Raw genomic sequence first — 230,686 nt, 5'->3', positions numbered from 1 at the left:
ATATCGCAAATCATAGCTATATATGACATAAATTCCTCCAAGATAAATTACATAAGTTAATGAAAAAATATTAACTTTGTGAGAGTTAAGCTTTTTTTATTAACTATATCATAATTAATAATATATGATAGGTATGATATAGTTGTTACTATTGTAAAAAGTAATTTTATTATAGTAACAACTATATATGAAAATAGATTATTAAAAAAATACATTGATGATTATAGTTATCTTATATTAAATAATATTCTTATTACTGTCAAAGTGTGTAAGAAGATTCATATAAATATAGTATAAATACTATCTTAGAGAGGAGGAAAATTTATGCAAAGTAGAAGCTCAGGGAATTTAAGTGGAATTGATATAAGTAACTGGCAAGGCGTGGTTGATTATGCCAAAGTAAAGCAAAGTGGAATTCAAGTAGTTTATATGAAGGCAACGGAAGGAAACTACTATACTGATTCCTATTTAAATTCTAATTATAATGGAGCTAAGGCACAGGGGTTATTGATAGGGTTTTATCATTTCTTTAGACCATCTACAGAAAGTAATGCAAAAAGTCAAGCTGTATATTTTGTTAATGCATTAAAAGGTAAAACACCTGATTGTAGGTTAGCTTTAGACTTGGAAGTAAGTGGGGGGTTAAGTAGAAGTGAATTAACAAGTTTAGCAGAAGTATTTTTAGAAGAAGTAAAACGATTAACGAATAAAGAGGTGGTAGTATACACTTATAGTCATTTTGCTAAAACTAATATAAATTCTTCTTTAAATATATATCCACTTTGGATAGCTGAATATGGAGTAATGACTCCGCAAAATAATGGTATATGGAATAGTTGGATTGGATTTCAATACTCTTCTTCTGGCAATGTAGCTGGAGTAAATGGGAATTGTGATCTTAATGTATTTTTAAATGAAATTTTATTGGACAATACAGTATCAATTCCATACGAATCATCTAATAATCAATTAGAAAGTAATAGTACTGCATATACAGTACAAAGTGGAGATACTTTAAGTGGAATAGCATCAAAGTTTGGAACAACGTATCAAGCAATAGCTGCATTAAATGGTATATCTAATGTGAACTTGATTTATCCTGGTCAAGTTCTTAAAATTCCAAACTCTTCATTATCTAGCAATAATAAAACGTATACAGTACAAAGTGGAGATACCTTAAGTGAAGTAGCAGCAAAGTTTGGAACAACTTATCAAGCAATAGCTGCATTAAATGGTATATCAAATCCTAATTTGATATATCCAGGACAAGTGTTGAAAATTCCATCTGGCAGTGGTAATGGCACTGGAACCTATACAGTACAAAGTGGAGATACTTTAAGTGGAATAGCAGCAAAATTTGGAACAACTTATCAAGCAATAGCTGCATTAAATGGTATATCAAATCCTGATTTAATCTATCCAGGACAAGTATTAAAAATCTAAAATACAGTGAGTTTAAGTAAATTAGGTTATTGATATAACTGTTAATTTTGTAAGTAATAGCCTTATTTTAGTACAGAGTTAACAATTACTAAGGGGATTTCTAGAAAATTCCCTTAGTAATTGTGCTTTGAGAATTATAAATTTAAGTTCACATAATGTATTAATCAATAGTATTATTCATCCATCTATATAATTTTAATAATAAAATTTTATAAAAACAGCAATTGTTACAAAAATAAATATAAAATTTGTTAAAAATAAATATAATTCATATTTTAAAAAAAAAATATTGTGTTTTTTTGTGAAAAGGATTACAATTTTTATATAAACAATCAGAATAAATTGCATTAATAATCATTATTTTACTATTTATGCATTTATTTTCATTAAGTATATAATATATTTATGTTACTTTGTTGTATTTCTTTGCAGTTATTTTATAGTACTTTTAGTTTTAATTAATGAAATTAAATATAAATTACAAGCAATCTAAAAGAAGATTGTTAAAACTAAAGGGGGAACCATTATGGGAAAAATGTCAAAGCGATTGACTAGTTTGATTACAACTTTGGTGTTAACAACTGGTCTAATTTGCGGTACTGGTCTATTTAAAGCACCAGTTGAAGCTTATGCTGCTGATACTGAGGTTACTTCAGATTATGGATTAGCAGATAGTACACAGGAAGGAGTAATATTGCATGCTTGGAATTGGAGTTTTAATACTATAAAAGAGAATCTATCTAAGATTGCAGCAGCTGGATATACTTCTGTTCAAACATCGCCAGTTCAAGGAACAAAAGAAAATTCTATGGGCACAGACCATTGGTGGGTATTATATCAACCAACTAATTTTAAAATTGGGAATGCACAATTAGGTACTAGAGATGAGTTTAAAGCTATGTGTGAAGAAGCAGAGAAATATGGAATAAAAATCATAGTAGATGTTGTTTGTAATCACATGGCAAATACAGGTGAAAATAAATACAAATTTTCTACAGCTATAGAAGATAAGTATGAGGCTAGAGAGTTTTGGCATGAATATGACAATCCACATGGAATAGATTATGGAAGTAGATATAGTATAACTCATGATTGTATGGATTTACCGGACTTAAATACTTCTAACAAAACATTGCAAAATGATATAATTACATTTCTAAATGATGCAATAGATTGTGGTGCTGATGGATTTAGATTTGATGCAGCTAAGCATATAGAATTACCTGATGATCCAGATGGAAGTGATTTTTGGCCAACAATTCTTAATAATTTAAATAATAAAGAAGATTTGTTTATTTATGGTGAAATACTAGATACAAATGGTGGTAATTCAAGAACTAGTGCATATTCTAATTATATTAATGTAAATAGTGAAGCTTACTCTCAAAATGTAAGAGCTGCTATTGGATATAGTGATAAACAGGATACAGCTAAAAATATTGGACAAGCATCTTCAAGTAATTATAATACAAATGGTGTTGATAGCAAGAAAATAGTTACTTATACAGAAACTCATGATGATTATGCTGGATTATCACAAAATACAACTACAATGAGTGATTGGTACAATAAAATGGGATGGGCAATAGTTGCTGCTCGTAATTCAGGAACACCATTATATTTTAATAGACCAGCAAATTCAACTGCATCTAATCCATTACCAGGGCAAATGGGGAATGCTGGTAATGATATGTGGGAAGATACTGATGTGGTAGCAGTAAATAAGTTTCATAATGCTATGATCGGTGAAGAAGAGTATATTAGAACATTAAGTAATACTACTATGGTAATAGAACGTGGAACTAAAGGTGCAGTTATAGTAAATCTAGATGGAACAGCAAATATTGACACAGAAACAAATCTAGAGGATGGTACATATACAAATATAGCATCAACTGGAGGAACTTTCAAAGTATCTAATGGCAGACTTACTGGTACTTTAAAGAGTGGACAAATTGCAGTATTTTATAAAAACGAGAGTCCTAAAGTTTCAATTTCAAAAGAAAGTTGTGAATTTACAGATACTTTAGATTTAACTTTAGGTGCTTCAAACTGTGATGAGGCAACTTATTCAATAAACGGTGGAAAAGAAATAGAGTATACTAATGGAACTACTATTACTATTGGTAAAGATGTCGTAGCACCATGTGAAATCACTATCGTATTAAAAGCAACTAAAGGCGATGTTACTACTACAGAAACTTATACTTATAATAAGGTTTATTTATCACCAACTGTATCTATTTCTAAAGAAGGTGGTAATTATACAGGTTCACTAGAATTAACTCTAGGTACTACAAATTCTACTAAAGCTACATATTCAATAAATGGTGGAGATGCAGTAGAATATGTAGATGGTACAACTATAACTATAGGAGAAGATCAAGAGGTAGGTACTGATACTACTATAACATTAACTTCTACAGATGGACTTACTTATACTGAAAAAAGTTACACATTTACAAAAGTAGATAGCGTAAAGGCATATTTTAAAAAGCCATCAGGATGGGGTACTCCTAATATCTATGTTTATGATGATAGTACTGGAGTTGTTAAAATGGTAGAAGCATGGCCTGGAGTTGCAATGGTTGATGAAGGCGATGGATTATATAGCTATACTCTTCCAGAAGGATGGACAAGTGCTAAAGTTATATTTAATGATGGATCTAATCAAGTTCCAGGTGCAAATGAGCCAGGTTTAGTTTTAGAAAATAATGATATGATTTACGAAGATGGTAACTGGACTGAATATATTGCTCCAGAAGTTAATCCAGAGGTTTCAATTTCAAAAGAAGATTGTACTTTTGTAGGAACTTTAGATTTAACTTTAGGTTGTAAAAATGTAGATAAGGCAACTTATTCAATTAATGATGGTGAAGAAGTAGAATATAGTGATGGTACAACTATAACTATAGGTGAAGATATTGCTGCTGGTAGTGATATTACTGTTACATTAAAAGGAGTTTATGAAGATAAAGAAGTAGAGGAAACATATAAATATACAAAAGAATATGTTGCACCTACTGTTTCAATATCAAAGGAAGATTGTACATTTGAAAATTCTTTAGAATTAACTTTATCTGTAGCAAATGTAGATAGTGCATATTATTCAATTAATGGTGGTGAAAAAGTAGAATATAGTAATGGAACTAAAATTACTATTGGTGAAGATTCTGCTATTGGTGATGAAATAACAGTAACTTTAAGTGCTAATGATGGTATAACAAATGTAGAACAAACTTATACTTATACAAAGGTAGAACCAGTTAAACAAAAAGTTGTTTATTTCAAAAAACCATCTGGATGGGGAACTCCTAAAGTTTATATTTATGATGATACTACTTATAGCACAGTTAAGAAAATTGCTGAATGGCCAGGTGTTGCAATGACTTCAGAAGGTGGAGATCTTTATAGTTACACTCTTTCAGAAGAATGGAATGACTTAGATGCAAAAGTTATTTTTACTGATGGAACTAATCAAACTCCAGGTGCAAATCAACCAGGTCTTGAACTAACTAGTAACAGTATGTTATATGATAATGGTTCTTGGAGTGAATATAAACAAGAAGATGATAATGATGAAGCATTAGTTGCTTATTTTGTTAAACCATCTAATTGGGGAACACCTAGAATCTATGTTTATGATGATAGTACTGGAACTGTTGAAAAAATATCCGAATGGCCAGGAGAATTAATGACTTCAGAAGGTGGAGATCTTTATAGTTATACATTGCCTGAGGAATGGAAATATGCAAAAGTAATATTCACTGATGGAACTAATCAAACTCCAGGGGTAAATCAAGCAGGATTGGAAATGACAACTAGTATGATTTATGATAATGGTTCTTGGAGTGAATATACAGAATAATTACAAAATATAAGTCTAATGTATAAATTGATATATGTATAAAAGGGTATAAATATAACATGAAAGAAAGAGGATTCAATTTAAGTTTGAATCCTCTTTCTTTTTTATTAATATTAATCTACGGATACAATGTTTAAGAATGCACGTAAAATTCTTATATTATTACGTTCCTTCATAGCTAATCTTAAAGTTAAACAATTATTTGTATTTCTGAAGTCTTTAACTATAACTGAGCCAGTTAATGTCAAAATTGTTTCATTGCAAGTGTTTATAGATTCTTCAGCGATACTTGGAATTAAAAGCATATTACCTAAGAAAATACCACCTTTTAATGAATGATTTCCTTTAAATACTTTTATGACTATAGTCCAATTAACAAGATAAACTACATCGGTACATAATGATATGCAATTAGTAGTAGGATTAAAATTAATACAGTTTTCACATGAGAATATAGGTCGCAAAGGAATAATACATCCACAATGACAACAGTTGAAAGGACAACTTAGAGCAAATTGACCATATATTCTTCTGCAGCAAGGACCAGTAGGACCAGTGACTCCGACACCAGTAGATCCAGTGGCACCAGTAACACCATTAGCGCCAGTAGCCCCAGTAGATCCGGTAGCACCAGTAACACCAGTAGTACCAGTAGTACCAGTAGCACCAGTAAATCCAGTAACGCCAGTAGCACCAGTAGCACCAGTAGCACCAGTAAATCCAGTAACGCCAGTAGCACCAGTAAATCCAGTAGCACCAGTAACGCCGGTAGCACCAGTAACACCAGTAGTACCAGTAGCACCAGTAAATCCAGTAACACCAGTAGCCCCAGTAGATCCGGTAGCACCAGTAACGCCGGTAGCTCCGGTAGCACCAGTAACGCCGGTAGCACCAGTAGCTCCAGTAGTACCAGTAGCGCCAGTAGTACCAGTGAATCCAGTAACACCAGTAGCTCCAGTAGTACCAGTAGCGCCAGTAGTACCAGTGAATCCAGTAACACCAGTAGCACCAGTAACACCAGTAGCACCAGTAACACCAGTAGCACCAGTAGCTCCGGTAGCACCAGTAGCTCCAGTAGTACCAGTAGCGCCAGTAGTACCAGTGAATCCAGTAGTACCAGTAGGTCCAGTAACACCAGTAACACCTGTAGCCCCAGTAGGTCCAGTAATGCCAGTAGCCCCAGTTACTCCAGTAATACCAGTAGGTCCGGTAACGCCGGTAGCACCAGTAATACCAGTGACACCAGTAGGACCAGTAACACCTGTAGCGCCGGTAACGCCAGTGATACCAGTAGCCCCCGTAACTCCAGTAATACCAGTAGCACCAGTGATTCCAGTAGCTCCGGTTACTCCAGTAATACCAGTAGGTCCAGTGACTCCAGTAGGACCAGTAAGACCAGTAGGTCCTGTAATACCAGTAGCGCCGGTAATGCCAGTAACACCAGTAATACCAGTAGGTCCAGTAATGCCAGTAGGCCCGGTAACACCAGTAGCACCAGTTGAACCGGTAACGCCAGTGATGCCAGTAGCGCCAGTAGGTCCAGTAACACCTGTTATACCAGTAGCACCAGTGATACCAGTAGGTCCGGTAACGCCAGTAGGCCCAGTGACACCAGTAGATCCAGTAACCCCAGTTACTCCAGTAATACCAGTAGCGCCTGTTATTCCAGTAGGCCCAGTGACACCAGTAACACCTGTAACCCCAGTAGGTCCAGTAATGCCAGTAGGGCCGGTAACGCCAGTAACCCCAGTAATACCAGTAGCACCAGTGACTCCAGTAGGCCCAGTAATGCCAGTAGGCCCAGTAACACCAGTAGGTCCAGTAACTCCGGTAATGCCAGTAGCACCAGTAATACCAGTAGGACCAGTAACACCAGTTACTCCAGTATGACCAGTGATACCAGTAGGTCCAGTGACTCCGGTAGTACCAGTAACGCCAGTGATTCCAGTAGCACCAGTAGGTCCAGTAACACCTGTGATACCAGTAGCCCCAGTAACTCCAGTAGCACCAGTAATACCAGTAGCGCCAGTTACTCCAGTAGGTCCGGTTACTCCAGTATGCCCAGTAACACCAGTAGCTCCGGTTACTCCAGTGATACCAGTAGCACCAGTGATTCCAGTATGACCAGTGACTCCGGTTACTCCAGTGATACCAGTAGCGCCAGTAGATCCAGTAACCCCAGTAATACCAGTGACACCAGTATGCCCAGTAACACCTGTGATACCAGTAGCGCCGGTTACTCCAGTAATACCAGTAGCGCCAGTAGGCCCAGTGATACAAGTGCAGCCAGCTCCAGTAGGACCAGTAACACCAGTAGCTCCAGTGATGCCAGTAGCACCAGTAAATCCAGTAACTCCAGTAATACCAGTGATACCAGTAGCTCCGGTAACGCCTGTTATACCAGTAACCCCAGTAGCTCCGGTTATACCAGTGACACCAGTAGGACCAGTGACTCCAGTAACCCCAGTAATGCCAGTAGCCCCAGTTACTCCAGTAATACCAGTAGCCCCAGTTACTCCAGTAATACCAGTAGGTCCGGTAACGCCAGTAGATCCAGTAACACCAGTAATACCAGTAACACCTGTTATTCCAGTAACCCCAGTAATACCAGTGACACCAGTATGACCAGTAACACCAGTAACACCTGTAACCCCAGTAGGTCCAGTAATGCCAGTAGGACCAGTAGATCCAGTAGCACCAGTAACGCCAGTGATACCAGTAGCTCCGGTTACTCCAGTAATACCAGTAGGTCCAGTGACTCCAGTAGCACCAGTAAGACCAGTAGCGCCTGTGATACCAGTAGGTCCTGTAACACCTGTTATTCCAGTAACACCAGTAGGACCAGTAATGCCAGTAGGACCAGTAATGCCAGTAGGACCAGTAACGCCAGTGATACCAGTAGCACCAGTAATACCAGTAGGTCCGGTAACTCCAGTAATACCTGTAATACCAGTAGGTCCGGTAGCACCAGTAATGCCAGTAACTCCAGTAACGCCTGTAGCCCCAGTGATACCAGTAGCTCCTGTAACGCCAGTGATTCCAGTAGCTCCAGTAGGCCCAGTAACACCAGTAGGTCCAGTAACACCTGTAGCACCAGTAATACCGGTAACTCCAGTAACACCAGTTGAACCAGTAGTTCCGGTTACTCCAGTATGACCGGTAGCACCAGTAACACCAGTAATACCAGTAGCCCCAGTAATGCCAGTAGGTCCGGTAACGCCGGTAGCACCAGTAATACCTGTAGCACCAGTTAAACCGGTAACGCCAGTAATACCAGTAGCGCCAGTAGGCCCAGTGATACAAGTGCAGCCAGCTCCAGTAGGACCAGTAACACCAGTAGCTCCAGTAACACCAGTAATGCCAGTAGGACCGGTAACGCCAGTAGGACCAGTAACACCTGTAGCCCCAGTAGGTCCAGTAATGCCAGTAGCCCCAGTTACTCCAGTAATACCAGTAGGGCCGGTAACGCCGGTAGCACCAGTAATACCTGTAGCACCAGTTGAACCGGTAACGCCAGTAATACCAGTAATGCCTGTTATTCCAGTAACCCCAGTAGCCCCAGTAATACCAGTAGGTCCGGTAACACCAGTAGCTCCAGTGGTACCAGTAATGCCAGTAGCACCAGTGATTCCAGTAGGCCCAGTGACTCCGGTTACTCCAGTGATACCAGTAGCGCCAGTAGATCCAGTAACCCCAGTAATACCAGTGACACCAGTAGGACCAGTAACACCTGTAGCGCCGGTAACGCCAGTGATACCAGTAGCCCCCGTAACTCCAGTAATACCAGTAGCACCAGTGATTCCAGTAGCGCCAGTAGATCCAGTAACCCCAGTTACTCCAGTAATACCAGTAGCTCCTGTTATTCCAGTAGGCCCAGTGACACCAGTAAGTCCGGTAACACCAGTAAGTCCGGTAACACCATTAATGCCAGTAGGTCCAGTGACTCCAGTAGCACCAGTAATACCAGTAGCGCCTGTGATACCAGTAGGTCCTGTAACACCTGTTATTCCAGTAACACCAGTAGGTCCAGTAATACCAGTAACACCTGTAACCCCAGTAGGTCCAGTAATGCCAGTAGGTCCGGTAACGCCGGTAACACCAGTAGATCCAGTAGCACCAGTAATACCAGTAGGTCCGGTAACGCCAGTAGATCCAGTAACCCCAGTTACTCCAGTAATACCAGTAGCGCCTGTTATTCCAGTAGGCCCAGTGACACCTGTAACCCCAGTAGGTCCGGTAACGCCAGTAGATCCAGTAACCCCAGTAATACCAGTGACACCAGTAGGACCAGTAACACCTGTAGCGCCGGTAACGCCAGTGATACCAGTAGCCCCCGTAACTCCAGTAATACCAGTAGCACCAGTGATTCCAGTAATACCAGTAGGTCCAGTGACTCCAGTAGCACCAGTAAGACCAGTAGCGCCTGTGATACCAGTAGGTCCTGTAATACCAGTAACACCTGTAACACCAGTAGGTCCAGTAATGCCAGTAGGACCAGTAACACCAGTAGATCCAGTAGCACCAGTGATACCAGTAGCTCCGGTTACTCCAGTAATACCAGTAGGTCCAGTGACTCCAGTAGGTCCGGTAACGCCAGTAGGCCCAGTGACACCAGTAACACCTGTAACCCCAGTAGGTCCAGTAATGCCAGTAGGTCCGGTAACGCCGGTAGCACCAGTAGCACCAGTAACGCCAGTGATACCAGTAACGCCAGTGATACCAGTAGCCCCAGTTACTCCAGTATGACCAGTAATGCCAGTAGGCCCAGTAACACCAGTAGCGCCGGTAATGCCAGTAACACCTGTTATACCAGTAGCCCCAGTTACTCCAGTAATGCCAGTGGCTCCAGTAGGTCCGGTAACGCCAGTAGTACCAGTAACGCCAGTGATACCAGTAACGCCGGTAACGCCAGTGATACCAGTAGGACCAGTAACACCAGTAGATCCAGTAACGCCGGTAACGCCAGTGATACCAGTAGCACCAGTTGAACCAGTAGGTCCGGTAACACCAGTAATACCAGTAGCGCCGGTAACACCAGTAATACCAGTAGCACCAGTTGAACCAGTAGGTCCGGTAACTCCAGTAGGCCCAGTAATACCAGTAGCACCAGTTGAACCAGTAGGTCCGGTAACGCCAGTGATTCCAGTAGCGCCAGTAGGTCCAGTAACACCAGTAGGTCCGGTAACTCCAGTAATACCAGTGACACCAGTAGCTCCAGTAGAACCAGTAATGCCAGTAGCGCCTGTTATTCCAGTAGGTCCAGTAACTCCTGTAGCTCCGGTAGCACCAGTAGCCCCAGTGATACCAGTAACGCCAGTGGATCCAATTGTTCCAGCAAATTCATTGAATGTTATATTATTAGGATAGGATGTATTAGTATATCTTTTATCATATAAATTAAGATATAAGATAGGATAGATATTTTTTGTCGAGTTTAAGGTATTGTTAAAATTAATATTGGTATCTATATCTATATCACTCATTCTATTCTCCTTTATAAAATAACCATTTTTTTTATAATATCAATTTATGTGTTCAAATATTAATGGTGATGAAATATGACGACTAGTTTTTAAAAAAATGTAAAAATACTATTGAAAAATTACATAATAGGTGATATTATATTGACATATTAAAAGTTGCAAAGGCGCAGTGAAATTCACTGGGTCTTTTTTGTTTTTTATAGATAGAGTATTTTAGGATAAACCGCTTATGAATAAAAAAGCAGTTTTACATATTATGGATGAATTGAATGATGTAATGTAATAATGGGAAAAGAAATTCAAGAAGTTCTATAGGATGCTTTTAGAAAAGCTAAATTTAGCATGTTGGAGCTTAATGGTAGAGATAAAATCATTTAGATTTTATCTTAAAAATAAATTTAGTAATTAGTGTATATATACTTTCTGAATATAGAAAGAGGTGAGACAGTAAATATGAAAATTAATATTTATTCTTGTAAAATGGGAAAAAAGATAATTTTACTTCAATTCTATCGATCGGGAAACTAAGTGTTTTATACTTTTACCGAAAGTTAGAATTGAAGTAAAGTGAAATCCCCAATAGGAGCTTTGTGGAGGGACTACTATAGGTTTCTAAAATGAACGGGAAAAGAAATCTTAGGCCCTGGGATCCTCCTAAAGTACTCCAATAGGTAAGAATATTTATAGAAAAAATAAATACCAGGGCAATATACTAGTTAATTAAAGCTAGCTACTATAACTTAAAATATACCCCGAAAATTCCGTATTGAGGTTAGCCCCCGCAATGCGGAATTTTTATTATATTATGGTCATTTTTAAATAATAAGATGATTTTTCACCAGTGAATAAGCGTAAATGTCAAAAATTAAGTACCTAGATACTAAAATTTCCAATTGATAAAATTAAGGAAATAACATTTTATCAGGAGGTTAGGTATGTATAAAAAGTTAAGTAATGATGAATGGAGAGAATATATAAATCGTTATTATGCTAGTGATGAAAATTTAACTGTAAAAGATTATTGTGAAGAAAATAATATTAATAAAAGTCAATTTTACTATCATAAAAGAAAAATTGAAGAAAAGGCTACGCCAGTATTTCATCCTATAAAAATTAATACGGAAGCAAATATCGTTAGAAAAGATATTGGAGCTTCATCTGAGGTGAAGATTTCAATTGGTAATATTAGCGTAGCTATTCCGACATCGGAGACTGCTTTGATAAATTCTTTAATTAAGGAGCTATTATTAAAGTGTTAAATATAGATAAGGTTGAAACAGTATATATAGCCTGCGGCCCAACAGACTTAAGAAAAAGTATAGATGGATTAGTAATGATAGTAAAAAATCAACTGCAGCTCAATCCTTTTGATAAAGCATTATTTGTTTTTTGTAATAAACAGATGGATAAGTTAAAGATACTCCATTTTGATGAAGGATTTTGGTTATATTATCATCGTTTAGAAGGAAATCGCTTTAAATGGCCTGCTACGCAGGAGGAAGCAGTAAGTGTAAATATAGAAGAATTACGTTGGCTTTTGAAAGGATATGAAGTGAGAATAAAGTCTAAATTTAAACCAGTAAAAGAAGGTAATTATTATTAAAAATAGATATATAAGAACCCTTGAGAATCCTTTATTTTCAAGGGTTTTTGTGGTATAATATATATATAAATAAATGTTAAAAGAGGTACTTATGAATCACGAAATTATTAGCAATGAACTTGATGAAAGAAGCCAAGTATTAATTGAAAAAGTCGAAGAAATGGAAAAAGAAATAGATTCTAAAAATAAAGAAATAGAAAATCTCAAAAATGAATTAGAGTTTTTAAAAGGAATTATTTCAAATAAAAATAAAAAAATATTTGGAGCATCTAGTGAGAAAGTAGATGCTAATCAATTATGCTTTTTTAATGAAGCAGAAAAACATAGTGATTCAAAAGTAGAAGAACCTACGGTAGAAGAAATTACATATAAGAGAGCTAAGAAAAGCAATAATATTGGTAAGAAAGATAACCTTGCTAATTTAGAGAGAAAAATCATAGAACATAAATTAGAAGGCGATGATTTAATCTGTGATAAATGTGGCAGTGAACTAGTTGAAATTGGAGTTAAATCTAGAAAAGAAATTTTAATATATATTCCTGGTAAATTAATAGTAGAAGAACACGTATTGTACAGCTATGCTTGTAAAACATGCGAGAAGGAAAATGAAGATAGTAAGATTGTTTCACCAGAAATGCCTAAAACTATTTTCTATAATAGCATGGCTTCTAATGAATTAATTGCTCATACTATTGCACTTAAATATCTTCATGCTATGCCATTATATAGGCAACAGTCTTATTTTGACATGATGGGGGCTACTCTTAGTCGTCAGACTTTATGTAACTGGACCATGTCAGCTGCTAAAGCATTAGAGCCGATATATAATTACATGAAAAAAGAACTTCTTAATAGAAATTACATTCATGCTGATGAAACTACATTGAAGGTAATCAATGATAATGGTAAGAGTTCTAAGTCTAAGAAATATATGTGGCTATATATGAGTGAAACTAATGCTAAACCGATAATCCTTTATGATTATCAAAATACTAGATCTAGCTCGTGTCCTAAAGCTTTTCTTGGAGAATATAGTGGATATCTACAAACTGATGGATATTCCGGATACAACTCCGTTAGCGAAGCTACTCGGCTATATTGCTTAGCTCACATAAGAAGAAAATTCTATGAAATAGTAGAAAATCTTGATAAAGAAGCCCTAAAAAAATCTCGTGGTGTAATAGGGTTTAATTATTGTGAGCAAATTTATAAACTTGAAAAAGAGCTTAGAGAAACATATTCTTCTAATGAAGATTATTATGATATTAGGTTTAATATAAGAAAAGAAAAATTAGAACCTATTCTAGATAACTTTATTGAATATGTTGAAACTGAAATAAAAAATGCACTTCCAAGAAGTCCGTTAGGTAAAGCGTTAGACTATGCTAAAAAACATTTACCTGGACTGAAAAATGTATTATTAGATGGATCACTAGAAATTGATAATAATGCTGCTGAAAGAGCTATCAAACCTTTTGTTATTGGAAGAAAAAACTTCTTATTTGCTAATACTGCTAAAGGTGCAACATCTAGTGCTAAGTTATACAGCATTATAGAAACAGCTAAAGCTAATAAAGTTGTTGTAGAAAAATATTTGGTTTATCTTTTTAACAATTTACTAAATATTGATTCTAATAATAGCGAAGCTTTAGAAAATCTAATGCCTTGGTCAAGTAGTATTCCTGATAATTTAAAAATTAAAATAAAGAAATAAACAAATCCCGATAGGGCTTATATAAATTGCCCTACCGGGATATTTTAATATATTTTTTTAATTGATAAAAGGTACCAAAACTTTGACGCTTACGAATAAGCTATCGCATATATTAATTACTAAATAATATATTGGGTGTAACATAATATGAGTTCTTCTGATTTAATAAGGATAAGTGAAACTAAAATAGATGCTATAATAGATGGTGATAAGATTGTAAATAATAAAGAAATTATAAATAACTTTTTTAAAAATATAGTATATAAAAGAAAAGATAAAATTACTTTATTAGTTTACAAAAATGATGGAGAAATTAATTTTTATACAGTAGAGTATAATGGGAAAAAGATAATTTTTACTATAATTAAACGAGAGAAAGGGAAAAATTTAAAAATAACTTACGTCGGGGATAGAGTTATTAAAGAAACTACTAAGGAATATGTATATTATAAATTATATAGAGGTATAGAGTTTATAGAGCATATTGTAACTTATAAACAATAGTAATGCCAATAGAGTTCCCTCTCTTGGCATTATATTTTATAAAGTATTTTTATATTCGCTAGGAGTAATACCAACGAATTTTTTAAATAATTTAGAAAAGTAATTAATATCTTCATATCCTAATAATTTTCCAACTTCATATATTTTATAAGATCCACTTTGAAAAAGAATTTTTGCATGTGCCATTTTGACTTTTCTAACATAAGTTAAAAAAGTTTCTCCAACTTCTGACCTAAAAAGATTACAAAAATAATTTTTGCTTATAGAAAAATGTGTTGATATTGTAGATAGATCTATATTATCACAGACATTCTCAACAATATAGTGACATACATTTTTTACAAGTCTATTTTTACTATTTAGTTTATAGTAATTAATATTAAATATAACTTCTTTTGCACCTATATTTACATGATATATTAGTTCCTCTAAGGTTTTACAAGATACTTTTAAAGAGTGATTTGGAGTTTTAAAATCATATACATTTCCTAGACCTTTATAAATAATTTGCAATTCTGAAAGTACAGCTATACTAGTATCACGAATTAATTTTCTAGATTTATCGATATCCTCATTAAAATCTTTGTAAATGTCTCGTACAAACTTTTCTATATCCACTAAAACATTTTCATCACCATTTAAAAAGCTTTTCAATATAAAATCTTTTTTATTTGAAATTAAATGAATTCTATCATAATAAGTACCATGGGATTCTTTTGTATTTATATATCTACCGTTATTTGAATTTGACTTCATTGATAAACAGCTTTTAGCACTGAAGTAACTTTTATGGCTTTCATAAATCGATGTAAATTCACTACCAACAGCTGAATAAATTTTACCTTTAAATTCTCTATATATATAACTAGAAAGTGATAAAAGATTATTAGTTATTATATTATAGAAGTGATCGTTTACTTCATTATTTAAAGGTTGAGCAATAATTATAATATTATCGTAATCGTTATAAATTAGTCTGGATTTTAAATACGGCATAAACTCCAAAGATGAATTTATGCGAGCAACAATATTTTTTATTATTAGAACACTATTTTTTAAGTTATCTATTGAATTGTCCAACTGAATTAAGATAACTACACCTTTACTATCAAAAATACCTAAATCTTCTACGGTTATATCTAGTAGCGTTAGAGTTCTGGTTATATCTTCATTTTTTAAAATTTTTGAAATTATATTTTCCTGCAAAATACGTATTGATTCATTACGCATAAGAGATATAGAAGTATCATCAAATATATTTTTTATCTCATTTAATTTTTTATATGTTTTTAATATAGAAACTTCTAAAAGATCTACTTCTAAATCCTTTATAACATAATTTTCAATTCCCATTCTAAAATATTCCCTCGAGGAGAAGAAATCGATTGTATTTGAAAATATAATAAAAAACGAAGACGGATAGGTTTTCTTTATCCAATATAACTCTTCCATAGTTCCATCTAGTATAACGATATTCGCATTAGAATCTACATTTATATCATCAATAGAATAAAATTGTTTTATAGAATTAAATTTCAGATGATTTTTTTCAACTATTGATGTAACTAAATCTTTAGTTTGCAAATCTTTATCAATTATAAAAATATTATTCAATAGAAACACCATCCTGATAGTTTTTACCATATTATATCATAGATTTATGAAGATTTAGTGGATATTTGGAAATCGCGGCAAAAAAAAATAGCAAATATTATCTATTTACATTATATGGAAGTTTTTTGTTAATTATATTATGATAAAAAGTAATTTTATCTAGTTTATTTATATGCATATATGATTTAAAATTATTATTGTAATAAATTAGTGTGATTTAACCAATATTAAAAATATAATAAGTGTTCAATGATTCTTTTATATTATCCATAATAAAATCCTTTATAAAGCCTATAAAATTTATTTTTTATAAATAAAAAGTAAAGAATCATTAAATAAAAATACTCAATCCCTATTATTATATTTTTAAGTAAAATATTTTGATCTCCCATCAAAATATTAAATGGTTGTTAAATAAATGATAAGTTTCTTGCGTTAAACTTATGAATTATTTATTTCTTAAATTGTCTGCCTACCAATTTAAGTATGAAATCACAAAAAAAGATATCTTACTTTTATAAGTAAGATATCTTTTTTAATTTCTATTTATAACATAATGGTGTTTACCACTCTTTTTAGCAGTATACAAAGATTTATCAGCTTTATCTACTAATTTTATTACATCAAGATCTTTTGAAAGAGTATCTTCTGTAATTCCTATAGAGCAAGAAAGTAATTTATCATTAGGAATATATATATCTTTTTCCAAAAAGTCGCAAATTTTCTCTTTAAATCCTTCTACAGATTCTAATTTTTCATATAGTTTATCACCTATAGATTTTGCTTTTTCCAGACTACAGTTATTAAAGAAAAGCAAGAATTCATCCCCACCATATCTTATTGCAAAATCATCTTTTCCTACAAGAGTTTGCAATATTTCACCAAACCATATAAGAACTGAATCACCAATATTATGTCCAAAAGTATCATTGTAATATTTAAAATTATCTAAATCTATATAAAATAAGCAAATTGGTTTCTTTTCAGTATAATTTTGTTGATTTTCTATTAATTTATTGATGGTATTAAAGAATGATTGCCTATTATATAATCCTGTAAGCATATCAGTAGATGCAATTCTTAATAATTTTTCTTGTCCCTCAATTCTTTTAAGTGTTTCAATAAATTGTTTTACAATAAGAGAAATAGTTTTTAGATTATCTTCATCTAATACTATTTTACTATTAATAAGAGTTGTATCTATTTTTGTAAGGCATATAAATGAAGCTGTAAGTTTATTATCATTAATAATAGGAATACATATAAGAGATTGTAATTTATCATCTATAATGTGTTGAAAAAAATTACGAAGTTTTAAATTTACAACATTTTCTCCTGTTACATAAGGTTCCTTTATTGATTTAATAATTTTAGTATAATTAAAAAGATCTTCATTTGATAATTCTATATTATTATGAGAATAAACAACAGTATTTGTAGAATCTTCATGGAATACCAACAATGAATAATCTAAAGAAAACCTGTTATGTAATAGGTCTATTGAAGATGCTACTACTTTATCTTTATCATATCCAGAGCTTAAAATTTCCTGATATAGCCTATAAAAATTTATTTCATTCATTTTATTATTTAATGAATCTATAGTATTTTGTTGTTTAGCAGCTTCTATAACCCAGCTTAAGTTTGATAAATTGCTACCTAAACCGTGTTTAACAGGTGGCTTGCTATTTAATATTGAAAGATAGAATTTTTGATTTCTTTCTAAGCAATAGTTGATGCCTTTACTTCTTAATGAACCGGACTCTAATATTTTACCTACTGATGCAAGGGTAATACTATATTCTAATATAAATTTTGGATATAGACATTGTAAAGATCCTTTTATAAAAGACATATATTCATTTGCTTTTGAAAAATATCTTAAAGATTCTTCTGTTTTTCCTTCATGTCTAAATAAAAGACCTTGTACAAAATTGTATAAAAATAATTCATCATCATGCTGATGATTAGATAAAATCTCTTTTGTTATATCTATTTTAGATATAAAAGTATAACATTTATAAATATTCCCCAGATAAAAGTTAATTAGAGATACGAGTCCATAAATTCTATCTATAGTAGTCATTCTAAGACGATCCAATTTTAACACTGATATAACAGATAAAAGTATACTTGAACATTTTTCAGATGTTTCATAATCGTAAGCAAGTAAAGCATTTAATGCCTTGTTTAACAATGTTGTACAAATTTCATCAAAGTTCCAATTAAGTCTTAGTAATTTTAGTGCTTTATCATAGTAATAATTAGCTCTAACAAATTGTTCCCCATTCATATAATAATAACCCATTCCGTTATATGTTTGTGCTAATCTAAAATTATCTCCTAATTCTGAGAGTAAAGTCTCTACTTTTTTATAATATAAAATACTAATATTAAATTCTCCAGCTACAGAATAAAGTAAAGCTGTATTTAAATGAGCAGAAAGAACACAGTTTTTATTATCTAATTTTTCAGCAAGAGCATGACCTTCATAATAGTAGTTGCTATTAGTAGATGATTCACTGAAACTATGAGTTAAGAAATATGCTAGCATATTATATTGATTATATTTTTTAGCTATTTTAATCATTTCATCTTGATAAGTAAAGCTTCCTATAGTAGTTCTATATTCACCAGTATTATTAATCCAGAAAAATAATGAATAAGCTTTAAATTTTAGTAAGTCATCATTTAAAGAATCAGCTAGCTTATAGCTCAATTTAGCTTGTTTTTCAGCAGCACTATATTTTATTTTTGCAATATTTAGTAGTGATAATCTTTGAAGCGCATAAGCTTTTATTTTTTTATTGTTTACTAATTGATTAAATAATAAATTATAATATGTATAAGCTGATTCGTGATTACTCATAAATAAGTTTATATCACCAAGACGTATTAAAACATGTGCTAGTTCCTCATCGATAGTATTAGAATCTTTTTTTCGTGTATTTTTATCAATGATCTCTTTATAACGTTGTTTGAAAAATCTTTCAGATTCTTCGAAAGCAAAGAAATAAAAGAAATTTTCCCCTAAAGTAGTAAGATCATAGCTACTGTCAATTGCATTTAATTCTTCATCATCACTATTATCTGATAAGTCGTCAAATTGTAAAACAGAATTATTAAATTCTAAATCTGTAAGTAGTTCATCAAATTTATTTTGATATTTATCATCGCTATACTTAAAACTACTTACAGTAGCTAAAATTTTAAAATTACAGTCTATATTTTGTTTTAGAAACCAACTTAACCATTGAATGGTAGAGTAAGATGCAAAGTTTAAGTTTTCTAACAAAAGCCAAAGTTCTTTATCTTTACTATAATAATTATATATTTTTAATATAGATTCATACATTTTATTTTTTTCATATCTATAATCTACATATAATATATCTTCATCTCTTTTTACAATACCAGTATTAACATAAGATTTTATTATATCTCTATGAGTAGGATATATATTTAATTCTTCCAATATGGAATCTAAATTATCTTTTTTTTCTAAGAATTTTTCTTTTATCCAACTAAATAATGGACCAAAAGGTTCACTAACTACTTCTTTTTTCAATTTTTTAAATACATATTGTTTTTTATTATCTATTTCTAAAGCATAACTATAGAATTTCTCTAAGTTAAATTTGCCATTATTTTTTATTAGCATTATTTTATTGGTATTATTATTTAATTCATTTAACAATAATGATGAAATAGTTTCTTTTAAAACGATCATTACTGATACCCCCGAATGCTCTAATTTTATTAAAGTTAAAAATTTTATAGATTTATTCTTATTTTTTTTATAAAATTAAGATAAGAATTATTTAAATATATTGTAAATTATATTATATATTTCAACAAATTATAATATTTATATTTATATAATATCACATTTTTAACCATATGTTAAAACATATTTCAACAAAATATCAATTTATTAGGAGGGGAAATGATGGAAAATAATTTTCTTGAAAATATATCAGAATTAGAGACAGAAAGGTTAATATTAAGACCATTAAATATCGAATATAAGGAAAAAATTTATGAGCATATTTTAAATGGTGATGGAAGAATTTTGATGCAAAATGCCCAAAATAGTATTTTGAAGTCGAAAAATACATATTTTAATGAAATGATGAGGCTTCATAGTCATGGATTTCTTGCTCAATGGGTAATCATTTCAAAAGTGAATAAGGAATTTTTAGGTCAAATTCAATTGAGACGAGTATTTTTAACAGATAGTGTTTTAGATGTTAATGTTACTATAGATAAAAAGAATTTAAATAATAATATAGCAAGTGAAGCATTAAGCAGAATTTTAATTTTTGCACTAATGGATTTAAGGGTAAAGAGAGTAGAAGCAGTTATTGATATTAATAATATAGCAGCAGCAAGAGTTATGAATAAGTGTGGAATGATATCAGAGGGAGTATTAAGAGAGCGTGGAATCTTCGGTGATGCTGAAATTTATGCATTAACTAAGAGTGATTTAGAAAAGTATATGTAACTTTTTCTAGAGAATATTAAAGAGAACTAAAAAGCCTAAGGAAATAATATGTGCACCTATTATTTCTTAGGCTTTTTATAGTTTTTTAGATATAAAAACTTTAATTAAATAAAGTCTTAAAAAATTTTGTTCCAAAAGCCAAACTCATACAAATGTTCTTAAGCCAAAAAGAAAATTTATAAAGTTAGTGTCCAAATGTCTAAATAAGCGGTTGCATAATATCTAATAAGCCAAAATAAATATCTTGCAACAATAATCCAAAAGCCAATTCAGCCAAAGCATAACTTTCCTAAGCCAAAAGAAAAGTTATAAATATTTACGTTCCAAAACTTTTTAAATTGTTCACTTAATATCCAATAAGCCAAAATCAGATATCAGTAAAGTGTTTTGTCCAAAAGTGTAAATTAGCTAAAGTCCTATCTATTTATGTCAAATAGGAATAGTGTAGTTAACTTGTCCAAAAACCTTTTAAGCCAATTTCTTCAATAATAAACATAAAGTTATACTTGTCCAAAACGTTAGCCATATCAGTTAATCTGTAATAAAATTTATATTTCTAGAGGCTGTAAGTAATACTTCAGGGGTATCCTCTAGTTTTTAAATTATTATTAAGTTTAACTGAGAAAGTGGAAAGTTATACATACAATCCTTACTTTCCGTCAATTGCTAAGAAAATTGATACAAAGCCAAGATACCAACTTCTTAATTGTTATTATATCATCAAAATATTGATAGAACTATAGTTTTAGAATATTTTTTGTATATAATATTATGAATTTTCATAATTATAAATTCTTATAGATAATTAGAGTATAAAAGAGTAATAAAAAGCAAAATAAAGGTATTTTGTTACAAAAACAAAATATAAACTAATCTCAAATTCAACAATTAATTGTATTAGTGTATTATATTACTAGTACAGTGATACGAAATGATGAGGTGATGAGTTTATGGAATTAAAATTAGATTCAAATGAACCTATCTATATACAGATAAAGCATTTATTAGAAATGAGGATATTATGTGGTGAATTGAAAGGGGGAGAAAAGGTGCCATCAGTAAGAGAGTTAGCTAGTGATGCAAAGGTAAATCCTAATACGATTGTAAAAGCATATAATGAGCTGGAAAAAGATGAACTTATTACAACAAAAAGAGGTATAGGTAAATTTGTCACAGAAGATATAGAAAAAGTTAATGGTCTAAAAGTAAAAGTATCGAAAGATAAATTTTATGAGTTTATTAAAACAGTAAAGAAATTTGGTTTTTCAAAAGAGGAGATATTAGGAATTATTAATGAGATGTATGAGGAGGTATAAAGGTGGATAAGGTATTAGAAGTTACAAACCTTTCAAAAAGTTATGGAAAGAAAGAAATTCTTAAAAATATATCATTTTCTTTAAATCGAGGAAAAGTTATGGGGATTTTAGGACCTAATGGTGAAGGAAAGACTACTTTACTAAATACTATTATTGGATTATTACATCCATCTTCTGGACAGATATTATTAGAAGGAGAAATATTACCTATAGAAAGAAAAAAGAAAATATCTTTTCTTCAAGATAAAAATGTAATGTCAAAGTGGATGAAAGTAAAAGATGCAGAGAAATTTTATAGAAAATTTTTTGAAGATTTTAGCCGAGAAAAAATGAATGAAATGGTAGATTTAATGTTAGTGGATAGTAAAGCTAAAATTAATAGTTTATCAAAGGGAAATATTGAAAAGGTAAATTTAGCGTTAGCATTAAGTAGAAAAGTACCATTATATATTTTAGATGAGCCTATATCAGGTATTGATATTATTACTAGAGAAAAAATTATTGAAGCAATAATAGGAAATATAGATGAAAATTCATCTATGATAATAACTACTCATTTTATAGGTGAACTTGAGAATTTATTTGATGAAGTAATTTTCTTAAAAGATGGGATGATTTTGGAAAGTGGCGATGCTGAGGAGCTTAGAGTAAAATATGGTACATCTATAGAAGGTGTTTATAAAAAGATTTTTGGAGAGGGGTAGGTGAGTAATAGATGAAAAATATAAAAAATATTTTATGGTTTAGTTTAAGAAGTTATAAAATTTTTTATGCTTTATTGTTAAGTATATTATTTGTTTTAGCAATATTAGATATATTTATTTTCAATTGTCCTTTAGGTGCAGATTTAATCACCTTTATGTCTATAATTACAACAGTAGTATTTATTTTTTTAATTATTGAATTTTGTAATGAAATTTCTAAGGGGCAAGGTAGACTATTATTTATAACGCCGATAAAGGCTTGGGAGTTTTTAAGTGCCAAATATATATTGCATATGGTAGTTCAAATAATTATAGTTGCAACGATATCTTTTATAGCTTTTATTGGAAATGTAAAATTGGAAAGTGAAATTTTTATTACAGGACTTTCTCTTTTAGGTTCGTTTACAGTAATGTATATTATCATTTGTTCTTTTATTATTGTATATGGATCATATATTTCTAATGATGGCATAGTAGTTGTTTTAGTTGTAATAACATCAATCATACTGCCTTCAGCAGCTGCGTGGATTATTGATAAAGTTTTAATATTTTTGCCGTATATATATTTAAAGATAGGATCAGTTGAAATTGATATTTTATTTTCTATAGCTGCAATAACATTAATAACTGCTCTTATGGTAATATCAACAAAATTATTAAAATTAAAATTAGATATAAATTAATGCATGGGGGAAAATGTTATGAAAAAAAGAATTGTATCAATTTTTATAGGTGTAATATTAGCATTAACATTAACTAGTTGTGCTGTTAAAGTAGGTATAGAGCCCAGAAATAAAATTGCCCATAAGAATTCGGAATTAGATAAAGATGAAACATTATCATTAGAGGATATTGATAATATTAATATAAACATTCAATTGGCAGATGTACAATGCAAAAGTTTTGATGAAAATAATGTTAGACTAATAGTTAAAAATAGTACTACATTAAATGGTGAAGTCATTATGAAAAAAGAAGATAAGAATTTAAATATTGAAGAAAAAAAGTCAGGAAAGAAATTGGGTACAAATAACTATAGTAGAAAGATAGAAATATATATTCCTAAAGAATATAAAGGAGATATATATTTTGAAAATGGTGTTGGTGATATTAAGTTGGAAGAGATAAGTTGTGAAAATTTATCTCTTGAAGGTGGAACTGGCGACTTAGATATTTATAATATAAATGCAAAGGATTTAACTTTGAATTCTGGGGTAGGAGATATAAGATTAAATTTAAATAAGTCACCTGAAAATATGAATATAGGAAGTGGAACTGGAGACTGTGATATTAATATTGAAGAGGTAAATGGAAATCTAGTATACGATGGAGGTGTTGGAGATGTAACTATAAGGATACCAGAAAATGCTCCGGTAAAAATAAAAAGTTCTTCTGGAGTTGGTTATAGTAATATCGATGCTAAAATTTCTGATACAAATAAATATACTTTCGATCTTGATAATAGTGTAGGAGAAATAAAAGTCACAAACTAGAATTTAGGAGGGTTATATGAAGGTTTTTTTGAAATTTGTCTTAAAATCAATGACTGAGAAAAAGGGTAAGTTTTTACTATTATTATTGGCAGTGTTTTTAAGTACAGCATTATTTGTAGGAAGTTACGGTATGACAGGGCTTATTACAGATATAGTTACAAAAGAAGTTACGGAAACTTTTGAGGGAAGAGATATTGTAATTACAGAGAAAAATGGAGAAAGCTTTTTTAGTATTGATAAGCTAAAAGAAAATGGTATTAAAGACATAAATCCATCTATTACAGTAAGTGGGTCTTATTCTTATAAAGATGATATGTCTTCAGTGTCTATTGAAGGTAGAAAAAATGTAAATATAAATAAAAATCAATTTATAAAAGGTGAAAAGTCTCTTGATAATTTTGATGGAGAGAAATGTATAATTTCAAAAAGAATAAGTGAAAAACTTAAAATTGGAGAGAATGATAAATTAGAAATTTCAGTTAATGGAGAAAAAATAGGTTTTATCGTTTATGCTGTATATTCTAATGAAGGTACTTTATCACAAGATCAAGAAAATAATTTTACAATTATTGTACCATATGAATTTATATCAGAAAAATTTGATTTGAAGAATAAGTACAATAATGTTTTTGCCACAGGTACAGAGGAGACATTAAAAGATTCAATAAAAGTATTTAATAGTGTTAATAAAGATTTTAAGGCTGAAAAGGCTTTTGATGAAAATATAATAGATAGCATGTTAAGTCAAATAATAACTATATTTTATGTAATGCTTTCTATTGTAGTTCTTGTTAGTGTCGTTATTATAAGTAGTTCATTTAAGCTTATTGTTACAGAAAGGATGCCAACAATAGGAACATTTTTAAGTCAAGGAGCTACAAAGAAAAAAATAATATCAATATTATTTTTAGAAAGTTTTACTTATGGTTTATTTGGAGGAATATTAGGGTTCTTTGGAGGCTATGGAATTTTATATTTAGTATCCTATGCCACTTCACCATTTGCAGCTGAAGGGATAATTAATACTCCTAATTTTAGATTAAGTTATATAGTTGTAGCTTTAGCTTTTGGAATTGGACTTTCTGTTATATCATCATTATTACCAGTATTAAAAGTAAGAAAGCTACCAATTAAAGATGTTATTCTAGGTGCTTTAAATAATACATTTAAAGTAGGTTGGACAAAAGCAATTATTGGAACTATATTATTATTAATTGGTAGGGTATTGCAATTTAAGGAAAGTATCAATATATCGATGGCGGGGGATTTAATTATTCTTTTAGGTTCAGCATTTATAATTCCAAAAATAATCGATTTAATTTCTATAGCAGTTCATAAAATTATAAGAGATAAAACATCAATAATAGCTATAGCTTTTAATAATGTAAGAACATCAAAAGAGTTATTAAATAGTATAACACTAATAATTATTTCTATATTATCAGTAATAATTATTACATCCGTTAGTAGTAGTTTAAAAGATGTTGTATCAGGAGCATATGATGATATGAAAAGTGATATATCTATTTCATTTAGTAGGACTCCTATTTTAGATAGTAAAGATAAGATTATTAATGAGGTTTTGAATAGAGATGATATAGATAAGAACTCTATACAAAGTGTTAATTTTACTTATAGTGAAGTAGATAAAGAAATGATTCCTATAATAGGTATTGATGAAGATAAATATTTAAACTATGATAAATACTTATCTTGGGATAGTAATGAAGGTAAAGAAAGTTATAAGGCTTTAAAGGAAGCAAAAAAACCTTCAGTAATTATTACAAAATCAGTATCAGAAAGTTTAAATTTAGATAAAGGAGACACTATTAAATTAAAAATTGATGATAAAAGTTGTGAAGTAAAAATAGTTTCAGTCATTGATGGTAAGTTATACTGGAATGGTTATTTTATGATGATGAAAAATAGTGATCTAATAGATTTATTTAATCCATATATGAGTACTGAGATTATTGCTAACACAAAAGGTGATGCAAATAAGGTTAAAGATGCAATAAAAAAACCTCTTAGGGATTACTTAGCTGAAGTATCGACATCAGAAGAATTAAAACAAGAAAATATAGAGAATAATGAGAATCTGATGACTGTACTTGGTTTCTTTTCAGGTATAACTGTTATGATTGCTGCTTTTGGTGTATTAAATAATATGAATATATGTTATTTAAATTCTAAAAAGAATTTAGCTTTGCTTCATTCATTAGGATTGAGTAAAAGACAAAAAAATAGACTTTTACTTTATCAAGGATTATTAACAATACTCTGGTCAATGGTATTTATGATACCGTTAGCTCATGTAACTATAAACCTTGTAACTAATGTGATTAAATTAATAGGATTTGATATGACAGTAGCTTTAGATCTCACAATAATTTCCAACCTTACATTAGGACTTGTAATACTAATTGTATTATCTATACTACCATCAATATTTAAAGGAAGAAAGTTTTCTATTATTAATGAAATGAAATATGAATAGGGGGTATTACTATGAATGCTATTGAAGTTAAAAATTTAAATAAATCTTTTAAATTAGGGAAAAATGATGAGGTTAAAGTACTGAAGAGTCTTAATTTTACAGTGAAAAAAGGTAGCTTTTTATCTATAATGGGACCTTCTGGTTGTGGTAAATCTACTTTATTATATTTATTAGGAGGTCTTGATAATCCAACATCAGGAGTAATAAATATAAATGGGAGAGATATAAGTACTCTTAAAGAAAAGGAAAAAGCTAAAATGAAACGTAGGGAAGTAGGTTTTGTTTTTCAATTTTATAATTTAGTACCTAATCTTACAATAGAGGATAATATATTATTACCTTTATTAATGGATGGGAAGAAGATAAAAAACTATAAAGAAGATTTAAATAATATTTTAGATCTTGTTGGATTAAAAGATAAACGTAAAATGACGCCAAGGGAACTTTCAGGTGGTCAGCAACAAAGGGTTGCTATTGCAAGAGCACTTCTTTTTAAACCAGAGATAATTTTAGCTGATGAGCCAATAGGAAATCTTGATTCTAAAACAGGAGAAAGTATAATGGAACTTTTTAGAGATATAAATAAGAAATTTGGGACTACGATAGTTCAAGTAACTCATGCAGAGTCAGCAGCTTATTATGGTGATTCAATATTAAAGTTACTAGATGGAGAAATAGTCTTAAAAGAAAACATAGAAAATGCAGGTTAAAAATTACTATTCTTCATAAATTCGTCATAAAAGTGACACAAAACAATAGTATAGTAAATAATGCGATATATCGATTTCGCATTCCGCTTTATAGAATAAATCAGTATGGAATTACCCCAAATATAGAAATATATTTGGGGTAATTCTATTTTAAATATAAAATTTAGACACTAGATTAAAGTTTGCATACTGAGAATATATTAACAGTAGCACATATTATTTCAACATCTGTAGGTTGATTTTGTTGTTTATGAGCATAATATTGCAATATTAAAGTTGAATCATTATCTACTTGAAGTAATGTTGTATTTTGTAAGTCAACACCATTACTTGAAGATGAATTAGTTAAAAATTGCATACTGCTTATAGAACTATTATTAAGATTTAAATCACCTTGTATAAATGAAGCATTAGAATTTGGTTTTAAGGTCATACTCCAACTTACACTATAAATATATCCACCTGGAATATCAATAATTGTAGGGGTTGTATTTTCATTAAAAGTTATATTAGCAGTATGGAATGGACTGGTTAATGGAACAGATCCAGTAACAGCAATGGAACCATCCACGCCAGTAGTACCAGTAATTCCGAATTTTCCGTATACAGAAGAACATTGTCCTCCAGTAGCACCAGTAGCGCCAGTGATACTAACACCAGCAGCCCCAGTGGCACCAGTAGCCCCAGTAGCACCGACAGCGCAAGCAGCCCCAGTGGCACCAGTAGCCCCAGTAGCACCGATAGCGCCAGCGGCACCAGTAGCTCCAGTGGTACCAGTAGCCCCAGTGGTACCAGTGGCACCGACAGCGCCAGCAGCCCCAGTAGCCCCAGTGCGTCCAGTGGCACCGACAGCGCCAGCAGCCCCAGTAGCTCCAGTGGCACCAGTACGTCCAGCAGGTCCTGTAGGTCCAGTTATACATTTAACTTTATGGCATGGTTTATGATCTTTGTCATAACATATAGATAAATAAGGTGGGTTGTCAGAATCTAATGACGAAAATTGGATTAGTGAATTATTACATTTGCTATCATCGAAGAGAGTAACCCCGAAGTTTTCTTTAGTTTTGATCCAATTATTAATGATTGGTGTTATATCTATTTTTATATATTTACCAATATCCTCTGGGCGTATATCAAAACAAATTTCACTATTAGGATTTACTCTAGGTGCGTTTGACCAAGTAACTGATCTAATATCAAAATCATCTATATTTTCTTTTAATTATATAGTAACTTTGTGAGTATTAGATCTTACTCCGTTTAAAAAAATATATAAAAATGCTGATTTAATGTGACGAAGACGAAGGTTGTCAAATTTAATCAACGTTCTATATTCATTTCTATTGTGAACAGAATTTCTTGCTATTCCAATTAGTAAAGGATCGCAATCATAGAAGTTCTTATTTGAATTTATATTATTTATATAACTAGTTCCAGTTGATATAATATCTTTTATAGAATGCAACAGTATCAACTCCTTTTATAAATTGTTTTTATTATATATATTATGAAAGGTTTGTTGAATAGGTTCAGATTAAAAGAGAAGTAGGATAAAGTGTGTTTTATAGAGAGTATGTCCCATTTCCTTTTTATAAAACTTATAGTATAATTGTGCGATAAGGACGTGATAAATTGGATAAAGACATAATAAGTATAGTAAAGAATATGGATAAAAAGTTAGAGTTATTGATGAATGAAGTATCATTTATAAAGAAAGAGGTTGCAAAAATTAACTCTAGTAATGGTAACGTAGAAAATAACCTTAAAGAAGTAGTAAATGAAACTAAAAATTTAATTGAATTCAGAAATGAGGTTATTAGTAAGATTGATAAAATCAATGATGATTTATATACTGTAGAAGTAATTACAGCTCATAATTATAGTGATATTATGAAATTAACACATAAAAATATAAAATAAGAATGGACCTACTTATACATAATAATTATATATAAGTAGGTCCGTTTTTTATAAAACCTTACCGGCTTATAAGACACATTAAGTCTTATAAGCCTTACGTGTCATGTGGCTTATCTCCAGCATCATTTCCTTCGTAAGCCTCTGAGGATTGAATGTTTTGGTTACTTTGATTCATCATCGTCGTTTCCTCCTACATTCAGTTTGGTTTTACCATTATAGTATGGATAGAAGTAAAATAATTTATACATTCTATAATAAATATTTTTTATATTCTAAACTAAACTTAATATCTACATTAGATAATGCTTCGACACATACAGAATATTAGGCAAATATACTAATTAATTTTACTATGTTTAGATTATCTAATATATTAAAATTAATGATATATATGGTAATTGAAAAAGAATGAAGAAATTATTAAAATATAAAACAAATAAGTAAAATTAAAATGGAGAAGAGTATGGAAAAAAGTAGAGAATTGATTTTTATAAGATATATTTCTTTTGGTATACTTCTATTTCAAATATTCATTCAGTGTCAAAATAGTAGTATAGTAAGTATTATTTTTATATTATTATTTATTATAAATAATAATATAAGGATATTTTATTTTAAAAGTGATATAGAGAAAATAATATCTATATTGATAGAATTAGCACTAATTCCTTTAGCACAATTAAAGTTTGGGGGATATATTTTAATATACTTAATTGGAGTAATTATAGATATTTTTACTCTAAATAATAAAAAAGTAAAGTATATATATGCGGTGATAATTATTGTTATTGCTATTATGGCTACCTTTGGAAAGGATAAGGAAGCAAGCTTTATTAACTTTATTATAATTGAATTACTTTACATATTATTAAGTTATATAGCAAGACTTTATAGTACAAAGCTTGAGGCGCAGAAGCTATATGATAAGCTTAGAGTTTCAGAGGAAAAGCTTATTGAAGTTAACAAGGAATTGGAAGGCTATGTTGATTCCATCGAAGAAATTACTTTATTAAAGGAAAGAAATAGAATATCTAGGGAAATTCATGATAGTGTTGGACATGCGCTTTCTACGGCGATGATTCAGTTGACAGCTATGGAGGCTATAGCTGAAAAAGAGAATAGTACAATGAAGAATACAATAAAAAAATTAAGAAGCTTTATTAATGATAGTTTTCAAGATGTTAAAAGGGCTGTTAGGGAATTAAAGTCAGATCAATATGAAAATTATAAGGGAATTTTGAGATTACAAGATGTATGTAAAAACTTTCAAAGAATGACAGGGATAGAAGTAAAGGTAATTATATCTAAAGGGCAATGGAATTTATCAACAAAACAAGTAAATCATTTATATAGAATAACACAAGAAGTATTGTCCAATTCTTTAAAGCATGGAAAAGCTTCAACAATTAAAGTGATAATGAATTTTACAGATAGTGAATTTATTATTTCATTTAGTGACGATGGCATTGGAACATATAAAATAGTAGAAAGTGGAGTTGGCCTTAAGAGTATAAAAGAAAGAGCAGAGGAAATAGAGGCTACTGTAGATATGAGATCTGTTAGTGGAAAAGGTTTTTTTGTTAGAATAATCGTTCCAAAAGAAGTGGAGGTATAGTGTTTTGAAAAAGATTAAATTATTAATTGTTGATGATGAAGAACTTATAAGAGAAGGACTTAAGCTAATGCTTTCTATATATGATGATATAGAAGTGGTTGATATGGCGAAAAATGGATATGAAGCTTTAGAAGTGTGTAAAACTAATGATCTAGATGTTGTACTTATGGACATTAGAATGAAAGATTGTGATGGTGTTATGGGGACGAGAATAATAAAAGAGCAATTTTCTAGAATAAAAGTTATAATTCTTACAACTTTTAAGGATAAAGAATATATAGAAGAGGCATTAAAGTATGGTGCTTTTGGATATATGTTAAAGGATAGTTCTCATGATGTGATTTATGAAGGTATAAAGACTGCTTATAAAGGTAATATGGTTGTCCATCCAGATGTAGCATCAAAAATGATGGAGAATAGATGGAATATAAAAAGTAATATCGATAAATACAATCTTATTGAAAAAGAAATTAAAATAATAGAAGCAATAGGAAAAGGATTAACAAATAAGGAAATAGCAGAACAGCTCTTTTTATCTGAAGGAACGATAAAAAATAATATAACAAATATTTTATCAAAGTTACAATTAAGAGATAGAACACAGATAGCTATCTTTGCTTTTAAAAATGGAATAGTGACTTAAGTCATTTTTTTAGTGACTTTAAGTTATAGTAATACCCCCTAAAATACTTTATTATATGATTAAAAGATTTTAGGGGGTATTTTTATGGCTATCATAGAAGTAGAGAACGTAACAAAAAGATTTAATGATAAGTTGGTGTTAGATAATATTAGCTATGGAGTAGAAGAAGGAGAGGTATTCGGATTTATAGGTCCTAATGGAGCAGGTAAATCTACACTGATAAATATAATGACGACACTATTAGTACCAGATAGTGGGACAGTAAAGATATGTGGATATGATATATTACAGGATCCAATTAAGGCAAAAAAGTGTATAGGATATGTACCACAAGATTTGGCATTATTAGAAGAGATGAATGCTTATGACAATTTAGAGTTTTTTGGTGCCTTATATGGATTAAGAGGGAAAGAGTTAAAGGAAAGAATAAAAGAAGCATTAAGAGTTACGGGACTTGAGGAAACTAAAAGAAAAAAAGTAAAGAAATTTTCAGGGGGCATGAAGAGAAGGTTAAATATTGCAGTATCAATTTTACATCATCCTAAGGTGTTAATATTGGACGAGCCAACAGTAGGGGTAGATCCACAGTCAAGGAATCATATATTTTCTTTTATACGAACTATATGTAAAGAGTGGGGTACGACAGTATTATACACATCTCATTATATGGAAGAGATTGAGGAACTTTGTAAAAGGGTATTCATAATAGATTTAGGAAAGGAAATTGCTTATGGTAATAAAGAAGAGATAAAAGCATCATTTTCTTCAAATAATAAAATAAGAGTAGAGGCAGACGGTATTAATGGTGAAGTTTTAGTTAGACTTAAGGGAATAGAGGGAGTAGAGAAGGTTTTGGAGGAAGATAATGTATTATCTATAACAATAAATTCTAAGTTTACACTTTCTACTGCATTATCAATACTAGAAAGTAGTGGTGTTGTAATAAAAAAAATCACTTATGATGATATAAAGTTAGAAGATGTATTTTTATCATTAACAGGAAAAACATTAAGGAATTAGGTGATGTAGATGAAAACTTTTTATTATGTAAAATCAACACTAAAAAGTATGGTTTCCAGTGGAGCAGTAGTTTTATCGTATTTTATTATATTTCCTATTATTATGGCATGTTTTATGGGGTATTTTAATAATTTAACCAATGAAAATCCTCTTAAACTTAGCGTATTAGATGTAAAGGTCGTTGATAATGATAGTAGTGAAATGTCTAAAAAGCTAGTAGAGATAATAAAAGGAAAAGATTTAAAAGAGTTGATAAAAGTAACTGATAAAGATTCAGACGTGGAATTAGTGATTGATAAAGGGTATGAAGATAATATTCTAAATAAAAATAAAGGTAGTATAACAATAAATAGAAAAACTGAAGAAAAGGAAGTCGCTACAAATACGTTAAAAACAATATTAGATAGATATCATCAGAATTTATATATATCATTATCTAATGGTAATGTAGAAGATTTAGATAAATTTTTTGATACACAAATTATAGATAATATAAAAATAGATACAATGAAAACAAATAATATGTATGAAAAGTATGCAGCATCTATGATTGGTTTTGTAATAGTAATGTTGATAATGATAATGGCACAAGGAGCTTATAATGATAAATCTGTAAATATAGAAAACAGAGTAAATGTAGCGCCAGTAACAAAAATACAATATCTATTTTATGATACTTTAGCACATATTATATACGTTTTTATAATAATTACAGCCTATGTTATATTCTTTAGAGTTACAGGATTAAGTTTTAAGGGTAATATATTGGATTTATTGGTGTTAGTTTCAACATCAACTTTATTAGTAGTATTTTTATGTCAAACGATAATTACAGTATTTAAAGCAAAGTATGGGAAAATTATCTCATATATTATATTTTTTATACCTGTTGCTAGTACTGAAATGTTTTCTTTAAAAGGTAATAAGTTAACTATAATATCACCTACTCATTATTTAAATAATGCTTTTACTTTATATAATTTAAACGGAAATCTTAGTGGAGGCTGGAAATGGATATTTATGATATTAGCTATAGCTATTATTATTTATTCACTTGCTATAATAAAAGCAATTATTAGTGGGAGGCGAAAACTATGCAATTAGGAAGATTAGTTTTAATTAATATAAAGAGACAATTAAAAAATCCAAGTATACTATTAATGACCATAATTATGCCTGTAATAATGTTATTGTTTATGAATAGAACAATTTCAGGTGAAAAAATAGAAGGTATAGGAATAATAGATAATAGTAAGTCAAATTACTCTAAAGAAATGATTTTAGAACTTGAAAAAGAATACACCATTGATAAGTTAAGTGGACAAATAGAAGATAATTATAATCTTTTAAGAGAAAATAAACTTGGTGTGATTTATGTTATAGATAGTAATTTTCAAAAACAAATAGAAGATGGAAAAGCACCTGAAGTTAAAAGCTATACTGTTGAAACTAGTAATGGATCAATGATGGCAGAGAATATAATAGAAAATTATATATTTAATGTATTAGAAGAGAAGGTAACAGAAGGATTAAGTACAAATTCAATTAATACTGTTGTAAAAAATATAAAGGAAGAAAAAGAAACATATAAAATGACAATTATAATGTTATGTTATTTTATGATGTTAGGAGGATCGATAGTATCTACTGAAATTATAAAACTTAAAGAACAAAAAGTACTAAGGAGAACTATTGCAACTGCTAATAAAGACATCACTATTTTAGGAAGTTTATTTATATCATCATTTTTATTACAAGGTATATTATCAGTAGCAGGATTCATTTTTCTAGCAAATATCACCAAAATTCACGCTAATAAAATTCCAGAGGGCTCTTTTATTATTTTCCTTGGCAGTTTAATTACTACTGCTATAGTTGTAGCTGTAACAAGATGGATTAAGAACCCAGTAATTGCAAGTTTATTTACAATAATTTTTGGATTATTAGCTTTTGGTTTAGGTATGTTGGGCACAGAATTTACAGATTACAAAAATATTCCTATATCAATAAGTAGAATAAGTATTATTTCACCATTTACGTGGTTATTAAGAATTATAAATACAAATGAGATTATAGTACCTACTTTAATTATAGTTTTAATGTCTCTAGTATTTTTTACCGCTGGAAGTTTTAGATTAAGGCAGTTTGTTAAAGAATAAGAATGGGTATTGGAAAGCCAGAAAACAAAATGTTTTCTGGCTTTTTTAATATGATATAATAATATTAATTTCAAAATATGCAATGGAGGTCACGGATGAACAAGGTAGAGTTTATAAATTCACTAAAAAACATTAATGGAATTGTATCAGTATGTAGATTTGGAAGCTATGGAACTAAAGAGTGGATTAGGGATAGAAGTGACATAGATTTAGCTGTGGTTGTTGGACCTAATGTTAATTTTATGGATACAATTAATATTGAAGATGAAGTAAATACATTATGTATAGATTTTTATAAATACGATAAGATACATTTAACTTTTGTTCATTATAGTGACTTTTATAATAAATTTGCTAGGATTGCTGTAGATAGTGATGAACAATATATTGTAAATGATGATTTATGGTTTGATTTTATGCATTATGTATTAAAATATGCTAGGAATAATAGAAATTTTGAAAAGACATTAAAGATAGATGAACAATATAGCTATTTTGGAGGGATTATAGATGAGTCCATATTATAAATATAAAAAGGAAAAGTTTTTAGAAAAATATAAAAGTGCATACAACACATTAGAAGATTTAAAATATACAATAACTGAGTACAAAAGTAATAAAAATAGAATTGTTAAAAGAGCTATGTTTGCTTTTTTTCAGGATTTTTCAGAGTATATAATAGATATGTGTGAAAGTTACATTGTAATAAATAATGGGAAAATTAATAGTAGTACTTCAGCGACAAAACTTATAGAAACAGCATCAGAAATGGGCTTCTTTGATAAAAATTTAAAAAATTACTTATCTTTAGCTGTGAAACTTCGAAATAGATATACTCATGATTACTACATTAGAGAAGAATGTGAAAAGCAAATTGAGGAATTTTGCTTTAACGAACTTGCATATTTAGAGATATTTTTAGAAGAAAGTAAGGATAGTGTTGTTTTAAAGTATAAAAGTAGATAATGGAGGATAAAATGGATTGGTATTGTGCAGTTTGGAATAGTGATGAGGTTAGTGGAGTCATTTCAGCAAATAATCTATATGAGAGATTATGTATTGGTGATACTTCACAAGTTGGAGATATAGAAATAATAGATGAATTTTATAATGATTTAGAGAAAATAGATGTGCCAATGGATAAAAATAAAGGTAAAGGGTTTGTTATCATTGTGAACTGCTCCCTGTCAAGTAGACAGGTGAAATAATAAAAATATTTAATATAGCTAATCACTTTTGTGGTTAGCTATATTTTATGCTACAGATTTTAATAAATACTCCCTATATTCTAACGGAGTCATAGAGTTGAGACGTTTTTGATATCTACGATTATTGTAATAATCTATGTACTCTATAATTGCTGCTTCTAATTCTTCATATGAATTAAATTTCTTTAAATAATACATTTCTGATTTTAACATACCCCAAAATGCTTCCATTGGACCATTATCAATACAACGTGATACTCGTGACATACTTTGAATCATATTAGCTTCTTCAAGCTTTTTCTTAAATGTTTTTGAAGTATACTGAAAACCACGATCACTATGAAAAATAGGCGTAGCCTGCGGATACTCCCTACGGGCAATATCAAATGTTTGAAACACTAGATTATTATTATTTGAATGCCCAATTACAAAAGAGACAATACTCTTATCAGAAAGATCTAGAATTGCACTTAAATATGCTTTCTTTCCAATACCATACTTCATTTCCGTTACATCTGTGAGCCACTTTTCACCAAATTTATCTGCATAGAAATCTCTATTTAGAATATTATCAGCTACAGTTTCAGGTGTAGATTTTTTATAAGTTTTTCGTTTTCTACGACATACTGACTTTAGATTAAGAATACACATAAGCCTATAAATTCTCTTTGGATTTACATGAAAATCATTTTCACGATTTAATTTTATAGTCATTTGTCTATATCCTAATATTCCGTTTATTTCTTCATATGATTCTTGTATAAGTGATAATAACACCTCATTAAATTTTTCATTCATACTTACTTTGCGATTCGTCCATTTATAATATGCGGAGCGTGCAATACCGGCTATTTCACATAATTCTTTAATAGAAAAAGATTTTTGCTTATGCAACTCTTGTATTGCTAAATAGATAAATTCATTTTTTGTTTTACTTAAAATCGCCTCCTTTCTATTTCGTCTAACTTTTTTAAGAATTCTATCTCCATCTGTTGTCTACGATTTTCGGCTTCAAGTAATTTGTTTTTCGCTTTTAACTTTTCTATTTCAGACATTTCATCGGCAAGCTTTCGCTTTCCACGTTTATCTAATAGTGCTTCAATGCCATTGGTTTCATATTTCTTAATCCAACTATATATTTGTTGATATGATATTTGAAATTTTTCTGCTGTTTTAGCGTAATTTTTATCATTTTCTATATAATACTTTACAATCTCAATACGTTCATTATAAGTTGTAGTTCTACCTTTAGTCATAATTGCTGTCCCTCCAACTCCAGAAGATTTTAGTTTATTATGACTATTATATATTGAAATCCATCTTTGTAGTTGCGTTTTTGAACGTATTTTATATTTTGCACAAATTTCATCTTGAGAATATAAATTTGACAAATAAGCTTCTACTGCTTGTAATTTCAATTCTTTAGAATAGCCCTTATATCCTTCCATCGTAAAGGCTTCCGCGCCTATACTATTGTAGTTACGAATCCATTGACGAAAAGATTCTAAGGCAATCCCCAGCATAGATGAAAAATGACTCATACTATTTTTACTTTTTAGATATTCCTCAACATATTTAACTTTTTCTTCAGCACTAAAATTACGTTTTTTACACATAAAAAAATACTCCCTCTCATGATAGACATTTTAATTATTTTATGTGTCTACCATAAGGGGAGCATATCAATTGGTTGTGATATGGATTATGCAGAGTTTTTTAATGATACCATACAAAAATTGGCTAAGGAGCATGGACTATCTTTCTTTGAGCCTCAAAATATAACTTATATTTTTTAAGAATAGAATTACTTTAAGTCGAATATAGTAATATTATGTTGAAAATACATATTTTGTGGTATAATAATATTATTGGTAACTATTACAAAATGTATAAATATGATTTTATATTACTATAGAAAAGAGGGATTTCAATGAAAAAAATGACTTTATTAAGTAAAATGATTGCGGCTATTTTTGTATTGTCGTTAGTTTTGGTGAATATGCCAATGGAATATGTACAAGCAGCAACAGATTATCCAGCTCAAGCTGTGAAATTTACAACAGGTACTGGCAAAAATCTTAATATCAAAGGAACTTCAGATAATTCTGTATTGAATATTAAATCAGCTACGGGAACACAGAATGAAAATTGGGAGATAAAGTATGTCTCTGATGGGGTTTACAAAATCGTAAATATGGAAACAGAAAAATTATTATCTACAAAGAATAATAAATATTCTGCCGGTACTAGTTGTGTTATAAAATCTGATGAAGGGGATAAAACACAACAATGGAAGATTACTGGAGTAGATAAAGATTACTTAGGAAATTATCTTTATTACAAAATAACAAATGTTAAAGATTCTAATATGGCATTAACATATGATAGTGAAGATTCTACTGTATCATTAAAAAAGTATACAGGAGCAACTGAGCAAAAGTGGAAGATAAACTGTGATGGCTTAGAAGGTTTTGCTGGTAATTGTTTAGTAAGCGAAGGTGAAAAAGCAGGTACAATTGGAGGATTATTAGGTAAGACCGTTTTTGTTAGTGATTTACCTTCGTTAAAAGATGCATTATTAAAAACGGAGCCATTAACAATTGTTATTTCTAAAAATATAAATAATTGCAACAGTGAAATGTATGATTTAAGAATAGCATCTAATAAGACAATTATCGGTTCTTATGGTGCAAAGACTTTGACAGATCCTAGACTTAGAACTGATGACTATTTTAAAAAGGAAAGTGTTAGTAACAATATAATTCTGAAGAATTTAGATATTCAAGTTAAAGATAGAGAAGATGTAGTTGCTTTTGCTGTATATGGTTCAAATAATGTTTGGGTTGATCATTGTACGTTTAATAACTCTCTTGCATTAGATAAAGATGAAGTTGGTAAGTTTATATGGGTAAATAGAAGTGAGTATGCTGAGAAAGATCCAGATTTTGTTACTTTATCATATAATAAATTTTCTCATCGTTTCTGGGGAGTAGCTTTTGGAGCTGGTGGAACATCACAAGACAGAGCGACTGTTATGTATAATTATTTTGACTCAATAGTTCATAGAGCACCTCAACTTGGAAATGGTAGTCTTCATGTCTATAATAATTTTTATAAGAGATCTTCTGCAGCTACTAAAAATGATGGATATGCAGCTATAAAGTGTGGAGAGGGATCTCAAGTTTATTCTGAAAGCAATAGATTTGAAAACTATCAAAAAGAATCTAGCGGTTATTGGGATTATGAATTTTCAGTAGATTCTAAAGCTACATGTACCGATGTAGATTCATATACAAATAAAGGGGAAAAACCTGTTACTACACCATATAAAGTAACATTACCAGAAGGGACAAAATCAACTACATGGAAGCCATCATCAAACTATGGATATTCAATTATTAAAGCATATGGTGATAATGATACTAAAGATTTCTGTACTAAATATGCAGGAGCGGTAAGTAAATTATCAGATTTAAAATATATAAATTATAGTGAATGTTCAAAATATGTAAATAAAAAGGTAGCATCCCCAATAAAATCTACTTCATCTTCCTCAACAAGTAGTGAGTCGATAGAAAATAATGGAGTGTATATGATTAAGAATGTAGCTACAAATATGTATTTAGAAGTAAAAGATGGAGAAGCCAAGAAAGGTGCTAACGTTCAACAATGGGGCGCTAGTAAAGCGGCAGCACATAATACCTGGAAAGTAGTTTCGGCTGGAAATGGATATTACTATTTATACTCACAACTTGGAAATGGAAAGAAATTTTTATTAGATGTATATTATGGAAAAGCGGCTAATGGTACCAATATAAGAATACATACAGATACAGCAAGTGATGCTCAATTATTTAAAATCCAAAAGAATTCAGATGGATCATATTCTATTTTAACTAAGGCATCTAATGATAAAGGATGTGTAGAAGTTAAGGACGGAAGCAAATCAAGTGGAGCAAATATTCAACAATGGGGATTTATTGATGGAAATTGGCAACATTGGAAATTTGAAAAAGTGAATTAATAAAGATTAATATTTGCGTTAGGTATTAAAGAGTTTAAAAGTATAGGTTATCACAAAAAAGTGCACCTCAAATGTTAAATAAATAGATTTATCATTTGGAGGTGTATTTTTCTCATAAAAAACAGCCTTCTATAATAATTTTATTTTATTATAGAAAGCTGCTATTTTTTTATTTACAGACTTTATTTCACAGTCTCATCTATTTGAAGTATTCAAGTAGATTTTGTAGTTATTTTACTAATTCAAACTCCCATTGTTGACACTTATGTTTATTATATTCCCACTGCTGTACATTAGCTTTTTTTGCTTTACTTGCATCTTTTACTTCTACAACAGATTTATTTTTAGAGATTTTGGTTCTAATTAAATATTTACTATCACCTAAATCTTCCAATTTAAACTTTTGGTTGTCTGATTCTTTATCATCATAGAGTATTATATTTGCTCCATTTGTACTTTTCTTTCCCGATACATCTACTACTCTTTTACCATTACCTACTTGAGAAACTAATTTGTAATACCCATCTCCTGTAGATACAACTTTGAATTGTTGTGCTGATAATTTATTTCCAGGATGTTGTTGTATATTGGTATTATTTTTATCAATTCCATTGTAAACGTCTAAGTATTGACCGCTATTAACATTTTTTATGTAATAGATGCCTCCATCGATTATTCCGTTTTTATCAACAGAAGTACTGGAGCTTTCTCCTTCAAGGACTATATGTATTACACTCATTTCATCTAATTTGTAAGTGAATTTGTTATTCTTAATATTATTGACTGTTCCTAATTTCACTACTGTATCATTGTTCTTATCAAATCCATATACTGTACCTTTAGTATAGGTGCTATTTGATGTAATTGATATATTGGCATTCATAGCTTTATCTAGATCTTTATTCATTACAATAATATGTGCTTTTGAGTCGTCGTTACCTTCGATAGATGCGTATGCAGAACTATTTACAGTATCTGAGTTATCTAATTTAACATTAGTATCGCCATAAGATGATTTTTTACCATCATAATTAGTATATAAATTCATAGCTGCATTATGATATGTTAATTCATCAGCTTTATCACTTAAAGGCCATAATGTTGCAAGGTATACACCATATTTACCAAAGATACCAAGTGTATCAGCAAGGGATATTCCTCCGGAGATGTCTCCGCCACCACCAAAGTTATATTCTGTAAATGCTAGTTTTGTTCCTGGATTATACTTATCTATGCTTTCCTGAACAGTTGGAATAAGTGGTAAAAACTCACTTCTCCATTGACCTATCCAGCTATTTTCCTTATATGAAGAATCCCAGAATGTTCTTGGAGCCTGAACTCTTGCCTTCATTATTTCACGATCACTAGTCTTTTGTGAATCTGTAATTTTTTTATCATCTACAGTTACTTCGCTGTACCAATGTAAATCTAATACATCTAATAATCTTTTACCAGCGGTATCAGATTATTTTTTCATTTCGTCTAGATAATAATCAATAAACCAATCATAGTCATTTTTATATTGGCCCCAATCACTAGCATCTTGTAATGAATCATATGCACTAAATCCATATAAGGCAGGTCCAAAAGTTTCAGCATTAGAGTCTATCTTTTTTAAAGCTTTTGAAAGTTCTACACTCTTGCTTATTAATTCGCTACAAGTAACTTTATTAGAATGTATTCTAGGATGGTTTTCACTCCATAAAGCAGGTTCATTATCTAATGAGTAGCCTTTAATTCCTTTAGTAGTATTACTTTTTCCATACTTTGTTACTAAGAAATTTATAAACTCATCCATATATACATAATTATCATTTGTATTAGGAGTAGTAGATAATGAACTTCCTTTACTTACTTTAACTTCTGCCCATCTGTTAGAAGGAGCTTTTTCCCATTCGTTCACTGTGCCATTTGTATCTTTTGCTACATATCCAGCCATTTGTAATGTGACAAGGGAATAATCAATATCATTTTTTATATTTGTATCATGGAAATCTGTAACTGCTGCCCCAGGTTCATTTTGTTTACTGCTAGATAAACCATTAACAAGATGGTTATCACTACTTTGATTCCAATCTGATCCTGCAGAAGATGCATTATTTTCCCAGTTATAAGCAGTTAATCTATTTCCACCAAACCTTCTTGAATTAACGGTAGCAGAAAGATCATCAAAATTTGTTCCATAAATGTATGGACTAATTTTTGTCCTATCTTCTTTAGTATTAACGCTGATATTTACATCAAAAGTTTCACTTGAAGCCATTGTAAATTGAGACGAGATTATTGATGTTAATAATGTTGTTGATAGTAATACAGATAATAGTCTCTTATTCTTCATATACATCCCTCCTAAATTTAACGTATTAATTATTTTTACCTAATAAGGTCGCGGTTAAATATGTTTACATGGAATAAATTAACATGATGTATTTGAAGTGTATCACATAAATTTACATATTACAATTATTTCTATGGTTTTTATTGTAATTTCGACAAATTAATTTCAATATAAAAAGCAGTAATAAGAAATATCAAAATTTTATTACTGCTTTTTAAATTATTTTATATTTATTCTATCTTTCCTAAAAGTTGAGAATCAACAATAAGAGTCTTACTAAAATCTCCATATATTTTAGCTTTCTTACTTAAATTATTTATCTCAAATCTTAGTATTATAATCCAGGAATATCATTTATAAAAGACATAATGTATAAATTTGAAAAGTTTTTATTTTAAAGATTAATACCCCAAATTTAATTTACTAGTTAAGGCTGATAGAATAGTAGTTCTATCAGTCTTAAAAGAAATTCCAATATTGTGAATGAAGAATAGTGATATCTTAATGGAGAAAAAGTTAGACGAATAGAGAATTGTGAAATCTTATAATGTTTTAAATAATTTGATATTTGAAGGAGTATATTAAATGTGAGATTTCCTAAAGAGTGAAAGAATCTATTTAAGTATGAGAATATATGGATGAAAAAAGAAAATGTATGCTATATATACTTTAGCTAGCACAAGTTATAATATTCCCTTATACTTTTTTCAAGATCTTCCATAATACCGAGATTGTTTCTTAGGTATTCTTTTGCATTTTCTCTTCCTTGACCAATTCTTTCATTATTATATATATACCAAGCACCACTTTTGTCCACTTTGCCAATTTTAACTGCTAAATCAAGAATATCACCTTCTTTTGATATGCCTTGTCCAAAAACTATATCAAATTCTGCTTCTTTGAAAGGAGGTGCCACTTTATTTTTTACCACTCTAACTCTTGTGCGATTTCCAATTGCTTCTTCACCTTTTTTTATGATTTCAATTCTTCTAACATCCAAACGAACTGAAGCATAATATTTTAAAGCACGACCTCCTGTTGTCGTTTCTGGATTACCAAACATTATTCCAATTTTTTCTCTTAATTGATTAATAAACACAACAATACAATTTGATTTACTTATTATATGAGTTAATTTTCTTAAGGCTTGAGACATTAATCTAGCTTGTAACCCTATATGGCTATCACCCATTTCACCTTCAATTTCTTGCTTTGGCACTAAAGCTGCTACTGAATCAATTACAATAATATCAATAGCATTAGATGCAATCATTGTCTCTGTAATTTCTAATGCTTCATTTCCATTATCGGGTTGAGAAATATATAATTCATTAAGATTCACACCAATATTTTTCGCATATAAAGGATCTAGTGCATTTTCTACATCAATAAATGCCGCTATACCCCCCTTTTTTTGAACTTCTGCGATGATATTCAAAGCAATTGTTGTCTTACCACTTGATTCTGGTCCATAAACTTCAATAATACGACCTTTAGGAACACCGCCCACACCTAATGCGATATCTAAGCTAATAGAACCAGTAGAAATACTTTCAATGGAACTGTCATGAGCAGAATCTCCAAGCATCATAATAGAACCTTTTCCATTGTCACGTTCTATTTTTGTAATTATATCTTTTAACATTTTTAATTTATTATCATCCATTAACCTATTCCCCCTATATGTTTTTCTAATATATTAATAAGTTTCGTTAATTTCTATAAATAAGATTTCTGTGATTAATTACAGTAAACGTTTTCTTGTGCATTCACGAAATAATAGCTATATTCATTTTAGCAAAATAAAATTTTTTTCGTAAGAAAAATTTAAAATAGAAGATGAATTACCTTTAGAAATAGCTGCTTTTTAAATTACACTTATTTAAGCTACAGGTTAAATATAGTACTAGTTTCTAAAACTAACTCAGGAAAGATTAACCCAGATATAAGTATAGGTATTATATAGAGTAGTAGCAAAGGGAAACTGAGAAAACCGATGTGGTGATGGATAAAAGATATTGGGGTCAAAAAGTTATTGGTGTATAATATAGGTATATTATTACAAATTTAAATTACAGAGTTAATAGATAAATAAGGATTTGTAAGAAAGATTATTTATATAAGGATGAGATTTATGGATATTATAAGAAAAGCGACGCAGGAAGATGTTAAAATTTTAAGAAAACTTTATCGTGATTTTATCTTGGAAATGAGTCGATTTGATCCAGATGATAACAATTTAGATGATGAAATATTATTGTGGATTGAAACAGCACTAATTGGAGAAAAATCTACTATTTTTGTATCTGAAAATCATAAGAGTATCAATGGATTTGTACGCACACAACATAAAGAGCGAATATCTGATACTGGAAATGAAATTATATATTATGCTAAGTTAAGTGATTTGTATGTTATACCAGATGGTCGCAGGAAAGGTATTGCAAGGCAACTTATTAATGCATCAATTAATTGGGCGAAAGATCGTAAAATAAATGAGATGATATTAAATGTGTATGAGAAAAATGAATCTGCACGCAGGTTATATAAAACATTTGGTTTTAAAGATGATTGTCTTATCAGTAATGGGCGTATAAGGATGAAATATGATTTGAGGGTATGTAATGGTGAAATTATAATTAATAGAAAGTGTTAATTAAAAATATGAGTATTATATTTTTAATATAGACGATACGTTAATTGATTACCATAATATATAAATAATTGAGAAAAATAGCATTTATTTTTATGATGATGAACAAATATTTTACTAGGCTTATCTTTTGGCTAGATGCTAGTAGGGCATCTGGTAGGATGCAATTTTGCAAAATACTAAATTAGAATTTGGAGGAACAATTATGAATATAGATGAGCAATTTAATCTTATTGCTAAAGAATATGATGTTAATCGCAAAAAATTTATACCATGTTTTGATGATTTTTATGAAGGAACAACGCATTTTATAACATCAAATATTACTGAACCAAAAAGAATATTGGATTTAGGTGCCGGGACGGGACTTTTATCAGCTTTCTGGTATCAGTGCTTTCCAAAATCAGAATATGTTCTTGTAGATATAGCTGAAGAAATGTTAGATGTTGCAAGAAAACGATTTGCTGGTTTGAAGAATGTATCTTTTCAAATCTTAGATTATTCTCAAAGGTTACCTACAGGGGAATTTGATGTTATTGCTTCCGCATTATCGATTCATCATTTGGAACACGGGGGTAAAAAGGAATTATTCTCACGTATATATGATAAACTTCCTAAAGGTGGTCTGTTTATCAATTACGATCAATTCTGTGCTGGTTCAATAGAAATGAATATATGGTTTGATTCATTTTGGGAAAATCAATTAAGAGAAAGTGGGCTTTCTAAAGTTGATTTAGAACGATGGCAGGAACGGAGAAAACTTGATAGAGAATGTTCTGTTGAAGATGAAATTGGGATGCTTCAAAAGAATAATTTCAGAGAAGTAAAATGTATTTATTCAAATCAGAAATTCTCTGTTATTGTTGCAATAAAATAGATTCTAGTTTATGAGAATAAGAATTATACAGAGTAGTAGCAGGTGGGGAACGGAGAGAACTGGTGTGGTAGAGGTAAAGAATAGTATATTGGAATTTGGAGAAATGATATATGAATGTTAGTGATAAAATAAAAGTGGTAAGGCAAGGGTTTGAAGAGAGTTTTTCTGAAAAGAATTTTTATGAGAAACAGACAACAGATGATAGTCATTTAGAACTTTTGATAAATATGTTAAAGGTTAAAGCTGGTAGCACAGTATTAGATTTAGGAACAGGTACAGGGTATATTGCATTCCCACTAGCTAGAAGATATTCTGATTCAAAAATAATTGGTCTTGATATAGTTGAGGAAACGCTGAAACGAAATAGTAAAAAGGTAATAGAAGAAAAGTTGGATAATTTGTCTTTTGTTTCGTATGATGGCTATATGTTTCCTTTTGATAATGACAGTATAGATTCCATAATTACGAGGTATGCTTTACACCATTTTCCTGATATAGAACAGGCATTTAGTGATATGTATCGTATACTTAAGCCGAATGGGAAATTGATCATTTCTGACCCTACACCAAATAGAAATGATTATTGTCGTTTTGTTGATAAATTTATGAAAATGAAACCGGATGGACATGTTAGATTTTATTATTTAGATGAGTATAAAGAAATGTTGGAGCATGTAGGATTTAGTTTTATATCAAATAAGACAACTAGCATTAGGTTTCCACGCAAAGGAGCTTCACAATATGAGGATATTATCTCTGAAACGAATCAAGATATTCTTTCGGGATATTGTATTGAAGTGGATGGAGATGAAATTTGGATCACAGAAAGTGTACTGAATATGCTTTTTGTTAAATAGTATATATAAATTAGAATTTGCAGGGGTAGATTATGAAAATAGTACTTATACATGGACAAAATCATAAAGGTAGCTCATATCATATTGGTAGAATGATTGCTGATAAAATCAATACAGCAAAGGAAGTCACTGAATTTTTCCTGCCGAAAGACTTAAACTATTTTTGTCTTGGTTGCTATAATTGTATTGAAGATGAAAGTAAATGTCCTTTTTATGTTAAAAAGAAAAAAATAATGGATGCTGTGGAACAAGCAGATTTACTAATTTTCACTACTCCTACATACTGTATGAGAGCATCTGCACCGATGAAAAGTTTTATGGATTTAACATTTACATATTGGATGGTGCACAAACCAAGAAAATGTATGTTTAGCAAAAAGGCAATTGTGGTTTCAACAGCTGCAGGGAGGGGGACAAAATCAGCTATAAAGGATATTACTAATACCTTGCTTTATTGGGGAGTCCCTTATATTAGAACTTATGGAATAAGCGTTCAGTCAATGAATTGGGCACAAGTACCAGAGAAACGGAAAATACAGATTCAGAGCGACACAGACAGAATCGCAAAGATATTCTCTGAAGAACAAAAAACAAGAGTTGGTATTAAGACAAAACTCTTATTCAATATGATGAGAATGATGCAAAAGGTAGGTTGGGGTTCTAGCCCAGTAGAAAAAGAATACTGGGAAAGTAATGGATGGTTAGCTAAGGAACGTCCATGGAATAACAAATTGTAAGGTAGGATAAAGCAACTTAATTAAAAAACTTTCATGATTAGGAGAGAGCAGGAACTACTCTCCTAATTTATTTTTTTGTAATTACGATTATATTTAAGATTTATTGAGGCGTTTGTCTTTACTAGAGCATGTAGAAAAAATGTGTAAAGTTTTTATCAAACTTATGTTTAAAATTTGTGTATGTGGCAAGAATTATAGACAGATAAGAACAAGATAAAAGGAGAGAATTATATGAGAAGGGAAATTAAAGGGCAGGTATTTGATACAGAAAAAGATAAGTTAATATATGAAACATGGAAGTCTAATAATCTTAGTGCTAACTATGAATTTGAAATTTTATATAAAAATGAAGTTGGTGAATATTATATATACGAAGGAGGCGGACCAAAAACAAGATTTGCTGAAAAGTTAGGGAATATAGTTACTGTTGGTAGTTCTAGAATAAGACCTATAAGTGATATAGATGCAGAGATTTGGTGCCTTGAAAAGGTGTTACCATGTGAATTATTTGGGAGGGAGGCTTAAATATATGGGAAGACTTAATAAAGGCGAAGAAAAGCATGTACATTTTATGATTGATTTAGAGAAGTATAAAGAATTTGAAACAATAGTTAATAATGAAGGTAAAACTGTTAGTGCAGCACTTAGAGAATATATGTACAAGATTATTAAAAGAAAAAAGATTAATATAAGTTGATATTTAATAAAATTTTTAAATTTTAATTAAAATTGAAAGATAGGTTGGGGGATTATCATGGATGTATTAAATAATAAAAATGTATTAACACAGGTACAGAGAGATTTCATAGACTATAGAGATACTGTAAATTATAAGACAATGGCAATTATATTATATATAGAAAAATTAAAGGATAATAAAGATGTTTTAGGGGAATTAAAAAATATTAAAACTCTTCGTGATTTTGAATATAGATTAATAGAGCTATGCCTTAATTCTTAAGGTATTAGCTTTTTTTTATTTAGAAAACCCATCGTTAGACGTGGGGTTCAGTAAAGCTTATAGTTATGGAATATAGCAAAAAGCTCCTTTTAATATAATTAAAATATATACTTTATATAAGTATAATAAGGATACAAGTGAGTCTGTTATTGTAAATAACAATGTCTTTTCTAGTAATTATATTGAAAATATAAAATTAACATTTATAGATGAAAATCTTGGTTTTTTATCAGTATCATATAAAGAGTTCCATAGGCTACCTACACTGTATAGAACGACAAATGGTGGTAAAACATTTGAAAAAGTTTCTACAGATTATCAATTCAAGATAAATGGTTTAACATATGAATCAAAGATAACTTCTCCTTATGAAATTGATGGGATATTATATATTAAGTTTGAAAATCCTGTAATTATTGTTAAGAATACATGGTATGGAATATGTAAGTCTAAATATAACGGTGAAACATGGTTATTTTACAAAAATGTAGTTTATGATGAAGCGGAAAAATAAATCATCCAATATGTTGAATTATTGAATTTAAATATTTTCAATAATAAATTAATATAATGAAACTAAATATAAAGCTTGTAGCTGGTAAAGACGTTATGGATGTTGTAACACAAATAGCATTACTTAAAGCTACCAAAGCAATGAATGATTTTGATAAGGAGATAATATCATATATAAGGAGTATCTATTGTAGGGAACATTATAAGTGCATATATAGATGAAAATGATGATAGAGATAAAGTTACGATAGCCTGTGGACCATTCTTAAAGAAGCTTTTAATTATGAATAGTAGTTACAACTTTAATAAGGAAGCTTATGACAACCTAAGCAAAGATGCTCAGCAATATGCAGTATGGTATCAAAAGAGAAGGTTGAAACAGGCAACGAAAGTTCCTAATAATGAAGAAGAGATAACAATAGTAAAAGCTATGGAAGCAATACTTTGGAATGTTAAAAGATCAGATTTAAGGATAAAAAGAATATTAAAATCTTTGGAAGAGCTCAAAAATAATAAGTTGGTAATTGAGGATTATGAATATATAAAGAAAAAGAAATCGTTAATTATAAAATATATAGATCTTCCACAATCAATAATAGAAAAGATTATAGATAAAAACTTTCAGGAAGGTCAGTATATTGAGGGAAAGATAATTAAGTAATAGAAAAGAGATGGTGTAAAACTAATTTTAGTTTTATCTCATCTCTTTTTTATAGTGCAATAAAGGGATCTTCTTCAAAAAAATTTCTTAGTTTTAATAAAGATCTATTCTTGCATTGATTAACAGTTTGTCTTGAAATATGCATAACTTTTGACACATCATAGACCTTATAGCCATCAGTATAAAGAAGACTCATAATTGAAGTTTCCTTTTCTGTTAAGCATTCATTAAGTAAATCTGAAACATAATCAAAATCAATTTCAGTGATGTTATTTTCAGTATTTATATCGAAATTTAATGATAACTCGTTATATTTACTTTTTTCTTTAGATAATCTTATGTATTCATTCCTAATTGATTTACTTAAGTATGAAATAAGTATTGGTTCACTTTTCATATTTTCATTCAATGGCATATTTTTTATAACTTTAATAAAATGAAGTATTAGATCATGTTTTGCATCTTCATATTTTAGCATATAAGCATATTTTTTATTAATTTTTCGAATCGAGAAAGCAATTCTTCTAAAGCAGAAATGTCCCCATGTTTATTTTCTAATATAAGATTATATAAATTTTTATCCAATGTTAGTCATCCCTTTTTTCATATCTATAAAATAATAAGAAAAAAATAAAATTTTGCAAATATATTATATAAATATAAGTTTTTACATAAGATACTGATATTTGGTCATAATCTACATACATATTTAGTTATCTTATTACACAAAAAAATAGAGCTGGGATTTACAAATATGTTTATTATTATTATTAATGAACGTTTTTTACATTGATTCACAGCTTGTCTTGAAGTATTCATAATTTAAGATATATCACTAGCACTATAATATTTCAAGTATATCATTTTTATTATGGATGCTTCTTTAGCAGTTAAAGATTTATCAATAAAGTCAGGTAAATAATCGAAATTTATATCGTTTTCAGTAGAGCCATTAATTATGTCTAAGTTTAAACTAATATAATTTTCTTTATATTTCTTTTTAGAAAGACGTAGGAATTCATGTTTTATTGATCTATGTAGAGAGGAAACTAAAATAGCATCAGCGTTCATTGATTTATTAATTGTCATAGTTTTTATAACTTTAATAAAGTGAAGATTTAAATCATTATATTACAAAAAATATAATTTTACATAAAAAGTGACAATAATTGATATGATGCATATTTTCTAGAAAAATGCTAGTTATATATTACAATTTTTCTTGTAATTATTTTAATGAAGGTAATAATTTTTTCTATTAAATCTAAAGGTGATGTCGTATAAATTTTTAATTAGAATTATACTTTATAAGTACTTATTTGAATTATCAAAGTCTAATTAGATAAAAAGAACTGTTACAATCTCTAACTAGAAAGTTAGTTTTATAACAGTTTTTTTATTTATGTTAACAATATTTTAGATGAAGATTTACAAAACCATTCTAAAGTTCTTTTTCTTATATAAATAATAATTAAGAAAAGAGGTACTTTTATGGCAGATGAAATGGTAAAGAAAGTTCAACAATGGTTAAATATTAATTATATGGGTAAAGTTGGATATAATGAAATTGAAGAGAATGGAATTACAAGCTGGGAAACAATTTACGGTTTAACAAGAGCATTACAAATAGAACTAGGTATTGAGCAAACTTCAGATAATTTTGGACCAACTACAAGAAGTCTTTTTAAGCCATTATCAATTGATTCTAATCCTAGTGAAGATGATTTATCTCTTGAAGCAAATAGTATTAGGCAGCAAATTGGTATTATTCAAGGTGCATTATGGTGTAAGGGATATAATCCTGGAGGGTTTACTGGTTATTTTGGAGAAGGAACTAAAGCTTCAATAATAGAGCTTCAAACTGATGCTGGATTAACTAATTGTGATGGTGTAGTAGATGTAACGATAATGAGAGCATTATTAAGCATGGATGCATTTAGATTGCTTGAGTATAGAGTTGATGCTGATAAAAAAATACAAGAAATACAACAAGCAATAAATAGGGATTATAGCTCTAATAAATATTTTAATGATGATCTTGGATTAATCCCTTGTGATGGTATATACGGTAGAAATACCAATAAGGGATTAATATATGCTATTCAGATAGAAGAAGGAATTGATGAACCAACTGGTTTTGTAGGACCTCAGACTAGAGAGTCATTTCCCTTTTTACAAGTTGGATCGGAAAATAACTTTGTAAAATTACTTCAATATGCTTTATATTGTAATGGATATGATCCTACAGGATTTACAGGCTACTTTGGTATTCATACAAAACTTGCAGTAACAAACTTTCAAAAATTTGTTGCACTTGATGTAGATGGATATGTAGGAAAACAAACTTGGGCCTCATTAGTGACAAGCACTGGTGATCCTGATAGAAAAGGAACATGTTGCGATACATCAGATACAATAACTGATGAAATAGCAAATGATATTTCAGCTAAAGGATATACTACAATAGGTAGATATTTAACTGGTAAATATGCAATGAAGCCTAGTGAATTTAAATTAATAATAGATCATGGATTTAATGTAGTACCAATATACGAAGTATATGGATATGAGGCAGAATGGTTTACTGAAGCTAATGGTGAACGTGATGCATTACATGCAGTAATTGCAGCTAAAACAATTGGAATTCCAGAGGGCACTACAATATATTTTGGAGTTGATTGCGATGTTAATGAAGATGATATATCATCAAGAGTAATTCCATATTTTGAAGCAGTACAAGCTACATTTGAAACATTGGATAATTGTTATGAGATTGGAGTATATGCACCAAGATATGCTTGTAGCAGATTATATGCATTGGGATATACACCTACTAGTTTTGTATGTGATATGTCTAGTGGATTTGCAGCCAACCTTGGATATCCATTGCCTAAAAATTGGGCGTTTGACCAAATTGCAGAAAATAATTATACTGTAGGAGGAACTAAGTATGCACTTGATAATAATATAGCATCAGGGTTAGATACTGGATGTGACCATGTACAAGATTTTGATTTAGAAAATGTATCTACAATAATAGATATATTAGGTTTTAATGTAACTGAGTATGAGAAAACTACAACTGTTTTTTCATCAGATGCTATTAAAATTTCTGTACGAAATGCCTTAGAAGAACAGATTTCTGGTAACTATGCCACAATAAATATTAATGATGGTGAGGTTAGAGAAATTTCAGGAGTTACATTAGCAAGTGCTTTAGAAAAATTAGAATTAACGCTAAGTGCAGATGCGAATATAGAGCTAAAGAAAACATTATTAAGCTTTGGTAATTGCGATTTAAAAGTTGCAGCTGAAGTTGATGCAACAACAGGAGAAATAAAAATAAAAATAGAACAAGTAAAAAGCAAAACAATAAATAAGAAAGCAATTAATGTTTCTAAAATGATGATTATAACTATAGATAAGGATAAGTTAGAAGATTATGTTGAAGAGGTGGTTAAATCTGCTGTTGAAGACTTGATAGAATTAATAGAAAAAATTTTAGTTTTAGTAGTCCTAGCAATTGCATTTTTTTTAATAGTAGCATATGCACCTATTGAAGCAATTATTTCAATAGTACTTACGTTGATTGTATTGTTTAAATAGATTACATTAATATTTCACTAGATGTCATTGTCTAGTGAAATATTATCTATAACAATAATTAATTATTATTTTCTAAATTTCCTTTATCAGTAATTAAGTGTATGAAGATATCTTTATCTTTAATGGCATCTAAAGGAATAAATAAATTATTTCTACAATTAGTTTTAATAATAAGGAAATCGTATATTTCATCAATAGATATAATTGAAGTCATATCTATTATTTCTTCCATATATTCATTACTATATTTTATGTGGGTCTCAGTAATTTCTATATAAATTACTGAGAATATATAACTATAAGTAGTATTATTTAAGATCTTTCTATAAAGTAGATTTAATCCAAAGGGTAAAAGTTTTTTTATGATCCAATAGGATATAAATAGAACTAATATATTATCAATAATATCACTTATTTCCAAAGATATAGATTTACTATATTCTGATAATAAACACATAATTGGAATGTATATGGGTAAAATCAAAGATAGAATTAATATTGTTAATTTTGATATTATTGAAGGAGTAATAAAGTAATTTGCTAGTCGCATAACTTGACTTTTACTTAGTTGATAATTTATCTTCATTACTTACCTCCTGATATTTTTTTAATTTGTAGATTTGTAACTTTTAAAATGCTGTCAATAAATTCTCCTGAGTTTTCGATATCATATGAGAACAAAATAGAGTCTTGTGTATTAAATTTTATACAAATAAAACTCTTATTTGATAAAATCTCTTTTATATTTTCTAACTTAAGAATTCTAGTACTATATTTAGTAGTTATAATCATAGAACTATCTTGTAATGTTATATTAGTTGTTTCAAAGAGATATTGTTTTTCTTCTTTTATAGTATATTTAGTTAAGAATTTATACATCAATTTACTAAGGAGTATCGATAGAAATTTATAAAGTATTATTAATATACCAAAATATATTATAGTAAATAGAGTACTTTTGAAAATTATATTTAATGTTATATATATTAGAAAAAAATATATATAACAGCGTATTAGTAAGGTTTTGAATAACTTACTAGATAAAAAGTTATCGATATGAAATTTGATAAAATCTTGTTGTGTAACTTTAAACTTAATATTCATATGACCTCCTTGTATAATGTAGTCATAATATTTGATAGAAAACTAAATGTGTTCGTAACGAATATTAAAAATCTAAAATATAGAGAATTTAAGATTTATTTTGTATAGTATATTCAGGTATAATTTTATTAATACTCCATGTTATACCTTTATCGCTAGATTTGCAAAGTACGTAACCTCTATATATTTGATTCTTACTATAAATAAATTTCATAAATAGCGCCCCATTTTCTTCATAAGGGATGCCCATAAGTCTTATAGAACAATCTTCATCAGTTATTGATTCGTCTTGAATATTAGATAAATCAACTTTTTCAAATGTTTTACCGCCATCTTCTGTTCGATATAATTTCCCTTTTTTGTAGCTTCCGTCTATATAATAAGATAGTGCAAATCCAACATTTTCATCTAAGAAAAAGATATTTTGAGCGTCTGAAATATTAGCATCAAACACATCATCATTAATTAATGATGATTTTTTAGTATCTTCATTAATAATCCATAACTTCTAACCTCAAGTATACCGTCATTATATGGATCATTCTGATAAGGTAGATAGTCTCCAGCTTTTAAATCATATGTTATATCATCATTTAATTTAAATTCAATAGTATACTTATCTAATGTCTTAGCCTTGTTTTTATTAAAAGTTAATAAATCACTACGATATATTTCAGTAGTAATTTCACCATCAACATTATCAATTTTATCGACAAGAGTATATTTAAGAGGTGTATATTTTTCTTCTTTATTAGGAACAAATACAGAAACAGTATATCCTGTTATTTTTGATGGTGATGGATTTATAAGCTCTTTAGTTTCACCTTGAGAATTTATGTATATAATACCTTTAGTATCAGCATCCCATTCTTTTTCACCGGAATAGAGTATTTCGAATTCTGTTTCATTACAGTTACCAACAGAATATCTTAGAGGAATAACTTTAAGAGAGTTAATTAGGGGGTCGATACTATATTTTTTCTCATAATTATCATCAACTTTTTTGTTTAGATACACATTTAAATCTTTTGATTTATTTTTGTTGTAGCTTATCAAAAAGCTATCTGTAGAATTATTTTTATTTTTTCCATATAGTAAACCATTTATAGAAGTGATTGTGCCATCAGAGTCAAAAAGAATTTTAAAGTCATCAGAAATATAGAGTTCTTTAGGTAAAGTAATTTTTTTAGAAATATCATTAATAATATTATTAAGTCCATTATCATAAATATTATCATCACTTAGTTCAATAGTTACATTTTTTGAATGAAATAGTCTTATTGAAATATAAGTTCCAACTTTGCTATCACTAATAAATAATATGCATCCTATTATTAATAATGTTAAGGTTACAATTATTGCAGTAATAGATTTCCAATGGGGCATAAAATGCTTATTTTTTAAATTTAATTTATTAGTGCTTTTCATAATACAATCCTTTCTCCCCAATATAGTATACTTATTTAAGTATTAAACAAAATTACAAAAAATTCAACACAACAATATAAATTTTTAACAATAAGATTAATTTTTGGATGATGCATCCTTAACTATATTATAACAAAGTAGTCTTTTTCAATCACGTTAGCTCCATAGCCTTAACAGTAGTAATCTCACCAGAGCTCTATCTTTTTACTATTTCATTAAAATTTTCTGGTAGTTGTATCTTAGGTATACCAATAAAAGCCCTAAAAATAAAACTGTGATAAAAATAAATTTCTTTTCGTGTTTACAAATTTAATAATAGTTTCTTTTTATATATTAAGTAATCAATTATAAATAAAACTAGAAAGGAGATAATATAATGGCAAATACTTTTTGTATTAATAAAAGTGGACTGACTATTCCTGTATATAGTGATACAAATAAAACAAAAAAAATTGGTTCAATCTATAATCGTGAAGCTTTTGGCTACGATAGAAATTGGGGTGGAGATAACTATTATTGTCACATACTTTTTCTAAATTCTGAAGGTTCTCTTTCTTATGGTTTCATTATTGATCCACCAAACAATTCTCTGGTAAATTGTACTGAATATCCTTATGGAACAGCAACTATTAATAATACCAAATACAAAACTTTTAAAATGCGTAATTTACGTAATGTTTACACCGCTAGTGGTACAAAATGGGGAGCCGTAGCTGCAAACTGTCGCGTGGCTTGTAATGATAATATATCTGGTAATAGTCATCCTGATTGGAAATGTATTGAGTATGTTGAGAGTTCAAAAGGAGGCTGGGTTAAAGTTACCGGTGATGGCGTAAACTATGGTTTTGTAGACACTGGACTAAGCGTGGCTTCTGGTTATAACTCTATTCCTATGTATGGTAGTTGGTAATACATAGGGAAATCATAAATAATTCTTAATAATAACTTTTTTATTAGAGTTATGTATCTTTAAAAAAATATAATTTTATTCAAAGTGATCTTTCTTTTTTATGGATAGGTCACTTTGTTTATGTGAAAATAATTTTAAATAGTAATTACAATTTTTACCTACAGAAAATAGAAACTAAGCTTCTAGGATGTTAATATATAAATATAGATATATTAAGTAAAACTACATAATCAGTATTTTGAATGTTACGTCACGTAAGATTTTATTTTAAAGTTATAATTCAAATTGTGGATTTTATATAAAATATAGTATATAGAGAGGTGAATCAATGAAAGAAACTATTAAACTTCCTTCTATTTTAGAAGAGTTCCTACATTACTTAACATCAGTACAAGGAAGAGCAGCTGGAACTGTTAATGGGTATTGTAGTGATTTAATTTTATTTTTAAGATATATGAAAAAAGAAAAGATATCATCTTTAAGTAATATATCTATAGATTATATTACTATAGCTGATATTGATAAGAAATTTATAAATAGTATTACTATAGAAGATATCCATAACTTTATTAAATATCTGGATACTACAAAAGGTAATAAAAATACTACAAGGTCTAGGAAGATAACATCTATAAGAGTTTTTTATAAATATCTATTAAACATAGGAGCAATAGATACCAATATTACAGAAGATTTAAAAACACCTAAGAAAACAAAAACCATGCCTGTTTATTTAAGCGAATATGAAGCTAATAATTTACTTAACATAATTGATTATTCCCATACTGTAAATAGAGAAAGAGATTACTGTATCTATACATTACTTCTTAATCTAGGACTTAGAATATCAGAACTTCTTAATATTAAGTTCAAGGATATTTATAATGATTCTATTAAAATACTTGGTAAAGGAAATAAGGAAAGAATAGTTTTTCTTAATGAAGTATCTCAACACTCAATAAATCAGTATCTTAAAGTTAGAAATAAAAAGTGGAATAATGACTTAGAAGATTACTTATTTATAAGCACCAGGGGTGCTAAGCTAAACCCTAGAACTGTTCAACTTAGTATTAAAAAATATTGTAGTATGGCCAATATAAATGAAGATTGTACTCCTCATAAACTACGTCATACTATGGCTACATTACTTCTTAAAAACGGTACTGATGTTAGAACACTTCAAAGAATATTAGATCATGAAAGTCTTAATACTGTATCTATTTATACTCATGTTAATGATGAAGATGTTAGGAGAGCTATTGAGGGGAATCCATTGAATAGAAGATAAATAGTATTTATTAGAATTAGTAATAAATTAAGAATATGTAGTATAAATAATTTATATTATTATGTATTTTTACAATTAGATATTAATTTTATCTATAGATAACACTGTATAAAAAATATACAGGCATTAGAAATTAATATCTCAATGCCTGTATCCTATAATCTAAAATTTTTCTTTAGGCTCTATAAATATTTTATTAAATTGACAATAAGTCAATGAATTTATTTATCTTGAAAATTGTCTATAAACTCTAACTTTGAAATTATATTCTTTTTTTCATCAATAAATAAATTTTTTAAATCAAAGGTATACTCTGATAAAAAATCATCATTATTATCATTAGTTAATCCAATTAAATAACTATTATCATATGGTATACTAAATACATTAATATCACTATTTTGTATTCGTAATAAATTTAAGCTTAAAAATTTTTTTAATACAGGGTTAATAACCTTCTGAATTTGTTTCGGATGCCAATTATTTATATTCTTTTTATAATTTTCAATATTAATAGATTTAATATAATTATTAAGGTGATTTTTATTATAATTCCCTAAAACAAGCTTTTTATAGATTAAGGGCTCTTTAATTTTCATAGTTATTAAATAAGAATATATATAGCTAATAGCTATAATATATACTGGCTTATAGTTGTTATCATTATTAAACTCATCTATTATTGGTAATAATAGTTTTAAATAGTAAACAGTTTTATCTATATCTCTTAAAGAAAAGTTTTCTAAATATATATATTCTTTCAAAAACACTCCAAACAATTCTATGTTTTTAAAATCTTTTAACATACTAAAAACTTTATCGTTAAAATAGTTTTTTATATTTATATGTGGTAATCTATAATCTAAATCAAAAAACCTTCTTAGATATCCGATACTATCCATGCCTTGTCCATAAATAGTAGCAACTGAGTGAGACAATTGTTCTTTATCTATAGCTATAACAAAAATATATTTTTCTATATTGAATAGATGTTTTATAACTTCTAATAACTCTATAGCAAATGTTGGTCTACATCTATCTAATTCATCTATAAAAAATATAATTTTTTTGTTAGAATTCTGTTGTAGCTTATGCATTTCATCTTTAAACTCTTTTCTAATTGTTTTACTTTCAGATATTTGCTTAATAGCAGTTTCTCCAACTTTTTGAGATAAATCTATTAATGCAGATTCAGTAGATTTGTTTAAATTTATATAACTTAAGTCAAATATATTTGCTGTTAATAATTTTATACCAGCTACTGTTGCATGTTTTCCTAAGGGTGCAATAATATCTTTAATATTATCAAGTTTTTGATATAACTTGTTTTTATTTTTTTCAATTTGAGATTGAATTTCAGAAAACAATGCTAAAAGTGGATCACTTACATAATCATGTTCCCAAGCATTAAAATAAAATGTAAAGAATTTCTCATTATACGATTCTGTCTGTAACATATTATCCCACATTTTTATAAAAGTTGTTTTTCCTGTTCCCCAATCAGAATCAATAGAAATAACTAAGGACTCGTCTTGAGAGTCTATTATTTTAGTTAGTTGCTCAGCAATAATTTTTCTGTTATATATGTCATCATCAAATGAGACTAGAATATCTCCATCCATATAATCACCTTTTTTAATAAATTTTATATGATAAATTATATCATTTATAGATAAATATTTCTGTTGTATTCTAAGTACTAAACTAAAGTAAATAAATTATTTATATTACAATTTTAACTTTATAAAAGAACTTTTAATAAATATCTATAAATATATTTACGAAAGAAGTAGCACTAATTATATATTGTTTTAGTTACACTTCATCCTTCCCCCTGAAACTTATCTCTAAGCTCCATAAGTATTCTATTCTTTCTTCTTAAAGCTTTCTGATAATATATCTGATGCTTCTCAGCATACTTCCTTACAGATGTTTTATTAAAGTAAATTTCTTTAATAAGTTCTTTATCTTCATAGTTTAAGTTACTTAAAACCTTACTTAACTGGTTATTAGTAAGTTTGGTTAAATATGTATCTTCTAAAGTACTTTCATCCTGAATGTTATCTATAATAGTCATTGTTTTTTCTTCATCTATAGTGTTGTTTAAGGAAAGGTTATTATGCTTAACATTAGATCTTATTGTATAGTTAATAGCGTTCTTAATTGCTCTATAGGCATAGGAGCAGAATGTATTTGAGTTTACATTATATTTGTTTATGGCAACTATTAGGGCAGAATAACCTACTTGTATTAAATCATTAGTATCGTATCCACTTATGTTAACGTTTTTTACTGCATTAAAAATAAAAGGCTCAAAGTGTTTTACAAGCTCCATTGTGGATAGCTTGTTTCCTTTCTTTGAATCTCCTACTAAGTTCTCGATTTCTTTATAAGATAGCATATTATCACCTCATAATCGTCTATTAGTAATAAATATGCAAAATGTATGTTTTGTTATTGGTAAATAAAGGATTTAATGTATATATTATAACTGAAATTTTAGATTTTGAGGAGGAATATTTATGGAGAAACAAAGTTTCATAAATCTTGTTAAAGATGGTGCCATTTATGGCCATAGGAACCATGGAATATTAGCATCTGTGACGATAGCTCAAGCAATCTTAGAAAGTGGATGGGGTAGTTCCACATTATCAGTAAAGGCTAAGAATTTATTTGGTATAAAAGCCTTTGATGACTGGAACGGTGCTTATACTACAATGGATACTACAGAATACTACAATGGTATGAGGCAAACTGTAGCTGCTAAATTTAGAGCCTATGATAGTTTTAATGATTCTATAAAGAGCATACTAAATTATTACTTACAGAAAGATATAGAGCTGTTAGGGAAGCTAACACTTAGTTACTATAAATGCTATTAGCTATCCTAACTTGATATATGTAGGTGAGGTAATTAAGATAGCTAAAAGATGAAAAATAACTCTATTTAGCTTACTTTTACTTTTTATTGAAAGTAATTTTATTATTTTATCTTCTATATATCATTCTTCTTTTATTGATTGTGGAAAATCTATATATACATTAATCATTTTTATGTGATAATATATTAGGAAATAACTTGGTTAATATAGTAAATAAGGAGATTGATTGAAGCAAAAGATTAGCAAGAGGGGATGAGTATGGACTTTTTGAAACTAGATCTTTAGAAAAAACGATGACAAATTTCATTTAGCATATTATGGTAATAACTTTTATAGTACCAGTATTACATGGATGTCTAAGTGATAGGTTTATTAATATAAAGAAAGAATGAAAATAGGTTTTCTAATAAAATGTTACCATAAATAGAAAAGTGTAAGAGTTTACAAAAGGGGGAAATGAGATAGATATCAAACTATTTTTTTAAATAATAAGCAAAAATATATACTACCAGTGTTATATATTATATGTATATATTTATTTTCTATAAGAATTATGTATGAATTTGCAGGTTATTCTGAAATTGTAAGCAACTCTCGTTGGTACATAATTCCTTTAAAATATGGATTAATTTTAACAGGATTTTTAATGTTGTTTAATATTATAAACGCAATTTATATTTTTAAAATTAACAAGCCGTCTAAAGAAATATTATTTATAGCAATGATGGTTAAAATCAGTTTCATATTACTATATGTAGTATATTTTATTATTGAAGTTATTATATTTTATACAATAATTGGTATACCCATTACAGTTACTTTTTTATATTTGGATATATTGTTTTTAGTCCATCTTCTTTTTATAGAATCTGTGGACTCATAAGAGCTATTAAAAATAATGAGATATTTAAAACTATGTCTATATATTTAAGTGAATATGGAGCTAGCACTTTACTTAACATCATTGATCATTCCTATACTTTAAATAGATATAGAGATTATTGAAATATACATTGCTACTTAATTTAGGTCTTAGAATATCAGAGTTTCTTAATACTAAGTTTAAGGATATTCATAATTCTTTAATAATTAGATATAGTTATATTTTGAGTAAATCTATTATCTTCAATATATGTATCCAATGTGGCATTAGAATACTTATTCATAATATCTTTTAAATTACTTAACCCTAAGCCACGATTTTTTCCTTTGGTAGAAAAACCAGCTTTGAATATTTTAGATAAAGGAGGAATTTTACCTTCAAAGGTATTTGATACAACGATGAATATAGAAGAATTCTTCTTTATAAAGGCTATATGTAGCTTCTTTTCCTCACTAGGTAATGTTGCTTCTATGGCATTATCTAGTATAATTCCTAAACATCTATTTAAATCTATTATATCTAAGTTTATTTTATCAATGGGTTCCACTATTTCTAGTATCACATCAACACCTAATTCTTGAGCTCTGATAATTTTTGCAGAAAGAAGTCCTTTAATTTCAGGCATTAGAATATTTTTTAACAAACCTAATTTATAATTGTTTTTATTCATTTCTGTATTCAATGGATATATATGTTCGGTAAAATGCTTTGCTAATCCTTCAATATCTTTACTTTCAATAAAATCTGCCATTGAAGATATAATATTTATATAATCATGTCTAAACTTACGCATGTCCATATATAAACATTCCAGATTATAAGTATATTCCTGGAGGTTATTCATTTGCATTTCTTTAATTTTAAAATTCTGATCTTTCTTCAATATAAAAAGCAATATAGCGGTTATTATTATCATTAACGCTCCATATATTAAAAATAATATACCATTTATTTGAGCAAGATAGGTAGCATCATCAGAAATATTCCAATTTATATTTATGTAAAATACACCTAAAGTTAATATCACCATTACATATATCAATATGGAATATTTAGATTTTGAGTATTCAGTTATAAGACTACCATATTTCTTTATAATTATAGATAATAATTTACTTATAGAATATGCAAGTATTAATATAAGCAAAGAAGTTATAATATATCCATAAGTAGTTCTTGTGAAATCTTCACTAATGCATTTTATGATAATTAGTGTAATAATATTATCGCTAAATATTATTATTATACAAGTAATCGCTTGGATAAAAATACTTTTAAGTAGTTTATTATTTCTTATATATATAAAGATTATTGGAATTATATATGTAGAAATTGATGCTAAATTTATATTTATTAAGTATAAAATAAAATATGATATGATAATAGATAAAAATAATAAAACCTTTTCAATAATACTAAATTTATAACCACTAATATTGTGTAAGGTTGCTAATATTGTCAAAATTGAAAATGATAAAATAAAAATAATGTAGATGGTATGCATATGAACCTCCCCTATAAATATACGTAGTGAATTATTGTATAAGATTTTTATAATTAGAATAGGGCTGTTTAAAAATTTTATATGTTATTGGATGTATACTAATTGATTGAAAAAGCAAACAATACATTATTAAATTGTAAAAAATAAGATTATTAACAATGATGCTTAATAATAAATATAAAATAGAAAGTATTAATGATTGTATTTTTAATTTTTTACGTTTTTTTGAGTCAGTTAATGGACGATTGTAAGTATCTGCTGGAGAATAAACAAATATAATTATTAAGCTAATTAATGAGAGAATCATCACTATTGATATAGATAAAGGATAGTTATGACTAAGATAGGAAGAAAAAATATATATGAATAAGGTCATAATTGTACACCCTATACTACTTTTTGCATGAATACCCAAGGAAAAGAATCTTAAAACACCAAAAAATAGCACTAATACTATAGTCTCTTTTAAGATTCCTAAAGGTAAAGAGACTATAAGTACAAATGCTATTTTAAATATATTTATAAGTAAAACTAATACTCCTAAAGATAATTTTTCTAAAGATGATTTATTTAAATCTATTTTTTTTTTAAAGAAAGAAATAATTTTTATAGTTATGTATTCATATATGTCAAATTTAAAATTTATTTTCATTAGAATATACTCCTTTTAGCTAATATACATAATAACATTAGAAAAGACACAATTTTTTAATTGTCTATAAATATATTCCTATTATAAAACAAAATTCCTCAATTTGCAAAATATACATAATAATTATAATTATTTATTAATTTCGTTTAATAATTTTTTAGATAATTTTGGTTCATAGAAAGTAAATATAATAGATGTTGATTCACAATGTTTCTCACCAATATTTATTAATTTATTTGCACAGCTATCAGTAATTTTACTTATAAATTTTTTCTTTTCATTTTTCATAATTACTCACTCCTTAATATTATATATATCTATAATAATACTTTTTTAGTAATACATCACAAAAAGATAAAAATGGTAAAAATATAAATAAAAACTGAATAAAATAAATTCTAATTACAAAAAATGATGATTATTAAGTAAAAAATGAATAATAATACTATTTATGATAAAATTATATATAATGTATTTCATTGGGGTGAGGATGGTATGATAAAAATTTTCATATGTGAGGATAATAAGGAACAAAAAGAAAAATTTAAGGATATTATAAGCAATATTATTATGATAGAAAATTATGATATGGAAATAGAATTAGTTACTGATGATCCATATATAGTTTTAGATAAACTAAAGAATAATACAGTTACTGGGCTATATTTTTTAGATGTGGATCTTCGTTCAAGTATAAATGGAATACAATTGGCAGAGCAAATAAGAAAATATGATCCAAGAGGATTTATAGTATTTATAACCACTCATGCTGAAATGAGCTATTTAACTTTTATGTATAAAGTAGAGGCAATGGATTATATCATAAAGGATAATTATAAGAATATAGGAGATAGAATAAAAGCATGTATAAAGAATGCTCTTGATAAATATAAAATAAAATCTTCAGAACTACAAAAAGTATTTTCAGTGAAATTAGATGATAGAATTATCAACGTTGATTTTAATGATATTATTTTCTTTGAAACATCGACTACTATACATAAGGTAATTCTTAATTGTACTAATAGACAAGTAGAGTTTTATAGTAATATGAAGGAAGTTTATAAGATGTTAGATGAACGTTTTTGTAGATGTCATACCTCATTTATTATCAACAAAGATAAAATAAAAGAAATAGATAAGAAAAATAGAATCATTTATATGATAACAGGGGATGAATGTCTTGCGTCTACTAGGGGCATAAAGAAGTTATTAGGTTAGTATCTTCTTGAACTTCTTTGACTTTGTCATTATTAACATTAAGATGAAGGCTTATGAAAATAATTTGAAAAGCCTATAAATAGAATAGGAAGTGATGTGTTCTAATGAAATTCCTATTAAAATATATATAATAAAATAAAAAACAGTTACAGAGAAATCGTAACTGTTTTTTATTATGAAAATATAGAATTTGTAATTGGTCAACTGTAGCATTTTTAATAAATTTTGTTGGTATAGAGTGGTAATAAATAATGCAAATTACAATTACTTTTTTTCTTGCAATTGCTTCAACGAATTTAGTAATTTATCCGGTAATGGCAATCCTAGTAGTGCACAATTTTCTAATAAACTTAATCCTTCGTTTGAAATATAAAAGTAACATATTAATGTTCTAAAAATCCACTCATTTGAATTTATTAATCTATCTAATAGTGAACCTACAATAAGAACAATTAGAATTAACCCTTTTTTGGCTATACCTTTAATACCAATAGAAGACGATAAATTATTTGATATATAAGCTTTTAAAATACCTGTTATATAATCTAATGCCATGAAAGAAATTAAAACTATTATTGAAATATTCCAACCTCCAAAGATCCATGTAACAATGGTAGCAATAAAAGAAAAGATTAGATTCATGGATTTTATAATATTATCCATACAATAACACCTCCTTTAAATAATAGAGAGAATTTTTATTTAAAACTATAAACATGTCAAATAAAGTTTTTATCGTGTAGTAACACTATCCGTAAAATGAAGAATTTTCCTCCAAAATATTTCTTAGTTTTATTAATGAACGCTTTTTACATTGATTCACAGCTTGTCTTGAAGTATTCATAATTTTAGATACATCATTAACACTATAATCTTTCAAGTATATCATTTTTATTATTGATGCTTCTTTAGCAGTTAAATATTTATCAATAAAATCAGGTAAATAATCAAAATTTATATCGTTTTCATTTGATTCATTAATTATGTCTAAGTCTAAACTAATATAATTCTCTTTAGCTTTCTTTTTAGAAAGACGTAAGAATTCATGTTTTATTGATCTATGTAGATAGGAGACTAAAATAGCATCAGCGTTCATTGATTCATTAATTGTCATAGTTTTTATAACTTTAATAAAGTGAAGATTTAAATCATTTTTTGCATCCTCATAATCTAGAAAATATGCATATTTGTTGAGTAATCCTTTAAATAAATCTAAAAGTGTTTCTAAAGCTTTGGAATTTCCATTTTTGCTGTCAATAATTAATTTATAAATATTTTTACTCATTCTAAAAACCTCCAAATTTAATATTTATATATTAATAAGCAATAAAAAACGACTTTGTAAACATATGTTAATTATATAAAATTATTCATTAAATTACAAAAAATATAAAGTTATACAAAAAGTGATAAAAACTGATAAAATGGATATTTTCCAGAAAAATATTAGTTGTATATTACAGTTTTTTATGTAATTATTTTAATTAAGGTAATAATTTTTTCTATCAAATTTGCAGGTGATGTCGTATAAATTTTTAATTGATTAGAATTATACTTTATAAGTATTTTGTTGAATTATAAAAATCTAATTATATAAAAAGAACTGTTATAATCGCTAACTAGAAAGTTAGTTTTATAACAGTTCTTTTATTTATGGAATTACTCGCTGGAAAGCAATTTACGGATTACAAATAAGACTGGGGATTGAGCAAACTTCAGATAATTTTGTAACAACTACAAAAAGAAGAAAAATTGATGAACCAACTGGAGATAAGGTTAGAGAAATTTCAGGAGTTACATTAGCAAGTGCTTTAGAAAAATTAGAATTAACACTAAGTACAGATGCAAATATAGAGTTGAAGAAAACATTATTAAGTTTTGGTAATTGTGATTTAAAAGTTGCAGCTGAAGTTGATGCAACAACAGGAGAAATAAAAATAAAAATAGAACAAGTAAAAAGCAAAACAATAAACAAGAAAGCAATTAATGTTTCTAAAATGCTGATTATAACTATAGATAAGGACAAATTAGAAGAGTATGTAGAGGAAGTTGTAAAATCTGATGTAGATGAATTGCTAAATTTAATAAAGAAAATTCTTAGCATTGTATTAATAGTATTAGGTATATTTTGTATTGCAATTATTTCTGTAGTTGCTATAGTTGCGTTAGTTAAATTAATACCTGTATTAATAGCTATATTAATATAGATATTAATTAGAAACAATTAAGTATTAAATGTATCCTATAGAATAGACATCATAAAAAAGTTTATTCTATAGGATGTTTTATTTACAGTAAATCCAGTTTCGTGGATACTCCTTTTTTATTTTAATATTGGTGTTATTAGTAATAATACTAATAAATAGGTCTTTATTTATAATCGTATCTAACGGAATGAATAATGTAGTTTCAGAATTTATATTTATAATAAAGTAATCTACTATTTCATAAACAGCAATAATTGAATTCCAATTTAATTTGGTAACTACATGTTCAGTTGTATACTTAATATAATCAGATGTAAGTTCTAATGTAGTAGGTAAAAATACATAATTATAATCATTTTTTTCGTAAAATTTTTTAATAATACCTTTAAATTGTATATGGATTTGAGTTTTACAGACAAGAAAATACAAAATCATAACTGCGATTATTATAAATATAATTATTAGTAGTGAATAATACTTGGTTAAAAATTCTTTAAATAGGTAACAAACAGCACTAGCAATGATACCGCTTAATAAAGTCAAAATCAGTCTTAGTTTTTTGAATTTATTAGTTCTGATAAAAATATCACTTAATGTTTGAAATAAGTGATCTCTATTTAGTTTATAAACTATTGTCATTTTTTTCTCCTATAAATTTTTTTTACTTCTAAATTTGTTATGTTTAAAATGTTGTTTAAAAATTCAGTTGAATTTTTAATGTTCTTTGGAAATAATATAGTATCACCAGTATTAAACTTTATGCATATTAGTTTATTGGTAAGCGTCAAAGTTTTGGTACCTTTTATCAATTAAAAAAATATATTAAAATATCCCGGTAGGGCAATTTATATAAGCCCTATCGGGATTTGTTTATTTCTTTATTTTAATTTTTAAATTATCAGGAATACTACTTGACCAAGGCATTAGATTTTCTAAAGCTTCGCTATTATTAGAATCAATATTTAGTAAATTGTTAAAAAGATAAACCAAATATTTTTCTACAACAACTTTATTAGCTTTAGCTGTTTCTATAATGCTGTATAACTTAGCACTAGATGTTGCACCTTTAGCAGTATTAGCAAATAAGAAGTTTTTTCTTCCAATAACAAAAGGTTTGATAGCTCTTTCAGCAGCATTATTATCAATTTCTAGTGATCCATCTAATAATACATTTTTCAGTCCAGGTAAATGTTTTTTAGCATAGTCTAACGCTTTACCTAACGGACTTCTTGGAAGTGCATTTTTTATTTCAGTTTCAACATATTCAATAAAGTTATCTAGAATAGGTTCTAATTTTTCTTTTCTTATATTAAACCTAATATCATAATAATCTTCATTAGAAGAATATGTTTCTCTAAGCTCTTTTTCAAGTTTATAAATTTGCTCACAATAATTAAACCCTATTACACCACGAGATTTTTTTAGGGCTTCTTTATCAAGATTTTCTACTATTTCATAGAATTTTCTTCTTATGTGAGCTAAGCAATATAGCCGAGTAGCTTCGCTAACGGAGTTGTATCCGGAATATCCATCAGTTTGTAGATATCCACTATATTCTCCAAGAAAAGCTTTAGGACACGAGCTAGATCTAGTATTTTGATAATCATAAAGGATTATCGGTTTAGCATTAGTTTCACTCATATATAGCCACATATATTTCTTAGACTTAGAACTCTTACCATTATCATTGATTACCTTCAATGTAGTTTCATCAGCATGAATGTAATTTCTATTAAGAAGTTCTTTTTTCATGTAATTATATATCGGCTCTAATGCTTTAGCAGCTGACATGGTCCAGTTACATAAAGTCTGACGACTAAGAGTAGCCCCCATCATGTCAAAATAAGACTGTTGCCTATATAATGGCATAGCATGAAGATATTTAAGTGCAATAGTATGAGCAATTAATTCATTAGAAGCCATGCTATTATAGAAAATAGTTTTAGGCATTTCTGGTGAAACAATCTTACTATCTTCATTTTCCTTCTCGCATGTTTTACAAGCATAGCTGTACAATACGTGTTCTTCTACTATTAATTTACCAGGAATATATATTAAAATTTCTTTTCTAGATTTAACTCCAATTTCAACTAGTTCACTGCCACATTTATCACAGATTAAATCATCGCCTTCTAATTTATGTTCTATGATTTTTCTCTCTAAATTAGCAAGGTTATCTTTCTTACCAATATTATTGCTTTTCTTAGCTCTCTTATATGTAATTTCTTCTACCGTAGGTTCTTCTACTTTTGAATCACTATGTTTTTCTGCTTCATTAAAAAAGCATAATTGATTAGCATCTACTTTCTCACTAGATGCTCCAAATATTTTTTTATTTTTATTTGAAATAATTCCTTTTAAAAACTCTAATTCATTTTTGAGATTTTCTATTTCTTTATTTTTAGAATCTATTTCTTTTTCCATTTCTTCGACTTTTTCAATTAATACTTGGCTTCTTTCATCAAGTTCATTGCTAATAATTTCGTGATTCATAAGTACCTCTTTTAACATTTATTTATATATATATTATACCACAAAAACCCTTGAAAATAAAGGATTCTCAAGGGTTCTTATATATCTATTTTTAATAATAATTACCTTCTTTTACTGGTTTAAATTTAGACTTTATTCTCACTTCATATCCTTTCAAAAGCCAACGTAATTCTTCTATATTTACACTTACTGCTTCCTCCTGCGTAGCAGGCCATTTAAAGCGATTTCCTTCTAAACGATGATAATATAACCAAAATCCTTCATCAAAATGGAGTATCTTTAACTTATCCATCTGTTTATTACAAAAAACAAATAATGCTTTATCAAAAGGATTGAGCTGCAGTTGATTTTTTACTATCATTACTAATCCATCTATACTTTTTCTTAAGTCTGTTGGGCCGCAGGCTATATATACTGTTTCAACCTTATCTATATTTAACACTTTAATAATAGCTCCTTAATTAAAGAATTTATCAAAGCAGTCTCCGATGTCGGAATAGCTACGCTAATATTACCAATTGAAATCTTCACCTCAGATGAAGCTCCAATATCTTTTCTAACGATATTTGCTTCCGTATTAATTTTTATAGGATGAAATACTGGCGTAGCCTTTTCTTCAATTTTTCTTTTATGATAGTAAAATTGACTTTTATTAATATTATTTTCTTCACAATAATCTTTTACAGTTAAATTTTCATCACTAGCATAATAACGATTTATATATTCTCTCCATTCATCATTACTTAACTTTTTATACATACCTAACCTCCTGATAAAATGTTATTTCCTTAATTTTATCAATTGGAAATTTTAGTATCTAGGTACTTAATTTTTGACATTTACGTTTATTGTTGGATAAAACTTTGTTTATATTTTTTATTTTAAAAGTTCTTTCTCTGTATATATTTGTTATAGTTACAAAATTATCACTTAATAATATATTAGTAGTCTCAAAAATATATTGATTTGATTTTTTTGAAGTAAATTTATATAAGAATTTAGATATATATTTTGAAAATACCACATATCTAAATTTAAAAATTAGTATGAGTATAGTAAAATATAATATAGAAAATATAACACTTTTTAAAAATATCAGTAATAATATATAAATAATAAAAAGATATATGTATATAACTATAAGTAATCTTTTAAATTCTTTACTACATAAAAAGTTTTCAGTATGAAAATCAACAAAATCTTCTTTTGAAATCTTAACTTCAATATTCATATGACCTCCTTGTATAATGTAGTCATAATATTTGATGAAAAACTAAATGCATTCTTAACGAATATTAAAAATCTAAAATATAGAGAATTTAAGATTTATTTTGTATAGTATCCTCAGGAATAACTTTATTAATACTCCATGTTATACCTTTATCGCTAGATTTGCAAAGTACGTAACCTCTATATATTTGATTCTTACTATAAATAAATTTCATAAATAGCGCCCCATTTTCTTCATAAGGGATGCCCATAAGTCTTATAGAACAATCTTCATCAGTTATTGATTCGTCTTGAATATTAGATAAATCAACTTTTTCAAATGTTTTACCGCCATCTTCTGTTCGATATAATTTCCCTTTTTTGTAGCTTCCGTCTATATAATAAGATAGTGCAAATCCAACATTTTCATCTAAGAAAAAGATATTTTGAGCGTCTGAAATATTAGCATCAAACACATCATCATTAATTAATGATGATTTTTTAGTATCTTCATTAATAATCCATAACTTCTAACCTCAAGTATACCGTCATTATATGGATCATTCTGATAAGGTAGATAGTCTCCAGCTTTTAAATCATATGTTATATCATCATTTAATTTAAATTCAATAGTATACTTATCTAATGTCTTAGCCTTGTTTTTATTAAAAGTTAATAAATCACTACGATATATTTCAGTAGTAATTTCACCATCAACATTATCAATTTTATCGACAAGAGTATATTTAAGAGGTGTATATTTTTCTTCTTTATTAGGAACAAATACAGAAACAGTATATCCTGTTATTTTTGATGGTGATGGATTTATAAGCTCTTTAGTTTCACCTTGAGAATTTATGTATATAATACCTTTAGTATCAGCATCCCATTCTTTTTCACCGGAATAGAGTATTTCGAATTCTGTTTCATTACAGTTACCAACAGAATATCTTAGAGGAATAACTTTAAGAGAGTTAATTAGGGGGTCGATACTATATTTTTTCTCATAATTATCATCAACTTTTTTGTTTAGATACACATTTAAATCTTTTGATTTATTTTTGTTGTAGCTTATCAAAAAGCTATCTGTAGAATTATTTTTATTTTTTCCATATAGTAAACCATTTATAGAAGTGATTGTGCCATCAGAGTCAAAAAGAATTTTAAAGTCATCAGAAATATAGAGTTCTTTAGGTAAAGTAATTTTTTTAGAAATATCATTAATAATATTATCAAGTCCATTATCATAAATATTATCGTCACTTAGTTCAATAGTTACATTTTTTGAATGAAATAGTCTTATTGAAATATAAGTTCCAACTTTGCTATCACTAATAAATAATATGCATCCTATTATTAATAATGTTAAGGTTACAATTATTGCAGTAATAGATTTCCAATGGGGCATACAATGTTTATTTTTTAAATTTAATTTATTAGTGCTTTTCATAATACAATCCTTTCCTATAAAATAAAACCATTTATTCCATTATTATATAAATTTGAAATGATTTCAATGCATTGATACAAATCTTTATATAGCAAATGCTATACAAGTTTTATACAGAGATTTCAAATGTACGTCACGTACATTTTTACTTGACTCAAGTGATATAAGGTGAGAAGATAATATTGGTTTATTTGTTATAAAAAGTAATAAGTGTAATGAAAAAATCTATAACTACCTTAATTTTCAAAAAAAGTTGTTTCTTTTCATATAAAGTGATGATTTTACACTATAAAAAATAAATAGTTATATATAGAGGGGGTGAAATAATGAAGCAAAATTATAAAATTGGGAAAATATTGTCAAATCTAAAAATAAATAAAAAGCTAATAAGTGAACTAGATTTTACAACACTTATGATAGCAGTTGCAATTGTTATTTTTGGAGTACTTAATATTTATTCAGCTACATACAATAAAACTTTAGATGGTGTGCTTATCGGTTTTAGATACTCAAAATTACAACTTATGTGGCTCGTAATAGGGCTAATTGTAGTATATTGTATCCTAACTATCGATTATTCTTTCTTTAAAAACTATGCATATGTGATTTATGGAACATCTATTATATTATTATTGATAAATAAATTTATAGGTACGGAGAGTAAAGGGGCACAATCATGGATAAAGATAGGCTCTTTTGCAATACAGCCTTCAGAATTTGCAAAATTAGCTATAATAATTATCGTTGCGAAGAAAATAGAAGATATGGGTGGAAAAATAGATTCATTTAAAAAGCTATTAATTATTTTTATTTATGCTATTATACCAACATCTTTAGTTATAATACAACCAGATATGGGTATGAGTATGGTAATTTTCTTTACAGTACTGGGTATGGTAATAGTAGGTAAACTTGATTGGAAGATTATTGGTGGAGGATTTTTACTTTTGTTTATTTCAATTGCAGTAGTATGGAATAGTGGTTTAATTCAACCATATCAAAAAGAACGTATTATGACTTTTATAGATCCTTCAAGAGATCCTTTAGGAAAGGGATATCATGTGATACAATCTAAAATTGCTATAGGATCTGGTGGATTTACTGGAAGTGGATATAAAAATGGAAGTCAAACAAAAGGTGGATTTATCCCAGAAGCATGGACTGATTTTATTTTCTCAGTAGTTGGCGAAGAATGGGGATTTATTGGCTCTTTTGGTCTTTTGATGCTGTATGGAATTATGATTTTTAGAATGATTAATATAGCTAAGGAATCAAAAGATGTTTTTGGATCAATACTTGTAGCTGGGGTTACAGGATCGATGTTATTCTCAATTTTAGAGAATATGGGTATGAGTATTGGATTAATGCCGATAACAGGGATAACACTACCTTTTATGAGTTATGGAGGTAGTTCTATGCTTGTATATTTTATGAGTTTAGCACTTGTTTTAAATGTTGGTATGAGACATAAAAAAATTAATTTTTAGTGAAAACAACAAAAGGTATCATTGAAAGAGGTAACTGAAAAGTTAGTTTTGCAATAATCCCATTTTACAAGGTGAAAATGTATTTTAATATAGATTCCACATTTAGGTGCAAACAAATCTAGATAGAAGGAATATAAAAAACCAGAAATTTAAGCTGTAATTTCTGGTTTTTAAAAGTAACAATATAGAAATACTATACATTATAAAATTTTCTAATTATTTTCCAACTTTTTTCGTTCTACGAAACGACCCATGAAGAAGGAAATTATACCAACACCAATTCCTGTTTGTACACAAAATAGAAGGCTTTCAACCTCTCCAGGAAGTTCACCATCGATAAGGGTTTCCATAATTGGAGTGAACCAAGGCTCGTGTTCTTCACCTTGAATTTCACTGATCATAACACTTCCAGCATCATCAGAGCCACCAAATTCAGCACCTTTTAAGGTGAATAAAGGAATAATTGCAATGGCAGCAGCAATTACTAACAATATAAGTACAGTTCTTTTATTTTTACTCATGAATCTTATCCCCCTTTAAAAAACCTAAAATAGTTAATTCAGATTTTGCATATGTTTCAAGTGCCATAACTATTATTACAGTAAGGATACCTTCTATAATAGCTAATGGTAATTGTGTTGGAGCAAATACGCCTAAAAATTTTACAATAGAAGCAGGTATACCGCCTTCTGGTGATGGATAAGCCATAGCTAATTGTAAACTAGTTATACAATAAGTAGCTAAATCTCCCATAGCAGCAGCAAGGAAAACAGCTACTTTTCTATTACATTTAAACTTAATGGATAATTTATAAAGTGCGAAAGATATAATTGGACCAGCTATTGCCATAGAAAATGTATTAGCTCCTAATGTAGTTATTCCACCATGAGCTAATAAAATAGCTTGGAATAAAAGGACTATTATTCCTAAAATACTGACAGCAAAAGGTCCAAATAATATTGCACCAAGGCCTGTACCAGTCATATGTGAACAACTTCCAGTTACTGATGGTATTTTTAGTGATGATATTACAAAGATAAAGGCTCCAGCCATAGCTAAGATAGTTAGTGACTTTCTGTTAGCAGAGACAGTTTTCTTTATAGAAATAAAGCCTAAAATAAGAAATGGTAATGAGATTAGTCCCCAAGTTACACAATACTTAACTGGAAGATATCCTTCCATGATATGCATTGCATTTGCTATAGGATTAATACTGAATACTGTAGCAAAAATAATTGCAAAGATGGTAAGTTTTTTGTGATTTTTCATTGTGATTCCTCCTTAAAATAAAAAAAGACACATTAACTAATGATTCCCAGTCATTAGAATTGCATCTTAAACTAACACTTTTTAATATTAAAAAAGTGTTCTACTAAATATTTAGTCATCGCTCGTAACTAAATATCTTCGTATGCAAAAGGCAGGTATTCTGACTCTGGCTTCAAACATTATATCTTGTCTTCCCAGTTTCCCAGTGACATAAAATTAAGATACAACTATACCAACACAGCGGCGGGACCGTAAGGGACTTTCACCCTTTTCCCTATTATCCTGCGGAGAAACACAGGCACCTTTTGCATTTAAATTGTAATTAATAACCACTTATATATTACAATGGCATTCTATAAATTGTCAATTAATAATTTCATCTCATCTATAGTTCTTGGATAAGATAAGGTTGTCACATTATTTTTTTCTTTAAGCATCTCATATACATCAAATAATATTGGTGTTTTTAAATTTGCTTCTTTTAAAATACTTTGATTTTTAAAGATATTAACAGGTATATCGTCGGCAATTATTGTACCATTAGCAAATAAGATAATACGGGTAGCCCACTTATATGCAAAATCTACATCATGGGTAGAAATTAATAGAGTTTTTCCATCATCATAAAGTTTACTTAGTACATCTTCAAGTAAATTAATATTTAAAGGATCCAGTGATGCTGTTGGTTCATCAAATATTATTATCTCAGATTTCATTGCAATTATATCGGCAATAGTGACACGCTTTTTTTCACCACCACTGAGGTAATGGGGAGGCCTGTCCTTAAGAGATGTAATATTCATGTATTCTAAGGATTCGGTTACTCTAGACTTTACTTCTTCAATAGGAAGCTTCATATTCATAGGACCAAAGGATACCTCAGAGAAAACTGTTGAAGCTATAATTTGATTATCAGCATCTTGAAACACCATACCGATATTTTTTCTTAAAGTATTTAGATTCTTGGAAGTCATTATAATTCCATCATAAATAATATCACCACTATCAGGATGTAAAACACCATTGAGATTAAGAAAAAAAGTAGATTTTCCAGCACCATTTGCACCAAGAAAAGCTATTTTTTCGCCTTTGTTAATAGATAAGGTAATATTATTTAAAGCTTTCTTATCAGAATTGTAGCTGTAGTTCAAATTTCTTATTTCTAATATTGGATTCTTCATTATATCACCTCTTATTTAGTTATTATCCATAGTATTATTAAAAGAATAAAATACCCCACTGAATATAATAATTGAGAAATTTTTAATGGCTTGGCTTCTTCTAAAAATAGCATTTCCCCATTGTAACAACGAGATTCTATAGCATCATAGTAACCATTTGCTTTTTTTATTGATAATATCAATAAGTTTCCAGCAGTTCTACCGAAGGATAAGCAAGAAGTTTTAAAGTCCACATAACCAAGTCGGGATTTAGCAGAAGTTTTCATTTTGCTATGAATATCCATTAATACAAAGATAAATCTATAAATCATATTCATTAGCTCTATAATTATACTAGGAATATGAGCTCTTCGAAGAAAGGATATAATTTCTATGGTACTAGTAGATAGGGTAACCATATACATCGAACTTATAGCACCAAAGGCTTTTATAATAATTTTTATAGCGACTAAAATGCTAGCATTAGAACTATGTAGGTAGAAAAAATATATATTAACATTATATTCACCAATAGGTTTAGTAGAAAAGCTTAAAGTAATAGCAATGGTACTTAAGATCATAAAGGTTAATGGAATCTTCAATAAAGATAAATAGTTTCTAATATTTATTTTGCCTTTGTATATTGATATAAAAGTCATAGCAATTGTAATATAAACTGAAATAAGAATACTATCGGCAATTATACAAATAAGTAATGAGGAAAAACCTAAGATTATCTTAAAACTAGGATTCCAATGATTAATTTTTGATATATAGCTATAGTAATCAATAGAGTTTATACCATTATGTTTGTGCGTTCTCATAATTCACCTCCTTTTACAGATAAAGTATAGGTAAAAATTTAGATTATGTCAAAGAAAAACCAAAGTTTTTTACCTAGAATCATTATGTAACTTCACTAATAAAAGATATTGAAAGTTGAAAAAGAAATATATAAATTTATAGATGGAGTTCTATTCACTGGAGGATAAGTTGTATTAAAGAATGGTTAATCAATATTTGATTATTACTTTTTTTACAATAATAATTTTATCCTTTTAATGAATTATACTAATTTCTCAAAATCACATATGTTTATTTTCAAGCCATTAAAGTAATCTAACTCCTCCATATCATGGGTAACTATTATTACTGTCTTATCTTTTATTTTTTGTTTTATAAAATTAATTACAGATTTTTTTGTATTTATATCTAATCCTTTAAAAGGTTCATCTAATATTAACAAATCAAATTCATATAGCAAGGCCCTAAGTATCGCCGCTCTTCTTTTCATACCGCCACTTAACTCTTTTGCTGGCTTATTTTTGCAATCTTTCATTCCTACCTTATCTAAAGCTTCTTCAATATTTGAGTCATTTAAATTAGATGAAACTAATTTTATATTTGCCATTACACTTAAATTTTCACACAATCTATCTTCTTGAAAAACGGTACTTATCCTCTTATTATCAATACCTTCTATGGTACCTTTATCTATACTTTCAAATCCCATCAATACTCTTAATAAGGTTGTTTTTCCACTACCTGACTTACCTTTAATATAGGTAATTTGGTTTTCTTTAAACACATAATCATAATCTTTTAATATAATTTCATTATTATATGACTTACATACTTTTTTTAATACTATATCCATTTAGATACGCTCCATCTTTATTAAAATTCTATCAATAATTCTTAAAAATATCCTTTGAAATAAGATACTTATTACAATAATTACTATTGTCCATGCAAACAAATCTTTAGTATCTAAAAATATTTTTGCTTGATATAAGTTTTCTCCTATTGAATTTTTAGGCAAACCTATTACTTCTGCTGCGATTCCTGACTTCCAACAAAGACCTAGTGATACACTACATGCTGATCTTAAATATGGTGCAACTTGAGATAAATATATGTATCTTATCCTTTTAGCTTTTGAAATCTTAAATAAATCTGCCATTTCTTTAATTTCTTTTGGTATGTTATTTATTCCATCTAAAATATTTCTATATACAATAGGCAGCACCATTAAAAAAGAGATAAAAATTGAAAGATTCTTTGTTGGTATCCATATTAAGCTTAAGATAATGAATGATGCCACTGGTATAGCTTGTATTACTAATATTAAAGGCTCTATCAATTGGTTAAATTTTTTTATATAGGATGAAAAAATTGCAAATATTGAACCAAATATAAGTGCTAATAAAAAACCTGTAGTAATTTTACTGAATGAAAATAAAATAGCTTTCCAGAAATCTATTTCTAAAATTAGTTCACTTAATCTCTGAAATGTTGAAATAGGAGACACTAAAAGTATCTCCTGAGAAATTATCACACTACCTATTTGCCAAACTAAAACCCAAAACACTACTGCCCATAAAGATATTTTATTATTATTTTTTACTATAATAGAAGTCTTCACTTGGCATCGCTCCTCCTATTGATTCAGGATTTTGCTCTAATAATGTATTTAAATACCCCTCAAGCTTTTCTTTCATTTCTTCACCACTTATAAATGTTATGTTACAATATGGTATTGCTTTTTTTGCAACTTCTGCTGTAACTATATCATTAGCTTCAATTAGCTCAGCTGCACTATCTATATTAGTATTTGTAAATTCCACTGATTTTTCATATTCTTCTAAGAAGTTACTTACTTTTTCAGGATATTTTTCAACAAATTCTTTTCTTGCTACTATAACGCCTGTAACTAATGAACTATCATTAGTTGATTTTTCCCATTCTTCATTTAAATCTAATGCTATTCTTATTTGGGGATTTTTTGTTATAGCTGTTGTCACAAATGGTTGAGGTAACATTGCTATAGCACCTGCTTCTGCTGATATTGCAGCTAAACACTCTGTGTGTTCTGATTTATATTCAATAGTTAAATCTTTTTCTGGATCTATTCCATTTGCTTTTAATATATAGTTAAGGGCATATTCTGGTGTTGCTCCTTTTCCACTTGCGTATAATGTTTTTCCTTTTAAATCTTGGATTGAATTTATATTCTCCCCATTTTCAACTATGTATAATACTCCTAATGTGTTTATACCTAATGAAACTACTTCACCATTTGTTTTATTGTACAGTATAGAAGATAAGTTTGATGGTATCGCAGCAATATCAATCTCTCCATTAACAATTTTTGGAGTTAGTTCATCTGGTGAACCTGCAATAGTAAACTCATACTCATTTTCAGTATTGCTTTCCTCATCATCAATCATTTTTACCATACCCATAGCTGTAGGACCTTTAAGTGCTGCTACTTTTGTTGTTACTTCTTCTTTTTTAGTTGTACTAGCACCACATCCAACTATAGAAACCATAAGTAATGTAGCAATCATTAGTAGTGATATTTTTCTTTTCATACTCTTTCTCCTTTAAATTTGATATATTTTAACTATAATATAAAATGCTCTCAATCTTATCTTTTTGAAGAATCTCTATATTTTTTCCATCTATTCGTAGATATCCTTCATTTTGAAATTTTGATAATTCTCTAAAAAGAGATGCTCTGCTAACACCTAATATTTTAGTTAGCTCTTCTTTTGAATGATCTAATTCCACTTTGCCAGTATTTTGGTCATTATTTAATAAAAACTCAATAATTTTGTTTTTGCTTGATTGTATAGTTAAAAATTCTATTTTTTTTAGTAGGAACTGTATCTTGTTATTACAGAACTTACAATACTGTATACTTAGATAACTGTCTTTTTCCAGTAATTTTATAAATTCAGATTTTGGATAAAAATATACTTTGACATCAGATTTACATTTCAACACTGTCTCTAAACATATCTCGCTAAATATATTTGACACCCCAAATACATCGTATTTTTTTAAGTTTGAAATTTGAGTTTCATTTCCATCACTAGAGATAGAAAATACATCTACTTTTCCAGATGCAATAACACCTATATAGAATTGTCCTGCAAAATAATCACTAATAAATTGACCTTGCTTATAATTTTTTTCAATTATTTTTTCTTTTATTATTAATTCTTTTTTGAAGAGCTTTGTTTGTACTAAAAAGTCTATTTTGTAGCAATCATTTTTATTCATAAACTTATCGCCTCCAACCACCATCACTAATCTTTAAAAAGAATAGCATACAAAAATTTTCATTTCAACACAATTGATAATAAAAATCATTATTATTTGAATAAAAAAAGTCTCATTTGATACTAAGTAAGTTTTTTTATTATGCTATTATCTTTTTATTAATTAAATACGGGAGGGAATTTTATTGTTAGTAAAAACAGTTTTAATATCAGGAGCATCCTCTGTGGGAAAAACTTCGCTTTGCAAATATCTTATTACTCATTTAATTTCAAAAGGATTAAAACCTGGTGTTTGCAAAATAGATTGTCTAGCTACCGATGATGATATTATTTATAAAGATTTAAAAATTCCATATGTGGTTGGATTAAGTAAAGATGTATGTCCTGATCATTTCTTAGTTTCAAATTTGATTGAATTAAATAATTGGGCAAAAAGTAATCAATGCGATATTTTAATTATTGAAACTGCAGGACTTTGTAATAGATGTTCTCCGGCTACTAATCAAACATTACATATTTGTGTTGTAGATTGTACATCTAGTTGCAAAGCTCCAAGTAAGTTAGGGCCAATGTTAACTGAATCAGATGCTATTGTTCTAAGCAAAATTGATATGGTATCCCAAGCTGAAAGAGAAATAATCTCTTATAATATACGAAAATTAAATCCTAATTCAAAAATTTTCTATGTGGATGGTTTAGTTGGATTTGGTGTTGAATTAGTATCTCAGTACATACTTTCATCAAATCCTATCAATAAAAAAGAAGATCATCTTCTTAGGCATAGTATGCCTAGTGGCATTTGTTCTTATTGTATTGGTGAATGTAGAATAGGCGATGATTTCCAACAAGGTATTATTTCAAAAATTAATTTTAAAGGAGTTATTTAATGGACACTTTGACAATTTTCTCTGGAAAAGATAAGTTAGGAAATAAAGAAGAATTTGATTTTGTAACCTTCAAAAAAGGTAATATTTACTCAATAGTCGGCAATACAGGCTCAGGAAAAAGCCGTTTAATAAAAGATATTGAACAATTTACAAATAGAGATTCTGTAAGTAATAGAAAGATACTAATTGATAACAAAGAAGTTGCTATTGAGGAGAGGCATAGCAAATCAATTGAATTAGTAGCTCATTTAAGTCAAAATATGAGATTTGTATTAGATACTTCAGTAAAAGACTTTTTAAATATACACAAGGAATGTAGAAAAATTCCCCACATAGATATAAATAAAATAATAGAAACAGCAAATACAATAACAGCAGAGCCTATAAGTTTAAGTCAAAACTTAAACTCTCTAAGTGGAGGGCAAACTAGGGCACTTATGATTGCTGATATTGCTCATATTTGTGATAATCCAATTATTTTAATTGATGAAATAGAAAATGCAGGTATAGATAAAATAGCAGCTTTAAATGCTTTGCTAAAAGAAGATAAATTGATTTTTATAGTTACTCATGACTCACATACTGCGCTAATGGCAGATACTAGAATAATTATGAAAAATGGATCTATATATAAAATCATAGAACGTAGTAAAGAAGAAGAAAATCTACTTGATAATTTAAATGAAATGTATCAACTACAACTTAATTATCAAAGTTTACTAAGAGAAGGAGAATACCTAATATGAAAACAGTAAAATTATACTGGAGTAATGTATGTATACTACATAAATATGAAAAGCAATATTTAGATAACCTAGTTGAATCTTTAAAAGATCATAATATAAATCTTGAAATAACTCATTTTGGTATAGGTTATCCGACTAGCTTAAACAAATATTTAGAAAGAGATGATGCAGTTATACCTGATATAATTGTATCTACTGATCTAGAGGTATTTGAGAACCAAAATATTTACAATAAATTTAGCAATAACTTATATAATTTAGTTGATTATTTCCCAATTAAAGATAGCATAAAAAATTCACCTGTATGTTATGATAAAAGGTTACTTCCTTTTTTAATTATACCTTTAGTATTTTCTTATAATAACGAGGATTACAATAATATTAATTCTATAGAATCTTTGTTAAAAGAGGACATAAATGTGGCTATTGGTGGAATCAACAACTCAGGGGCAAAATGTATCATTAAGTCGATTTGGGATAAATACGGAAAAGAAGATTTGCTAAATCTAATGAAAAAAACAAAAGTCTTGAATATGCCTATACAAGCTTTTAATGAAGTTAAAAATGGAGAAGATTGTATAGCTATAACCCCTAGTGTTTATGCTAAAAGAGCTAATAATAAGGACTTATTCATAAATTATCCTAAAGAAGGTGCCTTTGCCCTTCCATCTTATATTTGTGCTAATAAGTCAATTGATTTTTCTACCGTAAATACTGTACTTTCAAATCTTTTAATTGAAGAATTTTGTAATTTTTTTGTTCAAAATGCTTCTCTCGTGACATGTTTAGAAGGTACTTTAGATGAAAAATTTGTATTATCTAATAATAACAAATTTTTATACCCTAGTGATAAATGGTTAAAATCTATATCTTCTGAAGAATTTTATATGTATAGTAGTATATTATTTAGCACAATAATTAAAGGTATTTTAATATATTTTTTAGCACTGATTCTCAGTAAATTAATTGGTATTAAAATTATTTCACAAATGAATTTTTTTGATTTTATAATGGGTATTTCTGTAGGTTCAATGATTGCTAAAATTATAATTAATAAAGATCATGTAGTCTTTTCAGGAGTTATAGCATTAATAGTTTTTACATTGTTAACTATAGCAACTAGTTATTTAAATTTAAAAAGTTATACAGTTAGAAGAATAATAAATGCTAAGACTTTGATATTAATAGAAAATGGACGTATTATTGATAAAAATATGAAAAGACTTAGGATTACGATAAATGAGCTTATGATGAAGTTAAGAGAAAAGGATGTTTTTAGTTTAGAGGATGTACAATTTGCAATTATGGAGAGTAATGGTCAATTGTCAGTTTTAATAAAAGCTAATAAAAAGCCAGTAACTCCATATGATATGGATTTAAAGGTAAAGAGTCTCTCTTTAACAAATGATATTATAATTGATGGAAAAATAATAGATAAGAATCTTGAAATAGCTGGTATAGATAAAAAATGGTTACAGTCTGAACTTAAAAGAAAAGGTATAAATAGCATTAAAGAGGTTTTTTATGCCGGCTTAGATCAAAATAAAAAGCTTATTATTTCAAAAAAGTATTCTGATAGTTTCAATCCAGAAAATAAGTTTGGTATAGAATAAATATTAGATGTATTATCTTATGAACAAGATTCATATTAAATTCTCATAGTTGTCATATAAATGTCACAGAAAATTGATATATTAGAATTGTAGTTAATGATAATAGTTAGTTTTTTTCAAATCATTTTCCTTTTTATAAAAGAATGGTCTTATGGATCATTCTTTTTTGTTATTAAAGTAATACATAAATTTATGGTGTATAATCAATATAGAAAACATACATAATTATCCAAATAAACATGTATTTATCATATAAAGATGAGAAGTGTAGGATTTATTATTTTTAATGTTGTGCATAAATAGTTGCGAAGTATAGAGTTTATTCTTATAGAATAGAGGTATGAAAGGGATGATAATATGGAGTGGATTGATAAAATGAATTCTGCGCTAGATTATATAGAAGAGAATTTGGACAAAGAAATTGACTATGAAGTCGTTGCAATGAAGGCTTGTTGTTCATCATACAATTTTCAAAGAATGTTTTCTTTTATTGCAGATGTATCATTAGGCGAATATATTAGGCGTAGAAAGTTGACAAAGGCTGCACTGGAGCTCCAGAAAGAAGGCAGTAGAGTTTTGGATGTTGCTCTTAAATATGGATATGAATCACCGGTCTCTTTTGCAAGAGCATTTACTAATTTACATGGTGTGACACCAAGTGAAGGGAAAAAAGAAGGCGCTACTTTAAAATCTTACCCAAGAATCTCTTTCAAAATATCTATAAAAGGAGTAGAAGAAATGAATTATCGTATTGAGAAAGAAAAAGGATTTAGGTTACTAGGAAGGAAAAAAACTATTAGTACAAAAAATGGAGAAAATTTTATACAAATACCTAAGTTTTGGAATGAATCATGTGAAGATGGTACTTGTGATAAGTTAATGGGTTTATGTGATGATAGTAATAAAGCAATGTATGGAGTTTGTTATAATTTTGGAAAAGACGAATTTGATTATATGATAGCTGTTAATAGTAATAAAGATGTTGAAGAAAAGTATGAAGTGTTAGATGTACCAGAACTTACTTGGGTTAAGTTTGAATGTAGAGGTAAAATGCCAGAAGCACAACAAAATGTATGGAAGAGAATATTTACAGAATGGCTCCCTACTTCAGGTTATGAGCACGATGAAGGACCAGAAATAGAATGGTATTCTAATGGTGATATGAGCAGTGACAATTATTTAAGTGAAATATGGATACCAATTAAAAAATCTAATAAATAATATAAAAAAGCCACTAACAGTTTTTGTTAGTGGTTTTTTGGTGATGTGATAAAAATAATTGTTCTTTTTAAAGGAGTTTATCTATGATTATATCCATAATATTAATTTTTATTCAAGTCCGACGGTAGTACTTCTTCTCTCCATTAAGATAACATTATGCCATATACCGTTGGACATTTTGGCTACTTTTTCTCTTGTACCAAGTATTCTAAAACCACATTTTTTATGAAGATTTATGCTAGCGACATTTTCTTCGATGATACCTGATTGTAGTGTCCAAAAATCATGTTTTTCTGATTCAATTATTAATTGATTTAATAATTTTTCACCAATGCCTTGACCTCTATACTTTTCAGAAATATAAATACTAACTTCTGCTACGCCAGAATATACACATCTACTTGAAACTTTACTTAAAGCAGTCCAACCTAATATTTCATTATCTAATATGGCTACTAATCTACATTCTTTTATATGGCTATTATCCCATTCTGTCCAAGAAGGAATGGAATTTTGGAATGTTGCTTTATTAGTTAAAATTCCTTCTTTATAAATTTTAGCTACACTTTCCCAATGTTCTTTTTTCATTTTTTCAATTGTACAATTCATATTTAACACTTCCTATATGTAAGATTTAATTTTCTTAAATTTCATATACTTTTGATTACATGATATCATTTTAAGTTAAAATTAACAAATATTACAATGCTTATTTAAGACTATTATAATATTAGTTGTTGACTATATATAGATATTCATCTATATTATATATAGATGAATATCTATATATATGAGGGAGAGATTTATGGAAAGTATATATGACCAAAATTCAAAAATATTAAAGGCATTAAGTGATGCTAATAGACTTAAGATACTTGACATATTGTCTTGTGGTGAAAAATGTGCATGTAAAATATTAGAGAGTTTTAACTTTACTCAGCCCACTTTATCTCATCATATGAAGGTTTTAATGGATTGTGGTTTGGTTGAATGTAGAAGAGAAGGTATATGGAATCACTATAAGTTAAATAAAAATAATTCTGATAAATTAATATCATTTCTAACTAATATACTAAATGAAACAGATAACTGTATCTGTAATGAAAAAGGAGAGAAATAAGGTTATGAAAAAACCAAAGGTAGCATTTATATGTGTGCATAATTCTTGTAGATCGCAAATGGCTGAAGCACTAGGGAAATTATATGGTGGAGATGTTTTTGAAAGTTACTCTGCGGGAACAGAAACAAAACCACAAATAAATCAAGATGCAGTAAGAATAATTAAGGAACTATATAATATTGATATGAATGAAACTCAAAAATCAAAGTTGTTAAGTGATATTCCAGATGTAGATATAGTTATAAAAATGGGATGCAATGTTGTATGTCCATCTTTACCAGCAAGTCATATTGAAGATTGGGGGCTTGAGGATCCAACAGGAAAAGAAGATAAGGCTTTTATAGATGCAGCAAAAATGATAGAGTATAAGGTTAAAGAATTAGTAGAAAGAATAAAAAATAATAACTTATAATCAATATATATGGAGATAATATGAAAAAGCTAGATTTAACAAAGGGAAATGTAACAAAAGTAATACTTTCTTTAGCAATACCTATAATGGGAAGCTCCTTATTGCAATTTTCATATAACTTAGTAGATATGCTTTGTGTAGGTTCTCTTGGAAGTAATGCTGTTGCCAGTATTGGATCTTCAAGTTTTTTTATTGGATTAGGATATTCAATTAATGCATTAGTCGTCATTGGAACAGGAATAAAAGTAGCTCATGCTATAGGAAGTAAAAACGATTTGGATATTAAGAAGTACATTAATTCTGGTATTTTAGTTAATTTAATTATATCGTTAATATATTGTAGCATTTTAGTATTTGGTGGTAAATTTCTAATTGGATTTTTGAAGTTAAATAATTCAGAGGTTGAGGTAAAAGCGTATTGGTATTTAGCTATAAATGGACCTAATATGGTATTTATATTTTTTAATACGTTGTATACTAGAATCCTAAACAGCTATGGCAATAATAAAAGTGCATTAAAAATTAATGCTATCGGTATTGTTATTAATATAATTTTAAATCCTATTTTTATATATGGGCTTAAATTAGGCGTAATTGGATCAGCTATTGCCACATTAATATCAAATATAATACTATTTTTAATATTTAGATATAGAGGAAAACATATATTTAGATATGATTTTAATATTAGTATTGATTTAGGTAAGATTAAAGAAATAATAGTATTAGGTTTTCCAATGGCATTTCAAAGAGTTTTATTTACACTGGTAAATATAGTATTAGCTAGAATTATTGCTATATTTGGATCAGATGCCATTGCAGCTCAGAAAATAGGTTTGCAAATAGAATCAATTACATTTATGATCATAGGTGGATTAAATGGAGCAGTATCTAGTTTTTCGGGTCAAAATTTCGGAGCTAAAAAGCTTGAGAGGGTATTACAAGGATACAAAAGTTCTATTAAAATTGCAGTTATATATTCTATAATTACAACAACGGTATTTATTTTCTTTCCTGAATTTTTATCAAAAATATTTATAAGGGATAGTAATACTATAAAATTATCTAGTGAATATCTTAGAATAATTGCGATATCACAAGTTTTTAGTGCAGTAGAAATGGTATCTAATGGATTATTTACAGGGGTTGGAGAACCTAAGATACCCGCCTACATTAGCATAATATTTACTACTCTTAGAATTCCTATGGCACTATTATTTGTAAACTTTATAGGTGTATCAGGAATTTGGTTAAGTATATCATTATCAAGTGTTTTTAAAGGCATAGCGGCTTATGTTTTATATATAATAAAATTTAATATAGGATAGCTTTGTATTTCACATAGCTATCCTTATTTTATATTTTTAAAATTATGATCATAGAAATCCATATCAATATTAAACAAATTATGCATCTAATAGTTTGTTTCATTGTGGACTTTTTATCTCGTATATCTTCTAATAATAGTACAAAGTTGGTAAAGAAAAAAGATATAAAGAATACACCAAGTAAGATAGCAAAAATCATAAAATCTAACCTTTCATAATTATAATATGTTTTTGACTATTAAAACTTCATTACTATGTTTTTGAAATTCATAATCAGTTTTTACAACTTTTACAATATAGTTTTTTTCAAAGTAATTTATTACGTCATTAGCAAGCTTAGATTTCATGCCATCTAAATCAGTGATAGGGAAAATACGCACTTCTTTGCAAATACGTAGCATTTCATTAAGTGCTTTGATGTGGAATTCTAAACCTAGTGAGGTATACATTAAAAGAAAGTGAGAGCTAAGACCAATATCAAAGGTATAGTTATCAAAAGAAGTTTTAGAAGGAAGTTCATGATATATATATCTATTTTCAGACAATCCTTTTTCATAATCATCTAAAAATCTATTCATAGCGGATATCCTAACTTCTAATAATTCATCAAGATTTTTAATTTTATCCTAATTATAATTATATAAATTATTATTCATCTCTCTTATTATGATAGATTTTGTTTCTAAAATTCTTTCATATATGTCTTTCTTGCTATATTTATAAATTGGATCTAGAGATAGAACACGACCACCTAATTTAGTAACTTCAGTATTAAAGCTAGCAGGACCATCTCCAAAGCCTATAAATTTTTTAGAAATTAAGTCCTCATAATTTAGCTGAAACATAGTTTTATATTCATCTAATGTGCGGCCCCATGGTACTACATTTTTTAGTAAAAAAGCCAATAGATCATCTCCTTTCATAGATTTACTAGTAATGTTATAAAGATTTTCAGTAGTTTGTAGTAAATTATACCATAAAAGGAACTTTTGTGTTGATGTTGATAAAAACTATCTAAAAATTATAAAGGAGATGTAGTAGTTTTTTACTTTAAAGAGGATGATAAAAGATTTATAAAAAATTACCCCTTTACATACGAACAAATGTTCTTGTAATATATATGTATAAATATATTTCTAGAGGATGATCAATATGGAAAAAATTATATTTCACATAGATGTTAATTCAGCATATTTGTCATGGACAGCAGCTTATCAAAGACAATATGGAGAAAATAATATTGATATAAGAATGATACCATCGATAATTGGGGGAAACTCTGAGGACCGTCATGGCATTGTACTGGCTAAGTCTATTCCTGCTAAAGAGTACAATATACAAACAGGAGAGACTATTTTGTCAGCTCTTACAAAATGTCCAGAGATTAAGATATTTCCTCCTAATTATGATTTATTTATGAAATGTAGTGATGCTATGTATCAATTACTATGCCAGTATTCACCCTTAATACAGCGATATTCTGTTGATGAAGTCTTTATGGATATGAGTCATTTTAACTATAACTATATGGAAAAGGCTATTGAAATAAAGGATAGAATTGAAAAAGAATTAGGATTTACAGTAAACATAGGAATAAGTACAAATAAATTATTAGCAAAAATGGCTAGTGATTTTAAAAATAAGAATTCAATATATACATTATTTAAAGAAGAAATACAACAAAAATTATGGCCGTTATCAGTAGGGGATCTTTTTATGGTGGGAAGAGCTACAGAGAAGAAATTATCACAGCTTAATATTAATACTATAGGGGAATTAGCAAAGTTTGATGTTAATATCTTAAAAAATAAGCTCAAAAGTCATGGAATATTAATACATAATTATGCTAATGGCATAGATAATTCAGAAGTTAGGGATAAAAATTACATAGAAGTTAAAGGAATAGGAAATTCCATTACAATGTCTCATGATGTAAATGATAGAGAAGAAGCGCTAAAAATATTATTATCTCTTATTGAAACAGCGGCAATGCGACTCAGAAATAATGCTTCAATGTGTAATGTCATAGTAGTATCAATAAAAAATAGTGATTTTTATAGGTATTCACATCAGAAAACATTGGAAATTATAACTGATTCAACGGAAATTATTTTTAGAGAAGCAACGAAAGTTTTTGATGACACTTGGAGAGGAGAAAGTATTCGTCAGATTGGCATTAGATTAACTAACCTTTGTGATAATGAATTTTATCAAAGGACATTTTTTGATGATAAGAAGGTAGATAAATTAAGAGCTATAGACAAAGTAGTTGATGATATACGGAATAAATATGGTAATACATCAATAATACGTTCAACATTTATAAATTCAGATGTAAAACCTTTAAATGGTGGAGTGGGAGAAACAGATTATCCGATGATGGGAAGCATACTATAAGGAGTGACAATAAATGAATAGAATTGCTAAAACAGTGGAAATGGTAGCTTGGTTTGATGATAAGGGCAAAATTAATCCTGTAAAATTTAGAGTTGAAGAAGATGAAGATACAAAAGTTATAAAGATAAATAGAGTTTTGAATAGGGAATATGAGAGAATTGCAGGAAATCCAATGTGGAAATTTACCTGTAGTAGTATCATTGATGGGATAGAAAGTAACTATAATTTAAAATATGATCTTATGAATTGTAAATGGTTACTGTTTTTATAAGATGTTTCTAAAATATAATTTAAAAGTAGAAGACCTTAGAAGTTGTTGAAGTATTAAAATCAGCTTCTAGATTAAGGATATATTGAAAAAGATTACAAAATACCTTATAATTTTACATAAGATGACATATGGTGTGGGTTAGGAGGGAAAAAATGACTAAGATTATGATAAATATCCTAAAAGTAATTGCTATAGTAGTATCAATATCTCTTGTTACTCATTCATTATATTTGCATATGCCACAAGATGATAATAAGGATTCAGTAGTTAAAAAACCAGAAATTATAGATGCGGAAATTGTTGAAGAAGTGATAAAAGAAACCGAAGAAGTAGTTGTTGAAGAAGAGACGAAAGGAATAAGTGATATTGTAGAAACTGAAGTTATAGAAGAAGATTTTGAGACAAAGGTAGAAAGATTAATATTTGAGAAGATTAATGCGGAACGAAGAAAAATAGGAATCCAGGAGTATAGTAATAATTCAACTATGGCAAAGTATGCAAAGGAAAAGTCCAAAGATATGGGGAATAACGGATATTTTGATCATAAAGATTTGTCAGGAAATTTGATTACAGTTAAGATGAAAGAAGAAGGAGTAACATATACAGCATGGGCAGAAAATATTGCATGGATAACTGCTGAAGAAAATCCTGAAGTAGTTGCTGAAGAATTTGTGAAAAGTTGGATGAATTCAGCAGGTCATAAAGAAAACATATTGTCTACTAAGTATACTAGCACCGGTGTTGGTATATATAAAAATGAAGCAAAAATATATGCCACTGAAGAATTTTATAAATAAATTTTAGGCAGAGGCGTACAACCTTTATCAATTTTTTCTTAAGTGATAGTAAGTGGTGGATTAAAATATAATACGTTACATAGTTTTCATTTTTACTTTAAAATGTTGTTAAAAAGCCTTATTAAGTGATAAATATACTTGATAAGGCTTTTAGCATTACAATAGGAAATTAGATTTACGATTTTTTAAACGGGGAAAATCCCCAAAATAATATACTAATTGAAAATTATTTTCAATTAGTATTGACAATGGAATAAAATAGAAGTAATATATAAATAATAAATGATAATTATTCTCAATTAAAGCGAGGAGGTAGTATATGAAAATAATATATTGGACTGGAACAGGTAATACAGAAAGAATGGCTAAATTAATAGGGGAAGGAGTTAAGGAAAAAGGAATAGAGATAGAAATTCTTAATGTATCTATGGATACTATCAATAGTGATACTATTAAGGATGATAGTTGCATTGTATTAGGATGCCCGTCAATGGGTGATGAAGAACTAGAAATTGGTGAATTTTTACCTATGTTAGATTCAATAAGAGAAGAATTAAAAGGTAAGAAAATAGCGCTATTTGGATCTTATGGATGGGGCGATGGAGAATGGATGAGAAATTGGGAAGAAGAAATGAGATCAGAAGGAAATAATATAATTTTGGATCCATTAATAGTTAATTATGAGCCAGAAGGTGAAAATGCAAGTCAATGTATTGAATACGGAAGAAAAATAGCAGATATTATAAAATAGGGAAGTAGAGCGATGGTAAATAATTTATGTGATTTTTATAATTTATTAGGAAGATTGGAAGGGCGACAATATATTGAAACTTTTATAAGTTATAATGTATCATTGATAAATGCAAAATTAAAGCCATCTATAACGTTAACGGTAAAGAAGAAGGATGCAAAAGGGACATTTTATTTATGGAATACCCATGGAAAACAATGTATTGATAAAATGAACTTATGTCACATTGTATTAAAAGAGGATAAAGAAAACTTCATATTATTGATTTATGATTATTATCAATTGAAGAAATGTTTAGTTAACCCCGAAAACAACAGATTTTTAAAAATGATAGGTTATCATAATACAAATAATATCGAAGATGTTTTGGCAGAATTACAAGAAAGATATGCTGAATGTAATTGCCCCCATGAACTAGGTATATTTTTAGGATATCCTATTAATGATGTGAAAAGTTTTATAGATAATCCAAAGAAGAAATGTTTATTATGTGGATATTGGAAGGTTTATAGCAACAAAGAAGAGGCTAAAAAGATGTTTAGAAGATTTGATGATGCAAGAAATAATGCTATTTGTAGTATAGTAGAAAAATGTAGTATTGATGTTAGTTTATAGACAAAGTTAATTATATATTATGGGATAAAATCTATAAACCTAAAATAGGGTTAAAACATAATACTTTAAATAGATATTATGTTTTAACCCTTAATTTATATATATCTGTGATAGCAAATTTGTAATAGCTAGTCCATTTGTATATCACTATTTGCTTTTAGCATAAGAAATAAGTTTTACAATAGAAGATTATATTTTCTTTCCAAAATGAAGAATTGCTATCATACCTGGACCTGTATGGGATCCGATAACAGGATTTAGCATAAGTATAGTTATTTTACATTTAGGATTTTTTTCTAGAATTGCTTTTTCAAGCTTCTTTGCATTATCAATACAATCGGCGTGAGTTATATAAATTCTTTCCTCTCCACCTTCACTAGCTATTTCATATAAGTTAAGAAGTTCTTTTAATGCTGCTTTTATTCCTCTTTTTTTAGCAATAGGAACTAATTTACCTTCGTCATTTATCTTTAATATTGGTTTGATATTAAGGGTTGTACCAATTAGAGCAGTTGTTGTTGATACGCGACCACCACGCTTTAAGTACATTAAATCTTCTACCATAAACCAATGGCATATATGATGTTTACGATTATTTAGATATGCTGCATTATCTTCGATGGTCATTCCATTCTTTTTATTTTCTATAGCTAGTTCAACTAAAAGGCTCATTCCACCTGTTCCAGCTAATGAATCTATAGGAATTATTTTTATGTCAGGATATTTTTCCATTAATTCATTAGCAGCAAGTACAGAGGACTGATAAGTACTTGATAGTCCACTAGATAAAGAAATGTAAATTATAGAGTTACCCTCTTTAACTATTGGTTCCCAAATATCACTATATATCTGGGGTGCGATTTGAGTTGTCTTTGTCACAGCACCATTTTTTTGAGCTGAATAAAAATCTTTAAGAACGTTTTCATCGTACATTCCTGTATATAACTTGTCTTCAGAATCTATCATATATTTCATTGGGATAAAATGAACATCATTTTCTTTTACAAATGTTGCTTCAATATCTGATGAAACATCAGTAAAAATCACATAGGTCCCTTCCATATTAACACCTCATATTTAATTTAATGTCTTTTAATTTATATTGAAATTATATGGTATAAAGAATTAAATTTCAATTAAAAGTTCATAAAATGTTAAAAGTTGATTATAGGGTGATATAAAAATCACTCTTTTTCTTGGAATTCCTTTAATGATTCTAGCAATTTTTTAGGTAAAGGCAATCCTAATGTCGCACAAATTTCTAATAATTCTAACCCTTCAGTAATATAATTTTTTATATTATTTATGGTTAACACCTTCTTAAAAGTATATAAAGTAAGTTACAAATGACAAAATAGTAAAAAATAATTTTTTAAGATATAGTTTACAAAGAAAGTATTTTTTCCTTTTTTATTTAATGATTAGCTAATCAAAAGATATTTAAAAAGGGAGAGGTTTTTATGTTATTAAAGAATGGATCAAGTGGTAAGAATGTTACTTATCTACAATATGGAATAAAAATTATGTGTTGTAATCCGGGAACTATTGATGGAAATTTTGGTGATGATACTGAGAAAGCAGTAAGGAAATATCAAACAATGAAAGGGTTAGATAGTGATGGCAAAGTAGGAGATGGGACATGGAAGGCTTTAAAATCTGATATTGAAAAAATACAGCAAGCATTAAAGGATAAAGGATATACTATAACTGTTGATGGTATTGCAGGTTCAGAAACATATAATACAGTTTTATCATTTCAATCTAATAATGGTCTTACAGCTGATGGAATGGCTGGAAGTGCTACGTGGGCAGCACTAAATAAAACTACAACAAGAAGTGAAGGGACTTCAGTGTTAAAGGTTGGATCAAGTGGTACTTATGTTAAATACCTACAATATGGTTTAAAGATAATGTGTTGTAATCCAGGAGCTATTGATGGAAATTTTGGTGATGATACTGAGAAAGCAGTAAGGAAATATCAAACAATGAAAGGATTAGAAGATGATGGCATTGTAGGAGATGGAACATGGTCTGCATTAAAAACTGATATAAAGAAAGTTCAACAAGCATTAAATAGTAGGGATTATGATTTAACTGTTGATGGGATAGCTGGTGAATTAACTTATAATGCTGTAATTAATTTTCAATCAATGAACGGTCTCACAGCAGATGGAATGGTGGGGGATGCAACATGGAATGCTTTAGGAAAATCTAATTCTAATTCAAATGCAAGTAGTCAAGTAGCTAGTAATGGATATGTATCTAACGCTCTTGTAGAGTTTGTTAAGGCTTATGAAGGGTTTAGTTCTACACCTTATTATGATAGTGCTGGAGTTAAAACTATAGGATACGGAAGTACTAGTGGATGGATAATAAATAAGTCATCTGTTACAAAAGCAGAAGCTACTCAAGCCCTTATGGAAGATATAAATGTTAGAGCTAAAACTATTAATAAGGATTTGAAATCAAAAAATGTTTCATTAGCTCAAAAAGAATTTGATTCATTATGTAGTTTTGCATACAATTTAGGGTTATCAGCTCTTTTAGATACTTCGAATTTATATAAAAAAGTCTGTAATGGCGTTAGAGGGGAAACATTAAGATCAGAATTTCAAAAATGGCGTTATGCTGGTGGAAAAGAACTTCAAGGGTTATTAAATAGACGAAATGAAGAATGTGATATGTTTATTTACGGAGACTATAATAGAAATAAGTAACTATAATTAAAAAGAGTTAGTACAAGAAAAAAATATAAATATCTATTATTAACTATATTTAATGAAAAATCCTTGAATTATTTTAGTTCAGGGATTTTTCATATTCTTGTTGGAAAAGTGGTGCTATTTGGTATATAATGTAGTTAGCTAATGCTAACTCATGATAAACAATGGATGATAGGAGGTTGAGATCATGAAAGTAATAATAGGATTACTGATTCCATTCTTAGGAACTACTTTAGGAGCAGCTTGTGTATTTTTAATAAAAAATGAAATGAAGGAGTGGTTACAAAGGGCATTATTAGGTTTTGCATCAGGAGTTATGGTGGCAGCATCAGTATGGTCTTTGTTAATACCATCTATTGAAATGTCAGAAGACATGGGAAAACTTGCTTTTATGCCGGCTGTAGTTGGATTCCTTTTAGGAATAGCATTTCTATTTCTTCTTGATAAAATAATTCCACATCTTCACTTAGATAGAAAATCTCTAGAGGGACCTAAAACTAAGCTTAGTAATACAGCGATGCTTATGTTAGCAGTTACTCTTCATAATATACCAGAAGGAATGGCTATTGGAGTTGTGTTTGCAGGATTATTATCACAAACTGGAGATATCAATATAATGACAGCATATGCATTGGCCATTGGTATAGCAATTCAGAATTTCCCTGAAGGGGCGATAATATCATTACCATTTAGAAGTGAAGGAAATAGTAAGAAAAAGTCCTTTTTATATGGAATGATGTCTGGTATTGTAGAACCAATAGCAGCTGGAATTACATTAGCATTAATAGGAGTTATGTCTATAGCGTTACCTTATTTTTTATCATTTGCAGCAGGGGCTATGATTTATGTAGTGGTAGAAGAATTGCTTCCAGAAGCTTCAAAGGATAACAAGACTGATATATGTACTATTGGATTTGCAATTGGATTTGCAATAATGATGGTATTGGATGTAGCTCTTGGTTGATAGAATATATAATAATTAAATTAGAATATATTTTTAATAAGCGTGTATAAAATTTAGCATATAATTAAATAAAAATACCATCAATATTGATGGTATTTTTATTTATCGTTCTTTTAAGTACTTTTTTATTGCTTCAAAACTTTCTTTGCTTATAACATGTTCAATTCTACAAGCATCTTTTGATGCAATTTTTTTATCGACACCAAGCTTTTCTAGCCAAGAAGAAATAAGTTCATGTCTTTCATAAATCATTTCTGCTATTTCTATACCTGATTCTGTAAGATAGATATAGCCTTCTTTAGTAACGGTAATATAATTTTTGTGGCGTAAATTTTTCATAGCTACACTGACACTAGATTTTTTATAACCAAGTTTTTCAGAAATATCAATAGATCTAACAACGGGAAGAGATTTGCTTAGTATTAATATAGTTTCTAAATAGTTTTCAGCAGATTCATTCAATTTCATGGATATATCACCTCAGTTTCAATATAGTTAAAAGTTAGTTGATTTAAACTTCAGTAAGTATATCATATCTTAAAAATAACATCAAATGATGTGTTTATACAGAAATGTTATAAAGGATGTTGATTTAGAAAAGAAAGTTAGTTATAATATACTTAAGTTAGATATAACTAACCAATGAAAACTATATGAGGGTATTTTAATAGATAAAAGTTAATAAGTAAAATCCTAGGAGGGAAAAATTATGAGTAAAATAGTTATAGCGTTTTGGTCACAAACAGGTAATACAGAAAGTATGGCAAATGCTATTGGTGAAGGTGTTGTTTCAGAGGGAAAAAAAGTTGAAGTTTTAAACATTTCGGAGATATCACCAGAAGATTTAAATGATGTACAAGCTTTTGCACTTGGATGTCCTGCAATGGGAGTAGATGAATTAGAAGAGTGTGAAATGGAACCATTTGTTGAAAAAGTAGAAAAAATTTCAAGTGGAAAGACAATAGCCTTATTTGGATCTTACGGATGGGGAGAAGGACAATGGATGCGTGACTGGGAAGATAGAATGACTGCAGCAGGGGCGAAAGTATTAGATGGAGAAGGTTTGATATGTCAAGAGATGCCAGATGAAAGTGTTTTAGAAGAATGCAGAAATCTTGGCAAACAGTTAGCATTAATTTAAGATAAAAGAATGACTTTGAGAAGGTCATTCTTTTTTTATTTATTTAATAAGATAAATATGTAGAAAAGTTATTTTGTGACTCTGCCTACAGTAGTATTGTCTGATTTCCTATTTCTAAGCTCTTCAATAGGATTTTCAGCAGTTTCGAATCTATAATCTTCATTGTATTTTGCAATATAATCCTCAATAACTTTATGACTTGGTACATTTTCAATATTACTATTAACCTTGCTTTGGAATTTGTAGAATGAGGAGTCGATATCTAATGTTTTTACATTGACATAATCATCTTTTATCGTTGTATTATCTACTGTATTTTTTAATATATCTCGTACATATGCAATATTTTCTCCTAAAGTTAATAATTCAGGGAAAGTTCCATCTGGAATAACTTGTTGCCATTCTTTATTTTCATATTTCTTTAAAAGGTCAGCAGCATGATGAAGCATTGATACTTCCTCGGTAAATAATTGCTCCCATATTTCTTTTATATAAGGATCAACTTCATCATTATAGCAAGAATAATATAGATATGCTTCTGTATACTTATGCATTAACAAGCTTTCAAGCCATGTACAATTAGGATCTAAAAGACTTCCATAATGAGATACATGTTCTTCTTCTACTAAACCTATTTCTTCATAGAGGCTTCTTCCTATATCACTTGAGTAAAATCCCGCTATATTCATATAATAATTCATAGTTTGCTGTTCTGCAGCAGTTATTATTGATATATCTAATTTAGTAATTAGATCGGCAGTTTTAAAATCAACAAAATTTCTAATATTATCTTTTGGACATCTATGCTCTGAAATAGTTGGTCTACCAGGCATTATTTCAGTATAATGACCAACTAAGTTTTCTGCTTTTACTCCAGATTCCATATAAAGCAAATCAGAATATCTATATAGATGATCAAAATCTTCTAATAAGGCAAAATCAAGAGCATCTTTAACAGCTTTGTTCGGTTCACGTTTTGCTAGTCTAGCTGTTAAATCTACTGCTAATTGTTCGTAGCTTATAGTGGTTTCTAAGATGGTTTCATCTTTAGGACGAAGAGATCCTATTAGCATTTGTTGTTGTTTATCTAATCTTCTAGAAAGAGATAGTTCTCTTCTTAATTCATTGTTAGTGCAGTGCCTTGAAAATTGGTGAGAAAACCAATTAGATTCAAACTCTGCTCCATTAACAAGAATTATCCTTGTTTTTGTATATGGATCTACATCATTTTTATTGTATGCCTTTGCATAGATATTTTTCCAATCCTTAAAGTGAGAATCTACAGAAGTAGCATTTTCTAAAAATGGATTCATAGTCATTTAATCACGTCCTTTCAAAATATCTTTTCTAGTATTAGCGATATTTTACTTCAATATGCAAAATTCCTATAGTAAAGATATTTCTATAGTTAAGTAATTAATTATGATATTTTTCTCCAATTTTTTTAACACTTTTATTATATACTTAATAATAAGACTAGAATATATGGGTAATATATTAGGGAGTATTTAAGAGATAGATTAATTTTAAATAAATACCATAAAGAATTTGAATTATAATGCGTTATTATAAATATGAGGTTATATTAATAGATAAAATTTTGCGAAAAATGGTGAGGGATTATTATGGATGATAAAAGAAAGATAGCGGTATTAATTGACTCGGATAATATATCGTACAATTATGTTAAAACCATATTTGATGATTTGGAAGAGTATGGTGTAGCTAATTACAAAAGAATATATGGGGATTGGTCAAGGAATAATGGGTGGAAAGAAAGTATACTACAGTATTCTTTAAATCCAATACAACAATATAGTTATACAACAGGAAAAAATGCTACAGATTCAAGTATGATTATTGATGCTATGGATATTTTGTATACAAAAGACATTGATATATTTTGTTTAGTTACTAGTGATAGTGATTTTACAAGATTGTCTATGAGATTAAGAGAAGAGGGAAAGTTTGTTATTGGAATGGGAGAAAGTAAAACTCCTAAGCCTTTTGTTAGATCATGTAATCAGTTTAAGTACCTAGATTTATTACAAGCTGATGACGAAAAAGAAGTAGAAAGTGCTATAACTAATGTTGATGAAGAAAATAGTAATAATGATAAAGTATCAAAAGAAGAGGTAACAGATATTTCTGTTATAAAGAGCTTTATAGTAAAGGTAATACATAGTAATAGTGAGACCGGTGGGAAGACTGATTTAGGGACATTAGGGAGAAAACTTAATGAGAAGTTCTCAGAATTTGATGTTAGATATTATGGATATAATAAATTATCAACTTTCATTGAGAATATTGATGGACTAATTTTGCAAAAGGATACTAAGAGATTTTATGTATCTGAAAAAGAAAAGAAAATCAATAGAAAGGATATGGAGAAATTTATAATAGAGGTTGTTCAGAAAAATAATAAAGAAATTAAAAACATGAGTATTATTCATGAAGAAATAAAGAAAAAATATCCAAACTTTAGTTTTAAAGAACAAGGATATAATCAATTTTCAAAGTTTTTAAATAGTTTTGATAGGATAGTAGTTAGTGGTAATAGGATAAAAATAAAATAGCTGTTGTTATGAAATAAATTATAAAGGAGGAAATTAAAATTATTGATTGTGAAAATTTTAAAAATGAATTAATAAAAAAGGTGATGAAATGAAAGAAACAATAATTGTATTAGAAAACGTCACTAAAAAGTATGATAAAGATATAATATTTTCTAAGGTTAACTTAAATATTAACAAAGGTGAGAGTATAGCTATAGTTGGTAAAAATGGTAAAGGGAAGAGTACTTTTTTACGAGTAATTTCAGGGTTAACAAAAATAGAAGAAGGAAATATAACCTATAGCAGAAAATTGAAATTTAATTTTGTACCAGAAAATTTTACAAAGCTTAATATTACAGCAAGGGAATATATAAGTTTAATAGCTGATATAGAAGGAATTAATAAAAAAGATTTAAAAGAGAAACTTGGATATTTAATAGAAGAATTTTTTTTAGAGGATATTATGGATACACCTATTAAATTTTTATCAAAAGGGACAATACAAAAAGTTTCTGCACTTCAAGCATTACTGACAAAGCCTGATGTACTGCTTTTGGACGAGCCACTTTCAGGTCAAGATATTGCATCACAAAGAAATTTTATTAAAATGGTAAAGTTATTAATAAGAAATGGTGTCACAGTTTTAATGGCTTGTCATGAAATTTTGTTAATTAAAGAATTATCGAATCGTATATTAGAAATAGATAATAAATCTATTAATGAAGTATCAAAAGATGATCTTGAAGATATAAATGTTTCTACTATGGTATTTGTTAATGATATTGGACTAAAGAGCTTTTTAGATGAGAATAGTGAAAAAGTAATTAGTTTTAATGAAGAAGAAGGAAAAATGACAATAAGAGTAAGGTCTGATATTAGCAATGAATTTTTAAAAGAAATAATAAATCATGGATATGTATTAAAATATTATGAAGAATAGGAGGTTGGATATGGTAGCTTTAATTAAATATAATTGGAGAATATATTTAAAATCACATAAATACATACTTCCTATTTTCATTTTAATTATAAATATGGTTGTTACGTATACATTAAGACCTATTGATATTACAGGAACCTTTATATTCTCAGCATGTTTACTATTTTTTGTAATGGCGTGGATGGGATATACATATTTTGATGCCGAGCAAAATACATCTGAAGAGATATTGATTCTTAAGTCAAAAAATTATACTCAGTATTTATTATCAAAGATATTGATGTTACAGTTTTTTGGTGTATTATTATCTTTATTTTCTACCATTATCGGGATAACTTGTGGTGGTTTCTTATATCCCCTAACAATAGTTGATATAGTTTCAATATTAATAATTCATATAGTATTTTCAAATATTGGTGTTGTTTTTGGTATGTTTTTTCAACCAAGAATAATTAGTAATACAAAAACATCACGATTATTGATTTTTTTACTAATTATTGTATCTATTTTTAAAGAACAAATAGTAAAAGAAGTAGTATTATCGAAGTTTATTATATGGATTTTGCCACCTATAAATATGTTTACTGAAATATTTCTTCACTTACATCATTTTTCATTAATAAGATTGTTAGTGCCTATAATAACAATGGCAGTTTACACTGTTTTTGAGGCTGCTCTTTTAGTTACTATTATGAAAAAGAGACTATACTAAAAGTATGAAATAATAGGGGATAAATAATATGATTAAAAAGTTTGATTTAGATAAAATCTTATCAATAGACTGTGATAAATGCTTTGGACTTTGTTGTGTTGCTCTCTATTTTTCAAAATCAGAAGGATTTCCAACAGATAAAGAGGTTGGTAAGCCATGTGTGAATCTAAATAATGATTTTAGATGTAAAGTTCATAAAGATCTTAAGAAGAAAGGCCTTAAGGGATGTATCGCTTATGATTGTTTTGGTGCAGGGCAAAAGGTAGCTGAAAGTACATATAAGAGAGAAAATTGGAGGAATAATCCTAATAAGAGAAAAGAGATTTTTGATGTTTTTGTTGTAATGAGGCAATTATATGAGATGTTATGGTACTTAAAAGAAGCGTATAGGATAAATAAAGATGAAACTATGAGAAATAACATCGAAACTGAAATATTGGAAATAATATTACGTACTAATATGGATGGCACATCACTTCTAAATATAGATATAAATGAATATAGAAAAAAGGTAAATCCGCTTTTACATATTACTAGTGAAGGGTTAAGAAAAAGGAATTATAGAGGTAGCAATAGTAAAGTGAAAAGAAGTAAAATGATAGCAGGAAGGTTGGACTTAATGGGAGTTAATCTTAGAAATAAAAATTTAGTAGGTGAAGATTTAAGTGGAGCCTTACTTATTGCAGCAGATCTTAGAGAAAGTGATTTATCATATGTAGATGTTTTAGGAGCAGATTTTAGAGATGCAGATTTAAATGGAGCAAATTTAGAGAAAACAATATATCTTACGCAAGGACAAGTGAATAGTGCAAAAGGAGATACAAAGACAAGATTACCCAAAGGAATTAAGAAGCCAAGCTCTTGGTAATGCAATAAGAGATATTGACAAATGAAAGAATTAAATAAGCTTTGGCATAGTATAATGAGTAATGCTAAATTTAGCGAAATTGAAGAAAGATATTCATTACTTAAACAATTTAGTACTAGTGAGATATCAATAATAAGAATAGTAAGTGAGAATGATGATGTAATAATAAAGGATATTATCGATGCTCTAAAAGTTCCTAAAAGTACACTAACAAGCATAATAGATAGATTGGAAAGAAAAAATATAATAGTAAGAGATATAAGTGTTAGAGATAGAAGATCATATAAACTTAAGTTGACTAAAGAAGGAGTAAAAGTTCAGAAAGAACATGAAGAATTTGAAAATCAGTGTTTAAAAAAAATTTTAATATCATTAGATACTAATGAAGAAAGAGAGCAATTGCTTAGTCTTTTAGGAAAAATAAATAATAGTTGTAAAAGGACAAAAGATGAGGATAAATAAATTATTAAGTAATTATGGTATATGTTCTAGGAAAGAAGCTAGAAAATTAATCGAAGAAGGAAGAATAATAGTAAATGGTAGTAAGTGCATACAGGGGCAATGGGTAGAGGAAAGTGATGATATTCTTCTTGATAATGAAAAACTATTGCCGAAAAAGAAAGTCTATATAGCTTTTAATAAGCCAGTAGGAGTAGTATGTACTGCTGCTTCTCATGTAGAAAATAATATAATAGACTATATTAATTATCCAGAGTATATATTTCCTGTTGGAAGATTAGACAAAGAATCTGAAGGACTTATAATATTGACCAATGATGGAGAAATGGCAAATAAAATATTAGAATCGGAAAATATGCATGAGAAGGAATATGTAGTTACAGTTGATAAAAGTTATGATGAAGAATTCTTGAATAATATGGCAACAGGGGTAGAAATTTTAGGAGTAAAAACTAGGCCATGTAAAATGGAAAGAGTAAGTGATGATACATTTAAAATTACTTTGACTCAAGGGTTAAATAGGCAGATCAGAAGGATGTGCAAGACTTTAGGATATAAAGTAGTTATTCTTAAAAGAATAAGGATATTAAATCTATATCTTAATGATTTAGAAATTGGAAAGTGGAGATATTTTAACGAAAAAGAATTATATTGAATAATGTTGCATAGGGCTGTCGCAATAACAAATGAAAATTTGTAGGCGATAGTCCTATTTTTATTGACAAAAGCATTTTAGAGTGATATTCTAATACATGTAGTTTTGATAACTATGTATATTGGAATGAAAAAATAGATTAATTAGAATAGTAATTTATATTGGAGGATATATTATGATTAGAATAGTTTCAGATTCATCGACACTTTATTCAATAGAAGAGGGTAAAGAAAGAGGCGTAGATATTTTACCGCTTTCTGTTACTATAGATAATGCCACATATAAAGAAAATGAAGAAATTACAACAGAAGAGTTTATAAATATTATAAATAAAGGACACTTGCCAATAACATCACAACCAGCAATAGGGGATGTAGTAAGTATATATGAAAAATATCCTAATGATGAAATCATTAATATAACAATGGCAGATGGATTATCTGGTACTTATAGTACAGCTTGTTCTGCTAAAGCTATTGTAGAAAATCCAGAAAGGATAGAAGTTATTAACTCAAAAACCCTTTGTGGCCCTGAAAGATATTTAGTAGATACAGCTATTAAATTAGCTAATGATGGTAAGAGTAAAGATGAGATAGTAAGTACAATAAACTTAATGATGAAACAAACAAAGTCATTTCTTATACCAAATGATTTTCAATACTTAATAAGAGGTGGACGAGTATCTTCTTTAGTGGGTAATATAGGAGAAAAACTTAAGTTAGTGCCTGTGATGACTTTAGCTGAAGATTCTAAGAAATTAGTAAAATTCTCAACACAGAGAACTTTTAAAAAAGCTATAGATAAGATATGTGCAGCATTAATAGAAGAAGGTATAGATAGTAGTTATAAGATATATATTTCACATGGTTGTGCAGAAGACCTTGCCATAGATGCTAAAAATCTGATAGATAAAAGGATTCCAGAGGCAGATATAGAAGTTAATATATTAGGGCCAGTGTTTGTAGCACAAGGCGGGCCAAGAGCTGTTTCAATACAAGTTATAAAAAGGGTTAATATTTAAAAAGTATAGTAGGTGAATTGAATGATTGCTGACTATGATGATAGTGTAAAAAAAATTTTAGAATTTCATTGTCCAAGATACAATGAATTACCTAATATACCTTTATATAGGGATCAGGTAATTAAGTTTATAGAGAATGTTTTTGATACTATATTTGAATATCCAGAAGAAAAGATTTTAACGGCAACGATGATAAATAGTTATGTTAAGAAAAAGATTATATTGCCACCAACTGATAAAAAATATGATAGAGAACATGTTGCATATTTAATAGTAATTTGCACAATGAAGCAAATATTTACTTTAGAAGAAATTTGTAGGCTTTTTGAAATGCAAAAAGATAGTTATGGGTTGGAAATTAGCTATGATTATTTTTGTACAGAATTAGAAGAGAGTTTAAAATCAATTTTTACTACAAGGGATTTTTCAGCGGCTAGTTCAGCTAAAGTAAAAAGTAATGAAAGTGAAATACTTCGTTCTATGATAATGTCATTTTGTCATAAAATATTTGTTCAATATATGCTAAGAGAAGAAAGATAAGAGTAACTGTATAATATTTTATGATATATACTAAAAAGTATTTAGTAATTACACTGTATAGATTATAATTAAAGGAAGTAATAGATAATGGAGTGTGATTCAAATGATAAGACTTATAGCATCAGATATGGATGGAACATTACTAAATGATAATCATGAAATTGATAAGGAAACCGTCGAAGCTATTAAGAGAGCTGAAGAAGCTGGAATTATATTTGCTATATCTACTGGTAGAGAATATGAAAATGTGAAATGTTTATTAGAAGAAAATAATATAAAGTGTCAATGTATTCTTTCTAATGGTGCAGAATATAGAGATGAAGATGGTAATATTCTAGAGGTTATTAATATAGAAAAAGATAAAGCTAAGAAAATTCTTGATATTTTTAAAGAAAACTCTATATCAGCAAGGATTTTCACTAGTGAAGGAGTTTTTACCACATCTACTAGGGAAGAGGCATTACAAGAGGTTACTTATAGAACGATGACATTTAATAGTGATCTTACGGAGGAAGAAGCAAGAGAGAAGGCAAAACAGGAAAGATTTTTTACAACACTAAAATATGTAGATGATGTTGAAAGCTTTTTAAATTCAGAAATAGAGATTAGAAAATTTGTTGCTTTCCATAGTGATATAGATTTAATAAAAAAGGTTAAGAATGACATCGGCAAACTAGGAGAATTAGAAATATCATCATCTTTCAATGATAATATTGAGGTTACTGATATAAAAGCTACAAAAGGTAGTATTTTAGAGAAAGTAACAAAAGAAATGGGTCTTGAAAATGATAACGTAATGGTTTTAGGTGATAGCTTTAATGATTACTCTATGTTTGAGATGTTTAAAGAAAGTGTAGCAATGGAAAATGCTATACCAGAAGTAAAAGCAATTGCTAAATATATTACAGATGCCAACTACAATTTAGGGGTAGCAAAGGCGATAAATTCAGTTTTAAATAATGAGTTAGAAAGCATATTAAAAAAAGTTTAATATGAAGGTAAGTGCTGTTGAAAAGCTAGCTTTTTTAGTTAGGATTTCAACAGCTTTTTTAGAAACTTTTTTATTAAAAATCAGTGTTGTTGTATGAATTGATTAGTGCATTATGAATTTCAGGATGATACCAATTAAGATTACTCCTATCAAATAGTCCAAAATTTTCAGCACCAATAGAATTTGCATTATTATCCCACCATATACAACCAATATGCCTTTTCTTTGTATATGAGACAAAGCATTTTGAATGTTCTACTCTATAAGATAGATTATTTTTATTAGTAGAGCCAAACTCACCTATTATTACAGGAATACCTTTTAAAACAAAAGTATAATAGAATAAGTTAAGTCTTTCTATCAATTCCTTTTTATCATTATCTGATCCCCATTTATCTGTTGCATATTCATCAGAGCAATTCATAGCAAAATTGTAAGGGAAATAGTCATGAATTGATACGATAATATTTTTAGAGTTTGGTATAATAAGATCATTTATAGCCTCATATGCTCCAGAAGCAGCATAGGTTGGTATTAATATAGATCGTTCACTGTTATTTCCACCAGTAGATCTAATTGTTTTTACAACAGCAGCATTATATCTATTTGCGATAGCACGTCCTTCTTTAGTACCGCCTGTCCATTCAAAAGGTGATCCTTTTTCTCTTACTTCATTGAAAGATTCGAAAAGTAAATGATCATCATAATCTATAAATTCATTTGCAATTTGAATCCATATTTTCTTAAGTTTAACGGTAACTTCAGCTTCCTTTTCCAAAGAAGGAATTAGCCAATTATCTTCATGGTGCAAATTTAATATAACATAAACATTATTTGATATAGCATAATTTATAACTTCTTTAACTCTCTTCATCCAAGTATCATTGATTTTATAATCTGGTGATTCGCCTATATGAGTATCCCAAGTTACAGGAATTCGAATGGTTTTAAAACCACCTTCTATGACTTTGTCTATCATAGCTTTAGTAGTTACAGGATTACCCCAAGATACTTCATAATCAAGAGGATTATTACTTGTTATCCATGGACTATAGGAGTCTAAAGAATTTCCTAAATTCCAACCTATACCCATATTATCAACTATTTCTTTTGAAGATTTAATTTTTGACATAGTGTATTTGCTCCTTATATATTTTTCTTATGATTATAAAAGGTAATAATACATTATATTAATTGAGATAAGTTTTTGTGTAATATGCAAACAATTCTTAATTTGCTTTAAAAAGTTAATATAAATGATTAATAAAAGCCTGTAGCGAAACAAACTTTTAAGTTTATGTTTCTGCAACAGGCTTTTCATAGTTATCTCGTTTTTAGATATTCCAGTGTCATTTTTAGTTAGTAAATTATGAATACTGTAAATTCATATTTTGTGAAGTATATAGATTATAATATGCACCATGTTTATTCATTAACTCTTCATGAGTACCAAATTCTAAAATACTACCATTTGATATGTACATTATTTTAGATGCTTCTTTTATAGTTGATAATCTGTGAGCAATTATGAAAGTTGTACGATTTTTTAAAAGTGGTTGTAGTCCTTTTTGAAGTAGAGTTTCAGTTTTAGTATCTATATTTGAAGTTGCTTCATCTAATATTAGTATTTTAGGATCTGCAATTAGTGTTCTCGCTAGAGAAATTAATTGTTTTTGACCTAGAGAAAGTTCGGATGCTCCTTCATTGATTACAGTATTATATCCATCTTTAAGGCTTAGAATAAAATCATGAATATTCATAAGTTTACAGATTTTTATTATATCTTCATCGCTAGCTTCTAGTTTTCCGTATCTTATATTGTCCATTACGGTACCAGAAAAGATAGTAGTATCTTGAAGCATAACACCAAGTTGTTTTCTTAACGATTCTATTTTAAATTCTTTAATATTAACACCATCAAGTAAAACTTCACCTAAGTGTACATCATAAAATCTACTTATTAAGTTTGCAATTGTTGTTTTTCCAGCACCAGTAGGTCCTACAAGAGCTATAGTTTCATTAGGATTGACGAAAAAGTTCATATCTTTAATGAGAGAAGTGTCTTCATCGTAAGAAAAATTAACATTTCTGAATTCCACACTACCTTCATTAATATCAATATCTTTAGAGTCATCTGTATCATATATTAATGGCTTTTCATCAAAAACTTCAAAAATTCTTTCTATTTGTGACATAGCGATTACTAAAGAGTTATAGAAGTTTCCTATATTCATAATTGGTGACCAAAAGCACCAAAAATAAGTTATAAAAGCGGAGAGAACTCCAAGTTTTATAGAGCAATCGAAATATATAACATCAATAATATATATAAGAGATACCACAAATACAGAAATATTTTCTACTGATGGCCATACTAAGAAGTTTAATTTAGATGATTTTAATGATATATCAACAACGTCAGTAGATAATTTATTAAAGATATTTATATTTCTATTTTGAGTGACAAAAGCTTTTATTACCTTCAAACCATTTATTTGTTCTGTTATAAATGCAACGAAATTAGAGTCTTTAATATTAAGGGTTTGTGTAAGAGGTCTTTGAAACTTTTTAATAATTGTTAGTATTGTAATTACAAGTGGAACACTAATTAATGCTATAATTGTTAACCTTATATCTAGATAGAACATAAATCCAACAGAGATTAATAGAGTAACGATATCACATATTAAATCTATTAAGCCATTAGTTAGTAGGTTACTTAAAGAGTTTATATAGTTAACGACTCTTATAAGAATTTTACCATCAGGTCTTGAATCATAGTAATTTGGAGATAGTGATTGTAAATGAGTAAATAAGTCTTTCCTTAAATCAGTTAATATAGTTTGTCCAAAATTCTCCATATACAACACTCTATGCTTTATGCAAAAACGTAATATAATCATTGCAAATAAGAAAATTGCAGATAATATAAATAAGAATTTTATGTCCTTATTTGGAATAGCTGTATCTATTGCTAACTTAGATAGATAAGGACAAATTAGTCCCATAAAGCTACAAAGTAGCATAAGAAAAAGTGATATAAAAAGAGATTTTTTATAAGGAAGTATATATTTTAATAATTGCTTTAGATGGCCTTTATGAAATTCTTTTGTTAGTACTTCATCGACATCGTATTTATTTTTAGCCATTACACACCCACCTTTTCTAAAATATTATTCATTTGTTGTTCATAAGTATCATAATAATATCCACCATTATTTATTAGCTCATCATGGGTACCTTGTTCGATTATTTTTCCTTGTGATAAAACTAAAATAATGTCAGAGTTTTGTACAGAAGAAATTCTATTAGAAATTACAAAGGTTGTTCTATTCTCATTCTTCTTAAGAGCATTCTGTATTTTACTTTCTGTCATAACATCTATTGCGGAAGTAGTATCATCTAATATTAGAACAGAAGGCTTGGTCAAAAGAGTTCTAGCTAAGGAAATACGTTGTTTTTGACCTCCAGAAAGACCTACCCCTTTTTCTCCTATTATTGTTTCATATTTATCTGGTAAGCTATCAATAAAATCATGAATTTGAGCTATTTTAGCTACTGATTCAATTTCATTATCAGAAGCTGATGGATTCCCATAACATATATTAGTTTTTATTGTTTCTGAGAATAGGAAAGGGTTTTGCATTGAAATTCCTATGGATTTATGAAACAATTTTAAATCAAAATCTTTTATATTTTTACCATCTATAAAAATATTTCCTTCTGAAGGATCATAAAATCTGCATATCAAATTAGCTAATGTAGTTTTACCACATCCTGTAGATCCTATTATCCCTATTTGTTCTCCTGCTTTTGCTTTAAAAGATATGTTTTTAAGTAAATATGTATCACCAAATTTAAAAGAAACATTATCAAAAACTATAGATTCATGCATACCGGAAAATGGTATTGGATTTTCAATATTGTTAATTTTACATTTATAATTAAGAATTTCACTTATCTTTGAGTATGATGTTATAAATCTTTGAATGTTGTTTAATGATGAAGGAATAACATTTATAGGAGTATTAAGGGCCCATATCAAGCTACTAAAAATTGTGAGATCTCCTATTGTCATATGACCTTTAATTACAAATATTCCACCGAAAAGAAGTAATATTAAACTAAGAAAATTAGAAAACATTTCTATAAGGGAAATATATTTTGCTATTATAAATGCTATTTTTAAGTTTTTATTTTTATAGTTTTTATTTTCAACATCAAATTTCTTTATTTCATAATCTCCACGATGAAATGCACGAACAGTTTTATTTCCACTAAGATTTTCTTCAATAACGGAATTTAGTTTTGCATAACAATCACGTATTTCAAAAAACGGTTTAGCAAGTTTTGTATTCATTTTGAAGGTTAAAAATAGTATAAATGGACAAATCATAAACATTAACAGTGTTAATGGTAAATTTACTATCCCCATTGAAATTATAGCAAAAGCAAATAATGATAAATTTGATAATATTGTATAAATCATTGAGGAGATACATTCTTTTATTGTACCTACGTCATTAGTCATTAAGGTCATAGTCTCACCAGTATTAGTGGTATTGTAATAGTAAAAATCTAGGTCCAGAAGTTTTTTATATAAATCTGATTTTAAATTTAATGAAACTTTCTGAGAAATCTTTTCAAATTGCATTTGATAAAAGTAGTTTAAAGCACCTTTTATTATAACTACTAAAAACATAATAACCGGTAATGTAAGTAATAGAGATAAATTTTTATTGCCTGCTAGTTCATCTACAAATCTTCCAGATAGAAATGGATTAATCATATTAGTCAAGGAAGTTATAATTACTACAAATAAAAGAAAAATATATTTTTTTTTAAAAGGTTTTAAATAATTTAATATAAACTTTGAATTTTTCATAAACAGTTCTCCTAAAAATTATATATATTTATATAATATACTAAAAAAGTGACAAAATAAATATAATATATATAAAAAAATACATAAAAATATAGAAATGATATGCAATAAGTGGTATTATATGTATTGTAAAAAGGAGGGAAACCAATGATATTTAAGAAAAAACCTAAAGTAGATTTAAAATCTATTAACTTATTAGTTACACCATTCTGCAATCTTAAGTGTAAAATGTGCGAATATACTACGGGAACTCAAAATGCAGATGCTATCACTACAGAAGAAATAAAGGATCTCATTTTCCAAGCGAGAGAACTTGGATTAGAAAGGCTAGAGTTATCTGGCGGGGAACCGATGGTTAAAAAAGATATTTATGACATAATTAAATATTCGAAGTCTATTGGTGTAAAACAGATTGTAATGATGACAAACGGAGTACTAATAGGCGAAGATGAAGCTAAAAAATTAGTAGAAGCTGGTCTTGATGATGTCGTATTTTCATTAGAAGGTAATAAAGAGTTGAATGATGAAATTAGAGGAAAAGGAAGTTTTGAGAAAACAGTAAATGCAATAAAGATTCTTCAAAACTATGATTCTATTAACTGTATAAAAGTTAATATAACATTAAATAAGCTAAATTATAGCAGTACATTAGATTTTATAAAGTATTTAGTAGAAGATCTTAATATAAAATCTATATCTATTAATCCATACAATGCTTTTATGTTTGGACCAGAAAATAAGTATGTAGAAAGTCTTAAGATAACAGATGAAGATATGGGTAAAGTACAAGAAGCATTAGAAAAAATCATTACCTATGTAAAGAGTAAAGATATAGATTTTAGTCATGAAAATTACCTACGTAAATTTATAGATTTCTTTAAAGGAGAAAAATTATTACCGTTATATGGGTGTGATGCACCACTAAAGAGTTGTGCTATAGATATAACAGGTGGAGTACATGCTTGTTGGGGGGATAAAGAATTATCAGGAAATATAAGAGAAACCTCTCTTAAAAAAATAGTGTCTAATAAACATTATTTAGAATTTTGTCAAGATGCTTTAGATAAAAAATGCGAAGGATGTCTTAATACTTGTTACGATAGAATTTACAATTAATCGAAAGAGGAGGGATTTCTATGAAATTTACAGTAGTGATGCCAACCTATAACAACAGAGAATTGTTAAGAAATACCTTAGAAGCATTAAATTATCAAGAAGGTTATGATGAGAATGATTATGAGGTTGTTGTAGTAGATGATGGGTCTAGTGTAGATACATATAGTTATATAAAAGGAATAAATAAAAACTATAAGTTAAAGTATTATTATCTTGAGAGAAATCAGGACTCTTGTAGAGCAAGAACTAGAAATCATGGATGGAAAAATGCTGATGGCGATATAATTGCCTATATAGATTCTGACATAATTGTTGGAAGAAATTATTTAAAAGAGTTGGATAGGTGTTTCAGTGTAGCATCGGATATATTAGTACTAGGAAATAGATTTATGCTTAATGAAAGTATTGAATTTGATGATATTGCTACAGGAAAAATTTATGAAAAATATAAATTTGAAAAAGAAAATTTTCCAATGCTTGAAAGCAGATATTTTATGTATGAGTCATCTTCTTATAATGCAAATGCGTCATTATGTCCTTGGTTACTTTGCTATTCTTGCAATCTTGCAGTTACAAAAGAAACATTAGAGGAAATTGGAGGATTTGATGAAAATTTTAAAGAGTGGGGCATAGAAGATATTGAATTTGGATATTCTGCATACAAGAAAAAAATTCAAATAGTAATCAACAATAAATTAGAAGTATATCATCAATATCATGGAATGAGAAATGATCTTATAATTTCAGCAGCAAAGATACCAGGTTATGAGAAAAATATAGATTATTTTATAAGTAAACATCCTAAGGCTTTAAATATGAATAAGAAAAGTGCTTATAGATTTTTAGAAGGTGACAGTAAAGCTTATAAGCTATTAGAAAAGCTTGAAGTTTCTAATAATGTCGTAGAATTTAGAGATAAAAAAGATCTTCAACTGGTGAAAGATGCTATTCTTATTTTATCAAATATGCCAATGGCAAAAGTTATTGTACATGATTATGTAGAAGAAACTAATTTAGATATATGGATTCAACTTTTAGGTTATACTGATGGAACAATTTTATATTACCCAATGTCTAGAAGATTGAATAAAAAAGATATGGAAATATTTTTAGAAGAAGAGAAAGCAAGAGAACGTGAATATGATAAAAGACTTATGGAGGAATTAGTATGATAAATATTAGTTATTTAGATTACTATTTACCAGAATCTTATGAAAAGGCAAAGAATTTATTATCGGAAATTAATAATGAAGAAATAAATAGTAAGTCTCTTTTAGATTTTGGAGGATTAGAAAATGTTGCTGTAGAGTATCAGTTATCAAATTTTGAGATGCTAGATTTATTAATGAAAAGATATATAGATAGTGGTAATGAGGTAGCAGATATTGATTATATTATTTGTAATGGAGCTGATAGAGTTTTCTGGGAAGCAGAATCTATACCTCATGAAATAGCAAGTAAATATAATATCAATAAAGCAGCAATTATTCCGGTAAATCAGCAGTGTTCTACTGTTTCATCATCTATGGAGCTAGCTGATGCCCTTATATGTAGTAACAGGGGTAAGAAAATACTGATGTTAACTTTTAGTAGAGCTTATGATGTTAAAAAAAGAGTTGAAAATGTAACATTATTAGGTGATGGAGCAGCAATAATGGTTTTGGAAAAAAAAGGTGATGTTAAAGTTATTGATGTTTGTTCTAGAAGTTTTAAAAGGACGACAAATATATTAGATATGTCAAAGCTTACAGAGCTACAAAAAACAAATGCGTCTTTTTATATGAAAACAACGATAGAAGAACTACTTAGAAAAAATAACGTGAAGTTAGAGGAGATAAAATATATAATTCCTCAAAATCTAAATAAGATGTTGTCAAAATTAGATGCAAAAAATTTAGGAATTAATTATGAAAATTTCTTTGTTAGAAATATTTCAAGATGTGGTCATATAGGAGATGTAGATACTATTATAAATCTAAAAGATTTTTATGATGCTAAATTGATAGGGCTGGGAGAAAAGTATTTACTTATCACATCAGGGGCTATAGGTTCAAATTTAACATATGTAGCTGTTTTGTTTGAAAATAATTAGAATATTAAGGAGTTGTTTAAAATGGATAAAAAGATAATTGAAATATTAGCAGATATTAAGGAAGATGAAAAATTAAAAGATACATTAACAGGGGAATCAAGCATTATTGATGATGTTGGATTAGATTCATTAGAAATGATAAATTTTCTTTTAATGATTGAAGAAGAATTTAAAAAAGAAATTAATTTTGAAAGATTGGAATATTCAAATCTTTCAAGTATAAATACATTCGTTACATTCTTAGAAGCATTATAAAATCTTAATTGAAGGGTATTATAAGATATGAATCATGTTGTAGCAGCTGAATTTAATTCAGAGAAATATTGGGAGATAGAAGGTTATACTAAGCTTCCATCAATAAATGATAGCACCTCTAATAACATTATTCTATGTATGGACGAGCTTATGTTTCCATTTTTAGATAATGGTGATTTATTAATAACTAGATTTAAGTTTAATAATCATCTAAAAGATTACTTAAATAGTATAGGATTTCAATTTAGTTGTAGTGATAATATACATATTGAAGGTGACAAGAATATTTTCCAAGAAATATGCACAAATAAAGAAGCCTTGAATGAAATAAGTGAGTATATAGATAAAGATACAGTTTTATCTAGTTATTCTATTATACCTAGTTATGATAAAGCAGCGGAGTTATTAAATATAAAGTGTAAAGATATTAATTGTGATATTATAAAAAAAATTAATTCTAAAGTGTATTCATACGAACTAAACAAAAAGTTAAAGGCAAATTATGAAGGTGTTATTATAACCAATTCTAATGAAATATTAGAGCAGTTCAAAATTATTAACAAAGGTAATGGTGTAGTTATAAAAGAGCCTTATGGTGTATCTGGAAAAGGAAATTTATTTGTAAATTCTGAAGTTATATTAAATAGGGTTATAAAGTTTATTGAAGTTCAGGAGAAAAAAGGACTAAAAACAAGTTTAATAATGGAACCTTTTTTAGAGAAGGAAGAAGATTTTTCTTGTCAATTTACTATAGATGAAAATGGTAACTTTTCATTAGTAAGTGTTCAGAAAATGTTAAACTTCAAATTTAATTATGGTGGTTCTTATAGAGCTGATGAAAAATTTATTAATTGGCTTAAAGATCAAGGTTACATCGATATGATGAAAGATGTAGGCAAAGCATTGTATAATGATGGATATTTTGGAGATGTTTGTGTAGATTCTATGATTCTTAAGAATGGAGACATAGTTCCTATTATCGAGATTAACGGAAGAAAATCTATGGGATTTATAAATAATGCTATGGATGAATATCTAGAACAATTTGGTTTAAAGAGTCATTTATGTTTCTTTAAAATTGGATATAAGGGGAAAATAAATTTTAGTGAAATTTTTAAATATTTAGATGAAGAAGGATTAATTTTTTATCCATATAGAGAATCAGGAATTATTCCAATGTCAGCTAATACTATGTTTATAAATAGAGATATTGATAAAGAGTATAATGATGAAAAGTTATATAAAGGTCGTTTTTATTTATCAATAGCCACTAAAAGTATTAGCGAAGTAGCCAATATTGAAAATGAACTTAGAAGTATTTTTAGAAGACTATCAATAAATGTGTATAATTAGTAAAAATATTAATAGAAAGGATCTGCATTTATGAAGGTTGGTATATTGTGTTCCGGAGTAGCCTTAGGGGTTTACATACCAGGTTTATTGGTTAATAGAGATCTTAATAAAAAAGGAGTATCTTCTGAAGTCTTTGTTATTGAAAATCTTATAGTAGAAAATAAGAAGAATAAAATTAATAAGAATAAAGAAGCATTTCATAAGAGCTTTAAAGTAGCAAAGATGGGGCAAAAAATAGCAGGAGATATAATGGATTCAGTAGGAGAAGAAGAGTTAAATCAACTACTTAATTATTGGAGAAAAAATAACATAAAAGAATTTGTTGTAGTGTCAGGTTTTTGGCTTTCAGTTATTGAGAAATATATAGAAAAGTTTCCTGATATAAAGGTAAAGTGTCATTGTCTTCATATAGACAGTAATATGTCTCCATCATGGAAAAAGGTGAATATAAATCCAGAGTATTGTACAAGTGAATATCTTTTTAGTTATGATGAAAAGAGGCTTATTCAAGATATAGTTGTCAGTGAAGATGATCCTATTCCTTTTTCAGAAAGAGAGAATAGACTTTTGATCCATGGTGGTGGATGGGGAATGGGTACATATCAAAGTAAAATACCTGAGCTTATAGAACATGGAATACCTTTAGGTATTGTAGCTTATAGTGTAGCTGAAATACAGGAAGATAGTAATAACAAATACTACGCTCTTGATGAAAGATGGTCTCCTTGGATGAAGAGTTCTAATGGCTTATATCAATTTCCACCATTTGCTGAAGTAAAATACAATGAAAAACCGAAGTTTAAATTTAAAGAAGAATATCCAGGACTTTATGATATTACTAGAAACGTGAAAGCTGTAATAAGTAAGCCCGGTGGTTCTACTTTAGTTGATTCACTTTCTGCTGCAACTCCAATAATTACATTAGAACCATTTGGAGAACATGAACAAAAAAATGCAGATTTATGGAGTGAACTTGGTTTTGGAATAAGTTATGAAGAATTTAAAAAGATAAATTATAAGATGGAAATACTGGAAGAACTATATAATAACTTGCGTAAGGCAAGAGGAAAAAGAAATCGGTATTCTGATGAATTATATAAAAATTTAAAGTAAAAGGGTGGGATACTTATGCAACCAAAAACTAAAATTAAGTTTGATGAAGAGAGTTTTAATAGGTTAAAAAGAACTATAAGAAATATGTCTGTTACAGATAAAGAAAGACATATGAATACTAAGTATGCTACAGAAGTGCCAGATGAAGTTGGAATACAATTAACATATAAGTGTAATTTAAGATGTAAACATTGTTTTGAGTGGAGTGAAGATGGATTCTGTACAAAACTAGATAAAGAAGAGCAGTTAAGTGAAATAGATATAGATGTATTACAAAGAATTTTCGATGAAACAAAAGAAAGAAAATCAAACATGTATATCTGGGGTGGAGAGCCTTTTTGCTATAGTAATTGGGACAAGTTCGTAGATATTTTATCAAAAGATAAAAGATGGACAGTATTATGTACTAATGGGACAATGATTGATAAAAAGTTAGATTCTATATTAAAGATTTCTGATACTTTAGCTTTATTAATAAGCCTTGATGGTTTCCAAGTGGAAAATGATAATGTGAGAGGAAAAGGTACATTTAATAAGGTTATAGAAAACATAAAGATGTTAGTGGATCTTAAGAAGAAAGGGATATATAAAGGAGAAATATCTGTAAATTGTGTTATTACTGATGAAATGGTAGATAAACTATATGACTTTATGGAGTATTTCGAAGAAATTGGTGTAAACACAGTTTATTTCTGTTTTCCATGGTATATACCAGAGGAAACAGCAGATAAAATGGATATATATTTTAAAGAGAACTTTGCTTGGCTCAATACATTAGATGAGAAAGGTACGGCTAGTTGGCATTCCTATACATATAGTTTAAATAGTGATCTTATAGATACTTTGGAGAAAGAGTTAGAGAAAATTAATAATAGGGTTTGGAAAATAAGAATAAGGATACAACCGGCAGTTGAGCCCGATGAGATAAGACCATTTGCAATGGGAGAAGAACTTCCGGCTCAAAATAGGACAACATGTCTTGCTATGTCTAATAGAATGAATATAGAAGCTAACGGAAATGTAGTAATGTGCAAGATGTTTCCAGAATTTAAGGTTGGTAACATAAATGAAGGTACAGTAAAAGAAATATGGCATAATGATACGATAACAAAATGTAGAGAAAAAATAGGCTGTGGACTTATGCCTATATGTTCAAAATGCATATTATTATATCTACATGGTAAGTAAAGTAGGGGATTTAAGGATGATTAATTTAGGAATAGTTGGATGTTCTAACCTAGTATATCTTTCAATGATTTGGCCATCAAGAAAAATTAGTGATTTATGTATTTATGGAATAGCCTCTAGAAAATATGAGAAAGCAAAAGAATATGGAAAAAAGTTTAAAATACCAAATGTTTATGAAAATTATGATGACATGTTTTTAGATGAAAATATTGATGCTGTTTATATATGTTTGCCTAATCATTTGCACAGAGAATTTATTATAAAGGCAGCAGAGCATAAAAAAGATATAATAGTAGAGAAACCAGTTTGTACAAAAACATCGGAAATTAATGAAATTATAGAGGTTTGTAAAAATAATAATGTTAAACTTATGGAAGCGGTGATGATACGTAATCATCCTTGGGAAAAATATATTAGTGATTTTATAAGAGAAGAAAAATTAGGAAAGATTTTAGAGATTGAAACTAATATAACATTTATACCTAGTTATGATTTAAATAAAAATTATAGAGCTCACTTAGAGTACGGTGGTGGATGTTTTTTTGATGTTTCAATATATTGGTTACAATTTTTGGATGAGATATTGGGTATAGAAAAAATTGTTTCTTATGATGGTGAATCAGAGTTTAATGGACCAAATGGAATAGATTCTACATTTATAGCAAATGTAAAATTTCAAAACGGTACTAAGTCAAAACTTTTAGCTTCTTTTGAAAAAGAATATCAAGCTAATCATATATTAATTTTTGAAAATGGAAAAATAATAGTTCCAAACTTTTTTGCTTGTAACGTTGGAAAAAGAAAATTTAGCATAGAAATTTTTTCAAAGGATGGAGAAGAGAAAATTGAACTTCCACCAGAGAATTTTTATGAAAATCAATTAATTAATTTTGTTAGAGTATTAAAAGGCGAGATAGAAACTACATCTTATGAAACTATGAAAGGTATAGTTACTACAAGTGAGAACATTTATATGAAGGCATATGATAAGGTGAATAAAGGGGAAAAAATATGAAAGTTATAATATATGGTTTGGATCGTAGTAGAAAAGTTATTGAAAGAAATTTAAGAGGTAATTGTGAGATAGTAGGATATTGTGATGATTTTTATAGATTAGGTGTTTATAGTGATAAAAACTTAATTAAATTAGATGAAATTAAAGATACTGATTTTGATTATATTATTATTTCATCATTGAGCGAGAATAGAGTAGAAGAAATAAATAATAAATTAATAAAAGCTGGAATAGAAAAGAATAAAATATTGAAGTTCTTTTCAGTTTATAAGGAGCAATGTACATTTTTATTAGATTTACCATTAAAGAGAAGTCATAGAATATTATCGAATATGGGAAATGATATTGAAGGTATAATTTTAGGAATAAGTCATGGTGCTATTGATATTAATCCCAAATATCTAGATAAGAAGTTTTGTAATTTAGCAATGCCAATGCAAGATTTATACTATAATTTGAAACAATTAAAAACTCTAGTTTATGAATATCCTGAAAAAGCTAAAAATATTAAATATGCTATTATTGATATGTATACATATACTTATTTTAATTATGATATTTCGATGACTAATAATGCAGTATTGTACTATGAGAACAGTGGTTATAGAGAAGATGAAAAGCATAATTTTGATAATAATAAGAACTTTACAGGAACAATTCAGGAAGAGTTAGATAAGAGACAAGAAATGTATGAAAAAAACCAAAAGATATCTTTGCAGGATAAAGATAAGATGTATCAATTAGAGATTTTTAATAAATTATTCGATAGAAATACAATGGATGTTACTTTTGATTATAAAGATATAAACATATATAAAGATTATTGTGTTGACTTTCCGTTAAGAAAAGATAGAGAAAAGATAATCAGTGATGAAGAAATAGAAGAATTAAAAAGAACTGAAACTCCAAGTAGTTTACAAACATTTCAATTTAGTAAAACGTTAGCTGAAAATAGAACAGTATTTAGAGAGATACTTAAATTATTAAATGAAATTAATGAGAATATAAAAATATATCTTGTGCTAATACCAGAATATAATGAAAGGGAATTATACTTGCAAAAGCAAGAGAAATTTTGGAAGGAAAGTTTTTATAGAACTTTAGAGATTTTCAGAGAAAATTTTAAGTTTACTGTGTTAGATTTTAAAGATTATAAGGAACTTTATGCTAATAGAGATTATTATTATGATTCTGGGCACTTAAACTATAAAGGATCAGTAGAATTTACTGAGTTACTTAATAACTATATAGATTATTAAAAAGGTATAAAATATATTAGAAAAAAAGACGGCATTGTGAGCTGTCTTTTTTTTCTATAAAATTAAGATATAGAAAGCAGCTGTTATTCTAGAAATAAATAGGTGAGGTAGAATTTATGAAAAATATAGATAAAGATTTAATTAACTGGGCTATTAAGAAAATAGAAAATGAATATAAAAATGATGTTAGTTTATTATTAGGAAGAAAAGGTGCATGTAAGATACCAAGTGACGGGGAAGAAATGGCTTTTGACTTTTTTATTCCAGCAACAGATAGAGGTTATGGTCTTGCAAGAACATTTATAATTGATGATATGGGCTATGACTTATTTCCTATGTCTTGGGAGAGGGTAGAAGGATTAGCAGCATTAAATGAAGGAATAATTTTCTGTTTAGCAGATAGCGAAATTTTATATGCTAGAAATGAGGCAGATAGAGAACGTTTTGAAATACTAAGAAAGACTTTATACAATAATCTAAAAAACAAAGAATATGCTTATAAAAAGTCATTAGAAAAAATAAATTTTGCAATGGATATTTATAAGACTATGATGTTTGAAAAATCACTTTGTAGTGTAAGAAAAGCAGCAGGAGGAATTATTGAGTATTTATGTGAGGCTATAGTAATAATTAATGGAACTTATATGAAAAATGACTATGGTTATGGAGAAAGACTTAGTCAAATCAAAGAACTAAAAAAGGTGCCAAGAAATTTTATAGAAAACTATGAAAAGATAATGGAGACTAAAGAAATTGAAAAGATATTACAAATAACTCACGACATACTAGAAGAAACAAGGGATTTCTTTGATGAATTTAAGGTAGAAAGAGTATTAAAAAGTTATAACTTTGATGAACTTGCAGGGTGGTATGAAGAAAGTAGATATACTTTTAGACGTATTGAATATGCTTGTGAAAATAATAATATTGAGCAGGCTTTTTCATGGGGATGCTATTTACAAATAGAGTTTGATATTTTGTCTGAAGAAGCAGGACTTAAACCAATGAATCTATTAGGAGCTTTTGATGATAATGATTTAAGTAATTTTGCTAAATGTAGTAAAGAGATAGAAGAATATATTGTCTCTGAGATAAAGAATCATAATGTTCAATTAAGAAAATATAGTACCTTTGATGAATTTTTAAGAGAACAACAATAAAACTTTTTTTATATAGGATGGGATATTTATGAAATATAGAAATGCTTCAGAGATATTGCCGGACAAGCTATTGCGAGAAATACAAAAATATACATCAGGGGAAGCAATTTATATTCCACAAGTGAAGGAAAGACAAAAATGGGGCGAAGGTTCTGGCGCTAGACGATATTATGAAGAAAGAAATGAGAAAATATGTGAAAAGTTCAAGGTAGGTATATCTATAGAGGAGTTAGCAGAAGAGTTCAATTTATCTGTGGAAACTATTAGGAAGATAATTTATAAGAAGTAGTAAAAAGATACACTGTGAGTTAAAATAACTTATAGTGTATCTTTTGTAATAAGATAACAAATGGGTTTGTATTAGGAGAGATTTAGTTATGAAGAAGAGATGTGATGAGTTAATGAGTAACAATAAGATAATTTACCCAAGAAAAATAAATTCATATACAATAATGATGATTATAGGTAGTATTTTTTGGAGTATGGCTACAATATCTTTTGTAATTACTTTAAGGGAAAAAAACTATGATTTTGAAGAGTGCTTTATATTAGTTATACTTATTACATTGACATTACTGGCCTTTGTATATTGTATCAGAGCAATTTATATGATATTCTCAAACAATATTTTTATAGAATATAATAGTGAAGAAGTTAAGATAAGTAAAGTTTTTAGAAGAAAGATAATAAAAATTTCTGACATCAAAGAAATTAAAGATAAATCAATGTACAAAAATCCTTTTACTTATATTCAAATTGTCTTAAAGGATAAAAAGGATAGGAAGAGAAAAAATGTGGTTTTTCTTCCTAGGATATGGTTTTTGGAAGAGGATTTAAGAAAAATTATTACCTTTATAGTAAAAAATAATAAGGAGATAGATCATTATACTGATTTATGCCAATTAATAAGAAGAGTATAAAATAGTACAAGAATACTTAAATAATTTTACAAATGAATAAAATAAAAAAACATTTATGATAAATACTTGTTATAATTGAGCTTCAACACAACAAGGAACTATACATAAATGTTTCAGAAAAAACTAATTCCTCGTAAAAAGATATAAATCCAATTGAGAAATGTGGATTTCACAATTCACATTTAAAAGGTAAAAATGTATATAGTCATCAAATTGTAGTATCAGTGATTTCTTGTGATGGACTAGTGTTATCTTACTCAATAGATATTTATGATAAAAATACTATCGGATGCTTTTCTGTGTTCTTTCCAATGACTGAGGAAGGAAAGAGTAACAGTATAATTGAGGATAATTAAGCTGATGATTTAATAGATTTGTCAGAAAAAGATTTAGATATTATTTTTGACTAGAAATAATCATTTGATAATAAAAATAAACGTAAAGGAGAAAAATTATGGGGAAAATTAAGTTTTTAAATTATTCGAATGGAGAACGATTTAGCGAAAATTATCAGATGCTTTCTCATTTTTTTGAAAAGTACACTGGAAATGGATTGCAAGAAAATTGGCATATTGGCAGACTTGATTGGATGCTCAACCATGATTATACCAATCCAGAATTATTACCATTAATAGGAATGTGGGTAGAAGAGGACGAAGTAGTAGGAGTAGTTATTTTTGACATTGATCATCCACCTGTCTATTTTCTATGCGAACCAGGATATGAACATCTTTATAATGACATGTATGAGTATGCTGAAAAGACATTCAAAACCGATAAGTGGTGTGAAAATGGATACTGGGTAAAAACAGTAATTAAAGATGAAGATACTGTAAAAGTACAATTTTTAAAAGATAAGGGATTTGTTATGGATGGTTATCCAGAGGATATCTTGGAGTTAAAATGTAATGCAAATGATAAATACAATTATTCACTTCCAGAAGGTTTTTCAGTGGCAACATTCGATACTGAAAAGAATTATGAAAAATATGCTGAATTGTTGTATAAAGGATTTGATCATGAAGGAGAAGAAGAACCTGATGTCACATATGATTCAGTAGCATTTAGAGAACCACATTGGAATGACTCACTAAAAATACTTATTAAGTCTTCCAATGGAGAATGGGCTTCACATTGTGGTATTTGGTATACACCTGGTGATGAAACAGCTTATATTGAGCCTGTCGCAACAATACCTAAATACAGAAAAAAAGGCCTGGCAAAAGCTGCAATCTACGAAGCAGTGAATCGATGTGCAGATTTGGGCGCTAAAAGAGCAATTGTAATATCTGATATGGATTTTTATTATACAATTGGATTTAAGAAATCTTCTCATTATTATCAAGTAGCAAAGTATTTGTAATTAAATATAAAGCTACTTAGATATATGAGTTCTTTATTCCAGAAAGAGGAGCATATAAAAGGATACATTTCTACATGATATATAAGATTTAATAATAAGGCTCTGGTTTAGTTCAATATATTAAATTTAGGTTATTTTAAATACTTCTCTGGATTTAGTGATATTTCTTTTACATCAGAAAAGAATAATGAACAGTGGTATCCATCAGCAACTGCATGATGAACTTGAATAGTTAATGGCATAATGATCTTATTATCTTCTTTAAAATACTTTCCCCATGTTACCATAGGAAATAAAAAAGGAGTACTTCCTTCATTATTTACATTAAAAGATGTATAGGTAAACCAAGGTAAACACGAAACAATGAAAAAGTTATTTTGAAACTTTGTAGTAAAATTAGCATTTTCTTTATATTTGTTTAAACTATTCTCCATGTCCATGTAGAAATTTGCAAATACATTATTAAATGATGTATATAAATCGCTCATTACCTTAGTTTTATTATTTAATACAGAATAACTTGGACCAATCTCATCAAAAAATCCTAATCTACCTTTCTCATCAAATGCCATTTTAAACTCTTTATAATTATTTATAACTTTTGAAACAATCCATGTAAAGGTTGGATAAAATCTCAACTTATTAGTTTTTGTGTAATTATAAAGATTTGTAATATCAATATTAACAGTTATACTGTATGTACATTTTGCATTATTAAAGAAATGATTAAAACGTTCTTTCCTATCCCAAGTATTCAAATCAATTACATTGAATCCCATCCTTTATTCTCTCCTTATATTTAAGTTTGATATTTTTATTATACATTAATTATGGGTTGTTATCCCATAAAAATAAAAATATTACATAAATATTGGCATTCTATTTTTAAATTCCTTCATCATAGTATAGTTATGTTGTATATAGTACTATGTACTATTAAATTTTTAGTTTTAATCGTTTCTTTTTTAAACTAAAAGTATCCTAAATAAACACCCAATTATAAAGGAGAAAATAAAAAAAGGCGGCTACAAAAGCTGCCTTTTTTCGTCAAAAGGAAAAATATGAAAACAAGTTATTATATATGATATTTTAATTAAATAATAAGTAGATTTTATGAAGAAAAAACAGTGACAACATCAACATACAATCTAGTAGGTGAAGCATTATCAGAAAGTGATGGTAATGGTGTTACACAAAAAACATCTTACACCTATGATAAAAATGGTAATAAATTAACTGAAACTAACTGGTTAGGTAATACAACAACTTATGTTTAAGATCCATTAAACAGGGTTATAGAAAAGATTGATGCAAATGGCAAGACTATTGAAAAACTAGAGTACAATATTAATGACACTCAAAGTAAATCAATAGATGCATTAGGTAATGTAAAACAATATTTCTATGATAAAAACAAGAGAGTAATAAAAACAATAGATGCAATAGGTGTAGCAACATATGAAAGTTATGATGAAGTAGGAAATACAGCAAGTAAAACTGATGGTAATGGAAATATTACAAAATATTAATATGACTATTTAAACAGACTTATAAAAGTAACAGTAAGCAATAACGGCATCGATGAAAATACATGTTATACATACGATGGTAATGGAAACATGTTAACTCAAACTGATGGTAAAGGTAATGTTACAACTTATCAATATAATGTAGGAAATAAAGTATCTAAAAAGATAAGTAGCGGAGAAAATGAAGAAACTTATACTTATTATGGTGATGGTTCATTAAAAACTAAGGTAGATAGAAACAGTGTTGTAGCAGAATATATCTATGATATCCTTGGAAGAAAGATAGAAGAAAAAGTAGGAGATTCTGTAGTAAAATATACTTATGATAATAACAACAATATATTAACTATCACTAACAGTGAAGGAACTACAACTAGAACCTATGATGAGTTAAATAGCGTAACTTCAAAAACAGTACCTTATATAGGAAAAACTACTTATGATTATGATGTAACAGAAGGAATAGAAAACTTACAAGATGGATACTATGGTGAAATAACAATAGATCCAAAAGGAAATAAAGTTATTAAAATCTATGACAAAGTAGGAAGACTAGTAGAAGTAAGAGCTGGAGAAGATATTACAAAATATAGCTACTATGATAATGGAAGTCTTCAAAAAGTAACACTTTCAAATGGATATTCTGAAGAGTACACTTATAATGAAGATAATACATTAAAGCTATTAGAAAATAAAAATGCAGAAGGAACAGTAATAGAAAGCTTTAGCTACACTTATGATGGAGCTAAAAATATCTTAACAAAGGTAGATTGTAAGGGAATTACAACTTATGCTTATGATAGCTTAAACAGACTATGGAAAGTAACTGAACCAACAGGAAAAGTAACTAGCTACACTTATGACGAAGCAGGAAATAGAGCAAGTGAAACAGTAACAGAAAGTAGTAAAACAACATTAAATACATATAGTTATGATGGTAGAAATAGACTAGTTTCTATTAGAACGTCAATAAATAATATTATTTCTGAAATGGTAGAATATACTTATGATAATAATGGAAACCAATTATCAAAAGTGGAAACTACTTATGTAGATGGCACTATAACTTACGAAGGAATAACAACTTACAGCTATGATGTATATAATCAACTAATAGAAATAAATACAGCCAGCGGAGTCCATGAAACATATACTTATAATAGCGAAGGCTATAGAGATTCAAAAACATCTAACGGTAAAGTAATAAGATACCTTTATGAAGGTGATAAGGTTATTTTAGAAGTAGATGGAGACAACAATGAAAAAGCCAGAAGTGTTTATGGAAGTAAGTTAATCTCAAGAACAATAAATGGAGAAAACTTATACTACTTATACAATGGACATGGTGATGTAACTAAGCTTGTAAATAGCAAAGGAAAAGAAGTAGCATCATACTACTATGACGCTTTTGGAGAAATAGTAGAAAGTAGTGGAGAAGCAGATAATCCAATAAGATACGCAGGATATCAATATGACGAAGCTACAGGACTATATTATCTAAATGCAAGAATGTATGATCCAACAGTAGCGAGATTCTTACAAGAAGATACTTATACTGGTGATGTTAAAGATCCGTTAAGCTTGAATTTGTATACATATTGCCATAACAATCCATTGATATATGATGATCCTACAGGACATATTCTTGATACAATATTAGATGTGGTATCAATAGGATATGATATAGTAGAATTATGCAAGAATCCGAAAAGTATATCAAATTGGGTATCACTGGGGGCAGATATAGGATGTGCTTTATTACCAGTTGCAACAGGTGGAGGAGCGGCAGTAAGAGCAGGTTCAAAAGCAGCAAAGACAGCGAGTAAAGGAAAGAAAGCATCAAAAGCAGCAAAAGCAGCGAGTAAAGGAAAGAAAGCATCAAAAGCAGCGAAGACGGTGAGTAAAGCATCAAAGGTAAAAAAAACATATAGTGCAGCAAAGAAAGCAAAAGATACTTATAAGGCAGTAAAGAATGGCGTAAAATCAGTAAGTACAGTAAAAGATTTAGCAACTAAGGGAAGTAAGGCAATAGATGCAGTAAAAACTGTTAATAAGTTAGAAGACTTATCGAAGTTAGATAATATAAAGAATATAGATAAGATAAGTGAAATAACAAACAAAATAGATAATGTAAAAGATATAAGTAACAATTTAAAGAATGTAGACAACTTAAATAATTTACCTGTAAAATATGAAAATAGATTACCAGTAGAATATAATGAAGATTTTGCTAAGTTTCAAAATGATCCTTTGGGATATATGAAGTCTAATGGTATTGGTGGTACTAAGGGGGGAAGTAACCCTAAAACAATGAGTTGGAATGAATTCCAATCAGCAAATGCAGGTAAATATGATAATGCTGGAATGAGTGATGCATGGAAACAATATAAAGATGCTAATGGAATTGGAGGGAAAACTACAACTATAGGTTCTCATGGTAATTCATTATCAAATCTAAATACTAATTATGGATATGCTTTAGTTGACAAAGATACTGGAGAAATATTAAAATTTGGAGAGACGATACATCCGAACACTAGATATACACAAGAGTTTTTAGATAATAATAATGCTACAATGAAAATTTTGGAAAGTGGTAGTAAAGCAGATATACATAATTGGCAACATGATATGATTGTGTATTATTATAATAAATATAAAATGCTGCCACCATTAAATAAAAGTAGATGGTAAACGGAGGAATGGTAATATGGATTTAAATATTAATTCACCATCATATTATAAGGATATTTATGGTATTGATGATGAGGTTTATAGAATGTGTAGAGAAATAAGAAACTTTATGAAAGATAAGAAATATAGCGATATTATTGATATTGTAGCAATAACCCCAGTAATTGCACCAGAAGATTTGGATGTGGATTCTAAATGGAGAAATAGTATTAATTATCGAATAAAATATAGAGTAATTGACATTAGGAAAAGTATAGATTTTGATGAGTATGTTAAATCAGATATTGATAATAAATGTAGGTTAATTATTAAAAACATTTTAGAATCCGTAAAAGCTATTAGTCGTAAAGGGAAATTGGATTATGATAGATTTCAAAAAGATTTATTAGAGTTTTTGGAAAAGGAACAGTACATTTAGAATTGATGTGGATAAAAAATGAGCTTTATAACTTTAAAAAGTCAATGCAACAAATTGTTAATAAAGTAAGAAATGGTAATAAATTTTGTCGCGTCATTCTAATAGTGCAGTGAAAGAAGTTAAAAAGGTTAATGTTTCAGTAATTGAGGCATTAATCTTTTTTCTTTATTAAAATATAGATAGTTAGATAAAAAATAAAATGATTTGTTATATTTATTTCATTGCTGTATATGCTTTTAATTTTAAGAATGTAATTTACGTTACGTACATTTGAAATAATGAGCAGAAGAATGTGGGAAGTAAAGTATCCAAGAAGATAAGTAGATATAAGTGGTATTATAGCAAAATATATCTATAACATCTTTGGAAGAAAGATAGAAGAAAAAGTAGGAGATTCTGTAGTAAAATATATTTATGATAGTAATGGAAACCAATTATCAAAAGTAGAAACTACTTATGTAGATGGAACTACAACTTACGAAGGAATAACAACTTATAGCTACGACGTATATAATCAACTAATAGAAATAAATACAGCTAGTGGAGTTCATGAAACATATAGCTACAACAGTGAAGGATATAGAGATTCAAAAACATCTAACGATAAAGTAATAAGATACCTTTACGAAGGTGACAAAGTAATCTTAGAAGTAGATGGAGAAAATAGCGAAAAAGCTAGAAGTGTATATGGAAGTAAGTTAATCTCAAGAACAATAAATGGAGAAAACTTATACTACCTATACAATGGACAGGGTGATGTAAATAAGCTTGTAAATGGTGAAGGAAAAGAAGTAGCATCATACTACTATGACGCCTTTGGAGAAATAGTAGAAAGTAGTGGAGAAGCAGATAATCCAATAAGATACGCAGGATATCAATATGACGAAGCTACAGGATTATATTATCTAAATGCAAGAATGTATGATCCTACAGTGGTAAGATTTTTACAAGAAGATACTTATACTGGTGATGTTAAAGATCCGTTAAGCTTGAACTTATATACTTATTGCCATAACAATCCATTGATATATGATGATCCTACAGGACATATTATTGATACAATATTAGATATGGTATGAATAGGATATGATATAGTAGAATTATGCAAGAATCCGAAAAGTATATCAAATTGGGTATCACTGGGGGAAGATATAGGATGTGCTTTATTACCAGTTGCAACAGGCGGAGGAGCAGCAGTAAGAGCAGGTTCAAAAGTAGCAAAGACAGCGAGTAAAGCATCAAAGGTAAAAAAATCATATAAAGCTGAAAAGTAGGCAGAAAAAACATATAGTGCAGCAAAGAAAGCAAAAGATACTTATAAGACATTAAAGAATGGAGTAAAATAAGTAAGTACAGTAAAAGATTTAGCAACTAAAGGAAGTAAGGCAATAGATGCAGTAAAAACTGTTAATAAGTTAGAAGACTTATCGAAGTTAGATAATATAAAGAATATAGGTAACAAAAGTGAAATAACAAACAAAATAGATAATGTAAAAGATATAAGTAAAAATTTGAAGAATGTAGACAACTTAAATAATTTACCTGTAAAATATGAAAATAAGTTACCAGTAATATATGATTCAGAAGTTCCGAAATTTCAAAACAATCCAAGCGGAAACATAGGAAAAATAATAGGTAATTCACAAACATCTCTAAGGGTAATAAATTTGAGGTTGTTAAAAATATACATATTCTATTAAAATAGCAGTAAGGGGGATAAAATTGATAAATATTAATAAAGAGAGTGAATTGTCATTAAAGATAGAATTTGATGAAGAGGGTTCTAAGGGATTAATAAAAGTATTAGAAGATACAATTCATATGAAAAATGGGATAATAGAAGTTAATAATAAAGTAAATCAAGATACTATCGGATTAGAGTTTATTCAAGATAATGATATGAATGAAATAATATTTGGTAACAATAAAATAGTAATTAAGATAGATAAAGACGAAATTGAGTATGCAATTGAAAGATTTATAGAAAGTAAAGAGAGTAAATGTTTTTATCCAGCTGAAGTATGTGAATGTTATTATAAAAAAAAGTATTTAACTGTTTATGCAGAATTATTAAATGGTAATAATTAAAAGATATCTAATAATTGTATAGATATTTTTGGTACTTGAGAAGAATGTAGAGAAAAAGTTATTGTGAGAATTAAATATGGAAATATAACTCAATATATTTTTAGCATATAGCTGACTGTTTAAAATATAATACTTAAAAAGCTAGTAAAATAGAGAATAGTTATATGATGTAAGCTAAATAAAAGTATTAATAATATTCATTACATAAATCTAATAATGCAGTGAAAGAAGTTAAAAGGATAAATGTTTCAGAAATTGGAGCATTAATCTTTTTCTTATATTGGAATATTTACAAAATAGTGAAATAAAAACTAAAGAAAACTGAAAGCGAAGGAAATTCTAGCGGTATTAATTTTGCTAGAAATTTGGAAGCAAAAAATTAATATGTAATAGATAAAAAGTAAAATGATTTGTTATATTTATTTTAGAATTGTATATATTTTGAATCATAAAAATACAATGTACGTCACGTACATTTGAAAAATTGAACAGTATAATGTAGAAAATAAAGTATCTAAAAGATAAGTAGCGGAGAAAATGAAGAAACTTATACTGGTGATGTTAAAGATACGTTAAAATTCTAGATGTTAGTGAATCATCAACAGCTAATGGTGCATCAGTAGTTCAATGGACTGATAATAGTGGATATAATCAACAGTGGATATTTGTAGAAGTTGATTAAAATTTCTATAATGGCTGTATTAGAAGTAGGTGTAAATATTAAAATATGTTTTATAAAAATGAGAAAAGAGGTTCGTTGTACGGACCTTTTTTTATTGAAAAATTACGAAACATCTTCTATTTAATGGAAAATAACTATTAAATAACAGTTCTTTTTCGATTTCAAAAATATTTAGATATTTTATTATATTTTTATAAAAATATTTAACAATAATTGACAATGGAAAATAAAAGTAATACCATAAAAATGAAAATCATTTTCAATAAGAAAGGAGAGGAAGGAGATGCCAGATACAATAAGAGAAGAAATTAATGAATATATAGAATTTATCTCAGAGGCGGAATTTTCAGAGTATTGCAATTATTTTAAAGGTATAGCATCTAATTATTTAAAAAATATCAATAATCAAAATTCTATAGGCATAACATCAGTTCATTATCCAGAAATTTTTATCCGTAGTTGTGGTGGGGCACCTATATATTTAACAGGGGGCTTTGAAAAAATTCCTGATGAAACTGAAGAGATATTTCCACAAATATCAGACACTACTACTAAAACTATTACAAATTTGTTATTAAACAAAGAGCTGCAGTTAAAAGATAAATTAAGAGCAGTATTAGTATATAATAACAATGATTCTAATAGGAAGGTAAAATATTACTTAGAGCAAGAAGGTTATAGAGTATTATTTGTATCTGAGGAACCATTTTTATTAGAAAAAGTACCAAAAAGGTTCAAGCAAGATCAAAGAGATATTATAAGAAAATTAATGTCAATTTTAAAAACTGTAATTACTAAAGAGAAACTGCTAAAGAGCGCAGAAACTATTACTAAATCACATAAATTATTTAAAGATATTGATAATTCAATCTTAGAAACAAAATTAAAAATATTTATTAAAGAGACATATTATCTAACTGATGATATTGAAGAATGGCAAAATGAAGTTGAAAAACTAATAAATAAGTTGCCCAAAAATACTAAACTAAATGAAAAGATATTTTTAACTGGTAGTGATATACAATTTCCTAACTATAAAATCACTTCTTTATTAGATGAAAATGGTATATATAGATATAAAAGCAATTGCTACGTTCCGTATCCTTATGATTATAGTGGATTAAATAAAAAGTTACCATTGCCACTTTTATTAGATCAAATATATGAGATTCATTATAAAAATCAATATTCAAATAATATGATAAGCAGACCTAACATTGAAATTAACGAAGAAATAGATGCAGTAATTTTCCATTTATTAAAGGGACAATTATTATCAGCATATTATGCAGGGAAATTAGAAAAAAACTGCATGAAAAAGAATATATCATTTTTATGTATTGAGACGGATAGCACGAAGGCTGATAAAGAACAAATTGCTATAAGGATTGAAGCCTTTTCAGAATTATTGGGTATAAATTCTTTTTATGATAAAAGGAGGGAGAGAGATGAATCAAAAATGGCATAAATGGATAGTTACTAGTGTAGTTTTACTAATTTGCATATTCTTAAATATTAATACCTTTGCTTATGGTGAAAAAAATAGAAATTCTAGTGCAAATAATGATAACACAAATGTAATTGTGGAGAGTGGAATAACAAATAAAGAGGATGAGACAAGTAAGAAAAAGGAATCAGATTCACAGCATAATTCTAGAGGAAAAGAACAAACTACGGATTCGAAGCAGGTGTACTTGGTATTGGCAGCTATTTTTGGTGTTGGTAGTTTTTCTGCAGTTATCTTATATACAATAAATAAATGGTTAATAGGAAGAAAAGTTACGGCTCTTCCGGTTTTATATTATGGGAGAAATGAGGAAAATATGAATGGATAAAAAGAGTAACTTAGTACCTCGTAAGAAGATAAAAAAAATACAATTATTTAGAACTGTTATTCAAGGAATATCAACGTTTATATTATCTTATGGAGCATATATCTTAGGAGAGAATAGAGGTTTTTATGTGCCTGTTTTTCAATGTGTTTATGTAAATGGGAAAACAGCAAATGGAATATGCAAATCATTAACAAATATAAATGGATTTATTGAGAAGATTAATGGGACTACGTTATTTTATTTATTATTAATGATAGGAAGCATTTTATTATTAGGGAAAATTTGGTGTGGATTTATATGTCCATTCGGATTTTTTCAAGATATTCTCACTATAATTCGTAGAAAATTAAAAATATCACCTATTACTATTTCTACTAAGATGAGACCTATAGTTAAGCTCTGTAAATGGTTAGTATTAATATGCTTAATTTTTGGGATAGGCTTTTGTAGATTATGCCCAGTCAAGTATATAATGATGCCACTTGCTGGATCTTTTCCAGGGTTTAATATAGCAGGTATTATAATTGCCGGAGTTGTATCAGGATTGTGTTTTATGAAGGAAAGTGCATTTTGTGAAGTTTGCCCATTAGGTACTTTAATGGGGCTATTTAATAAAGTTTCTGCTGTAAGGATAAAGAAAAGTTGTGCAGGATGTACTCGCTGTAGAGCATGTGTTGAAGTTTGTCCAATGGGAATTGAATCTATATATCAAATAAAAAATAATCCAGATGTAACTCATTCAGATTGTATAATGTGCATGAAATGTATAGAAGCATGCCCGGAAGATAAGGTTTTATCATTAACTTTTTTAAGAAAGAAAATTTTAGTTTCTAAAAGGAGAGATAAAGGGAATGAAAGAAAGAATAAAAGAGCGATATGAGAGGAATATAAAGCGAATTGCTAGCTCTACTTTAGCAAACTTTAAGTGTAAAGCTGAAGAGATTCCAACAATTAATTATTTTATTAATATACTTTATGATTCTTTTGTAGAAATGAAGGAAAGTGATGAAGAATATATTGGAACCTATTGTATTATGATACCTGACGAAATTATTTATGGCTTTGGATATAGGCCTTTACGACTTTGTGCTAGTCATAGTACAGCAGCTTTAGTAGGTGATGAGATTGTTCCAAGAGATGCATGCCCTGTTATAAAAGCATCTTTAGCTTTTCAATATATGGATATTTTACCTATATACAAGCAATGTAAATGTGCAATTATACCTATGACTTGTGAAGGAAAACGAAAAAGTGCAGAATTGATGGCAGAGTATTTACCTGTAATTCCAATGCCTTTTTATGTTTCTAAAAATGCTTCAAATTTTGAGAAGAATGTTTATGATATTAAAGGTCTTATTGTCACATTAGAAAATTTATCTGGAAGAAAATTTAAAGCAGGAAAAATGTTGCAAGCATATAAAGAGATAAATTATGCTCAAGAGCAGGCTTATATATTATCTAGCTATTTACAAATGGAAGACCCTCCTGTTGATGGGTCTACAGTAATGTTAGTTTTAAATAGTTTTTGTTATAGTAATCCATTATTATGGGGAAGAAATGTTGAAAAATTAAATAAGTCTATTGAAGAAAAATTAATAAATAGAGAAAAGAGAAAAAATAAGAAGCCTAGGATATACTTAGCTGGTTCACCGATAAGTTTCCCTAATTATAAAGTTCTATTATTATTAGAACAGTTAGGAGGTCAAATAGTTGGAGATGAATCATGCTTATCAGGAAGAATGTTATATGATCCTGTAATACCAAAGGATGAAAGTGAAGATAGTATGATAAGAGCATTAGTGGCAAGATATATATCTGCATGTACATGTCCTGTTTTTGATGATGTTGAAGATAGAAAGAGAACTCTATTTGAAAAGGTTAAAAAGACTGAAGCAGAAGGAATTATATATCATGTTTTAAGAGGATGTATTCCATATGATTTTGAGTTATCAATGATAGAAAAGGAAGCGAAAGAGCTAGATATACCAATTTTACGCATTGAAACCGATTTTTCTGAAGAGGATATTGAACAATTAAAAATCAGATTTGAGGGTTTTGTAGAAATGATAGAGCAAAGGAGACGTGAGAAAAATGGAAAAATATTATCTAGGGTTTGATGCTGGTTCTACTTATGTAAAGAGTGCTTTAATAAAAGGAGATAAAGTAGTTTGTACTGAAGTTTCGCCTACAGGAATTGATAATGATAAGACAGCTAAGAATTTAAGAGATATATTACTTGAAAGAGCCAATATATCTAGTAGTCAGATCGCTCATATTACTGCTACTGGATATAGTAGGAGAAATATAGCTATTGCAGATGACACTATTTCAGAAATAACAGCTCATGCATATGGTACAAAGCTTACATCTCCAGAGGGTATAAAGACTTCTTTAATTATAGATATAGGAGGTCAAGATAGTAAAATAATAAGTTTAGATGACAATTTTGGTGTTAGGAATTTTACAATGAATGATAAATGTGCTGCAGGTACAGGAAAGTTCATTGAGGTTATTTGTGGATTGTTGGAGACAACTATTGATAAAGTTACAGAATTATCAATGAAAAGTAAAGCACCTTGCAACATAAATAGTACTTGTGTTGTATTTGCCCAAACGGAAGTAATTTCTTTAATAGCACAGAAAAAAGATCGAAATGATATTCTAGCAGGAATTCATATATCAATGGCAAAAAGAATAGCAAGGTTAGCAAAAAAGTATAAAAGTAATGGTGATATTCTAATGACTGGTGGCGGTGCAAAGAATGGTGGATTGAGAATGGCAATAGAAGATGAATTATTATGTGATGTTCATGAAGCTAACTACGCACAATTCAATGGTGCCATAGGTGCAGCATTAATAGCAAAGGAACGTGAGGATACGCTATGACAAATATAATGATATTTTCTACAGTAATAATGACAGGTTTCGGATGTGGTATTGGATGTGGTTCAATTTCAACTCCGCTATTAATTGGAAAAATGATTGGAGAGGGTAGAAATAAAAGAGAGTGTATAAAAGCTGTTAGTATATTTACATTAGGTAAAATAAGCATTTATATTATTTTGGGATTATTAGTATCGGTTTTTGGTGGGTTTATCATTGAATACTTTGGCCAGAAGTTTCCAAGTATAATTTCAAATGTTTTTCGTGTAATAAGTATAATTTTTGCCTTTATTATTATACTTAATATAGTAAAGCATAAGCAGTGTAGCTGCTGTAAATCTTGTAAGGCTAACAGCTCAAAATTCGAAAGGCTTAATAAAATGTCATATTTTATAATTGGCTTAATTTATGGATTAATTCCTTGTAGCCCATTGATAATTTCATTAACTTATGCAGCAACTTTAGATATATTTTTAGCAATGGCATTAATGTTATGTTTTGGAGTGGCTAATTCAATTTTCTCGGTAATTATTTATGCACCACTTATTGGACAAATAGTAATAAAGATAAAAGAAGAGATACCACAGTATTATAAAATAGTTCAACTTTTATCGGCGGGTATAATTTTATTGATGGCATTTAACGTTAATTATTAGAATATTATATAATGTACATATTATCGAAGCCCAATGGAAAATTAGACTGCTATGTAATTAAAATTTGTGATTTAAAAGTAAAAATTAGAAGAAATAGTAGATTTGTTAAATATGACGAGATTTTTAAAAGTGAGACTGTGAAATAAAGCCTTTAAAATAAAAAATATAGTAGCCTCCTAAGATAAAATAAAATTATCATAGGAGGCTGCTTAAAGAATGCTTACTTTGCTTACATCATAAGTCCATTTCAAAGCTTATGCTAATGGCAATTGCGTACAGCTTGCTTCATATTTTATATATGGAACCCCTGTACCATTTGCCATAAATACAATTGGATATTTTTCAGTAACAGTTTCTAATTCTTTTTCAATCCATTTTCTATTTGTTGTCAAATCCCCACTGAATATCTTAGAAGGTAAATAATATATAAAGAGATAAAAGCACATATTAAGATCTGCCCTTACCGGTGATTTTCATAATATCAATTTTAAGTATATTAACTTTATTAAAAGCTGTATTAATATAAGCGGAACCTTCAGATATGAAATCAGGACTATATTTTTTTATTAGCTTCATAGCTCCGTACATTTTGTTTTCTGTATCAGTAACGATAGATATTTTACCAAATACAATAACTGATGAATATTTAGTAGTAAATTTATCTGGGATAACTTCAGTAGGACCAACTACAGTAAAGCATACATTGGAATTATTTAATAGGTTGTCTATCTTATGGCCTTCAAGAGCGCAATGTAGATATATTGATTTGCCATCATAGGAAAAGCTCATAGGAACACCATAAGGGGTGTTATATTCATCTACTGTAGAAAGAACACCATACTCAGTGGTTTGCAGTATTTCTTTCGTAGAATCTATAGGTAATTCTCTATCTTTACGTCTCATTTCTCTCATATTATATACCTCCTTTATTTTATATTAATAAGTATTATATAATTTTTTTACTAATAAGTATAGAGAAAAGCTGTAGTAAATAGTTTTCTAAATTTACTACAGCTTTTTTATATATGGAAGTATATTATAAGAGTTCTATAGCTTTTGAATATTTACTGCCATAGGTCCTTTTTCAACTTCTTTAATATCAAAAGTTACACTTTCGCCCTCGTGTAAATCTTTTTCAGATCCATGTTCTTTAATTTGAGAATGATGTGCAAAAACATCATTTCCTTCATTACAAGAAATGAAACCATATCCCTTATCTTTGTTGTACCATTTAACTATACCAGTTATTGACATAATAATGCTCCTTTGTTGAAAATTAAGTAATAAAAAATATTACAATATTAGAATATCCATTAGTATTTAAATTATTACTAATATAAGTTATAAAATTTGTAGAAATATTAGCATTATTATTAAGGCTTAAAGATATTGAAACATATGGGAAAAGATAGTAACATATAATTAAAGATTGTAATGAGGCAATTTATATTGCCTTGTTACGTCTTTTTTTTTATTTAAGGGGGGCTTTATATATGGAAAAACTTAAAGAGAATGAATGGAACACTATAAATGACATGTTGCTAGAGATATACACAATAAGAACTCTGCAAGAGTTCACTGTTACATTACTTAAGATGTTTAGGATGATAATTCCGTATACAAAGGGATATTTTATTGTTTTTGATGAGGAAGGTAATATAGAAAATAAAAAATCTTATTTTATTAATATGAGTGAGGAAAGTAAAAAGAAGTATATTAGTGATTTTTATGAAATAGATTATTTAAAATATGTTTTAGATTTTGCCAAGAGTACTAAAATTTATAGAGATACAGATATTTTAGAAAATGATATCAGAAAGAAGACGGAGTTTTATAAAAATTTTCTACACCAAGAAGATATTCCTTATGGTTGTGGGATACTATGTGTAAAGGATAGAGAGACCGTAGGTATAATTAATTTATTTAGAAGTGAAGATTTTGGGGACTTTACTAATAAGGATATGTATATTTTAGATATATTAAAACAACATCTAACAAATATAATATGTAGATTAACTAATAGGGATAATGATAACTTTATGTCTAGAGGAAATTCAGAAGATTTTGTATCTCGATATGAGCTATCTGAAAGAGAAGGGGAGATTACAGAGTTATTGAAGATAGGCTATTCAAATGCAGAAATAGGAGAAAAGCTTATAATAAGCATATCTACAGTTAAAAAGCATATATACAATATTTATATGAAAACAGGAGTAAAGAGTAGGACTCAGCTAATTGCATTGCTGAACGAAACTTAGCATCATAAATAGAACTTTAGTAGTACTATGACAACTATAGTTCTATTTTTTTATAAAAAAATAAGTATTTTGGTCAATTGTTTGAAAAATAGCATAATGTTAAAATTTAAATTGTTAAAAGGAAATGCAACGGTGCAGACTAAAAAGTTTGTGCCGTTTTTTTTATTACAATAATTAATTTTATGTAACAGTGATTAATGTTTATAGAAAGGTGGAAGCACAATGAAAAAAATTTGGAGTAAAACATTAATACCAGGAGAGAAATGGTCCGGCAATATAGGAAAAGGAAAGTATATACACTTTAAGGCATTAGGAGAAAATGCAAATGTATCAATGCTTTTATATAACATGAGAGATATTTCAGAAAGATATAATATGCCAGATACATTAAAGTCACAATACACTGCTTATCTTACGAAAGGTAATGTATTAATGAGTGATAATGGACGAGTTTTAGCTAGCATTGTAGAAGATAGCCTTGGATGGCATGATACAATCTCAGGTTATTCTACTAGAAAGATGATAGATGACAAGTATGGTAAAACCACATATGGAGATAGTAAAAATCAATGGTTAAGAAGTGGTGAAGAAAATTTTTTAGTGGAGTTAGTTAGAAATAATATGTCATTAAGAGATTTAGTTCCTTGTGTAAATTTATTTTCAAAGGTTTATGTTGAGGAAGATGGTAGCATGCATTATGCCAAAGATCACTGCAAAGAAGGTTCAACAGTAACCCTTAGAACAGAGATGGATGTAATTGTAATTTTTTCAAATACACCGAATTCTTTAGACGAATCTAACGAGTATCCAGCAGTACCAGTGTCAATAGAAGTATACGATGCACCACCGGTGGACTTAATGGATCACTGTGTAAATCATAGACCTGAGAATTATAGAGCTTTTGAAAATACTTGGGATTATAACAATTTGCTTGGAATATAAAGTTTTTATGAATGGGGGAGTTAAAATGTATGGATTTATAAAAAAAGAGAGTGAATTAAAGATTGAAGATGCAATATATGATGAGGTTGTTCTTGCTGGTGATGGATGGATGCATAAATTATTTTCTGGTCAGACTCTAAGAATTTTAGATTTAGAAGGAAATCAGGCGGTAGATACTACTTTTTATGATTTAGCAAATCCTGAAGACCATTATGGGGCGATAACTACGATAGTAATGCAAAAAAATATTTACCTTACAACAGGAAGTATTTTAAGAACTGAATCAGGAAAGCCGCTTCTTGAGATTACAGCAGATTTGACAGGACGTCATGATACTATAGGTGGAGCTTGCTCTTCACAAAGCAATACTGTGCGTTATAGTAGAGAAAAAATAGATATGCACAATTGTCGAGATAGTTTTATGCTTCAATTAGCTAAAAGTAATTCTAGTATAGGTAAAAGAGACTTAGCACCAAATATAAACTTTTTTATGAATGTTCCAGTTACAAAAGAGGGGGGGTTAAAATTTGATGATGGTGTTTCTGCGCCAGGAAAATATGTAGAAATGAAAGCGTTAGAGGATACCATGGTTCTCATTAGTAACTGCCCACAATTAAATAATCCATGTAATGCCTATAATCCAACTCCCGTACGTTTAATTATATGGGACAAAAAATAAAGGGATTTATCAATTTGTAGAGATAAATAGAAAGGAGTAAGTATGTTTAAGAAAGTACTAATTGCAAATCGTGGGGCAATAGCGGTAAGGATAGAGAGAACATTAAAAGCTATGGGGATAAAAAGTGTTGCTGTTTACTCAAAGGCAGATCAAGATAGTTTGCATGTAGAAAATGCCGATGAAGCTGTTTTTTTAGGAGAAGGAAGTGCTAATGAAACATATTTAGATGCTAAAAAAATATTAGATGCAGCAATTAAAACAAAGGCAGAAGCAATTCATCCCGGATATGGATTTTTAAGTGAAAATACAGAGTTCTCAAGAGAGTGTGAAAACCATGGTATTAAATTTATTGGTCCAACAGCGGAGCAAATTGAATTATTTGGATTAAAACATTCAGCAAGGGAACTAGCTATTAAAGCAAAAGTTCCATTACTACCAGGAACAGGTTTATTAACAGGCTTAGATGAAGCTGTAAAAGAAGGAAAGAAGATAGGTTATCCTGTAATACTGAAGAGTACAGCTGGTGGCGGTGGAATAGGAATGAGAATATGTAATTCAGAGGAAGAACTTATTAATGCTTATGAAGCTGTATGTCATCTTGCAGAAGCAAATTTCAATAATTCAGGGGTTTTTCTTGAAAAATATATTGTTAAATCTAGACACATTGAAGTACAAATATTTGGAAATTCTTTTGGGGAAGTAGTTACTTTAGGAGAAAGAGATTGTTCTGTTCAAAGAAGAAATCAAAAGGTAGTTGAAGAAAGTCCAGCTCCTAATTTAACAGATAAAGTAAGAAAAGAAATGTATGAAGCTGCTGAAAGGTTAGCAAAAGTAGCATCTTATAGAAGTGCGGGAACTGTAGAGTTCTTATATGACGAAAATACGGAAGAATTTTTCTTCTTAGAAGTAAATACTAGACTTCAGGTGGAACATGGAATAACAGAAGAAGTTTTTGGTGTTGATCTTGTTTCGTGGATGGTGAATGAAGCAGCTGATGATCTTGAGGGATTAAAGGAGTTAGTGAAAAAGCCAGAAGGACATGCTATTGAAGTAAGGGTATATGCGGAAGATTGTTTAAATGGATTTAGACCAAGTACCGGTAAAATTGATGATGTTATTTTTAGTAATAAGGCAAGAGTAGAAACATGGATACAAAAAGGAGTAGAGGTATCATCATTATATGATCCTATGATTGCGAAAATTATTGTTCATGGTCAAGATAGAAAAGATGCTGTAGAAAAAATGAGAGAAGTTCTTTCTAAATCAAGGGTATATGGCATTACTACCAATATGGAATATTTAAAAGCTCTATTTGATTCCAAAAGTTATAAAGAAGGAAATTTGTTTACTGCTATGTTAAGGGATTTCCATCCAGAAGAGTATGCTATTGAAGTTCTTGATGGAGGTGTTCAAACTACTGTTCAAGATTATCCAGGAATGATAGGTTATTGGTCTGTAGGGGTTCCACCATGTGGCCCAATGGATAATTATAATTTTAGATTAGGAAATAGTTTGCTAGGTAATAGGGAAGATGCACCAGGATTAGAGCTTACCTTAAGAGGGGGCACATATAAGTTTAGAACAGCTGTGAGTTTTTGTATAACTGGTGCTGATATGAATGCTACTTTAGATGGTGAGCCAGTACCAAGGTATAGGGTTAATTGTGCTATGGCGAATCAAGTATTGAAATTTAAAGATTGTAAAGTTGGTATGAGAGCATATTTACTTGTAGCTGGGGGATTTGATATTCCAAAGATAATGGGCAGTAGTTCTACCTTTATCGATGGTAAGTTTGGAGGTCATGGTGGTAGGACTCTTAGAGGTGGAGATGTACTCATGGTGACAGAAAATTGTTTAGTAGATTCTATAGCATCAATTCCTAATAAGTATTGGCCAGAAATCAGTAATAGTTGGACTATAGGAGTTATACCAGGTCCTCAACCTACTAGCGAATATTTAAAAGAAGAATATCTTCATACGTTAACTAATACAGAATATGAAGTTAATTTTAATAGTGCTAGAACAGGAATTCGATTAAACGGGCCTATACCTCAGTGGGTAAGGGAAGATGGAGGAGAAGCAGGGTTACATCCATCTAATATTCATGATAATGCTTATGCAATAGGAACTTTAGATTTAACGGGAGATCAAGCAGTTTTATTAGGGCCAGATGGACCAAGCCTTGGAGGATTTGTATGCCCGGTTACTACTGCTAAAGGTGAACTTTGGAAGTTAGGACAACTTCATTCAGGAGATAAAGTTAGTTTTAAATTATTAACATTAGAAGAGGCTGAAGTTATAAGAAAACTTCAAGAAGAAAATTTAAAAAATCAATATTCAGTAATAAAGCTACCTAAAGACGTATCAAATATTTCAGCAAATTATGCAGTTTTAGCTAAAGAAGAAATACAGGGTACTGAAATACAGATAAGACTAGCTGGAGAGGAAAATATATTAGTAGAATATGGAGAAATGGAATTAAATATAGAGAGTAGATTCCGCGTGCATATATTGATGCAACAGTTAGAAAAAACATCATTACCTATTATTGATTTAACACCAGGGATTAGATCATTACAAATACATTTTGATGTAAGTAAGATAAATGCTATAGAAATTGCAAAGATAGTTATAGATATAAATAGGAAGTTATCAGAATTAAAGGATATAACAGTACCGTCAAGAATAATAAAATTACCATTATCTTGGGATGATCCACAAACACAGTTAGCAGCAAAAAGATATCAAGAAACAGTTAGAGAAAACGCACCGTGGTGTCCAAGCAATCCTGAGTTTATAAGAAGAATAAATGGCTTAGACAGTATAGAAGAAGTGAAAGATATTGTTTTTGATGCAGAGTATCTTGTTTTAGGTCTTGGTGATGTATATCTTGGTGCTCCAGTTGCTACACCGATAGATCCTAGACATAGAATGGTAACTACAAAATATAATCCAGCAAGACCATGGACGCCAGAAAATGCAGTAGGTATAGGAGGGGCATACCTTTGTGTCTATGGAATGGAGGGCCCTGGTGGATATCAATTTGTAGGAAGAACAGTTCAAATGTGGAATCAGTTGAAAGTGACAAAGAGCTTTAAAAAGGGTAAGCCTTGGCTTCTTAACTTCTTTGATAGACTAAAATTCTATCCTGTTACAGCAGAAGAAATACTAAAACTAAGAGAAGATTTTTTAAGAGGAAAATTTGAAGTAGAAATTGAAGAAACAACTTTCAATTTAGGAGAATATGAAAAGTTCTTAGAAGAAAATAAAGAAAGTATAAAAACTTTTAAGGATAAACAGGAGGCGGCTTTTGAAGCGGAAAGACAGAGATGGAAAGATGAAGGTCTAGATGAATTTATATCAGAGTTGAATGAACCAGTTACTATTTGTGATGAAGAGATAGCAGAAGGTTGTGAGGCTGTATTAACAAATATTCCAGGAGGAGTATGGAAAATTCTTGTAAAAGAAGGCGACGAAGTTAAGGCTGGAGAAGAGATTATTATTTTAGAAAGTATGAAGATGGAGTTTCCTATTACAGCTGAATACAGTGGAACTATTGAAAAAATATATATTACAGTAGGAGATCAGCTTAATGCAGGACATTTAGTAGCATCTATAAGAGTAAAGGAGTAAAGGTATGAAATATTTTCCGAAGAAGTTAACGATAACATGGATAAGAAATAGTTATAAGTCAGGTAAGCTGACACCAATGGAGCTAATAAAGGAAATAATGAGAAGAGTAGAAAGTAATGATTATAGAAATATATGGATTGCAAAACCATCAATGGAGTTTATAAAGCCTTATATTGACAATCTTGCCATAAAGGATATAGAAAAATGTCCTTTATGGGGTATACCCTTTGCCATAAAAGATAATATTGATGTTAAAGGTTTAATTACAACTGCTGGTTGTGAAGAGTATGGTTATTTAGCAAAAGAAAGTGCTTTTGTAGTAAAAAAGCTTATAGATGCTGGAGCTATACCTTTAGGAAAAACTAATTTAGATCAGTTTGCAACAGGTCTTGTTGGGACAAGAAGTCCTTATGGTGAAGTTCATAATGCTCTAAATGAAGAATTAATTAGCGGCGGTTCAAGTTCTGGATCAGCAGTATCAGTGGCTTTAGGGGAAGTAGCTTTTGCTCTTGGTACAGATACTGCCGGATCAGGAAGAGTGCCAGCAGCTTTAAATGCTTTAGTAGGGTATAAGCCATCATTAGGAGCTTGGTCTACTAATGGAGTAGTACCTGCTTGTGCAAGTTTAGATTGTGTTACAGTATTTGCTAATAATTTAGAAGAAGTTGAAGTGGTAAATTCTGTGGCAAGAGGTTTTGATAATAAATGTTGTTGGTCAAAAGAATACGATGACATAGTTAAGAAAATGCCTAAGAAGATCTGCTTACCAAAAGAAGATTTAGAGTTCTTTGGCCAATATAAGGAGATATATAAGGTAAAGTGGTATGAAGCGTTAGAAAGAATAGTATCTTTAGGGATTGAGATTAATTATATAGATTATAGTATCTTTCAAGAAGCAGCTTCAATCTTATATGATGGTCCATGGGTAGCAGAGAGATGGAAGGATCTTGGCGATTTTGTTAAGAGTAATAGTGGAGCTGTGTTTCCTGTAACAAAAGAAGTACTCCAATCTGGTGGTAAGGCCGAAAATACTGCAGTAAAGGTATTTGAAGCAATGCATAAATTGCAACAATATAAGATGATAGTAAAAGATTTATTAAAAGATTCTGTAATTATAATGCCTACTGTAGGAGGTACATTTACTAGAGATGAAGTAAGAGAAAATCCTATAGAAACTAATTCGCTTATGGGTAAATATACAAATCATTGTAATTTATTGAACATGTGTGCTGTTGCAGTGCCAGAAAATACAGATGATACTGTATTACCTTTTGGAATTACTATTTTTGGATTGGCCAAAGATGAAGGACTAATTCTTAAAACAGCGGAGGAATTTTTAGAAAAGGAGAGTGTGAAGTTAGCAGTTTGTGGCCTTCATATGGAAGATATGGAGTTAGAGAGTCAATTAATAGAGCTAGATGCAGAGCTTATAGGTACTACAAAAACTAGTAAAGATTACAAACTAATAAAGTTGAATACTGCACCAGAAAAACCAGGATTAATTCGTGTAAAGAACAATGGAAAGGCTATTGAGGTTCAGGTATATAGAATTTCAAAATCAAAGTTAGGAAAATTCTTAACTAATATAACAGCACCACTTGGAATAGGAGATATTGAGCTGGAAAGTGGTGAAATAGTGAAGGGATTTATTTGTGAAGGGTATGTAGAAAAAGAATCTGAAGATATTTCAGACTATGAAAGTTTTAAAAAATATAAGAATAGATAAAGTGAGGTTAGAATTATGAAAATGATAAAAGCGATTGTAAGACCAGAGAAAGTAGATGACATAATGTCAGCATTGATAGAAAAAGGGTTTAATGCGGCTACTAGAATGGCGGTACTTGGGAAAGGTAAGCAAAAAGGATTAAAAATCGGAGAAGTTTATTATGATGAGCTTCCAAAGGAACTTATCATGATTGTAGTTGATGACAAAGATCAAGATGTTGTAACAAGGATAATAATAGATAACGCAAAGATTGATAAAAAAGGTAATTATGGAGATGGAAAAGTATTTATTAGTGATGTTGAGGATGCTATTACAATAAGCACTGGAGTTAGGGAGTTATAGTAGATAAGGAGGTTGTATTATGAAGGAAGTCATAATGTTTATAAGACCCAAAATGTATTTTGAAACAAAAAAGGCATTAAATGATGGAGGATTTCACTCTATGACGGTGAAAGATGTTGTTGGAAGAGGCAGAACACCGATTCATTATGATTTAGATGGAGAAGGCATTACTAGAAATAGGCTAGTTGCTAAAAAAATGGTGGATATGTATATAAGAGATGAAGATGTAGAAAAAGTTATTGATATAGTTATAGAAGCTAACAAAACAAATCATGCTGGTGATGGAAAAATGTTCATACTACCAGTAAGAGAAGCAATAAGAATAAGAACTGAACAAAAGGGAGAAGAGGCATTAGTTTAATTTATAGAAATAAGAGGTGAAAATATGAAGAAAAGATTTACATTAGTATTGTCACTGATTTTAATAATGATAACGTTGATACCTACATTAATAGGATGTGGAGGTAAGAGTAAAATAGTAAAGGGAACAAAGGAGAATCCTTTTGTTTTAGGGATAAGCCCTATGGCGGGATGGTATGCTTGGTATGGTATAGACCAATTTGGAATCTTTGAAGAGAATGGTGTATGTGTTAAAATTGAATATTTTCCTGTATATAGCGATTCTCTAACAGCTTTTTATTCTGGAAGAGTTGATGCAGTATGTATTGCTGGTTCTGATGCAATAGCACCATATAATGAAGGAGTAAATTTTGATATAGTTCTTGTTACAGATACATCTTATGGAGCAGATGGATTAGTGGTGAAAGATGGAATAGAAAGCGTAAAAGATTTAAAAGGAAAAACGGTTGCTACAGAAGTTGGAACCTTAGAGCATATGTTTTTGTTAAAAACTTTAGAAAAGTTTGATATGTCTGATAAAGATATTAACTTTGTTAATATGACAATAAATGATGCAGGTCCAGCATTCATTGCTGGTGGTGTTGATGCAGCGGTATTATGGGAACCAACACTTTCAATGGCTACAGCAGCAGGAGGAAATTTAATTTATAGTTCGAAGGAAACTCCTGGTTTAATTCCAGATACCTTAGCAGTGTCAGAGAGAGTTATGAATAGTAGTAATAAATATGTACAAAGAGTTATAGATTCATGGTTTGATGGTACAAAACTATTAAATAGTAGAGATGATATATTTATTGAATCAATAGCAGAGAAGGCAGAAATAAGCAAAGAAGAATATCTTAGTATGTTAGATGGTGTTACTATTTATGATAAAGAGATGAATGAAGAAATATTTACCGATGGTAAAGACTATAATCATCTAATTTATACGTTGGAAGATACATCAGAGTTTTTACTTGACGTTGGAATGATTGATAGGAAGCCTAAAGATTTAGAAAATCTTTTAAATAACAAATATATAAAAGGAGGCAAAGAACAATGATACGTATAAAGATAAGGCGTAAAATTGAAAAGAAAAAATATATAACTTTTTCAATTTTAACTTTTATAATAATCATAGGTATTTGGTCTTTAGTTAGTGGTTTAGAACTTATAGATACTATTTTTTTACCAACACCATTAAGTGTAGTTAAATATGCTATTAGTTCAATAAAAGACGGAGTATTGCTTCCTAATATGGGGATAAGTATATATAGAATAATGATTGGATTCTTTATTGCTGTTGTTTTAGGTGTACCTATAGGAATATTAGCAGGTACATTTAAACCTATAGAGGCTGTAGTAAGACCGTTATCTGAATTTATAAGATATATGCCAGTTCCAGCATTTGTACCACTTATTATGGTTTGGGTGGGAATAGGTGAAAGTGCAAAAATTACAGTAATTTTTATTGGAACATTTTTTCAGCTCGTATTGATGGTGGCAGATGATGCAAGGTCAGTACCAGATGATCTAATTAATGCTAGCTATACCTTAGGAACAGATACAAAAACAGCAATAACCAAGGTATTAATTCCTGCAATGATGCCAAGATTAATGGAAACATTAAGAATGATGATAGGATGGGCGTGGACATACCTTGTAAGTGCAGAGTTAGTAGCGGCTAGTAGCAGTTTAGGTTATAGCATTTTAAAAGCCCAAAGATTTGTTAAGACAGATGCAATATTTAGCGGAATTATAATTATAGGTCTACTAGGACTTATAACAGATAGAATTTTTGCAATAGCAAATAAGAAGTTATTCTATTGGGTAGAGGGAGGAAAATAATATGTTCGGATTAAAAAAGAAAAAATCACTACTACCGTCTTTAGATTCACATATTGAAGCGAACTTTGCCGATAGCAAAATATACGTAAAAGAAGTATCGAAGGTATATCATTCTGCTAAGGGGGATACTTTGGCGATGGATAAGGTTACAATGAATATTTTAAGTAATGAATTTGTATGTATCGTTGGTCCATCAGGTTGCGGTAAATCTACTCTTTTAAGAATGATTGGTGGTTTAGATGAAGTAAGTAGTGGAAATATAGTAATACATGATAAAGATATTATTGGACCAGGGGTAGATCGTGGTATGGTATTTCAATCCTATACATTATTCCCTTGGATGACTGTTGAGGATAATATAAGATTTGGATTGAAGCTAAAGAAAATGCCAAAAGATGAACAAGATAAAATAGTAGATAAATACCTTTCTGTAATAAAACTAGAAAAGTTCCGAAAAAGCTACCCAAAAGAGTTATCAGGTGGAATGAAACAAAGAGTAGCAATTGCAAGAGCATTAGCCAATAGTCCAGAAGTGCTATTGATGGATGAACCATTTGGAGCCCTTGATCCACAGACAAAAGCAGATATGCAACTTTTGATGAGAGAAATATGGCAAGTAGAAAAGCCTACTATAGTATTTGTTACTCATGATATAGATGAAGCTGTTTTTTTAGGAAGCAAAATTTGTGTACTAACAGAAAGACCAGGTAAGATTAAGGAAGAGATACCGATACTACTTACCTATAAAAGGACATTAGCATTGAAAGATACAGAAGAATTTATTGCATTAAAACATAAGGTAAATGGGTTGATTAATTATAGCAAATAAATGTAAATAAACGAAGTGTATAAGTTATTTATGCACTTCGTTTTAATCTACAATTAAAAATAAATCAGCAAAAGACATAGTGATTAAGGAACTAGAGTATTTTACCCATTAGAATTTCATCGACATATGTTCCATCTTTAAGTTTGAATGAATTTTTAATAGTGCCCCATTCTTCAAATCCATGTTTTTTATATATAGCTTGAGCTTTATAATTGTCAGAAAAAACACCAAGTTCCACCTGTTCATAGCCCATTAATTTACTTTGGTTGAGAATCTCATTTATAAGAATATTACCAATGCCAAGATTCCAATATTTTTCTTTGATGGAGATACCAAAACTTGCTCTATGTTTAAGTTTTATAAGATTATTAGAACAAGATATAGCTGCATTACCAGCAAGGTCATCATTAATAAAAGCCGCAATCATGAGATCGGTATCGCTATTCAAATGATCTCCAAGTATTTTTACTTCTTGATCAACAGTAAGAGTAATCTCTTCGGGGTATCTTGTCATAAAATGTGTTTCTCCTGAGGTCATTTTAAGATATTCAATCATTTTTGCTGCATCGTTTCTATTTGGACTTCTTAAAACACATTCAGTACCATCTTTTAATATGATTTTTTTAGCCTTAAATTCCATTATACTGAGCCTCCTTATGTACATCTGTAATTAACATAGTAGTATTAAACATTTTACCATATTTAATCTAATATGAATAATATTAGATATATAGAAAGAATAAAATCTAGTAAATATGTTATAATAGCTGTAATATTAAATTAAAAATAGTAATAAATAGGAGGATAATAATGATAGAATACAAATTTGATACTCAATTATTAATAGAAGGTAAAAATCTTTCAGAAGATGATATTAACGAATACATAACAAAAAATATAGAAGGAGATTGCTTACTTGCAGTTGGCGATGAGGAGTTAATAAAAATACATTTCCACACAAATACTCCTTGGAAAGTAGTTGAATATTGCGCATCATTAGGTGAGATTTATGATATTGTTATAGAAAATATGGAAAGACAAGCAAATGGTCTTAAAGGATAGGTATGCTATATGCACAAGTCTTTATTAAGCAATACTTTTAATACACGGTATTTAGGCGGAATTGTAGCTAAGAATAATATATTTTTACGTAGTGATGAACTAATATTGTTACACCTAAAGCAGAGCATATAGAGAAATTTTTAGATATGTTTCATAGCAGATATAACACAATAGAAGACTATCTTTCTCAAATTGCGTTAAGTAATGGTGAGATAAGAAAGTTAAAAAATAAGTTAATAAGTTATATAAAAGGTGGAATTCTATGATACTAGTATTTGGTATGAAAGAGATATATGGAGGGGTAGGATAATGAAAGGGAAATTATTGGGAGTTGGTGGGACTGGTGAGGTATTTGAAGTTAGTAAGGATAAAATATTGAAACTTTACTATAATAATGTAAATAGTGATGTTGTTAACTGGGAATATAACAAAAGTAAGACTTTATTTTCAGCGGGACTTCCGGTTCCTAAAGTATATGAGTTGATAGAAGAAGATGGAAGACTAGGAATCATTATGGAGAGAATTAATGGTAAAAGTTATCTTCAACGAATGATAGAATGTACTGTTTCTGGAGACACGGAAGAGGCGATAGAGTATGTTAAGCGCACTGCAACAATTTTAAAAACTTTACATTCCTATAAGGGAAGTATTGATGATACTATGGTTGATTCATTAAAACGCTCATTGGAAAGAGTATCTGGCTTGACACAGGAAGAACGCTTTAAACTTATTAGATTAATTAATTCGTTACCTCAACCAATATGTGTATGTCATGGCGACCCAAATCCAGGAAATATAATAGAAACACCTGATGGAGCTAGATTAATAGATTGGATGAGTAGCTTTAATGGTCATCCTTATTATGATATTGCGGATTTCATTGTAATGATGGAGTATGCACATATGACACCAGGTATTCCAGAAAATATATCTAAGTCAATTAAGGACTCTAGTAAATTAATGACAGATGTTATTATCAAGGAGTATGGCATAGGTGAAGAAAATTTAAATTTGTTAGATAGTTTTATTACAGTTGCATTACTTTCTAAACTTGGTGGTAGTTCTCCTGATAATGAAAAAGCTGTAGTTATAGTGGATTTACAAAAAAGATTAAAAGCTATTAATTAATAAAACTAATAGTTAGATACATGATAGTTTTATACATATAAAAAATAGCATAGGGGTGTTGTTAAATATGATAGGAGAGGCATTGGTAAGTGAGGTGTGTTACTAGGGGTACACCTATTTCGTAAGATATATTTTATATAGCAGACAATAATATATATAATGATTTTAAAGTAAAAAGGAGAATTATATGAATATTGTTATTATAGGTCTAGGTGGAGTTGGTGGTTATTTTGGTGGCAAATAGCAAAGCTTTTTATGAAGATAAGGAACTAAGTAATAAAGTTTTAAGTATCATGAAAGTTATAAAAAAGGTATCATTAAAAAAGAATATTGGATTATCAGAGGACATAGTTAGTATATCATATAATAAAGCTAAAAATTTTCCGTATGATACAAGAACCTCTTTTCAAAGAGATTATGAATCTAAAAAAGGAAAGGATGAAAGAGATATATTCGGTAAGTCATTAATTGAAATGGCTGAGAGATATAAGATAGATTATAAGGTAGTAGATGAAATTTATAGAAAGTTATAGAGATTTAAGGCGGTTATATTATGAAGGATTTTCCTGATTTTATGAAAAGTAAAATGAATCATATTGATAGTAGTCAACAGAATACAAAAGATATAGATGGATATTATTTTGAAGGAAAAGATGGTAGTCAAATGGCTATTTGGACATGCTATTCTGATAGAGAATCAAAAGAACAGATACATGAATTTGATGAGTATACTGTTTGTGTAGCAGGCCAATATATTGAAATTTTCAATGGTGAAGAACATGTTTTAAATCCTGGAGATGAAGTTTTTGTACCAAAGGGAACACCTCATCATGGAAGAGTTAAAGCAGGAACTAGAACAATACATGCCTTCGGTGGGAAAAGAATAAAGACAGTTAAGTAATACTCACTATACATAGTATACTGGAAAGTATGAATATAATAGTGGAGATATTGTTGATGGGAAAATAAAACTGGGTAATTATTAAATAAATATACATGGTTAGAGCAGACATTTGACTGCTCTAATTTTTTTACATAATATTGACAAATATAGTATCTTGCATTACAATATAATCTATATTGCAATACAAGATACTTGGCTGGAGGTGATAAAATGATACCATCACAAATGCTTAAAGGTATGTTAGAGGGATGTATTCTAGAGATTATTAATAAACAAGAGACATATGCATATGAGATATCTGAGAAGCTTAGTAAATATGGATTTGGCGAAATATCGGAGGGTACAATATATCCTATAATATTAAGATTACAGAAAAATGAAATGATCAGTTCTACTTTAAGAGATTCTAATAGTGGACCTAAAAGAAAATATTATAATCTGACTTCAAATGGTATAGAGGCATTAATACAATTTAAAAGTAATTGGAGAGAATTAAATAATGCAGTAAATCAATTATTGAAAGGGGATAATAACAATGAAAAAGCGATGTAGGGAATTGATGAAAAAAAATAATAAAAGAGAAGAAGCGATTCATGAAGACAATGATGAAATTTATACTAATATGATAGTTTATCTCAGAGGTTCAGATATGACAGAATATAATCAAGAATTAGTAAGGGAAGATTTAATTGAAATGATTCTTGATGGACAAAATCGTGGAGATGATATACAAAAAGTTATAGGTGATAATTATAAAGAAATATGTGATGAGATTATAGAAAGTATGCCAAAGAAAACAAAGTTACAAAAAATAGGTGATTTTATAGAGACGTCGCTTATGATTATTTGGATTTTGGGGATAATTGCTATAGCTCAAACAGTTATAAGCAACTTTATAGTGGGTAAAGGAAACTGGGAAGTAAATCTAACTTTAGGATACATTATTAATATGATAATAATAATTCTTTCTGCGAATTTAATTGTTAAATACATTTGTAAAACTGCTTTTAATAATGATAGTAAAAAGGTTTCGTTTATAAAAACATGGATTATATGTGCCATAGTTTTAGGTGCTTTTTTTATTAGCTCATATTATTTAGATTACACTATAGTGAATGTTTCTCTAATATTTGCAATTTTTGTTGTGATAATAGCGTTTATTTTAGAAAGAGCATTATCCATGTACAGCGAATAGAAATAGTATTGATAAAAAATGTGTCCTCTGGGGACACATTTTTTCTTTAAATACTCTTACACTTCAAAAATCATACCATCATAAGCAAAGGAAATATTATTATACAATTTTATCCTGTACACTATAGAATCTTTCATTTATATTTTTAGTACTAAAAAATAAATGGAAAGAGGACAAAAATATGACAAGAAAGATAATATTAAATTTAGCTATGAGCATAGATGGATATATAGCAGATGAAGATGGTGCCTTTGATTGGATTGTAGGAGATGGTGATAGATCTTTAGATACTGAAAATAAGTGGGATTATAATGAATTTTTAGAGTCAATTGATATAGTAGTGATGGGCAAAAAGTGTTATGACCAAGGATTTTTAGATGATTTCAAAGATAAAACTATTTATGTAGCTACATCTGAAGCTATTGATGATTATGATAACATTCATTTTATAAATAATAATATTTGCGATGTTATATTAGAAGAGAGTAAGAAAGAAGGTAAAGATATTTTTCTTTTTGGAGGAGGAGTACTAGTTGATAATTTTATAAAGAAGAATGTTATTGATCAGTACATTATCGGAATAATTCCTACTATATTAGGTAAAGGTAGACCTTTATTTTTAGAAGATAACCCAAAAATAAATCTACATCTAGATCAATATATTTTAGATAATGGCATCGTTATATTAAAGTATTCAAAATGTGGAAGAGTTTAATGAAAATTTAACAGACACTAAACATAAAGGAAACAAAAATCATTTATTATGGAGTTATAGAAAATAGTAAATTATTAAAGGAGATGCTTATGGAACAAATGGTAAAGAGATTTCAATCAGATTTATTATCAGAAACTCCTGTAATTACAACTACTCCATCAATGAATTTTTATAATAGGAAAAATACTAATCAAAGTTTAAGGTTAGCCATAATTAGTGATATACATTTATTTCCTAAGTCTTTATTAAAGAAACAAGGAGAAAATTTTAGAAAATATTTATGTAATGATAGAAAAATGCTATTGGATAGTGAAAAGATCCTTGATGCTGCAATGTTGAAGATAATTGAAGAAGAGCCAGAGGTAGTATTAATAACTGGCGATTTAACAAAAGATTCTGAGAAGGAAGCTCATAATATGCTAGCGAAGAGACTTAATATTCTATTGAAAAAAGGTATTAAGGTTTTTGTTATCAATGGAAATCATGATATTAATAATCCAGAAGCTTGTATGTTTATAGAAGATCCTAAGAATATAAATAAAGATAAAAAAGTTACTGTAGATACTATATTATCTGAAGATTTTAAAAGGATATATAGTGATTATGGTTATAGCAATGCAATAGCGATTCATGAAGGATCGCTATCTTATGTAGCGCAGCTTAATGATGGATATAGAGTAATTGCTATTGATAGTGGAACTTATGGTGATGATTCAAGTGAGCAAGCTACGGAAGGATATTTTAGAGATGGCTTAGTTCAGTGGGTCGTAGAACAAATAAAAATAGGAAGAGATGCTGGTGATGAAGTTATTGGAATGATGCATCATGGGATAATAGAACATTTTAGAGGGCAAGGAGATGTTTTCCCTTCATATTTAGTTAAGGGGTGGGAAGAAGTTTCAAAAATATTTGCTGATGCTGGAATGAGATATATGTTTACGGGACATTTTCATGGACAAGATATAGCATCTATCACAACAGAACATGGAAATACTCTTTATGATATAATGACAGGATCTCTAGCAACAGCACCATCTCCAATAAGAATAGTAACTTTAAATAAGGACGTTGATAGTATTGAAGTAAATAGTCATTTTATTGATAAAATCGAAGGAAATGATAACTTTAGAGAGTATGCTACTAAGTTTTTAAAAGATGGAATTCCTGATATGGCAGTATCACTATTTCAAAGTATTTTATTAGATAATATTAAAAAAGAAAAAATTGCTTTAAATGATATATTAATTGAAATAGGTTGTATGAATCCTATGATAGTAGAGTGTATTAAAGCTAATTTAAAACAGTACAATATTGATGAATATTCCACATATATTGCAAGCTATGCCATAAAAGATTTCGTGATAGCAGTAACAGAAGAGATTAGAAATATTTATGTAACAGAAAATATAAAGTTAATGGATGTTATACAATATTGCTTAATGGAAGTCTATAATGGTGATGAAATATATTCCGATGAAATGAAATTAGTAAGAAGTATAATTGCAGAAGGGGTAGTAATACCTAACGCAATATTAGAAATAATAAATAACCATAAGAAAAAACTCGGTATTGTTGGAATGGCAATGAAAAAAGAATATATTAGAAGCTTTTTAGATTCTAAGGTATATGGAGATATTTCTATAGGTAAATTAATCTCTATGAAATTGGCTGATCTTATGGATGCATTACTGGAAAAAAGTAATCTTAGTGATAATGATTTAATATTATATCATGGAGATATAATAAGTGAAGTAGAATCTATTGCTCAATAAACACAATAAAAAGTCAGCACTTCGCTGACTTTTTATTGTGTCTTTTTATTAGAAATCAGTGAATCTGTTAGAGTTACTATAAATTCATGATATTCAGGAAGCTATTTTACTAATAATTTAATTTCAAGAAGTTGCATTTCAATATCCATAATTTCTGAATTAGTATCTGAAAATAGAGGAATTTTTGCTTCATTGACCTTATTTTTCAACTGTACTATTGAGTTTTGTAATGTTTCAACAAGGTTTTGAACATCAAGCCATTGTTTTTTCATTTCTTTATTATGATTATTTAATATTGAGGCAAAAGTTAGTATATTAGAATAGTTAACAACCTTTTCTTCTTCTGTATTTAGCACATCTAAAATATCACTAAGCTTGAGTTCACCATTTTTATACTTCTTAAAAACATAACAGAGAGGTCCACCGATACTTACAGTAAATACGCTAGTCAATAGCTGAATAACACTCTTTTCGCTATTAATAGAAGCTGAAAGAGAAGCATGATTTTTAGCAGTGGAATCAGTATTCGAAGCAATGGCTGAAGATATGCTATGGAGAATATTTATTTCTAGCTCATTAGATTTTGTAACATTTATTTGTATATCATCAGTTAAAGGGTAGGTAATTGGGCATTTAGATAATGAAGTATTGATATTATCGTATTCTTTTAGCATTGACATAATATTGGTTTTATCATTTTCTGATATAGTATTAGATTTTACTAAGTCGTCTAAATTGTCATAAGCTGATGTTAGATACTCATTATATTTAACTTTATAGATATCTTCATTAGTAAGAAGATAAAACTTTTGACTATTTCCTAAATTTACAATTATTGTTTTAAATGAATCTAATGATGAAATTTTTGTTTTAGTTTCTGATAAGCTTTCAACTTTAGAAGATAATGAATTATGAGTAAAGATTGCATAAGCATTTATTGCAAGCAAAAATATAATAAAGATTCCTATTAAAAATATAATAAGTTTTCGAATATTTTTCATTTTCTTCACCTTTTCCTTTAATATATTGTATTCAAAATATGTACAAGGGAAACTTTATATTTTCTTTATTTTTATATCAGCAATTCTAAAGAATCCTTAGATAAAATTGTAGTTATTAAAAGAGAATTGGATGTGAAAAGATGATAACTATAAGGAATTTATCTAAAGAATTTAAAGGAGATAGTGGAAGTTTTAAAATCTACGTGACGTGTATTAAATTTTTATTATAAAATATTGACATAATATAAGGATACTTGTACAATGTTATTGTTCATCGGAGGGTGTTATAATTATTTACGATTATGCGCTGGATAAGATGGTAAGTGAAAGCTTACTAACTTATCCAGCTTTTTTGCTTTGGGGAATTTTTATCAATAAACAATTATAGGAGGAGATTAAATTTGAGTAATCTAACAAAAGGTAAAATAAGTACAACTTTATTAAAATTTGCAATACCATTTTTATTTGCCAGCTTATTGCAAGCTCTGTATGGAGCAGCAGATCTATTTGTAGTAGGTCAATTTGCAGATTCTGCATCAGTTTCTGCTGTGGCTATTGGAAGTCAGGTAATGCAAACAATAACAGGTATAATATTAGGTATTTCTATGGGTGGTACAGTACTGATTGGAAGACGTATAGGAGAAAAAAAACATGGAGAAGCAGCTAAGGCTATTGGTTCTTTAACTGTTTTATTTATAATAATCGCAGTAATTCTAACACCGTTAATGCTTTTAGCAACTGATGGAGCTATTACGTTAATGCATACACCTATGGAAGCAGTTAAGTACACAAAGGAATATATTATTATTTGTACATTAGGTATTCCTTTTATAATTGGCTATAATGCAGTCAGTGCCATATTTAGAGGTTTAGGAGATTCTAAGACACCAGTATATTTCGTATTAATAGCTTGCGTAATTAATATAATTGTTGATGTTGTTTTAGTTGGTATATTCAAATTTCATGCTATTGGAGCAGCAATAGCTACAGCTTCATCGCAAGGAATAAGTTTCATAATTGCTTTATTTTATATTATTAAAAGAGGTTTTAGCTTTAAAATTACAAGAAAAGATTTTAGATTAGATAAGGAGTCTGCTAAATGTATATTAAAGGTAGGGTTTCCTTTAGCACTGCAAGATGCTCTGATTAATGTATCATTTTTAATTATTACTGCTGTAATAAATACTATGGGATTGGTAGCTTCAGCTGCCGTTGGAGTTGTTGAAAAAATTATTGTTTTTGCTATGCTACCACCTACATCTTTTGGCTCTGCAGTATCAGCAATGACAGTTCAAAATATAGGGGCTGGAGAAAGGAATAGAACTGCAAAGGTTCTTCGTTATGGAATAATATATTCATTGATTTTTGGGATTATAGCAACAGTATATTCGCAAATTTATCCAGAAACATTAACAGCTATGTTTACAAATGATCCCGAGGTAATTAAAGCATCTAGTCAGTATTTAATGTCTTTTTCAATTGATTGCATTATGGTAAGTTTTGTATTTTGTATAAATGGATATTTAAGTGGTATGGGTAAATCTACAATTTCACTTATACACAGCTTAATAGCTACTTTTGGTTTTAGAATTCCTCTGACTTTATTAATAAGTAAAATATCTGGTGTAACTCTTTATGAATTAGGATTTGCAGCACCGATTTCTACACTTGTTTCTATAGTAATATGTTTTTTCTATCTTAGGTGGCAAAACAAGAGTGAAGTAAATAATCCTATATTAAGATAAGAAATTAATTAAACATCAAGTATCATTTACGACAAAAATAGTACTTTTTACGACGTATATATTGACAATTAAACAAAAAATAGTTAACTTGTACTAGTATTTAACATATGACAAGTAGATTTATAACTTGTTATCATTACTAGAAATTTTATCATAAAGATAAGGGGAAGAAAAATCTATGAAAAGAGTAAAAATTTTAGTTAGCTGTATTGTGGCTACGTCAATGTTATTTCAAGGAGGAGTACCTTCAGTAACTAAAGCAGCAGAAAATTATTTTAGTGAAAATTTTGAGAATGGTAGTTCAAATTGGACAACTAGAAATGGAAATTGGTCAATAAAAACTGATGACAGTAAAGTATATAATCAATCAGATCTTAAGAAGGAAGCAATAGCAACAAGGGGAGATGAAAACTGGACTGATTATACTGTAGAAGCAGATATTAAAGTTGAAGATTTTAATGGGTCAAATAGAGCTATGTTATGTGGTCGTTATACTGATCAAAACAATTATTATGCAGTAAGTTTAAGTAGCAAAAATGGTGGAATTGTTGAACTTAGAAAAAAAAGTAAATGGTAAATCAACTACTATAGAAAAAATTTCTACTTCAATAAAAGCTGATAAATTATATAATGTTAAATTAAAACTTAAAGGAAGTACTATTAAAGTATATATAGATGATGAAATCATAATAGAAAGTGAAGATACTTCATTAACAAAAGGTGCCGTAGCATTGCTTTCTAGTAAAGTAAATGTAAGTTATGATAATGTCGTTGTTACTGGTAGTAGTTATTCTAATAACGTCGATTCTGAAAATGGATCAACAACAGATGAACCAACTACTGATAATAATGAATCAATAGATACACCAAGTACATCAGTGACAGAATTAAGTAGCTATTCATTAACAGGCTTTGGTGGAGAAAATGAGGGGGGCGGAGTTATAGATGAAAGTAGCCCTTATTATAAAAAAGTCACTAATGCAACTGAACTTGGACAAGCATTAAAGAAAAAGTCCACTGTAAAAGTAATTGAGATTGCTAATGATATAGATTTAGGATGGAATGTGATACCGGATGAAGCTAAGGTAGCACCTTTTAAAGAAAATGCAGAGGCATTAACTCATCCAATATTAAAGGAGACTGGAGTAAGTGAAATCGTAGTAGACGGATTTGATGGACTTACTATATATTCTAAAAATGGAGCAAAGTTAACTCATGGTGGAATTACTATAAAAAGATCAAAGAATGTAGTAATAAGAAATATAGAATTCGATGAGCTTTGGGAGTGGGATGAAGCTACTAAAGGTAATTACGATGAGAATGATTGGGATTACTTAACACTAGAGCAATGTACTAATGTTTGGATAGATCATTGTACTTTTGGTAAGGCTTATGACGGTGTAGTAGATTCTAAGAAAGGGACTACGGGAGTAACAATTTCATGGTCTAAATTCTTGTCTGGTGATTCAAATCCAGAATTTATGGAAGCTATGTTTGATGAATTAGAAGCTAATAAATCAGAGTATCCTATGTATGCTGCTATAAGAGAGCAAGGATTAACTAAAGATGAAATAATGAAAGTAGCATCTCCACAAAAGAAAACTCATTTAATTGGAGCTACTGAAATGGCAGAAGATAATGAGGATTTAGAATTAACATTACATCATAATTATTATAAAGATTCTCAAGATCGTATGCCAAGACTTAGAGGTGGTAACGCTCATGTATATAATATAGTTATGGACTCAGAAAATGCAAATAATCTTAAAAAATTAATACCATCAAAAATTTCATCAGCACTTAAGTCTAAAGGGTATAAGTTCGGTATAACTAGTAATGGTGCAATTTCAACAGAAAATGGTGCAGTATTATTAGAAAAGAGTGCTATATTAGGAGTAGCATCTCCAATAAGAAATAATCAAAAAGATGCATCTGATTCAGACTACACAGGAAAAATAGAGGCTATTGATACTATATATGAATATGGAGATATTTCCTTTAGAGGTGATAGTACAGAAAAAGATAGTCCATTATCACCAGAACCAGCAGAAGTAAAAGAGTTTTCATGGAATAATATGTCCTCTTTACCTTATGAATACAAAATGGATGATCCATCTACATTAAAAGAAAAGTTAACTGGAGAAAATGGAGCAGGTGCAGGACAATTAAATTTAAGTAATGAAAATTGGATGAAAACAAAATATTAAGAGAAAATAGGTTGAGCATATCATCAAAATATGCTCAACCTATTTTTAATTTCTAAAAAATGTTAGAATTTTAATAAAGGAGGAATGAACATGGTATATAGGCAAACAGCAATATATAAATTTCTTTATTATTGTAATGAACGTAATTTAGAAAAAATAGTAGTAGATTGTGGAGCGGGGGGAAGTATGCCTCCACTTGGTATTTTTTATACTGAAGGATATAAAACAATAGGTATTGAAATGGATGATAACCAAATCGCTCTTTCTAAAGCTTTTGAAAAGGAAAATAATATGAATTTAAATATAATTAAAGGTGATATGCGAAAACTTCCATTTAATGATTGTGAGATTCCATATATATATTCCTTTGGTTCTATATTTCATATGACGAAGAAGGATATAAAAATTGCTATTAATGAGATTAAAAGAGTAATGATAGATGATGGGTTATGTTATATAAATTTTTTATCAAAAGAAGATTTCAGATACGGTGAAGGCAAAAAAATTGGTGATGGAGAATACATACAAGAAGAAGGAGGTAATAAAGTAATACATTCATATTTTGACGATGATGAAGTAAAAGAATATTTTAATGATATGACTATTATATATAAAGAAAATAGGATATATGAGAGAATATATAATGGTGAAATGATAAGACAAGGAGCCATAGATTATATAGTAAGAAAATAAAGTTAGTTATATGGTAAATTATATAGATAAAAATGTGTATTTAAGGGAATGGGAATTTAATGAGAAGAAAGATTGGATTATTGGTTGGTATACTTTTAAACATTTGAAAATAAATCCTATAAACAAATTGAAAGGGAATTTATTTAAAAGAACAACTTTTAAGAAATAATAGTTGTACGTGACGTAATATTGAAATTTATAAATCAATATTTACGTCACGTATTTTTTTAATTAGTATGCAACTTTATTAATTTTTAGGATGTCTAATAAGTGTGACCCATGGGAAATGAAATTGCAGAAAAAATAATTATGTTAGATCAATAAAATAATAAATACTGAGTTAAGATATCCATTTTATGAATATTATTATATTGATGAGAAATTATATATTTAATATAAGGAGGTAATATTGAAAAAGAAGAAAAAGAAGCATTGTTCATGTAAGTTTCAGGATTTCAAGTTACCTCCTTGTGCAGAGTTTTTAGGAAATGTTAATCCTTTAGTAAGTGATGGACATGTTATATATAGAAATACTAATAGACTTTATTTTTTCCTTTGCTTTAATGACAATGGAGATATTGGGAAGACTTATAATCCCGCAGAACCACTTACTTTTAATAATATACATGGTGGATGTCTACAAATAGAGCCTTATCTTTTTTTTATAGGGGCATATATAAATGAATTTCAAAAAGGAAACATAACAAATTTTAGTGAGATAAAAATACATGATGATAATAATGCAGATGAATTTATTAAAAGTGTTTTATCAAATACTTATGAGATAAATAACGTAAATAACGCAGTAGTTCCAACATTATCTTATGTTATATCTAATTCCAATGCTATTCTTCCTTTATTTAGTGCATATATAGAAATTAGCCCAATAAATTACTATATTATCTTGATGCTTAACAGATTTTATGGTGACTATGGATTACTATTTGGAGATAACTCCTACGTGACCAATGATTTTGTTAATGCTACTTTGGCAAGTATTTTCTTTCAATGTAAATAAAAGGTGATATTAATGTAGATAAAGTGTAAATAGGGATGTTGCATAATGAATTATATAAATTCATTATCCGGGGAAATTAATAGTGATTGAGAATTAAAAGAATGGGCTTCGCAGCAAGTTTTTATTTGTTAATGCGACAGCCCTTTGATGATAACTAATGAATAGTAAAATACATGAAAAATACACCTTAAAAAGGTATATTCTATTAATTGGTGATTTTATCAATAAATCTTACAATTTCAATAGTAAAATTCAACCCATCTTCAACATCTTCTTTTGTTGCAATTAAAGGATCTTTAGCAGGATATCTTGTTTCAATATAGTACTCATTCAGAAATGCACAATCCTTGATATATTTTCGAAACTCTTTATGATACTCATTAGCTTTTTTACATAATTTTATTAAGCTATTGCCACCTTGTAGCACACCTGTCTTATATATTAAAAATCCTTTTAAATATTTTCTACACATTGTTGTAGGTGGAATAGCACGAGTCCAAAATCTGCACCATGCTCAAATAAAATTTTAGCTCCTTGTAGATCTTTATTGCCAATTTCAAACCACTCTTTATGTTTTAGTGTATCAACCATATAGTACTACTCCTTCTCTATTTATTAATGATGCAAAAGTTGCTGTATCTTGAATATATTTAATCCATTCAGTTTCTCTATATAATATAAAATCAATATCTCTATAAGATTCTATATTTATAAGCATATCCATTAGTCTATTTTTTTTATTATCATAGTCGCCTATTACACATAAATCAATATCGCTATCTTTTTTTGCAATTCCTTTAGCACATGATCCGAAAAGTATTATTTTACTTGGATTATAGAGTTTAATTAATTGATTTTTAATATCTTCTATTTCCTCAATAAATGGAATCATATTTTCTCCTTTAAATATAATTGATCTTAATAATTTATAATAAAGTAATTATAACATAACTTTATGAGACATTTAATATAATTAGTTTAGTAAAAAATAATAAGTTGATGCATCTATATTAATATTTAAAATTAATCTAATTTTAATCTTTCTTATAATTTCTATTAATTTTATCAGACTATTATAGAACTATAGTAAATAAATGGAGATGATTTAAATGGAAAGAAAAGAAATGATTGAAAAGTTAATGAATAAGGCTAATGTGTCTTATGAAAAAGCAGAGGAAGCATTAGAAAAATGTAATTGGGATATGCTAGATGCGATAATTTATTTAGAAAGAGAGAAAATAGAAAAAGAGGAAAGTAAAGCTGTAGTATGTGTGCCAGAGGTACACAAGGAAAATGAAGGACATGATGGGTTAGGGAGACTTCTAGGAAGAATATTTAAATTTATAGGTAAGATAATTAGAAAAGGTAATGTAAATTACTTCCATATAAATAAAGAAGGTAAGGAACCTATAAAGATATCTATTACAATATCTACAGTATTACTGATACTTGCATTTTGGCCTGTGATGATACTTCTTATAATTGGATTATTCTCAGGATATAAGTACTCAATTAAAGGAAAAGATATTAAATGCAATGAAGTAAATAATGTCTTTAATAAAGCATCAGAAGCTGCTGATAGCATTAAAAATAATTTTAATGAAGGATATAAAAATTGATAATTTTAACTAATGAAAGGCTATTAGCATGATAATAGCCTTTTTTCTACTTAATGGATATAATATAATTGAAGTGATAGTAAATATTAAAAAATGTCTCGGAGGAGCGAAAATGGATGATTTTTCGATTGTAGAGAAGCTTAAAGATAAAACTAATATTAGCTATGAGGAAGCAAAGGAAGCATTAGAGAAGTCCAATTGGGATATTCTTGATGCAATGGTGTTTTTAGAAGAAAAAAAGAAAATAGAAGCACCTTCTGTAAGCGTATATTTTACAAACAACAGTAATATAAGTGAAGAAAAGAATCATGATGATGAAAAAATAGAAGAAAGTAATATTAAAAGAAGGTCTAATGGAATATTTGAATTTATATGTGATGTTATAGATAAATGTAACAACACTTTTCTTGTAATAAAGAAAAGAGAAAAGTTAATACTTAAACTTCCTATGACAGCAATCATATTACTTATGTTATTCAGTTTTGGAACACTTGTAATTTTATATATAGTGGCACTTTTTTTTGAAATAGATTTTTCAATAGCAAGTAAAGATGTTAAAACAGATAAAGTTAATAATGTTTTTAATGAGATATCAAAGTATGCAAAGGAAATAAAGAATTTATTAAAGAAAGGAAAGAAAAATGACTAAAATTTTAATAATTGAAGATGAGGAGAAGATTGCAAGATTTACTGAGTTAGAATTGGTTCATGAAGGGTATGAAGTAGTAAAATCAAATAATGGACGAGATGGGCTAGAAATAGTGGAAAATGACAATATTGATTTAGTGCTTCTTGATATAATGATACCAGAAATTAATGGACTAGAGGTTTTGCGTAGAATAAGGAAGTTTTCAGAGTTGCCAGTTATAATGTTGACTGCGAGAGATGCTGTAATGGATAAAGTTTCAGGTCTAGACGCTGGTGCTGATGATTATATAACGAAACCTTTTGCTATAGAGGAATTATTAGCGAGGATAAGAACAGCACTTAAGAGAAAAGTTGTAGTTAAGGAAGAGAAGAAGGATGTAATCGCTTGTGGGGATTTATTATTAGATAAAAGTAGACATAAGGTAACCTTTAGAGATAATGAGATAGAATTAACAAAAAGAGAGTTTGATTTATTGCAAACATTAATAGAAAATAAGAATATAGTTTTGACGAGAGATGTGTTGATGGAAAAAGTTTGTGGATATGATTATTTTGGTGAGACAAATGTAATAGATGTTTATATAAGGTATCTAAGAGCAAAAATAGATGATGTATTTAATAAAAAAATGATACATACAGTGCGTGGTGTGGGGTATGTAATAAAGGATGAATAAAGAAAACCCTAAAAAGAAAGTAACATCTATTGCTATAAAACTAAATTCTAGTTTTGTAAGAAAGCTATTTGCAAAATTTCTTATAATAGATATATTTATACTAATTGTTATAGTAGGCTATTATTTAAAAATACAAGAAGTGAACTATTATGGTGAATTTATATCGAATGCAGAAAGAGTGACTGATTTTTTTCCTATAGAGACAGCTACATATACTGTTACTTGGGATGATGGAAAAACTATGGTAAAGGATATTAGTAGTTTTTTATTAATATTAAAACAAATATTTATTAAGATTATAGGTTTTCAAGGAATATTAATAATTTATGAAATTATTTTTGGTACAAGCAAAATAAGAAAAAAGCTTAAGCCTCTTGATGATATTGCGGAAACAGCAAGTAGGCTTAGTGAGTTGGCTTTTAATGAAGAAAAGGTACAAAGTTTAGAAGAAGCTATTTCTAAAATAAGTCCTGTAGTATCAAATGAGAAAATAAGCACTGGAGATAGCGAATTACACGGATTGGAAGTTGCTATAAACAATTTACTTGATAGAATGAGAGAATCTTATAGACAACAAGCAAGATTCGTTTCGGATGCTTCTCATGAATTGAGAACTCCAATATCTGTAATACAGGGATATGCAAATATGCTAGACCGATGGGGAAAAGAAGATGAAAAGGTCCTCGATGAATCTATTAATGCAATAAAAAGTGAAGCGGAAAATATGAAAAACTTGGTGGAACAATTATTGTTTTTAGCTAGGGGAGCTAATGGAAAAACTAAGCTTAGCTATAAAAAGTTCATATTAAATAATATGATACAGGAAGTAGTAGAAGAATCTAAAATGATTGATAAAAATCATATTTATACTTATGAAAATTCAGAAAACATTGAAGTTTATGGTGATGAAGCTTTTCTTAAGCAGACAATTCGTATATTAATAGAGAATGCTATGAAGTATACAGGAAAAGGGGAAGTAATAAAATTAAAGACAGGTATTAATGAAAAAGGAGAACCTTATTTTGCAGTACAGGACAATGGTATAGGTATGGAAGAAGAAGAGGTAACACACATATTTGAACGATTTTATAGAGCGGATACTGTGAGAGATAGAAAAGAGGGAGGTACTGGTCTTGGATTATCTATCGCTAAGTGGATTATAGATAATCATAATGGATATTTTTCTGTACTTAGTAGAAAAGATATTGGAACTAGAATCACTGTATATTTACCAATGTTATCAAAGGAGAGGGAGTAATTATGAGTAAATTTAGTATTGGAATGTTTGCGGCATATAATGAGAAGAAATTTAAAAGGGATTTTAGAGATGATTTCTTTGGATTAGAAATATGTTTATTCGAAAACGAGGAAGATATAGATAAAATAAAAGAATTATCAGAGAGTAAAAATATAAAGTATGGAATTCATTTTCCCTTAAGAGCTGGAATATACCCTCTAAGAGATCCGCAATTTTTAACTCTAAATGAGGAGACAAAAAATGAGGTCTATAAGATTATAGAAGATGAACTTAATTATATTCATAAAAAGGATTTAAAGCCAGAATATATTTTATTTCATTTTCCAAAGCCAGCTATTTTAAAAGAAAGTTTTAACTTAGAAAATTGGAGATTTTATGACAGAAGTGAATATTGCTATGAAGATGAATATTCTTTTGATAATTTTAAGAATAATATAGAAAAACTTTTTAAGTGGTTATTAATTAAAAGTAGAGAATATAACTTTACTCCAGTATTAGAGCTTGATGCATTAAATAAATATATTACTGATAGTAAATTCTTAGAGGAATTATTAGAAAAGTATAACGAAATAAAATTGTGCTTAGATACAGGAAGGCTACATGCACAGCATATAAATGATAAAGATTTTAATGAGATAGATATAATTAAAAGATTCTCAAAATACACAAAAGTGATTCATTTATGGAATGTACAAGTCGAAGGAGATTCTGATAGTAGTCATTATCCTGCATTACCAACATTAAGAGAAGAAGATGGATGGGCACCTATTGAAAAGTATCTAAATATCATAAAAGAAGAAAACCGTGATATTATAGTACTTTTTGAACATAGATCAGAAAAGGTTAACGATGAAGAATTAGAAAGTTGTTATCAATGGATTAGAAATATTTTAAGATAGACATTTGTTCTATCTTAATTTTTTTACAAAAATATTGCAATAATAGACCGAATGGTCTATTATTATATCAGGAGGTATTTTATGGTAGATATTACAAAGGGAGAGAAAAGTAAAGGGAGAATTATTGAATGTGCCGCAGAATTATTTTTAAAAAATGGATATAACAATACAGGTATAAAAGAGATTTTACAAGAAACACAATTACCAAAAGGTTCATTCTACTATCACTTTAAAAGTAAAAAGGATTTGGCTATTGAAGTAGCAGATTACTATAAAAGTAAAATAGGTAGCTGGATTTTGAGAATTTCAGAAGATAAAACATGGAACGATTTTATAGATAACCTAATAGAAGATATTATAAGTGATGCTAAAGAGGGAAATTATTATGGTTGTCCATTTGCAACAATAGCATCAGAAATGGCTTTTCTTGATCCAGAGATGGTACAATCATATTCTATGCCGATGATGAATCTAATATCAGTTTTTTCAATGGTATTAGAGTTCTCAGGTATATCAAAAGAACAAGTAGAAAGTGATGCAAAAAAAGCATTTGCATTATTTGAGGGTTATGTAATGTATTATAGGGTTACTAAGGATATCGAAATATTAGAAACATTAAGAGAGCAATTAAAAAATATATATTAGGAGGTTATTATGAAAGAGGTTGAAGTATTAAAAAGTGCTGAAAATTATTCAGTTGGCAATATAGGAAAATTTGGTGAATTAGGGCAATATGAATATTATCATCCACTTACCAAGTTTAATATACCAGGAAAAGTTTTTGTGGGGGAATCATTAGATATGACTTCAATTGAAATGTCAGTTCAGTTATTAAAAGCTGGCGGTGAAATACCTTTTGATCATAAGCATAAAACTAATGAAGAAATATACGTTGTTATAAAAGGAAATGGTGAATTTATAGTAGATGATGAGAGAATACCAGTTAAAGAAGGTTCTGTTATTAGAATTGGTACCAAAGCTAAAAGGAGATGGAGAAACAATTCTGATAGTGATTTAATAGTTATGGTAATACAAGGAAAAGAGAGATCATTAGTAAATTATAATGTTTCTGATGGATATATGGAATGATATTTTTCTATAATCAATAGATTGAGTTCATAAGTATTATTAACAATAACATGATTATAAACAATTTATTAACTATTTGTATTTAATTGACTTTTAATATAATAGTGATAGTATTAAATATAAATAGGGGGTGGAATAGATGAAGGACGATAAAGATAAGGTATTTAAATTATCTGAAGGATTGGCAGAGTTTGTTTTTAGATTTTATGGTGAATTACAGGAGTCATCACATGAAGTAGGAAAAGTAAAAGTTAATTCACATTCTTTTAATATTTTGCTAAGTTTAAATAGACAGAAAGATAAAATGTTATCAATGAGTAAAATATCTAATTATCTACAAACTACGAAACAGCAGTTATCGAAATTACTTAATGATCTAGAAGATAATGGATATATTGAGCGTATTAGATATAAAACAGATAGAAGAAATGTTTATGTAAAGTTAACAGAGTATGGAATGAAGTATTTGTTTAATTTAAAAGAAGCTTTTGCAGAAAAGTTGGATTGTGAGATATCTAAATATTCTAATGATGATATAGATATATTATCAGATGTAATTATAAAATTAAATTTATTATTTCAAAAACATCAGGGGGTATAGTTACATGGAAGGATATTCACTAAACCAGTGGTTATTATTTTTTTTCATCTATTGTTTCATAGGTTGGATTTGGGAGTCATGTTATGTTTCGGTTGAAAATAAAAAATGGGTTAATAGAGGATTTTTGAGAGGACCTATGTTGCCTATTTATGGATTCGGCGCAATTATAATATTAGTAGCTACAATACCTGTAAAAGAAAATCTTATTTTAGTATTTATATTTGGAATGATAGCAGCTACTATTTTGGAGTATTTTACTGGAGTCATAATGGAGAAGATTTTTCATGTTAGGTATTGGGATTATAGTGATGAAGCTTTTAATTTTCAAGGGCATATATGTCTTTTATGTTCTCTTGCTTGGGGTGCATTTTCAATATTAATGATAAAGGTAATTCATCCACCAATAGAATATATTGTTTTTATGGTACCTGATATAATTATTGAAATAATGGCTTTATTTATTCTTGTATTATTTACAATAGATACAGTACAATCTGTTAATGATGCTATGGATTTAAAAGATACATTAGCAAGATTAACGGAAGGAAATGAGACAGTTAAACACATTAAAAAGAGACTTGAAGTGATGGCTGCTTTTATTAATGAAGATGTAAAAGAGATAGAAGAGAAGTTTATGGATAAGATATCTGTAAATCAAGGGAAGAATGAAATTAGAAAATTAAGTAGGAAACAGATTTTTGAAAGGAATCTTGAAAGAAGTAACAAAAGAAAAACAGAGATTTTAGAATTTATGTCTGAAAATATAAATAAATATATGGGTAAGTTAGAAAATGTTGCAGATAAACCTACACAACAATATGAAAAGTTTAAAGCAGAATTATTAGACTGTTTAGCAAAAATAAAAAAACAAGAGAAACATGTTAGTAAAATGGAAAGTAAAGCTTATATTCATTCGATAAATATATTACGTAGAAATCCAGGAGCAAAGGCTAAAAAGTATGAGGAAGCTATGAAAGAAGTAAAAGATCTTGAGAAAAGACCAGATATTTAAGGAAAGGAGTAATAATAATCAATGGATATAAAAAAGGAAAATACGTTGCGATTAATATATGGAAGAACAATCATAGTAGTTTCATTGATTCTTATTCAATTAGGTGTATTATTATTTACTTTTAAGTGGTTAAGTAAATATCAAATATATGTTTATGGTGGATTCACTGTAATATCAGCAATTTTAGTTTTAGTTATCATTAATGGAAAAAGTAATCCTGCCTATAAGCTAGCATGGGTAATTCCAGTATTGTTAATACCGGTGTTTGGAGGGTTATTTTATCTTTTTGTTCATATACAGTCAACTGCAAGACGTCTTAACAATAGGCATCAGAGTATTTTAAAGGAGACAGCAGTTTATTTGAAACAAGATGCAGAAATAATAAATGAAATAAGAAATATCTCTGTTCAAAATGCGAATTTATGTAATTATATTTCCAATATTGCTGGATATCCAACTTATAGAAGTGAAGATATCACTTATTTTCCATTAGGAGAAGATAAGTTTAAAGAGTTACTTTTTCAATTAGAAAAAGCAGAAAAATTTATTTTTTTAGAATACTTTATAATAGAAGAAAGTTATATGTGGGATACTATCTTAGAGATTTTAAAAAGAAAAGTAAAAGAAGGAGTAGAAGTTAGGGTAATGTATGATGGTATGTGTTGTCTTCTATTATTACCATATTCATATCCTAAAGAATTAGAATCTTTTGGCATAAAAGCAAAAATGTTTTCACCAATAATGCCTGTATTGTCCACATATCAAAATAATAGAGACCATAGAAAAATTCTTGTTATTGATGGAAAGGTGGCTTTTACTGGTGGAATAAATCTAGGTGACGAATATATAAATCGTATTGAAAGATTTGGGCACTGGAAAGATACTGCAATCATGGTAAAAGGTGAAGCGGTGAGAGGATTTACTATGATGTTTCTACAAATGTGGAATATCACCGAAAAGACGCCAGAAAATTATGATAAGTATCTAAATGAAAGTAGCAATAAATCAGAAGAGCACAATGGTGGATTTATTACTCCATATGGAGATAGTCCTTTTGATGATGATAATGTTGGAAAAGATGTATATATGGATATAGTGAATACTGCTAAGGAGTATGTTCATATTATGACACCATATTTAATTTTAGATAATGAGATGATAACAACACTTATTTATGCAGTAAAAAGAGGTATAGATGTAAAAATAATTTTACCGCATATACCGGACAAGCCTATGGCTTTTGCATTGGCGCATAATCATTATCCTCAGCTTCTAGCAAGTGGAGTAAAAATATACGAATATATTCCAGGGTTTATTCATGCGAAAGTTTTCACTTCAGATAATGAAAAAGCAGTAGTTGGTACAATAAATTTAGATTACAGAAGTTTATATCTTCATTTTGAATGTGCAGCTTATATGTTTAAGTGTCCTGTAATCAAAGATATAGAGGAAGATTTTCAAAGCACATTAGCTAAATGTAAAGAGATGACATTAGAGGACTATAAGAAATTCTCATTATTCCATAGAGTAGAAGGGCATGTATTAAAATTGTTTGCTCCTCTTATGTAAAATTAATCTATATTAATTGAGAATTGTGAATTAAAAAAGAGGTCACGCTTACAAATTTTTATTTGTTATAGCGAGAGCCTCTTTTTTTGTGCATGACATTGCACTGATTAGTATTGATAGTTGAAAATATATGTCTTTATTATAAGATAGTGAGGTAGCTAAGTATATTATACCAACATAACTATTCCCAGTAGAATATAGTTGTTAATATTATAAATCTAGTATAAAATCTAAAAATGGAATATAAGAATTTCAATTTTATTTAATAAATAAATTTCAAGAGGTTAAAACAAATGAAAAAACAAAAAGAGATTTATGTAAGTGTGAAAACTAAGTTTTATTTATCTATTGTTTTTGCAACTATGTGGTTAATAGTATCTATATATTTGTCAATAAACTGGATAAATGATTTATCTATTGTATCAAATATATTTTTTGCTTTAATAATTATATCAGGTATTGCATATATACCAGGTTTTGTTAATATGTTTTTAGTTATTAGTATATTATTTGATAAGCAACCAGTATTTAAGAATAATAGTCCAACAGACGAAGTTACACTTTTAATCGCTGCATATAATGAAGAAGAGAGAATATATGAAACTTTGGAAAAGATAAAAAAACAAGATTATAAGGGTAAGATTAATACCATTGTAATAAATAATAATTCAAGTGATAATACTGTATTACAGGTTAAGAAAGTAATTAAAGGCTACAATTGCAGGATGCGATATGTATTGATGAAAAAAGCCCAGGAAAATTCAAAGCATTAAATACTGGGTTGAAAAAAGTAAAGACAAGGTATGTAATTACGTTAGATGCAGATACATTACTGCATCCAAAGGCAATAAGAAAAATAGTTGCTAGAATTAAAAGTGCTCCAGAGGAGATTGCGGCTGTAGCTGGTAGTGTTTTAGTTAGAAATAGTAGAGATAATCTGTTGAGTAGAATACAAGAGTGGGACTATTTCTTAAGTATAATGTCTATAAAGAGGATGCAAGGCTTGTATCAAGGTACTCTTGTGGCACAAGGTGCCTTTAGTATTTATGAAACAGAGTTAGTAAAAGAGTTAGGTGGATGGTCAGATTCTATAGGTGAAGATATAGTTTTAACATGGCAAATGTTAGTTAAAGACAGAAAAGTATATTATGAGCCATTAGCTGTTGCATTTACAGATGTGCCAACTAAATTTAATCATTTTATAAAGCAACGTTCAAGGTGGGCTAGAGGAATGATTGAAGGATTAAGAATAGTTAAACCATGGAATCAACCTAATATTTATTATAAAACATTAACATTTATAGATATATTAATAGTATTTATGGATTTTAGTTATACATTTTTCTTCATACCAGGATGTATTTTGGCGTTATTTGGTCATTTTTATATAGTGGGACCTTTTATGTTACTGGTTTTACCTTTTACATTATTCTCATTTTTTATATTATTTCATAAACAAAAATATTTTTTTAATCAATTAGATCTAAAGGTAAGGAAAAACAAAATAGGATTTATTCTTTTTATTCTATTTTATCAAATTATTATGTCACCAATATCGCTAATGGGATATTTACAAGAGGTATTTAGAGTAAAAAGAGTTTGGGATTAAATATAGTTATTATATGAAATTTTATATTATTATCAAAAATAGTATACATTTAGTAATCATCGGCATAGTATAATGTATAATCTCTTTGCACTGCATATAAATCTACAGTACAAACTGATCAAGCCGATGAATAAAAATTTTATTCATGGAGCCGGGCCATATTTGGCAACAGGTTAACATATGCCTGTGGGACAGTATATTGTTCCACGGGCATTTTTTGCTTACGGAACAATAACTGAAAGAACTCTATTTATGCATTGCCATAGAGCTATCAAACAAAAATTTCTAGATATAAGACTAGGAATAAAAATGGAGGTAACTTTTATGACAAATCTAAATAATTCAGCAGAAATAGTTGGTTTAACCAACAGTGAAGCGAAATTATTACAAGAGCGGTATGGTAAGAATAATATTGTTCCTGAAAAGAAAGAGAGTTTTATCAGAAAAGTTTTAGAAGTATTAAAGGAACCTATGTTTTTACTATTATTAGTAGCAGCAACAATTTATTTTATCCTTGGAGAACCAAGAGACGGGATTATAATGTTAATATTTGTTGTAGCTGTCATTGGCATCGATGTAGTTCAAGAATGGAAAACAGATAAGACACTAAAAGCCCTTAGAAATTTGTCGGCTCCTCATATTACTGTTATTAGAGATGGAATAGAGAGTACTATTAATAGTGAGGATTTGGTACCAGGTGATTTAATGATTATTTCTGAAGGGGTAAAGGTACCTGCTGATGGTTTTATTATTAAGGCGAATGATCTTTGTATAGATGAATCTTCCTTAACAGGAGAATCGATATGTATATGGAAATCAGTAATTGCAAATAACAATAATTATTGGAAGAATAATTATTGTTATGCTGGAACATTGGTTATTCAAGGAAGAGGTATTATTAAGGTAGAGAAGATTGGGGTTGAAACAGAATATGGAAAGATAGGTAAGAATGTATATGACGCTAAAGAGGAGGCAACGCCACTTCAAAAACAAACATCGACATTAGTAAAGATATGTGCATATATAGCTGCAATTCTATTTTTGCTAGTAGTAATGATTACTTATGTGAACTTAATGGACTATAGTTTCAAAGATAGAATAATTGAAAGTATATTATCAGCTATTACTTTAGCAATGGCAATGATACCAGAGGAATTTCCTGTGATATTAACAGTAGTTTTATCAATGGGAGCATGGAGATTAGCAAAGAAAAATTCTTTAGTTAGAAAGCTTCCATCAGTTGAGACATTAGGTGCTGTATCTGTGCTTTGTGTGGATAAAACTGGAACTATAACAATGAATAAGATGACTGTAAAAGATATATGGACTATTAAAAATGATATAAAAGATTTTAGTACAATTATGGGAATGGCATGTGAAGTTGAAGCTTATGATCCAATGGAGCAAGCCATAATAGAGTATTGTGAAAAAAATGATATTACAAAAGACATACTTTTTAGTGGTACTCTTATAAAAGAATATTCTTTTACTAATAAAAGAAAAATGATGGGACATGTATGGAAAAAGGATGGAGGTATAATTGTAGCCACTAAAGGGTCACCAGAAAAGATAATGGCATTATGTGATTTAGATAAAGAATTAAAGAAAGATATTAGCAGTAAAATGAAAGAAATGTCTTTGAGGGGACTAAGAGTAATAGCTGTGGGAAAAATGGTAATAGAGAAAGAAGAGGAGATACCACGTAATTTAGAGCAATGTAAATTAGAATTTTTAGGCCTTGTAGCATTACAAGATCCACCAAGAGAAACGGTAAAAGAGGACATTGCTAATTGTTCAAGAGCCGGAATAAGAGTTGTTATGATTACTGGTGATAATGGAATAACGGCTAGTGCTATTGCAAAAGATGTAGGTATCATAGGTAATGATAATATAATCACAGGAGACATCATTGATACATTGAGTGATGAAGAACTTAGAGAAAAAGTGAAAAATACAAATATATTTTCAAGAGTAGTTCCTGAGCATAAAATGAGAATTGTTAAGGCTTTTAAAGAAAATGGTGAAATTGTTGCGATGACTGGTGATGGTGTTAATGATGCACCAGCTTTGAAAAAAGCTGATATCGGTATAGCGATGGGAAAGAGAGGATCTGAAGTAGCTAGAGAAGCTGCAGACCTAATATTGCTAGATGATAATTTTTCAACTATAGTTTATACAGTAAAAGATGGTAGAAGAATTTATGATAATATTAAGAAAGCCATAGGTTATGTATTTGCTATTCATATTCCAATAGCATTTTCATCGCTTTTAGCTCCTCTTTTAGGAATTGGATCTAAAGAATTGTTGCTATTGCCTATTCATGTTGTATTATTAGAGTTAATAATAGATCCAACCTGTTCTATTGTTCTAGAAAGGCAACCAGCAGAAGATTCTATAATGGAGAAAAAACCAAGAAATCCTAATGAAAAAATTTTAACTTCAAATTTATTAATTAAAAGTGTTATACAAGGATTTGTTCTTTTTATAGCTGCTTTTGGTATATATTATATTTATTTAATAAGAAATCAAAGTTCAGTAGAAGTAGCAAGATCCATGGCGATATCTATAATAATGATTTCAAACTTACTTTTAGTACAAGTAAATAATTCAAATAAGGAGTATGCATATAAGTCATTTATTAAGCTTAGAAAAGATAAAGTGATGTGGAGTGTTATAATTGCAACAATGGTAGCAATTGTAGTAATTTTGTATACTCCTATATCATCTCTATTAAAATTAGCACCATTAACAATAGGAAATATGATATTAGTGCTGTTAATATCAGTATCTTCAATTATGTGGTATGAGATAGTTAAGTTCTTTAAAAATAGATAATTGAAAAAGAGATTGTTGCACTTAGTGCTTCAATCTCTTTTTTCAGTGAAGAAGTAAGAGTGAAGGGCCGTCTAACCTATGTATGATAAAAGTAGCTATCGCTCACGAATTTTCATTCGTCAATGCGACAACTCTTTAAGATTATTAAAAAACGAATAAATTATTCTCAGAAAAATGGAGATTAATAATATCACCAATGTTAAAAAATAAATCTTCTTTTTCAAGAAAGAAAGTAATTAAACCTTTTGTTTCATTATTTGCTTTAACATATATGGTTAGGTCAAATGGATTCTCCATTATGTTTTCTACAGTAAATGAATTTATATTAGTTAAGTTTTTATTAGTGTTTTTAAGAACATCGATAAAATGAGCTCTTATGCCTACATAGGAAGGTAGATTTTCTGTTTTTAAACTATTAATTTTTAGTTTTAGCCCCCAATCTTCAGCATAAATTGTATTTGTATCAAGAATCTTTATACTAGAAATATTTTTGCAACCTGTGATTTTTGCTTCTGTTAGTGTAGAAGGATTTGAAAATAGTAACTTTTTATCTTTATTACATAAGGCGGTTCCATTATCAAAAACAATAATTTCATCGCAAATTCTATAAGCTTCAGCAATATCATGTGTTACAAAAACAACATATCCAGTATAATATTTTAATAGTGTAGTAAGTTCTTTTTCCATAGTTAATTTAAGATGATGATCTAATGCTGAAAAAGGTTCATCAAGTAATAATATATCAGGATTTATAATTAAGGCTCTCGCTAAAGCAACTCTTTGTTGTTGTCCTCCAGATAGTTGCCAAGGATATTTTTTTTCAAGGCCTTCAAGATTAAAGCGTTTTATATATTCTGCAGTTAAGGTATTAATTTGTTCTTTATCTTTTTTTCTAATTACTCCAAGTTTTATATTTTCTAATACATTCATATTAGGCATAAGAGCGTAATTTTGAAAAAGAAATCCTATATTTCTTTTTTGGCATTTTAGATTTATATTATTTGTAGAATTATATAAAATTCTATTATTTAATATTATTTCTCCAGATGATGGTGTTTCTAAACCAGCAATGCAACGTAGAGACATACTCTTACCAGACCCTGAAGCACCTAAGAATCCAAGGATTTTTTTATCAGTGGCGAAATTAACGGTAAGATTAAAGGAAGATAGGCTTTTTTTTATATTCATTTCTAGCATATTACTACCTCCTTTTACCTAAAACTTTATCTTGTATTGAACACCAATAATTTAATAATAGTATCATTATAAGTGAAAAGAAAACAATAATTAAAACCCAGGCTATTGCTTCTTTATAGTTTCCACCTTCAGCTGCGAAAAAAATTGCTAAAGGCATTGTTTGAGTTTTTCCAGGAATATTACCTGCTAACATAAGGGTAGCACCAAATTCACCCATAGATCTTGCAAAGGAAAGCACTAGACCACCAATAATTCCAGGATAAGCTAGTGGTATTGCAACTTTGTAGAATATTTTAAATTCACTAAGTCCTAGTGTACGTGCAGCAGATATTATATTTTTGTCAATTTGTTCAAAGGAAGATCTACTTGACCTATACATCATAGGAAAAGAAATTATTACGGCGGTTATAACAGTAGCTGTCCAAGAAAAGATTAGAGTTATATCAAATTTACTTAGTAAAATTCCTATTGGACCATTTTTGCCGCAAATCAAAAGTAAGAAAAAACCAACTACTGTAGGTGGTAAAATTAAAGGAAGTGTAACTATTGCATCAATAAACCCTTTTAATTTACTATTACTTTTAGCAATAAGATAGGCAATTGGAATTCCTATAATAAAGGTAATGATAGTGCTTAATATAGAGGTTTTTAGAGAAATCCAAAAAGGAGAAAAATCAGTTATCATAATTAAGGCCTCCTTTTATAATTAATGACGAAACAATTACTTACAAGGGGTATATCCGTATTTTTCAAATATTGTATTACTAGAATCACTGAATAAGAAGTTAACAAAATCTTTAGAAGCTTCTTCATTTTTTGTTGCTTTTACTATACCAACCGGGTATGTAATAGATGAATGTAAATCTTCTGATATATTCTCAATTATTTTTGCAGAGTCACTAGAAATAGCGTCACTTAGATAAACAAAACCTACGTCAGCATTACCTGTAGTTGACCAAGTTAATACTTCTTTTACGTCTTTAGCAAATACTAATTTTGATGAGATACTATCATAGATACCAAGATTTTTTAAAGTTTCATCTGCATATTTACCAGCTGGAACGCTTGAAGGTTCACCTACAGCTATTTTATTTACAGAATCAGAGGTTAAGTCATTAATTGAAGTAATGGAAGAGTCTTTTGAACCTACTAAAACAAGTTTATTTGTAACTAAATCTTTGCAACTATCTGATAAAATTAAATTTTTATCATTTAGTGCGGTCATTTGTGATTTTCCAGCAGAGATAAATACGTCAGATGGTGCTCCTTGTTCGATTTGTTGTTGTAATGATCCAGATGAGCCATAATTGAAGGTAAGAGTAATATTTGGATATTCTTTTTTGAATTCTTTTTTTATATCTTCCATTGCCTCTTTTAAACTTGCAGCAGCAGAAATAGTTAAGTCAGCTTTTATTTCGTTACTTTTCTCAGTAGTGTTTTTTTCTTTAGGCGTGTTATTATTACATCCTAACATTGTAAAAGATATAGTAGCAATTAAAAAGGTCGATAGAAAAAATGATAAATTCTTTTTCATGAAAATCACCTCTTTCACGTTATTTTAAATTTACATATTGTTGCAACAAATATTGAGATAAATATTACCACATTTATATCTTCGATACAATGAAAAAAGAAAAAAATATTATAAAAAAATAAATTTATTAGGTGGTTTATTGATAAATTAATAATAAAAAATTACTAAAATTAAGAAAATGAAATTGCATAATAGATGAGATAAGTGTATTATTATAATAATATTATATTTATCAAATTATCGAAGAGGATAACTTTTATAGGTTGTCCTCTTTTGTTTTATAGGAGATTAATTATGAATGATGTAAAGATAATTGATAGAACAATTGTGGAGTTATATTATAAAAATAAAGGGAAATTACTACAAAATATTGATGAAATAGTAGCATTATTAATAGAATCGGGAGTAGATATTGTTGAAGTACCAAAAGAAATTGCAGAAAACGTAGTTTATGGTAATAAATTTATTTATAGAAAAGAAGAAGAGGAGGTTCTAATAGATAGTTGCAAAGATATTGAATGTCATTCTATTTTCAATAAAGAGGTTAATAGAATTATTGGATTAGGAGATATGTTATTTTACGATTATGAGAATATATTGAATCAAATATTTACAGAGTTTGGGGCTAATGTTGAACTTTCCATAAAAAATGACTTTCATATGGCAACATCTATATTAAATTATTGGGTAAGTAGATTTAAAGGCAAGAAAGTGGTTACTAGTTTTTCAGGAATTGGAGGCTTTGCACCGACAGAAGAAATATTAGCATCGCAGAGATATTTATATAATTTAAGAAAATCAGGTGATTTCAAAGCATTTAAAAATTTAAGAGAAATTGTTGAAGATATTACCGAGATGAAAATGCCTAGAAATAAACCTATTATTGGAGAAGAGATTTTCTATGTAGAATCTGGAATTCATGTTGATGGAATATATAAAGATCCAAGCAATTATGAGCCTTTTTTACCTGAAGATATAGGTGCAGTAAGAAAAATAGTTTTAGGTAAATCATCTGGAAGAAAGGCAATTGAAATTAAGCTAAAAGAAATGAATGTTGTATATGATGATAAAACAGTTATAAAGTTATTAGATATTGTTAAGAAAAAAAGTATAGATTTGAAAAGAGGATTAAGTGATGATGAGTTTAAAGAAATAGTGAAAGAGAAGGTGAGTGATAATGGAAAATAAATTTTATATTGTTGATACTACATTAAGAGATGGTGAGCAGCAGGCGGGGAAAGTTTTTTCAAAGAAAGATAAGATAGATATAGTTAAAAGATTAGATAGTATGGGGGTATATCAGATAGAAGCAGGTATACCAGCAATGTGTAAGGAAGAAAAGGAAGTAATACTATCAATGATGGAGATAAAAGGTGGTTGCAAAATTTCAACATGGAATAGGATAAAAGAAAGTGATATATATCATTCCTTTGATTGTAAGCCGGATATTATTCATATAAGTGCTCCAATTTCAGACATGCATATATATAAAAACTTAAGAAGAGATAGAAAATGGGTAATTGATAGCATAAAAAGATGTATATATATTGCAAAGGAGAAAGATTATGAGGTTGTAGTAGGGTTAGAAGATGCATCGAGAGCAGAGAAGAAATTTTTGGTTGAGGTATGTAAGATAGTGAAGAGTTTACAAGTGAATAGAGTTAGGTATTCTGATACATTAGGAATATTAGATATATCATCTGTAAAAGAAAATGTAGAAGAAATTATAAAAGAGTGTGATATTGATATAGAGTTTCATGGCCATAATGATTTTGGTATGGCAATTCCTTTATCATTAGTGGCCTATAGATCAGGGGCAAAGTATATAGATTGTACTATAGAAGGAATAGGAGAGAGAACTGGAAATACTGATTTAGATAGATTTAAAAGTATTATGAAATATTATATATAGGAGGGGTAATATGGAGAAGATAGCATTTTTGCTAAGAGATTTTAATGAAATTGGATCATTTCAAAATTGTAAGGAGTTAATAGTATATGGGAAAGAAAGACATTGGGGAGTTTTTAAAAGTATTCCTATAAATATATCTGCAACAAGTAGGGTAGACACAATACGAGAATATTATAGAGCTGTAGTTGAGGAGTTAGATGATTGTAAAGTTATAGTGGTTGAGAAAGCACAAGGAATACCATATGGAGTCTTCTATGAAGCTGATTTTAGCATATGGGAACTCTCAGGAAATCCAGAGGATTATTTAGATACAATATTAGAAAAAGAAGAGGAACATGTTAGGAAAGTTAAAGAACTAGAAAAACAGTTTGTAGCAAAAAAAATTAAAGATGGATATTATCTTATAGATTTGAATGAATTACAGTTTACAAGACCAGAATTATCGTCTAAAAAGGCTATTATGCCTTTTTTGGAACATGAAAAATTTGATATACTAGAAGTAAGATGTTGTCATATACCACCATGGCTTGAAAAAAAAGAATATAATAAAGAGATATCAATATCTGCATCTAAAATAAAGAGAAATGAATATAAGGTTCTTATAAAAAAGTTGATATAGGGGGTTGAAAAATGAATTATAGCTTGGGGAAATATGGTACGTTAAATAATGCTGTGATTACAGAAAGATATAGTAATGGTGAAGTTGAATCTTTTAAAGTTGAAGAAGAAAATACAATTCATATAAATGGACATACACTGATTCCTAGATATACAATTGAAGAAACAAGAACTAGGGAGTCACCAGCAATAAGATTATACAAAACTGGAGAAATAAAAAGTATTGATTTGGAGAAGAGTACTACAATTAGTATAAAAGATTATACTTTTAATGTTGAAAAAATAGTTTTTTATAAAAGTGGTGCTGTAAAAAAAATATTTCCCCTAAATGGGAAAGTCTCAGGATATTGGACACAAGATGATGAGTATAACTTAGCAGAATCATATAAATTTAAATTTGATTTTACAGAGTTTTCTGCAAAGTTGATATCAATCAAGTTCTATGATGATGAGAAAATTAAATCTATAACATTATGGCCTAGAGAAAAAATTATAATACACCATAATAATTTAATAATAGAAAATAGGATAGGATTTTCCCTTTATAAAAGTGGGAAAATAATGACTTGTGAACCATCAAAGCCCGTTTATATTAATACACCTATAGGAAAAATAAAAGCATATGATATAAATAGTATCGGTATTCATGGAGAAGATAATTCTCTAAAATTTAATGAAGATGGAACAATAAGAGCTTTAAAAACATCAACAAATACAATAGTAGTTATAAATAATAATGATGGCCGTTTAAAAGTACATCAACCGAGGAGTGTTTCATTATATGCTAACAGTGATTTAAAAGAGTTAACGACAGTAGATGTGGAGTTTGATAATGACAACGTAATTATTAACAAAGATTATATATATAATCGTAAGGAATATTATTTTGTTATTAAGGAGAAATCATATGGATAAAAACAAAAAATTTCTAAGTCCCTTAGAGGTTGCTGAGATATTATCAATATCTAAGAAGACTGTTTATGAAATTATAAAAAGAAATGAACTTAAAGCATATAAAGTGGGAAATAAACTAAGGATAAGTCCAGATGAAGTAAAAAGATACATTGGAGAAGATAAAGAAGAGTTTGCTGATTTAAGAGAAGAGATTAAAGTAGATTATGGTATGTATTCTTTTAGTGAATTATATAAAAATCACATAGAAGACAAATTAGTTATTTGTGGAAAAGATTCTATAATAGATATATTAGTTTCATACTTGAGTCAGTGCTACAAAGGAATAAAGATTTTGAGATTGTATGATAATAGTTTTAATGGTTTATGTGCTTTGTATAATGGTGATGTTAAAGTTACAGCAAGTCATATTTGGAATGCTGATACTGATAGGTGTAATGTAGATTATGTAAGAAGTATGTTGCCAGGAATATCAACTACAATTATTAACTTGTGTTATAGAACTCAAGGGTTTTATGTGCAAAAGGGAAATCCGAAAAATATAAAAAGCTGGAAAGACTTAAGTAGAAAAGATGTAATATTAGTTAATAGAGAATTAGGAAGTGGTACTAGAATTTTAATTGATGAAAGCTTAAAAAAATTTGGTATAGAAAAAAAAGACGTGCAAGGTTATGGAAACAACGTTACTAATAATAGAGAGGTTGTAAACTTTATCAGGAATGGAAAGGCTGATGTTGGAGTTGGAGTAAAAAAACACATTAGAGATAATGAGAACCTTGAGTTTATACCTATTCATAAAGAAAGTTATGATTTAGTTATTAAGACAGAAGATTTACATACATATCCATGTAAAGCCATAATAGATATTTTAAAATTAGAAGAGTTTAAGAGTGATTGTGAAGAAAATGACAATTATGATTATACAGATATGGGTAAGATAATAGCAATTATATAAAAAATGTAATAAACTACTTTACATTGATATTTTTATATGGTAGTATAAGTGTATGAAAAGGAACAAAACAGAACAAAACGGAACTTCTAAATTAATATAAAGGCAATGAAGTCTAAATATATATAATGATTATTATGTATATTTAGACTTTTTTTAATAGCTGTGACAAAGGGGTCAATTATTCGATGTTGAATGAATGACCCTATTTTTGTTAATTACTCATATCAATGAGAATTATATATATTTTATTAATGTGAAGGAGGATTATATGATGAGACAAGTTGCTATTTATGGAAAAGGTGGAATTGGTAAATCAACAACAACACAAAATTTAACTTCAGCATTAGCTGAAATGGGAAAGAAGATTATGATAGTTGGTTGTGATCCTAAAGCAGATTCAACTAGATTAGTACTTGGTGGCTTAGCACAAAAAACAGTTTTAGATACTTTAAGAGAAGAGGGAGAAGATATAGACTTAGATTTAATAATGAAAGAAGGATTTGGTGGAATAAGATGTGTTGAATCTGGTGGACCAGAACCAGGGGTAGGATGTGCTGGTAGAGGAATTATTACTTCTATTGGAATGCTCGAAAGACTTGGAGCATATACAGATGATCTAGATTATGTGTTTTATGATGTTTTAGGAGACGTTGTTTGTGGTGGTTTTGCGATGCCAATAAGAGAAGGGAAAGCACAAGAGATTTATATTGTTGCTTCAGGGGAAATGATGGCATTATATGCAGCAAATAATATTTCAAAAGGTATTCAAAAATATGCTAAGACTGGAGGCGTTAGACTTGGTGGTATCATATGTAACTCAAGAAAGGTTGATAGAGAATTAGATCTTTTAACAGCATTTGCAAAAGAGCTTGGAAGTCAACTTATTCACTTTGTACCTAGAGATAACATGGTTCAAAGAGCTGAAATTCATAAGCAAACAGTTATTGAATTTGATCCATCAGCAGGTCAAGCTAATGAATATAGACAACTAGCAAAAAATATAGATGAAAATAAAATGCTAGTAATTCCAACTCCAATGAAACAAGAGAGACTAGAAGAAATTCTTATGGAATATGGATTGATGGATATTTAATAAAGGTGGGTGAAGGGAATGTATTTAGTAAGATCAATAATAAGAAGTGAAAAAGTAGATACAGTGTTATCGGAATTATTTGATGCTGGATTTCCTCAAGTAACTAAAATGGGCGTTTTTGGAAGGGGAAAACAAAAAGGAATTCAAGTTGGGGAAATCCATTATGATGAATTGCCTAAAGAGATGCTTTTAATAGTAGTGAAAGATGAGGATAAAGATGATGTGGTAAGGGTTATAATGAAGAATGCGAGAACTGGGGAAAAAGGAACTTATGGGGACGGTAAGATTTTCATAACTCCAGTTGAAACTGCATATACAATTAGTTTAGGTAAAGAGGAACTCTAATTAAGGCTTTAGGAGGAATTTGTATGAAGGAGATAATGTGTATAATACGGTTAAATAAAGTGAATCAAACCAAAAATGCCCTAGCTGAAGCTGGGTTTCCATCTATTACTTGTAGAAAAGTTTTGGGAAGAGGTAAGAAATCTTTAGATAAAATAAGTAAAGAATTTGCAGATGCTCATAATGAAGTGTATTCAGGTTTTTCAGAAGCATTTACAGAAGGAAGGAGACTAATTGCTAAAAGGTCTTTCACAATTATTGTTAATGATGGAGAAGTTGAAAAGGCAGTGGAAACAATAATTAATGTAAATAAAACTGATACACCAGGAGATGGTAAGATTTTTGTATTACCAATTGAAGAGGCATATAGAGTCAGAGATGGTAAGTCTGGAGAAGAGATACTTTAGTATTTGGGAGGTGAGGTAAATGAGTAAAGTAGATAGTGTATTAGACAAATATAGTGCAAAAGTATATAAAAACAGAAAAGGCCATATGTTAGAGTTGGAGGAAGAGACTCAAGAGATTGCTGCAAATAGTAGAACAATGCCCGGTCTTATAAATCATAGAGGATGTTGCTATGCTGGATGTAAAGGAGTTGTACTTGGACCAACAAAAGATGCATTGATTATAACGCATGGGCCTATAGGATGTGGTTTCTATTCATGGGGAACAAGGAGAAACAAGGCAAAAGCTGAAGATGGTGGACAAAATTATGTTCCATATTGTTTTTCAACAGATTTACAAGAAAGTGATATTGTATTTGGCGGAGAAAAAAAATTAGATGCAGCTATAGAAGAAGCTGTAAATATTTTTCATCCTAAAACTATATTTATATGTGCTACTTGTCCAGTTGGTTTAATAGGTGATGATTTGCCAGCGGTAGCAAAGAGAAATTCAGAAAAGTACGGAATTGATGTAATATCTTTTCCATGTGAAGGATATAAAGGTGTATCTCAATCAGCAGGACACCACATAGCAAATAACATAATAATTAGAGACCTAATTGGTACAGTTGATTATAAGCCAACTAAGCATTCCGTAAATATACTTGGCGAGTATAATATTGGTGGAGATGCTTGGGAAATCAAAAGAATATTAACGTTATGTGGATATGAGGTAATTGCAACATTTACAGGTGACGGAAGTGTTGACAATTATAGAAAAGCTCATACCGCTGATCTCAATGTAATTCAATGTCACCGTTCAATTAATTATATCGCGGAAATGATGAAAATTCAATATGGCACAGCTTGGATGAAAGGGGACTTTATAGGATTAGATAATACTATAGAGACGCTTAGAGAAATGGCTAAATTTTTCGATGATCCTGTATTAATACAGCAAACTGAGAAAGTAATAGCTGATGAACTTGCAAATATCAGTGATGATATGTCTCTATACAGAACAAAGCTTAGAGGAAAAACTGCAGCATTGTTTGTTGGTGGATCAAGATCACATCATTATCAATTACTGCTTAAAGACTTTGGCGTAAAGACTCTCCTTGCAGGATATGAATTTGCACATAGAGATGATTATGAAGGTAGAGAAGTAATACCTAATATAGTAGAAGATGCTGATTTAAAAAATATTGAAGTTTTAAATGTTGAGAAAATAGAAGATAAATATAAAGTGTATAAGACAGAAGAGGAACTTGAAGAGTTAAAGAAAGAAATAAGTGAATTAGAAGACTATAAAGGTATGGAAAGAGACATGGATAAGGGATCAATAGTAGTAGATGATCTGAATCATTATGAAACTGAAGAGTTTATTAAGAAGTTGAAACCAGACATGTTTTTCTCAGGAATAAAGGATAAGTTTGTAATTCAAAAGGGCGGAATTCTTTCAAGACAATTACACTCATACGATTACTCTGGGCCATATGCTGGATTTAAAGGAGCTGTAAACTTTGGTAGAGATGTAACAATGGGTATGTATACACCAGTTTGGAACTATACAGTAGCTCCTTGGAAAAAAGAATCTGTTTTAGAGGGAAAACTAGGAGGTGAAGACTAATGTTAGATTTAACACCAAAAGAAATTACAGAAAGAACACATTTAAAAATTAATCCAAATAAAACTTGTCAACCTGTTGGTGCAATGTATGCAGCGCTTGGAGTTCATAATTGTATGCCACATAGTCATGGTTCACAAGGATGCTGTTCATATCATAGAACATTTTTAACTAGACATTTTAAAGATCCAGCAATGGCATCAACTTCGGCATTTAGTGAAGGAGCTTGTGTATTTGGTGGTGCATCAAACTTAAGAACAGCTGCAAAAAATGTATTTGATATATATAACCCAGATATTATGGCAGTTCATACTACTTGTTTATCTGAAACAATAGGAGATGATTTAGGTTCAATAATAGAATCTATTGATATTCCAGAAGGTAAATATATTGTTCATGCAAATACACCTAGTTATGTTGGTTCACATATCAACGGTTTTGCAAACATGGTAGCTGGTTTTATAAGAGATCTATCAGAAAAGACAGCTACTTCAACAGGAAAACTATGTGTAATACCTGGCTTTGTAAATCCTGGTGATATGAGAGAAATGAAAAGGATAATGAATATAATGAAAGTTCCATTTACTATGCTCCCTGATACAAGTGGTGTACTTGATGCCCCAATGACAGGGAAGTATGAATTATTTCCCAAAGGTGGTACATTAGTTAAAGATATTATTGAATTAGGAGATGCAGAATTTGCAATAGGAATGGGAAGTTTTGCTACAAGTGAACCATTGAGTGTATTAGAAAGCATCCATAAGGTGCCAAATATAATATTAAAGATGCCAATTGGGGTTTGTTCTACAGATGATTTTATAATGGAACTTGCTAAATTTACAAAAGGCGAAGTCCCTTACGAAATAGAAGAAGAAAGAGGTCAAGTTCTTGATATTATGATAGATGCTCACCCATATTATTCTGGAAAGACAGTAGCTATAAATGGTGATCCTGATTTTGTAATTGCCATGACTAAATTTATTTTAGAACTTGGAATGATTCCTAAGTATGTAATAACAGGAACACCAGGAAAGGCTTTTGAAAAGACTGTTAATAGTTTATTTGAAGAATTTGGTGTTGCGAATTGCATATGCAAGGCAGAAAGTGATCTATACTATTTACATCAATTAATAAAGAATGAGAAAGTTGATTTAATAATAGGAGGAACTCATTCAAAGTATATTGCAAGAGCAGAAGATATACCATTTGTAAGAGCTGGTTTTCCAATAATAGATAGATATGTTCATTCATATATGCCATTGGTAGGATATAAAGGTGCAATGAGAGTTCTTGAACTTATACTTACAGCATTAATGGATAGAGTTGATAGAGACTCAAGTGATGAGGATTTTGAACTAGTTTTATAGTAATTTACTAGTATTTAAAGCATTGAGTAGTTTTGTTTCAAAGTTGGAACATTCTACTCAATTTTAAATATTAGAACCTAAAATGTAAAATGAATTCTTCATTTTAGATTCTAGTTTCTAATTTAGGAGGTGTAAATATGGAGGAGAGAGTTTCTGTTGATTTACTTGAGGAAAGAACTAAATTTATATGTAAAAAAAGTAAAGGTAGTGGAAAATTAAAATGTGATAGCGAAAGTGTATCAGGAGCAGTGAGCCAAAGAGCTTGTGTATACTGTGGAGCAAGGGTTGTACTTAATCCAATAACAGACGCATATCACATTGTGCATGGGCCAATAGGATGTGCTAGTTATACATGGGATATAAGAGGAAGTTTATCAAGTGGAGAGGAGATATATAGAAATAGTTTTTCAACTGATTTAAGGGAAGAAGATGTAATTTTTGGAGGAGAAAAAAAGTTAGGTAGAGCTATTGAAGGAGTAATAAAAAATCATAATCCTAAAGGAATTTTCGTTTATGGAACATGTATTGTTGGAGTAATAGGAGATGAGGTACAAGCTATTTGTAAGGCCTATGAAGAAAAATATAATATTCCAATAATTCCAGTTATGGCACCGGGATTTTCTGGAAATAAATCAAAAGGATATAAATTAGCATGTAACGCATTGATGAATTTATTTAATAGAGAACAATATTCAAAGTGTAATGGAATTAATATTTTAGGGGATTTCAATTTGTCTGGTGAAATGTGGATTATTGAGAATTATCTTAAGGAGATAGGTGTGGAAGTTATTTCAAAAATAACTGGTGATGCAGATATAGAATCTTTAAAGAAAGCCAGTAGTGCACGATTTAATATTGTTCAATGTGCAGGATCAATGGTATATTTAGCAAAAATGATGGAAGAGGATTTTAACATACCATATATGAAAATTAGTTTTGTAGGATTAGAAGATACAAAAAATTCTTTACTTAGAATAGCAGGACTTTTTTGTGATGAAAAAATTATAGAAAAAACTAAAACTTTCATTACGAAGGAAGAGGAAAAAGTATTACCTATTATAGAGAGATATAAAAAAAATCTAGAAGGAAAAAAAGCAGCAATTTATGTTGGTGGCGGTTTTAAGGCAATATCACTAATAAGACAATTTAAAGAGCTAGGGATGGAAACAGTAATGGTTGGTACCCAAACAGGTAAAGTTGAAGACTATGAAGTAATAAATAGTCTAGTAAATGAAGGAACAGTGATATTAGATGATGCAAATCCGTATGAACTTGAGAAGTTTATGATTGAAAAAGGAGCGGATATTTTAGTTGGTGGTGTAAAAGAAAGACCTTTAGCTTATAAGCTTGGTGTAGCATTTTGTGATCATAATCATGAAAGGAAACATGCTTTAGGAGGATTTGAAGGAGCAGTAAATTTTGCAGAGGAAGTGAATTTATCAATAAATAGTCCAGTTTGGAAGTATGTTTGAGAAAGTGGGGGAGAGAGGTATGAGTAAAGAAGATTATGTAAGTCTTACAGTTAACCCTTGTAAGATGTGTATGCCAATGGGGGTTGTTAATGCAACATATGGCATAAAAGGATGTATGACAATCTTACATGGTTCACAAGGTTGTAGTACATATATAAGAAGACATATGGCAACACATTTTAATGAACCTATTGATATAGCTTCATCTTCACTAACAGAACAAGGTACTGTCTATGGTGGAGAAAAAAATCTTTTAAAAGGTTTAAAAAATTTAATTAAATTATATAATCCAGAAGTAATAGCAATAGCTACTACTTGTTTAGCAGAAACTATCGGTGAAGATATAGTAAGAATATCTAAGATTTTTGAAGAAAAAAATCCAAATGAAAAGGTAAAATTAATACCAATATCATCTCCAGGATATGGAGGAACACAATTTGGAGGATATTTTAGTGCTTTAAGAGGAATTGTTGAAAATGTAGAAATGAAAGAAGAAAAAAATAATAAAGTAAATATAGTTACTGGACCAATAAGTCCTGCTGACACTAGAAAAATAAAAGATATTTTAGGAGATTTTAATTTAGACTATATACTATTGCCAGATATTTCTGAAAATTTAGATGGGATTCATAAAAAAGTATATGAAAGATTACCGGAAAATGGCACATCTATTGAAGATATATCTTTTATGGCTGGAGCTAGGATGACAATAGAGTTAACAACTTTTGTAGATGATAATAGTTCAGTAGGAAAGTATCTAGAAGAAAATTATGGAGTAAAAAATATAAGACTTAATCTTCCTAGGGGGATTAGAGATACTGATAATTTCTTAAATGTTTTAAGTAATATATCAGGGGAAAAGATACCAGAAAAGTATGTTAAGGAGAGAGGTAGATATCTAGATGCTATGATAGATTCTCACAAATATAATGCAGAGGGAAGGATAGCAATATTTGGAGAACCAGATTATGTTTATTCTACTGTTAGAATGGTATTAGAAATCGGCGTTTTCCCAGTTTTGATAGCTACAGGTGATGTTTGCCCCTCATTAGAAAAAGCTTTATATGAGGAAGTAAAGGAATTGGCAGATGCATTATTTATAGAAGATTTTAAGATTATTGATGATGCTGATTTTGTAGATATAGAAAAATACTCCATAAAGTTAGGTGCTAATATTCTTATTGGAAATTCTGATGGAAGAAGAATTGAAGAAAAATATAATATACCACTTATAAGAGGAGGGTTCCCAATTCACGATAGAGTAGGTGGACAAAGAATTTTGTCCATTGGATATGAAGGATCATTATCAATTAGTGATAGTATTACTAATATGATTTTAGATAGAAAACATAGTGTTTTTAGAGAAACAACATTTAATAAGTATTATAAGGGGGAAAAGAAGATGAAATCTTTAGAAGAAAAAAAAGTAGTAACTATTAAGGATAAAACTAAGACACATCCATGTTTTAGTTGTGAATCAGCACATAAATATGCTAGAATGCATCTTCCAATTGCTCCTAAATGTAATATAAGTTGTAATTATTGTTATAGAAAGTATGATTGTGTTAATGAAAGCCGTCCTGGTGTAACAACAGAAGTGTTAAGTCCAGTTAAGGCATTTGAAAAATATAAGTTCGTTAAAAGTAAAATGCCAAATTTAAAAGTAATAGGGATTGCAGGGCCAGGAGATGCTTTAGCCAATTTTGATAATGTTAGAGAAACGTTAAAACTAATACGAGCAGATAATCCAGAAATGACATTTTGTATTTCCACTAATGGTCTTATGTTACCATTTTATGCAGAGGAATTGATAAATTTAGGGGTGTCACATGTAACAGTAACTATGAATGGAATTAATCCTCATATAATATCAAAGATATATAAATATGTAAATTATTTAGGTGTAACATATACAGGAATGGAAGGTGCAGAGATTCTTCTTACTAATCAGCTATCAGGTATAAAGTATCTTACAGAGAGAGGTATAGTTGTTAAGGTAAACATAGTTATGTTGAAAGGAATAAATGATAAACATATATATGATGTAACTAAAAAGGCAAAAGAATTAGGAGTAGAGATTACAAATATAATGCAAATGATTCCTGTTAAGGGTAGTGTATTTGAAAATATGCCTTTAGTAAGTAATATAGAAATTAATGAAATGAGAAAAAAATGTGGAGAAAATATAAAACAAATGTTTCATTGTAAGCAATGTAGGGCAGATGCTATAGGAACATTAAATAATGATCAGGGATTAAAATTATCTATGGAATTAAAAGATAAAAAGGTGTCTGGTAGACACTTGAAGTTTGCTGTGGCAACAAGAAGTGGAATGACAATAGATATGCATTTTGGACAAGCTGAGGAGTTTTATATATATGAATATAGAAATGATACTGTTATGTTTTTAGAAAAGAGGAATGTTGATAGATATTGTAATGGAGAAGCGAATTGCAAAAGTGATAGTAAAATAGAGAAGTTAATAAAAACAATAGACGATTGTAATGGAGTAATTTCACTTAGGATAGGGGAAGAGCCTAAGAAAAAACTTAAAGAAAATAATATTAGAATTTTTACAAGTTGTGAAAGAATTGAGGATGCCGTTGCAATTTTTGCAAAAGAAATTATAAATAAAAGTGAAAGAGAATATGCAATAAAGTAGATAGTAGGTGATAGTATGGATAATAAGGTTTTAGCAATTGTAAAGAATAAGGAAATAAGAGAAACAGATATTGAAGAATTGATTAGTAAATATCCTGAAGGTGAAAGAAAAAAACTATCTACAGAAGAAGGTAGAAGGAAATTGCTAGATAAGTTAATTAGTTGTGAAGTTATGTATGATTATGCTATAGATGAGAATTTGCAGGAAACAATTGAGTATAAAAAGCAACTAGAAGAAGCTGAAAAAGGTATTTTAACAGAAATGGCAATAAACAAGTCAATGGGTAAGGTAGATATTACAGAAGAAGATGCATTAAATTACTATAATAATAATATAGAAAAGTTTTATGTCAGTGATACAGTAAGTATAAAGCAAATATTAGTTGATACATTGGAAGAAGCATTAAAAATAAGAGGAGAATTAATGGAAGAAGTTATTAATTTTTCAGATGCAGCTCTTAAATATTCTATGTGCCCATCAAGTATAAATGGAGGTTCTCTTGGAACTTTTAAAAGAGGACAACTAATTAAATCTATTGAAGAAAAAGCGTTTAATTGCAAATTAGGAGAAATATTAGGACCTATAGAAACAGAATATGGTTTTCATCTTGTAGTAACTGAGGATTATAAGGAAGGATATAAACAGGAATTTGATGATGTGAAAAAAGATTTAGTTAATGAGCTAAAAAAGAAAGAACAAATGAAAAATTATAAATCATTAGTAGAAAAGATTAATAAAAAATATAAGGTTCAGAAATTTGTGTAGTGTTAAATTAAGAGTAATAAGTTTTTAACAGCAAAGGTATTGCAATGGGGATTTTGCAATAGATGTTCACTTTTTAGAAAAGATGTTTATGCTATTTGCTCAGGAGTATAGTAATATCTTCATAAAATATTAAGAAATGTTAATGAAAAAATTAACAATAATTTGTTACAATAGAGAATGTAGATTTTATATGGAATTTTATGGAGAACTATACTATGAATTTAAAAGATAAAATAAAAATGTATTTATTAGCATTATTTACTACACTAGCGATTTGTTTGGATCCAGAAAAATTTTATGGGAATTTAACGAAGATCCAAAATCCTTTTAAAGTAGGATTAATGACTGTTTGTATTATAAGTGGTGGTTTGATATTATTTTACAAAGCAGTAAGAGGATATAGTGTTAATGCTTTAGAAAAAATAGTATCGATGGCTTTTGCTATATTCATGACATTAGGATTTAGTTATGCTAGGATGAACTCTTGGCAATTAGTATTTGGAAGTTTTAGAATGTTTTTTATTTCAATAATTATATGTATTGGATATTATGTACTTTTTAAAAGAATTTTCGATTTAATAAATATTAAAATACAACATATAAAAGTAGAAGATTATAAATTAGAAAAGATGGGTAAATTGAGATGTGTTATGAAGTTTATTGATGAAAGACCATTTCTTTCAAGTCTTCTTATTATAATTACATTTTGGCTTATTTATATAATTGCTTTTTATCCAGTAATTTTATCACCAGATCCTAGTTTTCAGATAAAACAATTTTTTAATGTTGATACAAAATATGCAGAAGGTGTAATAAAATTAGATGAAAATGTTAATATTACAAATCATCATCCTGTAGTGCATACATTACTATTAGGTGGATGCATAAGCTTAGGTAGATTTATCGGTAGTGATAATTTTGGTTTATTTATATATTCAATGATTCAAATTGGAATACTAGCATCAACTCTATCTTATACTATAAAATATTTGAAAAAGGTAAATATATCTCTTAAGGTTCGATTAATTCTTTTGATGATATATTCTATAGTACCGATGTTTCCCTTTTATGCGATGTCAGCAGTTAAAGATACAATATATACATCGTTTATGATTTTATATGTAATATTTCTTTATGATTTTATTACTTTTAATAAAGAAAAGAAGATTACAAATATAAAAGTAATTTATATTATATTGTTGCTATTTTTAATATCATTATTCAGGAATAATGGTATATATGTTGTTATGTTATCATTCCCATTTATTATTGGTTTCAGTAAGAAAAATAGAATCAAGACATTAGCTGTATTTGCTATTTTTATATCATTGACAACTTGTTATTCAAAAGTGATACTGCCTTATTTTAAGATAGCTAATGGAAGTATTAGAGAAATGTTATCAATACCGTTTCAGCAAACAGCTAGATATGTAAAGTATTATGGTGATGAAGTATCAGAAGAAGATAAAAGAGCTATAGATAAAATTTTGATATATGATACTATAGCTGAAAGATACCAACCAGAGCTTGCTGATCCAGTTAAAAATAAGTATAACAAATATGCTACTAGTGATGATTTAAAGGAATACTTCAAGGCATGGTTTAGAGGATTAAGAAAACATCCTGGGATTTATATTGAGGCTACAATAAACAATGTTTATGGATATTTTTACCCTAATGCTATTAAGTGGTATACCTATCACAAATTTGACTGTAGGATAACAAAAGATAATTTAGTTGATTATAGTTATAATAACTTACAAGGATTAAGAGATAAATTAGTAGCATATCAAGGAATATTTCCATATGTACCTTTTATAGGTCTAATTTCAAATATTGGATTTAATACCTGGATTTTATTAATAATGGGAGTATACCTTTTTACATTTAAAAAGAAGGAATATATAATAGTTCTAATGCCATTGTATGCATCAGTTTTGATTTGTATAGCTTCACCAGCCAACACCTATTTTAGATATGCAATGCCATATATTTTTTCTAATTGTGTATTAATACCGCTTTTATTAAATTCTATAGCTAGGAATAAACTTTAAAATCTACAGGAGCTGTTGCACGAGAGTGTGGCAGCTTTTTTTAAGTAAGATTGATAGAGCAAAAAGCATGGCATAAATATGTATGGTTAGGTCACAAGTATGATGACACAGGGCACAGTGATGATGGAAATTCCTGCGTAATTTCTTGGAGTGTAAGTGTTTAAGTTTGGAGTATAGAGTTAGGTGTGCTTTCTAACATGTACCATAATAAAAGGAATTATAAATATAGTTAAAATTTATTATAGGAAGTGTTATAATAGTTATAACCATAAATGGTAAAATTTATAAAAGATATATCGCTTTATATTAAAAATGAAAATGTTTGGAGTGATTAAGGATTAAAAAGATATTTTATAAAATAAGTAGTTGCTTTTTTATTTTAATTTTGTTATTTGCTTTAGTAAGCTGTAGAGAGAATAATATCATAAAGTCAGAAGATAAACTTATAGAGGAAAAACTAAGTAAGATTGTAGATACAAAAAACGTTAATATATCAATATCATCAAATCCATATGATTACATAACAAATAGTAAGGAAGAATATGCTGATATTATTTCGATGGAGGGATCGTTGGAATATATGATTAATGAATTTGCTAAAAGTAACGAAGATGGTCTAAAAGAATATATTATGGCACTAGCTTGTTGTGATATTTTAGGAGAAGATATTACTAATAAGCAATGGAACTCTGGGAGAGAATGGTATACTAACTATTTATATATTAAAGAAAGCTAACATATATTAATATGACAAAAATAGATTAAAACGGACTAGTGGATATAAAGGAAGCTAGTCTTTATTTATTATATAAATGAGAGGAGAATAAGTATGAGCATAGAAAGTAATGAATTTGATTCAGAATTTTGCAATGTTAGATATTTAAGAGGAGATAATGTTGTATTACTTACATGGAAAAAGTTTTGTTCTTATGAGGAGTATAGAAAGCCAACAATGTTTGCACTAGAATTATTAAAGAAATATTCTAATAGTAATTTTGTTGTGGATGCAAGAAATGGTTTTGAAGATGAAGAAGAGGATGTAGAATGGGGATTTAAGGTATTATTACCGGCAATGTCGAATACGGATTGTAAAATAATTGTATTTATTTTAAATGAAGTAAATGAAATAGAAGAAGAAATGGATATGTGGACTAAAGAATTTATAAAATATTTTAAAGTAAAGAAAGTAGAGACATTTAATGAAGCAGTGGATTTTATAGATGAAAGCGTTCATAAATAAGACAGTAGGTCTGAGATTTTTGCATTATGATATGGTAAAGGATTGTATGTATATGTATTTTTATTTCAAATATATTTTGTCAATCAATGTTGTGGAAATAAGGAGAAAAGTATAGGAGGTAATATAGATGGATTATATTAACAAAGAGGATATAAGGTCATTATTAAATGAGGGCTGCGAATCAAGGCAATTATTAAATGATGAAAATTCTGAAAGTAGAAGAGTAACGATAACAGAGGTACATTTAAAACCAGGATATTCACAACCAAGACATATACATGATACATCTGAACAAATTTGGTATGCATTAAAGGGAACAGGATTATTATTACTTGCTGATAATAATGAAAAAAAGTTCAGTGCAGGTGATGTGGTAAGGTTTTCAAGTGGAGAAGTTCATGGACTACTAAATGATTCAGATGAAGAGTTTGTATACATATCAGTAACAACACCACCTATTAATTTTAGATATGCTTATAAGGAGGAGAAGTAAGAGCTATATATTGAATGAAATCAAGGAGTATATAATGGATGGAAATAAGTTAATTATAGTTCCGCTAACAGAAGAATACTGGAATGATGTATATAATTTTTGAAGTAATTATAATGAAATAAAACCTTGACTCTCCTGTTAGGGGAGAATATATCCTCATATTATAGATAGCTTTTATTTAAATAGGGAGGGAAATATAATGGAGGATATAATATCTGTTAAGAATCTTAAAAAGACCTATAATAACATAGTTGCAGTAAATGATATATCTTTTTCTGTAAAAAAGGGAGAATTTTTTGGATTACTAGGACACAATGGAGCTGGTAAATCTACAACTATTGATTGTATTTTAGGCCTTAAAGCTTTCGATAGTGGAGTAGTGAAAATATTGAATAAGGATCCTAGAAAGTCAAGAAAGGAGATCTTTGAAAAGATAGGAGTTCAATTACAGTTGTCTTCTTATCCAGATAAAATTAAGGTTTATGAAATATGTGAAGAAACTGCTGCATTATATAGTGAAAGTTGTGATTATAATCAGTTGCTTAAAAAATTCTCTTTAGATAAAGTTAAGAAAAATTATGTATCAACATTATCAGGTGGAGAAAAACAAAAATTAGCGGTAATTTTAGCATTAATTCCAAATCCAGAAGTAGTATTTTTAGATGAATTAACTACAGGATTAGATGTAGAGGCAAGAAGGGATGTATGGAAGCTACTTAAAAGTTTAAAGAAAGAAAAGGTTACAATGCTATTAACATCACATTATATGGATGAAGTTGAAGCGTTATGTGATAAAATAGTAATAATTAAAAATGGAAAACTATTAGCCTTGGGAACAGTTGAAGAAATTATTACCTCTTCACCATATGATAACCTTGAAGATGCTTATTTATGGTACATGGACAAGGAGGTGCAATAGTGATGAGAGGTTTTTTTACATTATTAAAAATTGAGGGAAAGTTAGGATTTAGAGGTATTGATGGAGTGTTTTTTGGAGTAATAATGCCTCTTGGTATAGCGTTACTAATTGGTATGATTTCTGGAGATAAACCAGCCTTTGATGGAGCGTCCTATAGTTTTTTAGATGCTAATATACCAACAATAATTACTGTTGGGATATGTGCTACAGCATTTATGGGCATACCACTTACAATTGCAGATTATAGAGATAAAAAGATATTAAAACACTATTTTGTTACACCAGTAAGTCCATTGACAATATTAGCAGTACATGGAATAATTCAGATGATTTTAGCTGTATCTTCATCAGTAATAATAATTATAGCTATGAAATTAATTTTTAATTATTCAATGATAGTATCTATTGGAAAGTTTATTTTATCATATTTTTTAGTTTTGATTTCAATGTATGGATTTGGAATGTTAATTGCAAGTGTTTGTAAAAGCGTTAAAAGAACTAATTTAGTATGTACACTAGTATATTTTCCTATGTTATTTTTATCAGGGGCAACAATTCCATTTTCTATGTTTCCAAAGAGCATTCAGAGCTTTGCAAACTTTTTACCATTAATTCAAGGAATTAAGTTACTAAAAGGATGTGCACTTGGATTAGATACATCATTAACAATTCCGTTATTAGTAATGATAATATCAACAATAATAACAGTAGCATTATCTATGAAGCTATTTAAATGGGAATAGGAGGGAAAACAGGGGTTGAACGAGGAGTATGTATGCGAAAAGAAGGAAGATGTCACTTTATATAAGATAGGGTTATTTTCTCAGATGAATAAGATTACTATTAAAGCATTACGACATTACGATGAAATTGGATTGCTTAAACCTGAACATATAGATGAATTTACAGGTTATAGATATTATAGTTCAGCACAATTACCAATATTACATGAAATTATTGCATTAAGGCAAATAGGGTTTTCTCTGGAAGAAATAAGAGATGTGCAAGCTGGAAAATCAGTAAAGGAATTGTTAGTTAAGAAGAAATCAGAGATATTAAAAAAAATTTCAGAAGAAACAATGAAATTATCACAAGTCGAGTATTATCTTGAAAATAGAGATGAAGATTGCAAATATGATATAGTATTAAAAGATTTGCCAGAAGTAATAGTTGCTTCAATGAGGACTACGATATCAAGTTATGAGGATTTATTCAAGATTATTCCTCCTATGGGAGCAGAGATGGAAAGAGTTGGTTGCATTTGTGCTGTTCCAGAATATTGTTTTAATATATATCATGATGGTGAATATAGAGAAAGAGATATTGATGTTGAAGTGTGTGAAGCAGTAGTAGAGATGAAAGAAGATTCAAAGCTTATTAAGTTTAAGAAAATTGATAAAGTAGAGTTAGCGGCTTGTACTCTTCATAAGGGAAGCTATAGTGATTTTCCTAAAGCATATAGTGCATTAATTAAGTGGATAGAAGAAAATGATTATGAAATGATTGATTATCCAAGAGAATCATATATAGATGGAGTATGGAATAAGGATTCAGAGGAAGAATGGCTTACAGAAATACAATTTCCTGTAAGAAAAAAATAAACTAATGATAGAGCCATAAGGCTCTTTTGATCTTTTTATTGGTGTTGATACAGAAGATAAAGTAAATGATGAGGTAATAACAAAATAATAATATATTACTTTAAGGGGGAGATAATATGAGGAATCCTTTTATAAAAGATAATTTTTTATCTTCAAAGGTATCAATAAATAAGCTCATAATAGAAAAAGTACCACAGAATATAATAGATGAAGATATCAAAGGAAAATCTGCTTTAGAATTATTCTCAACAAAATTATTTATTGAGGAAATTAAGAAGAGTAGTAAAGATTTAGGATTAGATTTACAAAGTATAGAAGAAGTTAAATTACCACAATATTTTGCAAAATGTTTAGAAGGTAAGGATGAATCAATTAGGAATTTAGCTATAAATATTGTCAAATTATTTGGGAGAAGACTAGGAATAATTTTATTAACACTAAAGAAAGGTGAAAAGGAAAATAGGCTAAAGAGATTAGATTGGCAAGATGAACATTGGGAATATTGGACTAAAATAGAAAATGTTATTTTAGTGGGAGGCCTTGCCAATGAAAAATTTGGGAAGATAATAAAAGAATCTATAGATGAAGTTTTTAAGTTAGAAAAAGAAGGATATAATATTATTCTAGTAAAAAATCCTTCGGAAGCGGCAATTAGAGGTTTGTCAAAATATATTACTGAAATAGAAGAGAATAAATACATTTTAGCTTTAGATTTTGGACAAAGTTTTATAAAAAGGAGTATTATAAGTATTGGTAAAAGTGGAATTAATGAGGTGCATACCTTAGAAAAAATTAAGGCTAAATATGTTACATGGGAATTTAATACTGAATTAGAGGAAAAAGATGAAGCAACACAAGAAGATCAGTATATAATAGATTGTATTATAAAGACAATTAATCTTTGTAAAGAAAGTAATTATGAATTAGGTAGGGAAATAGTAATAAGTGTAGCTAATTATATCGAAAATGGAAAGCTTAAAAATAGAGGTGGCTATGGTAAGTTAAGACTAATTGCTGATAATTATGAGGAGCATTTGAAAGAAGTTTTATATAAGAAATTAGGAATAGAATATAAAATAACTATGGTTCATGATGGAACAGCAATGGCAGCTGCATTTTCGGAATATCCAAAATCTGTTTGTATATCATTGGGAACAGCTTTTGGAGTTGGTTTTCCAATAGATAAATGAGGTGCTTTATAAACTAGTATAATTATGAATAATATTAATAGGTGGTATGAATTTTGGAAAAAGTAGTGTATAAAAAACTTAATAAAGAAGATATTAAATTATCATTATTTAACGATTTTAATAGATATCAAGAAGTTAAAAAATGTTGGAGAAAAGAAAATAATAAGTGGATTTTAAAGGATATTTCATTTATAGAGCAATGGGGAGAAAATGAGTACAATTTCTTAGTAAAGTGTCTAATTAATACAATTGAAACTGGTGGAGTAGTATTAGGAGCATTTTGTAATTGCTCTTTAGTGGGGTTTGCATCTGTTGAAAATAGCTTTTTCGGAAGTGAAAATCAGTATTTACAATTATCAAGCTTACATACATCATATGAATACAGAGGCAATGGTATAGGAAAGCAGTTATTTTCTATAGCTTGTGATGAGGCTAAAGATTTAGGCGCTAAGAAATTATATATTTCTTCTCATTCATCTGAGGAGTCACAAAATTTTTACAAAGCTGTTGGCTGTGTTGAAGCTATTGAATATAATAAAAAGTTAGTAGAAGACGAGCCTTGTGATTGTCAGCTAGAATATGTTTTGAGGTAAAATATGGTTTATGCCATATAACTTAAATGTTATAATAGCCTTAAATAATTATTAAAGGGGTAGGGTAATGTTTAGGTTAGATCATTTAGTTATTAATATTGATAAAAAGTACCAAAAAGATAAGGATATTATTGATAAAATAATTAATTCAGGCTTTAAATATGAACCAAGTTGGGGAAAAGGTACAAAAGGATTTAAAGTATCAAATATTTGGATTGGTAATGAATACTTTGAAATGGTTAATATTCTAAAAAGTAATGGTGGAGGATGGTTAAAGCCATGGGTGGATTTATACAATGAAGGACATAGAGGGCTTATTTGTCTTATGCTAGATGTAGAGGATATTGAGCAGGTTTATGAAAAGTTAAGAAAGAAGAATATTAATATTACAAAGCCTGAAGACTTAAAATTTAAATGGTGTTTTAATTTGTTAACAAGGACAATGCCGTGGAAAAATAGTTATATTCCTTTTTTTAAGAAAATTCCATTACAAATTGGATTTCAACAAATGAAGGATGAAAAGGCTCGTGACTTTATGAATCAATATATGGTGCCGAATAGTAGAGAAAATGGAATAAGTGGGATAAGAAAAGTTGTTATAGAAGGAGATTTTGTTGATGAAGATTTTAAACTGATTGAAGATGTTTTTGAAGAGTATATTACAGATAAAAATCTATTAACTATTAAGTTAAACTCTGAGCAGAATATAGAATTCAAGAAAAGTGATAAATATAATGTTCATATTTATACAAATTGCGAAAATTATAATTTTATTAATAAAACTATAAGTATAGAGAATGTTTCACTTATTAATAATAAGTTTTAGTAGAAAAGGATTACGTAATAATATATAATAGAAATACAGAATATATATGGGGGGATTTGTTATGTTTGAAAAAATAGATGCAATTCCATGGAAGGTACTGATATTAATAGGAGTAGTTCTTTTAGCAATAGGATTATTAGTAGGTATAAAGTTTATTAACTTCATATTAGTATTTGCAGGATTTTTCTTGATTTTTACAGGGGTTCAAAATCGAAAGAAATAGATAGACAAAAGATAGTATTAATACTATCTTTTTTTAAATAAAATTTTTCATAGGATATACTAATAAGGAGAAATTAGTATTTGCAGTTACCTTTTTCTTGTGATTTAACTTCTTACGGAAGTAATATAGTGGCCTCTGTTTCAGAAGAATTATATGAAATTATAGAGGAATATATAAATAAGTACCCTGTGGAGTATTGTTTCGAAACTCCAAACATTCATGTTCTTATTGAAAAGTTAAAGCCTTTTAATCTTAATGTTTGTTTTATGGCAGAGTATTTTTTACCAGATATAAATAGAATAAAGCCATTAGAAAGTGGATATGAAACTAGGCTTTTAGGAAAAGAGGAATTGGAAAATTACTATTTGCCACAATGGAGTAATGCTTTATGTGAAAAAAGAAAATATTTAGACAAGCTAGATATTGGTGCCTTTAATAATGGAGAATTAATCGGGCTTGCAGGAGCCTCTGCTGATTGTGATACAATGTGGCAAATTGGTATTGATGTTTTAGCACAATATCGAAAACAAGGAATAGCTGCAAGTTTAACTAGTAAACTTGCAATAGAAATTTTAAAAAGAGATATAGTTCCTTTTTATTGTTGTGCATGGTCAAATATTAAGTCAGCAAAAAATGCAATTTAAAGTGGGTTTAATCCATCTTGGGTACAAGTTACAGTGAAAAGCAATGAGTTTATTGAGAAAATTAACTTAGAGTAATTACAAATATATTCAAGCTCTCTTTTATTGAGCAAAAAAAGAGAGGATAAATTATTGCATAAACAGTATTTTATTGTTAGGAGATGATTGGATGGAATGGATGAATTAATAATATCATCATCAACTTGGGAAATATTTTCTGGACAAGGGACAAATACATCTATTCAAGAGTTAGAAAAAAGGATTATAACAGAATGGATTCCTACATCAGGGTATGAATATGGTAATGCACCAGATATTGAAGTTTATTTTAATGCAGATCCAGTTAATGCAAAATGCGAGGTTTGGATTCCTGTAGTAAAAAAGAATAGTTAGTCATTTATGCATAAGAGCAAAATCTCTATAAGGCAATAAGTCTTATAGAGATTTTTTTATATAAACATTCTTGACAAGAAAGTTAATATTGTATATATTGGATATATACAATATACATAAAGGAGAATATTTATGGATATTATAATTAGCAATTCTAGTGGTAAACCAATATATGACCAAATATATACTGAAATAAAATCAAAAATTATATCTGGAGAATTGAAAGAAGGGGATGCATTGCCGTCAATGAGATTACTGGCAAAAGAATTACGAATTAGTGTAATAACGACAAAGCGTGCTTATGAAGAACTAGAAAGAGATGGATTTATAACTTCTATTACAGGAAAAGGAAGTTTTGTATCGGGGAAAAATACAGAATTTATTAGAGAAGAGAATTTAAGAAAAATTGAAGAACATATGCAAAGTATTATTGAGCTTTCCAAGGGGTGCAATTTATCATTGCAGGATTTAATAGAAATGATTTCAATCATTTATGAGGAGGATTAGGATGGAAAATGCATTAGAAATAAAAAATTTATCAAAGAAGTATCCTGAGTTTACTTTAGATAATATTAATATTACACTTCCAGCAGGATGTATTATGGGGTTTATTGGTGAGAATGGTGCAGGGAAAAGCACAACAATTAAAGCAATTCTAGATTTAATAGAGAAGGATAGTGGAGAAATAACAATACTTGGTGAAACTAATTTATCTAAAAATCAAAGATTAAAAGAGCATATAGGTGTGGTAATAGATGAGTGTAGTTTCCCAGAAAATTTAAATGCTAAAGAAATAGATAAAGTAATGAAAAATTGTTATAAAACTTGGAACAGAACAAAGTATATGGGGTATTTAGATAAGTTTGCATTATCATTAAAAAAGCCAGTTAAAGAATATTCACGAGGAATGAAAATGAAATTATCTATCGCTGTTGCGCTTTCTCATGATAGCAAATTGTTGATATTAGATGAAGCCACTAGCGGTCTTGATCCTATTGTCCGTGATGAAATTCTTGATGTCTTTTTAGATTTTATTCAAGATGAAAGCCACAGCATTTTTATATCATCTCACATCATAAGTGACCTTGAAAAAATTTGTGACTATATTACCTTTATTCATAATGGGAAAATCATATTAAGTGATGTTAAAGATGATCTATTAGATAAATATACAATTATTAAATGCACAGAGGCTGAATATTCAACTATAGATAAATCTGCAATCATCGGAAGAAGGAAAAGTAGATTTGGTATTGAAGCCTTAGCATTGAAAGAAAAAATATCAAGTGGCACAATAACCGATAAAGTAAACATTGAAGATATAATGTTATATTTTGTGAAGGGGGAAGAATAATGAAGGGATTGCTTTTAAAAGATATACTTAATTTTAAGAAACAAGGATTAATGTTTATTTTTTTAATAGCACTATGGTTTTTTATAGGAATTAAAAATAAAGATATATATTATTTATCAGGGATAATTGCAATGTTGACACTACTAATACCTATAACTGTAATTTCTTATGATGAAAAAGCAAAATGGGAAAGATATGCTTTAACAATGCCGATATCAAAAGGTACTATAGTAATATCTAGGTATGTACTTACTATTTGTGTTTCTGTTATTGGTGGAATTCTTTCAACAATAGCAGGACTTATAATTTCAACAAATATTAAAGAAGTACTTTTAATTAATATGTCAGTAATATCACTAGGTCTTTTAGTTATTTCATTTGCTTTTCCGTTTATATTTAAGTATGGGGTAGATAAAGGTAGGATAATTATGGTTATTTTATTTGTAGTTCCTACATTATTTTTAACTTTTGCTTCAGAGTTTAAAATTGCTATGCCAAGTGAAGAAGTAATAATGCAATTCATCTATTTTTTACCATTAGTGGTATTAGTAATCATTATTTGTTCTATACAAGTATCTAAGATGATATATAGTAAGAAAGAGTTTTAAAACATATAAGTATGAGAAATGTTTGGAAAATTATTTTTAGATGTTTCGAGGTTATTGAATACGAGTAACGCCGGCAGACCGTAGTCTTAAAAATTAAGATTCATTTAATAGACCAAGAGAAACGCATACTTATATATTAGTTTCTTTTCTAATGTTTTTTATAGTTTCGCAAATACTATCAATTTCTTTATCGAATCATGCTTTTCCTAATGTTACAACAGAATATCCATATTTTACATAAAGGCTGTTTTTAGATATAATAATCATGTAAGGAAACTTATGATGAGTTATCCTTCTTCCAAGGTCAGGTGTTATGAATTGCCTATAGCAATTAAGGACAGGAAGAAGGTGATATCATGACAGAGTTCATCCAGGCGCTTTTAATATTATCATTTACGATAATAGCCTTAGTTTCTATAGTACATGGAAAGAAATTTTCAACTAGAATAGATAAAAAAGATGATTCACTTCAGGCTGAAATATCAGTTAATGAAGATAATGATATTAAAAGAAAAAAGTAGCTCACCCTCGCAAAGTTAGCTACTTCGATCTTTAAATTACTAATTTAAGCCATAGGTCAACTATAACACTTGACCTTGCTCCTTACTAATATTATATCATATTTTACAGTAGAATATACAGTATTAATATAAGATAAAATCAGTATTTAAAGAACTTTATTATATTTAAATGATGCTATGAATCTAGTGAGTTCATAGCTTTTATTATGTAAATAACTTGAATATGGAGTTTATTGGTGTATAATGAAGGAATACATTTAAGGGAGGGGATTTTTGTGAGTAAATTTATGGTGCCGCCAAATCATATTAATTTTAAAGCTAAAAAATTATTTGGAGAAATGGGGAAAATTATAGATGGTGCAATTGCATATATTGATTTGAATGGAGGAGGACCAACAGAATTACATACCCATGAACATAACCATTTATTTATTGTAACAAAAGGTGAAGCAAAAGTATTATTAGCTGATAAAGAAGTTATTATTAGAAAAGATGAAGCTTTTTTAGTTGAGGGTAAGATTCCACATTCTGTTTGGAACAATCAAGATGAGGAAACTGTTATGATTGGAATATCTATAAAATAATTTTATATTGATGAAATTAAATTTTACATAAGGAGAGGTCACAGTGAAATTAGGAATAATATCAGACACTCATGGTATTTTAAGAGATGAAGTAATAGAAAACCTTAAGGGGTGTGATTATATTATTCATGGTGGGGATGTACTTTACCGAAATCTAAGAAAGTAAATTTAGATGATTTTGTAGTATATGTCGTCCATGATAAAAAAGACATTGAATATGATAGATTAGATGATGTAGATATAGTTGTATATGGACATTCTCATAAATATAATGAGGAAAGTCATAAAGGTATAACTTTTATTAACCCAGGTTCCTGTGGTAGAAGAAGATTTTCATTGCCACTTACTATGGTAATAGTAAAGGGAGATAAGGATAATATAAGTGTTAAAAAAATAATTTTAGAATGAAGCTATGAATCTAATGGGTTCATAGCTATTATTTCTATGTTACAATAAGTAGAGATTAATATATTTTGGAGTGAAGAGAATGGACACAAAATCAATTTATACTAATAGAAAAAATATTGTTCTATTAGCTACTTTATGTTGCTTTTTATGGGGCAGTGCATATCCATGTATAAAGATAGGTTACAAGCTTTTTAATATACCTACAGATGATATAACATCAAAGTTTGTTTTTGCAGGAGTTAGATTTTTCTTAGCTGGATTAATAGTTCTTGCTATATCATTAGTATTAAAGAAGAATATATTTTCCTTTAATAAAAAAGAAATGTTGGAGATTACTTTTTTAGGTTTAGGACAAACATCTCTTCAATACATATTTTTTTATGTAGGGATGACTTTTACTACAGGAATAACAGGATCAATAATAACAGGTTCTGGTACTTTCTTTAGTATTATATTAGCACATTTTATTTATAAAAATGACAAGATTAATAGGAATAAAGTAGTAGGTTGCATTGTAGGATTTGCTGGGGTTGTTCTTGCTAATCTTAATAATGGATCACTTCTTAAAAGTTCGTTTTCTTTTAAAGGAGAGGGATTAATAATGCTTGCAGCATTATCATTATCAATATTTTCGATTTATGGTAAAAAGATTACTCAAAAATTAGATGCATTTATAGTAACAGGATATCAATTATCAATAGGTGGACTTGCATTAATTATTTTAGGCTATGGATTAGGAGGAAAACTAGTAGGTTTCAATATTAAATCAACATTGCTTTTAATATATATGGCATTATTATCTTCTGTAGCATTTTCTATATGGACTATCTTACTGAAGTATAATAAAGTAGCATTTATATCTATGTTTAATTTTTTAGTTCCTGTTTTTGGAGCCATATTAAGTGCAATATTTTTAGGGGAAAATATTTTTGATGTTAATTTGTTGTTATCACTAATCTTAGTTTGTATTGGAATCTTCACTGTATATAAACAACATAATTAAGAATAATTAATATTTAAAAGAGATGGTCACCATAGGTGAGTATCTTTTTTTATATAATCATAAGAAAAAGTAATAATTATCATTCTAATTATAAATTATATTTATTGAAAGAATAGGGATATACTATTACTATAATAATATTTAATAAATGTATAATACTTAAACATAGAACAGGAGCGACAGAAATGAAGGATATCACAATAATTGGAGCAGGTATAGTAGGATGCTCTATAGCTAGAGAACTATCTAGGTATAATTTAGATGTATTAGTGATTGATAAAAATGATGATGTAGCAGAAGGCGTATCAAAGGGTAATAGTGGTATTATCCATAGCGGTTATAATGAAAGAAAAGGTACTCTAAAAGCAAAATTAAATATAGAAGGAAATAATTTAATTGAGGATTTATCTAAAGAGTTACAATTTCCATTTAAGAGAAATGAAGCTTTAGTGTTAGCTTTTAATGAAGATGAGGTTAAGATTTTAAAGGAATTAAAGAAAAATGGAGAAGATCTTGGAATTGACGGTTTAGAGATAATTTCAAGAGAAAAGGTTTTTGAACTAGAAAGAAATATAAGTGAAAAGGTAGTTGCAGCATTAAGTATTAAAAATTCAGGAATTGTCAGTCCTTATGAAATGACTTTAGCGCTTGGAGAAAATGCCTTTAATAATGGTGTTGATTTCCAATTAGGTAAAGAAGTTGTAGATATAAGAGAAGAAAATGGACTATATAAGATTTTCTTAAAAGACGGAAAAATACAAGAATCAAAGATTATAATAAATGCAGCTGGTTTAGGTGGAGCCTTTATTAATAACCTTATTTCTGAGGTTAAATATGATATTAATAAAGTAAAAGGTCAGTATTGCTTATTTGATAAAGTGGCAGGAAATAGTTGTGAAAGAACATTATTTCAAGTGCCAGGAAAGCTAGGAAAAGGAGTTCTAGTGACACCAACTGTTGATGGTAATCTTTTATTAGGACCAAATGCTACTGAGGAAGATGGTGATAGAACATCTAGAGAAGGTATTGATGAGATAATAGAAAAAGGTAAAAAGACCATTGAGACTTTACCATTTGCAAGGGTTTTAAATACTTTTAGTGGAGTAAGACCAAAGGTAAAAGGTGATGATTTTATTATTGAAGAGTGTAAAGATCATGAAGGTTTTATAAATGTTATTGGAATTGATTCACCGGGATTAACGGCGGCACCAGCTATTGCTAAATATGTTGTAGATATTGTATCTAGTAAGATTAATTTAGAAGAAAAGAAGAGCTTCATAAAAGAAAGAAAAAAGCTTATTAGGATGTCTGAATTATCATTAGAAGAAAAGAATAAACTTATTAAAGAAAAACCATCATATGGGAAAATAGTATGTAAATGTGAGCTTGTTACAGAAGGTGAAATTATAGATGCCATTACTAGATCATTAGGGGCAAGATCTTTAGATGGAATTAAAAGAAGAACTCGTGCTATGATGGGTGGATGTCAAGGTATAGGTTGTATGTTACCTATAGCAATAAAATTAAGTAAAGAATTAGGCATAGATATTAGCGAAGTGAAGAAAAACTCTAAAAGTTCTTCAGTTATTGCATTTAAGGAGGACTAGATTATGAGAGAATATGAATTAATTATTATTGGTGGTGGAGCTGCAGGAATGTTAGCTGCTATTGAAGGAAAGAAAAAAGGTATTAATGAGATATTAGTTATAGAAAAAGATCCTATCTTAGGAGGAAATCTAAATTCAGCAGATTATCCAATTAATAAAGATAGGACTGTAACTGGAAAAGAATATAAAGTTGCTTTATTAGATAAATTTAATAAACTTGATATTGAAGTAAAATTGAATACTCTGGTTTTGAAAATAGAAGAAAAAGATGTTCTTTGTACTAGTGAAATCAATGGTATAGAAAAGATAAGAGGTAAATCAATAATAATAGCAAATGGAGGCAAAGAAGGCGGAAGGAAAGCTGTAGACATGGTGGGAGATAGATGCTCTGGTATTTATACATTATCTATGGCTAAAAAGATTTTTGCATTAGATAGATTGCCAGGAAAAAATATATTAATATATGGAAACTCAACACTTTATATGATAAAAGACAAGCTGAAAGAAAAGGGGCTTAATATAGCAGGAATAGTAATAAAAGACAATAGTAATGAAACTTATGATTTATCTAATAATATATATAAAGACTATAATATAGCATCAATAGAAGGGGAAGGAAGAGTATCTTCAGTAAAACTTATTAAAGATAATGATATTAAAACAGTATTATGTGACACTGTAATTTTTTCAATGCCAATGTTAAGTGATGGTTTAGTGGCAATGAGAAGTGGAATAAGGTTAAATCCTAAGACAACAGGAGCAGAAGTGAATGATAACTTTGAAACATCAAAAGAGGGGATATATGCCATTGGAAATGGTATATATATACATAATTCTATAGAAGAAATTGAAAAAGAATGTAGTAAAGTTATAAAGAATATAGTAAAAGTATTGGAAGAATAGTTGTATAGGGTTTTTATTATAAAATGAAATAGGCTAGTATTATACTAGCTTATTTTTATAATTTAGCTATTTAAATCTATGGTAACAGCTTGGTTACCTAAGCTATTCCATCTATCAATAAATGTTGATTTATTAATATTGTATTCTGTGCCCGTATATGGATCATTTATAATAACTTCATTTTCATTAAAACCAATTAGTACTACTGCATGTTCAGGTACTATCCATTCGATAATGCCATTTTTACTATACCAAGATGAATTTAGAGTGGCTTCTTTCATGTCGATTGTAACCCATGTAATAATAGGGGTTCCTTTTGATACAATTTCAATAAGTGTTTCGAAAGAACAATCAGTAATGTCTTTACCTTTTCCAGATGTATATGTATCGATTAAATCTTTTATAGGTTTATGATATACACCGAATCCAGAATCAGAAAATGGGTCACCAATAAAATATTCATTTGGATTCATACCTTGTAAAGTACCATTAACATAAGATGGGATAGGAGCTTTTTCAATCTCATAACCTAAATCGTTTTTATCAACATCTACACCATACCAATTTAGTAACATAGCAGCAGAAGTTAACTCGCAGCCAGTAGGCATTTCAGGAAGTTGATTCAATATAGGAACGTTTTTGATTTTATGAGAATTAACCAATGTTTTCTGATCTAAATAATCTTTAGTGGTATTTTTTGAAATACGTGAAGGGCTAATAGGAAGCATAATAATATAAAGTGGTATCGATACTAAAAATATAATTAAGAAAAATAAAATAGTTTTTTTCAATGGGAAAATCCTCCTCAAAAAAATTAATTTTATTTATTAGATAATTAAAGAAGAGATTATGTTTCATAAAAATAGCTTACATAATAAAAAAATTAAATTGATAATTAGTAGATAAAAGAAAAAATGCTGTAAAGTATGGATTTACAGCATTTTTTATATGCTAAAGTTACAGTTCTTTTTAAGCTTCTGTTTCTAAGTTTTTTGTAGTAATTTTTTCTTCCTTTGTTCCTAAAATATTTATTAATGAATTCATAGTTTATTCCCCTTTTGCATAAAAACAAAAATTTATAGTTTTAGAGCTATCTTAGACAAAATTGCCCTAAAACTATGAATTTCTAATATTTCACTTATAATATCATATTGTGTATAATATGCAAAGTGTAAACATAATTAATGATAATTTATACATTTTAGTGAAGGGAATTTGTAATTATATATTAATTTTAATTTCTATAAGATTATTTAATCAGTGGAATATATATTTCAGTGATGATTTCACCTCCATCCATAGGCCCTTTTAAATATTTTTCATAATATTCACCAGTTATCTTATAATTATTTTTATTTATCCATTCAATCAATTTACCATATCCAAATGAAAGATTACTATAAGCACCTTTTATTGTTGCTGTAGCATATAAACCACCAGGTAACAATTTTGTTCCCTTAAAATTTTCTTTTATTGGGACAGCAATTTCTGTATCATTTTCATCTTCATTAAATTCTGATCCATAGTATATAGACATAGGAGGACCAATTACCGTTAAGTTGTTTTTGCTTATTATTTCAAATAGCTTTCCAATATATTTACCATATTCATCAGTACTCATTAATTGTCTACTACTTAAAATATTAATATCCTCAGTATCAATTAATTTAATATTTATATCTTCAACAAATGTCATTATATCAAAACCTTTCTTTAATCTTAAAATATCGTCTTTCATTTGTTTTTCAATTTCTCTATATTGAGAAATAATATTTTTAATTTTCTTTTCTTGAACAATGATTTTATCCAGAAGAATGTTAGTATTTGAATGTAAGATCTCATTGATTTCATCTAAAGAGAATTGGTATTTTTTTAGTCTTTCAATCATTATCATTTCTTTTACTTGATCTATTTCATAATATCTATATCCATTTTCTTCATTTATCTTCTTTGGTTTAATTAAATCTATACTATCGTAATGTCTTAATGTTCTTGTACTTACTTTACAGATTTTAGAGAATTCTCCTATTGTAAGCATTTTTTAACCTCCTAAATGTATTTATTAGCCAGCTTGATTTAATTATAAGCTTTTACATTACGTTAAAGTCAACTTTAATAATCACAAGGAAAACATTTACATAAGGTTAAGTTAGTATTAAAATTATGATATAAGGGGTGAAGGGAATGAATAATAAAGAAATAGTTACTAAATTTATTGTAAAAGGATATAATGATAATGATTATGATGAAGTCATTAAATTATTATCAAAGGATTATTATGACCATAGTCCTGCTTCAGCAAGAAGTGATGAAGAGGCAATTGGCATATTAAAAATTGTGGAGAATAGTTTCCCTGATATGAAAGTAGAAGTCCTTGATTTAATAGAAGAAAAGAATAAGGTAGTAGGTCGGTTTAAGTTTAGTGCAACTCATAGTAAAGAATATATGGGCATTAAAGCTACTAATAAACAAATTCAATGGGAAGCTATTGAGATTTTTCACATTAGCAATGGGAAGATAACAGAATCTTGGGGGTATTGGCCTGATACTGAAATTAGAAATAAGTTAATTGATATTCAGAACAGATTATAGATGAATTTAATAAAGATACTTTTTAAATTCGTTATAGCTTACTTCAATGTAATTATTCTTTTTTAATGTATCAATATAGATTTTTGGAACATTAATATTTAATGAAACTGATTTATACTTAGGTATTTTGATCATATATTCTGAAGATTGGACAAAGCAAAATGATTTACTTCTTTGATTAATATATATTATAAATGAATTTTCCATTTGAAATACTCCTCTTAATACTTAATGGTATACTTTATATTATTATGAATATTCGGCATTGGTTCATATATAGGTAGAGATTCTACGGGATTATAGGTACAAGGATTAGGTAATAGTAATGTGCGACAAGTGAATAATGGGAATTTGCAAATCATAAAAGATGAAAGAGAATTCTATTAATAATACTGATATAAAAGAAATATATTGAAAATGTGGTTATGTTATATGGAAGGAGAAGGGTGAGTGTTAGAAATAAATAAAGCAAATATTAAGGATGCTAAGTTAATTACTGACATAAAAATAAAAGCCTACAATAAAGAAATTAATACTTATTTGGGAAGGAATGGTGGGCCTCCAGGATATAATGAGGTTGAATCTCAAATTAGTATTATCAAAAACTTTATTGCTTATAAAATTGAATTAGATAATGAAATTATAGGAGGATTGTTTCTTATCCCTTTGGGAGATAATAAGATGAGATTTGAGGATTTTGTAATAGAACCATCATTTCAAGGAAAAGGTTATGGCTATAGAGTAATGGAATTGATTGAAAAAGCATATCCAGATATTAATGAATGGCAACTTTCAACACCTATATTTAGTGTAGGTAATCAACATCTATATAAAAAATTTGGTTATGTAGAGGTTTCAAGAAATGAAGATGAAATTGAATATATAAAAAAATTAAAATAAGTTAATAGAAATTCATAATTATTGAGATATACACTCTAAAATAGGTAGTCCAATTTCAACTCAAATTTAGGCTACCTATTAATGGTTGTGTATTATTGCTAATATCAATGCATTTTATTATACAGCCGATAATAATAAAATGGCTTTTCTTTGGTGTCACCACTATTTAAAATCATTTTGGTATTTAGTTTAGTAAATCCACATTTTTCAACTACCCTTTGGGATGGTATATTATCATGTTCAACAATAGCAATTAGATAATTAAGTCTTAAATTAGTAAATGCCCATTCTATCATTGCTTTTGAAGCCTCACTTATATATCCCTTATTGCTAAATTCTTGGGAAATAAAGTATGCTATTTCTATCTCATTATTTACTTCTTCTTTGTTACCAATTCCCACCATGCCTATAAGTTGCTTATTAGATTTAAGAGTAACTGCAAGCATTATTCTTGCAACATTTTTTGTCGCTTTTAAATAATTATTTTGAACCCAACTTATCCATTCCTTTCGTTCTGCAACTGTTCTTTTCCAATCAGGCATCCATTTTAATATATGTGGTTGACTACAAATATAGTGTAATTCTTCCACATCATGTAGAGTAAATTCTCTTAATAGAAGTCTTTCAGTTTCGATATAAATACTCATTCTTGCCTTTCTCCTTTTAGAATAATCATTGTGTATTTTACAACTGCTTTACAACATATGTCATTGTGTACATACATTATATCATAACTATATTTATTAACAAATTTGAATTATATAATTGTTGATATTCGTTCTTTTTAATTTATATATCTAGATTAACATAGAGACTTTAATTTAGAGCTGTTGCATTAATAATTAGTGCACAGCTTTTTTATTGTAATAATTATGTAGCTATATACATTGACAAAGTTATTATATAGAAGTAAAATTAGTTAGGAATCTAACAAATATTTAGAGGTATATTTATGAATAGAGATTTTCATATAGGAAAAGAGATAGATATTTTATCAAACAAGTTTAAAAGAGTAATAAATCATAAAATTTCTAAGTATGGTGTAACGGGAATACAAGGAAAGATTATTGGATTTATAAAATTTGAATCAGTAAAACGTGATGTGTTTCAAAAGGATATAGAGGAAGAGTTTGATATTAGACGTTCATCAGTAACCAGTGTTATCACTTTATTAGAGAAAAAAGGTTATGTAAGAAGAGTATCTGTTTTAAAAGATGCTAGATTAAAAAAATTGGTATTAACAGAGAAAGGTTTAGAATTACATAGCAAGGTGCATAATGATATTGATGATTTTGAAAACTATGTAAAAGATGAATTAACAGAAGATGAAATGAATTTATTCATTGATATACTTAATAGGGTAAATAAAAGAATTGAAGAGTAATAACAATTCTTTTATAGATATAGCTATAAATCTATCAAAAGGAGGAGAATATATGATAAAAAAGTTAGCTAGTTATATCGGGGAGTTTAAGAAAGCAACTATCTTAACACCGATTTTTATGATTTTGGAAGTAGTAATGGAAATGATAATTCCACTTCTAATGGCAAAAATTATTGATAATGGTGTAGGAAATGGGGATATGAAATATGTAACTATTGTAGGAGCAGTTATGATAGTTACAGCATTTTGTTCTCTTACTTTTGGAGTTCTTGGGGGAAAATATGGAGCTAATGCATCTACAGGGTTTGCAAGAAATTTAAGAAAAGAAATGTATTATAATATACAAAACTTTTCTTTTTCTAATATAGATAGATATTCTACAGCAGGGTTAGTAACAAGACTTACAACAGATGTTACTAATGTTCAAAATGCATTTCAAATGATAATAAGAATGTTTGTTAGAGCACCATTTACCCTTATTTCTGCAATGGTTATGTCATTTTGGATTAATGCAAAATTATCTTTAATATTTGTTGGTGCAATAATAGTTCTTGGAGTATCATTATATTTTATTATGACAAAAGCTCATCCACTTTTTAAGAGAGTTTTTAGAAAGTATGATGATTTAAATGCAAGTGTTCAAGAAAATCTATCAGCGATTAGAGTAGTTAAAGCTTATGTTAGAGAAGAACATGAAATTGGAAAATTTCATAAGGAGTCAAGTATTCTTCGAGATCTTTTCATAAGTGCAGAAAAATTAATAGTTCTAAATTCACCAATTATGCAATTTACAATGTATACTTGTATTTTACTTATGTCTTGGCTTGGTGCAAAGATGATAGTATCTAGTACTATGACAACTGGAGAGCTTATGAGTTTATTTACTTATGCTACCAATATTCTGATGAGTTTAATGATGATTTCTATGGTTTTTGTTATGGTTACAATGGCAAAATCTTCAGCAGAGAGAATAGTTGAAGTTATAGATGAAAAAAGTAATTTAACTAATCCAGAAAATCCTATTTATGAAGTAAAAGATGGAACTATAGAATTTTCTGATGTAAGTTTTAGTTATGGAAGCGATAAGGACAGTGAAGCTTTAGAAAACATAAATATAACTATTAATTCTGGAGAAACAATAGGGATTATCGGGGGAACTGGAAGTTCTAAATCTACATTAGTTCAGCTGATACCAAGACTTTATGATGTTACAAAAGGTTCTGTTAAAGTTGGTGGTGTTGATGTTAGAGAATATGATATAGAAACACTTAGAGAAGCAGTTTCTATGGTTCTTCAAAAGAATGTATTATTTTCTGGTACAATAAAAGAAAATTTGAGATGGGGGAATAAAGACGCTTCAGATGAAGAAATAATTAAAGCATGTAGGCAAGCATCTGCGGAAGAGTTTATAGAAAAATTCCCAGATAAGTATGATACATTTATCGAGCAAGGTGGAAGTAATGTATCAGGAGGTCAAAAACAAAGACTTTGTATTGCAAGGGCATTACTTAAAAAACCTAAGATATTAATCTTAGACGACTCAACAAGTGCTGTTGATACTAAAACTGATGCACTTATTAGGCAAGCATTTAGAGAAACTATTCCAGATACAACGAAAATAATTATTGCTCAACGTATATCATCAGTACAGGAATCAGATAAGATAATTGTACTAGATGATGGTAAAATAAATGGATTTGGTACACATGAAGAGTTACTAGAAAATAATGAAATTTATAAAGAAGTATATAAATCACAAGTAAAGGGGGATGATAGTGATGAAAAATAGACAAGGAAATCATCCTGAAAAAGGGACTACGAATCCAATGAAAACTATTAAAAGATTACTTGGATATTTATTTAGAGGATATAAGTTACAAGTAGTAGTTGTATTGTTATCAATATTTGTAAGTTCCATTGTTAGTGTTATTGGTACATTATTCTTAAAAAAGTTAATTGATAACTATATAACACCGTTTTTAAAAGAAACAACTAATGTTGATTTTGCACCTCTTTTGAAGGCATTGATAGTTATGGGTGTAATATATTATATTGGTGTTTTTGCAACTTATTTATATAATAGACTTATGATAAATATTTCTCAAGGTACATTAAAATCTATTAGGGATGATTTATTTGAACATATGGAAAAGTTATCAATAGGTTTCTTTGATAGTCACGCTCATGGGGATATAATGAGTCTATATACAAATGACACAGATACTTTAAGACAAATGATAAGTCAAGGATTACCACAATTATTATCTTCTGTAATAACAATTATTAGCGTTTTTATATCAATGCTTGTTTTAAGTATCCCGCTTACAGGAATTGTTGTTGTAATGGTTATTATTATGATGTATATTACAAAAACTCTTGGAGGAAAAAGTGGTAAACACTTCGTTAAACAACAACAAGATCTTGGGGTTCTTAATGGATATATTGAAGAACTTATGGAAGGTCAAAAAGTAGTTAAGGTCTTTTGTCATGAAGAAGAGGCTAAAAAAGATTTTGATGCTTTAAACGATAAGCTTTTTGAGAGTGCGAATAATGCTAATACTTTAGCAAATATTCTTATGCCAATTATGGGTAATTTAGGCCATTTAAATTATGTTGCTACATCAATTGTTGGAGGATTTTTAGCAATAGGTGGTGTCGGAGGACTTACACTAGGAGGTCTTGCATCATTCTTACAACTTACAAGAAGTTTTAATATGCCGATAACACAAGTGGCTCAACAATTTAATGCTATTATAATGGCTTTAGCAGGTGCTGAACGTATATTTAAAATTCTTGATGAAAAGCCAGAAGAAGATGATGGTTATGTTAGATTAGTAAATGCAAAAATAACCGATGGTGGTAATATAGAAGAAGTTGATAAACGTACTGGGGTATGGGCTTGGAAGCATCCACATAATGACGGTACAGTTACTTATTCTAGAATGCTTGGAGATGTTGTTTTTGAAGATGTTGATTTTGGTTACAAAGAAGATAAAATTGTATTACATGATATAAATATGTTTGCTAAACCAGGTGAAAAGATAGCATTTGTTGGAGCAACAGGTGCAGGGAAAACAACTATAACTAATTTGATAAATCGTTTCTATGATATTCAAAATGGTAAAATAAGATACGACGGTATTAATATAAATAAAATCAAAAAAGATGATTTAAGAAGATCGTTGGGGATAGTACTTCAAGATACTCACTTGTTTACTGGAACTATAGCAGATAATATTAGATATGGTAAACTAGATGCTACTGATGAAGAAGTAATTGCTGCAGCAAAGCTTGCAAATGCAGATCAATTTATTCATCACTTACCAAAGGGTTATGACACAGTAATCACTGGTGACGGTGCTAGTTTATCTCAAGGACAAAGACAGTTATTGGCAATTGCTAGAGCAGCTATAGCAAATCCTCCAGTTTTAATACTTGATGAAGCAACATCAAGTATAGATACTAGGACAGAAAGGATTGTTCAAGAAGGTATGGATAAACTTATGGAAGGTAGAACAGTTTTTGTTATTGCGCATAGGTTATCTACTATTAAGAATTCTGATGTAATAATGGTTTTAGAGCAAGGTAGAATCATTGAAAGAGGAAGTCATGATGACTTGATAAAACAAAAAGGTAAATATTATCAATTGTATACAGGAGCTTTTGAGCTTTCATAAAAATTAGTAATAGAAAAGGGTTGTCGCATTAACAAATGAAAATTTGTAGGCGAGAGCCTTTTTTAAATTTGCAATTGTAGTGGAACTTTCTGTTGGGAATTTGTTTAATTGTAAGTGTGGTGTCAGTAGTTTTATGATAAGATTTTATATAAATCTTAGTTTACATAATCATTATTATGGTATTGTAAACTAATACCTATTTACACACAAACATGAAAAATTAACTATCACTATTTAAACAGCATTGCCAGCGGGATCATTAAATGCTATTTTAGCTGAACAATATAATTGTAATCCTAAATATGCAACAAGAACTGTAGTGCAATCAATGGTTTTAATGATAGTTACTTTGCCAATTATTATAGCAATAGCTTGATTTAGTAGAAAAGGATGCTGTAAGCCAGTAAAAAGAGATATTCAGGCTTTAGGAAAATCATGACAGGAAGTAATTTAGAAATATCTCGAAGAAGTTGTTGTATTAGGGTTAATTGCTACAGAAGTTACAAATGAAGCAACGGTATAGAATATTTACTAGAATTATAAATATACTGAGTTAATTTGATTAATGTACAAGTTCCTTAAATGGTGAAATAATGGAACTCTTGAAAAGAAATTTCATTATTATATTCTACATTATCAACGCTGTTCGTTAACATAGCATAAATTAAAAAAAGTAAAATAAATCCCTTATATAGATAATAAATATTCTATATTGAGGGGTGTAGATAATGAAAAAACTTATATGTATTTTAATGATTATAGTATTATTTTTTACTGGTTGTCTTGAGGATAAGAATAAGAGGACATATGATAATAATATCATAGAAACAAATATTGATTTTTACAGAGCTCATGTTAACTATATAAATTTTGTTCAGAACTACATGGAAGTTCAAACATGGGATTTTAATACAATAATTATAAATTTTTTAGATAATTCGCTGTCTTATAGTAATGAAAAGCTAGATTTTGATGAAGGAGATTATGTTGTAATTATTAATGCAAAGGAAGATAAATATGAAAATGGAAATATATTTTATTTTGCAGATAAAGACACAATTATTAGTCGTTGCACTGTTATAACGGAAGAAAATAAAACTCAGTTTGATGATAAATATAATTATGTGGAGGAAGAAAAACCTTTGGTAAATGAAGTAATTGAAGAAAAAAATAATAATTACAATTATGGACAAGAGTAATAAAGTAATATATAAGCATATAATGACCATGTAAATAATATTAAAGTAAGGTATAAGGATGATATTGAATTGGATTAAAAGAAAATCTAGAGGTGAAAGTAAAATTAAAAAATCTTTTACTATAGAAGAAGCAAAACAAGTAGCGGAATCTCTAAAAATTGATTTTACTAAAGAATTATTTAACTTACGGGAATTTGCAAAAGGATTAAATGTGGAATTAGAACATGGAACTAGATATCCCAGGGCAAATATAACAGGGGATAATCCAATATTAACTGGAAAAATTGCATTAGCTCATTTATTAGAATTTCCCGATTATTACACTAGGTTATCAAAACTTGAAGAGGAGGCAACAACCTATTGGAAAAATAAAAAATAGATAATGTGGTTATATAATAATTCTGAATTTTTGTAATCATTTTCAATCTTCTAAAATAGATATTAATAAAGGAATTAAAAGAAGGTTGAAATTTATGAATAAAAATAGTAGAGATAAATTAAAAGAATTAACGTTAATAGGTAGAAGTTTTGATAAAAGGGAAGAAGAATTCTCTAAGGAAGAATATAGAGAATGGCTTTATCAGTGTGAAAGATATATATATATAAATTATAATTTCAAAAATTCAATGGAAATAAAAAGAGTAGGTTTTATGTTTAATAGTTTAGAAGGACAAGGACTTCATAGATATATACTATCTGTATTAGAAAACATTGAAATGATCAAGGTGTAGGTTAAAAGAATGGCTTTTTTCAGAAGAGGAGCCATTCTTTTTATATTATATAAGGAGTGGCTAAGTATAAATAAGCCACTCCTTAAAATATGAAAAACGGAAGAATGAAAAAATTTAAAAGGTATATCAACTTTTAATTACACTGTTAGTATATAATCTTATTGTGACAATATTATGGCGATAAAATTATAGTTTGGGGGTTTTTGAGTATGAGAAGAAAACATATAGGATTATTAATAGTGATTATATTTTTAGGAATAACATATTTTTTATATGACAGTAGCAAAATAGGGAAAAAAATAGATCAGTATAAGAACGTTCCAGTATATTATAATGGCATAGTGTATGCTAAATCTTATGGTGAAAATTATAGTACTGATGGATATTACTACGGTTTCAAGTGGCAGTGCGTAGAATATGTAAAACGTTTCTATTATGATGCAAAAAATCATAGTATGCCAGATGGATATGGCAATGCTAAAGATTTTTTTGATGAAAATGTTGCTGAAGGAGAGTTGAATGAAAGAAGAAATTTAATTCAATATAGAAATGGGGGTAACATGAAGCCAGAAGAAGATGATCTTATTGTTTTTAATGATACAAAATATGGACATGTTGCTATTGTAACGAAGGTTACAAATCAATATATAGAAGTGATTCAGCAAAATGTCTGGGGAAAATCAAGAGAAAAATATAAACTAGTAGAAAAAGATAATAAATATTTTGTTGGTGACAAACATAAGCCAGTAGGATGGCTGAGAAAAGATGAAGAATAGGAGAAAAAGCGGTGTCTAGTACTGAACTAAAAATCTTAGTAACCTGAATTTTTGAATTAATATTTTAGCAATAAGTATCTAGTGAGCAATTTGTTTTCTTTTCTGAATCTTTTTTTATACTTTGAGTATTATTTGATTTAGAATTTGAAGCTTTTTCTGATTCAGATTTTTTCTTAGTCAATTGACTTTGTAATTGTTGCAACTTTGATTGTAATTCCTGAATTTTTTTATTTTTTTCTTCATCAGATAAACTTTCATCATTAGATAATGACATTATCTCTTGTTGAATAGTTGAAATTTTAGTTTCCAATGACTTAATACTAGATTCAGAATTAGTGGATTTAGTACTATAGCTATAAGTACTATTAATATTTCCAATTTGCATTATAATACCCCCTTTGGTAAACAATTAATAATTTTTATTTTATATTTAAAATATCGGTTTCGCATTTCTTATGCTTAAGAAGTTACTGTGTTATTAATATGGAGTTTATATGAAGTAAAAAAAGATATAATAATATAAGTTACGGAATATATTAAAAATTGGATGGTATGTTATGAGTAGAGAAGTTAGAAGGGGATATTATCCTAGTGATAAAAATGAATTTGGTATAAAATCCATAGAAAAGTTAAATAAATCTGCTAAAAATTTATATTATCTTTTAAATGAAGGTTACAATGTAAAAAGTGCATCTACTTTTGTCGGTAATCATTACTTATTATCAGAAAGACAACGATTAGCTTTAGCTAGGGTTGTATCATCACAAGATAATATAAATAGGAGGAAGAGTAAAGAAATAAGAACTAGTTTAGAAGGACTAACTGTTAATATTGATGGGTTTAATACTATAATTACTTTAGAAGTGGCACTATCAAATTCTACATTGTTAAAATGTATGGATGGGACTATAAGAGATTTAGCAGGACTTAGAGGTACATATCGAATTATAGATAAGACGGAAAAAGCCTTAAATTTAATAGGAGATATATATGAAAAAGAAAAAATAAGAAAAGCCATATTTTATTTAGATGCACCGGTATCAAACTCTGGTAATTTGAAAAAAGTTATACTGAATACTTTAAGTAGCTACAATTTTGAAGTAGAAGTACATAATATAAATAATGTTGATGGAGTATTAGAAAAATTAGAAAATGTTATTACCTCTGATGCTATTATTCTTGATAAATGTAGAAGTTGGATTAACTTAAACAGAAAAATTATTGAGGGGAACATTCATAGTTATTCATATATTGATTTTTTATATTAAGTTTAAGAGTTATTAAATTAGTAAAAGGGATTATTACAAAATTGTAATAATCCCTTTAATCTTACAGTAATAAAGTTGGTGTATTATAATTACATAAGATAGATGAGAGGGGAAATCATGATGAAAATAATAGAAACAATTAACTTAGGAAAAGTATATGGGAAAAAAGAAAACAAGGTTAAAGCTTTAGATAATGTGAACATAGAAATTGAAAAGGGTGAATTTGTAGCAATTATCGGTGCAAGTGGTTCAGGGAAAAGTACTCTACTACATCAATTAGGGGGAGTAGACAGACCAAGTGAAGGAAAAGTATTGATTGAAGATAAAGATATATATAATTTCAATAAGACTGAGCTAGCTATTTTTAGAAGAAGAAAAATTGGATTTGTATTTCAATCTTTCAATCTAATACCAGTACTTACTGTAGAAGAGAATATTAAGATGCCAGCATTATTAGATCATAGGGCTATTGATGATGAATACTATAAAGACTTAATAAAAACTTTAGGACTTGAAGGTAGGGAAATACATTTGCCATCAGAATTATCAGGAGGACAACAACAAAGGGTTGCTATAGCTAGAGCACTTATTAACAAACCTTCTATAGTTCTTGCTGATGAGCCAACTGGTAATCTTGATAGCGAAACATCAAAGGAAATAATGGAGATGTTGAAGTTTTCTATTAGAAAATATAATCAAACAGCAATTGTAATAACTCATGATTTAAGCATTGCGGAAAATGCTGATAGAATAATAAAAATAAATGATGGAAAAGTAGTAGAATAGGAGATAAAGCGATGAAAAGTTATAGTGATATATCTATAAGGTATATGAAAGAAAATAAAAAACGAACAACCTTAACTATAATTGGTATTGCATTAGCGACTATTTTGATTTTTGCTATTGGTACATTTCTATTAAGTTTAAGAGATTCTATGATAGCAAGTGAAAGAGCGTCAGGTGACTTTGAATTTATGTTAAAAGACATAACTGGAGAGGAAGCAGATAAGGTAATTAATAATGTGGAAGTAAAAAATAGTAGTATAACTAAAAGTGATTCAATGATATATAAAATTGAAGGCAAAGATTTCGATATATTGATAGATTATGGTAATGGTGGCTTTTATAAAAGAATTTATAAAGAGACTTTAGTAGAAGGTGAATTGCCTAGTAATACTGACGAGATAGTTATAAATACTATGGCAAAAGAAAAGTTGAATATAAAACTAGGTGATAAGATAACATTAAAAGATGAAAATAATATTGATATTACAAGGACAGTTGTTGGAATTAAGAAAATAAATGGATATAACAATGGTAATGAATTAGATTTTGATGGCTATTTAAATAAAATAGATAAAAGTAAAAATTATAATGTTTATGTTAATTTAAATAGTGCTAGTAAAAAACAAGATATAATTTCTAAAGTAATCAAAGATGCCAATATAACATTAAAAGATGAAACAAAAAATGATAATAGTAAATTATTATATTTAACTGGTAATGGTGGTAGTGAAGCTATAGACAGAGGAATAAAAAATGTTGCAATTTTTATAATATCTATAGTAATATTATGTACTATTACTGTAATATATAATTCTTTTAATATGTCAATTATAGAGAGAATAAGGTATTTTGGTATTTTAAAAGCTATTGGTGCTACAAATAAGCAAATTAAAAGAATCGTTTATAGAGAAGGATTTTTAATGGGTCTAATAGCATTACCAATAGGATCAATAATAGGCTTTTTTTCACTTAAGTTTGGTGTAAAAATATTTTTAGGTGATGAACTAATGTTAACTAAACTTAGTATAAAATTCTATCCAATAATAATAATCTTTACAGCCATATTAGTTGCAATAACAATTTTATTATCATTATTAGTACCAGTAAGAAAAGTTAAGAAGATAAGTGCTGTAGATGCAATGAAAAACAAAAGTGAGATTAAATTAGGGAAGATAAAGAGAAGAAAAACAAGGATTATTGGTAAAGTATTTGGTATAGAAGGAAGTATGGCATATAAAAATATAAGAAGAACACCGATGAGATTTGTTGTAACTTTGATAGCGCTTACTATATCTATAGTTTTATTTAACGTTTTCTATAGCTTTATGGATTTTGCAAGACAAGCTATAAAAGGTGAATTTATGAATGTAGCTTATGATTCTGTACTTAGTAAAAGCGGAGATAGAGACTTTAATGATGAAGAAATAAAAAGTATAGAAAATAATATTAAGTATTCTAAGATATATGAAGTTTATTATCAAGTAGAAAGCTTATTGGCACCTAAAGATAATATTATAGAAGATAAAAAAAATTCAGGTGATGTTTTTAGTCAATATGGATATAGCCAAATTAATATTGAAACTTATACATGCCATGATGAGAATGAATTTGATTTAGCTAAAAAGTATGTCATTGAGGGGAAAATTGATTATGATAAATTGAAAGATAATGGAATAGTATTAGTTGATGGTATGTCTACAAGAGATGAAAATGGAGATAAAAAGATATTAAGAAAAACCAATTATAAAGTTGGTGACAAAATAAAGCTAAGTAAGTTACCAGAAGAAAATTTTACAAAAGAATCTGTTGAAAAATCAGTAAAAGAAAATTCTATTGAATATACTATAGTAGCTATTTTAAATCAAAATCCTTTTACAGGAACATATCCTGGTTACGGAATACAAATTTTTTCATTAAAAGATGCTGATATCAATTCATTAATATTTAAATTTGATAATGATAAAAATAGAGAAGATGCTATAAAGTATTTTGATATGAATAATAATAGTGATTATCAATATGTTGATTTAGGTTCTCAAGTAGAAGAAATTAATAGAATATATGGACAAATTGAGTTCTTTGTATATTGCTTTATTATAATAATAACAATAATATCAGTAGTAAATATATTTAATACTATATCTACAAACTTATTACTAAGAAAAAAAGAATTTGCAACAATGAAAGCTATGGGAATGACAGAAAGACAATTAAAGAAAACAGTAATGCTTGAAGGTACCTTATATGGAATAATAGCATCAATAGTCGGTGGTATATTATCAGCAATACTAAGTCAAATGATGATTAATTCAGGTAGTGCTATTGCAGATACAAAATATCAATTCCCATATATAGTATTCACACTTTCTATATTAGTAGCTATATTGGTAACTTATATATCAACATTAGTGCCACTTAGAAGATTGAAAAAGTTAACCATAGTAGAAGGAATTAGTGATGACGAATAATTTATAAGAAATGCTGCAAGGAATTGCAGCATTTTTATTATTAAATAAAATTAGATATAATGTTTATAGTAAAATTTATATGGGGTGGGAAGATGAGAATTTTATTAATTGAAGATGATGAAACATTGTCAATGGGAATAGAGTATTCGTTAAAGAATGAAGGTTATGAAGTTTCTATTGCTAATAATATAGAGGAAGGAAGAAAGGCTACAAGTAATGAAATTTTTGACCTTATTCTACTAGATGTAACGTTACCAGATGGAAATGGATATGATTTTTGTAGAGAAATACGAAATAACAGTGATATACCTATTATTTTTCTAACAGCATGTGATGAAGAAGTAAATATAGTTTTAGGACTAGATCTCGGAGCAGATGATTATTTAACTAAACCAATAAGAGTAAGAGAACTTATTGCTAGAATTAATGCAGTATTTAGAAGAAAGAATGTTAAGAGAGACATTTCCGATAAAATAATTTATAAAGACTTAACGATATTGCCCTTAAAGTATGAAGTATATAAGGATAGAAATAAGGTACAATTAACTTCTGTAGAATATAAGCTTATGTTAATGATGATAGAAAATAAAGGAAATGTATTAACAAGAAAACAGCTTTTAGAAAAGCTTTGGGATGTTGAAGGAAATTTTGTAGAAGAAAAAACCCTAAATGTATATATAAAAAGATTAAGAGAGAAGTTAGGTGAAGATGATTCAATAGCATATATAGAAACTGTTAGAGGCATTGGCTATAGATGGATCGGGGATGATAATTAATGAATATTAGAAAATTATATCGAAATCCAGAGGTCAAAAAAATTACAATAAAATACCTTCTTCTACTAATAGCTGCTATTATAACTATTAGTGCTATAGCTTTTTTTATAACTAGAAATATAAATAAAAAAATTATTGAGAATAATACAATTATTATTTCAAAATTTACTGAAAAAATGGACATAGGAGATATTATAAGTGATTTACCTAAAGTACATAATAAAGAAGATTTTTCAAAAGCTAAAGAGGTAATGAAAAGTTATGGTTATGATGATGAAATGTCAAAAGATTCTAATGAGCTAATCGTATATTTTTACAAAGAAATATTTATAACATTTTCTATATTTTTTATTATCATATTTAGTATTTTATATTTCTTTTATATTAGAGAACTAAAAAGAATATATATTAATATAGATGATATCGTAAATAAAGTTTCATCAATGTCATACGGAGAGTATAAAAGTATTGAGGGTGATTTTAATGAAGGAGATATGGCAATATTAATTTCTTCATTGAATTATATGGGCGAGAGAGTGAATAATTCTATTAATTTATTAACAAAAGAAAAAGAAAATTTAAAGGATTATCTTTCAGATATTTCTCACCAATTAAAAACACCGCTGTCATCATTAATAATGTTAAATGATTTGTTAAAAGAAAATGAAGATATGCCTTATACTGATAGAATAAAATTTTTAAACAAGTGTGATGAGCAACTTAGTAGAATGGAATGGCTAATTATGAATTTACTAAAAGTAGGAAGATTGGAAGCTGGGGCAGTTGTTTTTCAAAAAGAATTAGAGCCGCTTAATGAAACAATAAATATTGCTATCTCCTCTTTAAAAGAAACTATAAAAAGTAAAAGTCAGAATCTTGTTATTACTGGAGATTTAGATTCAGAATTACTTCATGATAAAGAGTGGCTTGCAGAGGCTTTCACAAATATAATTAAAAATAGTGTTGAACATACAAAAGAAGGTGGAGAAATAAAAATTGAAGTTGTTAACGGTCCATTAATAACTAAAGTTTATATTAAAGATAACGGAAAAGGTATACCAAAGGAGATGCAAAAGAATATTTTTAAGAGGTTTTATAAAGGGGAAAACAGTAAGGATCCTAAGAGCATTGGTATAGGATTATCATTATCTAAAACTATTATAGAAGGATTAGGAGGAGAAATTAAAGTAGATAGTGAAGAAGGAAAAGGTACTACTTTTATAATTAGCTTTTTAAGAAAATAATTTATATGGTATAATATTGCAAAAAGGGGGGCGGTATTATGGAAGAAAGATTTCAATTGATGTATGGAAATACAAATAAAGTATTAAAGATTAATGCAAAAATGGGTGATAAGTATACAGTAGAAGCTGGAGCTATGGTGTCTATGAGCGATGTATTTGAAATTAAAGCTAAGACAGGCGGATTAGGTAAAACTCTAGGTAGAATGTTTTCAGGTAAATCAATGTTTATACAGCATTTTACTGCTAGGGAAGATGGAGAACTATTATTAGCACCTCAATTTCTTGGCGATATTGAAATTATTGAAATGGATGGAAGTAAAAATTATAGATTAGGTAAATCTAGCTTTCTTGCTTCAACATCAGGAATAGATGTAAAAACAAAGTCTGGGGGACTTAATGGAATGTTATCTGGTGAAGGATTAATCCAAATGGAAGTTATGGGGACAGGAACATTATTTATTAGTGCTTATGGAGCTATACATAAAAAATCCCTTTGTGCTGGTGAATCATATATCGTAGATTCAAATCATTTAGTGTTATGGGATAGTAACTTAAGATATACTACTGAACTAGCTTCAGGTTTCTTTGGGTCAATAGTTGGTGGTGAAGGATTGGTATGTAAGTTTCAAGGGCCTGGAGATATTTGGTTACAGACAAGAAATCCCGCTAATTTATTGGTGAATAGTTCAAAATAAATACTTAAGAAAAGTTGAATTGTGAAATCATTAAGATTTCTAAGGAGGATAAAAATTTTTATGAAAGATATTATTGATTTTTTAATATCCAAGACAAATATAAATATTGCAATTTCTCTTGTAGTATTAATAATGTCTTTAGTATTAAGTAGGTTTTTAGTGAAATTAGTTTTGAAAATAATATTAAAATTTCCAAGGAGATCTAGGTCAGGAATAAAGACAAAGATAGTAGCATCAATAGAAAAGCCGGCAATATTTTTCGTTTTAGTTCTTGGTGTTTTTATTGCTTTATATATTTTTCCTTATACATTTAACTACATAAAGCAAGGTATATTTAATAAAATATACATTACTATAAATATATGTTTAGTAATATGGGCATCTTATAATCTTTGTGATATTAATTCCATCATTTTAGAGAAGGCAGAAGGAATATTTAATTTCAATCTAGATAAAGGTGTTAGTGTCTTAATGTCTAGACTACTGAAACTTATAGTTGTGATAATTGGAGCTACTTTAATACTACAAACTTGGAATTATGATATAAGTGTAGTAGTAGCAAGTTTTGGTGTTTTTTCAGCAGTAATAGCATTAGCTGCAAAAGATTACCTTACTAATGTATTTAGCGGATTGATTATGATAACTGATAGGCCTTTTTCCATTGGAGATTATGTAGAAACAGAATTTGGTGTTGGCATTGTGGAAGATATATCTTTTAGAACTACGAAGATACGAAGCTTTGATAAAGCTATAATTACAGTACCAAATTCAAAGCTATCTAGTAATTCTATTACTAATTATTCAAGACGTGATTCAAGAAGAGCCTCATTTACTGTCGGAATATCTTATGAAACTAAAATTGATAAGATTAAGGTTGTAGTTGATAAAATAAGAGATATGTTATATGAAAATCAAGAGGTTGATGATGATACTATAATATGCCACTTTGATAGTTTTGGAGATAGTAGTTTAAATATATTTTTAAATTTTTATATAAATAAAAGTGAGTGGGTTGAGTATTTAGCTGAGAAAGAAAAGATAAATATTGCTATCATGAGAATATTGGAAAAAGAAGGGGTAGAAATAGCCTTTCCAAGTCAAACTATTTATCTTTCTAATCCTTCAAAAAATACTGAAATATAGATATGTTATAAAAGGTGAATTATATAAATTCACCTTTTATGCTTCTTCTATAAATTCTTTTACTAATTACTATTAGCTTGAATAATGGCATTAATATTTCTAGGTAAGGCATCACGCCAGTCAAAAAGACCTAAGTTACTTATTTTAGCTAGAAACTCTTCTGGAAAATCATCTGGGCCTTTACCGTCAAGAAGCATGGAAGTTTCTTCTTCGGTAAAAGTTATAGGACCAATTTTATCATTTATAATAGATTTATTCATAGGGCAATGTTCTTGACATCTAAGGCAATCATATAAAGTGTGATGAATATTTTTAGGAATCCAATGAGGAAAATCACCAGCACTTTCATTAATACAAGAAAGACACTTTTCATTATCAATCAAGAAAGAATCTTTTTTGATTGCTCCCGTTGGACAGTGTTTAACACAGTTTCCACACTTATCACAAAATTCGAAATGACAAACAGGTCTCCAGTGATCTTCGAAGCAAGGGATATCTGTGTAGAAGG

The 230,686-nt window shown here is 28.5% G+C and carries 236 protein-coding genes, 6 pseudogenes and 2 riboswitches (2 of these 244 only partly in view); of the genes and pseudogenes, 176 read left to right on the top strand and 66 right to left on the bottom strand.

Annotated elements, in window-relative coordinates; translation table 11 throughout:
* Positions 1–29, bottom strand: the 5' end (the start) of a protein-coding gene (locus CM240_RS16325) for a SatD family protein (protein WP_044040600.1). 355 nt of this gene lie to the left of the window's left edge; the window shows 29 of its 384 coding nt (coding positions 1–29); it begins with the start codon at positions 27–29; the stop codon falls past the left edge of the window.
* Between the two features lie 295 nt (positions 30–324).
* On the opposite strand from CM240_RS16325, the gene CM240_RS18105 reads away from it, so the two are divergent.
* Together CM240_RS18105 and CM240_RS17070 are read left to right on the top strand one after the other, a co-directional pair.
* Complete coding sequence (locus CM240_RS18105) at positions 325–1,443, top strand: LysM peptidoglycan-binding domain-containing protein (protein WP_044040598.1); 1,119 nt, start codon at positions 325–327, stop codon at positions 1,441–1,443.
* Positions 1,444–1,969: 526 nt separating this feature from the next.
* On the top strand, positions 1,970–5,311 hold the full coding sequence (locus CM240_RS17070) for a starch-binding protein (RefSeq protein WP_051483921.1): 3,342 nt from the start codon (positions 1,970–1,972) through the stop codon (positions 5,309–5,311).
* 113 nt (positions 5,312–5,424) lie between these two features.
* On the opposite strand, the gene CM240_RS18170 is transcribed toward CM240_RS17070, so the two are convergent.
* Positions 5,425–10,794: a beta strand repeat-containing protein gene (locus tag CM240_RS18170; RefSeq protein WP_084485584.1), complete on the bottom strand. Its 5,370-nt coding sequence runs from the start codon at positions 10,792–10,794 to the stop codon at positions 5,425–5,427.
* Positions 10,795–11,729: 935 nt separating this feature from the next.
* Here CM240_RS18170 and tnpA (CM240_RS16295) point away from each other — a divergent pair.
* From tnpA (CM240_RS16295) to CM240_RS16280, 4 genes are all read left to right on the top strand, one after another.
* Positions 11,730–12,053 carry an IS66 family insertion sequence element accessory protein TnpA gene (gene tnpA / locus CM240_RS16295; RefSeq protein WP_044035972.1) on the top strand — a complete coding sequence of 108 codons (324 nt, stop codon included), beginning with the start codon at positions 11,730–11,732 and terminating at the stop codon, positions 12,051–12,053.
* Positions 12,047–12,397 (top strand): IS66 family insertion sequence element accessory protein TnpB, encoded by a 351-nt coding sequence (tnpB, locus tag CM240_RS16290; protein WP_044035973.1) that lies wholly within the window; start codon positions 12,047–12,049, stop codon positions 12,395–12,397. Before tnpA (CM240_RS16295) ends, tnpB (CM240_RS16290) begins: the two co-directional genes overlap by 7 nt.
* A gap of 91 nt (positions 12,398–12,488) precedes the next feature.
* Positions 12,489–14,111 carry an IS66 family transposase gene (gene tnpC, locus CM240_RS16285; protein WP_051483633.1) on the top strand — a complete coding sequence of 541 codons (1,623 nt, stop codon included), beginning with the start codon at positions 12,489–12,491 and terminating at the stop codon, positions 14,109–14,111.
* Between the two features lie 147 nt (positions 14,112–14,258).
* Positions 14,259–14,615 carry a hypothetical protein gene (locus CM240_RS16280; protein WP_044040597.1) on the top strand — a complete coding sequence of 119 codons (357 nt, stop codon included), beginning with the start codon at positions 14,259–14,261 and terminating at the stop codon, positions 14,613–14,615.
* 36 nt (positions 14,616–14,651) lie between these two features.
* On the opposite strand, the gene CM240_RS16275 is transcribed toward CM240_RS16280, so the two are convergent.
* Both CM240_RS16275 and CM240_RS16270 read right to left on the bottom strand, forming a co-directional pair.
* Complete coding sequence (locus CM240_RS16275) at positions 14,652–16,229, bottom strand: helix-turn-helix domain-containing protein (protein WP_044040596.1); 1,578 nt, start codon at positions 16,227–16,229, stop codon at positions 14,652–14,654.
* A gap of 535 nt (positions 16,230–16,764) precedes the next feature.
* Complete coding sequence (locus CM240_RS16270; RefSeq protein WP_044040595.1) at positions 16,765–19,959, bottom strand: GGDEF domain-containing protein; 3,195 nt, start codon at positions 19,957–19,959, stop codon at positions 16,765–16,767.
* A 219-nt stretch (positions 19,960–20,178) separates the two neighbouring features.
* Here CM240_RS16270 and CM240_RS17060 point away from each other — a divergent pair, with 219 nt between their 5' ends.
* From CM240_RS17060 to CM240_RS16235, 7 genes are all read left to right on the top strand, one after another.
* Positions 20,179–20,733 carry a GNAT family N-acetyltransferase gene (locus CM240_RS17060; protein WP_051483920.1) on the top strand — a complete coding sequence of 185 codons (555 nt, stop codon included), beginning with the start codon at positions 20,179–20,181 and terminating at the stop codon, positions 20,731–20,733.
* 950 nt (positions 20,734–21,683) lie between these two features.
* Positions 21,684–22,049, top strand: coding sequence for a GntR family transcriptional regulator (locus CM240_RS16260; RefSeq protein ID WP_044040593.1), 366 nt, complete (start codon positions 21,684–21,686; stop codon positions 22,047–22,049).
* A 2-nt stretch (positions 22,050–22,051) separates the two neighbouring features.
* Positions 22,052–22,753: an ABC transporter ATP-binding protein gene (locus CM240_RS16255; RefSeq protein ID WP_044040591.1), complete on the top strand. Its 702-nt coding sequence runs from the start codon at positions 22,052–22,054 to the stop codon at positions 22,751–22,753.
* Positions 22,754–22,764: 11 nt separating this feature from the next.
* Positions 22,765–23,436, top strand: coding sequence for a hypothetical protein (locus CM240_RS16250; protein WP_044040589.1), 672 nt, complete (start codon positions 22,765–22,767; stop codon positions 23,434–23,436).
* A gap of 18 nt (positions 23,437–23,454) precedes the next feature.
* Complete coding sequence (locus CM240_RS17055; RefSeq protein ID WP_051483919.1) at positions 23,455–24,246, top strand: DUF4097 family beta strand repeat-containing protein; 792 nt, start codon at positions 23,455–23,457, stop codon at positions 24,244–24,246.
* Between the two features lie 16 nt (positions 24,247–24,262).
* The gene (locus CM240_RS16240) at positions 24,263–26,743 is read left to right on the top strand and encodes an ABC transporter permease (protein ID WP_044040587.1); all 2,481 of its coding nucleotides are present in this window, start codon (positions 24,263–24,265) and stop codon (positions 26,741–26,743) included.
* Between the two features lie 11 nt (positions 26,744–26,754).
* Positions 26,755–27,453, top strand: coding sequence for an ABC transporter ATP-binding protein (locus CM240_RS16235; RefSeq protein WP_044040586.1), 699 nt, complete (start codon positions 26,755–26,757; stop codon positions 27,451–27,453).
* 175 nt (positions 27,454–27,628) lie between these two features.
* Here the strand turns inward: CM240_RS16235 and CM240_RS17910 are convergent, their stop codons facing one another.
* On the bottom strand, positions 27,629–28,024 hold the full coding sequence (locus tag CM240_RS17910) for a hypothetical protein (protein ID WP_197537948.1): 396 nt from the start codon (positions 28,022–28,024) through the stop codon (positions 27,629–27,631).
* Here CM240_RS17910 and CM240_RS17905 point away from each other — a divergent pair.
* Complete coding sequence (locus tag CM240_RS17905; protein ID WP_051483918.1) at positions 28,011–28,397, top strand: hypothetical protein; 387 nt, start codon at positions 28,011–28,013, stop codon at positions 28,395–28,397. The two genes, CM240_RS17910 and CM240_RS17905, sit on opposite strands and share 14 nt — an antisense overlap.
* Before the next feature lie 26 nt (positions 28,398–28,423).
* Here the strand turns inward: CM240_RS17905 and CM240_RS18245 are convergent.
* Positions 28,424–28,663: pseudogene (locus tag CM240_RS18245) on the bottom strand (DNRLRE domain-containing protein); the annotation flags it as partial.
* 12 nt (positions 28,664–28,675) lie between these two features.
* The gene (locus tag CM240_RS16215) at positions 28,676–28,918 is read right to left on the bottom strand and encodes a hypothetical protein (protein WP_044040582.1); all 243 of its coding nucleotides are present in this window, start codon (positions 28,916–28,918) and stop codon (positions 28,676–28,678) included.
* A gap of 167 nt (positions 28,919–29,085) precedes the next feature.
* Here CM240_RS16215 and CM240_RS16210 point away from each other — a divergent pair, with 167 nt between their 5' ends.
* The 9 genes from CM240_RS16210 to CM240_RS16170 all read left to right on the top strand — a co-directional run bounded on the left by CM240_RS16210 (position 29,086) and on the right by CM240_RS16170 (position 36,018).
* Positions 29,086–29,373: a hypothetical protein gene (locus CM240_RS16210; protein ID WP_044040581.1), complete on the top strand. Its 288-nt coding sequence runs from the start codon at positions 29,086–29,088 to the stop codon at positions 29,371–29,373.
* A gap of 463 nt (positions 29,374–29,836) precedes the next feature.
* Positions 29,837–30,988, top strand: a complete 1,152-nt coding sequence (locus tag CM240_RS16205) for a sensor histidine kinase (protein WP_044040578.1) — start codon at positions 29,837–29,839, stop codon at positions 30,986–30,988.
* A gap of 4 nt (positions 30,989–30,992) precedes the next feature.
* Positions 30,993–31,631, top strand: a complete 639-nt coding sequence (locus tag CM240_RS16200; RefSeq protein WP_044040577.1) for a response regulator transcription factor — start codon at positions 30,993–30,995, stop codon at positions 31,629–31,631.
* A gap of 84 nt (positions 31,632–31,715) precedes the next feature.
* Positions 31,716–32,651 carry an ABC transporter ATP-binding protein gene (locus tag CM240_RS16195; protein ID WP_044040575.1) on the top strand — a complete coding sequence of 312 codons (936 nt, stop codon included), beginning with the start codon at positions 31,716–31,718 and terminating at the stop codon, positions 32,649–32,651.
* Positions 32,652–32,660: 9 nt separating this feature from the next.
* Positions 32,661–33,755: an ABC transporter permease gene (locus tag CM240_RS16190; protein ID WP_044040574.1), complete on the top strand. Its 1,095-nt coding sequence runs from the start codon at positions 32,661–32,663 to the stop codon at positions 33,753–33,755.
* Entirely contained in the window at positions 33,746–34,810 is a 1,065-nt protein-coding gene (locus CM240_RS16185; protein WP_044040572.1) for an ABC transporter permease, read from the top strand. Before CM240_RS16190 ends, CM240_RS16185 begins: the two co-directional genes overlap by 10 nt.
* Before the next feature lie 95 nt (positions 34,811–34,905).
* Positions 34,906–35,337: a nucleotidyltransferase domain-containing protein gene (locus tag CM240_RS16180; RefSeq protein ID WP_044040571.1), complete on the top strand. Its 432-nt coding sequence runs from the start codon at positions 34,906–34,908 to the stop codon at positions 35,335–35,337.
* Complete coding sequence (locus CM240_RS16175; protein ID WP_044040569.1) at positions 35,321–35,776, top strand: HepT-like ribonuclease domain-containing protein; 456 nt, start codon at positions 35,321–35,323, stop codon at positions 35,774–35,776. Before CM240_RS16180 ends, CM240_RS16175 begins: the two co-directional genes overlap by 17 nt.
* A gap of 11 nt (positions 35,777–35,787) precedes the next feature.
* Complete coding sequence (locus CM240_RS16170; protein WP_051483917.1) at positions 35,788–36,018, top strand: hypothetical protein; 231 nt, start codon at positions 35,788–35,790, stop codon at positions 36,016–36,018.
* A 45-nt stretch (positions 36,019–36,063) separates the two neighbouring features.
* Here CM240_RS16170 and CM240_RS16165 read toward each other — a convergent pair whose 3' ends face one another.
* Both CM240_RS16165 and CM240_RS16160 read right to left on the bottom strand, forming a co-directional pair.
* The gene (locus CM240_RS16165; protein ID WP_084485331.1) at positions 36,064–36,960 is read right to left on the bottom strand and encodes an IS3 family transposase; all 897 of its coding nucleotides are present in this window, start codon (positions 36,958–36,960) and stop codon (positions 36,064–36,066) included.
* The gene (locus tag CM240_RS16160) at positions 36,954–37,634 is read right to left on the bottom strand and encodes a helix-turn-helix domain-containing protein (protein WP_044035761.1); all 681 of its coding nucleotides are present in this window, start codon (positions 37,632–37,634) and stop codon (positions 36,954–36,956) included. Before CM240_RS16160 ends, CM240_RS16165 begins: the two co-directional genes overlap by 7 nt.
* A gap of 314 nt (positions 37,635–37,948) precedes the next feature.
* Here CM240_RS16160 and CM240_RS16155 point away from each other — a divergent pair, with 314 nt between their 5' ends.
* Positions 37,949–40,042 (top strand): RICIN domain-containing protein, encoded by a 2,094-nt coding sequence (locus CM240_RS16155; RefSeq protein ID WP_156930648.1) that lies wholly within the window; start codon positions 37,949–37,951, stop codon positions 40,040–40,042.
* Between the two features lie 229 nt (positions 40,043–40,271).
* Here CM240_RS16155 and CM240_RS17335 read toward each other — a convergent pair whose 3' ends face one another.
* The 3 genes from CM240_RS17335 to recA form a co-directional block, all read right to left on the bottom strand.
* A complete protein-coding gene (locus CM240_RS17335; protein WP_084485569.1) occupies positions 40,272–41,393 on the bottom strand; it encodes an RICIN domain-containing protein in 1,122 nt (373 codons plus the stop codon).
* A 114-nt stretch (positions 41,394–41,507) separates the two neighbouring features.
* Entirely contained in the window at positions 41,508–42,380 is an 873-nt protein-coding gene (locus tag CM240_RS17330; protein ID WP_162148700.1) for a glycoside hydrolase family 44 protein, read from the bottom strand.
* Positions 42,381–43,053: 673 nt separating this feature from the next.
* Positions 43,054–44,046, bottom strand: coding sequence for a recombinase RecA (recA, locus tag CM240_RS16145; protein ID WP_044040568.1), 993 nt, complete (start codon positions 44,044–44,046; stop codon positions 43,054–43,056).
* A 468-nt stretch (positions 44,047–44,514) separates the two neighbouring features.
* Here recA and CM240_RS16140 point away from each other — a divergent pair, with 468 nt between their 5' ends.
* From CM240_RS16140 to CM240_RS16110, 8 genes are all read left to right on the top strand, one after another.
* Positions 44,515–45,036 (top strand): GNAT family N-acetyltransferase, encoded by a 522-nt coding sequence (locus tag CM240_RS16140; RefSeq protein ID WP_044040566.1) that lies wholly within the window; start codon positions 44,515–44,517, stop codon positions 45,034–45,036.
* 202 nt (positions 45,037–45,238) lie between these two features.
* On the top strand, positions 45,239–45,910 hold the full coding sequence (locus tag CM240_RS16135; protein WP_044040564.1) for a class I SAM-dependent methyltransferase: 672 nt from the start codon (positions 45,239–45,241) through the stop codon (positions 45,908–45,910).
* A gap of 110 nt (positions 45,911–46,020) precedes the next feature.
* Entirely contained in the window at positions 46,021–46,767 is a 747-nt protein-coding gene (locus tag CM240_RS16130; RefSeq protein ID WP_044040562.1) for a class I SAM-dependent methyltransferase, read from the top strand.
* A 32-nt stretch (positions 46,768–46,799) separates the two neighbouring features.
* On the top strand, positions 46,800–47,504 hold the full coding sequence (locus CM240_RS16125) for a flavodoxin family protein (protein WP_044040560.1): 705 nt from the start codon (positions 46,800–46,802) through the stop codon (positions 47,502–47,504).
* Positions 47,505–47,735: 231 nt separating this feature from the next.
* Complete coding sequence (locus CM240_RS16120; protein ID WP_051483916.1) at positions 47,736–48,029, top strand: hypothetical protein; 294 nt, start codon at positions 47,736–47,738, stop codon at positions 48,027–48,029.
* 4 nt (positions 48,030–48,033) lie between these two features.
* Complete coding sequence (locus CM240_RS17710) at positions 48,034–48,201, top strand: hypothetical protein (protein ID WP_156930646.1); 168 nt, start codon at positions 48,034–48,036, stop codon at positions 48,199–48,201.
* 57 nt (positions 48,202–48,258) lie between these two features.
* Positions 48,259–48,465: a hypothetical protein gene (locus tag CM240_RS16115; RefSeq protein ID WP_044040559.1), complete on the top strand. Its 207-nt coding sequence runs from the start codon at positions 48,259–48,261 to the stop codon at positions 48,463–48,465.
* A gap of 796 nt (positions 48,466–49,261) precedes the next feature.
* On the top strand, positions 49,262–49,639 hold the full coding sequence (locus CM240_RS16110; RefSeq protein ID WP_044040558.1) for a hypothetical protein: 378 nt from the start codon (positions 49,262–49,264) through the stop codon (positions 49,637–49,639).
* Between the two features lie 49 nt (positions 49,640–49,688).
* On the opposite strand, the gene CM240_RS16105 is transcribed toward CM240_RS16110, so the two are convergent.
* On the bottom strand, positions 49,689–50,117 hold the full coding sequence (locus CM240_RS16105; RefSeq protein WP_044040557.1) for a sigma factor-like helix-turn-helix DNA-binding protein: 429 nt from the start codon (positions 50,115–50,117) through the stop codon (positions 49,689–49,691).
* A gap of 344 nt (positions 50,118–50,461) precedes the next feature.
* The gene (locus tag CM240_RS16100) at positions 50,462–50,728 is read right to left on the bottom strand and encodes a hypothetical protein (RefSeq protein WP_044040556.1); all 267 of its coding nucleotides are present in this window, start codon (positions 50,726–50,728) and stop codon (positions 50,462–50,464) included.
* 402 nt (positions 50,729–51,130) lie between these two features.
* Between CM240_RS16100 and CM240_RS16095 the strand changes: the two genes are divergently transcribed.
* Positions 51,131–53,245 (top strand): glycoside hydrolase domain-containing protein, encoded by a 2,115-nt coding sequence (locus CM240_RS16095; RefSeq protein WP_044040554.1) that lies wholly within the window; start codon positions 51,131–51,133, stop codon positions 53,243–53,245.
* 58 nt (positions 53,246–53,303) lie between these two features.
* Here the strand turns inward: CM240_RS16095 and CM240_RS16090 are convergent, their stop codons facing one another.
* The 4 genes from CM240_RS16090 to CM240_RS16075 form a co-directional block, all read right to left on the bottom strand.
* Positions 53,304–53,831, bottom strand: a complete 528-nt coding sequence (locus CM240_RS16090; RefSeq protein ID WP_044040553.1) for a hypothetical protein — start codon at positions 53,829–53,831, stop codon at positions 53,304–53,306.
* On the bottom strand, positions 53,831–54,349 hold the full coding sequence (locus CM240_RS17750; RefSeq protein WP_044040550.1) for a hypothetical protein: 519 nt from the start codon (positions 54,347–54,349) through the stop codon (positions 53,831–53,833). Before CM240_RS17750 ends, CM240_RS16090 begins: the two co-directional genes overlap by 1 nt.
* An 88-nt stretch (positions 54,350–54,437) precedes the next feature.
* Positions 54,438–54,803: a beta propeller repeat protein gene (locus tag CM240_RS16080; RefSeq protein ID WP_044040549.1), complete on the bottom strand. Its 366-nt coding sequence runs from the start codon at positions 54,801–54,803 to the stop codon at positions 54,438–54,440.
* A gap of 11 nt (positions 54,804–54,814) precedes the next feature.
* On the bottom strand, positions 54,815–55,777 hold the full coding sequence (locus CM240_RS16075) for a hypothetical protein (protein ID WP_051483915.1): 963 nt from the start codon (positions 55,775–55,777) through the stop codon (positions 54,815–54,817).
* Between the two features lie 376 nt (positions 55,778–56,153).
* Between CM240_RS16075 and CM240_RS16070 the strand changes: the two genes are divergently transcribed.
* Positions 56,154–56,687: a hypothetical protein gene (locus CM240_RS16070; protein WP_044040548.1), complete on the top strand. Its 534-nt coding sequence runs from the start codon at positions 56,154–56,156 to the stop codon at positions 56,685–56,687.
* Positions 56,688–57,015: 328 nt separating this feature from the next.
* Positions 57,016–57,975, top strand: coding sequence for a tyrosine-type recombinase/integrase (locus CM240_RS16065; protein WP_044040546.1), 960 nt, complete (start codon positions 57,016–57,018; stop codon positions 57,973–57,975).
* Positions 57,976–58,196: 221 nt separating this feature from the next.
* Here the strand turns inward: CM240_RS16065 and CM240_RS17050 are convergent, their stop codons facing one another.
* Positions 58,197–59,597, bottom strand: a complete 1,401-nt coding sequence (locus CM240_RS17050; protein WP_051483914.1) for a KAP family P-loop NTPase fold protein — start codon at positions 59,595–59,597, stop codon at positions 58,197–58,199.
* Between the two features lie 200 nt (positions 59,598–59,797).
* Complete coding sequence (locus CM240_RS16055) at positions 59,798–60,376, bottom strand: sigma-70 family RNA polymerase sigma factor (protein ID WP_044040545.1); 579 nt, start codon at positions 60,374–60,376, stop codon at positions 59,798–59,800.
* 121 nt (positions 60,377–60,497) lie between these two features.
* Here CM240_RS16055 and CM240_RS16050 point away from each other — a divergent pair, with 121 nt between their 5' ends.
* Positions 60,498–60,857: a glycoside hydrolase family 73 protein gene (locus CM240_RS16050; protein WP_051483913.1), complete on the top strand. Its 360-nt coding sequence runs from the start codon at positions 60,498–60,500 to the stop codon at positions 60,855–60,857.
* Positions 60,858–61,939: 1,082 nt separating this feature from the next.
* On the opposite strand, the gene CM240_RS16045 is transcribed toward CM240_RS16050, so the two are convergent.
* The 3 genes from CM240_RS16045 to CM240_RS17695 form a co-directional block, all read right to left on the bottom strand.
* Positions 61,940–63,244, bottom strand: coding sequence for a sensor histidine kinase (locus CM240_RS16045; RefSeq protein ID WP_051483912.1), 1,305 nt, complete (start codon positions 63,242–63,244; stop codon positions 61,940–61,942).
* Between the two features lie 31 nt (positions 63,245–63,275).
* A complete protein-coding gene (locus tag CM240_RS16040; RefSeq protein WP_044040543.1) occupies positions 63,276–63,896 on the bottom strand; it encodes an accessory gene regulator B family protein in 621 nt (206 codons plus the stop codon).
* Positions 63,897–64,025: 129 nt separating this feature from the next.
* A complete protein-coding gene (locus tag CM240_RS17695; RefSeq protein ID WP_156930640.1) occupies positions 64,026–64,184 on the bottom strand; it encodes a hypothetical protein in 159 nt (52 codons plus the stop codon).
* 207 nt (positions 64,185–64,391) lie between these two features.
* Between CM240_RS17695 and CM240_RS16035 the strand changes: the two genes are divergently transcribed.
* Entirely contained in the window at positions 64,392–65,117 is a 726-nt protein-coding gene (locus CM240_RS16035) for a LytR/AlgR family response regulator transcription factor (protein WP_044040779.1), read from the top strand.
* 264 nt (positions 65,118–65,381) lie between these two features.
* On the opposite strand, the gene CM240_RS16030 is transcribed toward CM240_RS16035, so the two are convergent.
* Positions 65,382–65,780 carry a phage holin family protein gene (locus CM240_RS16030; protein WP_044040541.1) on the bottom strand — a complete coding sequence of 133 codons (399 nt, stop codon included), beginning with the start codon at positions 65,778–65,780 and terminating at the stop codon, positions 65,382–65,384.
* Positions 65,781–65,865: 85 nt separating this feature from the next.
* Entirely contained in the window at positions 65,866–66,402 is a 537-nt protein-coding gene (locus tag CM240_RS16025) for an RNA polymerase sigma factor (RefSeq protein ID WP_044040539.1), read from the bottom strand.
* A gap of 571 nt (positions 66,403–66,973) precedes the next feature.
* Here CM240_RS16025 and CM240_RS16020 point away from each other — a divergent pair.
* Positions 66,974–67,324 carry a hypothetical protein gene (locus tag CM240_RS16020; RefSeq protein ID WP_044040537.1) on the top strand — a complete coding sequence of 117 codons (351 nt, stop codon included), beginning with the start codon at positions 66,974–66,976 and terminating at the stop codon, positions 67,322–67,324.
* 78 nt (positions 67,325–67,402) lie between these two features.
* Here the strand turns inward: CM240_RS16020 and CM240_RS16015 are convergent, their stop codons facing one another.
* The 7 genes from CM240_RS16015 to CM240_RS17045 form a co-directional block, all read right to left on the bottom strand.
* Entirely contained in the window at positions 67,403–67,963 is a 561-nt protein-coding gene (locus tag CM240_RS16015) for a YcxB family protein (protein ID WP_044040535.1), read from the bottom strand.
* Between the two features lie 231 nt (positions 67,964–68,194).
* Positions 68,195–69,817, bottom strand: a complete 1,623-nt coding sequence (gene tnpC / locus CM240_RS16010) for an IS66 family transposase (RefSeq protein WP_051483633.1) — start codon at positions 69,815–69,817, stop codon at positions 68,195–68,197.
* Positions 69,818–69,908: 91 nt separating this feature from the next.
* A complete protein-coding gene (gene tnpB / locus CM240_RS16005; protein ID WP_044035973.1) occupies positions 69,909–70,259 on the bottom strand; it encodes an IS66 family insertion sequence element accessory protein TnpB in 351 nt (116 codons plus the stop codon).
* The gene (gene tnpA / locus CM240_RS16000; RefSeq protein WP_044035972.1) at positions 70,253–70,576 is read right to left on the bottom strand and encodes an IS66 family insertion sequence element accessory protein TnpA; all 324 of its coding nucleotides are present in this window, start codon (positions 70,574–70,576) and stop codon (positions 70,253–70,255) included. The genes tnpB (CM240_RS16005) and tnpA (CM240_RS16000) overlap by 7 nt, the downstream gene beginning before the upstream one ends.
* A 58-nt stretch (positions 70,577–70,634) precedes the next feature.
* Positions 70,635–71,048, bottom strand: a complete 414-nt coding sequence (locus CM240_RS15995; RefSeq protein ID WP_044040533.1) for a hypothetical protein — start codon at positions 71,046–71,048, stop codon at positions 70,635–70,637.
* Positions 71,049–71,136: 88 nt separating this feature from the next.
* On the bottom strand, positions 71,137–71,502 hold the full coding sequence (locus CM240_RS15990; RefSeq protein ID WP_044040531.1) for a beta propeller repeat protein: 366 nt from the start codon (positions 71,500–71,502) through the stop codon (positions 71,137–71,139).
* Between the two features lie 11 nt (positions 71,503–71,513).
* Positions 71,514–72,476: a hypothetical protein gene (locus tag CM240_RS17045; protein ID WP_051483911.1), complete on the bottom strand. Its 963-nt coding sequence runs from the start codon at positions 72,474–72,476 to the stop codon at positions 71,514–71,516.
* Between the two features lie 353 nt (positions 72,477–72,829).
* On the opposite strand from CM240_RS17045, the gene rodA reads away from it, so the two are divergent.
* Positions 72,830–73,963: a rod shape-determining protein RodA gene (gene rodA, locus CM240_RS15980; protein WP_044040775.1), complete on the top strand. Its 1,134-nt coding sequence runs from the start codon at positions 72,830–72,832 to the stop codon at positions 73,961–73,963.
* Between the two features lie 212 nt (positions 73,964–74,175).
* On the opposite strand, the gene CM240_RS15975 is transcribed toward rodA, so the two are convergent.
* From CM240_RS15975 to CM240_RS15940, 8 genes are all read right to left on the bottom strand, one after another.
* Positions 74,176–74,484: an energy-coupling factor ABC transporter substrate-binding protein gene (locus CM240_RS15975; RefSeq protein ID WP_044040529.1), complete on the bottom strand. Its 309-nt coding sequence runs from the start codon at positions 74,482–74,484 to the stop codon at positions 74,176–74,178.
* The gene (locus CM240_RS15970) at positions 74,477–75,232 is read right to left on the bottom strand and encodes an energy-coupling factor ABC transporter permease (RefSeq protein ID WP_044040527.1); all 756 of its coding nucleotides are present in this window, start codon (positions 75,230–75,232) and stop codon (positions 74,477–74,479) included. The genes CM240_RS15975 and CM240_RS15970 overlap by 8 nt, the downstream gene beginning before the upstream one ends.
* Before the next feature lie 133 nt (positions 75,233–75,365).
* A riboswitch (cobalamin riboswitch) is annotated at positions 75,366–75,553 on the bottom strand.
* Between the two features lie 32 nt (positions 75,554–75,585).
* Positions 75,586–76,413, bottom strand: coding sequence for an energy-coupling factor ABC transporter ATP-binding protein (locus CM240_RS15965; RefSeq protein ID WP_044040525.1), 828 nt, complete (start codon positions 76,411–76,413; stop codon positions 75,586–75,588).
* A gap of 11 nt (positions 76,414–76,424) precedes the next feature.
* The gene (cbiQ, locus tag CM240_RS15960) at positions 76,425–77,216 is read right to left on the bottom strand and encodes a cobalt ECF transporter T component CbiQ (RefSeq protein WP_044040524.1); all 792 of its coding nucleotides are present in this window, start codon (positions 77,214–77,216) and stop codon (positions 76,425–76,427) included.
* A gap of 242 nt (positions 77,217–77,458) precedes the next feature.
* Positions 77,459–78,049, bottom strand: a complete 591-nt coding sequence (locus CM240_RS15955; RefSeq protein WP_044040523.1) for an ATP-binding cassette domain-containing protein — start codon at positions 78,047–78,049, stop codon at positions 77,459–77,461.
* Positions 78,050–78,817: an ABC transporter permease gene (locus CM240_RS15950; protein WP_051483909.1), complete on the bottom strand. Its 768-nt coding sequence runs from the start codon at positions 78,815–78,817 to the stop codon at positions 78,050–78,052. It abuts the gene before it with no gap.
* Entirely contained in the window at positions 78,789–79,766 is a 978-nt protein-coding gene (locus CM240_RS15945) for an ABC transporter substrate-binding protein (RefSeq protein ID WP_044040522.1), read from the bottom strand. Before CM240_RS15945 ends, CM240_RS15950 begins: the two co-directional genes overlap by 29 nt.
* A gap of 28 nt (positions 79,767–79,794) precedes the next feature.
* Complete coding sequence (locus CM240_RS15940) at positions 79,795–80,460, bottom strand: Crp/Fnr family transcriptional regulator (RefSeq protein ID WP_051483908.1); 666 nt, start codon at positions 80,458–80,460, stop codon at positions 79,795–79,797.
* Between the two features lie 184 nt (positions 80,461–80,644).
* On the opposite strand from CM240_RS15940, the gene CM240_RS15935 reads away from it, so the two are divergent.
* The 4 genes from CM240_RS15935 (at position 80,645) to CM240_RS15920 (ending at position 84,926) form a co-directional block, all read left to right on the top strand.
* On the top strand, positions 80,645–81,346 hold the full coding sequence (locus CM240_RS15935) for a GTP-binding protein (protein WP_044040520.1): 702 nt from the start codon (positions 80,645–80,647) through the stop codon (positions 81,344–81,346).
* Positions 81,346–82,092 carry an ATP-binding cassette domain-containing protein gene (locus CM240_RS15930; protein WP_044040519.1) on the top strand — a complete coding sequence of 249 codons (747 nt, stop codon included), beginning with the start codon at positions 81,346–81,348 and terminating at the stop codon, positions 82,090–82,092. The genes CM240_RS15935 and CM240_RS15930 overlap by 1 nt, the downstream gene beginning before the upstream one ends.
* Positions 82,089–83,705, top strand: coding sequence for a YetF domain-containing protein (locus tag CM240_RS17690; RefSeq protein WP_156930638.1), 1,617 nt, complete (start codon positions 82,089–82,091; stop codon positions 83,703–83,705). Before CM240_RS15930 ends, CM240_RS17690 begins: the two co-directional genes overlap by 4 nt.
* 357 nt (positions 83,706–84,062) lie before the next feature.
* Complete coding sequence (locus tag CM240_RS15920; protein ID WP_044040518.1) at positions 84,063–84,926, top strand: AraC family transcriptional regulator; 864 nt, start codon at positions 84,063–84,065, stop codon at positions 84,924–84,926.
* 108 nt (positions 84,927–85,034) lie between these two features.
* Here CM240_RS15920 and CM240_RS15915 read toward each other — a convergent pair whose 3' ends face one another.
* Positions 85,035–85,535, bottom strand: a complete 501-nt coding sequence (locus CM240_RS15915; RefSeq protein ID WP_044040516.1) for a GNAT family N-acetyltransferase — start codon at positions 85,533–85,535, stop codon at positions 85,035–85,037.
* A 196-nt stretch (positions 85,536–85,731) separates the two neighbouring features.
* Here CM240_RS15915 and CM240_RS15910 point away from each other — a divergent pair, with 196 nt between their 5' ends.
* Genes CM240_RS15910 through CM240_RS15900 form a run of 3 tightly spaced genes read left to right on the top strand, consistent with a single transcriptional unit; the run spans position 85,732 to position 87,786 of the window.
* Positions 85,732–86,046 (top strand): ArsR/SmtB family transcription factor, encoded by a 315-nt coding sequence (locus CM240_RS15910; RefSeq protein ID WP_044040514.1) that lies wholly within the window; start codon positions 85,732–85,734, stop codon positions 86,044–86,046.
* A 4-nt stretch (positions 86,047–86,050) separates the two neighbouring features.
* Positions 86,051–86,458: an arsenate reductase ArsC gene (locus CM240_RS15905; RefSeq protein ID WP_044040512.1), complete on the top strand. Its 408-nt coding sequence runs from the start codon at positions 86,051–86,053 to the stop codon at positions 86,456–86,458.
* A gap of 20 nt (positions 86,459–86,478) precedes the next feature.
* Positions 86,479–87,786: an MATE family efflux transporter gene (locus tag CM240_RS15900; RefSeq protein ID WP_044040510.1), complete on the top strand. Its 1,308-nt coding sequence runs from the start codon at positions 86,479–86,481 to the stop codon at positions 87,784–87,786.
* A 218-nt stretch (positions 87,787–88,004) separates the two neighbouring features.
* Here the strand turns inward: CM240_RS15900 and CM240_RS18085 are convergent, their stop codons facing one another.
* Positions 88,005–88,364 (bottom strand): hypothetical protein, encoded by a 360-nt coding sequence (locus CM240_RS18085; protein WP_242838511.1) that lies wholly within the window; start codon positions 88,362–88,364, stop codon positions 88,005–88,007.
* Positions 88,365–88,412: 48 nt separating this feature from the next.
* The gene (locus tag CM240_RS18080; protein ID WP_242838510.1) at positions 88,413–88,691 is read right to left on the bottom strand and encodes a hypothetical protein; all 279 of its coding nucleotides are present in this window, start codon (positions 88,689–88,691) and stop codon (positions 88,413–88,415) included.
* 247 nt (positions 88,692–88,938) lie between these two features.
* Here CM240_RS18080 and CM240_RS15890 point away from each other — a divergent pair, with 247 nt between their 5' ends.
* The 5 genes from CM240_RS15890 (at position 88,939) to CM240_RS15870 (ending at position 92,617) form a co-directional block, all read left to right on the top strand.
* Positions 88,939–90,183 (top strand): Y-family DNA polymerase, encoded by a 1,245-nt coding sequence (locus CM240_RS15890; protein ID WP_044040508.1) that lies wholly within the window; start codon positions 88,939–88,941, stop codon positions 90,181–90,183.
* A 13-nt stretch (positions 90,184–90,196) separates the two neighbouring features.
* Positions 90,197–90,454: a hypothetical protein gene (locus CM240_RS15885; protein WP_044040507.1), complete on the top strand. Its 258-nt coding sequence runs from the start codon at positions 90,197–90,199 to the stop codon at positions 90,452–90,454.
* 152 nt (positions 90,455–90,606) lie between these two features.
* Positions 90,607–91,251 (top strand): CAP domain-containing protein, encoded by a 645-nt coding sequence (locus tag CM240_RS15880; protein ID WP_051483907.1) that lies wholly within the window; start codon positions 90,607–90,609, stop codon positions 91,249–91,251.
* Between the two features lie 319 nt (positions 91,252–91,570).
* A complete protein-coding gene (locus CM240_RS15875; protein ID WP_044040506.1) occupies positions 91,571–92,002 on the top strand; it encodes a flavodoxin in 432 nt (143 codons plus the stop codon).
* A gap of 12 nt (positions 92,003–92,014) precedes the next feature.
* Positions 92,015–92,617, top strand: coding sequence for a DUF3793 family protein (locus tag CM240_RS15870; protein WP_044040505.1), 603 nt, complete (start codon positions 92,015–92,017; stop codon positions 92,615–92,617).
* A 189-nt stretch (positions 92,618–92,806) separates the two neighbouring features.
* Here CM240_RS15870 and CM240_RS15865 read toward each other — a convergent pair whose 3' ends face one another.
* Complete coding sequence (locus tag CM240_RS15865) at positions 92,807–93,679, bottom strand: DegV family protein (protein ID WP_044040504.1); 873 nt, start codon at positions 93,677–93,679, stop codon at positions 92,807–92,809.
* A 398-nt stretch (positions 93,680–94,077) separates the two neighbouring features.
* On the opposite strand from CM240_RS15865, the gene CM240_RS17040 reads away from it, so the two are divergent.
* Both CM240_RS17040 and CM240_RS15850 read left to right on the top strand, forming a co-directional pair.
* Positions 94,078–95,334 carry a peptidoglycan-binding protein gene (locus CM240_RS17040; RefSeq protein ID WP_051483906.1) on the top strand — a complete coding sequence of 419 codons (1,257 nt, stop codon included), beginning with the start codon at positions 94,078–94,080 and terminating at the stop codon, positions 95,332–95,334.
* A 193-nt stretch (positions 95,335–95,527) separates the two neighbouring features.
* Positions 95,528–96,304, top strand: a complete 777-nt coding sequence (locus tag CM240_RS15850) for a ZIP family metal transporter (protein ID WP_044040502.1) — start codon at positions 95,528–95,530, stop codon at positions 96,302–96,304.
* Between the two features lie 102 nt (positions 96,305–96,406).
* On the opposite strand, the gene CM240_RS15845 is transcribed toward CM240_RS15850, so the two are convergent.
* Entirely contained in the window at positions 96,407–96,772 is a 366-nt protein-coding gene (locus CM240_RS15845; protein WP_044040500.1) for a metal-dependent transcriptional regulator, read from the bottom strand.
* A 241-nt stretch (positions 96,773–97,013) separates the two neighbouring features.
* Here CM240_RS15845 and CM240_RS15840 point away from each other — a divergent pair, with 241 nt between their 5' ends.
* Positions 97,014–97,445 carry a flavodoxin gene (locus tag CM240_RS15840; protein WP_044040498.1) on the top strand — a complete coding sequence of 144 codons (432 nt, stop codon included), beginning with the start codon at positions 97,014–97,016 and terminating at the stop codon, positions 97,443–97,445.
* Between the two features lie 68 nt (positions 97,446–97,513).
* On the opposite strand, the gene CM240_RS15835 is transcribed toward CM240_RS15840, so the two are convergent.
* Positions 97,514–98,758 (bottom strand): hypothetical protein, encoded by a 1,245-nt coding sequence (locus tag CM240_RS15835; RefSeq protein WP_044040764.1) that lies wholly within the window; start codon positions 98,756–98,758, stop codon positions 97,514–97,516.
* Between the two features lie 312 nt (positions 98,759–99,070).
* Between CM240_RS15835 and CM240_RS15830 the strand changes: the two genes are divergently transcribed.
* The 9 genes from CM240_RS15830 (at position 99,071) to CM240_RS15790 (ending at position 106,186) form a co-directional block, all read left to right on the top strand.
* The gene (locus CM240_RS15830; protein ID WP_044040496.1) at positions 99,071–100,021 is read left to right on the top strand and encodes an NYN domain-containing protein; all 951 of its coding nucleotides are present in this window, start codon (positions 99,071–99,073) and stop codon (positions 100,019–100,021) included.
* Between the two features lie 88 nt (positions 100,022–100,109).
* Positions 100,110–100,940, top strand: a complete 831-nt coding sequence (locus tag CM240_RS15825) for an ATP-binding cassette domain-containing protein (RefSeq protein WP_044040495.1) — start codon at positions 100,110–100,112, stop codon at positions 100,938–100,940.
* Positions 100,941–100,950: 10 nt separating this feature from the next.
* Positions 100,951–101,652 carry a hypothetical protein gene (locus tag CM240_RS15820; protein WP_044040493.1) on the top strand — a complete coding sequence of 234 codons (702 nt, stop codon included), beginning with the start codon at positions 100,951–100,953 and terminating at the stop codon, positions 101,650–101,652.
* Positions 101,653–101,680: 28 nt separating this feature from the next.
* On the top strand, positions 101,681–102,520 hold the full coding sequence (locus CM240_RS15815) for a pentapeptide repeat-containing protein (RefSeq protein WP_044040492.1): 840 nt from the start codon (positions 101,681–101,683) through the stop codon (positions 102,518–102,520).
* Between the two features lie 21 nt (positions 102,521–102,541).
* Entirely contained in the window at positions 102,542–102,982 is a 441-nt protein-coding gene (locus tag CM240_RS15810) for a MarR family winged helix-turn-helix transcriptional regulator (RefSeq protein WP_044040490.1), read from the top strand.
* A complete protein-coding gene (locus CM240_RS15805) occupies positions 102,969–103,634 on the top strand; it encodes a pseudouridine synthase (RefSeq protein ID WP_044040488.1) in 666 nt (221 codons plus the stop codon). The genes CM240_RS15810 and CM240_RS15805 overlap by 14 nt, the downstream gene beginning before the upstream one ends.
* 175 nt (positions 103,635–103,809) lie before the next feature.
* On the top strand, positions 103,810–104,655 hold the full coding sequence (locus tag CM240_RS15800; RefSeq protein WP_044040486.1) for a DegV family protein: 846 nt from the start codon (positions 103,810–103,812) through the stop codon (positions 104,653–104,655).
* Between the two features lie 21 nt (positions 104,656–104,676).
* Positions 104,677–105,195, top strand: a complete 519-nt coding sequence (locus tag CM240_RS15795; protein ID WP_044040485.1) for a DUF1836 domain-containing protein — start codon at positions 104,677–104,679, stop codon at positions 105,193–105,195.
* A 103-nt stretch (positions 105,196–105,298) separates the two neighbouring features.
* Positions 105,299–106,186: a Cof-type HAD-IIB family hydrolase gene (locus CM240_RS15790; protein WP_044040484.1), complete on the top strand. Its 888-nt coding sequence runs from the start codon at positions 105,299–105,301 to the stop codon at positions 106,184–106,186.
* A 73-nt stretch (positions 106,187–106,259) separates the two neighbouring features.
* Here the strand turns inward: CM240_RS15790 and CM240_RS15785 are convergent, their stop codons facing one another.
* From CM240_RS15785 to CM240_RS15775, 3 genes are all read right to left on the bottom strand, one after another.
* The gene (locus tag CM240_RS15785; protein ID WP_051483904.1) at positions 106,260–107,318 is read right to left on the bottom strand and encodes a glycoside hydrolase family 5 protein; all 1,059 of its coding nucleotides are present in this window, start codon (positions 107,316–107,318) and stop codon (positions 106,260–106,262) included.
* 235 nt (positions 107,319–107,553) lie between these two features.
* Positions 107,554–109,335 (bottom strand): ABC transporter ATP-binding protein, encoded by a 1,782-nt coding sequence (locus CM240_RS15780; protein ID WP_044040483.1) that lies wholly within the window; start codon positions 109,333–109,335, stop codon positions 107,554–107,556.
* Positions 109,335–111,071: an ABC transporter ATP-binding protein gene (locus CM240_RS15775; protein ID WP_044040482.1), complete on the bottom strand. Its 1,737-nt coding sequence runs from the start codon at positions 111,069–111,071 to the stop codon at positions 109,335–109,337. The genes CM240_RS15780 and CM240_RS15775 overlap by 1 nt, the downstream gene beginning before the upstream one ends.
* A gap of 147 nt (positions 111,072–111,218) precedes the next feature.
* Between CM240_RS15775 and CM240_RS17035 the strand changes: the two genes are divergently transcribed.
* From CM240_RS17035 to CM240_RS17030, 14 genes and pseudogenes are all read left to right on the top strand, one after another.
* Complete coding sequence (locus CM240_RS17035) at positions 111,219–112,187, top strand: radical SAM protein (RefSeq protein ID WP_051483903.1); 969 nt, start codon at positions 111,219–111,221, stop codon at positions 112,185–112,187.
* A gap of 20 nt (positions 112,188–112,207) precedes the next feature.
* Positions 112,208–113,359: a glycosyltransferase family 2 protein gene (locus CM240_RS15765; RefSeq protein WP_044040481.1), complete on the top strand. Its 1,152-nt coding sequence runs from the start codon at positions 112,208–112,210 to the stop codon at positions 113,357–113,359.
* Positions 113,356–114,279 carry a 3-oxoacyl-[acyl-carrier-protein] synthase III C-terminal domain-containing protein gene (locus tag CM240_RS15760; protein WP_044040480.1) on the top strand — a complete coding sequence of 308 codons (924 nt, stop codon included), beginning with the start codon at positions 113,356–113,358 and terminating at the stop codon, positions 114,277–114,279. Before CM240_RS15765 ends, CM240_RS15760 begins: the two co-directional genes overlap by 4 nt.
* A gap of 21 nt (positions 114,280–114,300) precedes the next feature.
* Positions 114,301–114,534, top strand: a complete 234-nt coding sequence (locus CM240_RS15755) for an acyl carrier protein (protein ID WP_044040476.1) — start codon at positions 114,301–114,303, stop codon at positions 114,532–114,534.
* 27 nt (positions 114,535–114,561) lie between these two features.
* A complete protein-coding gene (locus tag CM240_RS15750) occupies positions 114,562–115,887 on the top strand; it encodes an ATP-grasp domain-containing protein (RefSeq protein ID WP_044040475.1) in 1,326 nt (441 codons plus the stop codon).
* Between the two features lie 30 nt (positions 115,888–115,917).
* Positions 115,918–117,000: a glycosyltransferase family protein gene (locus CM240_RS15745; RefSeq protein ID WP_044040474.1), complete on the top strand. Its 1,083-nt coding sequence runs from the start codon at positions 115,918–115,920 to the stop codon at positions 116,998–117,000.
* A gap of 15 nt (positions 117,001–117,015) precedes the next feature.
* Positions 117,016–118,188, top strand: coding sequence for a radical SAM/SPASM domain-containing protein (locus CM240_RS15740; RefSeq protein WP_044040472.1), 1,173 nt, complete (start codon positions 117,016–117,018; stop codon positions 118,186–118,188).
* Positions 118,189–118,204: 16 nt separating this feature from the next.
* Complete coding sequence (locus tag CM240_RS15735; protein ID WP_051483902.1) at positions 118,205–119,203, top strand: Gfo/Idh/MocA family protein; 999 nt, start codon at positions 118,205–118,207, stop codon at positions 119,201–119,203.
* Entirely contained in the window at positions 119,200–120,462 is a 1,263-nt protein-coding gene (locus tag CM240_RS15730) for an SGNH/GDSL hydrolase family protein (protein WP_044040471.1), read from the top strand. Before CM240_RS15735 ends, CM240_RS15730 begins: the two co-directional genes overlap by 4 nt.
* A gap of 116 nt (positions 120,463–120,578) precedes the next feature.
* Positions 120,579–121,622, top strand: coding sequence for a hypothetical protein (locus CM240_RS15725; protein ID WP_044040470.1), 1,044 nt, complete (start codon positions 120,579–120,581; stop codon positions 121,620–121,622).
* Positions 121,623–121,650: 28 nt separating this feature from the next.
* A complete protein-coding gene (locus tag CM240_RS15720) occupies positions 121,651–121,911 on the top strand; it encodes a CD3324 family protein (protein WP_044040468.1) in 261 nt (86 codons plus the stop codon).
* A gap of 88 nt (positions 121,912–121,999) precedes the next feature.
* Positions 122,000–122,542: a hypothetical protein gene (locus CM240_RS15715; RefSeq protein WP_044040467.1), complete on the top strand. Its 543-nt coding sequence runs from the start codon at positions 122,000–122,002 to the stop codon at positions 122,540–122,542.
* A 110-nt stretch (positions 122,543–122,652) separates the two neighbouring features.
* A pseudogene (locus tag CM240_RS18240) lies at positions 122,653–122,829 on the top strand (IS701 family transposase); the annotation flags it as partial.
* A 167-nt stretch (positions 122,830–122,996) separates the two neighbouring features.
* Positions 122,997–123,905 (top strand): GNAT family N-acetyltransferase, encoded by a 909-nt coding sequence (locus CM240_RS17030; protein WP_051483901.1) that lies wholly within the window; start codon positions 122,997–122,999, stop codon positions 123,903–123,905.
* A gap of 131 nt (positions 123,906–124,036) precedes the next feature.
* On the opposite strand, the gene CM240_RS15705 is transcribed toward CM240_RS17030, so the two are convergent.
* Complete coding sequence (locus CM240_RS15705; RefSeq protein WP_044040466.1) at positions 124,037–124,684, bottom strand: CatA-like O-acetyltransferase; 648 nt, start codon at positions 124,682–124,684, stop codon at positions 124,037–124,039.
* A 348-nt stretch (positions 124,685–125,032) separates the two neighbouring features.
* Between CM240_RS15705 and CM240_RS17685 the strand changes: the two genes are divergently transcribed.
* The 12 genes from CM240_RS17685 to CM240_RS15660 all read left to right on the top strand — a co-directional run bounded on the left by CM240_RS17685 (position 125,033) and on the right by CM240_RS15660 (position 136,690).
* Entirely contained in the window at positions 125,033–125,182 is a 150-nt protein-coding gene (locus CM240_RS17685) for a hypothetical protein (RefSeq protein WP_162148699.1), read from the top strand.
* Between the two features lie 342 nt (positions 125,183–125,524).
* The gene (locus CM240_RS15700; protein WP_051483900.1) at positions 125,525–128,128 is read left to right on the top strand and encodes an RHS repeat domain-containing protein; all 2,604 of its coding nucleotides are present in this window, start codon (positions 125,525–125,527) and stop codon (positions 128,126–128,128) included.
* A gap of 16 nt (positions 128,129–128,144) precedes the next feature.
* A complete protein-coding gene (locus CM240_RS15695) occupies positions 128,145–128,546 on the top strand; it encodes an Imm44 family immunity protein (protein WP_044040465.1) in 402 nt (133 codons plus the stop codon).
* A gap of 326 nt (positions 128,547–128,872) precedes the next feature.
* Positions 128,873–129,625, top strand: a complete 753-nt coding sequence (locus CM240_RS18165) for an RHS repeat-associated core domain-containing protein (protein ID WP_084485551.1) — start codon at positions 128,873–128,875, stop codon at positions 129,623–129,625.
* A gap of 643 nt (positions 129,626–130,268) precedes the next feature.
* Positions 130,269–130,634: a hypothetical protein gene (locus CM240_RS15690; protein ID WP_044040464.1), complete on the top strand. Its 366-nt coding sequence runs from the start codon at positions 130,269–130,271 to the stop codon at positions 130,632–130,634.
* A gap of 577 nt (positions 130,635–131,211) precedes the next feature.
* Positions 131,212–131,316 carry an RICIN domain-containing protein gene (locus tag CM240_RS18235; protein WP_084485630.1) on the top strand — a complete coding sequence of 35 codons (105 nt, stop codon included), beginning with the start codon at positions 131,212–131,214 and terminating at the stop codon, positions 131,314–131,316.
* A gap of 283 nt (positions 131,317–131,599) precedes the next feature.
* Positions 131,600–132,784, top strand: a complete 1,185-nt coding sequence (locus tag CM240_RS15685; RefSeq protein WP_044040459.1) for a 2-hydroxyacyl-CoA dehydratase family protein — start codon at positions 131,600–131,602, stop codon at positions 132,782–132,784.
* Positions 132,765–133,151, top strand: a complete 387-nt coding sequence (locus tag CM240_RS15680) for a hypothetical protein (protein ID WP_044040458.1) — start codon at positions 132,765–132,767, stop codon at positions 133,149–133,151. Before CM240_RS15685 ends, CM240_RS15680 begins: the two co-directional genes overlap by 20 nt.
* The gene (locus CM240_RS15675; protein ID WP_044040455.1) at positions 133,144–134,031 is read left to right on the top strand and encodes a 4Fe-4S binding protein; all 888 of its coding nucleotides are present in this window, start codon (positions 133,144–133,146) and stop codon (positions 134,029–134,031) included. The genes CM240_RS15680 and CM240_RS15675 overlap by 8 nt, the downstream gene beginning before the upstream one ends.
* The gene (locus CM240_RS15670) at positions 134,003–135,268 is read left to right on the top strand and encodes a 2-hydroxyacyl-CoA dehydratase subunit D (protein ID WP_044040451.1); all 1,266 of its coding nucleotides are present in this window, start codon (positions 134,003–134,005) and stop codon (positions 135,266–135,268) included. The genes CM240_RS15675 and CM240_RS15670 overlap by 29 nt, the downstream gene beginning before the upstream one ends.
* Positions 135,243–136,037 carry an acyl-CoA dehydratase activase gene (locus CM240_RS15665; protein ID WP_044040449.1) on the top strand — a complete coding sequence of 265 codons (795 nt, stop codon included), beginning with the start codon at positions 135,243–135,245 and terminating at the stop codon, positions 136,035–136,037. Before CM240_RS15670 ends, CM240_RS15665 begins: the two co-directional genes overlap by 26 nt.
* The gene (locus CM240_RS15660) at positions 136,034–136,690 is read left to right on the top strand and encodes an urease accessory protein UreH domain-containing protein (RefSeq protein WP_044040447.1); all 657 of its coding nucleotides are present in this window, start codon (positions 136,034–136,036) and stop codon (positions 136,688–136,690) included. Before CM240_RS15665 ends, CM240_RS15660 begins: the two co-directional genes overlap by 4 nt.
* A gap of 254 nt (positions 136,691–136,944) precedes the next feature.
* On the opposite strand, the gene CM240_RS15655 is transcribed toward CM240_RS15660, so the two are convergent.
* The 3 genes from CM240_RS15655 to CM240_RS15645 form a co-directional block, all read right to left on the bottom strand.
* Positions 136,945–137,082 (bottom strand): hypothetical protein, encoded by a 138-nt coding sequence (locus tag CM240_RS15655; protein WP_156930630.1) that lies wholly within the window; start codon positions 137,080–137,082, stop codon positions 136,945–136,947.
* Between the two features lie 55 nt (positions 137,083–137,137).
* Positions 137,138–137,602 (bottom strand): pyridoxamine 5'-phosphate oxidase family protein, encoded by a 465-nt coding sequence (locus CM240_RS15650; protein WP_044040443.1) that lies wholly within the window; start codon positions 137,600–137,602, stop codon positions 137,138–137,140.
* A gap of 135 nt (positions 137,603–137,737) precedes the next feature.
* Positions 137,738–137,947 carry a cold-shock protein gene (locus CM240_RS15645; RefSeq protein ID WP_044040442.1) on the bottom strand — a complete coding sequence of 70 codons (210 nt, stop codon included), beginning with the start codon at positions 137,945–137,947 and terminating at the stop codon, positions 137,738–137,740.
* Positions 137,948–138,183: 236 nt separating this feature from the next.
* Between CM240_RS15645 and CM240_RS15640 the strand changes: the two genes are divergently transcribed.
* The 10 genes from CM240_RS15640 to CM240_RS15595 all read left to right on the top strand — a co-directional run bounded on the left by CM240_RS15640 (position 138,184) and on the right by CM240_RS15595 (position 149,286).
* Positions 138,184–138,948 (top strand): response regulator transcription factor, encoded by a 765-nt coding sequence (locus tag CM240_RS15640; RefSeq protein WP_044040440.1) that lies wholly within the window; start codon positions 138,184–138,186, stop codon positions 138,946–138,948.
* 222 nt (positions 138,949–139,170) lie between these two features.
* Complete coding sequence (locus tag CM240_RS15635; RefSeq protein ID WP_044040438.1) at positions 139,171–139,890, top strand: urea amidolyase associated protein UAAP1; 720 nt, start codon at positions 139,171–139,173, stop codon at positions 139,888–139,890.
* 25 nt (positions 139,891–139,915) lie between these two features.
* On the top strand, positions 139,916–140,569 hold the full coding sequence (locus CM240_RS15630; RefSeq protein ID WP_044040436.1) for an urea amidolyase associated protein UAAP2: 654 nt from the start codon (positions 139,916–139,918) through the stop codon (positions 140,567–140,569).
* Between the two features lie 42 nt (positions 140,570–140,611).
* The gene (uca, locus tag CM240_RS15625) at positions 140,612–144,202 is read left to right on the top strand and encodes an urea carboxylase (RefSeq protein ID WP_044040434.1); all 3,591 of its coding nucleotides are present in this window, start codon (positions 140,612–140,614) and stop codon (positions 144,200–144,202) included.
* A gap of 4 nt (positions 144,203–144,206) precedes the next feature.
* Positions 144,207–145,928: an allophanate hydrolase gene (locus CM240_RS15620; protein ID WP_044040432.1), complete on the top strand. Its 1,722-nt coding sequence runs from the start codon at positions 144,207–144,209 to the stop codon at positions 145,926–145,928.
* A 15-nt stretch (positions 145,929–145,943) separates the two neighbouring features.
* Positions 145,944–146,270 (top strand): P-II family nitrogen regulator, encoded by a 327-nt coding sequence (locus tag CM240_RS15615; protein ID WP_051483899.1) that lies wholly within the window; start codon positions 145,944–145,946, stop codon positions 146,268–146,270.
* A gap of 19 nt (positions 146,271–146,289) precedes the next feature.
* A complete protein-coding gene (locus CM240_RS15610; protein ID WP_044040429.1) occupies positions 146,290–146,631 on the top strand; it encodes a P-II family nitrogen regulator in 342 nt (113 codons plus the stop codon).
* A gap of 24 nt (positions 146,632–146,655) precedes the next feature.
* A complete protein-coding gene (locus CM240_RS15605) occupies positions 146,656–147,672 on the top strand; it encodes an ABC transporter substrate-binding protein (protein WP_044040427.1) in 1,017 nt (338 codons plus the stop codon).
* A complete protein-coding gene (locus CM240_RS15600) occupies positions 147,669–148,457 on the top strand; it encodes an ABC transporter permease (protein ID WP_044040426.1) in 789 nt (262 codons plus the stop codon). The genes CM240_RS15605 and CM240_RS15600 overlap by 4 nt, the downstream gene beginning before the upstream one ends.
* 1 nt (position 148,458) lies before the next feature.
* The gene (locus tag CM240_RS15595) at positions 148,459–149,286 is read left to right on the top strand and encodes an ABC transporter ATP-binding protein (RefSeq protein WP_044040425.1); all 828 of its coding nucleotides are present in this window, start codon (positions 148,459–148,461) and stop codon (positions 149,284–149,286) included.
* Positions 149,287–149,377: 91 nt separating this feature from the next.
* Here CM240_RS15595 and CM240_RS15590 read toward each other — a convergent pair whose 3' ends face one another.
* Positions 149,378–149,926, bottom strand: a complete 549-nt coding sequence (locus tag CM240_RS15590; RefSeq protein WP_044040423.1) for a GNAT family N-acetyltransferase — start codon at positions 149,924–149,926, stop codon at positions 149,378–149,380.
* Positions 149,927–150,096: 170 nt separating this feature from the next.
* Between CM240_RS15590 and CM240_RS15585 the strand changes: the two genes are divergently transcribed.
* The 9 genes from CM240_RS15585 (at position 150,097) to CM240_RS15550 (ending at position 156,062) form a co-directional block, all read left to right on the top strand.
* Positions 150,097–150,348, top strand: a complete 252-nt coding sequence (locus CM240_RS15585) for a dihydroxyacetone kinase (protein WP_044040422.1) — start codon at positions 150,097–150,099, stop codon at positions 150,346–150,348.
* Between the two features lie 104 nt (positions 150,349–150,452).
* A complete protein-coding gene (locus tag CM240_RS18230) occupies positions 150,453–150,614 on the top strand; it encodes a tyrosine-protein phosphatase (RefSeq protein WP_423219478.1) in 162 nt (53 codons plus the stop codon).
* Positions 150,615–150,657: 43 nt separating this feature from the next.
* Positions 150,658–151,476 (top strand): phosphotransferase, encoded by an 819-nt coding sequence (locus CM240_RS15580; RefSeq protein ID WP_044040421.1) that lies wholly within the window; start codon positions 150,658–150,660, stop codon positions 151,474–151,476.
* Between the two features lie 233 nt (positions 151,477–151,709).
* Positions 151,710–152,009 carry a ketopantoate reductase C-terminal domain-containing protein gene (locus tag CM240_RS15575; RefSeq protein ID WP_162148698.1) on the top strand — a complete coding sequence of 100 codons (300 nt, stop codon included), beginning with the start codon at positions 151,710–151,712 and terminating at the stop codon, positions 152,007–152,009.
* A 20-nt stretch (positions 152,010–152,029) separates the two neighbouring features.
* Positions 152,030–152,377 carry a cupin domain-containing protein gene (locus CM240_RS15570; RefSeq protein ID WP_044040418.1) on the top strand — a complete coding sequence of 116 codons (348 nt, stop codon included), beginning with the start codon at positions 152,030–152,032 and terminating at the stop codon, positions 152,375–152,377.
* 213 nt (positions 152,378–152,590) lie between these two features.
* On the top strand, positions 152,591–152,932 hold the full coding sequence (locus CM240_RS15565) for a PadR family transcriptional regulator (RefSeq protein WP_044040417.1): 342 nt from the start codon (positions 152,591–152,593) through the stop codon (positions 152,930–152,932).
* On the top strand, positions 152,916–153,575 hold the full coding sequence (locus CM240_RS15560) for a hypothetical protein (RefSeq protein WP_044040415.1): 660 nt from the start codon (positions 152,916–152,918) through the stop codon (positions 153,573–153,575). Before CM240_RS15565 ends, CM240_RS15560 begins: the two co-directional genes overlap by 17 nt.
* A 181-nt stretch (positions 153,576–153,756) precedes the next feature.
* Complete coding sequence (locus CM240_RS15555) at positions 153,757–154,290, top strand: dihydrofolate reductase family protein (protein WP_044040413.1); 534 nt, start codon at positions 153,757–153,759, stop codon at positions 154,288–154,290.
* An 89-nt stretch (positions 154,291–154,379) separates the two neighbouring features.
* Positions 154,380–156,062: a metallophosphoesterase family protein gene (locus tag CM240_RS15550; RefSeq protein ID WP_044040412.1), complete on the top strand. Its 1,683-nt coding sequence runs from the start codon at positions 154,380–154,382 to the stop codon at positions 156,060–156,062.
* Between the two features lie 101 nt (positions 156,063–156,163).
* Here the strand turns inward: CM240_RS15550 and CM240_RS15545 are convergent, their stop codons facing one another.
* On the bottom strand, positions 156,164–157,063 hold the full coding sequence (locus tag CM240_RS15545) for a CHASE3 domain-containing protein (RefSeq protein ID WP_242838509.1): 900 nt from the start codon (positions 157,061–157,063) through the stop codon (positions 156,164–156,166).
* Positions 157,064–157,464: 401 nt separating this feature from the next.
* Between CM240_RS15545 and CM240_RS15540 the strand changes: the two genes are divergently transcribed.
* From CM240_RS15540 to CM240_RS15520, 5 genes are all read left to right on the top strand, one after another.
* The gene (locus CM240_RS15540) at positions 157,465–158,808 is read left to right on the top strand and encodes an MATE family efflux transporter (protein ID WP_044040411.1); all 1,344 of its coding nucleotides are present in this window, start codon (positions 157,465–157,467) and stop codon (positions 158,806–158,808) included.
* 178 nt (positions 158,809–158,986) lie between these two features.
* Positions 158,987–159,385, top strand: a complete 399-nt coding sequence (locus CM240_RS17810; RefSeq protein ID WP_044040410.1) for a hypothetical protein — start codon at positions 158,987–158,989, stop codon at positions 159,383–159,385.
* On the top strand, positions 159,357–161,015 hold the full coding sequence (locus tag CM240_RS15530; RefSeq protein ID WP_197537947.1) for a pectate lyase family protein: 1,659 nt from the start codon (positions 159,357–159,359) through the stop codon (positions 161,013–161,015). The genes CM240_RS17810 and CM240_RS15530 overlap by 29 nt, the downstream gene beginning before the upstream one ends.
* 90 nt (positions 161,016–161,105) lie before the next feature.
* A complete protein-coding gene (locus CM240_RS15525; protein ID WP_242838508.1) occupies positions 161,106–161,708 on the top strand; it encodes a class I SAM-dependent methyltransferase in 603 nt (200 codons plus the stop codon).
* A gap of 409 nt (positions 161,709–162,117) precedes the next feature.
* Positions 162,118–162,726 (top strand): hypothetical protein, encoded by a 609-nt coding sequence (locus CM240_RS15520; RefSeq protein WP_044040406.1) that lies wholly within the window; start codon positions 162,118–162,120, stop codon positions 162,724–162,726.
* A gap of 205 nt (positions 162,727–162,931) precedes the next feature.
* On the opposite strand, the pseudogene CM240_RS18070 reads toward CM240_RS15520, so the two are convergent.
* Both CM240_RS18070 and CM240_RS18065 read right to left on the bottom strand, forming a co-directional pair.
* A pseudogene (locus CM240_RS18070) lies at positions 162,932–163,317 on the bottom strand (HEPN domain-containing protein).
* Complete coding sequence (locus CM240_RS18065) at positions 163,310–163,618, bottom strand: nucleotidyltransferase family protein (RefSeq protein WP_044040405.1); 309 nt, start codon at positions 163,616–163,618, stop codon at positions 163,310–163,312. Before CM240_RS18065 ends, CM240_RS18070 begins: the two are co-directional and overlap by 8 nt.
* 217 nt (positions 163,619–163,835) lie before the next feature.
* Here CM240_RS18065 and CM240_RS15505 point away from each other — a divergent pair, with 217 nt between their 5' ends.
* The 12 genes and pseudogenes from CM240_RS15505 (at position 163,836) to CM240_RS15450 (ending at position 176,539) form a co-directional block, all read left to right on the top strand.
* Positions 163,836–164,345, top strand: coding sequence for a DUF4342 domain-containing protein (locus CM240_RS15505; RefSeq protein WP_044040404.1), 510 nt, complete (start codon positions 163,836–163,838; stop codon positions 164,343–164,345).
* A 112-nt stretch (positions 164,346–164,457) separates the two neighbouring features.
* Entirely contained in the window at positions 164,458–164,994 is a 537-nt protein-coding gene (locus tag CM240_RS15500; protein WP_044040403.1) for a DUF4342 domain-containing protein, read from the top strand.
* Entirely contained in the window at positions 164,987–165,667 is a 681-nt protein-coding gene (locus tag CM240_RS15495; protein WP_044040402.1) for a response regulator transcription factor, read from the top strand. Before CM240_RS15500 ends, CM240_RS15495 begins: the two co-directional genes overlap by 8 nt.
* Complete coding sequence (locus CM240_RS15490; protein ID WP_044040401.1) at positions 165,660–166,925, top strand: sensor histidine kinase; 1,266 nt, start codon at positions 165,660–165,662, stop codon at positions 166,923–166,925. Before CM240_RS15495 ends, CM240_RS15490 begins: the two co-directional genes overlap by 8 nt.
* A 2-nt stretch (positions 166,926–166,927) precedes the next feature.
* Positions 166,928–167,824, top strand: coding sequence for a hypothetical protein (locus CM240_RS15485; protein WP_044040399.1), 897 nt, complete (start codon positions 166,928–166,930; stop codon positions 167,822–167,824).
* An 81-nt stretch (positions 167,825–167,905) separates the two neighbouring features.
* The gene (locus CM240_RS15480; protein WP_044040398.1) at positions 167,906–168,469 is read left to right on the top strand and encodes a TetR/AcrR family transcriptional regulator; all 564 of its coding nucleotides are present in this window, start codon (positions 167,906–167,908) and stop codon (positions 168,467–168,469) included.
* 9 nt (positions 168,470–168,478) lie between these two features.
* Positions 168,479–168,913: a cupin domain-containing protein gene (locus CM240_RS15475; RefSeq protein WP_044040397.1), complete on the top strand. Its 435-nt coding sequence runs from the start codon at positions 168,479–168,481 to the stop codon at positions 168,911–168,913.
* A 139-nt stretch (positions 168,914–169,052) separates the two neighbouring features.
* Positions 169,053–169,514 (top strand): MarR family winged helix-turn-helix transcriptional regulator, encoded by a 462-nt coding sequence (locus CM240_RS15470; protein ID WP_044040395.1) that lies wholly within the window; start codon positions 169,053–169,055, stop codon positions 169,512–169,514.
* Positions 169,515–169,518: 4 nt separating this feature from the next.
* Positions 169,519–170,526, top strand: coding sequence for a putative ABC transporter permease (locus tag CM240_RS15465; protein ID WP_044040394.1), 1,008 nt, complete (start codon positions 169,519–169,521; stop codon positions 170,524–170,526).
* A gap of 21 nt (positions 170,527–170,547) precedes the next feature.
* Positions 170,548–172,095, top strand: coding sequence for a cardiolipin synthase (cls, locus tag CM240_RS15460; protein ID WP_044040392.1), 1,548 nt, complete (start codon positions 170,548–170,550; stop codon positions 172,093–172,095).
* Between the two features lie 293 nt (positions 172,096–172,388).
* A pseudogene (locus tag CM240_RS15455) lies at positions 172,389–173,704 on the top strand (glycosyltransferase family 2 protein).
* A gap of 104 nt (positions 173,705–173,808) precedes the next feature.
* Positions 173,809–173,901: riboswitch (NiCo riboswitch) on the top strand.
* 127 nt (positions 173,902–174,028) lie between these two features.
* On the top strand, positions 174,029–176,539 hold the full coding sequence (locus CM240_RS15450) for a cation-translocating P-type ATPase (RefSeq protein ID WP_044040391.1): 2,511 nt from the start codon (positions 174,029–174,031) through the stop codon (positions 176,537–176,539).
* 144 nt (positions 176,540–176,683) lie between these two features.
* Here the strand turns inward: CM240_RS15450 and CM240_RS15445 are convergent, their stop codons facing one another.
* From CM240_RS15445 to modA, 3 genes are read right to left on the bottom strand one after another with little or no spacing between them, the layout of a single operon-like run.
* Entirely contained in the window at positions 176,684–177,736 is a 1,053-nt protein-coding gene (locus tag CM240_RS15445; RefSeq protein WP_044040390.1) for a sulfate/molybdate ABC transporter ATP-binding protein, read from the bottom strand.
* 4 nt (positions 177,737–177,740) lie between these two features.
* Entirely contained in the window at positions 177,741–178,421 is a 681-nt protein-coding gene (modB, locus tag CM240_RS15440) for a molybdate ABC transporter permease subunit (protein ID WP_044040387.1), read from the bottom strand.
* 36 nt (positions 178,422–178,457) lie between these two features.
* A complete protein-coding gene (modA, locus tag CM240_RS15435; protein ID WP_044040386.1) occupies positions 178,458–179,270 on the bottom strand; it encodes a molybdate ABC transporter substrate-binding protein in 813 nt (270 codons plus the stop codon).
* 294 nt (positions 179,271–179,564) lie between these two features.
* On the opposite strand from modA, the gene CM240_RS15430 reads away from it, so the two are divergent.
* From CM240_RS15430 to CM240_RS15270, 35 genes and pseudogenes are all read left to right on the top strand, one after another.
* Positions 179,565–180,458 carry a homocitrate synthase/isopropylmalate synthase family protein gene (locus CM240_RS15430; RefSeq protein WP_044040385.1) on the top strand — a complete coding sequence of 298 codons (894 nt, stop codon included), beginning with the start codon at positions 179,565–179,567 and terminating at the stop codon, positions 180,456–180,458.
* On the top strand, positions 180,448–181,182 hold the full coding sequence (locus CM240_RS15425) for a beta/alpha barrel domain-containing protein (protein ID WP_044040384.1): 735 nt from the start codon (positions 180,448–180,450) through the stop codon (positions 181,180–181,182). The genes CM240_RS15430 and CM240_RS15425 overlap by 11 nt, the downstream gene beginning before the upstream one ends.
* Before the next feature lie 10 nt (positions 181,183–181,192).
* On the top strand, positions 181,193–181,801 hold the full coding sequence (locus CM240_RS15420; protein ID WP_044040383.1) for a Fe-only nitrogenase accessory AnfO family protein: 609 nt from the start codon (positions 181,193–181,195) through the stop codon (positions 181,799–181,801).
* Positions 181,802–181,812: 11 nt separating this feature from the next.
* Positions 181,813–182,715, top strand: coding sequence for a hypothetical protein (locus tag CM240_RS15415; RefSeq protein WP_044040382.1), 903 nt, complete (start codon positions 181,813–181,815; stop codon positions 182,713–182,715).
* Positions 182,708–183,667 (top strand): helix-turn-helix transcriptional regulator, encoded by a 960-nt coding sequence (locus CM240_RS15410; protein ID WP_044040381.1) that lies wholly within the window; start codon positions 182,708–182,710, stop codon positions 183,665–183,667. Before CM240_RS15415 ends, CM240_RS15410 begins: the two co-directional genes overlap by 8 nt.
* A gap of 271 nt (positions 183,668–183,938) precedes the next feature.
* Complete coding sequence (gene nifH, locus CM240_RS15405) at positions 183,939–184,760, top strand: nitrogenase iron protein (protein ID WP_044040380.1); 822 nt, start codon at positions 183,939–183,941, stop codon at positions 184,758–184,760.
* An 18-nt stretch (positions 184,761–184,778) separates the two neighbouring features.
* Positions 184,779–185,105: a P-II family nitrogen regulator gene (locus tag CM240_RS15400; protein WP_044040378.1), complete on the top strand. Its 327-nt coding sequence runs from the start codon at positions 184,779–184,781 to the stop codon at positions 185,103–185,105.
* 23 nt (positions 185,106–185,128) lie between these two features.
* A complete protein-coding gene (locus tag CM240_RS15395; protein ID WP_044040376.1) occupies positions 185,129–185,509 on the top strand; it encodes a P-II family nitrogen regulator in 381 nt (126 codons plus the stop codon).
* 19 nt (positions 185,510–185,528) lie between these two features.
* Entirely contained in the window at positions 185,529–187,115 is a 1,587-nt protein-coding gene (locus tag CM240_RS15390) for a nitrogenase component I subunit alpha (RefSeq protein WP_044040375.1), read from the top strand.
* A complete protein-coding gene (locus CM240_RS15385; RefSeq protein ID WP_044040373.1) occupies positions 187,115–188,479 on the top strand; it encodes a nitrogenase component 1 in 1,365 nt (454 codons plus the stop codon). The genes CM240_RS15390 and CM240_RS15385 overlap by 1 nt, the downstream gene beginning before the upstream one ends.
* Positions 188,480–188,616: 137 nt before the next feature.
* Complete coding sequence (gene nifE, locus CM240_RS15380) at positions 188,617–189,951, top strand: nitrogenase iron-molybdenum cofactor biosynthesis protein NifE (protein WP_044040371.1); 1,335 nt, start codon at positions 188,617–188,619, stop codon at positions 189,949–189,951.
* A gap of 19 nt (positions 189,952–189,970) precedes the next feature.
* Entirely contained in the window at positions 189,971–192,613 is a 2,643-nt protein-coding gene (gene nifB / locus CM240_RS15375; protein ID WP_044040370.1) for a nitrogenase cofactor biosynthesis protein NifB, read from the top strand.
* 15 nt (positions 192,614–192,628) lie between these two features.
* Positions 192,629–193,378 carry a peptidylprolyl isomerase gene (locus CM240_RS15370; RefSeq protein WP_044040369.1) on the top strand — a complete coding sequence of 250 codons (750 nt, stop codon included), beginning with the start codon at positions 192,629–192,631 and terminating at the stop codon, positions 193,376–193,378.
* Positions 193,379–193,593: 215 nt separating this feature from the next.
* Positions 193,594–195,432 (top strand): DUF6020 family protein, encoded by a 1,839-nt coding sequence (locus CM240_RS15365; protein ID WP_044040368.1) that lies wholly within the window; start codon positions 193,594–193,596, stop codon positions 195,430–195,432.
* Between the two features lie 385 nt (positions 195,433–195,817).
* Positions 195,818–196,168, top strand: coding sequence for a hypothetical protein (locus tag CM240_RS15360; protein ID WP_044040367.1), 351 nt, complete (start codon positions 195,818–195,820; stop codon positions 196,166–196,168).
* Between the two features lie 93 nt (positions 196,169–196,261).
* The gene (locus CM240_RS15355; RefSeq protein WP_173400246.1) at positions 196,262–196,672 is read left to right on the top strand and encodes a hypothetical protein; all 411 of its coding nucleotides are present in this window, start codon (positions 196,262–196,264) and stop codon (positions 196,670–196,672) included.
* A 127-nt stretch (positions 196,673–196,799) separates the two neighbouring features.
* Positions 196,800–197,165, top strand: a complete 366-nt coding sequence (locus CM240_RS15350) for a cupin domain-containing protein (protein ID WP_044040365.1) — start codon at positions 196,800–196,802, stop codon at positions 197,163–197,165.
* Positions 197,166–197,364: 199 nt separating this feature from the next.
* A complete protein-coding gene (locus CM240_RS15345; protein ID WP_044040364.1) occupies positions 197,365–198,084 on the top strand; it encodes an ABC transporter ATP-binding protein in 720 nt (239 codons plus the stop codon).
* A gap of 2 nt (positions 198,085–198,086) precedes the next feature.
* Positions 198,087–198,827 carry an ABC transporter permease gene (locus tag CM240_RS15340; RefSeq protein WP_044040363.1) on the top strand — a complete coding sequence of 247 codons (741 nt, stop codon included), beginning with the start codon at positions 198,087–198,089 and terminating at the stop codon, positions 198,825–198,827.
* Positions 198,828–198,842: 15 nt separating this feature from the next.
* A complete protein-coding gene (locus tag CM240_RS15335) occupies positions 198,843–199,685 on the top strand; it encodes a MerR family transcriptional regulator (RefSeq protein ID WP_044040362.1) in 843 nt (280 codons plus the stop codon).
* 116 nt (positions 199,686–199,801) lie between these two features.
* A complete protein-coding gene (locus tag CM240_RS15330; RefSeq protein ID WP_044040361.1) occupies positions 199,802–200,875 on the top strand; it encodes a hypothetical protein in 1,074 nt (357 codons plus the stop codon).
* Between the two features lie 53 nt (positions 200,876–200,928).
* A complete protein-coding gene (locus tag CM240_RS15325) occupies positions 200,929–201,468 on the top strand; it encodes a GNAT family N-acetyltransferase (protein ID WP_044040360.1) in 540 nt (179 codons plus the stop codon).
* A gap of 67 nt (positions 201,469–201,535) precedes the next feature.
* Positions 201,536–202,294: a hypothetical protein gene (locus tag CM240_RS15320; protein ID WP_044040359.1), complete on the top strand. Its 759-nt coding sequence runs from the start codon at positions 201,536–201,538 to the stop codon at positions 202,292–202,294.
* A gap of 61 nt (positions 202,295–202,355) precedes the next feature.
* Positions 202,356–202,517: a hypothetical protein gene (locus tag CM240_RS17665; protein WP_156930626.1), complete on the top strand. Its 162-nt coding sequence runs from the start codon at positions 202,356–202,358 to the stop codon at positions 202,515–202,517.
* 80 nt (positions 202,518–202,597) lie between these two features.
* On the top strand, positions 202,598–203,161 hold the full coding sequence (locus tag CM240_RS15315) for a GNAT family N-acetyltransferase (protein ID WP_051483898.1): 564 nt from the start codon (positions 202,598–202,600) through the stop codon (positions 203,159–203,161).
* A 168-nt stretch (positions 203,162–203,329) separates the two neighbouring features.
* Positions 203,330–203,551, top strand: a pseudogene (locus tag CM240_RS15310) (GyrI-like domain-containing protein); the annotation flags it as partial.
* A gap of 132 nt (positions 203,552–203,683) precedes the next feature.
* Entirely contained in the window at positions 203,684–204,058 is a 375-nt protein-coding gene (locus CM240_RS15305) for a GntR family transcriptional regulator (RefSeq protein WP_044040357.1), read from the top strand.
* Between the two features lies 1 nt (position 204,059).
* Positions 204,060–204,905: an ABC transporter ATP-binding protein gene (locus tag CM240_RS15300; RefSeq protein ID WP_044040356.1), complete on the top strand. Its 846-nt coding sequence runs from the start codon at positions 204,060–204,062 to the stop codon at positions 204,903–204,905.
* Positions 204,905–205,513, top strand: a complete 609-nt coding sequence (locus CM240_RS15295) for an ABC-2 transporter permease (protein ID WP_044040355.1) — start codon at positions 204,905–204,907, stop codon at positions 205,511–205,513. The genes CM240_RS15300 and CM240_RS15295 overlap by 1 nt, the downstream gene beginning before the upstream one ends.
* Positions 205,514–205,869: 356 nt before the next feature.
* Complete coding sequence (locus CM240_RS17660) at positions 205,870–206,034, top strand: hypothetical protein (protein ID WP_156930624.1); 165 nt, start codon at positions 205,870–205,872, stop codon at positions 206,032–206,034.
* 275 nt (positions 206,035–206,309) lie between these two features.
* The gene (locus CM240_RS15290; RefSeq protein WP_242838507.1) at positions 206,310–206,618 is read left to right on the top strand and encodes a cupin domain-containing protein; all 309 of its coding nucleotides are present in this window, start codon (positions 206,310–206,312) and stop codon (positions 206,616–206,618) included.
* A gap of 43 nt (positions 206,619–206,661) precedes the next feature.
* Positions 206,662–207,026: pseudogene (locus CM240_RS17310) on the top strand (metallophosphoesterase family protein).
* A 79-nt stretch (positions 207,027–207,105) separates the two neighbouring features.
* Positions 207,106–208,029 (top strand): DMT family transporter, encoded by a 924-nt coding sequence (locus tag CM240_RS15280; protein ID WP_044040354.1) that lies wholly within the window; start codon positions 207,106–207,108, stop codon positions 208,027–208,029.
* A gap of 185 nt (positions 208,030–208,214) precedes the next feature.
* A complete protein-coding gene (locus CM240_RS15275; protein ID WP_044040353.1) occupies positions 208,215–209,636 on the top strand; it encodes an NAD(P)/FAD-dependent oxidoreductase in 1,422 nt (473 codons plus the stop codon).
* A gap of 3 nt (positions 209,637–209,639) precedes the next feature.
* The gene (locus tag CM240_RS15270) at positions 209,640–210,539 is read left to right on the top strand and encodes an FAD-dependent oxidoreductase (RefSeq protein ID WP_044040352.1); all 900 of its coding nucleotides are present in this window, start codon (positions 209,640–209,642) and stop codon (positions 210,537–210,539) included.
* Positions 210,540–210,601: 62 nt separating this feature from the next.
* Here CM240_RS15270 and CM240_RS15265 read toward each other — a convergent pair whose 3' ends face one another.
* Positions 210,602–211,330 carry a C39 family peptidase gene (locus CM240_RS15265; protein ID WP_051483897.1) on the bottom strand — a complete coding sequence of 243 codons (729 nt, stop codon included), beginning with the start codon at positions 211,328–211,330 and terminating at the stop codon, positions 210,602–210,604.
* 458 nt (positions 211,331–211,788) lie between these two features.
* Positions 211,789–212,577 carry a MerR family transcriptional regulator gene (locus CM240_RS15260; RefSeq protein ID WP_044040351.1) on the bottom strand — a complete coding sequence of 263 codons (789 nt, stop codon included), beginning with the start codon at positions 212,575–212,577 and terminating at the stop codon, positions 211,789–211,791.
* Positions 212,578–212,723: 146 nt separating this feature from the next.
* On the opposite strand from CM240_RS15260, the gene CM240_RS15255 reads away from it, so the two are divergent.
* Positions 212,724–213,131 carry an ester cyclase gene (locus CM240_RS15255; protein WP_044040350.1) on the top strand — a complete coding sequence of 136 codons (408 nt, stop codon included), beginning with the start codon at positions 212,724–212,726 and terminating at the stop codon, positions 213,129–213,131.
* 6 nt (positions 213,132–213,137) lie between these two features.
* Here CM240_RS15255 and CM240_RS15250 read toward each other — a convergent pair whose 3' ends face one another.
* On the bottom strand, positions 213,138–213,338 hold the full coding sequence (locus CM240_RS15250) for a hypothetical protein (RefSeq protein WP_044040349.1): 201 nt from the start codon (positions 213,336–213,338) through the stop codon (positions 213,138–213,140).
* Between the two features lie 243 nt (positions 213,339–213,581).
* On the opposite strand from CM240_RS15250, the gene CM240_RS15245 reads away from it, so the two are divergent.
* Positions 213,582–214,031 carry a GNAT family N-acetyltransferase gene (locus tag CM240_RS15245; protein WP_044040348.1) on the top strand — a complete coding sequence of 150 codons (450 nt, stop codon included), beginning with the start codon at positions 213,582–213,584 and terminating at the stop codon, positions 214,029–214,031.
* A gap of 104 nt (positions 214,032–214,135) precedes the next feature.
* Here the strand turns inward: CM240_RS15245 and CM240_RS15240 are convergent, their stop codons facing one another.
* The gene (locus CM240_RS15240) at positions 214,136–214,678 is read right to left on the bottom strand and encodes a GNAT family N-acetyltransferase (protein WP_044040347.1); all 543 of its coding nucleotides are present in this window, start codon (positions 214,676–214,678) and stop codon (positions 214,136–214,138) included.
* Between the two features lie 305 nt (positions 214,679–214,983).
* Here CM240_RS15240 and CM240_RS15235 point away from each other — a divergent pair, with 305 nt between their 5' ends.
* The 7 genes from CM240_RS15235 to CM240_RS15205 all read left to right on the top strand — a co-directional run bounded on the left by CM240_RS15235 (position 214,984) and on the right by CM240_RS15205 (position 221,798).
* The gene (locus CM240_RS15235) at positions 214,984–215,415 is read left to right on the top strand and encodes a MarR family winged helix-turn-helix transcriptional regulator (RefSeq protein WP_044040346.1); all 432 of its coding nucleotides are present in this window, start codon (positions 214,984–214,986) and stop codon (positions 215,413–215,415) included.
* Positions 215,416–215,467: 52 nt separating this feature from the next.
* A complete protein-coding gene (locus CM240_RS15230; RefSeq protein ID WP_044040345.1) occupies positions 215,468–217,204 on the top strand; it encodes an ABC transporter ATP-binding protein in 1,737 nt (578 codons plus the stop codon).
* Complete coding sequence (locus CM240_RS15225; protein WP_242838506.1) at positions 217,194–219,092, top strand: ABC transporter ATP-binding protein; 1,899 nt, start codon at positions 217,194–217,196, stop codon at positions 219,090–219,092. Before CM240_RS15230 ends, CM240_RS15225 begins: the two co-directional genes overlap by 11 nt.
* Positions 219,093–219,820: 728 nt before the next feature.
* Positions 219,821–220,291 (top strand): hypothetical protein, encoded by a 471-nt coding sequence (locus tag CM240_RS15220; RefSeq protein ID WP_044040343.1) that lies wholly within the window; start codon positions 219,821–219,823, stop codon positions 220,289–220,291.
* Positions 220,292–220,349: 58 nt separating this feature from the next.
* Positions 220,350–220,670: a DUF5661 family protein gene (locus tag CM240_RS15215; protein ID WP_044040342.1), complete on the top strand. Its 321-nt coding sequence runs from the start codon at positions 220,350–220,352 to the stop codon at positions 220,668–220,670.
* A 94-nt stretch (positions 220,671–220,764) separates the two neighbouring features.
* A complete protein-coding gene (locus CM240_RS15210) occupies positions 220,765–221,022 on the top strand; it encodes a hypothetical protein (protein ID WP_044040341.1) in 258 nt (85 codons plus the stop codon).
* Positions 221,023–221,231: 209 nt separating this feature from the next.
* Positions 221,232–221,798 (top strand): CHAP domain-containing protein, encoded by a 567-nt coding sequence (locus CM240_RS15205; protein WP_044040340.1) that lies wholly within the window; start codon positions 221,232–221,234, stop codon positions 221,796–221,798.
* A 64-nt stretch (positions 221,799–221,862) separates the two neighbouring features.
* Here the strand turns inward: CM240_RS15205 and CM240_RS15200 are convergent, their stop codons facing one another.
* Positions 221,863–222,183 (bottom strand): FlxA-like family protein, encoded by a 321-nt coding sequence (locus CM240_RS15200; protein WP_044040339.1) that lies wholly within the window; start codon positions 222,181–222,183, stop codon positions 221,863–221,865.
* 172 nt (positions 222,184–222,355) lie between these two features.
* Between CM240_RS15200 and CM240_RS15195 the strand changes: the two genes are divergently transcribed.
* The 7 genes from CM240_RS15195 (at position 222,356) to CM240_RS15165 (ending at position 230,178) form a co-directional block, all read left to right on the top strand.
* Positions 222,356–223,066: a DUF434 domain-containing protein gene (locus CM240_RS15195; RefSeq protein ID WP_044040338.1), complete on the top strand. Its 711-nt coding sequence runs from the start codon at positions 222,356–222,358 to the stop codon at positions 223,064–223,066.
* A 120-nt stretch (positions 223,067–223,186) separates the two neighbouring features.
* Positions 223,187–223,852: an ABC transporter ATP-binding protein gene (locus CM240_RS15190; RefSeq protein WP_044040337.1), complete on the top strand. Its 666-nt coding sequence runs from the start codon at positions 223,187–223,189 to the stop codon at positions 223,850–223,852.
* 11 nt (positions 223,853–223,863) lie between these two features.
* Positions 223,864–226,320, top strand: coding sequence for an ABC transporter permease (locus tag CM240_RS15185; RefSeq protein ID WP_044040336.1), 2,457 nt, complete (start codon positions 223,864–223,866; stop codon positions 226,318–226,320).
* Between the two features lie 92 nt (positions 226,321–226,412).
* Positions 226,413–227,096: a response regulator transcription factor gene (locus tag CM240_RS15180; RefSeq protein ID WP_044040335.1), complete on the top strand. Its 684-nt coding sequence runs from the start codon at positions 226,413–226,415 to the stop codon at positions 227,094–227,096.
* Positions 227,096–228,340: a sensor histidine kinase gene (locus tag CM240_RS15175; protein ID WP_051483896.1), complete on the top strand. Its 1,245-nt coding sequence runs from the start codon at positions 227,096–227,098 to the stop codon at positions 228,338–228,340. The genes CM240_RS15180 and CM240_RS15175 overlap by 1 nt, the downstream gene beginning before the upstream one ends.
* A 38-nt stretch (positions 228,341–228,378) precedes the next feature.
* A complete protein-coding gene (locus CM240_RS15170; RefSeq protein ID WP_044040334.1) occupies positions 228,379–229,035 on the top strand; it encodes a TIGR00266 family protein in 657 nt (218 codons plus the stop codon).
* Positions 229,036–229,095: 60 nt separating this feature from the next.
* Positions 229,096–230,178, top strand: a complete 1,083-nt coding sequence (locus CM240_RS15165; protein ID WP_051483895.1) for a mechanosensitive ion channel family protein — start codon at positions 229,096–229,098, stop codon at positions 230,176–230,178.
* A gap of 62 nt (positions 230,179–230,240) precedes the next feature.
* On the opposite strand, the gene CM240_RS17025 is transcribed toward CM240_RS15165, so the two are convergent.
* Positions 230,241–230,686, bottom strand: the final stretch of a protein-coding gene (locus CM240_RS17025) for a 4Fe-4S double cluster binding domain-containing protein (protein WP_051483894.1). 466 nt of this gene lie beyond the right edge of the window; only the last 446 of its 912 coding nucleotides appear in the window; its start codon lies off the right edge, out of view; its stop codon occupies positions 230,241–230,243.

Origin of the sequence: Clostridium bornimense, from assembly GCF_000577895.1 — a bacterium.
GTDB lineage: Bacteria > Bacillota > Clostridia > Clostridiales > Clostridiaceae > Clostridium_AN > Clostridium_AN bornimense.
This window is presented reverse-complemented; position numbering and strand designations above follow the sequence as displayed.

Excerpts from the sequence above, each read along its gene's own strand:
- CM240_RS18105 (WP_044040598.1), top strand. The coding sequence starts at position 325 with ATGCAAAGTAGAAGCTCAGGGAATTTAAGTGGAATTGATATAAGTAAC.
- CM240_RS17070 (WP_051483921.1), top strand. The coding sequence starts at position 1,970 with ATGGGAAAAATGTCAAAGCGATTGACTAGTTTGATTACAACTTTGGTG.
- CM240_RS18170 (WP_084485584.1), bottom strand. The coding sequence starts at position 10,794 with ATGAGTGATATAGATATAGATACCAATATTAATTTTAACAATACCTTA.
- tnpA (WP_044035972.1), top strand. The coding sequence starts at position 11,730 with ATGTATAAAAAGTTAAGTAATGATGAATGGAGAGAATATATAAATCGT.
- tnpC (WP_051483633.1), top strand. The coding sequence starts at position 12,489 with ATGAATCACGAAATTATTAGCAATGAACTTGATGAAAGAAGCCAAGTA.
- CM240_RS16280 (WP_044040597.1), top strand. The coding sequence starts at position 14,259 with ATGAGTTCTTCTGATTTAATAAGGATAAGTGAAACTAAAATAGATGCT.
- CM240_RS16270 (WP_044040595.1), bottom strand. The coding sequence starts at position 19,959 with ATGATCGTTTTAAAAGAAACTATTTCATCATTATTGTTAAATGAATTA.
- CM240_RS17060 (WP_051483920.1), top strand. The coding sequence starts at position 20,179 with ATGGAAAATAATTTTCTTGAAAATATATCAGAATTAGAGACAGAAAGG.
- CM240_RS16260 (WP_044040593.1), top strand. The coding sequence starts at position 21,684 with ATGGAATTAAAATTAGATTCAAATGAACCTATCTATATACAGATAAAG.
- CM240_RS16250 (WP_044040589.1), top strand. The coding sequence starts at position 22,765 with ATGAAAAATATAAAAAATATTTTATGGTTTAGTTTAAGAAGTTATAAA.
- CM240_RS17055 (WP_051483919.1), top strand. The coding sequence starts at position 23,455 with ATGAAAAAAAGAATTGTATCAATTTTTATAGGTGTAATATTAGCATTA.
- CM240_RS16240 (WP_044040587.1), top strand. The coding sequence starts at position 24,263 with ATGAAGGTTTTTTTGAAATTTGTCTTAAAATCAATGACTGAGAAAAAG.
- CM240_RS16235 (WP_044040586.1), top strand. The coding sequence starts at position 26,755 with ATGAATGCTATTGAAGTTAAAAATTTAAATAAATCTTTTAAATTAGGG.
- CM240_RS17905 (WP_051483918.1), top strand. The coding sequence starts at position 28,011 with ATGGAACCATCCACGCCAGTAGTACCAGTAATTCCGAATTTTCCGTAT.
- CM240_RS16205 (WP_044040578.1), top strand. The coding sequence starts at position 29,837 with ATGGAAAAAAGTAGAGAATTGATTTTTATAAGATATATTTCTTTTGGT.
- CM240_RS16195 (WP_044040575.1), top strand. The coding sequence starts at position 31,716 with ATGGCTATCATAGAAGTAGAGAACGTAACAAAAAGATTTAATGATAAG.
- CM240_RS16190 (WP_044040574.1), top strand. The coding sequence starts at position 32,661 with ATGAAAACTTTTTATTATGTAAAATCAACACTAAAAAGTATGGTTTCC.
- CM240_RS16185 (WP_044040572.1), top strand. The coding sequence starts at position 33,746 with ATGCAATTAGGAAGATTAGTTTTAATTAATATAAAGAGACAATTAAAA.
- CM240_RS16180 (WP_044040571.1), top strand. The coding sequence starts at position 34,906 with ATGAACAAGGTAGAGTTTATAAATTCACTAAAAAACATTAATGGAATT.
- CM240_RS16175 (WP_044040569.1), top strand. The coding sequence starts at position 35,321 with ATGAGTCCATATTATAAATATAAAAAGGAAAAGTTTTTAGAAAAATAT.
- CM240_RS16170 (WP_051483917.1), top strand. The coding sequence starts at position 35,788 with ATGGATTGGTATTGTGCAGTTTGGAATAGTGATGAGGTTAGTGGAGTC.
- CM240_RS16160 (WP_044035761.1), bottom strand. The coding sequence starts at position 37,634 with ATGTGTAAAAAACGTAATTTTAGTGCTGAAGAAAAAGTTAAATATGTT.
- CM240_RS16155 (WP_156930648.1), top strand. The coding sequence starts at position 37,949 with ATGAAAAAAATGACTTTATTAAGTAAAATGATTGCGGCTATTTTTGTA.
- CM240_RS17335 (WP_084485569.1), bottom strand. The coding sequence starts at position 41,393 with ATGAAGGCAAGAGTTCAGGCTCCAAGAACATTCTGGGATTCTTCATAT.
- CM240_RS17330 (WP_162148700.1), bottom strand. The coding sequence starts at position 42,380 with ATGAAGAATAAGAGACTATTATCTGTATTACTATCAACAACATTATTA.
- recA (WP_044040568.1), bottom strand. The coding sequence starts at position 44,046 with ATGGATGATAATAAATTAAAAATGTTAAAAGATATAATTACAAAAATA.
- CM240_RS16140 (WP_044040566.1), top strand. The coding sequence starts at position 44,515 with ATGGATATTATAAGAAAAGCGACGCAGGAAGATGTTAAAATTTTAAGA.
- CM240_RS16135 (WP_044040564.1), top strand. The coding sequence starts at position 45,239 with ATGAATATAGATGAGCAATTTAATCTTATTGCTAAAGAATATGATGTT.
- CM240_RS16130 (WP_044040562.1), top strand. The coding sequence starts at position 46,021 with ATGAATGTTAGTGATAAAATAAAAGTGGTAAGGCAAGGGTTTGAAGAG.
- CM240_RS16125 (WP_044040560.1), top strand. The coding sequence starts at position 46,800 with ATGAAAATAGTACTTATACATGGACAAAATCATAAAGGTAGCTCATAT.
- CM240_RS16120 (WP_051483916.1), top strand. The coding sequence starts at position 47,736 with ATGAGAAGGGAAATTAAAGGGCAGGTATTTGATACAGAAAAAGATAAG.
- CM240_RS17710 (WP_156930646.1), top strand. The coding sequence starts at position 48,034 with ATGGGAAGACTTAATAAAGGCGAAGAAAAGCATGTACATTTTATGATT.
- CM240_RS16115 (WP_044040559.1), top strand. The coding sequence starts at position 48,259 with ATGGATGTATTAAATAATAAAAATGTATTAACACAGGTACAGAGAGAT.
- CM240_RS16110 (WP_044040558.1), top strand. The coding sequence starts at position 49,262 with ATGAATAGTAGTTACAACTTTAATAAGGAAGCTTATGACAACCTAAGC.
- CM240_RS16105 (WP_044040557.1), bottom strand. The coding sequence starts at position 50,117 with ATGCTAAAATATGAAGATGCAAAACATGATCTAATACTTCATTTTATT.
- CM240_RS16100 (WP_044040556.1), bottom strand. The coding sequence starts at position 50,728 with ATGACAATTAATAAATCAATGAACGCTGATGCTATTTTAGTTTCCTCT.
- CM240_RS16095 (WP_044040554.1), top strand. The coding sequence starts at position 51,131 with ATGGCAGATGAAATGGTAAAGAAAGTTCAACAATGGTTAAATATTAAT.
- CM240_RS16090 (WP_044040553.1), bottom strand. The coding sequence starts at position 53,831 with ATGAAGATAAATTATCAACTAAGTAAAAGTCAAGTTATGCGACTAGCA.
- CM240_RS17750 (WP_044040550.1), bottom strand. The coding sequence starts at position 54,349 with ATGAATATTAAGTTTAAAGTTACACAACAAGATTTTATCAAATTTCAT.
- CM240_RS16075 (WP_051483915.1), bottom strand. The coding sequence starts at position 55,777 with ATGAAAAGCACTAATAAATTAAATTTAAAAAATAAGCATTTTATGCCC.
- CM240_RS16070 (WP_044040548.1), top strand. The coding sequence starts at position 56,154 with ATGGCAAATACTTTTTGTATTAATAAAAGTGGACTGACTATTCCTGTA.
- CM240_RS16065 (WP_044040546.1), top strand. The coding sequence starts at position 57,016 with ATGAAAGAAACTATTAAACTTCCTTCTATTTTAGAAGAGTTCCTACAT.
- CM240_RS17050 (WP_051483914.1), bottom strand. The coding sequence starts at position 59,597 with ATGGATGGAGATATTCTAGTCTCATTTGATGATGACATATATAACAGA.
- CM240_RS16055 (WP_044040545.1), bottom strand. The coding sequence starts at position 60,376 with ATGCTATCTTATAAAGAAATCGAGAACTTAGTAGGAGATTCAAAGAAA.
- CM240_RS16050 (WP_051483913.1), top strand. The coding sequence starts at position 60,498 with ATGGAGAAACAAAGTTTCATAAATCTTGTTAAAGATGGTGCCATTTAT.
- CM240_RS16045 (WP_051483912.1), bottom strand. The coding sequence starts at position 63,244 with ATGCATACCATCTACATTATTTTTATTTTATCATTTTCAATTTTGACA.
- CM240_RS16040 (WP_044040543.1), bottom strand. The coding sequence starts at position 63,896 with ATGAAAATAAATTTTAAATTTGACATATATGAATACATAACTATAAAA.
- CM240_RS17695 (WP_156930640.1), bottom strand. The coding sequence starts at position 64,184 with ATGAAAAATGAAAAGAAAAAATTTATAAGTAAAATTACTGATAGCTGT.
- CM240_RS16035 (WP_044040779.1), top strand. The coding sequence starts at position 64,392 with ATGATAAAAATTTTCATATGTGAGGATAATAAGGAACAAAAAGAAAAA.
- CM240_RS16030 (WP_044040541.1), bottom strand. The coding sequence starts at position 65,780 with ATGGATAATATTATAAAATCCATGAATCTAATCTTTTCTTTTATTGCT.
- CM240_RS16025 (WP_044040539.1), bottom strand. The coding sequence starts at position 66,402 with ATGAGTAAAAATATTTATAAATTAATTATTGACAGCAAAAATGGAAAT.
- CM240_RS16015 (WP_044040535.1), bottom strand. The coding sequence starts at position 67,963 with ATGACAATAGTTTATAAACTAAATAGAGATCACTTATTTCAAACATTA.
- tnpC (WP_051483633.1), bottom strand. The coding sequence starts at position 69,817 with ATGAATCACGAAATTATTAGCAATGAACTTGATGAAAGAAGCCAAGTA.
- tnpA (WP_044035972.1), bottom strand. The coding sequence starts at position 70,576 with ATGTATAAAAAGTTAAGTAATGATGAATGGAGAGAATATATAAATCGT.
- CM240_RS15995 (WP_044040533.1), bottom strand. The coding sequence starts at position 71,048 with ATGAATATTGAAGTTAAGATTTCAAAAGAAGATTTTGTTGATTTTCAT.
- CM240_RS17045 (WP_051483911.1), bottom strand. The coding sequence starts at position 72,476 with ATGAAAAGCACTAATAAATTAAATTTAAAAAATAAACATTGTATGCCC.
- CM240_RS15975 (WP_044040529.1), bottom strand. The coding sequence starts at position 74,484 with ATGAGTAAAAATAAAAGAACTGTACTTATATTGTTAGTAATTGCTGCT.
- CM240_RS15970 (WP_044040527.1), bottom strand. The coding sequence starts at position 75,232 with ATGAAAAATCACAAAAAACTTACCATCTTTGCAATTATTTTTGCTACA.
- CM240_RS15965 (WP_044040525.1), bottom strand. The coding sequence starts at position 76,413 with ATGAAGAATCCAATATTAGAAATAAGAAATTTGAACTACAGCTACAAT.
- cbiQ (WP_044040524.1), bottom strand. The coding sequence starts at position 77,216 with ATGAGAACGCACAAACATAATGGTATAAACTCTATTGATTACTATAGC.
- CM240_RS15955 (WP_044040523.1), bottom strand. The coding sequence starts at position 78,049 with ATGGATATAGTATTAAAAAAAGTATGTAAGTCATATAATAATGAAATT.
- CM240_RS15945 (WP_044040522.1), bottom strand. The coding sequence starts at position 79,766 with ATGAAAAGAAAAATATCACTACTAATGATTGCTACATTACTTATGGTT.
- CM240_RS15940 (WP_051483908.1), bottom strand. The coding sequence starts at position 80,460 with ATGAATAAAAATGATTGCTACAAAATAGACTTTTTAGTACAAACAAAG.
- CM240_RS15930 (WP_044040519.1), top strand. The coding sequence starts at position 81,346 with ATGGACACTTTGACAATTTTCTCTGGAAAAGATAAGTTAGGAAATAAA.
- CM240_RS17690 (WP_156930638.1), top strand. The coding sequence starts at position 82,089 with ATGAAAACAGTAAAATTATACTGGAGTAATGTATGTATACTACATAAA.
- CM240_RS15920 (WP_044040518.1), top strand. The coding sequence starts at position 84,063 with ATGGAGTGGATTGATAAAATGAATTCTGCGCTAGATTATATAGAAGAG.
- CM240_RS15915 (WP_044040516.1), bottom strand. The coding sequence starts at position 85,535 with ATGAATTGTACAATTGAAAAAATGAAAAAAGAACATTGGGAAAGTGTA.
- CM240_RS15910 (WP_044040514.1), top strand. The coding sequence starts at position 85,732 with ATGGAAAGTATATATGACCAAAATTCAAAAATATTAAAGGCATTAAGT.
- CM240_RS15905 (WP_044040512.1), top strand. The coding sequence starts at position 86,051 with ATGAAAAAACCAAAGGTAGCATTTATATGTGTGCATAATTCTTGTAGA.
- CM240_RS15900 (WP_044040510.1), top strand. The coding sequence starts at position 86,479 with ATGAAAAAGCTAGATTTAACAAAGGGAAATGTAACAAAAGTAATACTT.
- CM240_RS18085 (WP_242838511.1), bottom strand. The coding sequence starts at position 88,364 with ATGAATAGATTTTTAGATGATTATGAAAAAGGATTGTCTGAAAATAGA.
- CM240_RS15890 (WP_044040508.1), top strand. The coding sequence starts at position 88,939 with ATGGAAAAAATTATATTTCACATAGATGTTAATTCAGCATATTTGTCA.
- CM240_RS15885 (WP_044040507.1), top strand. The coding sequence starts at position 90,197 with ATGAATAGAATTGCTAAAACAGTGGAAATGGTAGCTTGGTTTGATGAT.
- CM240_RS15880 (WP_051483907.1), top strand. The coding sequence starts at position 90,607 with ATGACTAAGATTATGATAAATATCCTAAAAGTAATTGCTATAGTAGTA.
- CM240_RS15875 (WP_044040506.1), top strand. The coding sequence starts at position 91,571 with ATGAAAATAATATATTGGACTGGAACAGGTAATACAGAAAGAATGGCT.
- CM240_RS15870 (WP_044040505.1), top strand. The coding sequence starts at position 92,015 with ATGGTAAATAATTTATGTGATTTTTATAATTTATTAGGAAGATTGGAA.
- CM240_RS15865 (WP_044040504.1), bottom strand. The coding sequence starts at position 93,679 with ATGGAAGGGACCTATGTGATTTTTACTGATGTTTCATCAGATATTGAA.
- CM240_RS17040 (WP_051483906.1), top strand. The coding sequence starts at position 94,078 with ATGTTATTAAAGAATGGATCAAGTGGTAAGAATGTTACTTATCTACAA.
- CM240_RS15850 (WP_044040502.1), top strand. The coding sequence starts at position 95,528 with ATGAAAGTAATAATAGGATTACTGATTCCATTCTTAGGAACTACTTTA.
- CM240_RS15845 (WP_044040500.1), bottom strand. The coding sequence starts at position 96,772 with ATGAAATTGAATGAATCTGCTGAAAACTATTTAGAAACTATATTAATA.
- CM240_RS15840 (WP_044040498.1), top strand. The coding sequence starts at position 97,014 with ATGAGTAAAATAGTTATAGCGTTTTGGTCACAAACAGGTAATACAGAA.
- CM240_RS15835 (WP_044040764.1), bottom strand. The coding sequence starts at position 98,758 with ATGAATCCATTTTTAGAAAATGCTACTTCTGTAGATTCTCACTTTAAG.
- CM240_RS15830 (WP_044040496.1), top strand. The coding sequence starts at position 99,071 with ATGGATGATAAAAGAAAGATAGCGGTATTAATTGACTCGGATAATATA.
- CM240_RS15825 (WP_044040495.1), top strand. The coding sequence starts at position 100,110 with ATGAAAGAAACAATAATTGTATTAGAAAACGTCACTAAAAAGTATGAT.
- CM240_RS15820 (WP_044040493.1), top strand. The coding sequence starts at position 100,951 with ATGGTAGCTTTAATTAAATATAATTGGAGAATATATTTAAAATCACAT.
- CM240_RS15815 (WP_044040492.1), top strand. The coding sequence starts at position 101,681 with ATGATTAAAAAGTTTGATTTAGATAAAATCTTATCAATAGACTGTGAT.
- CM240_RS15810 (WP_044040490.1), top strand. The coding sequence starts at position 102,542 with ATGAAAGAATTAAATAAGCTTTGGCATAGTATAATGAGTAATGCTAAA.
- CM240_RS15805 (WP_044040488.1), top strand. The coding sequence starts at position 102,969 with ATGAGGATAAATAAATTATTAAGTAATTATGGTATATGTTCTAGGAAA.
- CM240_RS15800 (WP_044040486.1), top strand. The coding sequence starts at position 103,810 with ATGATTAGAATAGTTTCAGATTCATCGACACTTTATTCAATAGAAGAG.
- CM240_RS15795 (WP_044040485.1), top strand. The coding sequence starts at position 104,677 with ATGATTGCTGACTATGATGATAGTGTAAAAAAAATTTTAGAATTTCAT.
- CM240_RS15790 (WP_044040484.1), top strand. The coding sequence starts at position 105,299 with ATGATAAGACTTATAGCATCAGATATGGATGGAACATTACTAAATGAT.
- CM240_RS15785 (WP_051483904.1), bottom strand. The coding sequence starts at position 107,318 with ATGTCAAAAATTAAATCTTCAAAAGAAATAGTTGATAATATGGGTATA.
- CM240_RS15780 (WP_044040483.1), bottom strand. The coding sequence starts at position 109,335 with ATGGCTAAAAATAAATACGATGTCGATGAAGTACTAACAAAAGAATTT.
- CM240_RS15775 (WP_044040482.1), bottom strand. The coding sequence starts at position 111,071 with ATGAAAAATTCAAAGTTTATATTAAATTATTTAAAACCTTTTAAAAAA.
- CM240_RS17035 (WP_051483903.1), top strand. The coding sequence starts at position 111,219 with ATGATATTTAAGAAAAAACCTAAAGTAGATTTAAAATCTATTAACTTA.
- CM240_RS15765 (WP_044040481.1), top strand. The coding sequence starts at position 112,208 with ATGAAATTTACAGTAGTGATGCCAACCTATAACAACAGAGAATTGTTA.
- CM240_RS15760 (WP_044040480.1), top strand. The coding sequence starts at position 113,356 with ATGATAAATATTAGTTATTTAGATTACTATTTACCAGAATCTTATGAA.
- CM240_RS15755 (WP_044040476.1), top strand. The coding sequence starts at position 114,301 with ATGGATAAAAAGATAATTGAAATATTAGCAGATATTAAGGAAGATGAA.
- CM240_RS15750 (WP_044040475.1), top strand. The coding sequence starts at position 114,562 with ATGAATCATGTTGTAGCAGCTGAATTTAATTCAGAGAAATATTGGGAG.
- CM240_RS15745 (WP_044040474.1), top strand. The coding sequence starts at position 115,918 with ATGAAGGTTGGTATATTGTGTTCCGGAGTAGCCTTAGGGGTTTACATA.
- CM240_RS15740 (WP_044040472.1), top strand. The coding sequence starts at position 117,016 with ATGCAACCAAAAACTAAAATTAAGTTTGATGAAGAGAGTTTTAATAGG.
- CM240_RS15735 (WP_051483902.1), top strand. The coding sequence starts at position 118,205 with ATGATTAATTTAGGAATAGTTGGATGTTCTAACCTAGTATATCTTTCA.
- CM240_RS15730 (WP_044040471.1), top strand. The coding sequence starts at position 119,200 with ATGAAAGTTATAATATATGGTTTGGATCGTAGTAGAAAAGTTATTGAA.
- CM240_RS15725 (WP_044040470.1), top strand. The coding sequence starts at position 120,579 with ATGAAAAATATAGATAAAGATTTAATTAACTGGGCTATTAAGAAAATA.
- CM240_RS15720 (WP_044040468.1), top strand. The coding sequence starts at position 121,651 with ATGAAATATAGAAATGCTTCAGAGATATTGCCGGACAAGCTATTGCGA.
- CM240_RS15715 (WP_044040467.1), top strand. The coding sequence starts at position 122,000 with ATGAAGAAGAGATGTGATGAGTTAATGAGTAACAATAAGATAATTTAC.
- CM240_RS17030 (WP_051483901.1), top strand. The coding sequence starts at position 122,997 with ATGGGGAAAATTAAGTTTTTAAATTATTCGAATGGAGAACGATTTAGC.
- CM240_RS15705 (WP_044040466.1), bottom strand. The coding sequence starts at position 124,684 with ATGGGATTCAATGTAATTGATTTGAATACTTGGGATAGGAAAGAACGT.
- CM240_RS15700 (WP_051483900.1), top strand. The coding sequence starts at position 125,525 with ATGTTAACTCAAACTGATGGTAAAGGTAATGTTACAACTTATCAATAT.
- CM240_RS15695 (WP_044040465.1), top strand. The coding sequence starts at position 128,145 with ATGGATTTAAATATTAATTCACCATCATATTATAAGGATATTTATGGT.
- CM240_RS15685 (WP_044040459.1), top strand. The coding sequence starts at position 131,600 with ATGCCAGATACAATAAGAGAAGAAATTAATGAATATATAGAATTTATC.
- CM240_RS15680 (WP_044040458.1), top strand. The coding sequence starts at position 132,765 with ATGAATCAAAAATGGCATAAATGGATAGTTACTAGTGTAGTTTTACTA.
- CM240_RS15675 (WP_044040455.1), top strand. The coding sequence starts at position 133,144 with ATGGATAAAAAGAGTAACTTAGTACCTCGTAAGAAGATAAAAAAAATA.
- CM240_RS15670 (WP_044040451.1), top strand. The coding sequence starts at position 134,003 with ATGAAAGAAAGAATAAAAGAGCGATATGAGAGGAATATAAAGCGAATT.
- CM240_RS15665 (WP_044040449.1), top strand. The coding sequence starts at position 135,243 with ATGGAAAAATATTATCTAGGGTTTGATGCTGGTTCTACTTATGTAAAG.
- CM240_RS15660 (WP_044040447.1), top strand. The coding sequence starts at position 136,034 with ATGACAAATATAATGATATTTTCTACAGTAATAATGACAGGTTTCGGA.
- CM240_RS15650 (WP_044040443.1), bottom strand. The coding sequence starts at position 137,602 with ATGAGAGAAATGAGACGTAAAGATAGAGAATTACCTATAGATTCTACG.
- CM240_RS15640 (WP_044040440.1), top strand. The coding sequence starts at position 138,184 with ATGGAAAAACTTAAAGAGAATGAATGGAACACTATAAATGACATGTTG.
- CM240_RS15635 (WP_044040438.1), top strand. The coding sequence starts at position 139,171 with ATGAAAAAAATTTGGAGTAAAACATTAATACCAGGAGAGAAATGGTCC.
- CM240_RS15630 (WP_044040436.1), top strand. The coding sequence starts at position 139,916 with ATGTATGGATTTATAAAAAAAGAGAGTGAATTAAAGATTGAAGATGCA.
- uca (WP_044040434.1), top strand. The coding sequence starts at position 140,612 with ATGTTTAAGAAAGTACTAATTGCAAATCGTGGGGCAATAGCGGTAAGG.
- CM240_RS15620 (WP_044040432.1), top strand. The coding sequence starts at position 144,207 with ATGAAATATTTTCCGAAGAAGTTAACGATAACATGGATAAGAAATAGT.
- CM240_RS15615 (WP_051483899.1), top strand. The coding sequence starts at position 145,944 with ATGAAAATGATAAAAGCGATTGTAAGACCAGAGAAAGTAGATGACATA.
- CM240_RS15610 (WP_044040429.1), top strand. The coding sequence starts at position 146,290 with ATGAAGGAAGTCATAATGTTTATAAGACCCAAAATGTATTTTGAAACA.
- CM240_RS15605 (WP_044040427.1), top strand. The coding sequence starts at position 146,656 with ATGAAGAAAAGATTTACATTAGTATTGTCACTGATTTTAATAATGATA.
- CM240_RS15600 (WP_044040426.1), top strand. The coding sequence starts at position 147,669 with ATGATACGTATAAAGATAAGGCGTAAAATTGAAAAGAAAAAATATATA.
- CM240_RS15595 (WP_044040425.1), top strand. The coding sequence starts at position 148,459 with ATGTTCGGATTAAAAAAGAAAAAATCACTACTACCGTCTTTAGATTCA.
- CM240_RS15590 (WP_044040423.1), bottom strand. The coding sequence starts at position 149,926 with ATGGAATTTAAGGCTAAAAAAATCATATTAAAAGATGGTACTGAATGT.
- CM240_RS15585 (WP_044040422.1), top strand. The coding sequence starts at position 150,097 with ATGATAGAATACAAATTTGATACTCAATTATTAATAGAAGGTAAAAAT.
- CM240_RS15580 (WP_044040421.1), top strand. The coding sequence starts at position 150,658 with ATGAAAGGGAAATTATTGGGAGTTGGTGGGACTGGTGAGGTATTTGAA.
- CM240_RS15570 (WP_044040418.1), top strand. The coding sequence starts at position 152,030 with ATGAAGGATTTTCCTGATTTTATGAAAAGTAAAATGAATCATATTGAT.
- CM240_RS15565 (WP_044040417.1), top strand. The coding sequence starts at position 152,591 with ATGATACCATCACAAATGCTTAAAGGTATGTTAGAGGGATGTATTCTA.
- CM240_RS15560 (WP_044040415.1), top strand. The coding sequence starts at position 152,916 with ATGAAAAAGCGATGTAGGGAATTGATGAAAAAAAATAATAAAAGAGAA.
- CM240_RS15555 (WP_044040413.1), top strand. The coding sequence starts at position 153,757 with ATGACAAGAAAGATAATATTAAATTTAGCTATGAGCATAGATGGATAT.
- CM240_RS15550 (WP_044040412.1), top strand. The coding sequence starts at position 154,380 with ATGGAACAAATGGTAAAGAGATTTCAATCAGATTTATTATCAGAAACT.
- CM240_RS15545 (WP_242838509.1), bottom strand. The coding sequence starts at position 157,063 with ATGAAAAATATTCGAAAACTTATTATATTTTTAATAGGAATCTTTATT.
- CM240_RS17810 (WP_044040410.1), top strand. The coding sequence starts at position 158,987 with ATGAAAAGAGTAAAAATTTTAGTTAGCTGTATTGTGGCTACGTCAATG.
- CM240_RS15525 (WP_242838508.1), top strand. The coding sequence starts at position 161,106 with ATGGTATATAGGCAAACAGCAATATATAAATTTCTTTATTATTGTAAT.
- CM240_RS18065 (WP_044040405.1), bottom strand. The coding sequence starts at position 163,618 with ATGATTCCATTTATTGAGGAAATAGAAGATATTAAAAATCAATTAATT.
- CM240_RS15505 (WP_044040404.1), top strand. The coding sequence starts at position 163,836 with ATGGAAAGAAAAGAAATGATTGAAAAGTTAATGAATAAGGCTAATGTG.
- CM240_RS15500 (WP_044040403.1), top strand. The coding sequence starts at position 164,458 with ATGGATGATTTTTCGATTGTAGAGAAGCTTAAAGATAAAACTAATATT.
- CM240_RS15495 (WP_044040402.1), top strand. The coding sequence starts at position 164,987 with ATGACTAAAATTTTAATAATTGAAGATGAGGAGAAGATTGCAAGATTT.
- CM240_RS15490 (WP_044040401.1), top strand. The coding sequence starts at position 165,660 with ATGAATAAAGAAAACCCTAAAAAGAAAGTAACATCTATTGCTATAAAA.
- CM240_RS15485 (WP_044040399.1), top strand. The coding sequence starts at position 166,928 with ATGAGTAAATTTAGTATTGGAATGTTTGCGGCATATAATGAGAAGAAA.
- CM240_RS15480 (WP_044040398.1), top strand. The coding sequence starts at position 167,906 with ATGGTAGATATTACAAAGGGAGAGAAAAGTAAAGGGAGAATTATTGAA.
- CM240_RS15475 (WP_044040397.1), top strand. The coding sequence starts at position 168,479 with ATGAAAGAGGTTGAAGTATTAAAAAGTGCTGAAAATTATTCAGTTGGC.
- CM240_RS15470 (WP_044040395.1), top strand. The coding sequence starts at position 169,053 with ATGAAGGACGATAAAGATAAGGTATTTAAATTATCTGAAGGATTGGCA.
- CM240_RS15465 (WP_044040394.1), top strand. The coding sequence starts at position 169,519 with ATGGAAGGATATTCACTAAACCAGTGGTTATTATTTTTTTTCATCTAT.
- cls (WP_044040392.1), top strand. The coding sequence starts at position 170,548 with ATGGATATAAAAAAGGAAAATACGTTGCGATTAATATATGGAAGAACA.
- CM240_RS15450 (WP_044040391.1), top strand. The coding sequence starts at position 174,029 with ATGACAAATCTAAATAATTCAGCAGAAATAGTTGGTTTAACCAACAGT.
- CM240_RS15445 (WP_044040390.1), bottom strand. The coding sequence starts at position 177,736 with ATGCTAGAAATGAATATAAAAAAAAGCCTATCTTCCTTTAATCTTACC.
- modB (WP_044040387.1), bottom strand. The coding sequence starts at position 178,421 with ATGATAACTGATTTTTCTCCTTTTTGGATTTCTCTAAAAACCTCTATA.
- modA (WP_044040386.1), bottom strand. The coding sequence starts at position 179,270 with ATGAAAAAGAATTTATCATTTTTTCTATCGACCTTTTTAATTGCTACT.
- CM240_RS15430 (WP_044040385.1), top strand. The coding sequence starts at position 179,565 with ATGAATGATGTAAAGATAATTGATAGAACAATTGTGGAGTTATATTAT.
- CM240_RS15425 (WP_044040384.1), top strand. The coding sequence starts at position 180,448 with ATGGAAAATAAATTTTATATTGTTGATACTACATTAAGAGATGGTGAG.
- CM240_RS15420 (WP_044040383.1), top strand. The coding sequence starts at position 181,193 with ATGGAGAAGATAGCATTTTTGCTAAGAGATTTTAATGAAATTGGATCA.
- CM240_RS15415 (WP_044040382.1), top strand. The coding sequence starts at position 181,813 with ATGAATTATAGCTTGGGGAAATATGGTACGTTAAATAATGCTGTGATT.
- CM240_RS15410 (WP_044040381.1), top strand. The coding sequence starts at position 182,708 with ATGGATAAAAACAAAAAATTTCTAAGTCCCTTAGAGGTTGCTGAGATA.
- nifH (WP_044040380.1), top strand. The coding sequence starts at position 183,939 with ATGAGACAAGTTGCTATTTATGGAAAAGGTGGAATTGGTAAATCAACA.
- CM240_RS15400 (WP_044040378.1), top strand. The coding sequence starts at position 184,779 with ATGTATTTAGTAAGATCAATAATAAGAAGTGAAAAAGTAGATACAGTG.
- CM240_RS15395 (WP_044040376.1), top strand. The coding sequence starts at position 185,129 with ATGAAGGAGATAATGTGTATAATACGGTTAAATAAAGTGAATCAAACC.
- CM240_RS15390 (WP_044040375.1), top strand. The coding sequence starts at position 185,529 with ATGAGTAAAGTAGATAGTGTATTAGACAAATATAGTGCAAAAGTATAT.
- CM240_RS15385 (WP_044040373.1), top strand. The coding sequence starts at position 187,115 with ATGTTAGATTTAACACCAAAAGAAATTACAGAAAGAACACATTTAAAA.
- nifE (WP_044040371.1), top strand. The coding sequence starts at position 188,617 with ATGGAGGAGAGAGTTTCTGTTGATTTACTTGAGGAAAGAACTAAATTT.
- nifB (WP_044040370.1), top strand. The coding sequence starts at position 189,971 with ATGAGTAAAGAAGATTATGTAAGTCTTACAGTTAACCCTTGTAAGATG.
- CM240_RS15370 (WP_044040369.1), top strand. The coding sequence starts at position 192,629 with ATGGATAATAAGGTTTTAGCAATTGTAAAGAATAAGGAAATAAGAGAA.
- CM240_RS15365 (WP_044040368.1), top strand. The coding sequence starts at position 193,594 with ATGAATTTAAAAGATAAAATAAAAATGTATTTATTAGCATTATTTACT.
- CM240_RS15355 (WP_173400246.1), top strand. The coding sequence starts at position 196,262 with ATGAGCATAGAAAGTAATGAATTTGATTCAGAATTTTGCAATGTTAGA.
- CM240_RS15350 (WP_044040365.1), top strand. The coding sequence starts at position 196,800 with ATGGATTATATTAACAAAGAGGATATAAGGTCATTATTAAATGAGGGC.
- CM240_RS15345 (WP_044040364.1), top strand. The coding sequence starts at position 197,365 with ATGGAGGATATAATATCTGTTAAGAATCTTAAAAAGACCTATAATAAC.
- CM240_RS15340 (WP_044040363.1), top strand. The coding sequence starts at position 198,087 with ATGAGAGGTTTTTTTACATTATTAAAAATTGAGGGAAAGTTAGGATTT.
- CM240_RS15330 (WP_044040361.1), top strand. The coding sequence starts at position 199,802 with ATGAGGAATCCTTTTATAAAAGATAATTTTTTATCTTCAAAGGTATCA.
- CM240_RS15320 (WP_044040359.1), top strand. The coding sequence starts at position 201,536 with ATGTTTAGGTTAGATCATTTAGTTATTAATATTGATAAAAAGTACCAA.
- CM240_RS17665 (WP_156930626.1), top strand. The coding sequence starts at position 202,356 with ATGTTTGAAAAAATAGATGCAATTCCATGGAAGGTACTGATATTAATA.
- CM240_RS15305 (WP_044040357.1), top strand. The coding sequence starts at position 203,684 with ATGGATATTATAATTAGCAATTCTAGTGGTAAACCAATATATGACCAA.
- CM240_RS15300 (WP_044040356.1), top strand. The coding sequence starts at position 204,060 with ATGGAAAATGCATTAGAAATAAAAAATTTATCAAAGAAGTATCCTGAG.
- CM240_RS15295 (WP_044040355.1), top strand. The coding sequence starts at position 204,905 with ATGAAGGGATTGCTTTTAAAAGATATACTTAATTTTAAGAAACAAGGA.
- CM240_RS17660 (WP_156930624.1), top strand. The coding sequence starts at position 205,870 with ATGACAGAGTTCATCCAGGCGCTTTTAATATTATCATTTACGATAATA.
- CM240_RS15280 (WP_044040354.1), top strand. The coding sequence starts at position 207,106 with ATGGACACAAAATCAATTTATACTAATAGAAAAAATATTGTTCTATTA.
- CM240_RS15275 (WP_044040353.1), top strand. The coding sequence starts at position 208,215 with ATGAAGGATATCACAATAATTGGAGCAGGTATAGTAGGATGCTCTATA.
- CM240_RS15270 (WP_044040352.1), top strand. The coding sequence starts at position 209,640 with ATGAGAGAATATGAATTAATTATTATTGGTGGTGGAGCTGCAGGAATG.
- CM240_RS15260 (WP_044040351.1), bottom strand. The coding sequence starts at position 212,577 with ATGCTTACAATAGGAGAATTCTCTAAAATCTGTAAAGTAAGTACAAGA.
- CM240_RS15255 (WP_044040350.1), top strand. The coding sequence starts at position 212,724 with ATGAATAATAAAGAAATAGTTACTAAATTTATTGTAAAAGGATATAAT.
- CM240_RS15250 (WP_044040349.1), bottom strand. The coding sequence starts at position 213,338 with ATGGAAAATTCATTTATAATATATATTAATCAAAGAAGTAAATCATTT.
- CM240_RS15240 (WP_044040347.1), bottom strand. The coding sequence starts at position 214,678 with ATGAGTATTTATATCGAAACTGAAAGACTTCTATTAAGAGAATTTACT.
- CM240_RS15235 (WP_044040346.1), top strand. The coding sequence starts at position 214,984 with ATGAATAGAGATTTTCATATAGGAAAAGAGATAGATATTTTATCAAAC.
- CM240_RS15230 (WP_044040345.1), top strand. The coding sequence starts at position 215,468 with ATGATAAAAAAGTTAGCTAGTTATATCGGGGAGTTTAAGAAAGCAACT.
- CM240_RS15225 (WP_242838506.1), top strand. The coding sequence starts at position 217,194 with ATGAAAAATAGACAAGGAAATCATCCTGAAAAAGGGACTACGAATCCA.
- CM240_RS15220 (WP_044040343.1), top strand. The coding sequence starts at position 219,821 with ATGAAAAAACTTATATGTATTTTAATGATTATAGTATTATTTTTTACT.
- CM240_RS15215 (WP_044040342.1), top strand. The coding sequence starts at position 220,350 with ATGATATTGAATTGGATTAAAAGAAAATCTAGAGGTGAAAGTAAAATT.
- CM240_RS15210 (WP_044040341.1), top strand. The coding sequence starts at position 220,765 with ATGAATAAAAATAGTAGAGATAAATTAAAAGAATTAACGTTAATAGGT.
- CM240_RS15205 (WP_044040340.1), top strand. The coding sequence starts at position 221,232 with ATGAGAAGAAAACATATAGGATTATTAATAGTGATTATATTTTTAGGA.
- CM240_RS15200 (WP_044040339.1), bottom strand. The coding sequence starts at position 222,183 with ATGCAAATTGGAAATATTAATAGTACTTATAGCTATAGTACTAAATCC.
- CM240_RS15195 (WP_044040338.1), top strand. The coding sequence starts at position 222,356 with ATGAGTAGAGAAGTTAGAAGGGGATATTATCCTAGTGATAAAAATGAA.
- CM240_RS15190 (WP_044040337.1), top strand. The coding sequence starts at position 223,187 with ATGAAAATAATAGAAACAATTAACTTAGGAAAAGTATATGGGAAAAAA.
- CM240_RS15185 (WP_044040336.1), top strand. The coding sequence starts at position 223,864 with ATGAAAAGTTATAGTGATATATCTATAAGGTATATGAAAGAAAATAAA.
- CM240_RS15180 (WP_044040335.1), top strand. The coding sequence starts at position 226,413 with ATGAGAATTTTATTAATTGAAGATGATGAAACATTGTCAATGGGAATA.
- CM240_RS15175 (WP_051483896.1), top strand. The coding sequence starts at position 227,096 with ATGAATATTAGAAAATTATATCGAAATCCAGAGGTCAAAAAAATTACA.
- CM240_RS15170 (WP_044040334.1), top strand. The coding sequence starts at position 228,379 with ATGGAAGAAAGATTTCAATTGATGTATGGAAATACAAATAAAGTATTA.
- CM240_RS15165 (WP_051483895.1), top strand. The coding sequence starts at position 229,096 with ATGAAAGATATTATTGATTTTTTAATATCCAAGACAAATATAAATATT.